Origin of the sequence: Limosilactobacillus oris, assembly GCF_025311495.1 — a bacterium.
Taxonomy (GTDB): Bacteria; Bacillota; Bacilli; order Lactobacillales; family Lactobacillaceae; genus Limosilactobacillus; species Limosilactobacillus oris_A.
Window position 1 is genome coordinate 1,319,544 of record NZ_CP104398.1, and the last position, 230,686, is coordinate 1,550,229.

197 protein-coding genes, 3 tRNA genes, 3 rRNA genes, 6 pseudogenes and 1 other annotated feature (1 of these 210 running past the window's edge) are annotated in these 230,686 nt (G+C 49.9%); of the genes and pseudogenes, 154 read left to right on the forward strand and 55 right to left on the reverse strand.

Going from position 1 to position 230,686, the window contains the following annotated elements; all coding sequences use genetic code 11:
- Nucleotides 1–215, reverse strand: partial view of a type 1 glutamine amidotransferase gene (locus N4599_RS06690; RefSeq protein WP_260898603.1) — the 5' portion only. Its footprint begins 454 nt before the window's first position; only the first 215 of its 669 coding nucleotides appear in the window; its start codon is at nucleotides 213–215; the stop codon falls past the left edge of the window.
- Between the two features lie 144 nt (nucleotides 216–359).
- Between N4599_RS06690 and N4599_RS06695 the strand changes: the two genes are divergently transcribed.
- From N4599_RS06695 to asnS, 3 genes are all read left to right on the forward strand, one after another.
- The gene (locus N4599_RS06695; protein ID WP_260898604.1) at nucleotides 360–749 is read left to right on the forward strand and encodes a GNAT family N-acetyltransferase; all 390 of its coding nucleotides are present in this window, start codon (nucleotides 360–362) and stop codon (nucleotides 747–749) included.
- 381 nt (nucleotides 750–1,130) lie between these two features.
- Nucleotides 1,131–2,141 carry an aspartate--ammonia ligase gene (gene asnA / locus N4599_RS06700; RefSeq protein ID WP_260898606.1) on the forward strand — a complete coding sequence of 337 codons (1,011 nt, stop codon included), beginning with the start codon at nucleotides 1,131–1,133 and terminating at the stop codon, nucleotides 2,139–2,141.
- Nucleotides 2,142–2,166: 25 nt separating this feature from the next.
- Nucleotides 2,167–3,465 carry an asparagine--tRNA ligase gene (gene asnS, locus N4599_RS06705; protein ID WP_062813149.1) on the forward strand — a complete coding sequence of 433 codons (1,299 nt, stop codon included), beginning with the start codon at nucleotides 2,167–2,169 and terminating at the stop codon, nucleotides 3,463–3,465.
- A gap of 61 nt (nucleotides 3,466–3,526) precedes the next feature.
- Here the strand turns inward: asnS and N4599_RS06710 are convergent, their stop codons facing one another.
- The gene (locus tag N4599_RS06710) at nucleotides 3,527–3,886 is read right to left on the reverse strand and encodes a hypothetical protein (RefSeq protein ID WP_260898608.1); all 360 of its coding nucleotides are present in this window, start codon (nucleotides 3,884–3,886) and stop codon (nucleotides 3,527–3,529) included.
- Nucleotides 3,887–4,104: 218 nt separating this feature from the next.
- On the opposite strand from N4599_RS06710, the gene N4599_RS06715 reads away from it, so the two are divergent.
- Nucleotides 4,105–5,028, forward strand: a complete 924-nt coding sequence (locus tag N4599_RS06715) for an IS30 family transposase (RefSeq protein ID WP_260898610.1) — start codon at nucleotides 4,105–4,107, stop codon at nucleotides 5,026–5,028.
- A gap of 407 nt (nucleotides 5,029–5,435) precedes the next feature.
- Nucleotides 5,436–6,422, forward strand: a complete 987-nt coding sequence (locus N4599_RS06720; protein WP_260898612.1) for an asparaginase — start codon at nucleotides 5,436–5,438, stop codon at nucleotides 6,420–6,422.
- Between the two features lie 58 nt (nucleotides 6,423–6,480).
- Here the strand turns inward: N4599_RS06720 and N4599_RS06725 are convergent, their stop codons facing one another.
- The 8 genes from N4599_RS06725 to jag all read right to left on the reverse strand — a co-directional run bounded on the left by N4599_RS06725 (nucleotide 6,481) and on the right by jag (nucleotide 17,076).
- Complete coding sequence (locus tag N4599_RS06725) at nucleotides 6,481–7,719, reverse strand: LPXTG cell wall anchor domain-containing protein (RefSeq protein ID WP_260898613.1); 1,239 nt, start codon at nucleotides 7,717–7,719, stop codon at nucleotides 6,481–6,483.
- Nucleotides 7,720–7,752: 33 nt separating this feature from the next.
- On the reverse strand, nucleotides 7,753–8,112 hold the full coding sequence (locus tag N4599_RS06730; protein WP_224757993.1) for a YSIRK-type signal peptide-containing protein: 360 nt from the start codon (nucleotides 8,110–8,112) through the stop codon (nucleotides 7,753–7,755).
- Nucleotides 8,113–8,366: 254 nt separating this feature from the next.
- Nucleotides 8,367–8,972, reverse strand: coding sequence for a signal peptidase I (lepB, locus tag N4599_RS06735; RefSeq protein WP_062813146.1), 606 nt, complete (start codon nucleotides 8,970–8,972; stop codon nucleotides 8,367–8,369).
- A 13-nt stretch (nucleotides 8,973–8,985) separates the two neighbouring features.
- Nucleotides 8,986–10,536, reverse strand: coding sequence for a UDP-N-acetylmuramoyl-L-alanyl-D-glutamate--2,6-diaminopimelate ligase (locus N4599_RS06740; protein WP_062813145.1), 1,551 nt, complete (start codon nucleotides 10,534–10,536; stop codon nucleotides 8,986–8,988).
- 128 nt (nucleotides 10,537–10,664) lie between these two features.
- Nucleotides 10,665–12,584, reverse strand: coding sequence for an asparagine synthase (glutamine-hydrolyzing) (gene asnB, locus N4599_RS06745; protein WP_062813144.1), 1,920 nt, complete (start codon nucleotides 12,582–12,584; stop codon nucleotides 10,665–10,667).
- Nucleotides 12,585–12,783: 199 nt separating this feature from the next.
- Nucleotides 12,784–14,727 (reverse strand): tRNA uridine-5-carboxymethylaminomethyl(34) synthesis enzyme MnmG, encoded by a 1,944-nt coding sequence (mnmG, locus tag N4599_RS06750; protein ID WP_062813143.1) that lies wholly within the window; start codon nucleotides 14,725–14,727, stop codon nucleotides 12,784–12,786.
- A gap of 8 nt (nucleotides 14,728–14,735) precedes the next feature.
- Complete coding sequence (gene mnmE / locus N4599_RS06755) at nucleotides 14,736–16,127, reverse strand: tRNA uridine-5-carboxymethylaminomethyl(34) synthesis GTPase MnmE (protein WP_260898620.1); 1,392 nt, start codon at nucleotides 16,125–16,127, stop codon at nucleotides 14,736–14,738.
- Nucleotides 16,128–16,272: 145 nt separating this feature from the next.
- Nucleotides 16,273–17,076: an RNA-binding cell elongation regulator Jag/EloR gene (gene jag, locus N4599_RS06760; RefSeq protein ID WP_062813141.1), complete on the reverse strand. Its 804-nt coding sequence runs from the start codon at nucleotides 17,074–17,076 to the stop codon at nucleotides 16,273–16,275.
- Between the two features lie 155 nt (nucleotides 17,077–17,231).
- Here jag and N4599_RS06765 point away from each other — a divergent pair, with 155 nt between their 5' ends.
- Complete coding sequence (locus N4599_RS06765; protein WP_260898622.1) at nucleotides 17,232–17,957, forward strand: gamma-glutamyl-gamma-aminobutyrate hydrolase family protein; 726 nt, start codon at nucleotides 17,232–17,234, stop codon at nucleotides 17,955–17,957.
- 105 nt (nucleotides 17,958–18,062) lie between these two features.
- Here the strand turns inward: N4599_RS06765 and N4599_RS06770 are convergent.
- The 4 genes and pseudogenes from N4599_RS06770 to rpmH form a co-directional block, all read right to left on the reverse strand.
- Nucleotides 18,063–19,337: pseudogene (locus N4599_RS06770) on the reverse strand (glutamate--cysteine ligase).
- Nucleotides 19,338–19,579: 242 nt separating this feature from the next.
- Nucleotides 19,580–20,461 carry a YidC/Oxa1 family membrane protein insertase gene (locus tag N4599_RS06775; protein WP_419719942.1) on the reverse strand — a complete coding sequence of 294 codons (882 nt, stop codon included), beginning with the start codon at nucleotides 20,459–20,461 and terminating at the stop codon, nucleotides 19,580–19,582.
- Entirely contained in the window at nucleotides 20,412–20,768 is a 357-nt protein-coding gene (gene rnpA / locus N4599_RS06780; protein WP_003712059.1) for a ribonuclease P protein component, read from the reverse strand. The genes N4599_RS06775 and rnpA overlap by 50 nt, the downstream gene beginning before the upstream one ends.
- A 133-nt stretch (nucleotides 20,769–20,901) precedes the next feature.
- Complete coding sequence (rpmH, locus tag N4599_RS06785) at nucleotides 20,902–21,036, reverse strand: 50S ribosomal protein L34 (RefSeq protein ID WP_003665227.1); 135 nt, start codon at nucleotides 21,034–21,036, stop codon at nucleotides 20,902–20,904.
- Between the two features lie 478 nt (nucleotides 21,037–21,514).
- Between rpmH and dnaA the strand changes: the two genes are divergently transcribed.
- From dnaA to aldA, 17 genes are all read left to right on the forward strand, one after another.
- Nucleotides 21,515–22,822, forward strand: coding sequence for a chromosomal replication initiator protein DnaA (gene dnaA, locus N4599_RS06790; protein ID WP_003715681.1), 1,308 nt, complete (start codon nucleotides 21,515–21,517; stop codon nucleotides 22,820–22,822).
- A 178-nt stretch (nucleotides 22,823–23,000) separates the two neighbouring features.
- Nucleotides 23,001–24,143, forward strand: coding sequence for a DNA polymerase III subunit beta (gene dnaN, locus N4599_RS06795; protein ID WP_062813139.1), 1,143 nt, complete (start codon nucleotides 23,001–23,003; stop codon nucleotides 24,141–24,143).
- 224 nt (nucleotides 24,144–24,367) lie between these two features.
- On the forward strand, nucleotides 24,368–24,583 hold the full coding sequence (yaaA, locus tag N4599_RS06800) for a S4 domain-containing protein YaaA (protein WP_062814113.1): 216 nt from the start codon (nucleotides 24,368–24,370) through the stop codon (nucleotides 24,581–24,583).
- 9 nt (nucleotides 24,584–24,592) lie between these two features.
- Nucleotides 24,593–25,714, forward strand: a complete 1,122-nt coding sequence (gene recF / locus N4599_RS06805) for a DNA replication/repair protein RecF (RefSeq protein WP_191363745.1) — start codon at nucleotides 24,593–24,595, stop codon at nucleotides 25,712–25,714.
- Nucleotides 25,714–27,660, forward strand: coding sequence for a DNA topoisomerase (ATP-hydrolyzing) subunit B (gyrB, locus tag N4599_RS06810; protein ID WP_062813137.1), 1,947 nt, complete (start codon nucleotides 25,714–25,716; stop codon nucleotides 27,658–27,660). Before recF ends, gyrB begins: the two co-directional genes overlap by 1 nt.
- Nucleotides 27,661–27,691: 31 nt before the next feature.
- Entirely contained in the window at nucleotides 27,692–30,226 is a 2,535-nt protein-coding gene (gene gyrA, locus N4599_RS06815; protein WP_062813136.1) for a DNA gyrase subunit A, read from the forward strand.
- 193 nt (nucleotides 30,227–30,419) lie between these two features.
- Complete coding sequence (gene rpsF, locus N4599_RS06820) at nucleotides 30,420–30,716, forward strand: 30S ribosomal protein S6 (RefSeq protein WP_003712079.1); 297 nt, start codon at nucleotides 30,420–30,422, stop codon at nucleotides 30,714–30,716.
- Nucleotides 30,717–30,751: 35 nt separating this feature from the next.
- Nucleotides 30,752–31,327 carry a single-stranded DNA-binding protein gene (gene ssb / locus N4599_RS06825; protein WP_003715685.1) on the forward strand — a complete coding sequence of 192 codons (576 nt, stop codon included), beginning with the start codon at nucleotides 30,752–30,754 and terminating at the stop codon, nucleotides 31,325–31,327.
- 32 nt (nucleotides 31,328–31,359) lie between these two features.
- Nucleotides 31,360–31,596: a 30S ribosomal protein S18 gene (gene rpsR, locus N4599_RS06830; protein WP_003665240.1), complete on the forward strand. Its 237-nt coding sequence runs from the start codon at nucleotides 31,360–31,362 to the stop codon at nucleotides 31,594–31,596.
- Nucleotides 31,597–31,669: 73 nt separating this feature from the next.
- A complete protein-coding gene (locus N4599_RS06835; protein ID WP_062813135.1) occupies nucleotides 31,670–31,852 on the forward strand; it encodes a hypothetical protein in 183 nt (60 codons plus the stop codon).
- Nucleotides 31,853–31,976: 124 nt separating this feature from the next.
- Nucleotides 31,977–33,998: a DHH family phosphoesterase gene (locus tag N4599_RS06840; RefSeq protein WP_003712021.1), complete on the forward strand. Its 2,022-nt coding sequence runs from the start codon at nucleotides 31,977–31,979 to the stop codon at nucleotides 33,996–33,998.
- Nucleotides 33,999–34,003: 5 nt separating this feature from the next.
- On the forward strand, nucleotides 34,004–34,456 hold the full coding sequence (gene rplI / locus N4599_RS06845) for a 50S ribosomal protein L9 (protein ID WP_003712030.1): 453 nt from the start codon (nucleotides 34,004–34,006) through the stop codon (nucleotides 34,454–34,456).
- Nucleotides 34,457–34,488: 32 nt separating this feature from the next.
- The gene (gene dnaB, locus N4599_RS06850) at nucleotides 34,489–35,904 is read left to right on the forward strand and encodes a replicative DNA helicase (RefSeq protein ID WP_003712124.1); all 1,416 of its coding nucleotides are present in this window, start codon (nucleotides 34,489–34,491) and stop codon (nucleotides 35,902–35,904) included.
- A gap of 160 nt (nucleotides 35,905–36,064) precedes the next feature.
- Nucleotides 36,065–37,264, forward strand: coding sequence for an MDR family MFS transporter (locus tag N4599_RS06855; protein WP_260898659.1), 1,200 nt, complete (start codon nucleotides 36,065–36,067; stop codon nucleotides 37,262–37,264).
- Nucleotides 37,265–37,276: 12 nt separating this feature from the next.
- The gene (locus N4599_RS06860; protein ID WP_003712129.1) at nucleotides 37,277–37,585 is read left to right on the forward strand and encodes a hypothetical protein; all 309 of its coding nucleotides are present in this window, start codon (nucleotides 37,277–37,279) and stop codon (nucleotides 37,583–37,585) included.
- Between the two features lie 260 nt (nucleotides 37,586–37,845).
- The gene (locus N4599_RS06865) at nucleotides 37,846–38,967 is read left to right on the forward strand and encodes an NAD(P)-dependent alcohol dehydrogenase (protein ID WP_062813133.1); all 1,122 of its coding nucleotides are present in this window, start codon (nucleotides 37,846–37,848) and stop codon (nucleotides 38,965–38,967) included.
- 58 nt (nucleotides 38,968–39,025) lie between these two features.
- A complete protein-coding gene (gene aldA / locus N4599_RS06870) occupies nucleotides 39,026–40,477 on the forward strand; it encodes an aldehyde dehydrogenase (RefSeq protein WP_191363748.1) in 1,452 nt (483 codons plus the stop codon).
- 182 nt (nucleotides 40,478–40,659) lie between these two features.
- Here aldA and N4599_RS06875 read toward each other — a convergent pair whose 3' ends face one another.
- Nucleotides 40,660–42,045, reverse strand: a complete 1,386-nt coding sequence (locus N4599_RS06875) for an L-cystine transporter (protein WP_062813131.1) — start codon at nucleotides 42,043–42,045, stop codon at nucleotides 40,660–40,662.
- Between the two features lie 372 nt (nucleotides 42,046–42,417).
- On the opposite strand from N4599_RS06875, the gene N4599_RS06880 reads away from it, so the two are divergent.
- The gene (locus tag N4599_RS06880) at nucleotides 42,418–43,293 is read left to right on the forward strand and encodes a PPK2 family polyphosphate kinase (RefSeq protein WP_062813130.1); all 876 of its coding nucleotides are present in this window, start codon (nucleotides 42,418–42,420) and stop codon (nucleotides 43,291–43,293) included.
- A 719-nt stretch (nucleotides 43,294–44,012) separates the two neighbouring features.
- Nucleotides 44,013–45,392 (forward strand): group II intron reverse transcriptase/maturase, encoded by a 1,380-nt coding sequence (ltrA, locus tag N4599_RS06885; protein ID WP_260898663.1) that lies wholly within the window; start codon nucleotides 44,013–44,015, stop codon nucleotides 45,390–45,392.
- 267 nt (nucleotides 45,393–45,659) lie between these two features.
- Here ltrA and N4599_RS06890 read toward each other — a convergent pair.
- The 5 genes from N4599_RS06890 to N4599_RS06910 form a co-directional block, all read right to left on the reverse strand.
- Nucleotides 45,660–45,732 (reverse strand) — tRNA-Lys (locus N4599_RS06890).
- A gap of 154 nt (nucleotides 45,733–45,886) precedes the next feature.
- Nucleotides 45,887–46,879: an aldo/keto reductase gene (locus tag N4599_RS06895; RefSeq protein ID WP_062813128.1), complete on the reverse strand. Its 993-nt coding sequence runs from the start codon at nucleotides 46,877–46,879 to the stop codon at nucleotides 45,887–45,889.
- A gap of 12 nt (nucleotides 46,880–46,891) precedes the next feature.
- Nucleotides 46,892–47,845 carry an aldo/keto reductase gene (locus N4599_RS06900; RefSeq protein ID WP_062813127.1) on the reverse strand — a complete coding sequence of 318 codons (954 nt, stop codon included), beginning with the start codon at nucleotides 47,843–47,845 and terminating at the stop codon, nucleotides 46,892–46,894.
- Nucleotides 47,846–47,942: 97 nt separating this feature from the next.
- Entirely contained in the window at nucleotides 47,943–48,389 is a 447-nt protein-coding gene (locus N4599_RS06905; RefSeq protein WP_062813126.1) for a winged helix-turn-helix transcriptional regulator, read from the reverse strand.
- A gap of 67 nt (nucleotides 48,390–48,456) precedes the next feature.
- Nucleotides 48,457–48,529, reverse strand: a tRNA-Lys gene (locus N4599_RS06910).
- A 203-nt stretch (nucleotides 48,530–48,732) separates the two neighbouring features.
- On the opposite strand from N4599_RS06910, the gene yycF reads away from it, so the two are divergent.
- The 13 genes from yycF (at nucleotide 48,733) to N4599_RS06970 (ending at nucleotide 59,885) form a co-directional block, all read left to right on the forward strand.
- On the forward strand, nucleotides 48,733–49,440 hold the full coding sequence (gene yycF / locus N4599_RS06915) for a response regulator YycF (protein ID WP_003711451.1): 708 nt from the start codon (nucleotides 48,733–48,735) through the stop codon (nucleotides 49,438–49,440).
- A 13-nt stretch (nucleotides 49,441–49,453) separates the two neighbouring features.
- Entirely contained in the window at nucleotides 49,454–51,307 is a 1,854-nt protein-coding gene (gene walK, locus N4599_RS06920; RefSeq protein ID WP_062813125.1) for a cell wall metabolism sensor histidine kinase WalK, read from the forward strand.
- Nucleotides 51,300–52,589 (forward strand): YycH family regulatory protein, encoded by a 1,290-nt coding sequence (locus N4599_RS06925; protein WP_062813124.1) that lies wholly within the window; start codon nucleotides 51,300–51,302, stop codon nucleotides 52,587–52,589. Before walK ends, N4599_RS06925 begins: the two co-directional genes overlap by 8 nt.
- A gap of 13 nt (nucleotides 52,590–52,602) precedes the next feature.
- On the forward strand, nucleotides 52,603–53,442 hold the full coding sequence (locus N4599_RS06930) for a two-component system regulatory protein YycI (RefSeq protein WP_062813123.1): 840 nt from the start codon (nucleotides 52,603–52,605) through the stop codon (nucleotides 53,440–53,442).
- Nucleotides 53,443–53,458: 16 nt separating this feature from the next.
- Entirely contained in the window at nucleotides 53,459–54,265 is an 807-nt protein-coding gene (locus N4599_RS06935) for an MBL fold metallo-hydrolase (RefSeq protein WP_062813122.1), read from the forward strand.
- 71 nt (nucleotides 54,266–54,336) lie between these two features.
- Nucleotides 54,337–55,611 (forward strand): S1C family serine protease, encoded by a 1,275-nt coding sequence (locus N4599_RS06940; protein WP_062813121.1) that lies wholly within the window; start codon nucleotides 54,337–54,339, stop codon nucleotides 55,609–55,611.
- A 111-nt stretch (nucleotides 55,612–55,722) separates the two neighbouring features.
- Nucleotides 55,723–56,220 (forward strand): phosphatidylglycerophosphatase A family protein, encoded by a 498-nt coding sequence (locus N4599_RS06945; RefSeq protein WP_003715620.1) that lies wholly within the window; start codon nucleotides 55,723–55,725, stop codon nucleotides 56,218–56,220.
- 620 nt (nucleotides 56,221–56,840) lie between these two features.
- Entirely contained in the window at nucleotides 56,841–57,320 is a 480-nt protein-coding gene (rlmH, locus tag N4599_RS06950) for a 23S rRNA (pseudouridine(1915)-N(3))-methyltransferase RlmH (RefSeq protein ID WP_039929792.1), read from the forward strand.
- A gap of 294 nt (nucleotides 57,321–57,614) precedes the next feature.
- Nucleotides 57,615–57,959, forward strand: coding sequence for a YSIRK-type signal peptide-containing protein (locus N4599_RS06955; RefSeq protein WP_062813120.1), 345 nt, complete (start codon nucleotides 57,615–57,617; stop codon nucleotides 57,957–57,959).
- Between the two features lie 159 nt (nucleotides 57,960–58,118).
- The gene (locus N4599_RS06960) at nucleotides 58,119–58,742 is read left to right on the forward strand and encodes a mucin-binding protein (RefSeq protein ID WP_062813119.1); all 624 of its coding nucleotides are present in this window, start codon (nucleotides 58,119–58,121) and stop codon (nucleotides 58,740–58,742) included.
- Nucleotides 58,743–58,759: 17 nt separating this feature from the next.
- On the forward strand, nucleotides 58,760–58,966 hold the full coding sequence (locus N4599_RS09965; RefSeq protein WP_419719955.1) for a hypothetical protein: 207 nt from the start codon (nucleotides 58,760–58,762) through the stop codon (nucleotides 58,964–58,966).
- Nucleotides 58,967–59,039: 73 nt separating this feature from the next.
- The gene (locus tag N4599_RS06965; RefSeq protein WP_062813118.1) at nucleotides 59,040–59,258 is read left to right on the forward strand and encodes a hypothetical protein; all 219 of its coding nucleotides are present in this window, start codon (nucleotides 59,040–59,042) and stop codon (nucleotides 59,256–59,258) included.
- Between the two features lie 90 nt (nucleotides 59,259–59,348).
- The gene (locus tag N4599_RS06970) at nucleotides 59,349–59,885 is read left to right on the forward strand and encodes an NADPH-dependent FMN reductase (RefSeq protein WP_062813117.1); all 537 of its coding nucleotides are present in this window, start codon (nucleotides 59,349–59,351) and stop codon (nucleotides 59,883–59,885) included.
- Nucleotides 59,886–59,944: 59 nt separating this feature from the next.
- Here N4599_RS06970 and N4599_RS06975 read toward each other — a convergent pair whose 3' ends face one another.
- The 6 genes from N4599_RS06975 to N4599_RS07000 are packed head-to-tail and all read right to left on the reverse strand — an operon-like array spanning nucleotide 59,945 to nucleotide 64,846.
- Nucleotides 59,945–60,784 (reverse strand): transporter substrate-binding domain-containing protein, encoded by an 840-nt coding sequence (locus N4599_RS06975; RefSeq protein ID WP_062813116.1) that lies wholly within the window; start codon nucleotides 60,782–60,784, stop codon nucleotides 59,945–59,947.
- 14 nt (nucleotides 60,785–60,798) lie between these two features.
- Nucleotides 60,799–61,662, reverse strand: a complete 864-nt coding sequence (locus tag N4599_RS06980; RefSeq protein ID WP_260898667.1) for a transporter substrate-binding domain-containing protein — start codon at nucleotides 61,660–61,662, stop codon at nucleotides 60,799–60,801.
- A 17-nt stretch (nucleotides 61,663–61,679) separates the two neighbouring features.
- The gene (locus N4599_RS06985) at nucleotides 61,680–62,378 is read right to left on the reverse strand and encodes an amino acid ABC transporter permease (protein WP_062813114.1); all 699 of its coding nucleotides are present in this window, start codon (nucleotides 62,376–62,378) and stop codon (nucleotides 61,680–61,682) included.
- 18 nt (nucleotides 62,379–62,396) lie between these two features.
- Nucleotides 62,397–63,068, reverse strand: coding sequence for an amino acid ABC transporter permease (locus N4599_RS06990; protein WP_062813113.1), 672 nt, complete (start codon nucleotides 63,066–63,068; stop codon nucleotides 62,397–62,399).
- A 10-nt stretch (nucleotides 63,069–63,078) separates the two neighbouring features.
- On the reverse strand, nucleotides 63,079–63,822 hold the full coding sequence (locus tag N4599_RS06995; RefSeq protein WP_191363558.1) for an amino acid ABC transporter ATP-binding protein: 744 nt from the start codon (nucleotides 63,820–63,822) through the stop codon (nucleotides 63,079–63,081).
- 13 nt (nucleotides 63,823–63,835) lie between these two features.
- On the reverse strand, nucleotides 63,836–64,846 hold the full coding sequence (locus N4599_RS07000; protein ID WP_062813111.1) for a uroporphyrinogen decarboxylase family protein: 1,011 nt from the start codon (nucleotides 64,844–64,846) through the stop codon (nucleotides 63,836–63,838).
- Nucleotides 64,847–65,324: 478 nt separating this feature from the next.
- Here N4599_RS07000 and N4599_RS07005 point away from each other — a divergent pair, with 478 nt between their 5' ends.
- The 4 genes from N4599_RS07005 to N4599_RS07020 all read left to right on the forward strand — a co-directional run bounded on the left by N4599_RS07005 (nucleotide 65,325) and on the right by N4599_RS07020 (nucleotide 70,160).
- Complete coding sequence (locus N4599_RS07005; protein WP_003711482.1) at nucleotides 65,325–66,497, forward strand: iron-containing alcohol dehydrogenase; 1,173 nt, start codon at nucleotides 65,325–65,327, stop codon at nucleotides 66,495–66,497.
- Nucleotides 66,498–66,712: 215 nt separating this feature from the next.
- On the forward strand, nucleotides 66,713–68,050 hold the full coding sequence (locus tag N4599_RS07010; protein ID WP_260898670.1) for a hypothetical protein: 1,338 nt from the start codon (nucleotides 66,713–66,715) through the stop codon (nucleotides 68,048–68,050).
- Nucleotides 68,051–68,144: 94 nt separating this feature from the next.
- Nucleotides 68,145–69,053 carry an L-lactate dehydrogenase gene (locus N4599_RS07015; protein ID WP_260898671.1) on the forward strand — a complete coding sequence of 303 codons (909 nt, stop codon included), beginning with the start codon at nucleotides 68,145–68,147 and terminating at the stop codon, nucleotides 69,051–69,053.
- A gap of 141 nt (nucleotides 69,054–69,194) precedes the next feature.
- On the forward strand, nucleotides 69,195–70,160 hold the full coding sequence (locus N4599_RS07020) for a DNA-methyltransferase (RefSeq protein WP_260898673.1): 966 nt from the start codon (nucleotides 69,195–69,197) through the stop codon (nucleotides 70,158–70,160).
- Nucleotides 70,161–70,252: 92 nt separating this feature from the next.
- On the opposite strand, the gene N4599_RS09970 is transcribed toward N4599_RS07020, so the two are convergent.
- From N4599_RS09970 to N4599_RS07030, 3 genes are read right to left on the reverse strand one after another with little or no spacing between them, the layout of a single operon-like run.
- On the reverse strand, nucleotides 70,253–70,381 hold the full coding sequence (locus tag N4599_RS09970; RefSeq protein WP_419719943.1) for a hypothetical protein: 129 nt from the start codon (nucleotides 70,379–70,381) through the stop codon (nucleotides 70,253–70,255).
- Nucleotides 70,362–70,583 (reverse strand): SDR family NAD(P)-dependent oxidoreductase, encoded by a 222-nt coding sequence (locus N4599_RS07025; protein ID WP_419719944.1) that lies wholly within the window; start codon nucleotides 70,581–70,583, stop codon nucleotides 70,362–70,364. Before N4599_RS07025 ends, N4599_RS09970 begins: the two co-directional genes overlap by 20 nt.
- 34 nt (nucleotides 70,584–70,617) lie before the next feature.
- Nucleotides 70,618–71,040 carry an OsmC family protein gene (locus tag N4599_RS07030; protein WP_260898675.1) on the reverse strand — a complete coding sequence of 141 codons (423 nt, stop codon included), beginning with the start codon at nucleotides 71,038–71,040 and terminating at the stop codon, nucleotides 70,618–70,620.
- Nucleotides 71,041–71,185: 145 nt separating this feature from the next.
- Here N4599_RS07030 and N4599_RS07035 point away from each other — a divergent pair, with 145 nt between their 5' ends.
- Nucleotides 71,186–71,620 (forward strand): Rrf2 family transcriptional regulator, encoded by a 435-nt coding sequence (locus N4599_RS07035; protein ID WP_260898677.1) that lies wholly within the window; start codon nucleotides 71,186–71,188, stop codon nucleotides 71,618–71,620.
- Nucleotides 71,621–71,675: 55 nt separating this feature from the next.
- On the opposite strand, the gene N4599_RS07040 is transcribed toward N4599_RS07035, so the two are convergent.
- From N4599_RS07040 to N4599_RS07050, 3 genes are read right to left on the reverse strand one after another with little or no spacing between them, the layout of a single operon-like run.
- Nucleotides 71,676–72,113: a GNAT family N-acetyltransferase gene (locus N4599_RS07040; protein ID WP_260898678.1), complete on the reverse strand. Its 438-nt coding sequence runs from the start codon at nucleotides 72,111–72,113 to the stop codon at nucleotides 71,676–71,678.
- A gap of 15 nt (nucleotides 72,114–72,128) precedes the next feature.
- Nucleotides 72,129–73,118, reverse strand: coding sequence for a D-2-hydroxyacid dehydrogenase (locus N4599_RS07045; protein WP_260898680.1), 990 nt, complete (start codon nucleotides 73,116–73,118; stop codon nucleotides 72,129–72,131).
- A 2-nt stretch (nucleotides 73,119–73,120) separates the two neighbouring features.
- A complete protein-coding gene (locus N4599_RS07050) occupies nucleotides 73,121–74,305 on the reverse strand; it encodes an aminotransferase class I/II-fold pyridoxal phosphate-dependent enzyme (RefSeq protein ID WP_260898682.1) in 1,185 nt (394 codons plus the stop codon).
- A gap of 452 nt (nucleotides 74,306–74,757) precedes the next feature.
- Between N4599_RS07050 and N4599_RS07055 the strand changes: the two genes are divergently transcribed.
- Nucleotides 74,758–75,000, forward strand: a complete 243-nt coding sequence (locus N4599_RS07055; protein ID WP_062813073.1) for a hypothetical protein — start codon at nucleotides 74,758–74,760, stop codon at nucleotides 74,998–75,000.
- Nucleotides 75,001–75,089: 89 nt separating this feature from the next.
- Nucleotides 75,090–77,288, forward strand: coding sequence for an ATP-dependent Clp protease ATP-binding subunit (locus N4599_RS07060; protein ID WP_260898686.1), 2,199 nt, complete (start codon nucleotides 75,090–75,092; stop codon nucleotides 77,286–77,288).
- Nucleotides 77,289–77,367: 79 nt separating this feature from the next.
- Here the strand turns inward: N4599_RS07060 and N4599_RS07065 are convergent, their stop codons facing one another.
- Nucleotides 77,368–78,153, reverse strand: a complete 786-nt coding sequence (locus N4599_RS07065; protein ID WP_260898687.1) for a hypothetical protein — start codon at nucleotides 78,151–78,153, stop codon at nucleotides 77,368–77,370.
- A 188-nt stretch (nucleotides 78,154–78,341) separates the two neighbouring features.
- Between N4599_RS07065 and N4599_RS07070 the strand changes: the two genes are divergently transcribed.
- Nucleotides 78,342–81,815: a peptidase M23 gene (locus tag N4599_RS07070; protein WP_260898689.1), complete on the forward strand. Its 3,474-nt coding sequence runs from the start codon at nucleotides 78,342–78,344 to the stop codon at nucleotides 81,813–81,815.
- 141 nt (nucleotides 81,816–81,956) lie between these two features.
- Nucleotides 81,957–82,958, forward strand: coding sequence for a D-2-hydroxyacid dehydrogenase (locus N4599_RS07075; protein WP_260898691.1), 1,002 nt, complete (start codon nucleotides 81,957–81,959; stop codon nucleotides 82,956–82,958).
- 127 nt (nucleotides 82,959–83,085) lie between these two features.
- Here N4599_RS07075 and N4599_RS07080 read toward each other — a convergent pair whose 3' ends face one another.
- Nucleotides 83,086–83,676, reverse strand: a complete 591-nt coding sequence (locus tag N4599_RS07080) for a GNAT family N-acetyltransferase (RefSeq protein ID WP_260898693.1) — start codon at nucleotides 83,674–83,676, stop codon at nucleotides 83,086–83,088.
- 134 nt (nucleotides 83,677–83,810) lie between these two features.
- Between N4599_RS07080 and cls the strand changes: the two genes are divergently transcribed.
- The 17 genes from cls to N4599_RS07165 all read left to right on the forward strand — a co-directional run bounded on the left by cls (nucleotide 83,811) and on the right by N4599_RS07165 (nucleotide 109,452).
- Nucleotides 83,811–85,277 (forward strand): cardiolipin synthase, encoded by a 1,467-nt coding sequence (gene cls / locus N4599_RS07085; RefSeq protein ID WP_260898695.1) that lies wholly within the window; start codon nucleotides 83,811–83,813, stop codon nucleotides 85,275–85,277.
- 125 nt (nucleotides 85,278–85,402) lie between these two features.
- Nucleotides 85,403–89,155 (forward strand): PD-(D/E)XK nuclease family protein, encoded by a 3,753-nt coding sequence (locus N4599_RS07090; RefSeq protein ID WP_260898697.1) that lies wholly within the window; start codon nucleotides 85,403–85,405, stop codon nucleotides 89,153–89,155.
- Complete coding sequence (gene addA, locus N4599_RS07095; RefSeq protein WP_260898700.1) at nucleotides 89,155–93,315, forward strand: helicase-exonuclease AddAB subunit AddA; 4,161 nt, start codon at nucleotides 89,155–89,157, stop codon at nucleotides 93,313–93,315. The genes N4599_RS07090 and addA overlap by 1 nt, the downstream gene beginning before the upstream one ends.
- A 24-nt stretch (nucleotides 93,316–93,339) precedes the next feature.
- Nucleotides 93,340–94,278: a LacI family DNA-binding transcriptional regulator gene (locus tag N4599_RS07100; RefSeq protein ID WP_260898703.1), complete on the forward strand. Its 939-nt coding sequence runs from the start codon at nucleotides 93,340–93,342 to the stop codon at nucleotides 94,276–94,278.
- Nucleotides 94,279–94,585: 307 nt separating this feature from the next.
- On the forward strand, nucleotides 94,586–95,986 hold the full coding sequence (locus tag N4599_RS07105) for an MFS transporter (RefSeq protein ID WP_260898705.1): 1,401 nt from the start codon (nucleotides 94,586–94,588) through the stop codon (nucleotides 95,984–95,986).
- Nucleotides 95,987–96,088: 102 nt separating this feature from the next.
- On the forward strand, nucleotides 96,089–97,264 hold the full coding sequence (locus N4599_RS07110) for a thiolase family protein (RefSeq protein ID WP_194175965.1): 1,176 nt from the start codon (nucleotides 96,089–96,091) through the stop codon (nucleotides 97,262–97,264).
- Between the two features lie 187 nt (nucleotides 97,265–97,451).
- A complete protein-coding gene (locus tag N4599_RS07115; RefSeq protein ID WP_260898709.1) occupies nucleotides 97,452–98,795 on the forward strand; it encodes an SLC45 family MFS transporter in 1,344 nt (447 codons plus the stop codon).
- A gap of 143 nt (nucleotides 98,796–98,938) precedes the next feature.
- Entirely contained in the window at nucleotides 98,939–101,191 is a 2,253-nt protein-coding gene (locus N4599_RS07120) for a glycoside hydrolase family 65 protein (RefSeq protein ID WP_260898711.1), read from the forward strand.
- A 19-nt stretch (nucleotides 101,192–101,210) separates the two neighbouring features.
- Nucleotides 101,211–101,873, forward strand: coding sequence for a beta-phosphoglucomutase (pgmB, locus tag N4599_RS07125; protein ID WP_003713225.1), 663 nt, complete (start codon nucleotides 101,211–101,213; stop codon nucleotides 101,871–101,873).
- Nucleotides 101,874–101,968: 95 nt separating this feature from the next.
- Nucleotides 101,969–102,403: an Lreu_0056 family protein gene (locus N4599_RS07130; RefSeq protein ID WP_260898715.1), complete on the forward strand. Its 435-nt coding sequence runs from the start codon at nucleotides 101,969–101,971 to the stop codon at nucleotides 102,401–102,403.
- A gap of 124 nt (nucleotides 102,404–102,527) precedes the next feature.
- Nucleotides 102,528–103,394, forward strand: a complete 867-nt coding sequence (locus N4599_RS07135; protein ID WP_260898718.1) for an aldo/keto reductase — start codon at nucleotides 102,528–102,530, stop codon at nucleotides 103,392–103,394.
- 18 nt (nucleotides 103,395–103,412) lie between these two features.
- Entirely contained in the window at nucleotides 103,413–103,712 is a 300-nt protein-coding gene (locus tag N4599_RS07140) for a cupin domain-containing protein (RefSeq protein ID WP_260898721.1), read from the forward strand.
- 122 nt (nucleotides 103,713–103,834) lie between these two features.
- Complete coding sequence (locus N4599_RS07145; protein ID WP_260898723.1) at nucleotides 103,835–105,034, forward strand: MFS transporter; 1,200 nt, start codon at nucleotides 103,835–103,837, stop codon at nucleotides 105,032–105,034.
- A gap of 13 nt (nucleotides 105,035–105,047) precedes the next feature.
- The gene (locus N4599_RS07150) at nucleotides 105,048–106,835 is read left to right on the forward strand and encodes a glycerophosphodiester phosphodiesterase (RefSeq protein WP_260898726.1); all 1,788 of its coding nucleotides are present in this window, start codon (nucleotides 105,048–105,050) and stop codon (nucleotides 106,833–106,835) included.
- 80 nt (nucleotides 106,836–106,915) lie between these two features.
- Complete coding sequence (locus tag N4599_RS07155; protein ID WP_260898728.1) at nucleotides 106,916–107,536, forward strand: GTP pyrophosphokinase; 621 nt, start codon at nucleotides 106,916–106,918, stop codon at nucleotides 107,534–107,536.
- Complete coding sequence (locus N4599_RS07160; RefSeq protein WP_191364220.1) at nucleotides 107,533–108,198, forward strand: response regulator transcription factor; 666 nt, start codon at nucleotides 107,533–107,535, stop codon at nucleotides 108,196–108,198. The genes N4599_RS07155 and N4599_RS07160 overlap by 4 nt, the downstream gene beginning before the upstream one ends.
- 6 nt (nucleotides 108,199–108,204) lie before the next feature.
- Nucleotides 108,205–109,452 carry a sensor histidine kinase gene (locus N4599_RS07165; protein ID WP_260898730.1) on the forward strand — a complete coding sequence of 416 codons (1,248 nt, stop codon included), beginning with the start codon at nucleotides 108,205–108,207 and terminating at the stop codon, nucleotides 109,450–109,452.
- A 41-nt stretch (nucleotides 109,453–109,493) separates the two neighbouring features.
- On the opposite strand, the gene N4599_RS07170 is transcribed toward N4599_RS07165, so the two are convergent.
- Entirely contained in the window at nucleotides 109,494–110,468 is a 975-nt protein-coding gene (locus N4599_RS07170) for a GMP reductase (protein WP_062813192.1), read from the reverse strand.
- Nucleotides 110,469–110,665: 197 nt separating this feature from the next.
- Here N4599_RS07170 and N4599_RS07175 point away from each other — a divergent pair, with 197 nt between their 5' ends.
- From N4599_RS07175 to pyrR, 3 genes are all read left to right on the forward strand, one after another.
- Nucleotides 110,666–111,961 (forward strand): adenylosuccinate synthase, encoded by a 1,296-nt coding sequence (locus N4599_RS07175; protein ID WP_056984344.1) that lies wholly within the window; start codon nucleotides 110,666–110,668, stop codon nucleotides 111,959–111,961.
- Nucleotides 111,962–112,062: 101 nt separating this feature from the next.
- Nucleotides 112,063–112,860 (forward strand): hypothetical protein, encoded by a 798-nt coding sequence (locus N4599_RS07180; protein ID WP_191364222.1) that lies wholly within the window; start codon nucleotides 112,063–112,065, stop codon nucleotides 112,858–112,860.
- 169 nt (nucleotides 112,861–113,029) lie between these two features.
- Nucleotides 113,030–113,566, forward strand: coding sequence for a bifunctional pyr operon transcriptional regulator/uracil phosphoribosyltransferase PyrR (gene pyrR / locus N4599_RS07185; protein WP_194175976.1), 537 nt, complete (start codon nucleotides 113,030–113,032; stop codon nucleotides 113,564–113,566).
- Between the two features lie 66 nt (nucleotides 113,567–113,632).
- Here pyrR and N4599_RS07190 read toward each other — a convergent pair whose 3' ends face one another.
- Together N4599_RS07190 and rlmD are read right to left on the reverse strand one after the other, a co-directional pair.
- Nucleotides 113,633–114,037, reverse strand: a complete 405-nt coding sequence (locus tag N4599_RS07190; protein ID WP_194175977.1) for a hypothetical protein — start codon at nucleotides 114,035–114,037, stop codon at nucleotides 113,633–113,635.
- A gap of 63 nt (nucleotides 114,038–114,100) precedes the next feature.
- Entirely contained in the window at nucleotides 114,101–115,492 is a 1,392-nt protein-coding gene (gene rlmD, locus N4599_RS07195; protein ID WP_228063139.1) for a 23S rRNA (uracil(1939)-C(5))-methyltransferase RlmD, read from the reverse strand.
- Nucleotides 115,493–115,708: 216 nt separating this feature from the next.
- On the opposite strand from rlmD, the gene N4599_RS07200 reads away from it, so the two are divergent.
- The 35 genes and pseudogenes from N4599_RS07200 (at nucleotide 115,709) to N4599_RS07365 (ending at nucleotide 151,735) form a co-directional block, all read left to right on the forward strand.
- Nucleotides 115,709–116,284 (forward strand): NADPH-dependent FMN reductase, encoded by a 576-nt coding sequence (locus tag N4599_RS07200; RefSeq protein WP_191364225.1) that lies wholly within the window; start codon nucleotides 115,709–115,711, stop codon nucleotides 116,282–116,284.
- A complete protein-coding gene (locus N4599_RS07205) occupies nucleotides 116,284–117,531 on the forward strand; it encodes an NAD(P)H-dependent oxidoreductase (RefSeq protein ID WP_191364226.1) in 1,248 nt (415 codons plus the stop codon). The genes N4599_RS07200 and N4599_RS07205 overlap by 1 nt, the downstream gene beginning before the upstream one ends.
- A 2-nt stretch (nucleotides 117,532–117,533) precedes the next feature.
- Complete coding sequence (locus N4599_RS07210; protein ID WP_260898741.1) at nucleotides 117,534–118,457, forward strand: FAD:protein FMN transferase; 924 nt, start codon at nucleotides 117,534–117,536, stop codon at nucleotides 118,455–118,457.
- A 350-nt stretch (nucleotides 118,458–118,807) separates the two neighbouring features.
- Complete coding sequence (serS, locus tag N4599_RS07215; protein ID WP_191364227.1) at nucleotides 118,808–120,109, forward strand: serine--tRNA ligase; 1,302 nt, start codon at nucleotides 118,808–118,810, stop codon at nucleotides 120,107–120,109.
- Between the two features lie 237 nt (nucleotides 120,110–120,346).
- Nucleotides 120,347–120,832, forward strand: a pseudogene (locus N4599_RS09975) (mucin-binding protein); the annotation flags it as partial.
- 502 nt (nucleotides 120,833–121,334) lie between these two features.
- The gene (locus tag N4599_RS09980) at nucleotides 121,335–121,478 is read left to right on the forward strand and encodes an LPXTG cell wall anchor domain-containing protein (RefSeq protein WP_409359985.1); all 144 of its coding nucleotides are present in this window, start codon (nucleotides 121,335–121,337) and stop codon (nucleotides 121,476–121,478) included.
- 334 nt (nucleotides 121,479–121,812) lie between these two features.
- Entirely contained in the window at nucleotides 121,813–123,276 is a 1,464-nt protein-coding gene (locus N4599_RS07225; protein ID WP_404802656.1) for an ABC transporter substrate-binding protein/permease, read from the forward strand.
- 1 nt (nucleotide 123,277) lies between these two features.
- Nucleotides 123,278–124,021 (forward strand): amino acid ABC transporter ATP-binding protein, encoded by a 744-nt coding sequence (locus N4599_RS07230; protein ID WP_003711668.1) that lies wholly within the window; start codon nucleotides 123,278–123,280, stop codon nucleotides 124,019–124,021.
- Between the two features lie 100 nt (nucleotides 124,022–124,121).
- Complete coding sequence (locus N4599_RS07235; RefSeq protein ID WP_260898743.1) at nucleotides 124,122–125,480, forward strand: amino acid permease; 1,359 nt, start codon at nucleotides 124,122–124,124, stop codon at nucleotides 125,478–125,480.
- A 323-nt stretch (nucleotides 125,481–125,803) separates the two neighbouring features.
- Nucleotides 125,804–127,159, forward strand: a complete 1,356-nt coding sequence (locus tag N4599_RS07240) for an amino acid permease (protein ID WP_062813188.1) — start codon at nucleotides 125,804–125,806, stop codon at nucleotides 127,157–127,159.
- A gap of 831 nt (nucleotides 127,160–127,990) precedes the next feature.
- Nucleotides 127,991–129,196, forward strand: a complete 1,206-nt coding sequence (locus N4599_RS07245) for a NupC/NupG family nucleoside CNT transporter (protein WP_191363879.1) — start codon at nucleotides 127,991–127,993, stop codon at nucleotides 129,194–129,196.
- Nucleotides 129,197–129,278: 82 nt separating this feature from the next.
- Nucleotides 129,279–130,187 carry a ribonucleoside hydrolase RihC gene (rihC, locus tag N4599_RS07250; RefSeq protein WP_191363880.1) on the forward strand — a complete coding sequence of 303 codons (909 nt, stop codon included), beginning with the start codon at nucleotides 129,279–129,281 and terminating at the stop codon, nucleotides 130,185–130,187.
- Nucleotides 130,188–130,439: 252 nt separating this feature from the next.
- Entirely contained in the window at nucleotides 130,440–131,162 is a 723-nt protein-coding gene (gene rsmG, locus N4599_RS07255; protein WP_191363881.1) for a 16S rRNA (guanine(527)-N(7))-methyltransferase RsmG, read from the forward strand.
- Nucleotides 131,163–131,180: 18 nt separating this feature from the next.
- Nucleotides 131,181–132,155 carry a nucleoid occlusion protein gene (locus tag N4599_RS07260; RefSeq protein WP_260898750.1) on the forward strand — a complete coding sequence of 325 codons (975 nt, stop codon included), beginning with the start codon at nucleotides 131,181–131,183 and terminating at the stop codon, nucleotides 132,153–132,155.
- An 11-nt stretch (nucleotides 132,156–132,166) separates the two neighbouring features.
- The gene (locus N4599_RS07265; protein ID WP_260898752.1) at nucleotides 132,167–132,937 is read left to right on the forward strand and encodes a ParA family protein; all 771 of its coding nucleotides are present in this window, start codon (nucleotides 132,167–132,169) and stop codon (nucleotides 132,935–132,937) included.
- Nucleotides 132,924–133,811 carry a ParB/RepB/Spo0J family partition protein gene (locus tag N4599_RS07270; protein ID WP_003711667.1) on the forward strand — a complete coding sequence of 296 codons (888 nt, stop codon included), beginning with the start codon at nucleotides 132,924–132,926 and terminating at the stop codon, nucleotides 133,809–133,811. The genes N4599_RS07265 and N4599_RS07270 overlap by 14 nt, the downstream gene beginning before the upstream one ends.
- Nucleotides 133,812–133,824: 13 nt before the next feature.
- A complete protein-coding gene (locus N4599_RS07275; protein WP_260898754.1) occupies nucleotides 133,825–134,025 on the forward strand; it encodes a DUF951 domain-containing protein in 201 nt (66 codons plus the stop codon).
- A gap of 50 nt (nucleotides 134,026–134,075) precedes the next feature.
- Nucleotides 134,076–135,173, forward strand: a complete 1,098-nt coding sequence (gene ychF, locus N4599_RS07280; protein WP_260898756.1) for a redox-regulated ATPase YchF — start codon at nucleotides 134,076–134,078, stop codon at nucleotides 135,171–135,173.
- A 45-nt stretch (nucleotides 135,174–135,218) separates the two neighbouring features.
- The gene (locus tag N4599_RS07285) at nucleotides 135,219–135,980 is read left to right on the forward strand and encodes a DUF1129 domain-containing protein (protein ID WP_260898758.1); all 762 of its coding nucleotides are present in this window, start codon (nucleotides 135,219–135,221) and stop codon (nucleotides 135,978–135,980) included.
- A 196-nt stretch (nucleotides 135,981–136,176) separates the two neighbouring features.
- Nucleotides 136,177–136,949: pseudogene (gene glsA / locus N4599_RS07290) on the forward strand (glutaminase A); the annotation flags it as partial.
- 268 nt (nucleotides 136,950–137,217) lie between these two features.
- Nucleotides 137,218–137,895 carry a deoxyribose-phosphate aldolase gene (gene deoC, locus N4599_RS07295; protein WP_191363885.1) on the forward strand — a complete coding sequence of 226 codons (678 nt, stop codon included), beginning with the start codon at nucleotides 137,218–137,220 and terminating at the stop codon, nucleotides 137,893–137,895.
- A gap of 46 nt (nucleotides 137,896–137,941) precedes the next feature.
- Complete coding sequence (locus tag N4599_RS07300; protein WP_260898762.1) at nucleotides 137,942–139,135, forward strand: phosphopentomutase; 1,194 nt, start codon at nucleotides 137,942–137,944, stop codon at nucleotides 139,133–139,135.
- Between the two features lie 22 nt (nucleotides 139,136–139,157).
- Nucleotides 139,158–140,456 carry a pyrimidine-nucleoside phosphorylase gene (locus N4599_RS07305; protein WP_003711646.1) on the forward strand — a complete coding sequence of 433 codons (1,299 nt, stop codon included), beginning with the start codon at nucleotides 139,158–139,160 and terminating at the stop codon, nucleotides 140,454–140,456.
- Between the two features lie 17 nt (nucleotides 140,457–140,473).
- Nucleotides 140,474–141,184 (forward strand): purine-nucleoside phosphorylase, encoded by a 711-nt coding sequence (gene deoD / locus N4599_RS07310; protein ID WP_194175987.1) that lies wholly within the window; start codon nucleotides 140,474–140,476, stop codon nucleotides 141,182–141,184.
- 106 nt (nucleotides 141,185–141,290) lie between these two features.
- Nucleotides 141,291–142,241 (forward strand): sugar-binding transcriptional regulator, encoded by a 951-nt coding sequence (locus tag N4599_RS07315; protein WP_419719956.1) that lies wholly within the window; start codon nucleotides 141,291–141,293, stop codon nucleotides 142,239–142,241.
- Nucleotides 142,242–142,311: 70 nt separating this feature from the next.
- A complete protein-coding gene (guaB, locus tag N4599_RS07320; RefSeq protein ID WP_191363889.1) occupies nucleotides 142,312–143,454 on the forward strand; it encodes an IMP dehydrogenase in 1,143 nt (380 codons plus the stop codon).
- A gap of 114 nt (nucleotides 143,455–143,568) precedes the next feature.
- A complete protein-coding gene (locus N4599_RS07325; protein WP_260898770.1) occupies nucleotides 143,569–144,576 on the forward strand; it encodes an LCP family glycopolymer transferase in 1,008 nt (335 codons plus the stop codon).
- Nucleotides 144,577–144,686: 110 nt separating this feature from the next.
- The gene (gene croR, locus N4599_RS07330; protein WP_003711679.1) at nucleotides 144,687–145,376 is read left to right on the forward strand and encodes a response regulator transcription factor CroR; all 690 of its coding nucleotides are present in this window, start codon (nucleotides 144,687–144,689) and stop codon (nucleotides 145,374–145,376) included.
- A 23-nt stretch (nucleotides 145,377–145,399) separates the two neighbouring features.
- Nucleotides 145,400–146,530, forward strand: a complete 1,131-nt coding sequence (locus tag N4599_RS07335) for a sensor histidine kinase (protein WP_260898772.1) — start codon at nucleotides 145,400–145,402, stop codon at nucleotides 146,528–146,530.
- Between the two features lie 129 nt (nucleotides 146,531–146,659).
- Entirely contained in the window at nucleotides 146,660–147,511 is an 852-nt protein-coding gene (locus tag N4599_RS07340) for an AzlC family ABC transporter permease (protein ID WP_003715033.1), read from the forward strand.
- Between the two features lie 12 nt (nucleotides 147,512–147,523).
- Nucleotides 147,524–147,904: an AzlD domain-containing protein gene (locus N4599_RS07345; protein ID WP_003715014.1), complete on the forward strand. Its 381-nt coding sequence runs from the start codon at nucleotides 147,524–147,526 to the stop codon at nucleotides 147,902–147,904.
- Nucleotides 147,905–148,292: 388 nt separating this feature from the next.
- A complete protein-coding gene (locus N4599_RS07350; protein WP_191363892.1) occupies nucleotides 148,293–149,219 on the forward strand; it encodes a dihydroorotate dehydrogenase in 927 nt (308 codons plus the stop codon).
- Entirely contained in the window at nucleotides 149,216–149,941 is a 726-nt protein-coding gene (gene pyrF, locus N4599_RS07355) for an orotidine-5'-phosphate decarboxylase (protein WP_260898777.1), read from the forward strand. Before N4599_RS07350 ends, pyrF begins: the two co-directional genes overlap by 4 nt.
- Before the next feature lie 2 nt (nucleotides 149,942–149,943).
- Complete coding sequence (pyrE, locus tag N4599_RS07360; protein WP_260898779.1) at nucleotides 149,944–150,585, forward strand: orotate phosphoribosyltransferase; 642 nt, start codon at nucleotides 149,944–149,946, stop codon at nucleotides 150,583–150,585.
- A gap of 205 nt (nucleotides 150,586–150,790) precedes the next feature.
- A complete protein-coding gene (locus tag N4599_RS07365; protein ID WP_260898781.1) occupies nucleotides 150,791–151,735 on the forward strand; it encodes an L-lactate dehydrogenase in 945 nt (314 codons plus the stop codon).
- A gap of 81 nt (nucleotides 151,736–151,816) precedes the next feature.
- On the opposite strand, the gene N4599_RS07370 is transcribed toward N4599_RS07365, so the two are convergent.
- A complete protein-coding gene (locus N4599_RS07370; protein ID WP_260898782.1) occupies nucleotides 151,817–152,995 on the reverse strand; it encodes an SAM-dependent methyltransferase in 1,179 nt (392 codons plus the stop codon).
- Nucleotides 152,996–153,141: 146 nt separating this feature from the next.
- Between N4599_RS07370 and N4599_RS07375 the strand changes: the two genes are divergently transcribed.
- The 3 genes from N4599_RS07375 (at nucleotide 153,142) to budA (ending at nucleotide 156,767) form a co-directional block, all read left to right on the forward strand.
- Entirely contained in the window at nucleotides 153,142–154,185 is a 1,044-nt protein-coding gene (locus tag N4599_RS07375) for an AI-2E family transporter (protein WP_260898784.1), read from the forward strand.
- Nucleotides 154,186–154,353: 168 nt separating this feature from the next.
- The gene (alsS, locus tag N4599_RS07380) at nucleotides 154,354–156,033 is read left to right on the forward strand and encodes an acetolactate synthase AlsS (protein WP_260898785.1); all 1,680 of its coding nucleotides are present in this window, start codon (nucleotides 154,354–154,356) and stop codon (nucleotides 156,031–156,033) included.
- Nucleotides 156,033–156,767, forward strand: a complete 735-nt coding sequence (gene budA / locus N4599_RS07385) for an acetolactate decarboxylase (RefSeq protein WP_260898787.1) — start codon at nucleotides 156,033–156,035, stop codon at nucleotides 156,765–156,767. Before alsS ends, budA begins: the two co-directional genes overlap by 1 nt.
- 814 nt (nucleotides 156,768–157,581) lie before the next feature.
- Here budA and N4599_RS07390 read toward each other — a convergent pair.
- The 3 genes from N4599_RS07390 to N4599_RS07400 are packed head-to-tail and all read right to left on the reverse strand — an operon-like array spanning nucleotide 157,582 to nucleotide 158,705.
- Nucleotides 157,582–157,968 carry a hypothetical protein gene (locus N4599_RS07390; protein ID WP_191363900.1) on the reverse strand — a complete coding sequence of 129 codons (387 nt, stop codon included), beginning with the start codon at nucleotides 157,966–157,968 and terminating at the stop codon, nucleotides 157,582–157,584.
- Nucleotides 157,958–158,176 (reverse strand): helix-turn-helix domain-containing protein, encoded by a 219-nt coding sequence (locus N4599_RS07395; protein WP_260898791.1) that lies wholly within the window; start codon nucleotides 158,174–158,176, stop codon nucleotides 157,958–157,960. Before N4599_RS07395 ends, N4599_RS07390 begins: the two co-directional genes overlap by 11 nt.
- A gap of 19 nt (nucleotides 158,177–158,195) precedes the next feature.
- Complete coding sequence (locus N4599_RS07400) at nucleotides 158,196–158,705, reverse strand: hypothetical protein (RefSeq protein ID WP_191363901.1); 510 nt, start codon at nucleotides 158,703–158,705, stop codon at nucleotides 158,196–158,198.
- A gap of 245 nt (nucleotides 158,706–158,950) precedes the next feature.
- Here N4599_RS07400 and N4599_RS07405 point away from each other — a divergent pair, with 245 nt between their 5' ends.
- The 6 genes from N4599_RS07405 (at nucleotide 158,951) to N4599_RS07430 (ending at nucleotide 166,074) form a co-directional block, all read left to right on the forward strand.
- Nucleotides 158,951–160,612, forward strand: coding sequence for a formate--tetrahydrofolate ligase (locus N4599_RS07405; protein WP_191363902.1), 1,662 nt, complete (start codon nucleotides 158,951–158,953; stop codon nucleotides 160,610–160,612).
- A 211-nt stretch (nucleotides 160,613–160,823) separates the two neighbouring features.
- Entirely contained in the window at nucleotides 160,824–162,677 is a 1,854-nt protein-coding gene (locus N4599_RS07410) for a glycoside hydrolase family 127 protein (protein WP_224758005.1), read from the forward strand.
- A gap of 162 nt (nucleotides 162,678–162,839) precedes the next feature.
- Nucleotides 162,840–163,325 (forward strand): 5-(carboxyamino)imidazole ribonucleotide mutase, encoded by a 486-nt coding sequence (gene purE / locus N4599_RS07415; protein WP_062812668.1) that lies wholly within the window; start codon nucleotides 162,840–162,842, stop codon nucleotides 163,323–163,325.
- On the forward strand, nucleotides 163,318–164,442 hold the full coding sequence (gene purK, locus N4599_RS07420) for a 5-(carboxyamino)imidazole ribonucleotide synthase (RefSeq protein ID WP_062812669.1): 1,125 nt from the start codon (nucleotides 163,318–163,320) through the stop codon (nucleotides 164,440–164,442). Before purE ends, purK begins: the two co-directional genes overlap by 8 nt.
- 72 nt (nucleotides 164,443–164,514) lie before the next feature.
- Entirely contained in the window at nucleotides 164,515–165,810 is a 1,296-nt protein-coding gene (purB, locus tag N4599_RS07425; protein ID WP_062812670.1) for an adenylosuccinate lyase, read from the forward strand.
- A gap of 84 nt (nucleotides 165,811–165,894) precedes the next feature.
- Nucleotides 165,895–166,074 carry a hypothetical protein gene (locus N4599_RS07430; protein ID WP_003712905.1) on the forward strand — a complete coding sequence of 60 codons (180 nt, stop codon included), beginning with the start codon at nucleotides 165,895–165,897 and terminating at the stop codon, nucleotides 166,072–166,074.
- On the opposite strand, the gene N4599_RS07435 is transcribed toward N4599_RS07430, so the two are convergent.
- A complete protein-coding gene (locus N4599_RS07435; RefSeq protein WP_191363903.1) occupies nucleotides 166,058–166,576 on the reverse strand; it encodes a GNAT family N-acetyltransferase in 519 nt (172 codons plus the stop codon). The two genes, N4599_RS07430 and N4599_RS07435, sit on opposite strands and share 17 nt — an antisense overlap.
- A gap of 269 nt (nucleotides 166,577–166,845) precedes the next feature.
- On the opposite strand from N4599_RS07435, the gene purC reads away from it, so the two are divergent.
- From purC to N4599_RS07520, 17 genes and pseudogenes are all read left to right on the forward strand, one after another.
- Nucleotides 166,846–167,565, forward strand: a complete 720-nt coding sequence (gene purC / locus N4599_RS07440; RefSeq protein WP_062812671.1) for a phosphoribosylaminoimidazolesuccinocarboxamide synthase — start codon at nucleotides 166,846–166,848, stop codon at nucleotides 167,563–167,565.
- Complete coding sequence (gene purS, locus N4599_RS07445) at nucleotides 167,565–167,816, forward strand: phosphoribosylformylglycinamidine synthase subunit PurS (RefSeq protein WP_003712904.1); 252 nt, start codon at nucleotides 167,565–167,567, stop codon at nucleotides 167,814–167,816. Before purC ends, purS begins: the two co-directional genes overlap by 1 nt.
- Entirely contained in the window at nucleotides 167,813–168,493 is a 681-nt protein-coding gene (purQ, locus tag N4599_RS07450; RefSeq protein WP_003712907.1) for a phosphoribosylformylglycinamidine synthase subunit PurQ, read from the forward strand. Before purS ends, purQ begins: the two co-directional genes overlap by 4 nt.
- Before the next feature lie 3 nt (nucleotides 168,494–168,496).
- A complete protein-coding gene (gene purL, locus N4599_RS07455; protein WP_191363904.1) occupies nucleotides 168,497–170,725 on the forward strand; it encodes a phosphoribosylformylglycinamidine synthase subunit PurL in 2,229 nt (742 codons plus the stop codon).
- On the forward strand, nucleotides 170,701–172,167 hold the full coding sequence (purF, locus tag N4599_RS07460) for an amidophosphoribosyltransferase (RefSeq protein WP_191363905.1): 1,467 nt from the start codon (nucleotides 170,701–170,703) through the stop codon (nucleotides 172,165–172,167). The genes purL and purF overlap by 25 nt, the downstream gene beginning before the upstream one ends.
- Entirely contained in the window at nucleotides 172,164–173,201 is a 1,038-nt protein-coding gene (gene purM, locus N4599_RS07465) for a phosphoribosylformylglycinamidine cyclo-ligase (RefSeq protein WP_062812674.1), read from the forward strand. The genes purF and purM overlap by 4 nt, the downstream gene beginning before the upstream one ends.
- Nucleotides 173,202–173,211: 10 nt before the next feature.
- Nucleotides 173,212–173,793, forward strand: coding sequence for a phosphoribosylglycinamide formyltransferase (gene purN / locus N4599_RS07470; protein WP_004564536.1), 582 nt, complete (start codon nucleotides 173,212–173,214; stop codon nucleotides 173,791–173,793).
- Between the two features lie 2 nt (nucleotides 173,794–173,795).
- A complete protein-coding gene (gene purH / locus N4599_RS07475; RefSeq protein ID WP_194176011.1) occupies nucleotides 173,796–175,334 on the forward strand; it encodes a bifunctional phosphoribosylaminoimidazolecarboxamide formyltransferase/IMP cyclohydrolase in 1,539 nt (512 codons plus the stop codon).
- 21 nt (nucleotides 175,335–175,355) lie between these two features.
- A complete protein-coding gene (purD, locus tag N4599_RS07480) occupies nucleotides 175,356–176,612 on the forward strand; it encodes a phosphoribosylamine--glycine ligase (RefSeq protein WP_062812676.1) in 1,257 nt (418 codons plus the stop codon).
- Nucleotides 176,613–177,450: 838 nt separating this feature from the next.
- Nucleotides 177,451–178,137 (forward strand): 2,3-diphosphoglycerate-dependent phosphoglycerate mutase, encoded by a 687-nt coding sequence (locus N4599_RS07485; protein ID WP_003712894.1) that lies wholly within the window; start codon nucleotides 177,451–177,453, stop codon nucleotides 178,135–178,137.
- Nucleotides 178,138–178,385: 248 nt separating this feature from the next.
- Nucleotides 178,386–179,420 carry a hypothetical protein gene (locus tag N4599_RS07490; protein ID WP_191363909.1) on the forward strand — a complete coding sequence of 345 codons (1,035 nt, stop codon included), beginning with the start codon at nucleotides 178,386–178,388 and terminating at the stop codon, nucleotides 179,418–179,420.
- Between the two features lie 181 nt (nucleotides 179,421–179,601).
- Nucleotides 179,602–180,570: pseudogene (locus N4599_RS07495) on the forward strand (IS30 family transposase).
- Between the two features lie 383 nt (nucleotides 180,571–180,953).
- Nucleotides 180,954–182,204: a tyrosine--tRNA ligase gene (tyrS, locus tag N4599_RS07500; protein WP_260898795.1), complete on the forward strand. Its 1,251-nt coding sequence runs from the start codon at nucleotides 180,954–180,956 to the stop codon at nucleotides 182,202–182,204.
- 511 nt (nucleotides 182,205–182,715) lie between these two features.
- Nucleotides 182,716–184,290 (forward strand): 16S ribosomal RNA (locus tag N4599_RS07505).
- 205 nt (nucleotides 184,291–184,495) lie between these two features.
- Nucleotides 184,496–187,419 (forward strand): 23S ribosomal RNA (locus N4599_RS07510).
- An 82-nt stretch (nucleotides 187,420–187,501) separates the two neighbouring features.
- Nucleotides 187,502–187,618, forward strand: a 5S ribosomal RNA gene (gene rrf / locus N4599_RS07515).
- Together the 16S, 23S and 5S rRNA genes with 1 tRNA gene alongside form the textbook arrangement of a ribosomal RNA operon.
- Before the next feature lie 5 nt (nucleotides 187,619–187,623).
- A tRNA-Thr gene (locus N4599_RS07520) sits at nucleotides 187,624–187,696 on the forward strand.
- Between the two features lie 297 nt (nucleotides 187,697–187,993).
- Here N4599_RS07520 and N4599_RS07525 read toward each other — a convergent pair.
- Nucleotides 187,994–188,866 (reverse strand): Lreu_0056 family protein, encoded by an 873-nt coding sequence (locus tag N4599_RS07525; protein ID WP_098047204.1) that lies wholly within the window; start codon nucleotides 188,864–188,866, stop codon nucleotides 187,994–187,996.
- A 390-nt stretch (nucleotides 188,867–189,256) separates the two neighbouring features.
- Here N4599_RS07525 and N4599_RS07530 point away from each other — a divergent pair.
- The 7 genes and pseudogenes from N4599_RS07530 to N4599_RS07560 form a co-directional block, all read left to right on the forward strand.
- Nucleotides 189,257–189,850 (forward strand): annotated as a pseudogene (locus N4599_RS07530) (hydantoinase/carbamoylase family amidase); the annotation flags it as partial.
- Nucleotides 189,851–190,508: 658 nt separating this feature from the next.
- On the forward strand, nucleotides 190,509–192,428 hold the full coding sequence (tet(W), locus tag N4599_RS07535) for a tetracycline resistance ribosomal protection protein Tet(W) (RefSeq protein WP_056994958.1): 1,920 nt from the start codon (nucleotides 190,509–190,511) through the stop codon (nucleotides 192,426–192,428).
- Nucleotides 192,429–192,509: 81 nt separating this feature from the next.
- Complete coding sequence (locus N4599_RS07540; RefSeq protein WP_473828397.1) at nucleotides 192,510–192,698, forward strand: helix-turn-helix domain-containing protein; 189 nt, start codon at nucleotides 192,510–192,512, stop codon at nucleotides 192,696–192,698.
- Nucleotides 192,699–192,803: 105 nt separating this feature from the next.
- Nucleotides 192,804–193,042: a binding site (T-box leader), on the forward strand.
- Between the two features lie 67 nt (nucleotides 193,043–193,109).
- Nucleotides 193,110–194,057 carry a ketopantoate reductase family protein gene (locus N4599_RS07545; protein ID WP_003671227.1) on the forward strand — a complete coding sequence of 316 codons (948 nt, stop codon included), beginning with the start codon at nucleotides 193,110–193,112 and terminating at the stop codon, nucleotides 194,055–194,057.
- Between the two features lie 182 nt (nucleotides 194,058–194,239).
- Nucleotides 194,240–194,839 carry a helix-turn-helix domain-containing protein gene (locus N4599_RS07550; protein WP_003672076.1) on the forward strand — a complete coding sequence of 200 codons (600 nt, stop codon included), beginning with the start codon at nucleotides 194,240–194,242 and terminating at the stop codon, nucleotides 194,837–194,839.
- Nucleotides 194,836–195,681, forward strand: a pseudogene (locus N4599_RS07555) (IS3 family transposase). The gene N4599_RS07550 and the pseudogene N4599_RS07555 overlap by 4 nt, the downstream one beginning before the upstream one ends.
- Nucleotides 195,682–195,704: 23 nt before the next feature.
- A complete protein-coding gene (locus N4599_RS07560; protein ID WP_223686877.1) occupies nucleotides 195,705–196,073 on the forward strand; it encodes an LPXTG cell wall anchor domain-containing protein in 369 nt (122 codons plus the stop codon).
- Nucleotides 196,074–196,214: 141 nt separating this feature from the next.
- Here N4599_RS07560 and N4599_RS07565 read toward each other — a convergent pair whose 3' ends face one another.
- The 5 genes from N4599_RS07565 to N4599_RS07585 all read right to left on the reverse strand — a co-directional run bounded on the left by N4599_RS07565 (nucleotide 196,215) and on the right by N4599_RS07585 (nucleotide 199,226).
- Nucleotides 196,215–196,451 (reverse strand): hypothetical protein, encoded by a 237-nt coding sequence (locus N4599_RS07565; RefSeq protein ID WP_013923927.1) that lies wholly within the window; start codon nucleotides 196,449–196,451, stop codon nucleotides 196,215–196,217.
- A 5-nt stretch (nucleotides 196,452–196,456) separates the two neighbouring features.
- Nucleotides 196,457–196,681, reverse strand: coding sequence for a DUF5388 domain-containing protein (locus N4599_RS07570; protein WP_223657145.1), 225 nt, complete (start codon nucleotides 196,679–196,681; stop codon nucleotides 196,457–196,459).
- A gap of 183 nt (nucleotides 196,682–196,864) precedes the next feature.
- Complete coding sequence (locus tag N4599_RS07575) at nucleotides 196,865–197,365, reverse strand: hypothetical protein (RefSeq protein ID WP_003671418.1); 501 nt, start codon at nucleotides 197,363–197,365, stop codon at nucleotides 196,865–196,867.
- Nucleotides 197,362–198,003 (reverse strand): recombinase family protein, encoded by a 642-nt coding sequence (locus N4599_RS07580; RefSeq protein ID WP_260898816.1) that lies wholly within the window; start codon nucleotides 198,001–198,003, stop codon nucleotides 197,362–197,364. The genes N4599_RS07575 and N4599_RS07580 overlap by 4 nt, the downstream gene beginning before the upstream one ends.
- A 647-nt stretch (nucleotides 198,004–198,650) precedes the next feature.
- The gene (locus tag N4599_RS07585) at nucleotides 198,651–199,226 is read right to left on the reverse strand and encodes a recombinase family protein (protein ID WP_034983513.1); all 576 of its coding nucleotides are present in this window, start codon (nucleotides 199,224–199,226) and stop codon (nucleotides 198,651–198,653) included.
- A 157-nt stretch (nucleotides 199,227–199,383) separates the two neighbouring features.
- Here N4599_RS07585 and N4599_RS07590 point away from each other — a divergent pair, with 157 nt between their 5' ends.
- Nucleotides 199,384–200,871 (forward strand): FRG domain-containing protein, encoded by a 1,488-nt coding sequence (locus tag N4599_RS07590; RefSeq protein ID WP_229289216.1) that lies wholly within the window; start codon nucleotides 199,384–199,386, stop codon nucleotides 200,869–200,871.
- A 256-nt stretch (nucleotides 200,872–201,127) separates the two neighbouring features.
- Here N4599_RS07590 and N4599_RS07595 read toward each other — a convergent pair whose 3' ends face one another.
- Nucleotides 201,128–201,946, reverse strand: a complete 819-nt coding sequence (locus N4599_RS07595; RefSeq protein WP_098035001.1) for a hypothetical protein — start codon at nucleotides 201,944–201,946, stop codon at nucleotides 201,128–201,130.
- 402 nt (nucleotides 201,947–202,348) lie between these two features.
- Between N4599_RS07595 and N4599_RS07600 the strand changes: the two genes are divergently transcribed.
- From N4599_RS07600 to N4599_RS07640, 9 genes are all read left to right on the forward strand, one after another.
- Nucleotides 202,349–205,300, forward strand: a complete 2,952-nt coding sequence (locus N4599_RS07600) for a hypothetical protein (protein ID WP_260898825.1) — start codon at nucleotides 202,349–202,351, stop codon at nucleotides 205,298–205,300.
- Nucleotides 205,301–205,470: 170 nt separating this feature from the next.
- On the forward strand, nucleotides 205,471–205,710 hold the full coding sequence (locus N4599_RS07605; protein WP_191338745.1) for a hypothetical protein: 240 nt from the start codon (nucleotides 205,471–205,473) through the stop codon (nucleotides 205,708–205,710).
- Between the two features lie 5 nt (nucleotides 205,711–205,715).
- Nucleotides 205,716–206,282 carry a hypothetical protein gene (locus N4599_RS07610; RefSeq protein ID WP_260898827.1) on the forward strand — a complete coding sequence of 189 codons (567 nt, stop codon included), beginning with the start codon at nucleotides 205,716–205,718 and terminating at the stop codon, nucleotides 206,280–206,282.
- A 60-nt stretch (nucleotides 206,283–206,342) separates the two neighbouring features.
- Nucleotides 206,343–206,543: a helix-turn-helix transcriptional regulator gene (locus tag N4599_RS07615; protein WP_204774887.1), complete on the forward strand. Its 201-nt coding sequence runs from the start codon at nucleotides 206,343–206,345 to the stop codon at nucleotides 206,541–206,543.
- 60 nt (nucleotides 206,544–206,603) lie between these two features.
- Nucleotides 206,604–207,806 carry a tyrosine-type recombinase/integrase gene (locus tag N4599_RS07620; RefSeq protein ID WP_260898833.1) on the forward strand — a complete coding sequence of 401 codons (1,203 nt, stop codon included), beginning with the start codon at nucleotides 206,604–206,606 and terminating at the stop codon, nucleotides 207,804–207,806.
- Nucleotides 207,807–207,924: 118 nt separating this feature from the next.
- A complete protein-coding gene (locus N4599_RS07625; RefSeq protein WP_260898835.1) occupies nucleotides 207,925–208,608 on the forward strand; it encodes a DUF5986 family protein in 684 nt (227 codons plus the stop codon).
- A 6-nt stretch (nucleotides 208,609–208,614) separates the two neighbouring features.
- Nucleotides 208,615–209,745, forward strand: coding sequence for an XRE family transcriptional regulator (locus N4599_RS07630; protein ID WP_260898837.1), 1,131 nt, complete (start codon nucleotides 208,615–208,617; stop codon nucleotides 209,743–209,745).
- A 32-nt stretch (nucleotides 209,746–209,777) separates the two neighbouring features.
- Entirely contained in the window at nucleotides 209,778–211,286 is a 1,509-nt protein-coding gene (locus tag N4599_RS07635; protein ID WP_260898839.1) for an Eco57I restriction-modification methylase domain-containing protein, read from the forward strand.
- A gap of 22 nt (nucleotides 211,287–211,308) precedes the next feature.
- The gene (locus N4599_RS07640; RefSeq protein ID WP_260898841.1) at nucleotides 211,309–212,241 is read left to right on the forward strand and encodes a BsuBI/PstI family type II restriction endonuclease; all 933 of its coding nucleotides are present in this window, start codon (nucleotides 211,309–211,311) and stop codon (nucleotides 212,239–212,241) included.
- A 305-nt stretch (nucleotides 212,242–212,546) separates the two neighbouring features.
- Here the strand turns inward: N4599_RS07640 and tnpC are convergent, their stop codons facing one another.
- The 3 genes from tnpC to N4599_RS07655 form a co-directional block, all read right to left on the reverse strand.
- Nucleotides 212,547–214,088 carry an IS66 family transposase gene (tnpC, locus tag N4599_RS07645; protein ID WP_260898843.1) on the reverse strand — a complete coding sequence of 514 codons (1,542 nt, stop codon included), beginning with the start codon at nucleotides 214,086–214,088 and terminating at the stop codon, nucleotides 212,547–212,549.
- A 66-nt stretch (nucleotides 214,089–214,154) separates the two neighbouring features.
- Entirely contained in the window at nucleotides 214,155–214,511 is a 357-nt protein-coding gene (gene tnpB / locus N4599_RS07650) for an IS66 family insertion sequence element accessory protein TnpB (RefSeq protein ID WP_260898845.1), read from the reverse strand.
- On the reverse strand, nucleotides 214,501–214,689 hold the full coding sequence (locus tag N4599_RS07655) for a hypothetical protein (protein ID WP_260898847.1): 189 nt from the start codon (nucleotides 214,687–214,689) through the stop codon (nucleotides 214,501–214,503). The genes tnpB and N4599_RS07655 overlap by 11 nt, the downstream gene beginning before the upstream one ends.
- 826 nt (nucleotides 214,690–215,515) lie before the next feature.
- On the opposite strand from N4599_RS07655, the gene N4599_RS07660 reads away from it, so the two are divergent.
- From N4599_RS07660 to N4599_RS07695, 8 genes are all read left to right on the forward strand, one after another.
- On the forward strand, nucleotides 215,516–215,767 hold the full coding sequence (locus N4599_RS07660; RefSeq protein ID WP_260898849.1) for an AbrB/MazE/SpoVT family DNA-binding domain-containing protein: 252 nt from the start codon (nucleotides 215,516–215,518) through the stop codon (nucleotides 215,765–215,767).
- Between the two features lie 776 nt (nucleotides 215,768–216,543).
- Nucleotides 216,544–217,122, forward strand: a complete 579-nt coding sequence (locus N4599_RS07665; RefSeq protein WP_260898851.1) for a plasmid mobilization relaxosome protein MobC — start codon at nucleotides 216,544–216,546, stop codon at nucleotides 217,120–217,122.
- Nucleotides 217,079–217,975, forward strand: coding sequence for a relaxase/mobilization nuclease domain-containing protein (locus N4599_RS07670; RefSeq protein ID WP_260898853.1), 897 nt, complete (start codon nucleotides 217,079–217,081; stop codon nucleotides 217,973–217,975). Before N4599_RS07665 ends, N4599_RS07670 begins: the two co-directional genes overlap by 44 nt.
- Nucleotides 217,976–218,007: 32 nt before the next feature.
- Nucleotides 218,008–218,940: an AAA family ATPase gene (locus N4599_RS07675; protein ID WP_260898855.1), complete on the forward strand. Its 933-nt coding sequence runs from the start codon at nucleotides 218,008–218,010 to the stop codon at nucleotides 218,938–218,940.
- Nucleotides 218,927–219,193 (forward strand): histidine kinase, encoded by a 267-nt coding sequence (locus N4599_RS07680; protein ID WP_260898857.1) that lies wholly within the window; start codon nucleotides 218,927–218,929, stop codon nucleotides 219,191–219,193. Before N4599_RS07675 ends, N4599_RS07680 begins: the two co-directional genes overlap by 14 nt.
- 242 nt (nucleotides 219,194–219,435) lie before the next feature.
- Nucleotides 219,436–219,777 (forward strand): IS66 family transposase, encoded by a 342-nt coding sequence (locus N4599_RS07685; protein ID WP_003672423.1) that lies wholly within the window; start codon nucleotides 219,436–219,438, stop codon nucleotides 219,775–219,777.
- Nucleotides 219,659–220,156: an IS66 family transposase gene (locus N4599_RS07690; protein ID WP_260902517.1), complete on the forward strand. Its 498-nt coding sequence runs from the start codon at nucleotides 219,659–219,661 to the stop codon at nucleotides 220,154–220,156. Before N4599_RS07685 ends, N4599_RS07690 begins: the two co-directional genes overlap by 119 nt.
- Before the next feature lie 185 nt (nucleotides 220,157–220,341).
- Nucleotides 220,342–226,320: a Rib/alpha-like domain-containing protein gene (locus tag N4599_RS07695; RefSeq protein ID WP_260898858.1), complete on the forward strand. Its 5,979-nt coding sequence runs from the start codon at nucleotides 220,342–220,344 to the stop codon at nucleotides 226,318–226,320.
- Between the two features lie 106 nt (nucleotides 226,321–226,426).
- On the opposite strand, the gene N4599_RS07700 is transcribed toward N4599_RS07695, so the two are convergent.
- On the reverse strand, nucleotides 226,427–226,711 hold the full coding sequence (locus tag N4599_RS07700) for a hypothetical protein (RefSeq protein ID WP_260898861.1): 285 nt from the start codon (nucleotides 226,709–226,711) through the stop codon (nucleotides 226,427–226,429).
- Nucleotides 226,712–227,017: 306 nt separating this feature from the next.
- Nucleotides 227,018–227,941 carry an IS30 family transposase gene (locus N4599_RS07705; RefSeq protein WP_260898864.1) on the reverse strand — a complete coding sequence of 308 codons (924 nt, stop codon included), beginning with the start codon at nucleotides 227,939–227,941 and terminating at the stop codon, nucleotides 227,018–227,020.
- Nucleotides 227,942–228,146: 205 nt separating this feature from the next.
- Here N4599_RS07705 and N4599_RS07710 point away from each other — a divergent pair, with 205 nt between their 5' ends.
- Nucleotides 228,147–229,010 carry a TrmH family RNA methyltransferase gene (locus tag N4599_RS07710; protein ID WP_260898866.1) on the forward strand — a complete coding sequence of 288 codons (864 nt, stop codon included), beginning with the start codon at nucleotides 228,147–228,149 and terminating at the stop codon, nucleotides 229,008–229,010.
- A gap of 136 nt (nucleotides 229,011–229,146) precedes the next feature.
- Here the strand turns inward: N4599_RS07710 and N4599_RS07715 are convergent, their stop codons facing one another.
- Nucleotides 229,147–230,178 (reverse strand): PTS sugar transporter subunit IIC, encoded by a 1,032-nt coding sequence (locus N4599_RS07715; protein WP_260898868.1) that lies wholly within the window; start codon nucleotides 230,176–230,178, stop codon nucleotides 229,147–229,149.
- Between the last annotated feature and the right edge of the window lie 508 nt (nucleotides 230,179–230,686).

The window sequence follows — 230,686 nt, forward strand, 5'->3', positions numbered from 1 at the left end:
TTGATTAGCACCCGCTCCTGCTTAATCCAGGGCAGGTCGTCATTAGGGCTCATTGGGCCGCCGAGGACAACCAGCAAGTCCGTCTTCTCAGCAGTCGGCAGGCTGCCGAACTGGTAGGGATGGTAGACATAGAACTCGTGTTCCCGCTCGTCTGCCCAGGCTTGAATTGCTCCCGGTCCCTCGTTAGGGGTGTGTTGAAGAACATTAATCCGCATAATTAATCCTTTCCATCGGCGGCAATGTTGGTCTAGGTATCGCCTGCAAGTACCCAAAGTTGTCGTTATTCTAACACGTTCCCGTTATGATGAAAATAGTCCGCTTTGCGTTCCAGTATCTGGTAGCGAAGGGAGTGTTCGGAAATGATTAGGAAAATGAAACCAGCTGACCTCAACGCCATCATGGAAATCTGGCTGAGCAGCAACCTCGATGCCCACTCTTTTGTTGGCAGGCAATATTGGCAAGAGCAACTGCCAGCGGTGCGGGCCGCGATTCAAGACGCCGAGGTTTACTGCTACATTGCCACCAACGACACCATTGCTGGCTTTATCGGCCTGTTCGTGGCGAGCAAGTATCGCCAGCAAGGCATCGGCAGCAAGCTATTAGCCTTCGTCCAAGGTTATTACCAGCAGCTAACCCTGGACGCCTATCCCCAAAACCAGCGAGCAGTTGCTTTTTACCACCGGCACGGCTTTGTCACCAGTCAGCAGGACGCGACGAATGTCCACATGACCTGGACCGCCCCAGAATAATTTGCAAAAAGTTCTTGCAATTTCTAAAAAACAGGTTAGAATATCATTAAAGATTTCAAAAGCGATGAGAAAGACGAGTAAGACGCCGCATTCGTTAAGTGAGCTGGTGATAGTGCGAGACTGGCCGACCCTGGACGTGCGAAAAACACTTTCTCGCAGTGCCGCTGACCCAAATAGTCGCCAGACTAAAGTAGACTCAGCCGTCCCCGGTACGTTACCACACCGGTAGAACGTGATTGCGTTCGAAAAAGCGGTCTAGGAATCCCGTATTCCTAGGCAACTTGGGTGGCACCGCGGAATAAAGCCTTTCGTCCCTTCGATTTTACTAAGGGGACGAAGGGCTTTTTATTTATCCCCGGACTTATTAAAGGAGTGTTGATTATGACGTTAATTATTCCTAAAGACTACGACCCACGACTTTCGATCCGGGATACCGAAGCAGCAATCCGCTACATTCGGGAAACCTTCCAAGATGAATTTGGTGACCAGATGAACCTGCAACGGATGTCCGCCCCAATGTTTGTCGAACAGAGCACCGGGCTCAACGACAACTTGAACGGGGTAGAAAAGCCGGTTTCCTTTACCATGAAGGGCCTGCCGGGCGAAACGATCGAAGTTGTCCACTCGCTAGCAAAGTGGAAACGGATGGCACTCAAGAAGTACGGTTTCGGGATGCACGAAGGCCTCTACACCAACATGAACGCCATTCGGAAGGACGAAGATCTTGACAACTTCCACTCCATCTACGTCGATCAGTGGGACTGGGAAAAGGTCATTGCCAAGGACGAACGAACCGAGGAAACACTAAAGGACACCGTGCGGACCATCTTCAAGGTCATCAAACACATGGAACACGAAGTTTGGTACAAGTTCCCGCAAGCCGTCTACCACCTGCCGGACGAAATCCACTTCGTCACTACCCAGGAACTGGAAGACCGCTGGCCAGACTTGACCCCGATGGAGCGGGAAGATAAAATTGCTAAGGAACTTGGTGCCGTCTTCGTAATGAAGATTGGTGATAAGCTCAAGCGGAGCGGCAAGCCGCACGATGGCCGGGCCCCCGACTACGACGACTGGCAACTCAACGGCGACATCATTTTCTGGTACGAGCCGCTGCAATGCAAGCTCGAAATCTCCAGCATGGGGATCCGGGTCAGCGAAGAGTCGATGCGGGAACAGCTTAAGAAGGCTGGCGAAGAAGACCGGGCAAAACTGCCATTCCACCAGATGCTATTGAACGGCGAATTACCGTACTCCATCGGTGGGGGGATCGGTCAATCCCGGTTATGTATGCTTTTGCTGGGCAAGGCGCATATCGGCGAAGTGCAAGCCAGCGTTTGGCCCCAAGAGATGCTCGACAAGTGCGCTCAGGCACATATTCAGATTCTGTAGTTAAGTTTTGAGGAGTGAGTTTTTGATGGAAACAATTACGATCAGTCAATCCCCACAGCACGTGGGTGAAACGGTTCGCATTGGCGTTTGGTTAACTGATAAGCGGTCCAGCGGAAAGATTGCCTTCCTGCAACTACGGGACGGCACCGGCTTCTTCCAGGGGATTATCCGGAAGAACGACGTGGACGAAGAAACATTTGAACTGGCAAAGCACGACCTGCACCAGGAAACCAGTTTCTATGTTACCGGGGAAATCGCTGAAGACAAGCGATCCAAGTTTGGTTACGAAATCCATATCACGGATATCGATGTTGTGGGCACCAGCGATGAATACCCAATCGGTAACAAGGAACACGGGATTGACTTCCTGCTCGATCACCGCCACCTGTGGCTGCGCTCTCGCAAGCCATGGGCTCTGATGCGGATCCGGAGTCGGGTTAAGCTAGCGACGATGGAATTCTTCAACAAGCACGGTTTCACCCAGTTTGACGCCCCAATTCTGACCGGGAGTGCGCCAGAAGGGACAACCGAACTGTTCGAAACCGACTACTTTGACCGCAGCGCCTACCTGTCACAATCAGGTCAGCTCTATGGGGAAGCCGGTGCGATGGCCTTGGGTCGAATTTATACGATGGGCCCAACTTTCCGAGCTGAAAAGTCCAAGACCCGGCGGCACCTGATGGAATTCTGGATGATCGAACCAGAAATGGCTTGGTGCCACGAAGAAGAAAGTGAAGAAATCCAAGAGCAATACGTGGCCTACCTGATCCAGGACCTGATTGACAATTGTCCGCTTGAATTGGAAATGGTTGGCCGGAGCGTGGAAAGTCTGAAGCCGTTCACCGAACTGCCATACCCACGGATTACCTACAAGGAAGCCATCGAGATGCTGCAAAAGGGTGGTCTGGACGTCAAGTACGGCGACGACTTTGGTTCACCAGAAGAAACCTACCTGGCCGACCAATTCCAAAAGCCAGTCTTCATCAAGAACTACCCAAAGGAAATCAAGGCCTTCTACATGCCAACTGACCCTGAGGACGACCGGCAAGTCATCTGTGCCGACCTGTTGGCTCCCGAAGGCTACGGTGAAATTATCGGGGGTTCTGAACGGTCCTACGACTACGACTACATCACCAGCAAGTTGGAAGAAAACGGCCTGTCCAAGGAAAACTACGGCTGGTACGATGACCTCCGCAAGTACGGTTCCGTCCCGCACTCTGGTTTCGGGATGGGTCTCGAACGGTTCCTGTCATGGGTAACCCTGCAAGACCACATTCGGGAAAACATTCCATTCCCACGGATGCTGAACCGGCTGAACCCATAATTTAAAGTAAACAAACTCCGCCAGGCGCAATTTTAGCGCTGGGCGGAGTTTTTGTTTGGGCTTACTTAAACAGTTCCTGCATCTGGGCATCGGTTAGGTCAAACTGGGTCTGAATTTGCGGCTTTAGTTTTTCCTCAGCAATGCCATTATTGCGCATCAAGGCAATCATGCCCCGAATAGCTTCCATTTTACCAGCAGCGATTCCCTCTTCACGAACGTCCTCGTCGTGGAACATCATATGAGTCTGGTTGTCCAAGTATTCGTTCCTCCATTCCGTGTTCTTGCTTAGATTGTGGATGTAATCCTTCAACTCATCAACATACTCATCGTTCTCTACATCCCTATTATCCACATAATCGAGGAAGTTGCGCAAGTCTTTCGAGAGTGGGGCAGAACTAGCTTGGCTAGTTCGTAGCCCCACCTCCGCAAGGATAGCTATGCCGCGCAGCAAGCCTATTTGGGGTTGGTCAAATACTGATTTATCAGCGTTTGACCTGCCAGCTATCTACTGCGCTGGCGCATTTTCACCTTTAAATATGGCAGATTGTAAAATATAAGTTGAACATTTAAGTGGACAAGAAAACCCATAAAGGTCTTTAATGGTGTTACCACAACATTCCATTAGAAAGAAGGACCTTTATGGGCACCACTATTTTATCATTTGCTGACCGCATTGTCATTGAAACTTTACTTTATGAGCATCGTTCTCTTCGCTATATTGCAGATTATCTGGGCTTCAGTAAAACGACGATTTTCAATGAATTACATCGTCTCCCTTTACCTTATAATGCTAAGCGATCTCAACAGGATCATGAGACAAAGCTTAAGTTACGTGGACGTAAATATGTGCTGACTGCTAATCTAAAACGCTTGATCGAAGACAAAATTAAAATTCAGAAGTGGTCACCTGAACAGGTTGCTCACATGGTTGGCATTGCCTATAAGACCATTTATAACTGGATTGACCAGGACTTACTTGACATTCAATTATCTGATCTTCCTGACAGCGGTATTCGTCGTCATCGGGCGAAAGAAACTCGGGGAACATTTAGTCATGGCCGTTCAATTGAAGAACGTCCACAGGAAGTTAAGACTCGTAAAACGTTTGGTCACTTTGAAGCTGACACTGTTCTATCTGGTAAACGAAGAGGACAAGCGGTGGCCACTTTTGTCGAACGGCAAAGTAGATTAACGATTGTTAAACGTCTTGAAAGTCGTAGTAGTCAAGCAATGACGTTAGCCATACTGGAACTAGCTAAACAATTGGGACCAAAGCTTAAGACCATCACGGTTGACCATAGTAAAGAATTCGCCAACTATCGTGAAGTTGAAGAACAGACCGGTATTAATCTTTACTTTGCCCATGCTTATTCGCCACATGAACGTGGTAGTAATGAGAACCGTAATCGAGTTCTGCGTCGCTTTATTCCTAAAGGCAAGCCAATCGAAGAGATTAGTGATCAGGAACTAATTCAAATTAACTGGGACTTAAACTCACGGCCACTTAAATGTCTCAACTGGCGATCACCCATTGAAGTCTTTATGCGAAAAATGTTTCGATGAAGTGTTCAATTTATTTATTGCAATCTGCCATATAGTAAAGAGACCGAGTTAATCCCTCAGCCCCTTGGTATTAAGGAAAATCGCCGTCCGCCCGTCTCCCATCTCAAGAGACTTGCCCCTTTTCAAAAATTCTTGAAATCATACCGGTGCCAACCTAAATTGAACGGGTCAAATAAACCTCCTCGCCGGCAACCACGCTCATCTGTGCGGTTGCCGGCGTTTTTCTATTCCAAATTCAGATCATCCTGACCACTCAGCAGGTGGTAGTATTCTTGACCAAAGTGGTGTTGTAGGTAACGGCTTCTCCCTCTGCACCTTGGTCAATCAGACAATGCTTTCATCCACCATCTTGTTTTTACTATCAATGCTTACTAAAATAAAAGCAGAATTGAAAGCTGGTGACATTGATGATAAAGAAATTACTGCTGCTAACCACTGGAGGGACCATCGCCTCCGTCGCTTCGGATGATGGCCTGCGACCGGGCGAGTCGGGTGCCGAGCTGCTAAAGACCCTTGGCACCCTCCCCTTCGACGTAACGGTCAAGGACATTTTAGAGATGGATTCCTCGAACATTCAGCCGGAGGAGTGGACCCTGATTGCCCAGGAAATTTACCATGCCCGCAATGATTACGACGGGATTGTTGTTTCACATGGAACAGATACGATGGCCTATACGGCCTCCATGCTGACTTTTATGCTGGAAAACATTAACCTTCCGGTCGTCCTGACTGGGAGTCAGGTGCCGATGAATATTCCACTCAGTGACGCCCCTGATAACCTCAACCTCGCCTTTACCGCCGCGCTGGACTGTGCGCCGGGTATCTACCTGGCCTTCAATCGAAAGGTAATGCGCGGTTGCCGGAGCGTCAAGGTGCGGACTACTTCCTTTGACGCCTTCGAGAGCGTTAACTTCCCGCTGATTGCCCAAGTCACTTCCGATGGTTTCCAAATCCTCCAGTCCCAGCCGGTCAGTCACGGTGAGTGCCGTTTAAACACCACCATTGACACCAACGTTTCACTGGTCAAGCTCTTCCCAGGATTCGACCCGACCCTGCTGCACGCAATGGCCGATAATGGTTGTCATGGTATCGTGATTGAAGCATACGGTCTCGGCGGGATGACCTTTATCCGCCGCAACCTGGTGGCCGCGGTCGGCAAACTGATTCGAAAGGGTATCCCGGTCATTGCGGCCAGTCAGTGCCTGTACGAGCGGAGCGACCTGACGAAGTACGAAGTTGGCCAACAGGCGCTGCTGGAAGGGGCAATTTCCGCCCATGATATGACTTCAGAATGTGCAATTACTAAGCTGATGTGGGGCCTCGGCCAGGGGATGGACATCGCTGCCATCAGTAAGTTCTTTAACACCGATGTGGCCGGTGAGGTAACGCTATAAACAACAAAGCGACTCTGACAAATTGCCGTCAGGGCCGCTTTTATGCTTTAACTTTTAATTAATCAACTTTGCGCTTCTTTAGTCCAAACATTCCTAAGAGCGATACCAAGCCCAGGCCAGCTAAGGTACCGGCAGCATGATCGTTCCCAGTTTGCGGCAACTGTTGAGCAGGAGCTGCCTGCTGGTGTGACACTTGAACACTCTGGTTAGCAAGCTGCGGCTGCCCTTGTGGTTGACTTACTGACCGTCCTGCCACCGGTTGCTGGTCAGGTTGTCCCGGTTGTGCGGGCACTTCTGGCTGACTAGGTTGCGTCGGCGTGGTTGGATCAGTCGGCTGTACAGGATCTGGTTGCGGTGCTGGTTTAGCAAGTACATGCACCAGTACCGGGAACCACTGCGACCCGTTAAAGTTCAACCAAGCGTAGCTATATCCCGGCCAGGTCACGTTTGGTTTTATCGTCCAGGCAAAGGTTTCTGGCGTGTCAGGATCATCCGAGGTGTATTTAACAACCGTGCTTTGGGCATCCGGCGTTTCACCCACGTAAGTCGTCAAACTGCTCTTAAAAATTGGCGAATTATCATCCACGGAGGCAATCGGGCAGACTTCTCTCAATTCTTGATTTTTCAAAATAACCGGTGCCTTGCCAGGAATGTCGACCTCAATTGCAATATCGTCCTTGTTGGTTGGGTACGGATTTTCGTACATTCCCCGGTCATCCTTCGTCAAGTCCCACTGTGGCGCCACTAGCCACTTAACGGTGGTTCCTTCCGGCAAGGTGCCGATATTGCCGATGAAAATTGCCGGATCCAGGTTACCATTCTCAATATCATAACGTAGATATTGATTGTCATTTGGATCAGTGATGTACGGCTTCTGTGTGTCCTGACTAGGCTTAATTAGCACCGTCACTACATTGTTGGACGTGTAATCAAGACTGTTTAGGCCCCCACTATCTACCATCTCGTAACCTAAGCGTCCGGTGAGCCCAGGTTCTGCATAGCGCGCGTAGTTTTCTTCTAAATATTGAATAGTATCGGATGTTGCAATCTGCTGGTCATCATCGCCACGCTTCATGTAGATAATATCAGTTTCGACAACCTTGCCCGTGGTGAGGTCGTAAAAGCGGATCACCGTTTGAACCCGGTCACTGGCCGGAATCGAAGCTGGATCACCATAAATTGTGGCGTAGTCGCTTTCCTTCGCGAACACGTTGACTGGAACTGTAAAGTCCTTATTAATAGCCTGACCCTCAAAGTCAGTATATTGAACGTTAACAATTCCCGTCGTGGTCCCCACTTTAGAAACGTCTGGCGCCTACTTCCAACTCGCTTAATAATCGTTTTCCCTTTGCATTTCACTCATTGGCGTGATTGCCGAGTCTGCTGCCGGCTCCTGACCAACGACGGTCGAGATTGGAACAATTGCTGGGTCAAGGTTTTCTTCAGGAACGCTTGGTTCGCCAGTGTGATCACTATCATCATCCGACTGGGATGCCGGTAAATTAACCGCCGTCCCCTGGTTGGCATCACCATTCGTAACGATGGCTGAGTTATCGCTCGACCCTTGATTTGGATTTGCATCATCAGCGTGGGCAATCGTACTATTAGCCAAAATAAAAGTGGTCCCTAAAGCAACTGAGGCCACGCCCAACGTTAATTTTTTAACATCGATTGGCTTATGGATTGACAAATTTGATGATACTCCCCCATGATTGTGACCTACCGTTATTATTCTCCCCTTATATTTAGAATGTATTTTTCATACTCCTACCCTTAAATAATACCTCACTTTGTATCAAAATAATCATTTAAAATCACTTGATAGCTAACTTTTTTGTAAAGAGTTATTTCGCTATCAGTTGCTTCATCAAAATAAGCGCTCTTTTAAAACTAAGCGCCGGCAGGTAAATCATTCTCTGGTTCACCTACCGGCTGTTAATTTACTCAGTTTGCGTAAAAGTGCTGCCACTCTTTGTTGACGTTCTGCCGGGTTGTCTTGGTTCCGGACCATGATGGCACCTTCACGACCCCATCGATCTTGCTCTTCGGCACAAAGCCCCAGTAGCGGCCGTCATTGGAAACGCTCCGGTGGTCTCCCAGAACGAAGTATTCGCCCTTTGGGACCGTGGTGGTTCCGTTATGCTTGAGCCAGCTATTTTGCACAGAAATACTTTTGAGTGTCCAGTCACCAGTCCCGGCTTTCCGCTGGTCCATGCTGATGTAGTTCTGGTTAATCTTCTTGCCATTGACGTAGATGTTCCCGTTCTTGGACTGCACCTTATCACCCGGCATTCCGATCACCCGCTTGACGTAATCCGTCTTCTGGGCAACCTGCGGGTCCACCCCGTTGGCGTCAAATACCACGACGCTGCCGTGGTGAATTTTTGCCGTCTTTAGGCAAAAGACCCGTTCGTTATTCACCAGGTTTGGTTCCATGGATGGCCCATCGACCCGGACGATTTGAAAGACAAACTGCTTGATCAGCAGTGCAATCAATAGCCCAATGGCAATTGGGACAATCCAACTCATTGTTTCCCGAAATGCTTTCATACTTCCGCCTCACTTAATCTTCAATTTCGTGGATATAGTCTGCGGCAATCTTGCTGTCAGTTGCGTACGGCGTGTCGACACCGTTGATCTTCTGGTAAGGATCCTCGCCCTTCCCAGCTAACACCACAATATCACCATTACTGCTACTGTCAATTGCCGCCTTGATTGCCGTTGGCCGGTCCATAATGTACTGGATTTCCCCAACTTGGTCATGGTCAATATGCGAATTTATTTCCTGGGCAATTTTCATTGGGTCCTCAAATCCGGGATCGTCTGTCGTAAGGATAATCTGGTCCGGATGTTCCTCCGACAATGCTTTCCCGAAGCCCTGCCGACGGGAAATTCCCTTGTCACCGGTTGCCCCCAGCACGACGGTCACCTTACCAGCCGCCGTCTGCCGCTTCAAGAAGGCCAGGAGCCGTTTCAAGCTGGCATAGTTATGGGCATAGTCAATGTAAATCGTCCCGTGCTGGCGGGTTTTTTGCATCTCCATCCGGCCCTTGATATGAACATGGTCCAGCGTTGCAGCGGCATCTTCCGCGGTTGCCCCCGCTAGGGCCGTTGAAATAATCGCCGCGACGGCATTCCCCTCGTTATAGTCACCAGGGACACTGGTCTTATAACGCCGCTGGAGGCCCAACCGTTCGGCCTTGGAGGTGCAGGCAGCAAGTTCAAACTCGCTTTCGTGCAGGTCTTCCAAGTCATTCCGGTATTCGAAGTCGATTGCAGCCCCTTCCGGCAGTTGGACCTGCGCCCCGTGCCGGGCAAATAAGTAGATATCCTCTGGCTGCGTCGTTGCCTTGGCCGTGTAATATACATCCGCCAGGTCGGCCGTTTCGGCATTGATTAGACAAACCCTGGAGTTGACCAGCAGCTGCTCCTTACAGTGGAGGTAGTCCGCAAAGGTCGGGTGTTCGTTGCGGCCAATATGGTCAGGACTAATGTTTAAGAAAATACCGATATCGAAGTGCAGACCATAGGTCCGGTACTTCTTGTATGCCTGTGAGGAAACCTCCATCACCAGGTGGGTCATCCCGTTATCGACCGCTGCCCGCATATCATGAAAGAGATCAAGCGACTCTGGCGTGGTCAAGTCAGACTTAAAGTGGTCGTCCGGGCCGTTCCCCAGCACCCGGTCGAGGGTCGAAAAGAGGGCCACGTGATGGTCAGTTGCCCGCCCCAAAATGTGATCAGCCATATAAGCGGTAGTGGTCTTTCCCTTCGTTCCGGTGATGGCAATAATCGTCAGCTCATCTTGGGGGAAACCGTAAAAAGCCGCCCCGAGCAGCGCCATCGCTTTTTGCTCATCTTTGACGATAATCGCCGGCAGGTCCCCGCCTTCCGAGTATTCCTGCTCCGCCACGTAGGCCACGGCACCCTGTTCCTTTGCCATCGTTAGGTATTTCGGCAAAAAGTTGCCCTTGCAAAAGAACAAAGTCCCCGCAGTGACCTTTCGCGAATCATAAGCAACACTCGTCGCGGTAAAGTCAGTTAAATTTTTGGTATGATCCAATAAATGGTGCTCGCGCAATAACGTTAGTGCAGGCGTGACATGCAATTCCATGTGTTATTGACCCCTCTTATTTTTCTCTCTTAAAACTCTATTATTTCATTTTTTATGGTAAAAGTGAATTCTTGAAGCAAATAAAATAAAAAGAGGAAGATGACCGCTCGCCACCTCCCTCTTGTCTATTACGCCTCGGCACTTACCTTGGCCTTATCGATGTTGCTTTCATCCAGCTTGAAGTTATCGATGAAGTAGAGCTTGTACCAAACCAGGAAAGTATAGACCGTCCAGATCTTCCGCCGGCCATCGACCTTGCCAGCAAAGTTGTCATCAGCCAATTGCAGGAGCTTGTCCTGGTCGAAAAACTCCTTCACGAAGTCTTGTGCAAACAAGTTCCGTACTTCCTTGTAGTACTTCTCTTCCCGAAGCCATTCTCGAACAGGGGTCGGGAAGCCCAGTTTTGGCCGGGTTGCCCATTCTTCTGGCAGGTGCCGGTTGGCCGCCATCCGGAAGGCCCACTTAGTCCCCTTATCGTTGAAGAGGTACTTCGTCGGCGTGGTTTCAGCCACCTTCATAACTTCCTTATCCAGGAGCGGAACCCGAATTTCCACGGAGTTTGCCATACTCATCTTATCCGCCTTTAAGCAAATATCCCCTGGCATGAAACGGTGCAAGTCAACGTACTGCTTCTTGGCAACCTCGTTCATTTCCGGCTTCTTCTCGTCACACTTGTCGTAGAGCGGCTTCAGCAGGTCAGTGATGGACGGGCCATCCTGGTATTCTGGCTTCAAGTATTCATTGGCCTCTGCCGGACTAAAGATGTAGGCCTGGCCGATAAAGGTATCCCGGGCCGGGGCCAGGTTGCGGTAGAGGTGCTCAGAACCGTGGAAGTGCTTGCCTTCCAGCCACTTTCCCAACTTATAGCGCTGGTCCTTCGGTAGCTTCTTGAGTTGTTCAGTCACCCAGCGGATAAACTTGACCTTGGTGTTAAAGCCATAGGCCGTGTAGCCCGCAAACAGTTCGTCCGCCCCTTCACCGGAAAGCAGGGCCTTGTAGCCGTTATCCTTCGCCAGCTTATTCAGGAAGTAAAGCGGCACCACAGACGGGTTGGAGTCCGGTTCGTCCAGGTAGTACTGGATTAACGGGAAGGTCTTGAACGCTTCTTCATCGGTCAGCAGCTTATCGGTGTTCTTTAAGTCCAACTTAGCCGCCAATTCACGGGCCTGCTTGGTCTCGTCGTAGCCGCTGTCAAAACCAATGGAGAAGGTGTTATTTGGCCGCATCAAAGCAGTTACCAGACTGGAGTCAACCCCGGCCGACAGGAAAGAGCCGACCTTGATGCCCTTATCCGCGAAGGTGTGGGCCTTGACAGAATTTTTAACCACGTTGTCGATGTTATCAACGGCCTGGTCGAAGCTCTCATCCGTTGGGTCAAAGTCTTCGTCCCAGTACTGCTCCATCGTAAACTTGCCGTCCTTGTAGGTAAAGTAGTGGGCTTCCGGCAAGCGGTAAACTCCCTTGAAGAAGGTTTCCTGGGTCACGTTATACTGGAAAGTCATGTAGGACTTCAGGGCCCGCTTATTCAGCTCCATCTCGAAGTTCGGGTGATCCAGAAAGGCCTTGATTTCAGAACCAACAAAGAAGGTCCCATTCATCTGGGCATAGTAGAGAGGCTTGATTCCGAAATGGTCCCGGGCGCCAAACATTTCCTTGGTCTTGGTATCCCAAATGATGAAGGCAAACATTCCCCGCAGCTTCTGCAGGACGTCCTTGCCCCACTCTTCATAACCGTGCAGGATAACTTCCGTATCGGCGTGGGTAGTAAAGGTATGCCCCTTTTCAATCAGCTCGCCGCGGAGTTCTTCAAAGTTATAGATTTCCCCGTTAAACTCAATAAGCTTGGACTGATCTTCATTAAAGATGGGCTGATTCCCAGACTTAACATCCACAAAACTCAGCCGGCGGAACCCCAGGGCCACGTTATCATCCACGTACTGGCCCTCGTCGTCCGGGCCCCGGTGGATGATCCGGTCCTTCATCTTCTTGATTAAGGTGTCCTTTAATTGTGGTTTCTCGTTATCAACAAACGCAACAATTCCACACATTGCAATGTTCCTCTTCTTTCATTCAGAATTTGCTATTTTCTTCAGATCAAAACTTGAACCTAAATTATATCATACTCGGGCGCTTAATAATTGGATATTGCCTAAGTTTAAGCAATCCTTTTATTTTCCCCGGATTGAAAAAGGGGCGACCGGAAATAATTTCTTTTCCCGTCGCCGCTGCTTAATATTTCCCGGGAAATCATTGTCGGTCAGCCTTGGAAAATTTCCCTTGTCGAATATAAACACTCAGAATTGCCAGGTCGGCCGGGTTAACCCCGGAAATCCGGGAAGCCTGGGCTAGGGTCGCCGGACGGATTTTCTCCAGCTTTTGCCGCCCCTCGGTTGCCAGGCCGTCAATGTCGTTGTAGTCAATGCTGTCCGGAATCCGCTTGGCTTCCATCCGCTTCATCCGGTCAACCTTCTGCTCTTCTTTTTTGATGTAGCCAGCGTACTTGAGCTGGATTTCCACCTGTTCAATCACGTGGCGGTCCAATTCTTCGGCCGGGGCTGGGATAAACCGGGTCAATGTTTGGTAGTCCACGTACGGCCGCTTGATCAGGTCCGCCGCGGAAATAGCATCCTTGAGACGGTTATCACCGTGCTCTTCGATAAAGTCGTTGACCGCTTCGTCACTTGGCTTGAACTTGATGGTTTCCAGGCGCTTGATTTCCGCAGCCACGGCGGCCTTCTTAGCTTCCATCTTAGCCAGGCGCTCGTCGGAAACTAAGCCCACCGCGTGGCCCTTCTCCATCAAGCGGAAGTCGGCATTATCATGACGCAGAATCAGCCGGTATTCGGCCCGGCTAGTCAACAGCCGGTAAGGTTCCTTAGTTCCCTTAGTCACCAGGTCATCAATCATGACCCCAATGTAGGCATCAGACCGGCCAAGGACAAAAGGCCCTTTATCCTGAGCACGGAGGCCGGCGTTGATGCCGGCGATCAAGCCCTGGCCGGCCGCCTCTTCATACCCGGACGTCCCGTTTGTCTGACCGGCCGTGTAGAGGTTCTGAACTAGCTTGGTTTCCAACGTTGGCCGCAACTGGTACGGCGCCACGACGTCGTATTCAATCGCGTAGCCCGGCCGCATTAGTTCAGCCTTTTCCAGCCCCTTAATGGAATGGACAATCTTTTGCTGGACTTCTTCCGGCATCGAGGTGGAAATCCCGTCGAGGTAGTACTCGTCCGTATCCCGGCCCTCGGGTTCCAGGAAGACCTGGTGGCGGGACTTATCGGCAAAGCGGACGATCTTGTCCTCGATTGACGGGCAGTAACGGGGACCGACCCCCTTGATGACCCCGGAGAACATTGGCGCCCGGTCCAAATTGGCCCGGATAATTCCGTGGGTCCCCTCGTTGGTGTAGGTCAGCCAGCAGGCCAGCTGATCGGTGACGGCAATGTAGCTACTATCCGGAGTATCAAAACTAAAGTGGTGCGGGGCAGCATCTCCCGGCTGCTCCTCGGTTTCGTCAAATTGAATGCTCTTCCCGTTGACCCGCGGTGGCGTCCCGGTCTTGAACCGTTCCAGGTCAAAGCCCAGTTCCTCCAGGTTCTCGGAGAGCTTAACCGCCGACTTAGAATTGTTCGGGCCGGACTGGTATTGCAATTCACCAATGATAATCTTGCCCCGGGCCGCGGTCCCGACAGTCAGGACCACCGCCTTAGCGTGGTAGCGTGCCCCGGTGTTGGTAACAACCCCCTTGCAGACGCCATCTTCGACAATCAACTGGTCGACGGTTCCCTGGCGGAGGGTCAGGTTGGGCTCATTTTCAATGGTCAGCTTCATTTGACGGTGGTAGGCGTGCTTATCGGCCTGAGCCCGCAATGCGCGGACTGCCGGACCCTTCCCGGTATTCAGCATTCGCATCTGAACATAGGTCTTATCAATGTTATGGCCCATCTCACCACCCAGGGCATCAATTTCCCGGACCACAATTCCCTTGGCGGGGCCACCGACGGATGGGTTACATGGCATAAAGGCTACCATGTCCAGATTGATGGTGACCAGCAGGGTCTTATTCCCCATCCGGGCAGCGGCCAGGGCGGCCTCACTCCCGGCATGTCCGGCACCAACAACAATTACGTCATAGTCGCCACCCTCGTACTGAACGGCGGTGCTAGTCTTCAATGATTCACTTGACTTCACGATTTTCCCTACTTTCCTAGACAGAATTGGCTAAACAACTGATCAAGCAGCTCGTCCTGGTACGAATCCCCGGTAATTTCACCCAGGAGGTCCCAGCACCGGGTCATGTCAATTTGCACCAGGTCCACCGGCATCCCGGCATTGATTCCCTTCAAAACATCGCTCAGCGCAGCATTCGCCTGGTGGAGCAGGCCAATGTGGCGGGCATTGGTAACCATCACGTTGTTTTGACTGCTTTCGATCCCTTCGTTAAAGAACATCTTGCTGATTTGCTGACCAAGCTGGTCCATCCCCTCGTGCTTAACAATCGAGGTTTCAATCAGGGCATCCCCATCCGTCAACTTTTTCAGCTCATCAAGGTCTACCCGGCGCGGCAGGTCGGTCTTGTTTAAGATAACGATCCGCTGCTTGCCTTGGGTCGCCGTCAGCAGTTCACAGTCCTCAGCCGTCAACGGCGCGGAGCTATCAATCAGCAGAAGAATCAAGTCGGCAGCATCGAGGGCCCTCTTGCTCCGTTCGACCCCGATTTTTTCGACCGTGTCGTCGGTGTCGCGGATTCCGGCAGTATCAATCAATTTCAACGGCACCCCATCGACGTTGACGTACTCCTCAATCACGTCCCGGGTGGTTCCCGCCACGTCGGTCACAATGGCCTTATCCTCATGCAGCAGGGTGTTTAGCAGGCTGGACTTGCCGACATTGGGCCGGCCGATAATCGCCGTCGCCAATCCTTCCCGGAGGACCTTCCCCTGCTTGGCAGTCTTTAACAGGGCCTGGATCCGCTGCTGAATATCAAGCGCCTTCTCCTTTAACATCTTGGTGGTCATCTCTTCGACCGCATCGTATTCTGGATAGTCGATATTGACCTCGACCTGGGCCAGGACATCCAAAATATCTTGCCGCAGGTGACGGATCAGCCGCGAGAGGTCCCCATCCAGCTGGTTCAGGGCTACCTTCATCGACTTGTCGGTCTTAGCCCGAATCAGGTCCATTACCGCTTCAGACTGTGACAGGTCAATCCGGCCATTCAGGAAAGCCCGCTTGGTAAATTCACCCGGTTCCGCCATCCGGGCACCGTAGCTCAGAACTAACTGCAAGATCCGGTTGGTCGCCAGCAATCCCCCGTGGCAGTTAATTTCAACCACGTCTTCACAAGTATAAGTGTGCGGCGCCCGCATTACGGAAACCATCACCTCATCCACTTCGGCGCCCGTGTCCGGGTCGACAATGTGCCCATAGTTAATGGTATGGCTGGCAACCTGGGCCAGGTCCTTGCTGCCGTGGTATAGCCGCTTCGCAACCGCCACCGCGTCCTCGCCGCTAATCCGAATAATCGAAATGCCCCCCTCGCCAACTGGGGTCGAGATCGCCGCAATGGTGTCATTTTCACTATTCGCCACTATTTTCTACTCCTTTCAATAAAAAAAGTGCTAGTCCACGCCGCGCATTCCGCTAACATGGTCAAAGCACTTTCACTACTTTAACAACTCAATTTTTATAATCGCCCATATTCTAAGGGCTTCACCAGTAAATGTCAATCAATAACTAATTTTTCGGGGCAATAACCACGCTCCGGTAAGGTTCCCGCCCGTGCGAATAGGTCCGCACGTGGTCATCATTTTCTAGTTCGTGGTGCAGCTGCTTACGCTCCCGTGCTGGCATCGGATCTAGAAAAACAGCCTTGCCACTCGCAACTACTTCGGTCGCCGCCCGCTCCGCAATTTGATGGAGGGCTTCCCGGCGCCGCTGCCGGTAGTTTGACGTGTCCAAGACTACACTCGTCTTTGGGGCACCATGATAGTTCATAAAGGCCGCGCTGACCTGTTCCAGCGCGTTGATCCGGGAACCGTGCCGCCCAATTACCCGTCCCGAACTGGCCGTTTTAATATTGACCATGACCGAATGGGCGCCAACTTTGCTAAGCTGGGGGTCAGTTTCAATTCCCAGATCCGCAAATACTTTTTTCAGGTAAGCCATTAACTGCTGACCAGCGTTCCGGGTGTGGCGAATGTTAGCTTCGTGCCGGGCTTTAACCACTGCCGGATCTTGGTCATCCCCCTCCTCAAGCGGACGGTTAGGATGAACGACCGTGGCAGACACTGGCCGGCCCTGATCAGCAACTGGCTTAACCGGAGCGGCAGTTGGCGCAGGAGTTACTGGTTGCGGCGCCGGCGTCGCTTTTGGCGGCTTAATCGTCGCCTCAATTTTGGCCGGCCGGCGACCAATCCCCAAGAAGCCGCGGCGGGGCTGCTCAAGCACTTCAACCTTGAGCGCCGCTTCTGGCTGATGCAGTAACCGGCTCGCCTGTTGAATTGCTTCCTTCACTGTTTTACCCGTATAAACTACCATTGATAGTTCCTCCCGAATTTGACGTTATTATATTAAGAATACCACCCTTTTCTCCGCCATGACCAGTCAGGAGGCCGGCAACATTTTTCTTTGCACGCACGGGATTTTAATTTATAATATTGATTAAATTTTAATTAGAAACAAGGAGGATTCATATGCAACCCCGAATCGCAATTCCCGCCGACACCCTCACCGAGGCAACGAATATTATTAACGAACGTAACTCGGCCTTTGCGCCCCGGCCGTTAATCGAAGCAGTGCTCAAATCCGGCGGCGTTCCGGTTATCTTTCCCAGCGTCGCGCCCGAACTAGCGGCCAGCTACCTGGACCTCTTTGACGGAATCATCTTTGCCGGCGGTGCGGACGTCGACCCAACCTTCTTTAATGAAGAACCGCACCTCAAGCTGGGGCCCACCTACCTAAAGCGGGACCAGTTCGAAGTCGCCCTGCTTAAAGAGGCCGTGGCCGCAGACAAGGCAATCATGGGAATTTGTCGGGGAATGCAGCTTATCAATATTGCCCTTGGTGGTTCGGTCTACCAGGACCTGTCTGAAGACCCGCGGCAAACCCTTAAACACTCCCAAGATGCCCCGGGCAACCTTCCTTCCCACCACATCAACGTAGCCCCGGAAAGCCGCCTGTTCAAGCTCACTGGTCGCCGCGCCTACGTTAACTCGCGCCACCACCAGGCGCTTCACCAAATCGCTCCCGGCCTGCACGTTACGGCCAGTGCCGACGACCAGGTGCCAGAAGCCGTGGAATCCGTCAGCTCGGACCAGATTCTTGCCGTCCAATGGCATCCCGAGAACATGTTCAAACATGATCCATCATCACAAAACCTGTTTGCCGACCTGCTCCAGCGAGCCGCGGCCCGGCGTTAAAAACAAAACAAGTTATAAAGAGCGTAAAAGCCTTCACCGTCCGGAAAACCAGACGGTGAAGGCTTTTCTGTATCGTACTAACCACTTTGCCGGTTAGGAACTTGCTTACCAGGCCAGGGCCGCGCGCAGTTCATCCGCCGTGTAAACCCGCCCCTCCTCAAAGCCCCGGAACGGGTGCAGCATTCCTAAAGCAGCTTGCTGATAGCGGCGTGCCCGGCGGAGGGCATATTCTTCGAGTGAACCATCTTTGACATACGCTAATAGGCGCGCGCTCGGCGTATTCGCCGGGTTAACGATTCGTTCCTCAAGGTCATCCAGGACCTCCAGATACTCAGGCCCCAGCTGAATCTGGCTAGCATAGTGTTCAAGGTGCCGAATCATGGCCAGAGCGGTGCTTTGATACTGGCTGGGCGCCGTTGGCGATTCCTCGGCAATTGCCATGTTCATAGCGTCGGCCCGGGCCAACAGCGATTCGACCTCCCCCTCCCGCATTGCCGGGTGCATAATAAAGTAACTCGCTAATAACCTGACAAAGCGAAGGGTGCCCGTCCTAATTCCGACCGCACTGCTGGGATCGAGGTCCAGCATTCGCAGCTCTTAGTATTCAACCCCGCTGTTAGCCAGCTTCTTTAAGTCGGGGTGCCCCTTAAAACGTACGGGGCCATGAAACTCATAGTCAGACGTTAAGATGCCCTGTTTTACGCCCTCTTCGATTCGGTCAACATAGGCAGCCAAGCTGCGGTAGTCACTGGTAAACTTGGTTCCAAAGCCGTAGCGGCTCTGCCGAATGCTCCGTACCGGCCGCGCTAACTCCGCCCCCTTTTCAAAATACCCCTTTTCTGCTACCGGACTAGCGCCAAAAAGGTAGGTCAGTAGCCACCGATAGCGCACGAAGCCTTGGGCAACGACCGTATACAAGTAGTTGCGGACGGTCCGTTCATCCGCAAACTGGCTGCTGAATTTCTCCAGGACAAGTTCGATCACGTGCTGGTCGATTCCTAAGCTAATGTGCGCTCCACAGGGTGTCCCCTGCGAGTAGCCGTGCCGTTTCGCCCATTCCTGCAGGTAGGCCTCCTTCTTAGGGCCCATCTTTGCCAAGACGAGTGTCCGCTTATCCTTGGGAAGGCGGGGCGGCATTGACAGGGGCCACAGCATCTCCCCCGGCGCCAGCGCTGAGCGGAGGCAGTTATTCAGCCGGTACAAGTAGTGGATGGCGTCCAAGGAATGCTTGGCCGACGGGGTCACGGTTTCCGACATGGTTTCCAAAAAATCGTTCGTGATCCACGGGTTAGTCTGTTCATCGCCAATTCCAGCCGGATAGGGTTCCTGACTTAACTGTCCGCTTCCGTCAATCCGCTGCATTTCAATTTCTAAGCCCACCGTAAAATCTGATGTTTTCGCGACAGCTTCATTTTCATAAATGGTCTGACCAATTCAGCTGAACATACTCTCCGCCTCCCTTTAATATTAAAAAAATATAATTTTATTTTAATACAATAGCGTGTTTGCTTTCATTTAACAAGGGGTAGGTCGGGTTCATTGATAAAAAGACTGCCACCCGGTTCAATAACCAAGGTGGCAGTTTTGATACTTGTTCAAATTAAGTTGATCGAACCAGCCGACTATTTCCGGCGACTTTGGTAAGCGCGGCGCTTTGCCTTTTCGATCTTCCGCTTCCGGGCCTTTTCAACCCGTTGCTTCTCTTCCCGCTCACGGCGAATCTTGAATGGATTCTGCAACAGCAGGGTTTGAACAACTTGGAAGGCGTTGGAAACTACCCAGTACAGCGTGATTGCTGAGGAGAAGCCCAGGGCCATGAAGAAGATCATGATCGGCATGAACCAGGTCATCATGGTCGTCATGCTATTCTTTTCTGGCATCGAGGCCATTGATAGCCAAGAACTAACGAAGGTGAAGACCGCCGCCAAAACTGGCAAGACATAGTAAGGGTCGGTGTGCCCCAGCTGCAGCCAGAGGAAAGTCCCGTGCCGCAGTTCCGGTGTCCGCCAAATTGCTTGGTACAGGGCCCACATGATTGGCAGCTGAACAATCATTGGCAGCATTGAGGCCATCGGATGGACGCCCGCTTCCTTGTAGAGCTTTTGGGTCTCTTCCTGCATCTTCATCATCGAATCACGGTCGCGTGATGAATACTTCTTTTGGACTGCCTTTAGCTGCGGCGTGATTTCCTGCATCCGGACCATCGACTTGGTCTGGTAAAAGGCTAGTGGCAAGAGCAGCACCCGGATGATGATCGTGAAGATGATGATCCCCATCCCGTAGCCTCCAGTGTGGTTGGAGAGCCAGATAATAAACTGCGAGAAGTTGTAAACGATGTAGTGATCCCAGAAACCGGTACTATGACTCGTTACGGGCTGGTTGGAACAAGCAGCCAGCAGCATTGTCATACTGGCAATCGCTGCTAGGCTCAAGGCTTTTTTCTTTTTTTTCACGCTATTCTTCCTCACTTTTTTCCTTAAATAAGTTGGCCCGCTTGAGTGCATGGACCAGGTTCTTCTTTGTTTCTGCCATCTCAAGGCCATCTGCTGCCGGACGGGCAATCACTAAAAAGTCAACATCCGACCGCAACTGCGGCTTGACTTCTAGCAGGCTTTGCCGAATCCGACGCTTTACCCAGTTCCGGTGAACCGCGTTCCCAATCTTTTTACCGACCGAGATTCCAACCCGGAAATGCTTCTGACCCGGTTTTGCCATCTGATAAATTATGAATTTATGGTTGGCAACAGAATTATGGGTTTCAAAAACCCGCTGAAATTCACTTTCCTTTTTTACTCGGTATGACTTTCTCATGATGTCTAATCTCCAGCCTTACTACGTTAGATATGAAAAAGGGCTAGGCAAACAACAACGCCAACGATCGTTGTTCGCTGAATTGCTTGCCCGCCCTCTACAATAAAAAAAGCCACTATAAAAGTGGCCGTGGTTATGCAGATAATACTTTTCTGCCCTTTTGACGCCGACGTGCTAATACCTTACGGCCATTGCTGGTGCTCATGCGCTTACGGAAGCCATGGACACGTGCACGGTGACGCTTCTTTGGTTGAAACGTGCGCTTCATGCGTTTGCACCTCCTATTTGATAAATCGGTTTGTTTCTATTCTTTCTTCAAACATACTTTGGAAGTATAACATACTTTGACTGATTATTAAACGGCAAAAAAATATTTAAATTTTTTAGTTATCCACAGAATGTGCAAAATAATCCACAACGTTGTGTAAACACCCCGGGTTGCCCCAGCTTATTCACAGGCTTTTTCCCTCCTCATCCCCAAATTCACACCCTGTTATTAAAGTTATCCACAACCCCGCATTTTCCTGTGCAAAAGTCCGCGAATCCTTATATTAATAGGCTTAGGTTTTCCACAGATTCCTGTTAATAGCCCGATCGATTAGCACGTTTTACCCGAAATCCACACCGGCAATCCTAAATTACACACAGAGTTGTGTAATTTTTTTTAGCTTGTCCACTCCCCTGTGGAAAACTAATATCGAGAATGATAGAATATCGGTTGGAATTAAATATTAGGAGGAATTATTTTGACTGAGCTCGATTCTCTGTGGGAAGCGATCCAAAATTCTTTTCGTCAATACACCGGCCAGGTGACCTTTGACAATTTTATTGCTCCGGCAAAACCGATTTCTCTCTCGCAAACACGTCTGGAAATTGAATTACCGACGCCCATGCATCGTGATTTCTGGAATAAAAATCTGACGGAAAAGCTCAAGGAGTACGTCCAACGTGAACTAGGACGTGCGGTTGAGCCAATTTACGTTTTAACGGGAGAACAAAAATCACCTAAACCGCAGCCGACTGCTGTCCCCACTTCCAACATCCCTTTAAATCCCTACTATAATTTCGAAACTTTTGTCGTGGGGGACGGCAATAAGATTGCCCATGCCGCGGCCCTCAACGCTGCCGAGCGTCCGGGATACATGAACCCCCTCTTCATTTACGGCGGCGTAGGTTTAGGTAAGACCCACTTAATGGAAGCCATCGGGAATTACATGTTAAAGATCAACAAGAACGCCCGGGTCAAGTACGTCACCAGTGAAGAATTTACCAATGACTTCATCAACTCAATCCAAAAGCGGACCACCGAGCAATTCCGGGAAGAATACCGGAACCTCGACCTGCTGTTAATTGATGATATTCAGTTTCTAGCGGACAAAGAGGGGACCCAGATTGAATTTTTCAATACCTTTAATACCCTCTACGACCAGCAAAAACAAATTGTCCTGACCAGCGACCGGATGCCCAGGGAAATCCCCGAACTGCAAGACCGGCTAGTCTCCCGCTTCATGTGGGGAATGCCCGTCGAGATTACCCCACCGGACCTCGAAACTCGGATTGCGATCCTCCGCAGCAAGGTGGAAGAGGACCACATCGATATCGGTAATGACACCCTGAACTACATTGCCGGACAAATCGATACCAACGTGCGGGAACTTGAAGGTGCCCTGACCAAGGTCCAAGTTTACGCAGACCTGAGCAACGAAATCATCACGCCCCACCTAGCATCACGGGCTCTAAAAGATTTCCGCCACTCCGCCAAACGTCAAATCACCGTTGAGGATATTCAAAAACAGGTGGCGTCGTTCTATAACATCACCCAGGCCGACATCATCGGTAAAAAACGGGTCAAACAAATCGTTATGCCCCGCCAAATCGCGATGTACCTCACCCGTGAACTGACCGACTTTTCCCTGCCTAAGATTGGCAAAGAATTTGGTGGCAAAGACCATACTACGGTCTTACACGCAATCGATAAAATTGAAGCCTCCATTAAGGATGACTCCCAATTGCAGCAGGACATTCACAAACTCAAAGACCAGCTCAACGCCTAGCTGTGGAAAAGTTCCATGCTTGTCCCCAGAATCATCAACAAGTTATCCACAAGTAAACGGGTGTGATATGATTGGATTCAAGGACTTATCCACAGTTTTAACAGGCCCTATTACTACTACTACTATTTTTAAACTATAAAATATATTTATATAAAATCAGCAAAGGAGTAACCAGCCAATGAATTTCACAATCAATCGGACTGCGTTCATCAACCAATTAAACAACGTTCTTCGTGCCATTTCATCTAAAACCACCATTCCAATCTTAACTGGATTAAAGATGGTTGTTGACACTGACCGCATTGTCCTCACCGGGAGTAATTCCGACATTACGATTGAAAGTGTCATCGATGCAAGCGATGAAGACTACGGATTAACCGTCAAAGAAGCAGGGGCCATTGTGTTACCCGCCCGTTTCTTCAGCGAAATCGTTAAGAAGCTGCCAGACAAGCAAGTAACAATTGAAGTTACTAGTGTTTTCCAAACCGACATTACTTCCGGAACCGCGAAGTTCCAAATTAATGGCCAGGATGCCAGCAACTTCCCCCACCTGCCAGAAATTGAATCTGATAACACGATTACCCTACCGACGGACGTCCTCAAAGAAGTCATCCGGCAAACAGTTATCGCAGTATCTAAGCAGGAAAGCCGGCCGATCCTTGCCGGGGTTCACTTTACGTTAAAGGACGGCCTGCTGACGGCAGTCGCAACCGATAGTCACCGCTTGGCGCAACGGAAAGTGGCCTTGGAAAATGTCGACAGCAGCATCAATTTTGACATCATTATTCCAGGAAAGAGTCTGGATGAGCTCTCGGGAATGATGGGCGATGGGATCGAAGATGTTAAGGTTCAGGTCAGCGAAAACCAAGTGCTGTTCATCTTTGGCAACACGCACTTCTATTCCCGGCTGCTGGAGGGGAATTACCCAGAAACCAGCCAGTTGATTCCAACAACGTCCGATACCACGGTGGAAGTGGAAGCGGGCACCTTCCTCTCCTCAATCGACCGGGCTTCCCTGCTGTCTCACGAAAGCCGTAACGACGTGGTTAAGTTGACGATCCAGCCAGCTAACCAGCGGGTCAAGATCAGCAGTGATTCTCCTGACATCGGGACCGTGGAAGAAGAGGTCGCAACGACTGCGCTTGAGGGCCAGGACCTGGAGATCTCCTTCAACCCGAACTACATGAAGGATGCTCTGCGTTCGTTTGGCCAGAGTACGATTCGCATCTCCTTTACCTCTGCTCTGCGGCCGTTTACCCTGGTGCCAACTGAAGACACCGAAAACTTTGTTCACCTGATTACCCCAGTGCGGACATTCTAGTTCGTGAAAGTTTGTTAACGGCCTTAGCCACTAAATGTGGTTAGGGCCGTTTTTTACTTGTTTAACCCTAGTGAAATTAATTTATTGGCAAATTGAGCCGTTTTAGGCCGTTTTTGATAAAAATGGTTCCAAAAGAAGAAAACGGCTGAGATGGGCTAATAAGGGAAAATAGCTTGTGATTGTGATATAATAGATGGAGTAAAGTAGGTGAAATAGCAGTGGAAATGAAAAAAATTATGATTGACCGGCCATTCATTACCCTCGGTCAATTACTAAAAGAAGAGGCCATTATTCCGACCGGCGGGGCAGCTAAGTGGTACCTCAAGGAAAATACCGTTTTGGTCAACGCTGAAGCAGACAACCGGCGCGGACGGAAACTATACCCAGGGGACACCGTTACACTACCGGATCATCGTCAATTAACCATTGAAAGCAAGTAGTGATCATTAATGATTCTGTCGGAGCTACATTTACATCACTTTCGTAACTATGAAGACCAAACCGTTCACTTTGCTCCCGGAGTGAACGTTTTAATTGGTCATAATGCGCAGGGCAAGACCAACATGCTGGAAGCAATCTACGCCCTTTCATTGACCCGGAGTCACCGGACCAATAACGACCGGGAGCTGATTAATTGGCGGGAGAAGTCCGCCTCCATTAGTGGGGTTGTCCAGAAAGCCAGCGGAAGAGTACCGCTGGAGCTGCAATTTACCAAGGAGGGCAAGCGGGCGAAAGTCAACCACTTAGAGCAGGCCCGACTGGCCCAGTATATTGGTCAACTGAACGCGATTTTATTTGCGCCGGAGGACTTGTCCCTGGTTAAGGGGGCACCAGCAGTCCGGCGCCGTTTTATGGACATGGAATTTAGTCAGATGAGCAGCAAGTACCTGTACAACGCCAGCCAGTACCGTTCCCTGCTCCGGCAACGGAATAAGTATTTGAAGCAGCTCAAATATCGGCAGCAGCACGACCGGGTCTTGCTCGACGTGCTATCGGACCAGCTGGCGGCTTACGGGGCCGAATTGGTGGTGGCGCGGTTCCACTTCCTCCAGCAGCTGGAAAAGTGGGCAGCAGACCTGCACTACCAGATTTCTTTGAATGCGGAAAAGCTGCGCTTGGTGTATGCCACCCAGCTGAAGGTCACGTCGGAAACAACGGTGGACGATGCCTACCAGCAGCTGCTGACGATTTTTAAGGAGAATAAGGCCCGGGAAATCGACCAGGGGAGTACGATGTTTGGCCCCCAGCGAGACGATATCCGCTTCCTGGTTAACGGCAAGAACGTTCAATCGTTCGGCTCCCAAGGGCAGCAACGGACAACGGCCCTGGCGGTAAAATTGGCGGAGATTGACTTGATGAAGGAGCAGACTGGTGAGTACCCGCTGCTGCTCCTTGATGATGTCCTCTCAGAACTGGATACGGTCCGTCAGACGCACTTGTTAACGGCAATCCAGGATAAGGTTCAGACCTTTTTGACGACGACCAGTCTGAGTGACGTTGCCCGGCAGCTGATTAACGAACCCACGATTTTTAACATTAAGAATGGCACTTTGATTAAGGAGGAAGAATAGTGAGCGACGAACAAAAGGAAACCAAGGCGCAACTTGCTAGTGAATACGATGCTAGTCAAATTCAGGTTTTAAAGGGATTAGACGCTGTTCGTAAGCGGCCCGGAATGTACATCGGTTCTACTTCAGCCCAGGGGCTGCACCACCTGGTTTGGGAAATCGTCGACAACGGGATCGACGAAGCCCTGGCCGGTTTTTGTACTGAAATCAACGTCGAAGTCAACCCGGATAACAGTATTACCGTTCGCGACAACGGACGGGGGATTCCGGTCGACATCCAAGGCCAGACTGGTAAGCCCGCTCTGGAAACGGTCTTCACGGTCCTCCACGCTGGGGGAAAGTTTGGCGGTGGCGGCTACAAAGTCTCCGGTGGTTTGCACGGGGTCGGGGCCTCGGTAGTTAACGCCCTGTCCACTGAACTAGACGTGAAGGTTGCTCGGCAGGGGAAGGAATACTACATGGACTTCGACCACGGGCATGTTAAGACTTCCATGAAGGTCATTAACGACCACCTGGCAGAAGACATCCACGGGACGACCGTTCACTTCAAGCCGGATCCGGCAATTTTCCGCGAAACCACGGTTTACAACATCAAGACCCTGATGAACCGCCTGCGTGAACTGGCCTTCCTGAACAAGGGCCTTAAGATTACCATTGAGGATAAGCGCGATGACGAGCCAGAACGGCAGGACTTCCACTATGAGGGTGGGATCCGCCACTACGTCGACTACTTGAACGAGGATAAGACGACCCTGTTTGAGCCGCCGATTTACGTGGAGGGCAAGGAAAACGGTATTACCGTAGAAGTATCGCTCCAGTACACCGACTCCTACCGCAGTGAGCTGTTGACCTTTACCAACAACATCCACACTTACGAAGGGGGAACCCACGAGACCGGCTTCAAGATGGCCCTGACCCGGGTAATTAACGATTACGGGCACAAGGCGAACATCTTGAAGAGCAACGAAACTCTGTCCGGGGATGACGTTCGTGAAGGGATGACGGCGGTTGTTTCCATCAAGCACCCCGATCCGCAGTTTGAGGGTCAGACCAAGACCAAGCTGGGGAACTCCGATGCCCGGACGGCCACGGACCACGTCTTCGCGGCGACCTTCAACCGCTTCTTAATGGAACACCCGGATGAAGCCCGGCAGATTATCGAAAAGGGGCAGCTGGCTTCCAAGGCCCGGGTGGCAGCCAAGCGGGCCCGGGAAGTAACCCGGAAGAAGAGCGGGTTGGAAATCTCCAACCTGCCCGGCAAGCTGGCTGATAACACCAGTAAGGACCCGAATATCTCAGAATTATTCATCGTCGAGGGGGACTCCGCCGGTGGTTCTGCTAAGCAGGGGCGGTCGCGGCTGACCCAGGCCATCCTGCCAATTCGGGGGAAGATTTTGAACGTCGAAAAGGCAACCCTGGACCGGGTACTGGCCAACGAAGAAATCCGCTCCCTCTTTACGGCCCTGGGTACCGGCTTTGGCGAGGATTTCGATATTGACAAGGCCAACTACCACAAGCTGATTATCATGACCGATGCCGATGTCGATGGGGCCCACATTCGGACCCTGCTGCTAACCCTGATTTACCGCTTCATGCGGCCGATGATTACCCATGGCTACGTCTACATTGCCCAGCCACCGCTGTACCAAGTGCGGCAAGGTAAGTTTGTCCGCTACATCGAATCCGACGAGGAGCTGGAACAGGTAGTTAATTCCCTGCAACCGAGCCCGAAGCCGGTTATCCAGCGGTACAAGGGGCTTGGTGAAATGGATGCCGAACAGCTGTGGGAGACCACAATGGATCCAGAAAACCGGCACTTGCTCCGGGTTCAGTTAGACGACGCCGAACAGGCCAACGAAATTTTCCCAATGCTGATGGGAACCAAGGTTGGCCCGCGGCGGGACTTTATCGAGCAAAACGCCAAGTTTGTTGAAAACCTTGACTTGTAGTCGGGGCTGAGCGGAAAAAGGAGGAACGACATTGGCAGAAGATATGTCAAATCGGATTACGGACGTCAAACTGACGAGCCAGATGAAAAACTCATTCCTGGACTACGCCATGAGTGTCATTGTTTCCCGGGCGCTGCCGGACGTTCGTGATGGGTTGAAGCCCGTCCAGCGGCGGATCCTGTACGGGATGAATGAGTTGGGAGTTACCCCCGACAAGCCCTACAAGAAGTCGGCTCGGATCGTCGGGGACGTCATGGGGAAGTTTCACCCCCACGGTGACTCCTCGATTTACGAAGGGTTAGTCCGGATGGCCCAGGACTTCAGTTACCGCTACATGCTGGTTGACGGGCACGGTAACTTTGGGTCCGTGGACGGCGATAGCGCCGCGGCGATGCGGTACACGGAAGCCCGGATGAGCAAGATCGCCTTGGAAATGCTACGGGACATCAACAAGGACACCGTTGACTTCACCCCAAACTACGATGGAACGGAAAAGGAACCGGCCGTGTTGCCGGCCCGCTTCCCGAACTTACTAGTCAACGGGGCGTCGGGAATCGCCGTCGGGATGGCAACCAACATCCCGACCCATAACCTGGGAGAGGTCATCAGCGCCATTCACATGCTGATGAACAACCCGGACGTGACGATTCCTGAATTGATGAAGGCCTTACCGGGCCCCGACTTCCCGACTGGTGGGGTCGTAATGGGCAAGGCGGGAATCCGCAAGGCCTACGAGACCGGCCGGGGGAGCATTATCGTCCGCGCCAAGGTCGATATCGAAGAGCAAAAGAACGGCAAGCAACGGATTATCGTTCATGAAATCCCGTACATGGTCAACAAGGCCAACCTGATTAGCCGGATTGCCGACCTGGCCCGGAATAAGGAAATTGACGGGATCACCGACGTTAACGATGAAACCGACCGGGATGGGATGCGGATTGTAATTGACGTGCGGCGGGACGCCAGCGCCGAGGTAATCCTAAATAACCTGTACAAGATGACCCTGATGCAGACGACCTTCAACTTCAACATGCTGGCGATTGTCAACGGGGCACCGAAGATTTTGAGCCTTAAGCAGATTCTGCAGTACTACCTAGAACACCAGGAAGACGTTGTCCGGCGCCGGACTGAATTTGACCTGAAGAAGGCCCAGAGCCGCCTGCACATCGTTGAGGGACTACGGATCGCCCTTGACCATATTGATGAAATCATCAATATCATCCGCCAATCCCAGACGAGCGAAGTTGCCAAGGGTGAACTGATGGGCAACTATGGGCTCTCTGACCGGCAGGCCCAGGCCATCCTGGATATGCGGCTGGTCCGGCTGACCGGTTTGGAACGGGAAAAGATCGAGGCCGAGTACAAGAAGCTGACCGAAGCCATTGCCGACTACAAGGATATCCTGGCCCACCGGGAACGGATCAACCAGATCATTTACGATGAGCTGATGGAAATCCAGAAGAAGTTCGGCGACAAGCGGCGGACGGAACTGCAGGTCGGTGACATCACTAACATCGAAGACGAGGACCTGATTGAAGAGCAGGACATCATCGTTACGCTGACCCATAACGGCTACATCAAGCGGCTGCCGGTTGACGAGTTTAAGTCCCAGCACCGGGGCGGTCGCGGCGTCAAGGGGATGGGCGTCCACAACGATGACTTCATCGAACAGCTGATTTCCAGCTCGACCCACGACCTGTTGCTCTTCTTCACCAATTCCGGGAAGGTCTACTCGATGAAGGGCTACGAGGTGCCAGAATACGGCCGGGCTGCCCAGGGGATTCCGATTATCAACCTCCTGAACATCGACAGTAAGGAAAAGATCAGTGCGGTCATCAACGTTTCTCACGAGACCAACGATGACGATAAGTTCCTCTTCTTTACCACCAAAGACGGAACGGTTAAGCGGACACCAGTACCGGAGTTTAAGAACATCCGGAGCAACGGACTCAAGGCCATCAACCTCCACGACGATGACGAACTGATTGACGTTGATGTTATCGAAGACCAGCAGACGATGATCATCGGGACGCGTAATGGGTATGCCCTGAGCTTTAATTCCGCGGTTGTCCGGTCAATGGGCCGGGGAGCTGCTGGTGTCCGGGGAATTCGCCTGCGGGATAACGATTCCGTCATCGGCGCGGCCCCGCTGCACCAGGATGATAATGTTCTGGTAATCAGTGAGAATGGTTTTGGTAAGCAAACACCGGCCAAGGACTACCCAATCAAGGGTCGTGGTGGTCTCGGTGTCAAGACAGTCAACGTGACGAAGAAGAACGGCCCACTGGTCGGTATGACGACCGTTGCTGGCGATGAAGACATCATGCTGGTAACTGACCAGGGGGTTATCATCCGCTTTGGGATCGAAAGTGTTTCGCAGACCGGTCGTTCGGCTGTTGGTGTCCACCTGATCAAGATGGATGACGGTGCCAAGGTCGCAACAATGGCGAAGGTCGAAAAGGAAGACGACAGTGACGATGACGCACAGGGGACTGAAGATGGCAGTGCTACTGTCGAAGTCACCGACGCCGCTAACCCCGACGAAAATCCAGAAAATCTAGAATAATTAAGTGCAAAATCCTGAGGAGCGCGTATATATTAAGTAGCCGCAAACCTCAGGATTTCTCGTTATCTGTGCCTTGTTTTAAAGCGTGCTTTATGCTATATTTTATATCTGTGAGTATACGTACAGACGTCTACTCTCCTTGTTCTTCTTCACTGGTAAGAAGAACCAGAGTCCATAAGGAGGTGTAACATTCATGGAAACACGTAAATATGAAATTACTTACATCATTCGTCCTGACATCGAAGAATCAGCAAAGAGCGAACTGGTAGACCGGTTCGACAAGGTTTTAACGGACAATGGTGCAGACATCGCTGAATCAAAGGACTGGTCAACTCGTCGTTTTGCTTACCCAATCGACAAGTACACTGAAGGTACTTACCACGTAGTTACTTTAACTACTGATACTGACGAAGCATTAAACGAATTCGACCGTCTTTCAAAGTTCAGTGACGATATCCTACGTCACATGATCGTTAAGCTTGATGCTTAATTAGATTGTCAATTTAATAGAGAGGAGAACGATCAATGATTAATCGTGCAGTCTTAACTGGGCGTTTAACGAGAGATCCTGAGTTGCGGTACACGACGAGCGGGACAGCGGTAGTATCATTTACCCTGGCTGTTGACCGGCAATTCCGGAACCAGAACGGGGACCGGGACGCCGACTTTGTCAACTGCGTTATCTGGCGTAAGTCCGCGGAAAACTTCAGTAACTTCACGCATAAGGGTTCCCTAGTGGGGGTCGAAGGCCGGATTCAAACCCGGAACTACGAAAACCAGCAGGGTAACCGGGTATACGTTACCGAAGTCGTCGTTGATAACTTCGCATTGCTTGAACCCCGGCAAAATGGCGGGATGAACCAGGGCGGTCAGCAACAACCATTTAACAATGGCAGCAATCAACCGTTTGCCGGTCAGCCCCAGCAGCAATTCGGTGGTAATCAGCCACAGACTAATAATGCTCCTCAAGGGAATCCATCATCAAATAACGGCTTCGGTGGGAACGCCCCAGCCAATAACGATGCGCCTTTCTCTGCCGGCAATACGAATAATGACGGCGAACAAAAGATTGACGTGTCAGATGATGAATTACCATTCTAAATAAATTTTTACCAAGATAGGAGGGTAATTTCATGGCACAACAACGTCGGGGCGGTCGTCGTCGTCGCAAGGTCGACTTCATCGCCGCTAACCACATCGAATACATCGATTACAAAGATACTGACTTATTACGGCGGTTTATTTCCGAACGGGGTAAGATTTTACCACGCCGGGTCACTGGTACCAGTGCTAAGAACCAACGTAAGTTAACCATCGCTATTAAGCGTGCCCGGATTATGGGTCTTCTGCCATTCGTTGCTGAAGATTAATCTGGTAATCAAAACGGAAGCGACCGCTAGAGTTATAGTGGGTGCTTCCGTTTTCTTTTAGGAGGAAGTTATAATGCAGGTACTTTACATCAGTGCAAGCATCCTGGCATTTATTGGGGTAATTATGCTCTGGCTGGGGTTTGCCCAGCGCTACCATGAGCTAACCGGTCTGCAAAAGGCCGCGTTGCTAGTGACGACTGTGGGCGTTTTAATTCCGCTGTTAGCAGGGTTTATTACGGGCTGGCTCGGTCATTAGAGCTGGCGCTGCGGCAATTTTCTGTACTCCTGATTCGTTCGATCGGGTTTGTTGCCGTCGGATGTGATATGATAGATTTATCCAAGAAAATGGGAAGAACGGTTCCTTTTTTGGGAGGATTATTATGCACAAATTTTTCAGTCGTGAAAACTGGCTGTTTTATTTTAAACACCCAGCAGTCCGCTGGAATGTCTGCTATTTGCTATTATTGACTATTCTCAGCCTCTGCTTTGCTTTTACCCTCAACTGGGTCGTAGGCATAATTGTCTTTGTCATCGCCCTGGTTGGTGGTGTCACCAGTGTTAAGCAGCTGCGGCGGTTGGTAATTGACGCAAATGAATACCTCAACCACCTGGTGTATCAAATCAAGCAGGGTCAGCAAGAGGCCCTCTTGGAAATGCCGGTGGGCTTGATTATGCTCAACCAGCGTCAAGAAGTGGAGTGGATCAACCCCTACATGGCCCGGTACTTTCCTTTGAAACGGGTCGTGGGCAAGTCTTTAGCAGAAGTCGATGAAGAATTAGCCCAGCTAGTTCAGCAACACGCGGACGATACGAAGCCCCAAGTAGTGACGTGGCGGGACCGGCAGTTTGACTTCCTGGTCCAAAAGCAGCACCGGGTAATCTACCTGATGGACGTCACGAAGTATGAACAGATTAGCAAACGCTTCAAACAGGAACAGATTTTCCTCGGCAACATCTACCTGGATAACTACGATGAATTGATCCAGGGAATGAATGATTCGAACGTGTCGAACCTCCACAACTACGTCACGTCGGAAATCAGCAAGTGGGCCCAGGAAAACCAGCTGTTGATGAAAGTCATCGATGACGATAACTATTTGATTATCGGTCATCGGAGCGCGCTCCAGGAGCTGGAACGAAAGAAGTTCAAGATCCTGGATATTATTCGGGAAAATACGTCTCAGCAGAATTCGCCGGTTACCCTCAGTGTCGGGATTTCCTACGGGGAAAACAACCTGATTAAACTGGCGGATACTGCCCAGGAAAACCTTGACCTGGCGCTAGGCCGGGGTGGTGACCAGGTCGTTGTCCGGGCCCAGGACCAACCGGCCCGCTTCTACGGTGGGAAGACCAACCCGATGGAGAAGCGGACCCGGGTTCGGGCGCGGATGATCAGCCAGGCCTTGAAAGAACTGATTGATCAGGCTGACCAGCTCTTCGTCATGGGCCACAAAAAGCCCGATATGGACTCACTAGGGGCCTGCCTCGGAATTCGCCGGATCGCGGAGATGAACGGGAAGGAGTGCTGGATTGTCGTTGATGATGAGCAGCAGCACTCTGATATTCAGCGCCTAATGCGGGAAGTTGATAACTACCAGAACATTAAGGACCACATTATTTCGCCAAGCGAGGCGCTGGAAAAGGCGACCGCTAACAGCCTCCTGGTCATGGTTGACCATGCCAAGGAAAGTATTACCATTTCGCCGGCCCTGTACGATCAGTTGCAAAACCGGCTGGTCATTATTGACCACCACCGGCGGGGCGAGGAGTTCCCTGAAAATCCCCTGCTGGTCTACATCGAGCCCTACGCTTCGTCGACCTGTGAACTGATTACGGAAATGTTTGAGTACCAGCCGCGCGAGGGGAAGGGACTGAATAAGCTGGAAGCTACAACCATGCTGACGGGGATTCAGATCGATACCAAGTCCTTTACCAAGAGTGCTGGGACACGGACCTTTGATGCGGCTAGCTACCTGCGGTCAGCCGGGGCTGATGGGATGATGATTCAGTCCTTTATGAAGGAAGATTCGCAGAGCTTTATGCAGCGCAACCACCTGCTGGCGCGAGCAGAGATCAATGATCAAATTGCCATCTGTGCCGGTGAAGAGGACCGCTATTACGACTCGGTCACGGCGGCCCAGGCGGCAGATATGCTCTTGCAGATTTCGAACGTCGACGCGTCGTTTGTGATTACCAAGCGGTCGGACGGCGGGGTCGGAGTTTCTGCCCGGTCGATGGGGGACTTTAACGTTCAAGTAGTGATGGAAAAAATGGGTGGTGGCGGTCACCTAGCCAACGCTGCAACCCAGATTAGCGGCAAAACCGTTGCGGAGGTCAAGCAGGAATTGCTGAACCTGCTCCACCAGCGGGTCGCTAAGGATGATGAAAAAACAGAGGAGTGACAAGGATGAAAGTTATTTTTACTCAGGATGTTCGTGGACGCGGTAAGCGGGGCCAGGTTAAGGATGTTCCCGATGGTTACGCCCAAAACTACCTCATCAAGCGCGGCCTCGCTAAGCAGGCTACTAAGGCAGCAATGAGCCAGCTGGCCGGTCAGAAGCGGGCTGAGGAAAAGCACGCCGAAGAAGAACTGGCGGAGGCTAAGCAGGTCAAGAAGGTCTTGGAGAGTGACAAGACCGTAGTAGAGCTGAGCGGAAAGGCGGGGACTGATGGCCGGATGTTTGGTTCTATTTCCACCAAGCAAATCGCTACGGCCCTGGAAAAGCAGTACAAGCTGAAGATTGACAAGCGCAAGATCGAATTAGCAGCGCCAATCAAGGCTTTAGGTTACGTAAACGTGCCAATCAAGCTGCACCCTGAAGTCACGGCTGAAATCCGGGTGCACATTGCGGAAAAGTAGTTTGCGGTTAAAGGCAAAGGAGCAGAATCGCCATGGATAATGCACCCATGCAAGAAGAGCCCCGCGATTTAGAAGCTGAAAAAGCAGTTCTGGGAGCTGCTTTTTTAAGTAAAAACGCGCTGGCCGATGCAATGGAATATTTGGAGGCGCCCGATTTCTACCGGCGGGCCCACCAGATTATTTTTGAAAAGATGGTCGACCTGTATGAGGACGACCAGCCAATTGATCCCATCACGATGAATAGCGCTCTGATGAAGGACAACCAGACGGAAAACGTCGGTGGACCTGCCTACATCGCGGAGCTGGCCTCGTCAGTGCCATCCGCCCGCGACGTCAGTTACTACGCGAAAATCGTTCATGATAAGGCGACCCGCCGCCGGCTGATTGAAGTGGCAACGAAGATTATCAACGATAGCTACGCCGATAACCAGCAGCTTGGCGACTTGCTCGACACGGCAGAGCGGGACGTGATGCAGGTATCTGAGGGGAGCAGTCAGACCTCCTTTAAGAAAATTAGCACGGTCCTGGATGAATCCCTGAGCCACATTGATGAGCTGTCCCAGCAGCAGAGTGATGTCACCGGCTTGAAAACCGGCTACCAGCAGCTGGATGAGATGACGACTGGATTGCACAAGGATGAGCTGGTCATCATCGCTGCGCGGCCGGCCGTGGGGAAGACCGCCTTCGCACTGAACATTGCCCAGAATGTCGCCACCCGGACTGAGGACGGCAAACGAACGACGGTGGCAATCTTCAGCCTGGAAATGGGCGCGGAATCACTGGTTAACCGGATGCTATGTGCTGAGGGAAACATTAACGCTAACCACCTGCGGACGGGGCAACTGACCCCCGAAGAGTGGGAGAGTATGTACATGGCGATGGGAACCCTGTCGAATGCCCAGATTTATATTGACGATACGCCCGGGGTGAAGGTCGCTGAAATTCGGGCCCGGTGCCGGCGGCTAGCCAAGGAAAAGGGTAACCTGGGCTTGATCGTGATCGACTACCTCCAGCTGATTGAAGGGAGCAACCCCGACAACCGGCAGCAGGAAGTTTCCGAAATTTCCCGGCAGCTCAAGAAGCTGGCAAAGGAGCTGGAAGTACCAGTAATTGCCCTCTCCCAGCTTTCCCGGGGAGTCGAACAGCGCCAGGACAAACGGCCGGTGCTGTCTGATATTCGTGAATCAGGGTCAATTGAACAGGATGCCGATATTGTCAGTTTCCTCTACCGTGACGACTATTATGAACACGAGGGGGAAGATGACGATGACCAGCAGGGTGGCAGTCCGGCCCAACAGGAGGATGATGCCGACGCGGCCAACGTCAGTGAAGTCGAAGTCATTATTGAAAAGAACCGTAGTGGTCCGCGGGGAACGGTCAAGCTCTTGTTTGCCAAGTCGTATAACAAGTTTGCTTCCGTTGCTTACGTACCAGAGGACCACCAGTAAACGGGACGGCGCTCGTTTAACCGGCTTGCTGTCCCGCAGTCACCGCCGGGGATGCCTGCCGGAGCCGCCGGCGGTACCGCTGTGACTTTAATATCGAGAGAATAGTAAAAAGGGGCTGAGTTATTTTCCAGCCTCTTTGATTTAATAGGAGGTGGCGAAGATGCAAACGAAGAGCGCGGTAAAGTTGAAATGGTTATTGATCAGTATGTTTATCAGCAGCCTCGGCAACAGTTTTGTCTGGCCACTGACCACCATTTATATGCATGAACAGCTCCACGAAACGTTGACGATGTCCGGGATTGTCCTGCTCTTCTACTCCGGCGCCAACGTGGTCGGCAGCTACCTGAGTGGTAACCTCTTTGACCGCCATAACCCCCACTGGCTCCTGTTCGGCGGGACCGTCGTGGCAACCATCATCATTGCCCTGCTGATCTTTTTCAACGGCTGGCCAATTTACGCCGTTTTGCTGACGATGATTGGCTTTTTTAATGGTTGGATCATTACAATGATTAATTCCTATGCAACGAAGGTGGGCCGTGATGGCCGCTACGTCTTCAACATGTTATACTTTGCCAGCAACCTGGGGATGGTGATCGGGACGACGATCGTGGGCCCGCTCTACCAGTACGCCCACGGGAGTGTATCGCCACTGTTTGCCTTTACGACAGTCTTTTACACGCTCTTGGCGGTAATTACTCTGACCTGCTTTGGCAACGGCGAACCGGCGCCGGTCAGTGCCAGCGCTGCTTCAGATAAGGCGGCAGCGAAGAGGGTTAGTGTTCCCCGGGCGAACCTCTGGATTTGCTGGACCTTCTTTATCAGTCTCTGCGTAATCTGGACGATGTATGAACAGTGGTCCAGCAACCTGTCCGTCTTTATGACCGAACAGGGAATCTCGATGACCAAGTATAGTCTGCTGTGGACGATTAACGGGATTTTGATTGTGGTGGCGCAGCTGGTGTTATCCTGGCTGGACCGCTGGCACATCAACCCCTACCTGCTGGTTTACATCGGGACGCTGACGATTGCCCTGTCCTTTGTCCTCTTGCTGGTGGCAAAGTCATACGCCTGGTACATTCTCGCGATGGTGGTCCTGACAATTGGCGAAGCGACGGTGATTCCAACGATGCCGGCAATTGTCAATAGCCTCTCGCCGGTGGCCGTCAAGGGGAAGTACCAGGGAATCCTGAACGCTTATTCTTCCCTTGGGAAGGCCTTTGGACCACTGTTTGGTGGGGTCATTATCGGCCTGAGCTCGTACCACGTACTGTTTATTATTTGCGCACTGGCTATCTTTGCCCTCGAACTGGTGATTTTCTTGGTCGTCCGGAGCAAGCGGCCAGCTACCAAGGAGTATTAGGAAGTAAGAACAATGTTTTACAACAACTTTGATAATGTTTACGGTGAGGATCGCTACGGGATGGTCGGCAAAACCGGGGATGGCTTCCGTGAAGACCGGCTGCTGGAAATTCCGTGCTACCGGTGTCACCAGGCACCACTGGTGATTGCGGAACGCAACTGGGTGGACACCAACAATGATGACTCCCAGCGTTACCAAATCGTAGTCAGCTGCACCCACTGCGGGGCGGTTGACCAGTTCATCGTCAATGACGGCCGGGAGAAGCAAATTGGGCGTTTGCAGCACGCCCATGTCCGGCCTAGTGAACATAACTTAGCTTAACTGAATTGCGATAGTCGTCATAGTGACCACTACCGCTTTTTTTGTTCGGTAAATTACCACTGTTAGACGTAGATATGAATAAACTGTCAGATGACAAATAAAAAGTTTCACAAATATTAAGCTGGAATCCCGTATACTCTAAGTAGGTGTGTAACAAATTCCAATTGTAACACCAATCTGAAATTTCCTAACCATTCGCTAACTTTGTGATACTGTAAACATTGTAAAGCGATTGGATATTTCTAAGGAGATGTTTTGTTATGAAAATCAAAGCTGCTGTTGTAGACAAGAAAGGCGCTAAGTTTGATATTCGTGACGACGTTGAATTGGCAGAGATGCAACCAGATGACCTCCAGGTTCACATGGTAGCCACCGGGATCTGCCACTCCGATGAGGCCCTGCGGAAGGGTGATGCCGAAATCGGCTACCCAATTATCTTGGGTCACGAAGGTTCCGGGATCGTTGAAAAAGTCGGCTCCGAAGTTAAGGACTTCAAGCCGGGCGACCACGTTATCCTGTCCTTCTACGGCTGTGGTAACTGTATCAACTGTTTGAAGGGGAAGCCAACCAAGTGTTTGAACTACGCTGCTAACAACCTCTCCGGGGTTCGTCCTGACGGCAGTGCCCACTTCACCGAGGATGGTCACCAGGTCGACGATATGTTTGACCAATCATCATTCACCACGACGACCGTGGTTCGGGAACGGAACGCCGTTAAGGTTCCAAAAGACCTTGACCTGCGGAAACTTGGACCTCTAGGCTGTGGGTACGTCACTGGCTCCGGGACCGTCTTTAACACCTTAAAGCCTGAACCAGGTTCGACCATCGCGGTTACTGGGACTGGTGCCGTTGGCCTGGCTGCCATGATGGCTGGTAAGATTTCCGGCTGCACGAAGGTTATCGCTATTGACCGGGTACCAGAACGGCTGGAACTGGCAAAGGAGCTGGGTGCGACCGACGCCATCAACACCAATGACCAGGACATGGTCAAGGCTATCCAGGACTTGACTGACAGCAAGGGAGTTGACTACATCGTTGATACCACCGGTGTTACCAAGGTCATGGAAGATGCTATCCAAGCGCTGGCGCAAGGTGGGGTTCTGGCAGCGATTGCCGTTACTGCCCAACACATTGACGTCAACACCTGGAACGACCTTTGCCCAGCGGACCGGACCATCGTCGGTGTCAACATGGGTGACTCAATCCCGCAAGTTGATATTCCACGTCTGATTGAATTCTATAAGCTCGGGATGTTCGACTTTGACAAGACCGAAAAGTTCTACGACTTTGACCAGATTAACGAAGCCAACGCCGACTCAGTATCCGGCAAGACCATCAAGCCAGTGCTGATTATCGACAAGGACTACCAGCCGGGTGACTAGGCAGCCGCGATGAAACATTGAGTTTGGTTAAGTAGATGCTTGAAAGGAAGCAATAAAATTGGCTACACCACACTACAAGATGTACATTAATGGCAAATTTGTTGATACGGACTCCGGTGAAAAGATCACGGTCATCAGCCCAAACGATGAGTCTGTGCTTGGGACGGTTCCAAGCGCCACGGTTGAAGAGACCAGGGCCGCAATTGATGCCGCTACCGAAGCGGAAAAGTCCTGGCACCGGGTTCCCGCACCGACCCGGGGGATGTACCTCCACAAGCTGGCTGAGGAAATCCGCAAGGACCCAGAACCGTGGATCAAGAACCTGCAAGTTGAACAGGGGAAGATTCGTTCGCTAGCTGAAACGGAAGTCAACTTTACGGCTGACTACTTTGACTACATGGCCGCTGCTGGCCGGACCTACAAGGGCGAGGTTATCCAATCCGATAACAAGGACGAGACAATTTTGCTCAAGCGGATGCCAATTGGGGTCATTGCTGGCATCCTGCCATGGAACTTCCCATTCTTCCTGATTGCGCGGAAGATGGCGCCAGCTTTGGTCACCGGGAACACCATCGTTTTGAAGCCGAGTTCCGACACGCCAATTGGTGCCCTAGAATTCGCCAAGCTCTGTGACAAGGTTGGCATTCCAGCCGGGGTTGTCAACTTTGTCACCGGGCCAGGTTCCGTGGTTGGCAACGAGCTGTCTAAGAACCCAAAGATCGGCATGGCGAGCCTGACTGGTTCCGTCAGCGCCGGGAAGCGGATCATGTCCGCCGCTGCAGAACACGTTGGTGAGGTTTCCCTCGAACTAGGTGGAAACGCACCAGCAATCGTCTGTGATGACGCCGACATTGATGAAGCCGTTAAGGACATCATTGGTTCGCGGTTCGACAACAACGGTGAACTGTGCAATAACGTTCAGCGGGTTTACGTCCAGGAAGGCGTGGCCGATGAGTTCATGGAGAAGCTGGTCGCTGGTGTTAAGGCCATTACCACTGGTGACACCGTTAAGAACCCTGACATTGGCATGGGCCCGCTGATTAACAAGGCGGCCCTCGACAAGGTCGACAGCCAGGTTAAGCAGGCCGTTAAGGAAGGGGCCAAGGTCGTTGTTGGCGGTAAGCCAATGGAAGGCAAGGGCTTCTTCTACGAACCAACCATTTTGACCAACGTTACCCAGGAAGGTTCCGCTATTCAGGACGAAATCTTCGGCCCCGTTCTGCCAGTCATGACCTTCAAGAACTTAAAGGATGCCGTTGAAATGTGCAACGACAGCACGATGGGGCTGACCTCCGGGATCTTCACCAAGAGCCTCGACCGGGCAGCCTACGCGATCAACGAAATCCAAGCCGGTGAAACCTACGTTAACCGGAACTACTTCGAAGCTATGCAAGGCTACCACGCTGGGGTTAAAGAATCTGGTATCGGTGGTTCTGATGGGATGCACGGTATTCTGGAGTGCACTGACACGAAGGTTTGCTACATCCAACGCCATCCCGAAGACATTTAATAACAAAACGCTAAGAATCTCCGCAAAGTCACCCTAGGACTGCAAAGCTAGGCTCTAAGTCCCAGTGGTGGGTCACGGGAGACCTTTGAAATATTTACCAGGATAAATCGAAAACGCCAGTCCGCAAGCTTTGCACTTGCGGACTGGCGTTTGGTGTACTGAATGAATGTTGGTGGTCTAAATTAAAGTTCATTGGCAACGATGTTCTTGCGGTTGCCCAGCTTATCGTAATCGAGCTCATCCATGTTCTTGGCGGTGACTACCCCCGCAAGGATGGAATCGTTAACGTTGAGGGCGGTCCGGGCCATATCGATGATCGGGTCAATGGCAATCAGGACCCCCATGATTGCAACGGGCAGGTTTAAGGTTCCCAGCACCATCAGGGTGGTGAAGGTGGCCCCACCACCGACGCCGGCAACCCCGAATGAGGCGATAACGTCAATTGCCATCAGGGTCAGGATAAACTGCCAGGAAAGAACGTTAATCCCCGCGGTTGGAGCGATAATCGCCGCGACCATTGAAGGGTAGATACCGGCACAGCCGTTTTGACCAATTGTCAGACCAAAGCTGGCGGCAAAGTTAGCAACCGGGCTGCTAACGCCGAGGGAATCACGTTGGATTTTGACATTCAGTGGCAGGGTTCCGGCACTGGTCCGGGAGGTGAAGGCAAAGACCAGTGCGGGCCAGGCCTTCTTGTAATAGGTAACCGGGTTAATCCGGTTCGCCATCAGGATCAGGGTATGAACGAGGAACATTGCGATGATGGCAACGTAGGCGGCGACGATGAAGGTCCCCAGCTTAGCGATGGAGGCAAAACTGCTCGTAGCGGTGGCCTTGACCATCAGGGCAAAGATACCGTAAGGGGTGAGTTCCAGGACCATTTTGACCAGGCGGCTGACGATTCCTTGCAGAGCGGCAATGCCCTTGGCAAAGACGTGGGCTTCCTCAGCCTGGTTGTCACGCAACCAGAGGTAGGCAATCCCGACCATCAAGGAGAAGATTACCACGGCGATGGTGCTGGATGACCGGGTCCCGGCAAAGTCGGCGAAGATGTTAGTTGGTAGCAGGTTCGTGATTTGCTGCGGCAGGGTCAGCCCCTTGAGTGTTTCCTGGTGGGTCTTAATCGCTTCGACGGCGGTGGAGTTGGCTGCCATCCCCTTGATAAAACCGGCGCCCTGGAGGTTAAAGATGATCACGCTCATGATTCCCAGCAAAGAAGCGATTGCCGTGGTCGACAGGAGGATTCCCAAAACGTTAGCGGTCATCTTCTTCAAGTTGGTCTTGGCTTTGAGCCGAGTAAAGGCGCTGACCAGGGAGACGAATACCAGCGGGATGACCAGCATCTGCAGCAGGGCGATGTAGCCGTTCCCGACGATGTTGATCCAATCAATCGCGTTCGTGACCGTCTTGCTATTCGGCCCGTAAATCAGTTGGATGGCACTACCACCGATGATTCCCAACGCGAGGGCGAGGAAAACCAGTTTATTAAAGCCCCAGTGGCGGCGGTGCAAGTAAACCATGCCGGCCATAATGATGGCGGCGATGATGACAATGATGAATGTTTGCATTGTAATGCTCTCTTTCTTTTTCTTTAGGTGGAATAATAGCAAGTTTAGCAACAAAAAAGAGTTCCCAGTGCGCGCACTCTGAGAACTCTTGGGTAATATATTTAAACCTGGCAAAGCTGCTTGTTAACTTTGCTGGTCCCGTGATGAGTAATCATAAGGCAACACAAATAGCATGTTGGCGTTCGCACAACATGCACAACAAGCTGCTGATTTGGTGAAAATGGCGTTTGTCATAATGATTACTCCTTTCGTTTCTAAGCTTGGCATAAATATACCGGTATTCTTACTTTTTGTCAACCCAAGAATTTAAATTAACCATTCCGCGCACTTTGGTATAGGATTGAGGTAAGACCAAAAAGGAGGACTTCAGCAATGGACACAAAACAGTACCGGTATCGGGGAAACGATTTTCAAATTAAGCAGGCACCGACCTTTGTTCAGGATTCGACTGCCGAGTTGAAGAAGATTAAAAAACAGATTAAGAAGAACCTCAAGCATATTCGGGAAGCACAAAAGAAGATGTACGCCCGTCGTCACTATGGCATCCTGGTCGTCTTTCAGGCGATGGACGCCGCGGGCAAGGATAGCATGATCGCTCATATCTTTTCCGGGGTCAACCCGGTCGGCTTCAAGGTCGCCAACTTTAAACAGCCAACTGCCCAAGAGCTGCGGCACGATTACCTCTGGCGGATCAACAGGGAACTACCGCTACGGGGGGATATTGGGGTCTTCAACCGCTCCTACTACGAGGATGTCCTGGTTTCCCGGGTCCATCCCGAAATCATCCTCAACAGTAACTTGCCGGAAATCCACTCGTTGGCGGATGTCAATGACCACTTCTTTGAGAAGCGTTACCAGGATATTCGGGAATACGAAAAGTACCTGACCCGGAATGGCTACGTAGTGCTGAAGTTCTTCCTCCACGTCTCCAAGGAGGAGCAAAAACGCCGCTTCCTCGCCCGGATCGATACTCCGGAAAAGAACTGGAAGTTTTCCGCTGCTGATATTCGGGAGCGGCAGTACTGGGATCAGTACCAGGCGGCTTATGAAAAGGCCATTAATGCCACCGCCACGAAGGATAACCCCTGGTACGTTATTCCCGCCGATGATAAGTGGTACTCCCGCTTGATTGTTTCCGATATTTTGACCAAGCGGATTGAAAAATTACCACTCGCCTACCCAACGTTAAGCCCGGCAGAACAGGCAAAACTGGGGGCCGCCCGCCAAGAATTGCTAAACGAAAAATAAGTAAATTAGCAATTTTTTGTTGATAAACCGAAACAATCCGCTTACTATTAGTCACAACTTGTAATTGTTCAACGAAAGGAAGTGCTGTGACCATGTTACGTTTTGGAAAAACTATTTGTTGTTGTACTCAAAAGACGAACCGAACTGACATGGGAGCAGTTGGGGCATTTTGAGTACCCGTTTTTCTTGAAAGATTTAAGGAGCGGCACTTAAAATTAGCGCCGCCGGTAGCAGAAGAGGCTATCAACCATGTCATGTGGTTGGTAGCCTTTTTTGGGGTGCGCCCGGCATGGGTATTAGCTAGGCGGTGAAAGTCCGCTATGGGCCGTAGTAGTCGGAACTATGAGCCGAGGACAAGGGTGTCCACTGTGAGGTGGAATCTGAAGGAAGTCTAAAGCAAAGTACTGCACCGATGAACAAGAAGTAGCTACAAGGCTGAGAGTAACGGATAAGACTGCTCAACAAGTTGAAATCCAATACTACTCGAAGTTACTCTCAGTAAAGCTAACGGTGATATGGTACGAAAGTTAATATTCTTACCCGGGGAGGTCTGGCCTACACGTTTCCGACAAGAGGAATGAGTGAAATTCCACAGAAACAAGCGGTGCAGTGATGTAGCGTTGAGTAGGTCAGAAGTCAGCCGAGGTCATAGTAGTCTGGCTATCTGGACGAAGGACCGAACGACAATAACTTGTAACTTATATCGGAGGTGTAATCAGGTGCGACAATCGCAGAAAACAGAACCACAAGCTGACCGCTTGTCGAGGATAGGTTTGGAAAACCGAAAGTACACAAGGGTGCGTAGTACCGATTATGGTGAAGGTAAAGGTATGAGTGTCACTATCCAAGACTTAGTCTTAACCCGCAATAACCTTAATCAGGCTTATTTGCGGGTTAAGAGAAATAAAGGAGTAGCGGGCATTGATGGCATGACTGTCTTTGACCTTCTGCAGTACCTTAGAGAAAACAAGGTGGAATTAATCACTAGTCTGCGTGATGGTAGTTATAAACCGTCACCAGTCAAACGAGTGGAGATTCCGAAACCCAATGGTGGGGTAAGAAAGCTGGGAATACCTACAGTGGTGGACCGCATGGTCCAGCAAGCAGTGGCCCAGGTGCTTACGCCCATCTTTGAGCAGATTTTCTCGGATAATAGTTTTGGCTTACGCCCTCATCGTGGGGCTCAAGACGCAATCGCAAGGGTAGTTGATTTATATAATCAGGGATACCGACGAGTAGTCGATTTAGACCTAAAAGCCTATTTTGATAACGTCAACCATGATTTGATGATTAAATACCTCCAACAATATATTGATGATTCATGGACACTAAAACTTATCCGTAAGTTTTTAACTAGCGGAGTTTTAGACCATGGGATCTTCGCTAAGAGTGATAAAGGAACTCCGCAAGGAGGGCCGTTGTCACCATTACTGGCGAATATTTACCTAAATGAGTTGGACAAGGAGTTGACCAGACGTGGTCACCACTTTGTGCGCTATGCGGACGACTGTAACATCTATGTTAAAAGTCAACGGGCCGGAGAACGAGTAATGCGCAGTATTACTAAGTTTCTTGAAAAGCGATTGAAGGTAAAAGTAAACCCAGATAAGACTAAAGTTGGTAGCCCGTTACGATTAAAGTTTCTTGGCTTCTCGTTAGGTGTAGACCGAAATGGTGCCTATGCCCGACCAGCCAAACAATCGCAACAACGAGTAAAGAAAACGTTGAAGTTATTGACTAAGCGTAATCGCGGGGTATCTCTGACAAGAATGTTTGAGGAAATCCAGCAAAAAATGCGTGGGTGGCTTCAATATTACTTAATTGGTAAACTGACTGGCTTTACTCAACGACTTGACCAGTGGTTAAGAGCGCGAATAAGGCAATATATCTGGAAGCAATGGAAGAAGTTGAAAACTAAGGTTACTAACTTACAAAGGCTTGGATTGTCTTATCGTGATGCGTATGTCTTCGCTAGTACCCGCAAGGGCTACTGGCGAACTGCGCACAGTAAGACTTTGAGCTATTCTCTAACTAATAGAAAACTGGAGCACCTTGGACTAATAAATCTGTCCAAGACGCTCCGGTCAATTCAAAAGTGATTAAGTTGTCGAACCGCCGTATACGGAACCGTACGTACGGTGGTGTGAGAGGTCGATAATTGGATTAATCAATTATCTCCTACTCGATTTCTTATGCTACTTGCCGAGGGCCGACACCAACAAGATGATGCTTACTACTAGACCGAGAATAAGGTAGCGCAACCCTCAAAGCTGATTGGTGATAAAACTAAAATAGCTGTCAGGGCAACCACCCACTAATAAAGAAAAAAGGTGATGAAGAAGATTCTTCAGCACCTTTTTTTGAAATGGGCAGTCAGGGGATCGAACCCTGGACCCACGGATTAAGAGTCCGTTGCTCTGCCAGCTGAGCTAACTGCCCATGTCATTGACAACACAAATAATAATATCAATTTTCGGCGCTGTTGGCAAGGACTTTTTTGTTAAGTTCGGCTGATAGGGGGGACGTAACGTTACCGTCAAGGCTTTTAAAGCAAAAATCCCAGCACCACTTTAATGGCCTGGAATTTTTGGTATCACTTTTCTGCTAAGACCCGGTCAATTGCGGCTAATTCGGCGGGAGTAAATGACAGCTTATTGAGGGTCTTAACGTCATCGACGAGCTGGCTGGGTCGACTGGCACCGACGAGGACGCAGGCGATTTCCGGTTCCCGCAGGTTCCAGGCAACCGCCATCTCGGCGAGAGTCTGGTGGCGGCTGGCGGCAATTTCATTGAGCTGCTTAACCTTGCCGATAGTTTGTTCTACCTGGTCCTCATGGAGGAATGGGCTAGTAGACTTGGCCGCCCGCGAGTCGGCCGGAATGCCGTTGAGATAACGGTCAGTGAGCAGGCCCTGGGCGAGCGGGCTAAAGCAAACCGCAGCCTTACCTTCCTGCTTCAACACCGGCAACAAGTCGTCCTCGATATGGCGGTCGAACATGTTGTAACGGGGCTGGTGGATGATAAATGGGGTGTGGAGGTCCTTGAAAATCTTGGTGATGGCGGCCGTTTGCGCGCCATTGTAGTTGGAAATGCCAACGTAAAGCGTCTTCCCCTCCCGAACCAGCTGGTCGAGGGCTTCAGCGGTTTCTTCAATTGGTGTTTCCGGATCCGGCCGGTGGGAATAGAAGATATCCACGTAGTCGAGCTGGAGCCGCTGCAAGCTCTGGTTGGCACTGGCGATGATGCTCTTACGGGAACCCCAATTACCGTAAGGACCGTCCCACATTTCATAGCCGGCCTTGCTGGTAATAATCATTTCGTCCCGGTAGGGCTTCATGTCGGTTGCCATGATGCGGCCAAAGTTTTCTTCGGCACTCCCCGGAACCGGGCCGTAATTATTAGCCAGGTCGTAGTAGGTAATTCCCAGGTCAAAGGCTTGGTGGACGATCACCTTTTGGTTTTCATAGGGATCGACGCTGCCAAAATTGTGCCAGAAGCCGAGGCCAATGGCGGAGAGCTTTAAGCCGCTCTTGCCGACCCGCTTGTAAATCATCTTTTGGTAACGGTTTGGATTTGCTTGATACATCTGGTTAACCTCCTATGGTAGTTTGTGGCCAGCTGCCAGGTAGAGGTCGTACCATTCCTGGTTGGTCAAATCAACGTCGGCGCCCGCTGCACTATCGGCAATGTGATCAGGGTTCATAGTCCCCATGATTAGCTGAATCTGGGCCGGGTGCTTGAGGACCCAGGCGGCAGCAATCGCGTTCTTGCCGACATGGTACTTCGCCGCCAACTTTGCCAGCTGGTCATTTAGTTCGGGATAGTCCGGGTTGTCGATAAAGGTCCCCTCGAAGTTCCCGTATTGGAATGGCGACCAAGCCTGGATAGTGACGTGCTGGCGCCGGCAGAAGTCGAGCAGGCCGCCGTCATGATCGGTCCCGTTGGCATTACTGATGTTGGTGTTGATACCAAAGTCAACCATCCCAGTGTGCATCAGGCCAAACTGGAGCTGGTTGAACATCAGTCGTTGGGTGACGCTGTCCTGAACCATCATAAACTGCTGGGGGTTGAAGTTAGATACCCCGAAGAAGCGAACCTTACCGCTGGCCTGGAGAATATCAAAGGCTTCCTTGATTCCAGCGAGGTCCATCAGCGGGTCGGGCCGGTGGAGGAGGACTGCATCGAGGTAGTCGGTCCCCATTCGCTCTAAGACGCCGTCGACCGCTTCCAGGATATGTTGCTTGGTAAATTCGTAGCGGCTGCCAAAAACAAAGCTGCCGTGACTGCGGGCGGGGTCAACGATAATCCCGACTTTTGATTGGATGAAGAGGTCTTCCCGGCTTACCGCTGCCTTTTGCAGGGCCTGGCCAAACACTTCTTCCGACTTGCCCTGACCGTAAATGTCAGCCGAGTCGATAAAGTTGATTCCGTGATCATAGGCGGTGTCAATCGCCGCAGCTGCCTGTTCCGAACTCTTGGCCTCCATCCGCATGATGCCGAGGCCCATGGCAGAAATCTTGAGGCTAGTGGCGCCGAGGTTGATTTGTTTCATAATAAAAAGCCGTCCTTTCGTTTATCCTAACTCACTACATTCTTAATGGTAGGTGGTTAGAGGGTAAACGACAAGATGGCACATTTTATTGCCTAGGTTACTTTTGGGTTCCCAGCTGCTTTTCGCGTTCCCGGTCGCTGGTAAATTGTTCATAAAGTTTATGCAAGCGTTCCTGCTTAATTGCCCGCGTTTGCTCACTGTAGACGCAGGTCGGGTGCTTAATTTGGTAGTCGGCCGCGTTGATGTAGCCCCAGGCACACATCACTTCGAGGATTGGGAAGAGGGACTTGCCGTGGTCCGTCACGCTGTATTCGACCTGGACGGGGACGGTTGGAATAACGGTCCGCTTAATAATATTCTCGTCTTCCAGCTCCCGCAACTGGGCGGTTAGGGTCTTCTTGGGCGCGGTTTCTAGGTAGCGAAGGATTTCACTATACCGCTTGGTCCCTTCATTTTGCAGGTAATGAAGAATCAATGGCTTCCACTTACCGCCAATTGTGTTGAGCGTAATTTGAATTTCGGTCAATGCTTCCTTCTTCGCCATGGTCATTCTCCTTTGAAAAACAAAAAAAGAGGTTGAGAATCAAATCTCAATCTCTGTAAACCTCTGATGGGCAGTCAGGGGATCGAACCCTGGACCCACGGATTAAGAGTCCGTTGCTCTGCCAGCTGAGCTAACTGCCCATAACGTTGTTAATCAACGTTAATAATAATAGCAAAGTCTCAGTCGTTTGGCAAGGGCAAATTAGAAAATAATTTAGAAGGGGGGCGGCTGGTTTGAATAGACACTTGGCTAGGAAGTCACCGTCCCTGTGCTATAATAGGAATAACAAATTATAAGGATTGAAATGAAATCGTCAATTATACCCATTGGAGGGACTATTGAGATGGCAAAGAAGATTTTAGTTGTCGATGATGAAAAACCAATTTCAGACATCATTAAATTTAACCTGGAAAAGGAAGGCTACGAGGTCGTCGTCGCCTTTGACGGTGAGGAAGCCCTCGAAAAGGTCGAGGCAGAGGATCCGGATTTGATCATCCTGGATCTGATGTTGCCGAAGGTTGACGGTTTGGAGGTTGCCAAGCGGGTACGGGCTAAGCACACGACCCCAATCATCATGGTCACCGCTAAGGATTCCGAACTCGACAAGGTCCTGGGGCTAGAACTCGGCGCCGACGACTACGTTACCAAGCCATTCTCCAACCGTGAACTGGTTGCCCGGGTTAAGGCTAACCTCCGGCGGGAAGCTACTGCGCAGGCCCCGGCGGAAGAAGATAAGAACACGGATATCAAGGTGGGCGACATCACCATTCACCCGGAGGCCTACACCGTTACCAAACGGGGTGAGAACATCAACCTGACCCACCGGGAATTTGAGCTGCTCCACTACCTAGCCCAGCACATCGGACAGGTTATCAACCGGGAACACCTCCTGCAAACCGTGTGGGGCTATGACTACTTTGGCGACGTGCGAACGGTTGACGTGACGGTGCGGCGGCTCCGGGAAAAAATCGAAGACAACCCAAGCCAGCCGCAATGGCTAATCACGCGCCGGGGAGTCGGCTATTACCTGGCAAATCCTGATCAGAATTAGAGGCTGAGCAGTTGTGAATAGCAAGTTAAAATTTTATCAATCAATTCGGGTAAAAATCGCCCTCGTGTTTGCGTTAATGTTAATGTTAACGCTCGAATGCGTGGGGGCGGTTTTTGTGCGTCAATTGGAGCACCAAAACCTGAATACTTTTAAGCAGACGATTGAACTACCGTCTTATGTCGATAATTCGTTAAGCGAGCAGTTACCGCGGCCCGATACCAAGAAGGCTAACCAGCAGATCCGACAAATCCTGTCGGAGGTCAACAATAACAACATTTCTGAAATCCGGGTTGTTGACAGTAAGGGGGTTATCCGCGGGACTAGTACGGCTGATAACCGGAACATGGTTGGACAGAAGACGACCGATGCGATGGTCAAGGCGACTTTGCTGAATAACCGCTCCCACTCAGAAAACGTATACGATGGTGCCAATCACAACCGCTACTATGTGAACGTCATTCCCTTAAACGATAGCAACAATAACGTTGTTGGGGCCGTCCTCCTCCGGGCGAGCCTGGAAGGGGTCTATTCCAACATTAATAACATTACGCTGATCTACCTCTCCGCGGCCCTGATCACCATTATCCTGTCCCTTTTCCTCGCGGTACTTATTTCCCAGGAAATAACCCGACCGATCGAAGAAATGCGGAAACAAACGTTGCGGATCGCCCGGGGGGACTTCTCTGGCCAGGTCCGGGTAATGGGCAACGACGAATTGGGCCAGCTTGCCGGGGCGGTCAACAACCTTTCCGTCCGGGTGGAAGAAGCTCAGGAATCCTCTGATTCTGAACGCCGACGGCTGGACAGCGTCCTCTCGCACATGTCTGACGGGGTCCTCGCCACGGACCGCCGGGGCAACATCACGATTGTTAACAACATGGCCCTGCAGCTGCTGGGAGTTGACCATGAGGATGATTTGATCGGCAAGTCAATTATTGACGCGCTGGACATCCGCCACGACTACACTGTTCGGGAGCTGATCAACAGCAACCAGAAGGAAATGATTATTGACATGTCGGCCGGGGGCAATAACCTGATCCTGAATGCCTACTTCTCACCGATCCAGCGCGAATCCGGCTTTATCAGCGGGCTTGTGTGTGTCCTGCATGACGTTACCAGCCAGCAGAAGGAAGAGCGGGAGCGGAAGCAGTTTGTTTCCAACGTTTCCCACGAATTGCGGACCCCGCTGACCAGTGTCCACAGCTACGTGGAAGCACTGAGTGACGGGGCTTGGAAGGATAAGGACATCGCACCCCAGTTTTTGACGGTGATTCAAAACGAAACCAACCGGATGATCCGCATGATCAACGACCTGTTGAGCCTGTCGCGGATGGACTCGGGGACGACCAAGCTCAACCTAGAATACGTCAACATCAAGGAGCTGTTCAACTACATCCTGAACCGGTTTGATATGATCATCAAAAAGGATGAGAACGACCAAAACAGCAAGAAGTACACAATCGAGCGCTACTTCACCGATAAAGACCTCTGGGTAGAAATTGATACCGATAAGTTTACCCAGGTCATCGACAACATCATGAATAACGCGATTAAGTACTCACCAGATGGCGGGGTCATTACCACCCGCCTCTTAGAGACTCATAACCACGTTATTTTAAGTATTTCCGACCAGGGCCTGGGGATTCCCCGCAAGGACCTGGGGAGGATCTTTGACCGTTTCTTCCGGGTTGACAAGGCCCGGAGCCGGAAGCAGGGCGGAACTGGCCTTGGATTAGCAATTTCTAAGGAAGTAATCAACCTGCTTGGTGGCCAGATCTGGGTCGATAGTATTGAGGGTCAGGGTTCGACCTTCTATATTTCACTGCCGTATGTTCCGTATGAAGAGGAGGATGATTGGGATGATTAACAAGCTGAAAGCCAACTGGCTCTCAATCGCGTTGACAATTGTCGTAATCATTAGCCTGTTCTTGTCTGGCTTAATCTGGACGAACCCCTACCAGTACGAAGGGACACGCCGGGAAAACGTGATGAAGAGCAGCCAGCAGTATACTGCCCAGTCGATGGGGGACGTCTACCTGCCGACCACGGTGGTTCGTACTAACGGTCGCGGGAACCAGGTCTTCTTATATAGCACCCCAGCCAGCTTGACGCGGGAAATGAAAAACATTATCCGGGGCTGGCAGTTTGGCCGGGTCACGACCGTAAAGAGCAATAATAGCGACGTCTACCTGAGCTATCTCCGGCGGCACAACGCCATTACGCTCAGTTACCCCAAGGCTATTCCAACCCTTGTCTTTAACGAAACCTTTTCCCAGACGGTCAATAGCGACCAGGTGAGCCAAATCAACCACATCGTGATCCCGTTAAAAGGGCCCCGCGAAGTGTACCTGCTGAGTGACCATCGCTATGGGATTTACCGTTTGCAGGTGAAGAAGGGGAACTTCAAGCAGATTACGAAGCTCACGAAGGGCGCCCGGGGCATTGCTGTTGACCATAAAATCGTTAACGGGACAACGATGCTGACCTACCCGAAGAGCTTTACCCTGCCGGTCTTCGCCTTCCAGGTTGCAAACCAGAATATCGATACCCTGAGCTCTAATTTGCTGAGCAGCAACCAACGCAGCAACATCACTTCCAGTGAAAACGGCGACGAGGTCGTGTACAGCAGCGGCAATAACCAGCGGCTGGTTTACCACCGGACTAACGGGACCGTGGACTATGAGTCGTTTACTAACAGCGATGACCACCGGTCGACGGACCAGCTCTACTCCTACTTTTACAACCGGCTGGTTAAGACTGGGGTGCAACTGAGCAACGTCCGCTTCGACGGGACAAGCAACCACCAGCGGCGGTTTACCTACCGAACGTTTGTCGACGGGTTCCCGATCTTTAATGAGGATGGTTACGGCAGTATCCAGCTAATGGCTGGCAGCGGGACGGAACGGTGTCAGATGAGCCGGTATTCGCTCCAAGTTCCGTTACCCATCAACCAGCAGGAAGTCAAACTGCCGGCTACCCCGGAAGTCCTCAATGACCTGCATGCCAGTCCGCACTTTCGGGACATCAAGGGTATCCGGGTCGGCTACCTCTGGCGGTCTGACGATAGTAATAAGGTGGTCAAGCTGACCCCGACCTACTTTGTGTGGTATCACGGTAACTGGGTTGATTACGAGCAATTGCTAAAGTAAGGAGGCGTGCAAGGTGAACTTTAAACGAATTCAGTGGATTTTTCTGGTTGCCTTCATCCTCTTTGACATTATCGTCGGTTGCCAGCTACTCTTTCAAAACCGCTTTACCATCACCAATAATACGCAAAGCCGGCAGTCAACGGTGCTGAAGGAAATGCGGGCAGACTCGATTAGCTACCAGGGCCTGTCTAAGCACCAGCCGAACGCCTTTTACATTTCCGGCAGCCGGTCAGGGGATGGCGGGACGCTGGAGCAGGAGATGGCAAAGCTGCATAACCAGACGTCCCGCTTCGCTGATAGTCAGCTGGTCAGTGAATTTGATTCGCCAATCAAGGTTAACGCTGAGCGGCCGCAATTACGGCTCGACCAGGTCGTCCGCCGGTCCCGGAACGTTCCGCTGGGTGACCATTACCAGTACAATGCCCAGCTGTCGAGCCGGCGGGAAGCAGTGTATACCCAGATGGTAAAGAACCAGCCCGTCCTCTCCAGTGATGGCCAGCTGCGGTTCCGCATCAACCGGAACGCCCAGGTAACGGGGTATACCCAGACCTACTTGGAGAACCCGACGACCCTCCAGCAGCGGACGGCGACCATCAGCCAACGGCAAGCGGTAGTCTGGCTTTACCGGCACAACCAGATTCCCAATAACTCACAGATTCGGTGGGCAATTCTGGGCTATACCAAGCTGTTAACTACGAATAACCATAACCAGGCTGTTTATGTCCCGACCTGGGCGGTGGAAATTAAGACTAAGACGGCGGATACGGTCCAGCGGCTGAACGTCAACGCTTTTAACAGCACCATCATGAAGTCGTCGCCGGACACCGTCAACATGGACAGTATTAATAAGTGAAAAAGGAGCACTTGGAGTGGCAGATAAGAATCCATTACGTTACAGCATTCTCGCCAGCGGAAGCACTGGCAACGTTACTTACTTAGAAACTGACCAGCACCGGATTTTAATTGACGCCGGTTTGAGCGGGAAAAAGATTGAGGGCCTGATGGCTAAAATCGACCGGTCCTTAGATGACGTTGAAGCCATCTTCGTTACCCACGAACACAGCGACCACTGTCACGGGGTTGGGGTCCTGGCACGGCGCTACGGGATGGCGGTTTACGCTAACCGTGGCACTTGGCAGGCGATGGCTAACAAGGTCGGGACGATTCCGGAAGACCAGCAGTTTATTTTTAACCCCAATAGCGTCCAGACCCTCGGCGACCTTGATATTGAGAGCTTTGCCGTCTCGCATGATGCGGCCGAACCGCAATTTTATCAGGTGCACCATGACAACAAGACCTTTTGCATCCTGACTGATACTGGCTATGTGTCCGACCGGGTCGCGGGAATAATCCGGGACGCGGACGCCTACCTAATGGAGTGTAACCACGATACTGAAATGCTCCGGATGGGACCGTATTCCTGGCCGTTGAAGCAGCGCATCCTCGGTGATGAGGGGCACCTCTCAAACGAGGAGGGAGCCGACGCGCTGATGAACGTTATCGGTCGGCGGACCAAGGAAATTTTCCTGGGGCACCGTAGTCAGCACAATAATATGCGTTCCTTGGCCCACCTGACCGTGGCAAGCCTGATGAAGCAGCATGACTTTGGTGTTGACCAGGATTTCCAGCTGGCGGATGCGGAGCCGGAGCAACCTAGTAAGTTAATGGTGATATAACAGGAATTTCAATCTTTTTTCACAACTATACGTTATGGTTATTAGTGATAACTGATTTGGAGGAATGAAAAATGAGCGATCAAAAACCTCTTAGCAACCGGTTTTGGGCGAAGGTTGCGGGGATTGGCCTCGTAGCCGGTCTGATTGGGGGCGGCGTTGCCTTGGGGATTAACGGTGTCATTCAGCACCACGAGGCAGTCGTCAGTACCAAGGTGCCAAGCGGTTCGAACCAGGCCGGCGGCACGAAGGTCAACGGTAATAAGGCGGAATTGAACACGGCCTCGACCAAGGCTTATAACTCGGTCCAGGGAGCAGTCGTCAGCGTTATTAACAAGCAGAAGGTGCAGCAGAGCAGCGGAATGCTGGGCGTCTTTGGCATTGGCGGCCAGGGTGATAGCAGCCAGAACAGCAACAGCGGCAAACTTCAAACGGCCAGTGAGGGGTCGGGAGTAATTTATAAGAAGTCCGGCAACGCGGCCTACGTGGTTACTAATAACCACGTTGTCGCAGGTTCCAGCGCGCTCCAGGTGATCATGAGCAATGGTAAGAAGGTGGACGCGGACCTTGTCGGGAGCGACGCGGCAACCGATTTAGCGGTCCTGAAGATCAATTCTGCCAACGTTAAGACGGTGGCGTCATTCGGTAATTCCAACTCAATCACCGCTGGTCAGGATGTTTTGGCAATCGGTTCGCCAATGGGGAGTGAGTACGCCAATACCGTCACCAAGGGGATTGTTTCCGCCAAAAACCGGACACTGAAAGCCGGGACTGACGGGACCTTGACCTCGGTTATCCAAACCGACGCGGCAATCAACTCTGGTAACTCCGGTGGTCCCCTGATTAACATGGCGGGGCAGGTCATCGGGATTAACTCGATGAAGCTGGCTTCCAACAACGATGGCTCCTCGGTCGAAGGGATGGGCTTTGCCATTCCAAGCAACGAAGTGGTCAGCATCATCAACCAGCTGGTAAAGAACGGGAAGATTTCCCGGCCAGCGTTGGGTGTCGGGATGATTGACCTGAGCAATGTCACGACCGACCAGCAGAAGTCCGTCCTGAAGCTGCCAAGCAACATCACCAAGGGGGTTGTAATCGCCCAGGTGGAGGACGGCTCCGTAGCGGATAACGCCGGCTTAAAGAAGTACGATGTCATCACTAAGCTGGGTGACAAGACCATTAACAACACGAGCGAGCTGCGGGCGGCCCTGTATAAGTACAAGGTGGGCGATAGCGTTAAGATTACCTTCTATCGTGACGGCCAGCAGCAGACGGTGACGGTCCACCTGACCAAGGCGGCCAGCGCGACCGATAGCAGTCAGCAGCAACAAACAGAAGCTGGCGAATAAGCTAGTTAATTCAAATCTGGTGGTTCTCAGTGCCAATCGCGTGCAGGGGAACCGCCATTTTTTGAAAAGGTGGTAAAATGCTATTAAAAGTTTCGGAACGGAGGATGAGAGATGAATAACCGGAAATTTAAATATCCTGACACCAAGGCCTACGAATTTGTGGTCAGCCGGCTTGAGGAACGGGGCGTTGACCTGGCCGACCTGGCTGCCATTATCTACAATTCGCAAATCGAATTTGAACCGACGCTGACGATGGCCCGGGTAAACGAGTACCTCCAGGACGCCCTGCATAAGCGGGAGCTGCTGAACAACGCCATGGTCATGCTGGAATTGGACCGGCTGACGGAGGCCGGGGAGGTCGCGGAGCCGTTGTCGAGTATTATCAAGAATGATGCCGGCGTCTTTGGGGTCGACGAAACCCTGGCCCTCCAAATTGCCAACATCTACGGGACGATTGGGACCACTAATTTTGGCTACTTCGACCGGGTCAAGAAGGGAATTATTGCCAAGTACGATAGCGATAAGGGGCACGTCAATACCTTTATCGATGACCTGCTGGCTGCGATTGTGGCCGCCGTTTCCGGCAAGATTGCCCACCAGTACGCCTAGGTCACAGCTGAATGTTAGATTAAACAAGGCACTTCCAGAGTCCGTTCGGGACAAGTTTTGGAAGTGCCTTTTAAAATGACCTGTGTAAAAGTAGCTAGCTTGGTGGGGTGTTTTTGGACAAATCGAACCGCCCCGGGACGGATTTTAACGGAATTTAAACTTTCAAAAACGAATAATTCATACTTTTTATCGAATAAAATTCATTTTGCCACGGGGTGTTGCACAGATACCACGCGACGTGTTATTTTAGGGAAGATTTATGAAAGAATAGCTGGTGGAATTAGCTGTGGAAAACTAGGTGGATAAGTCGGCGCAAGAAATTTCTAAATTAGTAAAAGCCGGTATTAGGGCGTTTGGCTAAGGTTCAAAGTTATCCACAGGCAGCCGGATGACCGGTGGATAAGTGGATAACAATTTGACTCAATCCCTAATAAAGGCTGATTTGACAGCGATTGATGCCTGTGGGAGGGAACGGTTGTTTTTGTGGATAACTGTGGATAAGTTCCCTCTCAGAAAACGCTTTTAGGAGAATTGGATAAGCGAACATTCGGAGATCATCCCCATGGTTGGAATTGCTTGTGGATAACTTTGTGGAAAACATGTGGAAAGCGGTGGATAATTTGAATATCAAAGTAATTGGCGTGGGAAAGTTAAAGGAAAAGTATTTTAAGGCCGGAATTGCTGAATACGCAAAGCGGCTGGGGCGGTTTTGCAAGTTTGAGATTGTGGAAGTTCCGGATGAAAAGGCCCCTGAGTCGTTGAGCCAGGCGGAGATGGACGAGGTAATGGCAAAGGAAGGAGAACGAATCCTGAGTAAGATCAAGGACCGGGAGTACGTCTTCGCACTTGCTATCAAGGGCAAGGAACGGACTTCGGAAGAATTTGCCAAGGAGATCAACCAACTGACCACGTACGGGCACAGTGATATTACCTTTGTGATCGGTGGTTCCCTGGGGCTGAGTCCGGCCGTGCTCAAGCGGGCGGATACCCAGATTTCGTTCGGCCGCTTTACCCTGCCGCACCAGTTGATGCGGTTGGTACTGACCGAGCAGATTTACCGGGCGTTTACCATTATTAATGGATTGCCTTACCATAAATAAATCGGCAGCTGATTGGCGGCTAGTTAAGTTCCTGGAAGGGGGCTTGCTGGCCGCCTGTTATTTTTTAAAGGCGGGAGTGGTGGGGATGAAAGGGATTTCTAAATTATTTCTCAAGAAGGTTAAGAAAGTATATGTAATTTTGCATTATATTGTCTGTTATATGCTCATAATGTATATTTAAATCAGCGAAAAATCTGGAAAGCAAATAAGGAAATGGGTTTAACTCCCGCTAACTTGTGCTGGATGGAAAAGCTGCAGATCCAACTTTTTTATGAACACAGGAGGAAGCTAAATATGTTTTCAAAAAATAATCGTTTCGCGATGGAACGCAAGATGAGCGCCAGCAAGCAACGCTTCGGCCTTAGAAAAATAATGGGCGGGGTAGCGTCGGTCCTCTTAGGGCTGACCTTCCTGTACGGCACCCGGGCCTCGGCCGATGAGGTTCAACCAACGGAGACGGTGACCACCATCCAGCTGGCAACGGCACCGACCCATAGCGAGTTAACGGTCCCGGCAACTGCTAACCCGGCTTTGTCGACTGCAACGCCGACTACGGGTGAGGAAGTTGCGCCGGTGGTAGCGACGGATACCAACAGTGAAGTAACAACACCAGTAACACCGGTGGCGACACCTCAGTAGCCGGTCGATTCTGCGACTACCGAAACGGCGAACACCCAGCAGCCGGCCACTGCGCCGGCGCCTACGGTCTCTGCACCGGCTGAGGAACAGCAGAAAGAGCAGCAGGTCCAAATCAACTTCGTCACGGACTGGTATGGGAGCACTCAGCCGGTCCTGACGGTGACCGTTAATGTCCGACCCGGGACTGACCTTGACCTCAGTCAGTTTGCCAGCCAACTGCCAACGGGGCTCAAGCTGAACCACCAATGGCTGCGGATTAATCACAGCGACGTGGTTTACCAGGTTAAACTTGATCACGAACTAACGGAAAACTACGCTGAAAACAAGGATTTCGTGCAGAATATTTACGGGGTAGTCAACGGTCAGCAGGTCTTGCTGGGCACGCAAACGATCACGTTAACGCGCTATGGCGTTTATGACCACTACACGAACGAGTTTCGCCCGACAACGGGCTGGCAGCTCAACGGCCAAGAGATTAGCCAGGCCCAGTTCGCCGACTTTACGGTTAAGCTCACTGGTGACTTAGCGGGCTACTCAGCGGAAAAAACTGTCGTGACGGGAGCTGTCATTGACCCCAATGGCGACCAAACCGTCTTCAACCAGTACGTTAATTTGGCTGAAAACATCGTCAAAACTGAGAACAGGACTATTAAGCGGCTGGTGACGGTCTACTATCCAGACGGGAGCCATCGGGTGATTACCCAGCTGGTGACCTTTACCAGAACGACCACGTACAATCCCTTTAACCAGGATCAAATTGCGGACACCGGCCGGTCTACCTGAATCTCCAGACCAACCTGCTGGAGTATGGTGACTGGGAGGGATCAGCGGCATTCGACGACTACCTGGTACCTGAGCTGGCGGGTCATACGACGAGCGTTGATAAGATTGCCGGGGCCGAAGTAAAACCAGGCCATCTCGACGCCGACCACGTCCACCACGTTTACTACACGTTACTCGCCAATCCTGACGATCAACCAGGGAACTCGGATTCGGATACTGACTAGCCAACCGGGAGCCGGTACGACTGCCGGAAACACTGGCAGCCCGGCTGATGGTCAGCAGAGTCAACCAGCGCCCGTGCTGACCGCGGTAACGTCAACTGGCGGTGAACAGTCAGCCCAACCGGCGGCAGTTGCTTCTGCTACCAGAGGCGCTAACCAGGAGCAGCAAGCAACCCTGCCAGCCACTGGGACTGCTGACAACCAGGCCGCTACGGTTACTGGCGCGGTCATCCTGGGGTTAATGGCTCAACTATTAACGTTTGGCCTCCTGCGGCGCAAGAAAGTAAACAAGTAACTGTTTAGGAACTGGCGAGCGAATCGTTGCCGGTTCCTTTTGATTTGGGCTATACTAACCAGTAGCAAGACAAGATTTGGAGGGATTCTGATGAAAAAAGTAGCAATCATTGTCGGCAGTGTCCGGCCGAACCGGCGGAGTAAGCAGGTGGCCAACTGGCTGCGTACCCAGCTGCTGGCAAGCGACCAGGTTCATTTTGACGTGGTCGACCTTGCCAAGGTGAACCTGCCGATGCTGGACGAGCCGCAGATACCCTTCACGGGACTGTACGCGCACGCCAAAACCCGGGAGTGGAGCCAGCTGGTTGCGTCCTACGACGGCTTTGTCTTCGTCTTTCCGCAATATAACTGGGGCTACCCGGCAGTCTTGAAAAACGCCATTGATTACCTGGCGAAGGAATGGCAGGGCAAGCCGGTTAGCCTGGTGACTTTTGGCGGCCACGGCGGCAGTCAGGCCCAAGTGGCAATGCGCCTGGTCGTCACCGGCCTGAAAATGCGCCAGATGGCAGTCAACCCGCAGATCAGCCTGTCACCGAGCGATTCACTCGCCACGGCGGACTACCGGCTGCATACGCACGACAGCGAGGCGGCCCTGCTGCGTACCGAGTTTGAAAACATCCTTAAATAAGAAAAAACGACACCGGATTTTTCCAGTGTCGTTTTTGACTAGTGCCCGTATTAGTTTCTTTAGTTATGAGCGTTAAATGCTTTTTGGGCGCCCGGCAGCTTAAAGGTGTTTTCGTAGAGGTACTTCTTGGTCAGCTTTTCCATGTAGCCATTATCGTGCAGCTTTTGGAGCTCCTTGTTCATGGCCTTAGTTAATTTCTTATTGGATGCGCTCTTGTGAAGGAGGAAGTAGGAACTTTGCAGACCAATCGACTTGGAAGCTGTTAGGTTCTTCCCCGCCGCAGTGGTTTGGACTGACTTGTAGGCAGCGTAGGGGTAAACCGCGACATCATATTTACCAGACGCGACCTGCTTTAGTGCGTCGCCAGTGGTCTGGTCGCCGATTCCTTTGAGGTTGATCTTGTTGTTGGGGTGTTGCTGGTTGTAGTTTGCAAGCAGGCTGTAACGGGCGTCGCTGGTGGAGACGGGAACGACGGTAAGCTTCTTTTTGGCTACTTCGGCCAGGGAGTTGGCTTTCTTACCGTTCTTGCGTTCGACCAGCCGGAGGTCATCGAGGCCGTTTGCACGAGTGTGGTAGTAGTTGTTAAACCGTTCCTTGTTGTACCAGAAGTTCGACATGGCGACGTCGTACTTGCCAGACTGGAGCCCGGCAAACACTGCATTTTGCGAGGTGAAGGTGGTCTTGAACTTATATTGCGGCAAGTCTTGGTCAATCTTCTTCAGCAGCTCGCCGTAATACCCACCGGCACCGTGGTCAGTGTTGATAATATAAGGCGAGTTGCCATTCGGCGCCGCGACCCTAACCGTGGTGGCCGCGGATGCTGGACCAGCGATGGTTGAGAGGCCGAGGATTGTTAGGCCGGTCAAGGCCACGCGGTTAATTAAGCGAGATAATTTCATGATGATGTTCTCCTTTATTTATTGAATTCAGCGTTGTAGGCTTTGTCAGCACCAGGGAAGGCAAAGGTGTTTTCGTGGATGTACTTCTTAGTCAGCTGCTCGAGGTAGCCATCCTTGTACAAGTGGTCAATCTCCTTGTTTAGGTCCTTAGTTAACTGCTTGTTTTGCTGATTCTTGTGGACGAGGAGGTAGGCACTCTTAAGGTAGATGGACTTAGAAACGGCGAGCTTTTTGCCGTCCTTAGTATTTTGAACCTCGCGGAAGGCGGCGTATGGATACATCGTGACGTCGTACTTCCCCGAAGCCACCTGGCCGAGGGCGTCTGCCGTGGACTGGTCACCGAACGGCTTTAAGTCGACCTTAGGATTGTGGGTATCGTTGTAGGTCTTAACAACGGAGTAGAGCGCGTCGTCGGTGGCTAGTGGCACCATTGACAACTTGTGCTTGGCGATGGGGGCGAGGGAAGTGGCATTCTTGAGGTACTTAGCCTGGGGACTGTTCTTGCGGTAAATAATGCGGACATCATCCAGGCTGGTCGAACGGGTATGGTAGTAATTCTTGAACCGCGACTCGTTGTACCATGAATTGTTCAAGGCGACGTCATACTTACCGGATTGAAGGCCGGAAAAAACGGCATTTTGGGAAGCGAAGGTCGTCTTGAAGCGGTATTGCGGCAGGTCTTTATCGATCCGCTTAATCAGGTCACCATAATAGCCGGCCGGACCATGATCGGTGTTGACCACGAATTCGGGGTTGCCGTTCGGGGCGGCGACCTTGACGGTAGTTACCTTATTCGCATGGGCGGTGAGCGGCGTGAACAAGGTGGTGGCGGTGAGGACGAAAACGGACGCGGTTGTTAGTAGTTTGGTGAATTTCATGGGTGATTCCTCTTCTCTTAGTTAAAGGCGTAGCGACGACGAAGACGGGTTTCAATCAACTGGAAGACTTTCGCGAAAATCCAGCAGATAATAATGTAAATAATCAGGGCATCAGTATAGGTTTCAAGGTACTTAAACCCTAGGGACGAAACAATGTTAGCCTGACCCATAATTTCTACCAAACCGATATTGTAAATCAAGGCGGTATCCTTGATCAGGTCGAGGAAAATATTGGTGAAGTTAGGAATCAAGTTGGTGATTAGCTGGGGGACCACAATTTGGGTCATGGTGCGCAGGGGGGTCATCCCCACCGCCAGGCCAGCCTCGTACTGGCGGTAATCAACGGCGTGGTAGGCGGAGCGAATACTCTCCGACAGGTTGGCCATGGCGTTGAGCCCGTAAGCGGAAAAAGCAATGATGATGGCCGGTAAGCCATCGGGGTTGGTGTTCCACCCCCAGTTACGCATTAGGACCAGCAGTTGGGGGAGGCCATAGTAAACTACGTAGAGTTGGACTAGAATTGGTGTTCCCCGAATGAACGAGACGACCACAGCTAGGAGCGGCGATAAGAGCGGGATTTTACGTTCACGGGCGATTGCTACTAAAATGGCCAGAATCAGTCCGGCCAAAGTCGCCACGACTGCGACCAGGATAGTCAAAGGAGCGGCGGCCAGGATTTGGCCAAATGACTCGCGAGCAAAATTTAAGTCGAACAAGCTGCTTTCCTCCTTTCACTAAATCCGAATGGCGACGAAGCGCTGCTTAACCAACCGGAACAGCCCCTCAATGATGAGGACGATTACCCAGTAGGTCAGCGCCAGCAGGACGAAAATTTGCAGCTGGTGAACGCCGGCCGTCTGGTTAGACAGGTTTGAAGCCTCGTTGTAAAGGTCGTAGAGGCCCAGAACATAGACTAGCGACGTTGCCTTCACCAGGCCGATGACCAGGTTTTCAATATTGGGAAGGGCAATCATGGTAGTCTGGGGAACCAGGATTTGCCAAAAGGTAGTGCGGTCTGGCAGGCCGATTGAACGGGCGGCTTCTAACTGCCCGGAATCAACTGACAAGTAAGCACTCCGGAAAGCTTCGGAGAGGTAGGCACTCCAGCCCAACGATAATCCAAGAACACCAAAGGTCAGCTTAGTCCAGCCGTCAATGTTAATGCCGATGCCCTTTAAGAGGACCGGTAAGCCGTAATAGGCCAACAGCAGCATCAGCAAGGGCGGGGTACCACGGATTAGGCCGAGGTAGAGGTTAGCGACGCCCTTAGCCACCCGACTTTTCCGCAGGTCCAGCCAAGCTAAGAAAATGCCCAGGATGGTCGCGAAGACAAAGGAGAGGACTAGCAGGTAGAGGGTATTGGGAAGCCCGCGCAGGATAACTTCCAGGATTTTAGTATTGCTCATCGTTTGCCCCCTAACTAGCATCATTGAGTGCGGACAGGAATTGTGCGGTCCGCTTGTTTTGGGGATGATCAAATAGTTCTTCTGGAGCGCCGGTTTCAACGATCTTTCCCTCATCGAAGAAGACGATGCGGTCCGCGACTTGACGGGCAAAGCCAAGCTGGTGGGTCACGATAATCATCGTTTGCCCGCTTTCGGCCAGGCGGCGCATATCACCGAGGACGGAGCCCACCAGTTCAGGGTCGAGGGCGCTCGTCGGTTCATCAAAAAGGATAATTTCTGGATTGAGGACGGTTGCCCGGGCAATCCCGATTCGCTGTTGCTGTCCCCCAGAGAGTTGGGCCGGATAGAGTTGCGCCTGTTTGCTGAGCCCGAGGTTATCCAGGGCCTGGTTGGCAATTTCGTTGGCCTGACCTTTAGCCATTCCCTGGGCGTAGATTAACCCCTCGGCGATGTTTTGCAGGGCCGTCTTATTTTTGAAAAGGTTATAGTTTTGAAAGACCATTGCGGAATGGCGGCGTACCCACTGGACGTCCTTTTTATCGGGCTTGGCCAGGTCAATGTGGTGGTCAGCGAAGTCCATGCTGCCCTGGTCAGCGTGTTCAAGGAAGTTAAGGTTGCGTAAGAAGGTGGTCTTTCCAGAGCCAGACGGTCCAATCATGACAACAATTTCACCTTTTTGAATCTCAAAATCGATACCCTTGAGAATTTCCCGACCATTGAATGATTTGTGTAAGTCTTTAACGGTTAGTAACAAGGTGAATCCCCCTTTAGTTGTGTGCGGCTTCGATCGCCCAGCGAAGGTGATCGTAATCAATGTCACGCGGCACTGTGCAATCGGCACCGAGCAGGACGCCCTGCTTGCCCACCTCGCTAATGAGTTCGTGCACTTTATCCTGAATTTGCTGCTTACTGCCGGTGTAAAGAATCCCCTTGGTGCTGTTGTCAAAGCCGCCTAAAACGGGACGGTCATTGAAGAGCTTCTTCCCTTCAGCCAAGGAGTAGCCATCGGTTTCAGTAGCCCAGTTGATTACCTGCAAAGGATAATCGGTAAACCAGTCGAGGTGGTTGTCGGCCCCATCAAAGCCACAGATATGGAGGATGTTAAGGAGCGAGACAGCGTTAATGGCATTTTGCACATCGATGTCAATCGGTTCCATGACCTCTTCGAAGAACTGGTGCGTTTGGGTCCGCTGATCTTGGATCTCCTGGGTGCTGTAGTAGATTCCGTCGATCTGGGTATTGGTCATCAGGGCCCGGGCAACTTTTTTCTGGTCGTCGCTAATGACCTTTAAGACGTGCAGGACCAGCTGGGGATCTTCCGTATACATATCGGCAAAGCGCTGATCTGCTAGGAGTAGTGGCTCCTGGTAGTGTTCAATTAAAGCCCACTTGAGGAGGAAGAGCGGGGAGAACATGGTGACGAAGGTTGGGCGGTCGCCGGTAACCTGTTTTTGCTTCTCGGCCAGTTCGACCTGTCCCGTTAGCCAAGGATCGTTGTCCTCAATGGGCCGCAGGTTGTGCAGGTCAGCGAGTTGCCGGGGGTTGTTGACCCCATGGAAGGGGTAGGGGAAGTAACCGTCGAGCATGGTTTTGGCAAAATCAACGTCAACGGCTTGGTAGTAATTGCGGTGCCCCGTTAGGTTGGTGGTCAAAACCTCGGGGCTTTCAGCGGCGTCGGTAAATTCGTTATCGGTGAAGTGGCGCCAAAATGACGTGGGTACTTGGTTGACCTCTTCGTTATGTAAAGCCTTTAGGACAGTTTCGCGGTTTAAGCTCATCAATAATCACTCTTTCTTTTGAAAATACAAAAACGCCACCGACCATGTGACATGATCGGTGGCGTCTACCTACCTAAAATGAGTTTTCAATGTGGGAGAATAAAAAAGTCAACCTCAAAGAAAACGGCCAGCTGAACTCATGTCAGTTTGTCCGAATGTAGTTGATGGTTGACAACACATGGCGAATTTAACTGTGGTAAACATAAGCTCAGCTCCTTTCAAAATTTGTTGCCTGTATTCTAAGATAGGTGGCTGGGGTTTGTCAATATATATTAACTAATTTTTTATCAGTGAATTTTGTAAACCGCTGTCACGGGATTTGTGATTAAAAGCGACAAGTTAATATAAATCAATTAAATTTCCGTTACAAAATGCGACATATCAGCCAAAATAGCTCGTGAAGAAAGTTGCAATCTCGGCGATTTTGTGCAATTATAATAGCCGTTATGAGTAATAGATAGAAAGAGGTTGTTAAAGAATGGAACGTCAATTTGATTTTCTGATGCCAAGCGTAAACTTCTTCGGCCCTGGGGTGATTGCTAAGATCGGTGACCGGGCTAAGATGCTGAACATGAACAAGGTGCTGGTCGTTACTGGGAGCCACATTCGCAAGATTAAGAATGGCCCAGTTGATCAGACCCTGGCTTCATTGGAAAAGGCCGGCGTAGAATACGTGGTCTTTGACGGTGCCGAAGAAAATCCAAAGATTCGTGATATCAAGAAGGGGAAGCAAATCTACCTGGATAACAACTGTGACAGTATCATCACGGTCGGTGGTGGCTCTGCCCATGACTGTGGTAAGGGAATCGGGATTATCCTGACTAACGGTGACGACATTACCAAGCTGGCTGGGATCGAAACCCTGGACAAGCCGCTGCCACCACTGATGGCGGTTAACACCACTGCCGGAACCGGTTCAGAACTGACCCGCCACGCCGTAATCACGAACGAAGAAACGCACCTGAAGTTTGTTGTCGTTTCCTGGCGGAACATTCCGCTGGTTTCCTTCAATGACCCAATGCTGATGCTGGGAATCCCGAAGGCAACAACTGCGGCTACTGGTCTGGATGCCTACGTCCAAGCCGTTGAACCATACGTTTCCGTTGACCACAACGACATTACCGACAGTCAGTGTGAAAAGGCCATCAAGCTGATTCAACAATATCTGCCGGAAGCAGTGGCAAATGGCAACAACGTTGAAGCCCGGACGAAGATGGTTGAAGGGGAAATGCTTGCCGGCATGGCCTTCAACAACGCCAACCTCGGTTACGTCCACGCCATGGCGCACCAACTGGGTGGTCAATACGACGCTCCTCACGGTGTCTGCTGTGCATTGATGTTGCCAGTCGTTGAAGAATGGAACATTATCGCCTGCCCAGACCGTTTCGCTGAATTAGCTAAGATCATGGGCTACGACATCAGCGGCCTGACGACGATGGAAGCCGCCCACAAGGCAATCGACGGGATGCGGGAATTGGCTAAGGCCATTGGTATTCCGGACTCCATCAAGGCCATCGGTGCTAAGCCAGAAGACTTTGAATTGATGGCGGAAAATGCCCTCAAGGACGGGAACGCCTTCTCTAACCCTCGCAAGGGGACCAAGGAAGACCTGGTCAAGCTCTTCCAAAAGGCTTACGACGGAATTTACTAAAAAAGGTGAGTGCGAAGTGGCACGGAGCACGTTATTGCTATGCGGCATTAATAGCCCTGTGCTAGCGAGTACGTTATAAATATGTGACGGATTAAAAAGTGACCTCCTCAATTGTTAAATTTGGGAGGTCATTTTGCGTTCAACGAAATTGACGTTCGGCCAAATAGCCAGGAAGGCTGCCTTGGCGGCGTGACAACAGAGAGGGGATAGAGAGATTGACCGTCATTAGAGAAGTTGTGTCCAAAGAGCTCCTGAAGCTGGCGGGTGTTTTCAGCTTACTGCTAAATTTAATGCCCTTTTTAATTTATGTTGCCTTGATTCAGGGCCACCATGAATTGCTAACGGCGGCACTGCCCTTTGCAATCTACTATGGTTTCCGGCGGGCTGGTTTATTGCTTTTTCGCGATTTTGAATATGACTACCAGCGACTGGCGTGGATTGGCATTGGCAGCGGGATTTGCGGTTATGCCTTGGGAATGCTGGGCATCATTAATCCGGTATTTTTTGACTTGTCAGGAGTGGGCGCCGGGCTGGCTTCGGCCCTCTTTCCGGTAGCGGTCAGTCAACGGAACCGCCTCGTTAAGAATGGGCTGCTGACCAAGCGCCCGCAGTGCCAGCCGTTAGTTCAATTCGGCATTGTGCTGGCTTTCCTAGGGTGCTTGCTATTGGTAAAGAATCCGGTCATCCACTTCGGACTGATGCTCCTTATCTCTCTTGGAGCGGCCGGCGCATACTGGAAGCTGCCGCACTCCATCCATCCCTTTCCCGTTCGCTTGCACTGGTATAACTACTTCTTAGCACTCATCTTGCTGGCCGCAATGCTATTGCTGCGCCTCGGCCGGAGTATGGGGAGCGGTCAGCCAGCGCAGTGGGGACTCGGACTACTGCTTACTTTTATTATCGTCATTGCCCTAGGCTTGCTGTTCAACCACCAGCACCTGCTCTCCTATCCTCATAACCTGCGCGCGTGGATCTTGCTCTACGGCGTTTGCGGGCAGTACTGGACGCTGTATAGCACGATTTTTATTGGGGTTATCTACGGGGTCCAATTGTACTACTGGACAATCGTTGCCTACCTGCTGGCCTTTATTTTTGGGGCAAGGCTGGTGAACGAGGTAACCCGGATTTCCAGTGCCGCTCCCGAGCGCACGGCGCTGGTGACGTTAACGCTCGGCATCATCCTTACCTTCTGGCTCCCCACCTACTTTATTGGGATTTTTATCATCAGGAGCTTTGCGGGGGAAATTCGTAAGCAAACAATCGGCGCGTACGAGCAGGCAACGCGTAATTACACGATCTCGTCCATTGTCAACAATTACTATTCCATGATTTCCGGTGTATTTTCGCAACTGGTCATGTGGGGCAGTTTGTTTTTGAGCGTGGGTTTAAAAGGGATGAACCACATTCTCGGCGCCTTTTCATTGCACCAGCCGGATATGCAAAACGGTAGCGCCATTACCTTGACCCACCTAGTTTTAGCAGTGTACATGATTCTCTATCTCATGTGGCTACTACTCAGGACGCGGAAGCAGAGCAGCATTTTTAAAAGTTAAGTGAACCGGGCGTTGGCTGTCGGGGGTTTTTCCGTGACCGATTTATAGTATAATGAAATGGTAAGAAACCGTTTACAGATGGAGGAATGTGACTATGCATAAGATTGGAATTATTGGCTTGGGACACGTGGGAACGACGGTGGCCCATATTTTACTGCTCAAGGGATTGGCTGATGAACTGGTGATGATTGACCAAAACGCAAAGAAGGTTGAGGCGGAATATTACGACTTTGCAGACTCCTTTGCCCGGACGGAACACTCCGCGGTCCTGAAGTGCAACGATTACGGTGAACTAGCGGACGCTGACATTGTCATCACCAGCTTCGGTGATATTGAAGCGACGGCGAAGACGGGTGACCGGTTCGCGGAACTGCCGATTAACAAGAAGAGTGCCGTGGAAGTCGGCCGGAAGATTAAAGAGAGCGGCTTTAATGGCATCTTGCTCAACATCAGTAACCCCTGCGACGCGATCGTGAATGAGCTGCAGAAGGCGACGGGGATGCCGCACAACCGGATCTTTGGGACGGGAACCTTCCTTGACACGGCGCGCCTGCAACGGGCGGTTGGCGCCCACTTTGGCGAAGCGCCGCAAAACGTCAGTGGTTTTGTCCTCGGTGAGCACGGCAATTCCCAGTTCTCTGCCTGGTCGACGGTTCGCCTGGACGGCCAGCCAATCAGCCAGTTTGCTGATGCGGGTAAAGTTGACTTGGAGAAACTGGACGAAGAAATTCGTCAGAGCGCCTTTACGGTTGTTGCCGGCAAGGGCTACACTTCTACTGCGATTGCGACCTGTGCGGTCCGGATTGTCGAAGCAATCTTCAATGACAAGCACGAGTTCATGCCAGCTTCGGTATACCTGGAGCAATTCGGCACCTACATCGGCTACCCGGCCGTGATTGGCAAGAACGGGGTCGAGAAGATCGTGCCGGTTAAGCTGCCAGCCGACGAAGCGGAAAAGCTGGCTGCTTCCGCGAAGACGATTAAGGAAAAGGAAGACGCCTAGACACTAGCTATTGGTTGTAAATTAAGTCCTGCTGGGAATACTCGGAAAAGCCGAGCCTTCCAGCGGGGCTTTTTATGCTTTTTTCCACCGCCTTTTTTGCGCTATACTATTAGCTAAGATATAGAAGTGGATGGTGAAATAATGACTAAATCGGCCCGCAACAAGACAATTGACTTTGACCTCGACCATGCTCCAGCGGGGGTCTTAGAGCAGATTGTCACGCTTCAACCGGGGCCAGTTTCGCTCACGGCAATTCGCGACCGGAGCATTAACGGGGATTCCTTTCAGCTGGTGCAGCAGTTTCCCGACCAGTTTGCTGATTTAGCCCTGGTTGACCCGCCCTATAACCTGGATAAACACTACGACGGGCTGAATTTTAAGCATCAGTCTACCGACGAATACCAGGAGTACACCCAACGTTGGATTGACCTGGTTAAACCGAAGCTGAAGCCCCACGCCAGTCTCTACGTTTTTGCCGATTGGCAGACCAGTATTGCACTGGCGCCGGTCCTCACGGCTAACTTCACGGTCAAGAACCGGATTACCTGGCAACGAGAAAAGGGCCGCGGCGCCAAAGGCAATTGGAAAAACGGCATGGAGGACATCTGGTTTTTGACCATGGACGACAAAAAGTACACCTTTAATGTCGACCAGGTCAAACAACGCCGGCAAGTAATCGCCCCCTATCGTGAAAACGGCCAGGCCAAGGACTGGCATGAATCGGCGGCTGGCCGCTTCCGGGACACGATGCCGTCAAACTTTTGGGATGACATCTCGATTCCCTACTGGTCGATGGCTGAAAACACCGGCCACCCGACGCAAAAGCCGGAGAAGCTGCTTGCCAAGCTGATCCTGGCGAGCTCCAACCCGGGTGACACGATTCTCGACCCCTTTGCCGGCGCCGGTTCGAGTCTGGTGACCGCCAAAAAGCTGGGGCGGCACTTTGTCGGGGTTGAGCAAAGCCGCCTGTACACGGCTTGGGGCGTTTACCGTCTCCAGGCTGCCGACCGCGATCAGAGCATTCAGGGGTATACCGACGGGGTGTTCTGGGAACGCAATACGGGTGCCTTACAACGAAGGCTGAAGAAAGATGGGAGTCGCTCGTAGTTTATGTTTTGCAGCACATAGCCAATAAAAAGGAGCCAGGTAGAAATTGTCATTTTCTACCTGGCTCCTTTGTTCAAATTCAGATTAGACCGTTAATATAAGGTTGGCACGAGGCCACCTTCCATCCGCAGTGCTTCACCGGAAAATCCGTTTGAGTATGGCGATGCAACGAAGGTAACGAAGCGGCCGATTTCTTCTGGGTCAATGAGACGCTGGATCATTGATAGTGGACGGTGCTCCTTGGGGGTTCGTGTTTGGATAATCAGCCTTGATTTCGGCTACGATGGCGTCAACGTCCGCCGCTTTACGCCCGTTAATAATCACATTGACCCCTTCGCCAGCCATGACCCTGGCGATTGCCTTTCCAATCCCCTTAGTGGAGCCGATAATGAGGGCACTTTTATTTTGTAATCCCATGTCCATGGTATCAATCTCCTTTTATTTAGCGCTGGTGTTGCTATTCCCGTACAAATCCGGTTGGCTTAAACGTGGTGCCGTGCATCAGGGTGTTTTCGACCGGGCACTTCTTGGCGACGTCGGCGAGAAACTGCTTGATATCCTCGTCGGACTCGTCACTGCGCACGTGGGCCTGGTAACGGATCTCAGTGAACTTTCGTAACGATTCACCGTCGATGTCTTCCCGGCCCAGGTCGCCTTCAACGTCCACCCAAAATGCCTGGAGGTCAAAGTGCCGCTTTCGGGCAAGCGCGGTGGCCGTGATTGACTGGCAGGCGCCGAAAGAGGCGAGGAGAATTTCGACCGGGTTCATCCCGGTATTCGTACTGCCGGGCTCGTCAAAGTTGATTTCAAAGCCCCGGGTACCAGCAGCGACCTGCATTCCGGTAGTAGTTTTAGTTGCTCTAACTTTGTAAGTGCTCATTGCTTTCGCCCTCCTGATTTCTTTTTCCTTAATTGTAATCGGTGACTAACTTGTCAGCAATGAAAATGCTCCTTTGACCCGGCCCACGGTTAGCGCCTATAATAGGGTATTATTAGTTTAGTGCCGTTAGAATGGGGAGATTGTAATGAAGTATTCGCACCGGTTAAGTGACGCCGTCCACATCTTAGTGTATTTGGAAATCTTAGGGAGCAATAGCAGCTCGGCCATCGCGGAGAACGTTAACTCCAACCCCAGCTTAATCCGGCGCCTGATTGCCCACATGGTCAAGGGCGGGATCCTCGAACGGAGCGGCCAGCACGGGGAAATCAGCATCAAGCTGACCCGGCCCGCGGCCCAGGTGAGCCTGCTGGATATTTACCAGGCGGTTGAAAGCCACCAGGAGTTCTTAGACGTGGATCAGGAGATTAACCACCTCCACCCCCTGAGCCGGTGCATGCCGGGCGTGCTCGGTGCCGCGTACCAGCGTGTCCAGACGGCGGCAGAACAAGAGATGGCTCAAATCAGCCTCCAGTCGGTTGTCGACCAGATGCGGGCGCGGATTAACGAAGAAAAGAAGTAACATAAAGGCCTCCGGGAAGCGGTGCAAAACCGCGGTCCTGGAGGCCTGCTTTATTTTATAGCCCGGGGTGGGTCATGGTGATGTGCTTGCGCTCGGCTTCGATGAAGGGGTCCCCAGTGGGGTGGAAACCGTACTGGGCGTAGTAGCCCCGGATGTAATACTGGGCGTGGATGACAATTTCACGGCCCGGGAAGTCACGCTGGATTCCACTGAGGAGCTGGTCCATCAAGGGCTTAGAGAGGCCGGTACCCCGGTAGTTTTTCCGGATCACGACCCGGCCAAAGGTGACCTGCTTACCAACTTCAAAGTAGCGGGCATAGGCCACGACTTGCGGGCCATCACAGCAGAAGAGGTGGTGCGCGACCAGGTCGTTTTCGTCCGGGTCAGGGTAGGAGCTCTCCTGCTCCCCGTTGAAGACGAGGGCCCGGAGCTGATAAATCTTAAACAGTTCTACACCGGTGAGCTCATCAAATGTCTTATTGAACCACTGCAAATTAACGCCTCCTCGTTAGACCTCGTGTGGGGAGTGCTTTCCCGCGAGGATGAGCAGGACGTCTTCGAGGGCGAAGTCGACCATGTTCTTGACGGCCAGGTTGGTGAAGAAGGCGATGTGAGGCGTCAGGATGACGTTGTCCATGGCGTGCAGCTCCTCCACGAGCGGAACGTCAGCGAGACCCTTCTCCCGACGGTCGGTCATCACTACCTCGTTTTCTCCCTCGAAGGTGTCGAGGGCCGCGGCGGCTAGCTGGTGGTCCTTCAAGGCCGCGACCAGGTCGGCAGTGACGACGACCGGTCCCCGGCTGGCGTTGACAAGACCCGCCGTTGGCTTCATCAGGGCCAGGTCCGGTGCGGCAATCAGACCGGTCGAAGTCGGGTTGAGGTCCACGTGGAGGGAAACCACGTCGCTTTGCCGGAGCAGGTCCTCTTTGGAAACGTACTCGACAATTCCCCGCATTTCTTCACGGGGCTTGACGTCAAAGCCCAGGACCCGGGCACCGAGGGCCTTGAGTAGCTTGGCCAGGGTACCGCCGATCCGGCCGACCCCGATGATCCCGATGGTGGCCGTGTGGATTTCTAAGGCCTGTTCGTCACTGAACCAGCGGAAGTCGTTTTGGGCGACCTGGGCGTCGAAGCGGTAGGACTTGCGGAGCAGGCGGAAAATCTGCATAAGGGCGTGCTCGGCAACCGACCGGGGCGAGTATGCCGGGACGTTGGTAACGGTCAGCCCGTTGGCGTGGGCGGCTTGCAGGTCGACCATGTCAAAGCCGGCGGTCCGGGTGGCAATCTGCTTGAGCCCGTGCGCTTTGAGCTGGGGGTAGACGGCTGGGTCGACGGGGCTGCGCTGCTGGATTACCAGCCCGTCAACGTCCTTTGTCAGGTCCACCGCGTCGTCAATCAGCTTTGGCGTGGTGACGATGTCGACGTTATGTTCACGGGCAAATTGGTCAATGGCGGCCTGTTCGTCGTCCCGGACACTGGTCATTAAAATCTTAGTCATAGTTAGTCCTCCTTGAGAAATGCGGCGATGCGGTCAACGGCGGTTTTGAGATTTTCCATGCTGGTGGCGTAGCTGAGCCGCAGGTAGCCCTGCCCGCCGGCGCCAAAGTAGGAGCCAGGGATCACGGCGACCCGGCCTTTTTTGGCCAATGCAGTGGCGAAGGCAACGTCATCATTGCCGGCACTAGCAGGAATCTTTGCGAAGAGGTAGAAGGCCCCGTTTGGCGTTGCGGTTTCAAAACCAAGCTTAGCGAGTGCGGCCACGAGGAAGTCCCGCCGTTCTTGGTAGGCGGCCTTCATTTGCTGGGTAGCTGCCTTCCCGGCTGCGGTACCGAAGGCCGCCGTGGCCGCTGCCATGGCCGAATCGGTCGCGGATGTAATCATCATTCCGCTGACGGCGCTGACCGGTCCCATCAATTCCCGGGGACCAGCGATAAAGCCAATCCGGTAGCCGGTCATGGCGTGGGACTTGGAGGCCCCGTTCAGGATGAGGGTCTGCTCGGGGATGAATTTGGCGATGGAGGTGTGCTGACCGTCGTAGACCAGCTCGGAGTAAATTTCATCCGCGATTACTACCAGGTCGGTGTTCTTAACCGTCATTGCCAGTTCCTCGACCTGCTGGGCGGAGTAGGTCACCCCAGTCGGGTTGGAGGGGTAGTTCAAAATCAAAGTCGTGGCACGGGGGTGGGCGGCAATGGTTTCTTTAAGCTGATCAGGAGTTAGGACAAAGTCGTGGTCGCTGGTGTCAATTTCAACCGGCTGGCCGCCTAGCATGGTAGTGACCGCCATGTACAACGGGAAGGTCGGGGTGGCGACTAGGATCTCGTCACCGGGATTGATTAGGGCAGAGAGGGCGGCGTAGATTCCCTCGGTTGCGCCGATCGTCACCGCAATTTCACCGTTGGGATCATAGTCTAGTTGGTAGCGGTCCTTGAGGAAGTCGGCGATGGCCGCTCGCAGCTTGGCGGTACCGACAGCCGGCGCGTAGTGGGAGTCGTTATCAGTGATACTGTCGATGGCGGCCTGCTTCATGGCGTCAGGTACGTTGAAGTCGGGTTCCCCCAAGGTTAACTTGACGATTCCAGGGACGGCGCTGGCCTGGGCATCGAATTCCCGGATGCCAACCGGTTTAAGGCGGGTGAAGTTACGGTTGAGCTGGTTCATAATACTGGCTTTAGTTGTGGGCATGATTAATTCCTCCTTAAAAATACGAAAAGACCCGGATGACGATTAAACGTATCCGGGTCTTTTCATCAGATTGGAATGAGTATGATGAAGGAGTATTCCGGATACTTGGCAATTATCCGGAAGTCCCAATGATAAAATCACTGCTGGCTAGCGGATTAAGCTGCTAAACCAGAAGTAGTATGCATGATTTACTTGTTGCATCGCTGATTTCATCATTACGGTCTCCTTGATTAACTGATTATTAGCTATTCTAATTAATTTCTAATGATTGTCAAGGAAAAATTGAGAAATCACCCCTTGGCAAGTGCCAACAAGCCGCTAGATAATGGCCTAAACTGCCTTTTTTATAATAAAAATTATTTAAGCTAAAATTAATTCACATTTTTCTACTATTACACTTGTGCTATATCACAGATGTGTTATAATAGATAACGTGAAGGAAGTGAATAGCGATGCAGATCGATATCAAGAGATACTTAGAAGTCCACAATTTAACGATTTACCAAGTATCTAAGCATTCTGGCTATGGCTACACGACTTTACATAAATCATTCAATAAACCACAATCGAGTTCTACGTCGCTAAATCTACGCGACCTTGATGCCTTGGCACGAGCTGAGCACAAGGCGATGTGGGAAGTCCTTCGTGATTTAGAGAGTCATTATCTGAAACATGATGATGACGAGTCGTTGTAGCCAGTCGGCCCGATTGGCTGTTTATATAGATTAATTCTGACTACAATTTAACACTTGAAATTAACAATTAATTGAGGAGGTACAGCGTAATGGCACAAAATCCAATGGATCCATTTAACAGCGATATGAATGACATCTTTAACCAACTGATGGGTGGAATGAATGGTTCTGCAAACCGTCGTTACATGATCAATGGTCAAGAAGTAACTCCAGAAGAATTCGCACAATACCGGCAAAGCGGTCAGTTGCCTGGTGGGGCAATGCCACAAAAGGGCGGTCAGCCAGGTCCACAGCCAAGCGAAGGCAAGGAAAGCATCCTGCACAAGCTGGGCCGGAACTTGACGGAAGAAGCCCGTCAAGGCGAACTGGACCCTGTAATTGGCCGGAACAAGGAAATCCAAGAAACCGCTGAAATTTTAAGTCGGCGGACAAAGAACAACCCGGTCCTGGTTGGGGATGCTGGTGTTGGTAAGACGGCGGTTGTTGAAGGCTTGGCCCAAGCAATCGTTGACGGCAACGTTCCTGCACCAATCAAGGACAAGGAAATCATCAGTATTGATATTTCTGGTCTGGAAGCTGGAACCCAATACCGGGGCAGCTTTGAAGAAAACATGCAAAAGCTGATTGATGAAGTCAAGAAGGCGGGAAACATCATCCTCTTCTTCGATGAAATCCACCAAATCATCGGTGCTGGTTCAACTGGTTCTGACAGCGGCTCCAAGGGAATGTCCGACATCATCAAGCCGGCATTGTCCCGGGGTAAAATCAGCGTCATCGGTGCAACTACTCAGGACGAATACCGGAACACCATTATGAAGGACGCTGCCTTAGCGCGGCGGTTTAACCCGGTAACGGTTAACGCCCCAAGCAAGGCCGACACGATTGCCATCCTGAAGGGTATTCGGGACCTGTACGAACGTCACCACAACGTTAAGTTGCCAGACGACGTTCTGCAGGCAGCGGTTGACTATTCCGTTCAATACATGCCACAACGGGCTTTGCCTGACAAGGCCATCGACCTGATTGATATGACGGCCGCTCACCTGGCAGCAAAGCACCCAGCACATGATGCTAAGCAGATTGAAAAGGAAATCGAAGTTCAAGAAAAGAAGCAGAAGGAAGCAGCGAAGAAGGAAGATTACAAGGCTGCCCAGGCTGCTAAGGACAAGATTGCTGACCTGAAGAAGCAATTGAGCCAGAACTCCGAAGACGAAAAGGTTACGGCAACTCCAGAAGACGTTGCTAACGCCGTTGAACAGATGACTGGTATTCCGGTTTCCAAGATCGGTGCTAGTGATGTTGAACGTCTGAAGGACATGGACAAGCGCCTAGAAGGCAAGGTTATCGGCCAAGACGAAGCCGTGGAAGCCGTTGCCCGCGCTATTCGGCGGAACCGGGCCGGCTTCGATGAAGGGGAATCACCAATTGGCAGCTTCCTCTTCGTCGGCCCAACTGGTGTTGGTAAGACTGAACTGGCTAAGCAATTGGCCCTCGACATGTTCGGCTCCAAGAATGACATCATCCGTTTGGATATGTCTGAATACTCAGACCGGACTGCCGTTTCCAAGCTGATTGGGACGACCGCTGGTTACGTTGGTTACGATGACAACTCCAACACCCTGACCGAAAAGGTTCGTCGGCACCCATACTCCATCATCTTGTTGGATGAAATTGAAAAGGCTAACCCACAAGTGATTACACTGCTTCTCCAAGTACTTGATGATGGTCGCCTGACTGATGGTCAAGGGAATACCATCGACTTCAAGAACACCGTGATCATTGCAACTTCTAACGCCGGCTACTCCAACGACGCACCGGTTAAGCTGGGCAATGACAACGATGAAGAAGACCTGATCAAGAAGTTGACCAACTACTTCCGTCCAGAATTCTTGAACCGGTTCAACGCCATCGTTAAATTCCACAGCCTGACGAAGGAAGACCTGCAAAAGATCGTTGACCTGATGCTGGCTGATGTTAACGCCACTCTGGCTAAGAAGGGCATGGACGTTAAGGTAACGCCTACTGCTAAGAAGTACCTGATTGACGAAGGGTACGATGAAGCCATGGGTGCACGTCCGCTGCGGCGGGTAATCGAACGGGAAATCCGTGACAAGGTCACTGACTACTACCTTGACCACCTGGATGCTAAGCACTTGGTTGCTGAAATGCAGGATGGCAAGCTGGTAATCGTTGACGCCAAGGACGCTGCCAAGGATGACAGCGACCAATACACTTCTCCGGAAGACAAAAAAGATGACGAAGCTAAGGACGACCAAGAAGACAAGTAGTCGTTAGCTGAATAGCTAAATTGATAAAACCGGCTGGTGAAAAAATTTCACCGGCCGGTTTTTTTGTATTTTAAAATATTTAGTTATCCTCTGCTTGGCCCTTTGGCGTTTCAGTACCATCAGGATTCATGAGTCCTTTCTGGACACTATCTTTGATTTGCAGATAAGTAACGTAAGCATTTGCATCACTGTAATAAGCGGGGTCAGATTTGTCAGTAATCCAGCGACCACCATTCTTAAATGCAGCGGCCCGTTCTTGGGCGTCTACATCATCACTAGCGGTTCCCGAGTTGCTAGTGGCATTAGTATTACTGCTGCTTGCACTGTCGCTGTTATTGTCAGGATCGGTATAACCATTTTTCTTAACTTTTTCTTGCTGTAATTCTTTGGCAGCGTTAAACATACTCATAAAATCGGCGGCAGTCATATCAGTCTTCTTATATGAATCCTTGCCCCACTCATAGGTAGCACCCTTAGCAGTACCAGAAGTGCTTAATTGGTTGCCACTTTTTTTCATGGTAAAAGTATAAGCATCCTTATCATAAATTGTCTTGATGCTGATTTTGAATTTGTTATTTCCCAGAGCTTTCCAGGTTCCCCGTTCTGCATCGCCGTAATTGCCGTTATTCTCTCCACCGGTTTCGGCTTGGGCGACCAATACGTCCCCATTCTTTTTGAAGTAAAAGTAATTAGGCTGAGCACGGCCTTCATCATCTTTTGGCGTGTCCTGGTCTGTTTCCTTATATACCCCGCTGAGGAACTCTTGATTACTTGTTGCGTGAGTAGGTGCCTTTTTACCGCAACCAACCAGAATCAATGCCAATAGTGCAGTTATAATAATTACTATCCTTGAATTATGCTTCATTTTACTTCCTCCCAAATAAGCAATGCGTCAATTGTAGCATATGCTGCGTAGAGCTTCCACTTTATCCATTGGCTGAAAAAACTACCACTTGGCGGACGGAAAATGGTAATTTGCTGATAAAGTTGTAAAATGAAGGGTGTTTTATCATTATTTTTATTGAAACATTGCAAGAATTAATGGGGGGAAATATGAAAATCAAGGTTAAGGGAATTCTAGCCGCCGCCACTGTCTGCGGGGCGGTTTTAATGGTCAATCAGCTGACCGCCAACGCCGCCGACCAGCAGGTGGCACCGGCAAATCTCACTGCCAGCGCGGCTTTTGCTAGTAGCCAAACTAGCAATCAATCGCTCCCGGCGGCTCCAGCCAGTCAGGTAGCGCCAAGCACGGTTAATGCTGTTAGCCAGCCGGCGGTAACACCCATCACTGCTAATAGCGATACTGGGAACTACGGCAACCTGGACGGGGCGGCCATTGTGGGGAACCAGGTTCAGTTACAAGGCTGGAACGCGAATGGGCAGGCCGGAAACCGTCCCTACCACACGATTATCGTGGTTGACCGAACCACTGGCCGGGAATTGCAGCGGCAGACAGTCCAACCGGTCAGCCGTCCAGACGTGCAAACTGCTTTTCGCAACGTCACCAACGCGGTTAATTCAGGTTGGCAGGTCAGTTTTGACCTCAGTGATGGTAATGCCGATGCCTGGTTAAGCCATTCGCTAGCCATTGTCAGCCGGTACAGCAATGACCCGACAGCTAACAATACGGATGCCGATTACTGGTATGCCCCGATCACGTTTGACCAGCAGGAGAATGGCTACCTAGACAGCTGGCGGTTTGCTTCCGGCCACCTCACCGCTAGCGGCTGGCACGCGACTTCTGCCAGCTACCGCCAGCCCTACCATTGGATCATTATCTATGACCAGACCCTGGGCCGGGAAATCAAGCGGGTTCGAGTCGGCGACGCGGCCCGGCCGGATATTGCCAAATATTGTGGTCGGACGTACGGCGCTGCCAAAGCTGGCTGGAACCTCGACTATGATTTTAGTACGGACAGCCGCTATCTCAACGACCAGCTCCAACTGATTTCACGGTATAGCGACGACCAGCAGGGTGGAGAAGGTCACCATACCGATTATTGGTACTCGCCGCTAAAGGCTGACCAAGCCAACCGGGCGAACCTTGATAATGTCACCATTGCTGGCGGCAAACTCAACCTGGCGGGCTGGCACGCGACAGATGGCAGCCTGGGAAGGGAGCACCACTTTATCATCCTGCTGGACGCCCAGGGGCACGAACTTGGCCGGTTACCGGTGAAGAACATTGCCCGGGCAGACGTTGGCCGCGCCTTCGCGGGAATTTATAATTCTGCTAATTCTGGCTGGCAAGTTCAGTTTGACCTGACTAGCGCGCTGGTGGGGAGCCCGCTCCGGATCGTGAGCCGGTATAGCAGTGATCCCGCTGGCAACCGTGACTACGTTGACTACTGGTTTAACCCGGTGAACTTTAACCACAACCAGTATGCCATCACCAGTGTGGCAAAGCAGGACGGGGCACTGGTGATCAAGGGCTACCACGCCGCGGATGCTGCCTATCAGCAACCAAACCATTACGTGATTATCTATGATCTAACAGCCCACCAGCAGGTTGGGTCGGTGAAAACGCCGCTGACGGTGACCGAGCCGGGAGTTCAGCTCAGTGCCTACAACGCGGCCGATGCCAGCTTTACGGCGGTTTTCCCGCAACTCAGCTTAAACAGCGGCCACCAGTACGCCCTGGTTCTACGTTATTCCGCGAACAGTCAGGGAAATGGTGACGAGGGTGATCGCCAAAATGACACCTGGCTAACCTTATCTAGTGCCAACCGGGGCTGGCTGGATAGCTTTCAGCTCAGCGATGGTCGGCTCAAAGTCAGCGGCTGGCACGCCAGCGACTTTGAGCTGGTTGCGCCCTACCACTTCCTGATCGTGTATGACAATACTGCTCACCAACAAGTGGCGGCCAAGCTGGTCACTGGCAATGCGGCGCGGCCGGATGTCCAGCGGAGCAATGCTGGAATCGCCACGGCTACCGCTTCCGGCTTCAACTGTGATTTTGGTCAGCTTGCCCTGCACGCCGGCCATTCCTATTCTATCGTCAGTCGGTATTCGACTATTAGTACCGGTAACGGTGATAACGGCAGTGCTAGTTACCAGGATTACTGGATGCCAGCGATGACGCTCGACCAGGCGCACGCATCCATTGACGGTTTGACCGCGGCCGCTGACGGCATCCGGGTAGCCGGGTGGCTTGCCACTGACCAGCTGCTTGATAAGCCGTTTGCGTATGTGATTGGCTTATATAACGGCAAGGAGTTTGGCCGCCAGAAAATTAGCTTTAGCGACCGCCCTGATGTTACACGAGCATACTCACAGACCTACCAAAGCGGGCACAGCGGCTTTGACCTGGTAGTGCCAACGAACAACACTGTGTTTAAGCAAGGCCAGCTCAGCTTTATCTTGCGGGTAACCGATGATCCAGCCGGTAACGGTCATGCTAGTGACCTGAACAGTCAGAGCTACGCTGTTAACGCTGGTGAAGTCACTGGTGTCTACAAGCCGACGACCAATGCGGTAGCGATTTCTGGCTGGCACGCGGCAATGGGGCAGAGCTCCCGGCCGTACCAGTACCTGATTGTGACCGACTTGAACGGGCACGAATTTTACCGGCGGCCGTTGAACCAAACGAATTCTAACTTGACGACCAGCGCCGGGGCTCGGCAGGCGGGTTGGATTGCTGGTGCTGGCAATTCTGCCTTTGCATTGACTCTGCCAGTAACAGAGCAGATGAACCACCGGGGAATTCGCGTAATTCACCGCTATACCGATGATGCAGCTGGTAACGGCGATTATATTGACTGGTGGTCGCCAGAGATTGATATTAATACTGGCTTCCAGTCATTAAATGGTGGGACGGTCTATTATGATCCCGCGACTGGTCAGCTGGCGACCGGCTGGCGGAACGTGGCTGGCAACAACTATTACTTTGCGGACGGTTATCAGATGAAGCCGGGTTCTGACGACTGGGTTTACAATGACCAGCTCCACGGGCAGATGTACACGGGTGTGCAGTGGGCCGATGGACACTGTTACGACTTTGGTCGGGACGGAGTTGCCCATACGCAGCCGTGGAACGATGGCTGGTCATGGCCGTTTCCTGCTAGTGGCGAGGGCTCCTTTGCCTTTGGGCAGGGTTTTGGCTATAACTGGGCTGGCCGGACAAACAGCTACCACGATGGCTTGGACTTTGGGGCCTACGATCATCCGGGTGCCGACGTTCACGCGGTCCACGGCGGCCGGGTCATTGATATTGCGACGGTGCGGGACCAGCAAGCACGGGACCTCTGGTGGTACGCCCTGATCTGGGATGGTCGAACCCTCTTCGTTTACCAGGAAGCCTTTTCTAACCGGAGCCGGATTATCGTCAACGTCGGCGACCTTGTCTACCCTGGACAGGTGATTGGCTACCGGGACCTGTCGCACCTACACTTGGGGATGAACACCAGCCCGAATTACCGGATGGACCTCGCCCACTCTTATCAGCCAAACTGGACGGATTCCTCTCAGGCTACTGGTTCAGGGAGCTGGATCGACCCTGAATGGGCGCTACGGGTACGCCCGTACTAGGCTTTTGTTTCATGTGAAACGGTGCGCTTGCCGCCTTTTTGCTCTTGCTTTAAAAGCTGCTATCGTTGATAATTGGTGTAAGGGTTTGCAACGTGCAAACTGTGGATGTGTGATTTGGATTTAATTGATGGAGGAATTAATATGAGCAAGATTTTTGCGTTCAGTATCCGGAAAGATGAAGAACCATACTTGAAAGAATGGGCCGCGGCGCATCCAGAAGTCGAGGTTGATTACACGGACAAACTGCTGACGCCAGACACGGCGGCATTAGCCAAGGGTGCCGACGGGGTGGTTGTCTACCAGCAATTGGATTACACTCCAGAGACTCTGCAGGCGCTGGCAGACTTGGGGATTACCAAGATGTCCCTGCGGAACGTCGGGGTTGATAACATCGACATGGATAAGGCGAAGAAATTAGACTTCGAAATTACTAACGTGCCGGTGTACTCACCAAACGCCATTGCTGAACACGCTGCAATCCAGGCAGCTCGTGTCTTACGGCAGGCAAAGCAGATGGATGAAAAGATGGCCCATGGTGACCTGCGGTGGGCGCCAACGATTGGTCGGGAAGTCCGTGACCAAACCGTTGGGGTAATTGGAACGGGTCATATCGGCCGGGTCTTCATGCAGATTATGGAGGGCTTTGGCGCAAAGGTAATTGCCTACGACGTCTTTAAGAACCCTGAATTGGAAGAGAAGGGTTACTACGTTGACTCCTTAGACGACTTATACAAGCAGTCAGACGTTGTTTCCCTCCATGTCCCAGCGATGAAGGACAACTACCACATGATTAACGAGGAAACGATTGCCAAAATGAAAGACGATGCCGTCCTGGTCAACGTTTCCCGGGGACCGCTGGTGGACACTGCCGCGGTTGCTAAGGCGTTGGATGATGGGAAGCTATTTGGCTTCGTGATGGACACCTACGAGGGTGAAGTTGGCGTCTTCAACGAGGACTGGACTGGCAAGGAATTCCCAGACCCACTGCTCAAGGACCTGATTGACCGGCCAAACGTTCTAGTAACGCCACATACGGCCTTCTACACTACCCATGCCGTTCGCAACATGGTGGTCAAGGCCTTTGATAACAACCTGGCAATGGTTGAAGGGCAAGAACCAGATACACCGGTGGAAGTTGGCTAAGGGATTAATTAAATAAAAGAGAGTATTATAGTATGCAAATAGCCTCCAAACTCGGAAAATCCGAACTTGGAGGCTGTTTTTATGCTCTAAAGATGGGCTTGATGGAGAGAAGACCACCTATGTCCATTTATTTACGGTTTATCATTGGCCGCATGAAGTCATTATTGACGTGGTACTCGACCGGCAGCTCATTAGTCGGCAGGTTGAGCTCGTAGGCCAGCCGTTCGGGATCAATCTGGTCCGCCACATTCACCGTTCCCCGGTACTGGAAACTGAACTTCTGGGCAATGGCCTGCATGGCCTTATTGAGGCGATGAGTATCGAGGCGGAAGTTGGTATAACCACGCTCCTGGCCGATGGTAAGCAGGTTGGAAAAGAGGAAGGTACTTAGGTGCTGCCCCCGCGCCTGGTTACCAATCGCCACTCGGTGAATGGTCAGGTAGGGGTTGTCATCGTCACTCCATGCCCCGCCCTGGAGCTGTTGGTAGCTTTTTTCAGGACCAGGCACCAAGGTTGCTACGCCGACAACTTGTTCGTCGACCACCAAGGCCCAAGAGAGGTGGTGGGTGATATCATTAATAATTGTGCGACGGTCGGGATGTCCGTCTTGCCATTGCGGACTGCCGGCAGTTTTCAATGCGTTTTTGGCGTCCTCAATAATGCGGTTAATTGCAGGCAAGTCGCGCATATAGGTCCGTCGTAAGTAAATCGTACTCAATTAATTCACCTTATTAGGTATTACTATTTTTATTATCGTTAAATTGGGGCGAAGAATCAAGGGTCAGTGTTGGTTCCTGAAATTGGTTTGCGGTAAAATAAAAGGCAGGATTGAGAAAGAGGGGGATGAGCGAGATGGATTTAACCTGGGAAATTATTCGCTGGGTGTTGCTGGCGGTGATTATCATTAACGAGCTAGCGGCCATCTTTACCGTCTTCCGTGAAAAACGCGATATTGCGGCCACCTGGGCCTGGTTGTTGGTGCTGACCCTGATTCCGGTAATTGGGTTTATTATTTACGCCTTTCTGGGCCGAAAACCAACCCATAAGCGCTTGAACCGGATTAAATCGCAGACCCGGCTGAAACTAAAGGAAGCAGTGGAACGGCAGAAAAAGCAGTTTCGCAACATGCCCAAACCGAAGTACTCGGTCACGCAAATTTACCGGCGGACGATTATGCTCTTCCAGAGTATCGATGAATCCTTCCTCAGCCGGCACAACCGGGTCGCGGTCTTTACCGACGGCCACCAGCTGTTCAAGCAGATGTTTGATGACATTGCTGCGGCAAAGGAAAGTATCCACATTGAGTTTTATACCATTTACAATGACCGCATCGGGAACCAGTTGCGGACCCTGCTCGAGCAGAAGGCAGCTGAGGGTGTTGAGGTGCGGGTCCTTTATGATTCCTGGGGTTCCATGGGGGTTAAGCCGAGCTTTTACGCGAACCTGCGTGATTTGGGCGGGTACGCGACGCCTTTCCTGATGACCCGGAGCAACTTCTTCGACTTTCGGATTAACTACCGGGACCACCGGAAAATCGTGGTGCTGGACGGTAAAATTGGCTACGTTGGCGGCTTCAACGTCGGTGACCAGTACCTGGGCCGGGCCGCAAAGTTTGGCCCGTGGCGCGACACCCACCTGCGGGTCGTCGGTGGGGCGGTTTTTGGAATGCAACGACAGTTTATTGGTGATTGGAACGCCTCGGTGAAGAGGGCTGAGTCACGGATTGAACACTACCACCCCTATTTTCCTGAAATTGATGTTAAGGACGGGACGACGGCGATGCAGACGGTGGCGAGCGGTCCCGAGGGGGAGCTGGAAAAAATCAAGATGGGCTACCTGCGGCTGATCAACGCGGCCCAGGACCACATTTGGATTCAGACGCCCTACCTCATCCCGGATGACAGTATCCTCGACGCGCTCCGGGTGGCGGCCCACTCAGGGATTGACGTGCGGATCATGATTCCCTGCAAGCCGGACCACCCCTTTGTCTACCGGGCGACCCAGTACTACGCCCAGTCGCTGGCGGCCCAGGGGGTCACGATATACACCTACCAGAAGGGCTTCCTGCATTCTAAGACGATTACGATTGATGGGCGGATGGCGTCAGTGGGGTCAGCGAACCTTGATTTCCGCAGCTTTAAGCTCAACTTCGAAATCAATGCCTTTATCTACGACTTCAAGCTGACGGACCAGCTCGAGCAGATCTTCGTCAATGACATCCGGAATTGCCGGGTGATGACTGCCGAGCGCTTTGCCCAGCAGTCTCGCTGGCTGAAATTCAAGCAGTATTTCTCTCGCCTGCTGTCACCGATTCTATAATAAGTTAATAAGCGTCTCGTTACGTCTGATTTGCGTACCGAGATATTTTTTATTTGTGGGCGAAAATATGTTCGGCTAGTATGATAAAATGTGGATAGGATTTTTACGCAAAGGGGCGGATTATTGTGGGTAAACTTGGTTTTGTGATTGGCACGGCGGCGAAGGACCACCAGGAGGTCTTGGTGGACCAGTTAGCTGACCAGCTAGAGACAGCACCAGCGGCGGATACCTTCTTTTACATCGTGCCGAACCATATCAAGTTTCAGACGGAAATTACGGTGCTCGACCAGCTGCGGGCCCGAGAAGGGAAGAGGGGCGCCGACCGGTTCGCGGCCTCCCGTGTCCAGGTCCTTTCACTGAGCCGGCTGGCCTGGTACCTCCTGCGTGATACTCCGGCCCTGCAACGACCACGCCTGTCAAAAATCGGTCTGACAATGCTGGTCGCCAAGGTGGTGCAGGACCATGCGGCGGACCTCCAGCTCTTTGCTAGCGAAGCCCAGCAGCCCGGCTTCATCCAAAAACTAACCGACCAGCTGACCGAACTAGCGAACGCCAACGTCAGCGCTGACGACTTGACGGCACTCCTCCGGCAGGCCCAGCATGATGACAATGCTAGTATCAACCAGGCTTGGCTGGCGAAAATGCACGACGTTGAGCTAATTTACCATGCTTACGAAGAACGGGTCCAGGGTAAATTCATGGGCAATACCGAGCTCTACCAGCAACTGGCCCAGTTCCTGCAATCCCAACCAGCAGCAAAGCGGATGCACTTTTTCATTGACCGCTTTGCCCAGTTTACCCCCGGCGAGCAGCAGGTCGTCGACGCGATGATCCTCAACGGGGCCTCGACGACAGTTTCCTTCGTCCTCGACCGGGGCTACCCTGACCAGACCCACCCCGACCAAAGTGAGTTGCCCGGGTCAACGGACCTCTTTTACCCTGCCGCAATGCAGTACCACCGCCTCTGGGACTTTGCCCACCAGCACCCACAGGAAGTTGACCTGGTGCCGAACGTCCTAGTTGCGACCAAGGATCGGGTCAGTCCAACCTTGACGGCAGTTGACCGCTTCTTCGCTGATTATATTAAAAAGCCGTTAGATTTAACGGCCGGAAATGAAGCAGTCGACCCCGCCGACCTGCAGTTCATCACGACAGTCAACCGGCGGACGGAGCTGGAACGGGTGGCAACGATGATTCACCAGCTGGTAGCGACCAAGGGTTACCGCTACCGGGACTTTTTGGTGTTGAGCCGGCACTTGGATAAGTACCAGACCCTGCTGGCGCCGACCTTCGCGGCCCACCAGATCCCTGTCTTTAATGACCACGAGCGGCGCATGGACAACCACCCCCTGGTGACCCTCCTGACGGCGCTGTTTAACCTGCCGCTCTACCACTACCGGACCGCCGACATCATGCAGCTGCTCAAAACCTGGCTGCTGGCGGAGTACCAGCCGGCAACCGGTGACTACCAGGCCCTTGACCAGGATGCCGTCTTCGCAACCGAAAACTGGTGCCTCAAGCGAGCCATTGAGGGACAACGGGTCTGGATGGATGCCGAATCGCCGCTCTGGCAGGTCGGCGACTCCACGGCTGCCCCAGTAAACCAGCTGCAGGAACAGTTGGGCCGTGTACGGGCATTCGTGGCAGACCGCATCATGTCCTTCTTTGCCGACCTTAAAACGGTGACTACGGGCCGTGAATTGGCGGCCAAGACCTACCAATTTTTGGTTGACAACGGGGTCGTCAAGCGGTTGACGGACTGGCAAAAGTACCAGAGTACCCGGGACTTAGACCTCGCTCGCCAGCCCCAGCAGGTATGGGGGACTTTCTGCCAAATTTTAGATGAATATGTCCAGCTGTTGGGCGACACGCCGGTTAATGCCGATAACTTCACCGCTACGTTGACCAATTTCAGCGAGCTGCTCCAGGCGGGCTTCGCGGCGGCCCAGTATTCGCAAATCCCAGCGACCCTCGACCAGGTAATGGTTTCCGAAACGGGTATCGTGCAAAACCAAGACCGCAAGATTGTCTTTATGATTGGCTCGACCGACGACGTCATGCCCGAGGTCCAGCAGCAGGAGAGCCTGCTGACCGACCAGGATAAAGAACTGTTAGCAAACTACCTCGACCCGGCGACCCAGTACCTTCCGGCAGGGCCACGGGACCAGTTGCGGACAGAACCCTTCCTCCACTACTCCGGAATGATGACCGGGACCGAGAAGCTGATTATGCTGGCGCCGACCGCCAGCGATGATGATCAGCCCCTAACTCTGTCAGCTTACCTGACCGACATGGCCCGTTACTTTGACCAGCCGGTGGCGGCCGTTCCCCTGGTAGCTAGTCCAGCGGGGCAGCAACGGGTGCCGGATTACGTCAGCACCCCCGCCGCGACCCTCAGCCAGCTGGTGCAGGTCGAACGCCAGGCCCGGAATGACCAGCCGAAGGGTCCCATCGTATTAGCACCCGGCTGGCAGGCCGTTCGTCAAGCCCTGGTGGATGAAATTGCCCACCTCCGTCACGCCCCGCGGGCCACGGCCCAGCGCGCCGGTCGAGAATTAGCCGCCCGGCTCAGCCTGATTACAGCGGGTTTTAACTACCGCAACCAGGTTGATGACCTTGGCGAGCAGCTGGCCGCCGCCCTCTACCTCCGCCATAATCATGACCAGCAAATCCTCTATTCGTCGATTTCCCAGTTGCAAGACTACTACGTCAACCCGTACGAGTACTTCTTGAAGTATGGGCTTGGTCTGAAAAAACGGGATCAGCTGACAATGTCGGTCGACCGGATTGGAACATTCTTCCACAAGGCGATGGAGTGGTTCGTCAGCGCGGTTAATGCCGCCCAGCAGTTGTCTTTTGCCGGTTTGGCTGAAAATCCCGCCCAACTTAACGACCTGATCAAGCGGGCGCTGGTGGTTGCCAAGGATGACCAACCCGACCTCGCTATCCTGACGGCCAATTCCAATCAGGCGGCCTTCCAGTATCAGCAGTTAACCAGGATTGTGAAGACGATGCTGACGATTCTCTGCTGGCAGGCGAAGTACACGGCCGCCCAGCCCCTGGACACGGAAATTCGCTTTGGCCGGCTGGGAGCCGCCAAGGAGGATGACCTACGGCCGCTGGAATACCCGCTGCGGCCAGCCAACACCCACGTTTACCTGCGGGGGCGGATTGACCGGATCGACCAGCTTAACCAGGACAACAAGGATTACCTGACGGTCGTCGACTACAAGTCCGGCAACCGGACCTTTGACCTGACGGCGGCCTATTACGGGCTATCGCTCCAGCTATTGGCCTACCTGAACGCCATCAGCAGCAACCGGCACCAGTTGCCGGCTCGGCTCAACCCAACGGCGGGCGACCTGCAGCTAGCAGGGGCCCTTTACCTGCATTTGAGCAACCCGGTAATCAATGCCGCTAAGCTCAAACCCGGCACGGACCTGGACACGGTACGGATGCAGCAGCACCAGTACAAGGGGCTGCTGCTCAATGATCCGGCGCTCTTGAAACAACTCGACAAGAACCTCGACCAGCAAAAGTCGCTTCTGTACCCGCTCCGGGAACGGGGGGACAAGATCCTTGGCAATAAGGATGCCCTCTTGGTCACTCCTGACCAGCTTGCCTGGCTGCAAGACCGTAACAAGCAGCTGATTATCGGTGCCGGCAACGACATCGTCGCGGGGAAGGTCGCCCTCAAGCCGTACCGCTTACTGACCGGCAGTAATTGGCAAACCGGTCTCGACTACACCGACTTCGGTGATATTTACCAGTTTGATAACATGCTCGACCAGCAGAATTACCGGCAGCTGGACCCCCGTTTGGCCCAGGACGAATTCGACCAGCTGGCCGCCGACGATGAAGAGAAAGGAGACAAGTAATGGCAGACTTTAAGCCCACCCCGGCCCAACAACAAGCAATCAGTGACCGGGACCAGAACATTATCGTGTCCGCGTCGGCCGGCTCGGGGAAAACCGCCGTGCTCGTCAACCGGGCCGTGGACATGATCAAGGAGGGCCGGGCGACAGTCGATCGGATGCTGTTGGTGACCTTTACCGACGCGGCCGCCAAGAATATGCGGGACAAGATCCGCCAGCGGATGCAGGAGGTTGCCCAGGCTGAACCCCGCTTGCGGGACCTGATGAATGAACAGGTCAACCGGCTAGCGGTGGCTGACATCAGCACCATTCACGCCTTCTGTTTGAAGCTGATCAAACGCTACTACTTCTTAATTGGCTTGGACCCGCAATTTCGCCTGCTGACCGATGATACCGAGCGTCTCCTGCTCCAGGAGGACGTCCTCCACCAGGTCAACGAACAATTTTACGCGTCGGCCGACGAGGAAAGTGACGATGCCGCCTCCTTTGGCCAGCTGGTGCTTAATTTTTCTAGTGACCGGGACGACCAGGGTTTAAACGACCTGGTCCTCAAACTGATGGAGATTGCCAACGCCCAGCCAGATCCCGAGCAGTGGCTGGCCCAGTTGCCAACCAGCTACCAACTCAATGGTCCGGTGCTCGACTCGGCCTTTTACCAACACCAGCTCCTGCCCCTGGTTCTGCAACGGCTTGACCAGCTCTGCCACGACTTTGCGGAGTTGACCCAGCGTGCTGACCAGGAGGGGCTGAGTAAGGCCCGGGAAGTCTTGGAAGATGACCAGGCGGTCCTGACCCAGCTCCAAGCGGCCCTCGACCCGGCCCACCTGACCAGCGACCAGCTCCAAGCCATCCTTGGCGGAGTGTCGTTTGGCAGCTTTAGCGGGCGGCCGAAAAAGGGGGCCGCTGGCTATGATGACTTTAAGGCCCTCAACCAGGAGCGCAACCAGCTGAAAAAGGAGTGGCCGACCGTAGCCGCCACGGTGGCGGATAAGGATGCCGCCCTTGCCCAGCTGGACCAATTTAGCGCCCGTTTCCAAGGGTTACGTGACCGGGCTGTAGCGGCCCAGCTTGATGACAAAACACTGATTTCCCTGGACAAGGACCTCCAGCAGTTTGCCCAGGCCCGGCAGCTGCTCGTGCCCAACTCCTGGAACGCGGTTCGGGCGATTATTCGCGGGGCCAAGTTTCGGACGATGGCGGGGAAACCCAAGGGGGACCCGGTAGCGGCCGACGTTTACGCTACCCTGACCGCTTCCCGCCAGGCCCTGAAAAAGCAGCTGACGGGCATTCAGGACAGTTTCTTTGCCTACGATGAGGACCAGTTTCAGGAAATTTCCCACCAATCTCAGCGCCTGCTGACCAAGCTCAGCCAGGTGACTGTGGCCTTTCGCCGGGCCTACCAGCAGGTTAAGCTGAGCCGGCACGTCTTAGAGTTCAGTGACCTTGAGCACTACGCCTACCAGATTTTGACCCCACCGGCGGACCAGCCCGACTGGCAGGAACTGGTAGCGAACTTACAACGGCACTACCAGGAGATCATGGTCGACGAATACCAGGACACCAACCGTCTGCAGGAAGCAATCCTGACCCGGTTGACCAACCCGGCCCAGCATAATATGTTCATGGTCGGCGACGTCAAGCAGTCCATTTACCGCTTCCGCCAGGCCGACCCGTCACTCTTCCTGCATAAGTACCAGCGTTATCGTCAGCCGGGAGCCGGGGACGAGGCAATTGTCCTCGGGGAAAACTTCCGCTCGATGAGCAACGTTACCGACTTTACCAACCTCCTCTTCGCCCAGTTGATGGGGGCGGACGTTGGTGAAATTGAATATGACCAGGCGGCCCACCTCAAATACGCGGCCACCTACTACGAAACAGCTGACAACCAGCCCCGGCCGACGGAGATCCTGCTCTACGACGCCAACGCGGACCAGGATGCCATTAAGGAATCCCCGGACCAGCATGAGGATGACAAGCTGGCGGGTGAACTGAAGATGGTCGGAATGCGGATTAAGCAGATGGTTGCTAACGAGGAACAGATTTTTGACCCCGCGACCCAGCAATTGCGGCCGGTTAACTATGGCGACATTGTCCTGCTGGAACGGACGAAGAGTATCAATAATACCCTAATGGAGGAATTCAGCAAGCTGGAAATTCCGCTGACCGTCCATGACGTTGAGAGCTACTTCCAGGCGACCGAGGTCCGGGTGATGATGGCCCTCCTCCGGCTGATTGATAACCCCCACCAGGATATCCCGCTGGTGGCCGTACTCCGGTCGCCACTGGTGGGCTTATCGACCAAGGAGCTGGCCTTTATTCGCCTGCAAAACCGGTCGGCAAACTACTACGGCGCCCTGCAAACCTTTAAGAGCAACTATGCCAATGCCGACCGGCACCTGATTAAGCCGGAGCTGTTAAACGCAGCGGCGACGGCTGACCAGCCCGACCCGGTGGCGGTCCTCTATGACAAGGTCAGCCACTTTTTGGACCAGCTGGCAACCTTCCGCCAAACGGCCCAGCAGCAGTCCTTGGTGGACCTGATTTGGCAAATTTATAACGAGACCGGCTACCTGGACTACGTGGGCGCAATGCCTGGCGGGGCGCAACGGCAGGCGAACCTGCACGCCTTTTACCAGCGGGCCCATGACTACGAACAGAGTAGTTTCAAGGGCCTCTACCAGTTCATCCGCTTCATTGAAAAAATGCAGGAACACGATAAGGACCTGGGAGTGGCACCGACCCAGCTGGTCAAGAACACCGTCAACGTGATGACAATCCACGGTAGCAAGGGGTTGCAATTCCCAATTGTCTTCCTGATTGACGCGACCCACGGCTTTAACCAGCAGGCGACCCGGGAGACAGCGGTGGTCGATGCCGTCAACAAGGTCGGGATTGAGTACACCGACCCGGAAGAGGTGCGCTACGATACGCCCCAGCGGCAGGCCATCATCAGTGCCGTCCAGCAGGGGGAACGGGCCGAAGACCTCCGGGTGCTGTACGTGGCTTTGACCCGGGCCGAGCAACGTCTGATTATTACCGGGTCATTTAATGAAGAAAATCGCCGGCAAAACCTTGCCAGCGCCTGGACCCGTTGGCAAAAGGCCTTCCAGTCACCAGCAACCCTGCTTGGCCCCCAGCTCCGGGTCAATGCCCGGTCCTTTATGGATTGGATTGGGTTGGCCCTGGCCCGGTCGACCGAATTTCGGGCAAAGCAGGTGGCACCAGCGGGGATGGAACTGGACGAAAGCGCTATGGCGGACTACCAGCACTACCAGCCGCTCTTTGCCGGCCAGCGTTTCACCGTAGGGTGCTATACCGCTGCGGACGTTACGGAAAAGTTAGCCAGCCTGCAAGAGCAACGTGAAGAAACTGTGCTGACGGACCAGACTGCAATCGACCAGGAGCAGTTGAAGCAAATCAAGCAGCTGCTTGAGGCGCGCTACCCGTACCAGGTAGCGACGAAGACCACGGCCTACCAGTCCGTGACCGATGTCAAGCGGCTCTTTGAATACCCTGATAACGCGGTGGAGGCCCAGTGGGACTACGAGCAGCAGCAACGGGAAAAACAGGCCCAGGGGATTTACTTTAACAACCACTTCGCAGAACCAGCCTTTATTAAACAAGCGGATGAGCAGCCGACAGCGACAACCATCGGGACGGCCACCCACTTAGTTTTCCAGAAGCTGCCCTTAACGGCGGGGGAGGTCAGTCCGACCCTGGTGGCAGATGAAGTCCAACGGCTCGTGGATCAGGGACTAATGACCCCGGCGGTGGCGGCCAAAATCAACGTCACCGGGGTCGCTCGCTTCTTCCAAACGGCCGTGGGTCAGCAGGTTCTGGCGGCTCCTGAGCACTACCACCGGGAAGAGCCTTTTGCAATGGTGATGAACGGCGCGGAACTCTTTAAGGAGATCAAGACCAGCGACCAGGAGCAGGTCCTCCTCCACGGGATCGTTGACGGCTACCTGGAGACGCCGACTGGCATTATTCTAGTGGACTACAAGACCGACCACCTGCGGCCCGGCTTTGGGGAAGCGGAGATTGTTGACCGCTACCGGGGGCAGTTAAATCTTTACAAGGAGGCCTTAGGGCTGATGAAACCACTTCCGGTTGTTCAAATGGGCTTATATCTGGTAGAATCAGAACAGTTCATAACAATTTGATTATTAGTGGTGGGGGTAGTTTACTTGTCAACAATTAAAGACATTGCGCAAGCCGCAGGGGTATCGGTTTCGACCGCTTCTCGGGCGTTGAATAACAACCCGCGAATCAGCCTCAAGACCCGGCAGAGGGTGAAAGAGATTGCTGATCAGCTGGGCTATCTGCCGAACTATAACGCGCAGAATTTGACCCGAGGCGAGTCGAACATGGTGGGGCTGGTTTTCCCAGTTACCAGCGATACGGCCCCTGCAAACCCCTTCCACATTGACCTGATGCGGGGAATCAGCGTGGCCTTAAAACCCCTCCACTACGAGATGGTGGTGGCAATTGCACCAACCGCTGACGAGTTGTTGGAGAGCGTCCAGTCGATGGTCAACCAGTCCAAGGTCCATAACTTCCTTGTCTTCTACACGGCGGAAAATGACCCGGTGACGAACTACCTGCGTGAGCACCAGCTAAACTTTGTGGTCATCGGTCACCCAACTGCTAACCACCCCGACCGGTACGTCGATAACGATAACGTCGCGGCGGGGGAGGAGGCAACGGCCCACCTGCTAGATAAGCACCCGGTCAACCACCCGGCCTTTTTACAGTCGGCTGACGACTGGATCTACGAACATTCCCGCCGGCTTGGCTATGAGGCCTGCCTGGAAGGACGGGGTCTAACCGCGTATACTTGGCGCTGCCAGGATGGTGGGGAGTTGGTGACCGACTTCTTGGCGGCCCACCCAGAGGTCGATTCGCTGGTCTGTGCCGATGACCTGCTGTTGGTGCGGATCAATGACCAGTTGCAGTCGACGGGCTTCCCGGTAGTTTGCTTTAATAATAGCCGGCTGGTGGGGATGCTCCTGCGTGACAACGAGCGGATTGATATGCAACCGCGGAAGTTAGGGCAGGAGGCGGTCAACCTCTTGTTTGACCCGGCTGCCCACCACCGCATTGTGGACTTTACCATTTACGACTAACTCGGTAAGTGATCGCGCATTGCCGCTAAGTATGCTAGAATACTGATGATAATTTGATAACGAATGACGTCCATTGCGGGCACCCTTCTGTAATAGCACGGGGAGAGAGTGGGACAGAACTAGCTTGTCTAGTTCATTGTCCCACCTCCGCAAGGATGGCTAGGTTGGTCAAGGGCTAGCTTGTCAGCCCTTGAACTGCCAGCCATCTACTGCGCTGTTGCAGTATTATCTATGAAGTAGCAAAGACTGGGATAATTCTCAGTCTTTTTTTCATGCAATTATCAAAACTAATCTTGGAGGAACCTTTATGAAACAGCAATCCACCACCATTGAAGCCTGGGTGATCGTGGCAGTCGTCGCGGCGGGGATCATGTCCTTTGCCGGGGTGGTTGTCGAGACCGCCGTCAACATTTCCTTTCCGACCCTGATGCGTGAATTTGGCGTGTCCACTAGTTTGGTCCAGTGGATGACGACAATTTGTCTGCTGACCATTTCACTGACGGTGCCGCTCTCGGCCTACCTCAAACGGCGCTTTAAGACAAAGCACCTCTTCGTCTTTGCTAACCTGACTTTTATCTGTGGCCTCTTGATTGATATTCTTGCTCCCAATTTCGGCCTGCTCCTGCTCGGTCGTTTGGTGCAGGGAATCGGCACCGGGGTTGCGTTGCCCCTAATGTTTAACATCATCCTTGACTGGGTTCCGCAAAACCGGGTCGGCATGATGATGGGCGTGGGGACGATGATTACGGGAATTGCCCCGGCAATTGGACCGACTTACGGGGGCCTCTTGGTCAATAGCCTCGGCTGGCGCTGGATTTTCATCTTCCTCCTTCCATTGTTAATCGTTTCTTTAGTGATGGGGCTGTTCACAATCCGCCAGCAGACTTCCTGTACCCGTCCCCGCTTTGACTGGTGGGGATTAGTCAGTCTCGTCTTGATGTTCGTTGGGCTCACGATGGGCTTTGCCAACATGGGTAGCCAGCCGTTCTGGTCACTGCTGGTGGCGAGCAGTTTTGTCCTTGGCCTCCTGGGGACCGGCGCCTTTGTCCATCGTTCCCTGGCAGTCAGCGCGCCCATCATCAACCTGCGGATTTTCCGGAACAGCAGTTTTGCACGCCTGGCGCTCGGATTCCTGCTCTTCCAGCTTGTTGCCCTGGGGCTCTCATTCCTGTTGCCTAATTACATCCAGCTCACCAACTACGCGACGGCCATGACGGCGGGCCTGGTTGTCCTTCCCGGCGCCGCCCTGGGTGCCATCACCGGGCCGTTTGGTGGCCGCCTGCTCGACCAATGGGGCGCCCGCCGCCCGGTCCTGGCTGGTTCGGGACTCAGCTGGTTGGCGGTAATCGGTCTGGCCTTTCTAGCGGGCGGGTTGCTCAGCAATGGCCTGATTGTTTTCCTTTATGCCTGCTTCATGCTGGGGATTGGCCTTTCTTTTGGCAATATCATGACCAGTGCCCTTGCCAGTCTGCCGGACGCGGAAAACGGGGACGGGAACGCCATCCTGAATACGCTCCAGCAGTTTTCCGGGGCGGTCGGGACGTCAGTCGTTTCTGCAATCGTGGCCGCGAGCCAGCGCAACCACCAGCTTTCCCTGGCCCAAACGACCGCAGCTGGGACCCAGCACGCCCTAGTGGTCCTCGTCGTAGTTCTGGCAGCCGAATTGGTAATTGTCGCGGTGACCTTGCCGCGGCACCGGCGGGTGTAATTATTAAGAAATTCTCCAGATAAGCCGTAGAATTTGCAGTTCTAGTGGTAAATCGGTAAACTTTCTTTGTATGAGACTACGTGAGCTTGGAGGAAGAAATTGATGGAAGAAGTATACATTGTGGCAGCGCAGCGGACACCGATCGGCAAGTTTGGCGGGGCCCTCGCACCACTAACGGCAGCTCAGCTCGGGGCGGCGGCAATCAAGGGTGCCCTGGCGGCCAGCGGGCTGGCAGCAGAGAAGGTCGACCAGGTCCTGATGGGGAACGTCATCCAGGCTGGCGGTGGTCAAAACCCGGCTCGCCAAGCAGCCATTGCGGCGGGACTCCCCCAATCAGTTCCGGCCATCACGATCAACGATGTGTGTGCTTCGGGGATGTCCAGTATCAACCTGGGCGCTAGTCTGATTCAATCCGGCCAGGCTCAAGTAATTGTCGCCGGGGGGATGGAAAGCATGTCCAATGCGCCCTACCTCCTGCAACGGGCACGGCAGGGTTACCGTTTCGGTGACGGCCAGCTGGTCGACGCCCTCCAGCGTGACGGCTTGAATGACGCTTGGGGCGGCTACCCAATGGGGATGACCGCTGAAAACGTCAATGACCGCTACCAGGTTAGCCGGGAAGAGCAGGACCAGTTTGCCCTGACCAGCCACCAGCGGGCGGTCGCGGCGCAACGCCAGCACGCCTTCGATGATGAGATTGTCCCGGTGATGGTGCAACGCCGCAAGCAAACCGTGGTAGTGGACCAAGACGAGTCCCCACGGCCTGACACTTCACTATCCGTGTTAAGCAAACTCAAGCCAGTCTTCAAGCCGAATGGGTCGGTGACGGCGGGGAACTCCTCCGGCTTAAATGACGGCGGGGCGGCCGTAATCCTGGCATCCCGGGAAGCGGTGGAAAAGTACCAGCTCCGGCCGCTAGCTCAATGGCGGGCGTCGTCCTTGGTCGGCTTAGACCCGCAGTTGATGGGGCTGGGACCTTACTATGCCGTCAGCAAACTCTTCCAGACAACCGAGCTGACGGAAAAAGACGTCGATATCTTTGAACTGAACGAGGCCTTTGCCAGCCAGACGCTTGTCAGCCAGCGCCTGCTTAAATTGCCGGCGGCCAAGGTCAACCCGTATGGCGGTGCGATTGCCCTGGGGCACCCCCTTGGTTGCTCCGGTGCCCGGATTATTGTCACCCTGGTTCACCAATTGTGGAGCCTTAACCAGCGGGTCGGGGTAGCCAGCCTCTGCGTCGGTGGCGGAATGGGCGCTGCCACTTTGATTACAAGATAAAAAGCCGTGTGCCAAATCAAGTGGTCACGGCTTTTTCTTCGCCTTCATAATGAAAACGGTTAATTATTTTTGCGCAAACGGTTGCACAATTCAAACTAATCTGTTATATTATTATTGCAATTTGATATGAAACGTTTTCAAAAACGCGTGATAGTTAGGAATTGTTGTATAAAGGAGTTGTTTAGTAATGAGTGAAAAGTCTACTGCGGCTGGCTTACCTGCGCTCTCTAAGTCAACCATCTGGATGATTAACTTCGGGTTCTTGGGTGTCCAGACCGCCTTCACTTTGCAAAGTTCGCAAATGAGTCGGATCTTCCAAACCATTGGTGCCGACCCGAACAACCTGGGCTGGTTCTTCATCCTGCCACCACTGATGGGGTTGGTTGTTCAACCAATCGTTGGTTACTACTCTGACCGGACCTGGGCACCAAAGCTCGGTGGACGGCGGCTGCCATACCTGCTCTTGGGGATGATTGTAGCCGTGATCGTGATGCTACTGTTGCCAAACTCTGGGAGCTTCGGCTTCGGTTACGGGTCACTAGCGGCCCTCTGGTTTGGTGCCATCACCGTGGCCTTCCTGGACCTGTCATCTAACGTGGCAATGCAGCCATTCAAGATGATGGTTGGGGACATGGTCAACGATGACCAGAAGAGTTACGCCTACGGGATCCAGAGTTTCTTGTCCAACACTGGTGCCGTTTTGGCCGCTATCTTCCCATTCCTGTTCACTTGGTTTGGTGTTAAGAACATCGCGCCAAAGGGTGTCGTTCCAGATTCAGTTAAGGTCGCCTTCTACGTTGGTGCCGCACTGCTGGTCATCACCAGTCTCTTTACCGTTTTCCGGGTTCACGAATACGACCCAGCTACTTACGCAAAGTACCACGGTATTTCCGAAGAGGATAACAAGGAGGGTGGTAACTGGTTCACCCTGCTGAAGCACGCGCCAAAGGCCTTCTGGACCGTTACCCTGGTTCAATTCTTCTGCTGGTTTGCCTTCCAATACCTCTGGACTTACTCCGCTGGGGCCATTGCCCAGAACGTTTGGAACACGCATGATGCTACTTCAGCTGGCTACCAGGCCGCTGGTAACTGGTACGGTGTTTTAGCCGCCGTCCAATCCATCGCTGCCGTTGTTTGGTCATATGTTTTGGCGAAGGTACCAAACAAATACCACAAGTACGGTTACGCCGGCAGTCTGCTGCTCGGGGCCCTCGGTTTCCTGTCAGTCTTCTTCATCCATGACCAATGGACGCTGATTGTTTCCTACATCCTGGTTGGGATTGCTTGGGCTGGTATGAACACTTACCCACTGACCATCGTTACGAACGCCCTGACTGGTAAGCACATGGGTACTTACCTCGGCCTCTTCAATGGTTCAATCTGCCTTCCACAAATCGTGGCTTCACTGCTTAGCTTTGCACTGTTCCCACTGCTGGGCTCTTCCCAAGTCAACATGTTCATCGCTGGTGCGGTTGTCATGGCCTTGGCTGCCCTCTCGGTTGGTACGATTAAGGAAACCTACGCCGAATAAATTAATCTCGCTGTAAAACGCTGTTATAATGAGGAATGAGGCGGGAGCCAGCGCTGCTTCCACCTTGTCCACTGTCGAATCAAAATATTTGAGAGGTTGAGCTAGTTCCCAGCCTCTTGTGATAGAGAAAGGACTTGAATTGAATGAAACGGACTTTTGACATTGCCCCATGGCACGTTGCTACCAAGAACTGGGATCCGCAAGACAAGCGTATCCAGGAATCAATGACCAGTTTGGCAAACGAAAACCTCGGGATGCGGGGCTTCTTTGAAGAAGGTTACTCCGGTGACTGCATGGAAGGGGTCTATCTCGGTGGTGTTTGGTTCCCTGACAAGACCCGTGTTGGTTGGTGGAAGAACGGTTATCCAAAGTACTTCGGTAAGATGATCAACGCGGTCAACTTCATGAAGCTGATCATCAAGGTTAACGGCGAACAGCTGGACCTGGCTAAGCAAACGCCAAAGGACTTCAAGCTGGACCTCGACATGAAGCGCGGCGTCCTCGAACGTGAATTCACCGTTGAAATCGGTGGTACCGAAATGTACTTCAACTTTGAACGGTTCGTTTCCGTTACCCAGAAGGAATTAGTGGGTCAACGGCTCCACATCAAGAACCGTGGTGACAGCGATGCAAAGGTTGAAATCACCAGCATGATTGACGCCGACGTTTACAACGAAGACGCTAACTACGACGAACAATTCTGGAACGTTTTGGGCAAGAGCGCCCAGGGCGAACACGCCGAACTGACTTCCATGACGAAGAAGAACGACTTCGGAACGCCACAATTTACTGTTGGCATGAAGACGACTTCCAAGACCAACCTGGACCACGTGGGTGACGGTACTGACGACAAGGATGCTTACAACACCTTTGCCGGCACTGTTGCTGCGGGCAAGGAAGTTAACTTTGAAAAGCGGACGGTCGTTGTTACTTCCCGGGACTTCGATGGTCAGGAAGCCATTGAAAAGCACCTGGACGAACTGAGTGCCCAACTCGACGCCCAGAGCTTCGACGACCTGCTCGACCCCCACGTTAAGGAATGGGCTGACCGCTGGACCAAGTCTGACGTTGAAATTGACGGTGACGAAGGGGCCCAACAAGGTATTCGCTTCAACCTCTTCCAACTCTTCTCCACTTACTACGGTCAAGATTACCGGCTGAACATCTCACCAAAGGGCTTCACTGGTGAAAAGTACGGTGGTGCTACTTACTGGGATACCGAAGCCTACTGTATTCCGGTTTACCTGGGGGTTGCCAACCCAGAAGTTGCTCGTAACCTGCTGATGTACCGTTACAAGCAACTGGATGGTGCTTACGTCAACGCCCAACAACAGGGCTTGAAGGGTGCACTGTTCCCAATGGTTACCTTCAACGGGATCGAATGTCACAACGAATGGGAAATTACCTTCGAAGAAATCCACCGGAACGGGGACATTGCCTACGCCATCTACCTGTACACTAAGTACACCGGCGACAAGTCATACGTCCTCCACGAAGGTGCCAAGGTTCTGACCGAAATTTCACGGTTCTGGGCTGACCGGGTTCACTACTCACAAAACAAGAACAAGTACATGCTCCACGCCGTTACTGGTCCGGACGAATACGACAACAACGTAAACAACGACTGGTACACCAACCTGCTTTGCCGGTGGACGCTCCAATACACGCTGGAAATCCTGGATCAGGTTGACCCAGAGGTTGCTAAGAAACTTGACGTTTCCGAAGACGAAAAGCGGCGTTGGAAGGGCATTGCCGACAACATGTACCTGCCATACGACAAGCAACGGGACATCTTCCCAGAAAACGACGGCTTCATGGACAAGGACCTGACGCCAGTTTCCGAAATTCCAAGTGACCAACTGCCACTGAACCAAAACTGGTCGTGGGACCGGATCTTACGTTCACCATACGTAAAGCAGGGTGACGTCATCCAGGGTCTCTGGGACTTCATCGACGACTTTACGAAGGAACAAAAGAAGCACAACTTTGACTTCTACGAACAATTCACCGTTCACGAATCAAGTCTGTCTGCTTCCGTATACTCCATCATTGCCGCTGACCTGGGTTACGAAGACAAGGCCGTTGAACTGTACGAACGGTCGGCTCGGCTTGACCTGGACAACTACAACAACGATACTTCCGACGGTCTGCACATCACTTCGATGACTGGTAGCTGGCTGGACATCGTTCAAGGGTTCGCTGGGATGCGGGTTCGTGGCAACGAACTGCACTACGCACCATTCCTGCCAAAGAAGTGGAACTCCTACCAATTCCGTCAGATGTTCCGTGGCCGGATCCTGAAGGTCAAGGTTGACAAGCACGGTACGAAGATCGACTTGGTATCCGGTGACCCAATCACGATTGATCTGGATGGCAAGAAGCTGGAATTAAAGTAATAGCGGAGGCATTTAGAGAATGAAGTTTGAAGACTTGAAGGGTTTTGCCTTTGACCTTGACGGGGTAATTGCTGACACTGCCCGGTTCCACGGTCAGGCTTGGCACCAACTCGCTGACAAGGTCGGCACCGAATGGACGCCTGAACTGGCGGACAGCCTTAAAGGGGTTAGCCGGATGGACTCCTTGGAACTGATCTTAAAGGCGGGCGGTCACGAAAATGACTACACCCAGGAAGAAAAAGAAGCCCTGGCAACCGAAAAGAACGACAACTACATCAAGTTAGTTGAAACCTTGACGCCAGCGGACATCCTTCCCGGGATGAAGAACCTGTTGGATGAATTAAAGGACAACGGCTACCACATTGTTTTGGCATCCGCATCCAAGAACGCACCAAAGGTTTTGAAGTACCTGCAGATTACCGATTACTTTGAGGGAATCGTGGATCCCGCTAAGCTGAGTCACGGTAAGCCGGACCCAGAAATTTATAGCGAGGCCGCGAAGCTGATGAACCTGCCTGCCAACCAGGTGGCCGGATTGGAAGACGCCCAAGCAGGGGTGGAATCCATCAACCGGGCAGGCGAGGTGTCAATTGGCTTTGGCGCGTCACTCAAGGACGCGGCGGTCAAGTTTGACGATACCAGTGAAGTTTCATTGGCTGCCATCAAGGAGCAAATGGCCTAACATCCTTTATACAACCTATCAATCACATTGCTATTTGCTTCTGAGCAACGGGTCGACCGGATTTCCGGCTGGCCCGTTTGTTGCTTGGAGGAATTATGCGAAAAATAAAATTAGCAATCCTAACTATCCTGCTGGTCCTTACTAGCAGTTCAACTGTTGGGGCGGCCCAGCGGCAGCTGACGGACCAGCAGCTCGGTATTCTAGTGAGCTTGGCAGTCGATTCTTGCTGGGTACGGCAGGAAGCCGCCAGCCAGTCCCTGGTCTACGGAGTCGTCCACCCTGCTGACCAGGTGCCGACTGGCGTTACTGACGATGATAGCTATATCGTGGCCCGCGATGGCCGCGCCCCGGCAGTCGTGTATTACCGGGTAGGTGCTAACCAGCATGTTCAGGTTACTTATCCGCCGGCTGGCAAGGGGCGGTTGCGAACGGCTGATTTCACCGTTAAGCAACTGCGACGTCGCTTTTTCCGGACGGCGGCCCAACGAAAGCGGGTCAACGCCTACGTCGGGAGTTTGCAAACAGAGTAGTCGGCGATTTCCATCGTTGCCGGGTAGCTCACCATGGCCATGCTAGTTAATCCCGTGGAGACCTGCCATGGTCCCGGGAAAAGTTATATAATTAAAAGTAAGCGAAATGGAAAGGATGGTTGTGATGGTCGAACTAAAAAATATTAATTCACTGTACCACTTAAATAATGGGGTTAAGATTCCCTGCGTTGGCTACGGAACTTTTCGGACGCCCGCTGATGTAGCTGAGCAGGCTGTGGCGGACGCTATTGACGTTGGCTACCGGTTGATCGATACGGCTGCCGTGTACGGCAACGAGGAAGCGGTCGGTCGCGGAATCAAGGACTCGGGGATTAATCGCCACCGGCTCTTTGTGACCAGCAAGCTCTGGAATGACCACCGGGGCTATGACAAGGCCAAGCAGGCCCTGGACGAAACGTTGGAACGTTTGCAGATGGACTACCTGGACCTCTACCTGATCCACTGGCCGGCGAACGAAAAGCAGTTCGGTGACCGGGCTGCGGAAATTAACGCCGAAACCTGGCGGGCAATGGAGGAGGCCTACCACGAAGGTAAAATTCGTGCCCTGGGGGTAAGCAACTTCATGCCCCACCACATTATTGAACTGATGAAGACTGCGGAGGTGGCTCCCGCCGTTGACCAAATTGAAGTTCACCCTGGCTGGCCCCATGTCGAGGAAGTTAAGTATCTGCAAGCCCACAATATCCTGGTAGAAGGGTGGGCACCGCTGGGTGGTCAGGGTGCCAAGGTAATGACCAACCCCACGATTTTGCAGCTGGCTGAAAAGTACGATAAGACGCCGGCCCAGCTGTGCTTGCGCTGTCTGATCCAGCGGGGTGTCCTGCCATTGCCAAAGTCAGTCCACAAGGAACGGATGGTCCAAAACACCCAGCTCTTTGACTTTGAAATCAGTGACGAGGATATGCAAAAGATTACCGCCTTGCCAAACCTGGGCGGCCAGTGCGCAGACCCGGACGCGGTTGACTTTTAGAAGGGATGGTTAAAGTCAGTGCAATTCATTAACACAACACCGGACGTTGACTTGGCGGAAAATATCGTCGAGACGTCCCACCAGACCGTTACCCATTTGGTGATCCCAGCGGGGAAAACTGTCCCCAAGCACCACGTTCCTGAAGACGTGGTAGTTGTGCCGATCAAGGGCCGGATCGTTTTTGAAGATGTCAGCAACGGGACTGCCCAGACCCTTGTCCCAGGCGACATTGTCAAGCTGGCGCCAAACGAGTGGCACGCCTTAGAGGCAGTTACGGATACGGAAGTAATGGTAATTAAATCCCAGCTCGCCGATTAGCGAGGAATAATTAACACCAGAAGAGCGGCTGGAAAGCCGGTTTTCTGGTGTTTTTGTTCACTCTCTGCCCCGGATTGTTTTATGATAGAGGTAGTGAATTTTTGATAAGGAAATGATAGAAAATGGCAGACGGGAAGAAAGAGACGATTTTTTCGAAGGACGTTGTGCTGGTAATGGCCGCGGCGTTCTTTTTCATGTTTAGCAATATGTACTGTAATCCGTTGATTAACGGCTATGCGAAAAGCCTTGGGGCCAGCAGTGCCTTCGCCGGGGTCATTGTCGGGATGATGAGCATTGTCGCGATGTTTTTGCGGCCAATCGCGGGTAACCTGACTGACCGCTTTTCCAAGTACCAGCTGTCCTTGATTGGGGGCCTGTTATCGTTTGCCGGCGTCATGGGCTATGTGTTGACCCCGAATAGCGGGATGCTGCTCCTCTTCCGGCTGATCAACGGCTTGGGTTATGTCCTCTGTACGGTCTGCATGACGACCTGGCTCTCCTACCTGGTACCCTTTTCCCACGTCGGTGAGGCGATGAGTTTTTACGGGCTGATGAACGCTCTGGCAATGTCGCTGGCGCCGGCAATCTCGATTGACCTCTACCGGGTGATTGGCTACCGGCTGGCGATTGTGATTTCGGCTATTTCTGCCCTGCTGGTCGTTGTCACAATCCAGTTTGTTAGCAACCGGGCCGTCCCGGATCTCGCTGCCGCGCCAGCACCAGGGCTTCGGCACCTCAAGATTATCCAGCGCGACTCTTTACCCGTGGCCGCCTTGATTGCCCTCTTTGCTATCCCCTATTTTGCGACCCAGGCAGACATTGTCAGCTACGTTGAACAGCGGCACCTGAATGTGGCAGTTGGCGCCTACTTCCTGATTTACGCGGTCGTATTGCTGGCAATCCGGCTGGTGCTGCGCAACCAGTTTGATACGGTGCGCTTCGGGGTCTGGCTTGTCGGCTGTACAATTGCCACCGCCTTTTATCTGGTGATGCTAGCGATCATGGAGAATAATTGGCAGATGGCCCTGGCCGCGGCGGGGATGGCCTTGGGCTACGGAATCATTTACTCTGTTTGCCAGTCGACTGCCATGATGCTCGCGCCAGGAAACGAACGTGGACTGGCGAGCGCCACTTTCTTCGTGGGAATGGACATTGGAATGTCGCTTGGTCCGATTGCCGGGGGAATTATCGACAGTTTGCTGCCGGTAGAGTACTTCTACCCGGTAATGCTGGTGGTTGTGCCGGTAATTTTGCTGATTTACCTGGTTAACCGGCGCAAACTAAACCAGGCGGTTATCCAGCACCAGCAAGACGTTAACTAGCGGGGGCTGAGTGATGAAAAATATTTTGACTGCAATCGGCCAGCAGACCCGCGCTTTTCAACGGCACTGGCTCAGCTATTTCAGCCTATTTGTAAGTGTCGACCTGGTGATCCAGCTAATTGTAATCCCGCTTTTCCGGCTAGCGACAACCGTGATTCTGCAGGCGGCGCAAATCCCGTTTATTTCCTACCAAAACGTGGTGATAATTGCTCGCCACCACCCGCTAGTCGTTGTGGCCCTGCTGGTGGAATTGATCTGCCTGTTGCTGGTAGTCGACCTGCAATTTGCCGCGGTCCTGCTCGGCATTCGTGATATTTCCCGGGAAATGTTTACCGTCCGTGGCCTAGTTAGGGAAATTTGGGAGACGTTGCGCCGCCTGCGCCCGAGTTCGCTCCTGGTCCTAATGGTTTATTTCATTTTAGTAATCCCCTTCGCGGACCTTGTCTACCGGACGCCCCTGCTAGCAAAAATTCAGGTACCCCAGTTTATTCTCGACTACTTGACCCGCAACGGCCTACTGCTGACGGCCACGGTAATGATTTACATTGTCCTGACCTTCCTCGGCCTGCGCCTGGTTTGGGCCCTCCCCTTAATGGTTTATCAACGACTACGTCCGCGGGCGGCCTTCCGCCAAAGTTGGCAGCGAACCCAGGGGAGGCGGTGGTTAGCAGTGGCCCTGCGCTTGCTAGCCATTGGTTTTCTCGCGGTGCTGGTTATGGCGGCCTTTTACGCACTGGTAATCGGAGCTCAATGGCTGCTGGACTTCCTGCCGCAGCCAGTGGCAGCCCTGTTTGCCAACATTAACCTGCTAATCATTCAGCTGGGCAGCGAGTTGGTCACCACCTGGACCGGGGTGGTCACGGTTAGCCTGCTGTTCTTGCCGTTAACTACGGCTGCGCCAGTGACGGCCTCGCCACGGCTGGCTGCGAAGAGCAAACGGGTCTTTGCTGGCCTGATCCTGGTCGTTTTGGTGGTCGTAGCGGCTGCCGGGAACGGCCTCTACCTCTCGACAAGCCAGCACCACCGGCCGGTGACGATTTCCCACCGGGGGGTGGCGGAAGAAAATGGGGTGCAAAACACTATCCCGGCGTTGAAACGGACCCACCGCCTGCACCCGGACTACGTGGAGTTAGATGTTCACGAGACTAAGGATCAGCAATTCGTGGTCCTGCATGATGAAAACCTCAAAGAGCTCGCGGGGGTTAACAAAAGGCCGCGCCAGCTGTCGCTCAAGCAGTTGACTCGGTTGACGGTTCACGAGAATGGCCACCAGGCCAAGCTGGCTAGTTTTACCACCTACCTGCGGACTGCTGACCGTCTCCACCAGAAGCTGCTGGTGGAGATTAAGCCCACCCCGGCGGATTCACCTGGGATGGTGAAGCGGTTTGTAGATCGTTATGGCACTGACCTGATCCAGCACCATGCCCTGGTCCACTCGTTGGACTACGGGGTCGTTGAACAGCTGAAGCGGCTGGAACCACGGCTGCCGGTAATGTATATCCAGCCCTATAATTTTACCTATCCGAATACCGCGGCTAACGGGTACTCGATGGAGTATTCGACCCTTACCTATGACTTCATTACGCTGGCCCATCTGCAGGGCAAACGGGTGTATGCTTGGACTGTCAATGAGCCGGCCATTATGATGCAAATGATGTATAAGAATGCCGATGGGATCATTACCGATAACCTGGCGGAATTGAACCGGCAAATCGCCGCTTACGAGGACCAGCGCAGCTATGCCCGGCAGCTCTTAAACTACATCCTAGTCGTGCCGACTAACACGGAGTTTGCGCCTTAACGGAATTTTAAGGACTTGCCCCTAATAAAGTCAAACAAACGTTGTTAAAATAGCAAAAAGCACAAGGAGTTGGGAAAGCAATGTCGATTTACGGGCCCTATGAAGAAACCCTTAATAATATCCTGGCAGACGTTGAACAGCGGCTGGCGGAGTGGAATAACTACCAGCTGGCGGCTAACCAGCCCAAGCTGTATGAGCACTTGATCGGCCGGGTAAAGACACCCGCTAGCATGGCAGAAAAGTGCCGGCGGAAAGGCTACCCGGAGACTACGACGGCAGCCCTGCGTCAGTGCCGGGACGCGGTCGGGGTCCGGCTGGTCTGCAACTTTATTAGCGACATTACCCGCTGCCTTTCCCTGATTGAGCAGGCGGACTGGTGTACGGTAGTTAAGAAAAAGGACTACATCACCAATGCCAAACCCAACGGCTACCGGAGCTATCATCTGATTTTAGACGCGGTGGAACCATACGAGGACGTCGACGGTCAGCAACCCGGCCACTTCTTCGTGGAAGTACAGCTGCGGACGATTGCCATGGACTCCTGGGCGAGCCTGGAGCATGAGATTAAATATAAGCACCACGTTGCCAACCCAGAGCGGTTCAGCAAGGAATTGAAGCGGTGCGCCGACCAGTTAGCGTCGTGTGACGTTCAGATGCAAACGATTCGGCAGCTGGTCCAGGAAGGAGAAGAGGATAAATGAAAATTCTGCTTGCGGAAGATGAGGCCCAGCTAGCCCGGGTGCTAAAGCTGGCGATGACCAGCAGCGGCTACCAGGTTGACGCGGTCGACAATGGACAGAAGGTTGTGGACCTAGCGGCGGCCAACGCCTACGATGTGATGATTTTAGATATCATGATGCCGGTCAAAAGCGGTCTGGACGCCCTTCGTGAATTACGGGCCCGTGGTGACCGCACCTACGTCATCATGCTGACGGCGATGGCGGAGGAAGACGACCGGGTGACTGGCCTGGACACGGGGGCGGATGATTACCTGACCAAGCCTTTTTCGCTCAAGGAACTGCTGGCCCGCTTGCGGTCATTAGAACGGCGGGTCAAAAGCTATGATGACCAGGACCTGACCTTTGCCGACCTCCACCTCAATAGTGATGAGCAGGTGCTGGAAAGTCATAATTCTATCAGCCTGTCCCGAGAGGAAACCAAGATGCTCCAGTATCTGATTCATAATGCTGGAAAGGAGTTGCCGGCGGCCGACATTTTGCAGCGGGTGTGGGACGGTGACCAAGGCGCGGATGAAGAAGATGTCTGGATTAACATCTCCTACCTCCGTCACAAGCTGCAATCGATCCAATCGACGGCCGCGATCGTTGGTAAAAAAGGTGGTCCATACCTACTAAAGGGGTGAGTTGTGATGATTCAGCATTTTCGCAAAAAATTTATCCTCATTTCAACCAGCGCGCTGCTAGTCGTAATTATCACGATTATCGGCAGCATTAGTGCTGTGACCTACTTTCAAGCGCAACAGGAGGTTAACTCTGTGTTGTCGATTCTGAGTGACAATCAGGGGCGGATGCCGGCCCGTCAGGTTCCCAGCCAGTCGAACTTCTTTCCCCAGCAGCGCTTTACACGGGAAAGCCTTTCCCAGTATCGCTACTTTAGTGCCACAATTCCGCACAACGGCGACCCGATTCAGGTCGATAACCAGCACATCCTATCGGTGTCGGCGGCTACGATTCGGCAACTGGCGCAGCGTGTAGAACGGCGGAATAATGACCATGGTCAGGTCCTGTATAACAGCAACATGTATGCTTACCAGGTTCGGCGGATGGGCAAGTGCACGCTGGTCGTCTTTTTGGATGAGAGTTTGATGATGTCCCGTGCCCGTGAAATTATCAATCTGGGAGTCTTGCTGGGTGTGGTTAGCTTGGTCCTTTATACGATTATCCTGGTCCTCTTTTCCCGGCGCGCAATTCGGCCCATCATCGAGGCAGAGCAGCGGCAAAAGGAATTTATCACCAATGCTGGCCACGAGTTGAAAACGCCGTTGACGGTGATTTCTGCCAACACCGAAATGCAGGAATTGACGAATGGGGAGACGGAACTAACGACCAGCACAAAGGAGCAGGTTAGCCGGATGACCAAGCTGATCAACTACCTGGTATCGCTCGCCCGCCTGCAGGAACAGCCGCGGATGAACATCGTCCCGGTCGACGCGAGCGCGGTGGTGGACAGGGCAGTGGCGGGCTTTAAGAACGTTGCGGCCAGTGCGGGCCACCGGTTTGAAGCGGCGGTCGCGCCCGCCATTACCGTGATGGCCGACGAAAACTACCTGTATGAGTTGGTCAGCATTCTGATTGATAACGCCAATAAGTACTGTGACCCCGATGGTACCGTTAGCGTTCAGCTCGCCACGGTCAAAAAGAACGCGGTCCTGACGGTTACCAACAGCTACGCGAAGGGCGCACAAGTAAATACGAAGCGTTTTTTTGAGCGCTTTTACCGGGAAAACAAGGCCCGGACCCTGTCGAAGAAAGCGGGGTATGGAATTGGCCTGTCAATGGCGCAGACGATCGTTCACAACTTCAATGGCCGGATCAGTGCGAAGTACGCCGCTGGTCGGATTTCCCTAGTGGTGAGCTTCCGGCGGGTAACAAAGTAATAAAAAACGCAAGCGATTCGTCGCTTGCGTTTTTTATAGTCTTAGTAATCACCGTTCAAAATGGAGTTCTTGACGATAACGTAGTCGACCTTGCGAATCGCTTCCAGGTCGCGGCCACCAGCATAGGAAATCGATGACTGGAGGTCTTCTTGCATCTCCTGGAGCGTATCCTTGATGGAGCCGCGGAATGGGACCAGCATTTGTTTGCCTTCGACGTTCCGGTAGGCACCCTTCTGGACTTCCGAAGCGGAGCCCCAGTATTGCTTATACTGTTTGCCATCAATTGTAATTACGTGACCGGGAGACTCGAGGTGACCGGCCAGCATGGAGCCAATCATGACCATTGAGGCCCCGAAGCGGACGGACTTGGCGATGTCCCCGTTGTGGCGGATTCCACCGTCCGCGATGATTGGCTTCCGGGCAGCCTTGGCGCAGAGCCGGATTGCAGCCAATTGCCAGCCCCCGGTTCCGAAGCCGGTCTTGAGCTTGGTAATGCAAGCTTTGCCGGGGCCGACCCCGACCTTGGTCGCATCCGCGCCAGCGTTTTCTAAGTCCCGCACGGCTTCTGGAGTCGCAACGTTACCGGCAGTCACGAAGCTGGTCGGCAATTGCTTTTTGATGTACTGGATCATTTTAATAACAAAATCCGAATGACCATGGGCAACGTCAATCGTAATGTATTCTGGAACCGATTGTTCGGCCTTTAGCTGATCGATGAAGTTGTATTCAGCATCCTTGATGCCGACAGAAATGGAGGCAAATAGCTGCCGGTCATGCATCCGCTGAACAAAGGCCAGCCGGTCCTCGGGCTGGAAACGGTGCATGACGTAGTAGTAGCCGTTTTGCGCTAGCCAGACTGCTAAATCTTCGTCAATGACGCTTTCCATATTTGCCGGGACGACCGGGATCTTAAAGGTCCGCGGGCCAAACTGAATGCTGGTATCAGCCTCTTTCCTACTCTTGATCACACACTTATTCGGAATCAGTTGAATATCATCATAGTCGAACGTTTCCACAATAACGGCTCCTTTTCGTTAAAAAATTCCGTTAGCTATTATGCACTAAACTTTGTCCCCCGTCAATGATAATTTCGTACAATTTTGTCGATAATTTTAAAAATAGTTCGATTCATTATTGACCTTTAGGGTGAACTTCGGTAGGATAGGGAAGTAAAAACGTCTTTTTACGAAAATAAACGATGAGGTGAAAATAAATGTCATCAGTTGTTATTGTTGGTAGTCAATGGGGAGACGAAGGAAAGGGTAAGATGACCGATTACCTGAGTCAGGACGCGGATGTTGTTGTTCGTTCCCAGGGTGGTAACAATGCCGGGCACACGATTGCCTTCGATGGTAAGAAGTTCGCGCTGCGGCTGGTACCGTCCGGCATTTTTGGAAAGGACAAGTTAGCGGTAATTGGTAACGGTGTTGTTATCAACCCACCAGCCTTGTTGAAGGAATTGCATTACCTCCAAGACAACGGGATCGACATCTCGGGCCTGCGGATTTCCAGCCGTTCTCACGTTACCTTCCCTTACCACATCCTCTTGGACAAGTGCCAGGAAGAGGCTAAGGGTGATCACAAGGTCGGCACGACTAAGAACGGGATTGGCCCAACCTACATGGACAAGGTTTCCCGGGTTGGTATCCGGATGTGCGACCTGCTTGAAAAGGACACCTTCGAGACTAAGCTGCGTCGGAATCTAGCGGAAAAGAACGAGCTGTTTACCAAGCTCTACCACGTCGACCCAATCAACTTCGATGATATTTTTGAAAGCTACTACGAGTACGGTCAAGAACTGAAGAAGTACGTTACCGACACTTCCCGGATTGTCAACGATGCTCTTGATAATGGTCAACGGGTTCTCTTTGAAGGAGCCCAGGGGGTAATGCTGGACGTCGACCAGGGGACCTACCCATACGTAACTGCTTCAAACCCGATTGCCGGGGGTGTCTGCACTGGGGTTGGGGTTGGTCCAAACAAAATCAATACCGTTGTCGGTATCTGCAAGGCCTACTCGACCCGGGTCGGTGCTGGTCCGTTCCCAACTGAGCTGACGGATGAAATTGGTGACCGGATTCGTGAGACTGGTCATGAATACGGGACCGTTACCGGACGGCCACGGCGGGTCGGCTGGTTCGACAGCGTAGCCATGCGGCATGCTCGGCGGGTTTCCGGGATTTCCTGCCTCAGTTTAAACCTGTTGGACGTCCTGACTGGCTTGAAGACCGTCAAGATTTGCAAGGCTTACAAGCTGGACGGCAAGGAAATCGACTACTACCCAGCCAGCCTCAAGGAATTGGACCGTTGCGAACCAGTTTACGAGGAACTGCCGGGCTGGGATGAAGACATTACCGGGGTCAAGAAGTTTGAGGACCTGCCGGTGAACGCCCAGAACTACCTCAAGCGGGTCAGCGAGTTATCCGAAGTACCATTGGCAACTGTGTCCGTTGGTGCCGACCGGATCCAAACGATTATCGTTAAGAATCCGTGGGAATTAGCTGAATAATTAAAAAATAAGTAAGGTTTTGGCCGTGGGGCTGAAACCTTTTCTTATTTCTGCCTAAAACGCGGTACAATATTACTAAATCAACAAAATGAGGGATGAAGATGGCAAACTTGACAATTACGGTGAGCCGGCACTACCTGGACTGGCCGCTCCACCAGACAATCAACCAGGCCGACCTGGTTCGGCAGCTTGGCGTGCACGTAACCGGCAGCAATGGAGAAGATTTGACGAACAAGCTCGTGATTAACTTGACCCAGGTCAACATTGACCAACAGGGTGAGTACCCGGTGATGCTGAGCGCGATGGATGCCACCGGGCAGACGGATCAGCAGAGCGTCACCCTGCACGTCCGTCCGGCGGAACAAGTTGGCAGTCGCCAGCAGGCCGCGGCTCCGGCACAACAGACAAAGGGCAAGAAACGGAACTGGTTGTTAGCAATTTTGGCAGTTATTATCCTCCTGCTGGTATGGTGGGGAGTGAGCGCTCATCACCGTGCCCAGCAGCAGGAACAGGCCGCTAATAATGCTCAGCAAAGCAGCCAGATTTCGGATAATTCCAGTAGCATCGCTAAGCTGAGTTCCGATAACCAAAAGTTAGCTAATCAGGTTGCCCAGCTGAAGGGCGCCGCCAAGCAATACCAAAAGGATCATGACCAGCAGGCCTTGAATGAGCGGTTGGATCAAATTCAGTCGCAAAACCAGGAACTGCTTAACCAAACTCAAAACTCAACCACTAAGGAACACCTGAATGAGGTTACTAATGTTGTTAACCAGGTGCGGCAAGATCCGGATAACGGTGTTAGCGTTGTGAATGACCTGAAGAACCAGCCGGGCTTTAATCAAATTTGGACTACCGTTTCCCAGCGCCTGTCGACTTGGCTGAGTCGCTTTAGTAATTAAACGATTGACAGTAGATTGGGAGCCAATTACAATAAAATAAATAGTTTCCTTTAAGTGGCCCAGTGAGACCGGCAAGGACCGATGGAATGTTGTTCTCCGTTAGTTGCTTGTGCTGCTAACGGAGCTTTTTAGTTGGAAGAGAGAGTGGAATTAAAAAGGAGTGGCAATTATGGCACATGAAATCGTTGATGGTTCAAGTATGCAGCGGGCATTGACCCGGATTACCTACGAGATTATCGAACAAAACAAGGGGGTCGAAAACCTGGTCTTTGTGGGGATCAAGACCCGGGGAATCTACCTAGCTGAGCGGCTCGCTAAACGGTTGAATCAGCTGGAAAAGGTCGACGTTCCGGTGGCGGCCCTCGACGTGTCGCTATACCGTGATGACCGTCATGTGCCAGACCACCATATCGAACCAACCGTCAACACAAAGCAGCTTGATGTTGATATTACTGACAAGCACGTGATCCTGGTCGATGATGTGCTCTTTACCGGTCGGACAGTGCGGGCGGCCTTGGATGCCTTAATGGACATGGGCCGGCCAAAGCGGATTTCGCTGGCTGTACTGGTCGACCGAGGTCACCGGGAGTTGCCAATCCGGCCGGACTTCGTGGGGAAGAACATCCCGACTTCCTCTGACGAAACGGTTCACGTGGCTGTGGAAGAATACGATGGTCATGAGGACATTACAATTGAACATAATTAAGTAAGCAAAAAGCGGTCTAGCAATAGCTCGACCGCTTTTACGTGTCGGGGAATATTTCCCGGGAAATTATTTTTCCTTCCAGTAACGGGCATTGGTGAGGATTTGCCGGGAGCGTTCGTCAGCTGGTCGGTAACCCTTATTGAAGAGGTGCCGGAAGTACATCATGTTGTAGAAGAAGGCAAAAATGACGGAGGGAATTGGGAATTCCAACAGCCAGTTAAGGCCAAAGAACAGGGCCACCAGGGCGTAGTCCAGGTCTAAGACGATGATTAACAAGAAGTTGTAATAGTCGCCCCGAAAGAGTGCCGGTAGTGGGCCAAACCAGAGGGTCGTCCATGAGATTCCCACCTTGGCGATCCGGATGTCACCCTGATTATTAACAATCTTAGCGTAATTTGGTGGGAGGGGGAGATTATTCAAGTTAAACGGGTTTTGGTCATTATTATTGTTGTTGCCAAATGGGTTTTGCATATCTCTTGTCCACTTCTTTCTGTTAAATAATAATGATAACACATTCGGGTGACTGACACTACTTTAGTGCCGGAGAGACAGCTTGACGACGGCTTCACAGCGGGCCGTCTGGGGCATCATGTCAATGGGCTGGATGTAGTCAACGTGGTAGACGCTGGTTAGCCGCCGAAGATTACGGGCTAAGGAGGCCATTCCACAGGAAACGTAGGCAAATTTGCGGGGCTTGACCCGTAGAATCTGTTTAATCAGCTCGTCATCTAAACCGGTCCGCGGTGGATCAACGACGAGGGCGTCAAATTGCAACCCTTCATCGAGCCAGCGCGGTATCAGCTCTTCCGCCTTGCCAACTTCGTACTGGGCGTTGGCAATCCCGTTCAGCTTGGCATTGGCATTGGCGTCCGCGACGGCCTCAGGGATGACTTCCATCCCCCGGACGGCCTTCACCCGGGAGGCCAGCGAAAGACCGATGGTACCAATCCCGGCATAGGCATCAATTAAGGTGTCTTCCGGGGCGAGTTCCAGAGCTTCAGCGGCCTGCTCGTAGAGGACCTCCGTTTGTTCCGGGTTCAGCTGGAGGAAGGACCGGGCGGAGAGTTCGAAGTCGAGCCCCATCAAACTTTCGGTGATGGTCTCCTTCCCTGCCAGGTGGATCATTTGCTCACCCCAGACAAGTGGCGTATCACCGGGATTGACATTTTGCATGACGGAAACGACCTCTGGCAGTTGCTGGGCAATCGCTTCCAGGAGGGGCCGCTTGTGAATCAGCTTGGGGGTATTGGTGATCAGGGTCAGTTGGAGTTCGCCGGTTGTCCAGGATTCACGGACGACGATGGTCTTGATAATGCCGCTGTTGTGGTCTTCGTCGTAAACGGGGATTTGCAAGTCCTCAATCAATTGGACGACCGTCCGGACAACCTTCATTGTCCGCGGCATTTGAACCGCACACTCCTGCATATCAACGAGGTCATGGCTGTTAGGCTTGTACAGACCCGCCGCCACGTGACCGTCCACCATCCGGACCTGGAACTGAGCTTTGTTGCGGTAATGATATTCTTCCGGCGCCGCAATCGTCCGGCGAACGTCATATTTGCGGTAGCCGTATGGTTGAAACTTGGCGAGACTATCAAGGACGACCTGCCGCTTAAAGGCTAGCTGCTGCGGGTAGGCGAGGTTTTCCAGCTCAAACCCGCCAGCAACATTGGTGTAGCTATCCCGCGGGGTGACCCGGTGACGGCTGCGCTTGCGGATACGGTGGATGGTTGCCTCTAAGAAGCGGGGATGAATACCGGTAACTTCGGCAACCACGACTTCGCCCGGGAGCGCGCCGGGAACAAAGCAAACCTTGTGCTTGTAGTAGCCAATTCCGTGCCCATTTACGCCCAAGCGGCGAATCGTCAGCGGGAAGCGCTCCCCAATGTTAACTTCAACGTCCGTTTTTACTTGCTCTTTTGCCATGTTTTTACTCCGTTCATTATAATATCCCTTCATTTTACCATCTTCAGCCGGGGAGTGGGGATATGATAAGACTAAGATTATAACCAAATCGTTGAAAAGTATCTATTAAGTGGAAAGAATGCTAATAATTAGCCTGCTTTGGTATCGCTGGTATTGAAATTATAGTAAAATGACAGTGTGAAATGTTACATAAATAATTATAAGGAAGTGACAAGTTTGAAGATTGCTGCGATTGCAGGATCCAATGCGAACCATTCTTATAATCGAATGCTGTTAGAGTACATCGCGAAGGACTTTCGCGACACTGACGATGTTGATGTGATTGACATTCGCAAGGTTCCACTGTTTAACGAAAACTACAAGGGCAAGACACCGGACGTGGTAGCTGATATTGACCGCCGGGTAGCTGCGGCCGATGCGGTGATTATTGCCAGTCCCGAATACAACCACTCAATTACCTCCGCGCTAAAGAGTATGGTAGAGTGGCTTTCTTATGAGCTGCACCCGTTGGAGAACAAGCCCGTTATGATTATCGGGGCTTCGACCCACGAGCAGGGTTCTTCCCGTTCACAGGTTCAACTGCGGGATATCTTGATTTCTCCTGGGGTCAACGCCCACGTCTTCCAGGGGGAAGAATTCTTTATGAGCAACGTTGCCAGCTTGATGGATAAGGATGGCAACATTACTGACCCAGGGACAATCAAATTCCTCGAAAAGTGCATGCGGGAATTTAAACCCTACGCGGCGGCGATTAACGGGATGGTTGCGAAAAAGGAGGAGGCAAATAACTAATGAAAATTTTAGCGCTTGTCGGAACGAACGCAAACTTCTCCTATAACCGGATTTTACTCCAGTTCATGAAGAAACACTTCCAGCAGATGGCCGACATTGAAATTTACGAAATTAGCAAGTTGCCCGCTTTCGGGGTCGACGTCCCGCTGAGTGAGCAGACAGAGGTATGGAAACTCAAGCAGAAAGTCAAGGCTGCGGATGGGGTGGTGTTCTCCACGCCAGAATACGACCACGGGATTCCAGCAGCCCTCAAGAGCGCGACGGAATGGTTATCCTACCACACCGAAGTTTTGAAGCATAAGCCGGTGATGGTTGTTGGGGTTTCTTACGGACGGCAAGCCTCTGCCCGTTCGCAGGTTCAAATGCGGCAGATTCTGATTTCGCCTGACTGTGATGCCAACCTCCTTCCCGGAAACGAAGTGCTGATCGGTGGTGCGAGCCGGGTCTTTTCTAAAGACGGCCGCTTGATCAACGCCGAGATGCGTGACAACCTGGAAAAATGCTTTACGCACTTTATCGAATACATTCAAGTGTTTAAGAATATTACTAAGGAGGAAGCTGAGATGCCTATTAAACGCCCAACCATCAGTGATGCTTACATTAACTTCCCGACTGGCCGCTTGACTCTGAAGGAAGTTCAACAGATTTTCAGTACGATTCCGTTTGAAATTGACCTAGTAGATAGCTCTGACCGCTTTGCTTGGTACTCAGATAAGCCAAATCGGGAACACGTCCGCAGCGTGGCTTCGCTGAACGAACCGGTTACGGAATGCCACCCGCCAAAGGCTGTTCCGATCGTTATGCAAATTATCAACAGCTTCCGTGATGGTAAGAAGGATGTTGTTACCCGGCCATTATGGATGAATGGCCACCGCTCTCTGATTCAATACTACGCCCTGCGCGATGTTGACGGCCACTACCTGGGGACGATCGAATTTACGGGGAGTGTTGAATACATCCTCAACCTGTTTGAAAATGGCGGCTGGGACCAGAATCCGGATGCGATGACTGGTGCTTCCAAGCACGATGATGCTCCAGCAGACGCGGCGGCACCCGTTGCTGATGCTTCAACTGGTGCTTCGGAATCCTCTGCTGACGATGACACTGCTAGCCCTGCGGAAGCCGCGGGAACGCCAGCTGCGGATAGCGAAGATGGCGACGACGCAACGACCGGCGCCTCCGAAAGTGGCAGTGTGGATGCTGACGAAGAAACTGCCGATGCTTCTACCGGTGCCTCTGAAAACTAGGGATGGCAAGTGAATTGATGGCCCAGCAGCACAGCATGGTTCACCGGGCCCTGGGGACCAAAATTGTGCTGACGGTCTACGGGGACGAGTATTTTCCCCTGCTGAGCCAAGCGATGAAGATGATTGATGGCTACGAGGACCGGCTGACGGTCAACCGGCCGGTCTCCGAAGTGATGGCGGTCAACCAGGCTGCCGGGCGGACCCCTAAATTAGTGTCGCCGACGACCTATGAACTGATCAAGCTGGCGGTTCATTATAGTCGGGGGAATTTTGGCTTCAATGCCCTGATCGGCCCGCTGGTAAAGCTGTGGAAAATCGGTTTTACTGGGGCGAATGTTCCCAGTGACCGGGCGATTAAGGACCGGCTCCGGCTCATTGATCCCTACCAGGTGCTGCTGGATGATGATAACCGGACTGTCTACCTCGAGCAGCCGGGGATGGAATTGGACCTGGGCGGGATCGCAAAGGGCTACATTGCCGACCGGGTCCGGGACTTTTGGCTGGCTCAGGGAGTTCCTGCTGGGATCATTAACCTGGGCGGCAACCTGGTTTTTGTCGGTCAATCACCCCGGCGAGCAGACGGACAATGGATTATTGGTGTCCAGGACCCGCAGCTCAAGCGGGGACATGACCTGGAAACGGTTCGCCAGCCGGCATGCTCGGCGGTGACCTCGGGGATTTACGAACGCTTCCTGGTGAAGGACGGGCGGCGTTATCACCACCTTTTGGATCCCCGGACTGGCTACCCGCTGGAGACCGACCTTAGCAGCGTAACGGTCTTTACTGACCAGTCGGTGCTGGGTGAAATCGAGGCCAAACGGCTCTTCTTTAACGGGGCGCCGTTAGCCGGCTGGGCGAGTCACCCGGGCAACCGGGGGGCGGTTTTTATTCACAATGACGAACGCGTCGAAAATATAAATATTTAAAATGGGGGACGGCCGCTGAGCACTAGCTGTATGCTTGGCGGCCGTCTTTTTTGGTGAGAAATAATTAAATTTCGATTGCTTAATTTGAATAAATGTAATATGATAATGGCAAAATCAAACACGGAAGCATTTCAAGTAGGTTATTCAGAGAGGCCGCGGCTGGTGTGAGCGGCTGACCGAAACTCCGGTGCTGTTAAATGTGGGCGGGTAATGCCGCACGGCGGATGGCCGTTATCCATCACGAGGGTGACAGTTTGACTGTCGAACTTGGGTGGTACCGCGGAACTAAGAGCCATTTCGTCCCAAAATTTTTGAGGATGGAATGGCTCTTTTCGTTAGGAGGAATTCAGATGCTAGATATTAAGAAGATTCGTCAAAACCCAGACTTTTACAAGCAAAAGCTCGCTACCCGGGGCATTCAGGCGGAAGAAATCGATGAAGTCCTGGCCCTTGACCAAAAGCGGCGGGACCTGCTTCAGAAGACGGAAACGATGAAGGCGCAACGGAACGCCGCATCAAAGAAAATTGGTGAAGCCAAGCGCAACGGTGAATCCGCGGATGAAGCCATCAAGGAAACCCGGGAACTCGGCGATCAGATCAAGCAGCTGGACGAACAGGTCGAAGCTAACGACGAAGAACTGCACGACAAAATGTCCCGCCTGCCTAACGTTCCGCACGATGGTGTCCCGGTCAGCCTGACCGAAGACGGGGCCGTTGAACTGCGGAAGGTCGGCAAGATCCGTAACTTTGACTTTGAACCCAAGCACCACTGGGACGTTGGTGAACAGCTTGGCATCCTTGACTTTGACCGGGCAGGGAAGGTTTCTGGCTCCCGGTTCGTCTACTACCTTGGCTTGGGGGCGCAGTTGGAACGGGCCGTTTACAACTTCATGCTCGATGAACACATGAAGGATGGTTATACCGAAGTGCTGCCGCCATACATCGTTAACGCTGACTCCATGTACGGGACGGGGCAGTTCCCGAAGTTCAAGGAAGGGGTCTACCAGGTCAATGGCGAAGACATGACCCTGATTCCGACGGCGGAAGTGCCGTTGACCAACTACTACCGTGGCGAGGTCATCCCAGAAGAAGAACTGCCGGTATACGTGACTGCCCTGACGCCGTGCTTCCGTTCTGAGGCGGGGGCTGCTGGCCGGGATACCCGGGGCTTGATCCGGATGCACCAGTTCAACAAGGTCGAAATGGTGAAGTACACGAAGCCAGAGAATTCATGGGATGAACTTGAAAAGATGACGGCCAATGCCGAAAATATCCTGAAGAAGCTGGACATTCCGTACCACGTTATCACTTTGACAACGAGTGATATGTCCTTCACCGCTTCTGAGACCCACGACCTGGAGCTGTGGATGCCTGCCCAGAAGAAGTACCGGGAAGTTTCCAGCTGTTCTAACTGCTTAGACTTCCAAGCACGGCGGATGCACACTCAGTACCGGGACGAAAACGGTAAGCTGCAATACGTTCACACCCTGAACGGTTCTGGACTGGCGGTTGGCCGGACCGTGGCTGCAATCTTGGAAAATTACCAAAACGCGGACGGCTCCGTGACGATTCCAGAGGTCTTAGTACCTTACATGCACGGGGTAACCAAGATTACTAAGGAAAATGCGGTACCATTCCGGAACAAGAAGTAACTAGCAATAACAAGAGAATGAGAGAACACCGAAAATCGGCTGGCAAGCTGGTTTTCGGTGTTTGTCTTTTGCTACGCGGCAACGCGGTTGGCCTGCCTGCTAGCTGACTGCGTCCCCCTCCGCGATTTCTGTTCATTTCCACCTATGCCCTATATATAATTAATGGGGAAATAACTTTGATTTTTACGGGGGGTTATTAGTGATGGTAAACAGAAACGTTATAAGCAGCGGTTCAGCTTGCGAAAGCTCAAGATTGGCACCGTATCAGTACTCTTGGGGGCCACTTTCTTCCTCCTTGGTGGCAATGGTTCGGTCAAGGCGGATACGGCTAACCCTGGTTCGGCCACCGTCCAAGTTTCGGCGAGTCACCAGGAGCAGGTAAACAACCAGCAGCAGACTCAGGATGCAATCAAACTGGTTCAACAGGACCTGGGCGATAATGGCGAAGTCCAGAGCGACCAGGCGGTAACGATTGATCGGACCATCCACTACCAAGAACAGGGAACTAATAAAACGCTGGCGGACGATGCTAACCAAAACATCAGTATTGTGCCCTACTACCAGCTCGGTCACGTCACGGTTAACTGCGTCGACCAAGACGAAGGTAATAAGGTTTTTGCTTCCGAACCGTTGAGTGGCCAGCGCGGGAGTGCGGTTAACTATAATCCGCAAAACACTATTCGTGATTATGAAGGTATGGGTTATGAATTAGTATCGAATGGTTATCCGCAGGACGCGACCTTTACTGGCACGCCGCAGGTCTTTACGATTGTGTTTAAGCACCGTACAACGCCGGTGGTGCCGGATAATCCAAATATTCCCCGGACATTTGCTCTTTACGCCGCGGCGAGCGCAGACCAGGACGAGGACGGTCTTTACTATGACCTTGTTCAGGGCAACAAGATTATCGCAAAGGGCTTGACGAAGGATCAGGCCTGGGCAAAACTGGCAGAAATCGTTTCGCCGGAGATTGCTGGTTACCACCTAGTAAACAATAAGCAAAAGGTGATCGACGACCTGATTGCTGACGCCCAGGCAAATAGGCACACCGTCTATACGGTCTACTACACCCGGGACCAGCAGCCAACCCCGACCCCAGCTCCAGGTGAGACACCAACGACGACCCCCTCGGAAACGCCAGTAACGCCGGAAACAACGGGCAACAAGACCGCTACTCCAGTAGGGGGACCATTAACCGTCCAGACTGGCCGGTCAGCCCTTGTTAGTGCCACTACCAAAACAGGCGGCTTCAGCAGCCCAATTGCCACAAACGGGGACGCAAGCAGGACGGGAGAGCATGCTGGGCTTAGGCGTAGCAATGCTCACCACGCTGCTTGGTCTCTTGGGAATTAAGAAACGTGAACATTAAAACGGAAACCGTTGGCGGCGATGATGGCACCGCTAGGAGTTTCTACTAAAAATAATCAGGACCCAGCTTTCGGCAGTGCCGGAGCTGGGCTTTTTTTAGGCCCGCAGCCCCGTTTTGGAAATTTACTGAGAAAGTTCTAACCAAACCAGGATTAGCCATCAAAACTGCTTAATAAAATTAAGTACTCACCTGGCCCTACATTAACTTTTCACTATTTAAGAGCGCTTTCACGTTGGATAAATACACGATTCTCGTATATCTATTCACTTCCGGCTTCACAGATGATAATGTATTATCAACGTTAAAATTTGATTAGAAAAGGAGTCGGTAGATGATGCGGAGAACGGTTTTAAGAAAGTGGCTAACCGCAGTTGTTGCAGTCGTTGGGATTGCAGTGGGGTGGTTATTAGTCGAACCACAGAGCGTGTCAGCTGCGGAACCGACTTATACTTTTGCTACTAACAACACCTTTGCCCCTTTTGAAATTCAGGATAGCAAGGGCGGCTACTCGGGGAAGAACCCCGGAATCGAAATTGAAATTCTAAAGAAAATTGCCAAGCACGAGCACTTTAAATACAAGCTCAAGCCAATGAGTTTCAATGGGGACCTGCAAGCCCTCGAAGGCGGCCAAGTGGATGCCGTGATTGCCGGAATGAGTGTGACGGACGAACGGAAAGCCAAGTTTGACTTTTCCAAAGCCTACTACACGGATGGGGTAGAAATGGCGGTTGCCAAGGACAGTAAGATTCACTCCCTCAAGCAGCTCAAGGGCAAGACTGTTTCCGCTAAGGCGGGGACCAGTGCCGCCCTTTTCTTGAAGAAGAACCAGAAGAAGTACGGCTACCAGATCAAGTACTTCGATTCCTCCAACACGATGTGGAACGACGTCAAGAACGGGAACACGGCCGCGACCTTTGATGATGGGCCGGTTCTGGAATACGGGATCAAGACTGGAGTTCCGCTGAAAATCGTGACGAAGAAGCCGATCGACGCCCAGCCGGTGGCCGTTGGTTTTCAAAAGGGCAAGAACCTCGCTCTGCAAAAGAAGATTAACAACGGGATTGACTGGCTGAACGAAACCGGTCAGATGAAACAAATCGTTGACAAGTACACCAAGAGCGACAAGACGGCGAAGTCTAGCACGGCCAGCCGGACCATCTGGGGCCTGCTGAAGGCCAACCGGGTCGCCCTCCTGAACGGGTTATGGATGACCATCCAATTGACGATCGTCGGGATTGCTTTGGCCCTGGTCTTCGGCCTGATTCTCGGGGTACTGGGAGTAATGCAGAGCAAGGTTGCCAACGCCATCTCCAGTACAATTATTTACATCTTCCGGGGGCTGCCAATGATCGTTTTGGCCTTCTTCATCTACATGGGGTTGCCAAACGTGATTGGTCATAAGGTACCGCTCTTCCTCGCTGGGGTTGTGACCCTGATGCTTGACGAAGGGGCCTACATTGGGGCCATCGTTAAGGGTGGTTTTGACGCCGTGGACCCTGGACAGTGGGAGGCAGCGCGGAGCCTTGGTTTGCCATACCGCAAGGCCCTAGTCAAGGTCGTTGCGCCGCAGGGGATTAAAATCATGGTACCGTCACTGGTCAACCAGTTCATCATTACCTTGAAAGATACGTCGATCCTGTCGGCCATCGGGGTGATGGAGCTGACCCAGACGGGGACCGTGATCATCTCGCAAAACATGGAAGGGTTCCGGATGTGGCTGATTATCGGGACAATCTACATTATCATCATTACCCTGTTAACTTGGTTGTCAAACTACATTCAAAAGAGGATGGCTTAATATGGATAAACAATATAAGGTACAAGTAAAAGACTTACACAAGAGCTACGGTAAAAACGAAGTCCTCCAGGGAATCAATTTGAACGTCTTACCGAGTGAAGTGGTCTGCATGATTGGCCCGTCTGGTTCCGGTAAGAGTACCTTCCTACGCTGCCTGAACCGGCTGGAAGTGCCGAACGGTGGTCACATTTACGTTGACGGCTATGATATTGCGGATCCGAAGATCAATATCAACAAGGTCCGGGAAAACATCGGGATGGTCTTCCAACACTTCAACCTCTTTCCGAATATGACGGTGCTGGAAAACGTGACCCTTGCGCCAATCCAGCTGAAAAAGGCCAATAAGGAACAAGCGGTCGAAGAAGCACTCCACTACCTGGAAATCGTTGGCTTAAAGGAAAAGGCAAACGTCAACCCAAAGACCCTCTCCGGGGGCCAAAAGCAGCGGGTGGCAATTGCCCGGGCCCTGGCGATGAAGCCTGACGTGATGCTCTTTGACGAACCGACTAGCGCCCTTGACCCTGAAATGGTGGGGGACGTCCTGGAAGTAATGAAGAACCTGGCAAATCAGGGGATGACAATGATTGTCGTCACCCACGAAATGGGCTTTGCCAAGCAAGTCGCCGACCGGGTCGTCTTCTTCCATGATGGCAATATCCGTGAGCAGGGGACGCCAGAACAGATTTTTGACCACCCGCAGCACGCCGATACGCAGAACTTCTTGGATAAGGTATTAAATGTTTAGTGCTTAATAAAAATAATAAATTAACGTGAACATACTTGCCTAGTGACGCCCTTGGTTTATAATACTAAGGACGTCTTAGCTGTCTTCAAGGAGGGATTCGATGGCTAATAAAAATGAACCAAAATTGGAACGATCGCTGAAAAGCCGCCATGTGATGATGATCGCGATTGGTGGTGCGATCGGGACCGGGCTGTTCTTAGGCTCTGGTGAAGCAATTAAGCAGGCCGGCCCGGCAATCATTCTTTCGTACTTAATCGTGGGAATTTTTGCCTTCTTTATGATGCGGGCCCTCGGTGAACTGATTTTAGCGGACCCGACCAAGCACTCCTTCATTGAACTGATCAAGGTGTACCTGGGCGACCGGGTCGAATTTATTGCCGGCTGGATGTACTGGGCCTGCTGGCTGACCCTGGCGATGGCCGACCTAACCGCCACCGGGATTTACCTGCGTTACTGGTTTCCCAGTCTGCCGCAGTGGGTGGGCCCGCTGGTAATCATCATTCTGCTGATGCTGGTCAACATGGTCAACGTCGGCCTCTTCGGGGAACTGGAGAGCTGGTTCTCGATGATCAAGGTAGTGGCAATTTTGCTGCTGATTGGGATCGGCGTGGTGTTGATTGTGATGCACGCCCGGGTCAACGGCCGCTTTGTTGAGCTGCAGAACCTAACCCGGTACGGGGGCTTCTTCCCGAACGGCCCGGTGAACTTCTTAATGTCTTTCCAGATGGTTGTCTTTGCCTTCGGGGGGATTGAGATGGTTGGCCTGACCGCAGGGGAAACTAAGGACCCGGAAAATGATATTCCCAAGGCGATTAACTCCCTACCAGTCCGGATTGGACTGTTCTACATCGGCTCGATGATTGCTCTGATGTCGATCTATCCGTGGTTCAAGATTGAAACAACTTCGAGCCCCTTCGTCCAAGTCTTTGCTGCCATCGGGATTCCGGCCGCGGCAGGAATCGTGAACTTCGTGGTACTGACTGCGGCGATGTCAGCAACCAACAGTGCCATTTTTAGTACCAGCCGGTCGCTCTATTCGCTTGCCCGGGGTGGCAACGCACCGCGGTCCTTCGGCAAGCTGAGCGCGAAGGTTGTGCCGAGCCGGGCCCTATGGTTTTCCTCGGCGATCCTCTTTATCATGGTGGTCCTGAACTATATCATGCCGGCGGGAATCTTTAATTTTATCGCCAGCGTCTGCACGATTACCTTTATCTACATCTGGCTAATCCTGCTCTTCGCCCACATCCGCTACCGGCAGCAGAATCCTGCTGGTGCCGCGGCCTTTAAGATGCCCGGTTACCCGGTCACCAGCTGGTTGACAATCGTATTCTTTGCGGCCGTACTGGTCGTGCTCCTTTTTAGTACGACCAGCCGGATCCCTGTTTTGGTATCCTTCGTCTTTCTCGCAATTCTCGCCGTGGTGTATGAAATAAAAAAACGACGGCAGACGCAAAAGTAGGCTATTCTCGGAATGGCAGCGATTGCAAGAGACGAATGATTAGATTAAATTGTTGAATTTCGTTTGACATTTATGATAGAATGCTTATAATTATTAGTAAATTCTAATCACTGGTTAACAGAGACCCTCACAAGTGATGAAAGTAGGGACCAGTTTAATGGCATGTTCGTAAAAGTGGGTGGTTCCCTTATCGACTGAGAGGTAGTTCACGAATAGTGGGCTATGAAGATGGGTGGAACCGCGTTAAAAACGTCCCTGGCTAAAGATAAAGCCAGGGGCGTTTTTTTACGTTCACGCTGAAAATGACTAAGGAGGTCAACAATATGGATGAACAGCAAAGCCAAAAACTGCAACGCTCGCTAAAGAGCCGTCACATTACGATGATTGCCATCGGTGGGGCCATTGGAACGGGGTTATTCCTGGGCTCCGGTTCTGCCATCCACGCTGCCGGTCCATCGATCATCCTTTCTTACTTGATTGTCGGGGTCTTCATCTTCTTCATGATGCGGGCCTTGGGCGAATTGCTGCTGGAGGATCCTTCCCGCCACTCCTTTATCGACGCCATCCAATACTACCTGGGTGACCGGATGGAATTCATCGCTGGCTGGATGTACTGGGCCTGCTGGCTGACCCTGGCGATGGCCGACCTGACTGCCACCGGGATCTACCTGCGCTACTGGTTTCCCAACCTTCCGCAATGGGTCGGACCACTGGTCATCGTGGTAGCGCTGATGCTAATCAACATGATTAACGTCGGCCTCTTCGGTGAGCTGGAGAGCTGGTTCTCGATGATCAAGGTCCTGGCAATCGTTGCTTTGATTATTACCGGATTAGTGCTGATCTTGCTGCACAGCCACGTTGATGGTCGGACGGTATCACTAAGCAACCTGGTCAACCAGGGAGGCTTTTTCCCAACCGGGCCGGCTGGGTTCCTTGTCTCGTTCCAGATGGTCGTCTTTGCCTTTGTCGGCATTGAGATGGTCGGCCTGACGGCGGGGGAAACCCGGAACCCGCAAAAGGATATCCCGAAGGCCATCAATACCCTGCCGGTCCGGATCGGTCTCTTCTACATCGGTTCGATGATTGCCCTGATGTCCATTTATCCCTGGTTCCATGTCAAGACGACTTCCAGTCCCTTCGTTCAGGTCTTCGCGGCCATCGGTATTCCCGGGGCGGCAGGGATTTTGAACTTTGTGGTGCTGACCGCGGCAATGTCGGCCACTAACAGCGCTATTTTCAGTACCAGCCGGTCGCTCTACGCCCTGGCCGAAAGCGGCAACGCGCCGCAGCGCTTCAAAGAGCTGAGTCCCCAGGCGGTTCCAACCCGGGCACTGACTTTCTCGACCATTATCTTATTTGTCACCGTCATTTTGAACTACGTTATGCCTGCAGGAATCTTCGACGTTATCGCCGGGGTCTCGACGATCACCTTTGTCTTTACCTGGCTGATCATCCTCTTTGCCCACATTAAGTTCCGGCAGGCGCACCCGGCGGGGATCACCAGCTTCAAGATGCCTGGTTATCCATTCACCAGCTGGCTGACGATTATCTTTTTCTTCGGCGTGCTGGTTATCCTCTTGTTCATTGATACCACGCGGATTCCGTTGATTATTTCCGCGGTGATCTTTGTCCTGCTGGCAATCGGGTTTAACTACACCCCAAAGGGAAAAAAGAAATAAAATTTTTTTCAAAATGAGATACTGACCAAACTGGGGTTAAACAGTTTAGAAGCAGCGAGCTATCCACTCAAAAATCGCCAACCGTCTAAGTTTGTTAATCGCTACCAACGCTGTCATGCCGCGGTTTGTTTGACCTCATAGTGGCGATGGATTATACTGAACATGTGAAAGGACGACGGCTAGTTTTGAACAAACATCTTCTCATAATAAACTACTTTAAAGCTGGTTAATTAATAATACGATAATTAACGATACCCCACTCCACATGAAACGCTTTAGTTTCCTTGAAAAGTATGTTAGCTAAAAATTAGTGGCCATATCTACAACCTTAAATGATTGAGCTTCAGTTCTTCATCCTTGGCGGAAGAACGCAAGATACGTTAACAAACCTTAATAGAGTTAACCGCGGCTGTTGTCTTTTCATTGGGAGCACGGAGACATCTACTTGTCTCCGCTTTTTTTGTTATAATGATGGTCCTTGGCAGGGGCGGTCCCGGGAACAAGCGGTGAGCTTGTAACTGGGACTTCTTTTTTGTTAGTGCCAGGGAAGCGCTTTCTATAAATTTTAGCGAGTTTGTGAACGCTTCCAGAGTCAGTAAAACGTTTCAATAACCGCGATAAGTAAACCGATTTATGGCCTATTAGCACAACTAAACCGTTCTCAGTTCACAAACTTGTTTATATTTAAGCCTTTACACAAGTTTGTTTTTAAGATATTCTTAAAGTTGTAAAGTTGTCTCGTCGAACAAAGCAATTATAATTTTTCGATTTTAGTAGTAGAGGCGACAGTGTTTATTACATGGATTTTTTTATTAAGGGGTGTATACAACCATGTATTATATTGCAATCAATGTTCTTGGGTTGATTGTTTTCCTGGCAATTGGTTGGCTGTTCTCAAAGGACCGTAAAGCCATCAACTGGAAGACGGTCGGCATTATGATTGTGCTGAACTTACTGTTGGCATGGTTCCTGACTGGTTCTGCTGCGGGCCGGGCCGGTGTTAAGGCCGCTGCCGATGGGTTCGTTTGGATCGTCGACGTTTCCGCAAAGGGGACTGTCTTTGCATTGGGTGATTGGTACAACGTTAAGAACTTGAACTTCATTTGTTCTGCGCTGATGCCAATCCTGATGATTGTTCCACTGTTCGATATCTTGACTTACATTGGCCTGTTGCCATGGATCATCAAGTGGATCGGACGGGGACTTTCCTACATCACTGGTCAACCAAAGTTCGAATCATTCTTTGCTGTTGAAATGATGTTCTTAGGGAACACTGAAGTGCTGGCCGTTTCCGGGATGCAAATCCGGAAGATGGGTAAGGAACGTAACTTGACGCTGGCCATGATGTCAATGTCTTGTGTTACCGCCTCTATCCTAGGTGCCTACATCGAAATGATGCCTGGTCAATACATTTTGACCGCTGTTCCGATTAACATCATTAACGCGCTGATTGCTACCAGTATGCTGAACCCAGTCAAGGTATCTCCAGAAGAAGATACAATTGAAAAGGTTGGTGCTACTGATAACGGTAAAAAGGAACCATTCTTCAGCTTCTTGGGTGACTCAATCCTCGGTGCTGGTAAGTTGATCTTAATCATCATTGCCAACGTTGTTGCCTTCGTTGCCTTGGCTGCTTTGATTGATAAGGTTTTGGCATTGTTCTGGAAACCATTATCATTGGAAAGCATTCTGGGTGTAATTATGTTCCCATTCTCTTGGCTATTGGGTCTGCCAGTTCACCAAGCATGGCAACTGGCCCAAGATATGGGGATGAAGTTAGTTACTAACGAATTCGTTGTTATGGGTAAGGTTACGGCTGATATTGCCCACTACCCAGAACACTTGAAGGCTGTCTTGACCGTCTTCGTTACCTCCTTTGCTAACTTTGGTACTTTAGGTATGATTATCGGTGCCTTCAAGGGCCTGGCTAACAAGGAAGATAACGACTACATCGCTTCTAACATTGGCTACCTGCTGTTGTCTGGTATCTTGGTATCACTCTTATCAGCTGCCTTTGTTGGCCTGTTCGTTTGGTAAGAAAATTAAAGCAGCTTGCGGGCTGCTTTTTTTAACCTAAAGGCTCGTAAACGCTTGCAATTTAAACAAGGAGGAATTTGCAATGACTACTAAGATTATTATGGATACTGATCCGGGGATTGATGACGCTGCTGCTTTGACCATGGCGATTAACGATCCGTCAATCGACCTGAAGCTGGTAACGGCCGTGGCTGGGAACGTCACTGTTGATAAGACGACCGCCAATGCCTTGAAAATTATCCACTTCTTTGGCAAGGACATCCCAGTAGCTGCCGGGGCAGAACAACCGCTGATCAAGCCGTTTGAAGATGCTGCCCGGATTCACGGTGAATCAGGAATGCCGGGTTACGACTTTGGCAACGACTACGGTCAGCCAATCAAGAAGACTGCGGTTGAAGCCCTCCACGACGCCATCATGGCCGAGGACGAAGTTACCCTGGTGCCAACTGGTTCCTACACCAACATCGCCCTGCTTTTCAGTGAATACCCAGAAGTGAAGAGCCACATCAAGCGAATCGTTGCCATGGGTGGTTCGATGTCCGGCGGTAACATGACCAGCGTGGCTGAATTCAACGTCTTTACTGACCCTGACGCAGCCCGGATCATGTACAACTCTGGTATTCCGATTGTCATGGTTGGTCTCGACGTTACTTTGAAGGCCCTCCTGACTAAGGACACCATTGAAAAGCTCGGTCAGATGAATAAGACTGGTGAAATGCTGCACGCCCTGATTACCCACTACAACGACGGTACGGACGAAGGGCGGCCGATGCACGACGTTAACACCATCTTCTACCTGCTCCACCCAGAAGCGTTTACCACTAAGAAGATGTGGGTCGATGTTCAGACAGAAGGTCCAGCAATTGGTGCCACGGTTGGCGACGTGCGGGCAGCTTACCACGACGGCAAGACGAACGCGGAAGTCTGCTTAGACATCGACGCGGACTACTTTAACAAGTGGTTCCTGAATGAAGTTAGCAAGATGAACTAAGCACCATTTGTTTGGGTGTGAAACGGGGCTGGGATATATCCCAGCCCCGTTTGTTGTTTTAAACTAAGGACGTGGGTGGGGCTGGGCTGATGGCAGCAAGCCAGGCTAGTTGTTTCGGTCCACCTGCCCTTCATTTCTCGGGAAATAATTGCCGATTATCTCAGGCCAAGCAGTTGAAAGAGCGGCCATTTTAGAGTACAGTATAAGGGTACGTGAAACATAAATGTTTCACGAAAAGGAGCGCTTACTTAAATGAACCCAGAACAATTTCAACAGGCACTTGCTGAGCGGGGGATTAACCTTACCGACCGGCAGATGCAACAATTTGCGGATTACTACCAATTGTTGGTGACGACCAACCGGCAGGTGAATTTGACCCGGATCACAGAAGAAAACGATGTGTACCTCAAACACTTTTACGACTCATTGACGGGAGCATTTGCCGAACCGCGGCTCCAGACCGAGCAGCTGACCCTTTGCGACATTGGTGCCGGCGCCGGCTTTCCATCGCTGCCGCTCAAAATTGCTTTTCCCCAGCTCCAGGTAACCATTGTTGATTCCCTGAATAAACGAATCAACTTCCTGCAGGAGCTAGTTGCCAAGTTAGGCCTGAGCGGGGTCACCCTGGTTCATGACCGGGCGGAGACCTTTTCAGCGAAAAAGGCAGCAAACCGGGAAAAGTATGACCTTGTCCTTGCCCGTGCGGTTGCCCGGCTCAGTGTTCTAGCTGAACTGTGCCTTCCCGCAGCGCGAGTCGGCGGTGAGCTGGTAGCGTATAAGGCGAGTGCGGCAGATGACGAACTGGCGGACGCGCAAGGGGCAATCAGTAAGCTGGGCGGCGAAGTGCAGAGGGAATTTGCAATGACCCTGCCAGGAACCGCTGACCAGCGCAAGATCATCATTATCGATAAGGTCACGGCAACGCCACCGAAGTATCCCCGTCGTCCAGGCCTGCCAAATAAGAAACCGTTATAGAAGTAAGGAGGATGAAAGATGGCTTTTTCATTATTTAACTTTGGGAAGAGTGACAGTAATGACAGCAAGCAGAAGGTCGTAGAGATCAAGCTCGACCAGATTGTTCCTAACCGTTATCAGCCCCGCCAGGTCTTTGATAAGGAAGGAATCCAGGAACTTGCCCAGACGATTGACGAACACGGCCTGCTCCAGCCGATTGTAATTCGGGAATACGAACCCGCTAAGTACGAAATCATTGCTGGGGAGCGGCGTTTTCGCGCGATGAAGCTGTTACAGTGGGAAACCGCGCCGGCAATTATCGAAAAAATGAGTGATCATGAGGCCGCCTCCCTTGCCTTAGTAGAAAACCTCCAACGCTCCCAGCTGAGTTCGGTCGAGGAGGCCCAGGCCTACCGTCGGCTGATGGATCTCAACCACTTGACCCAGGCGGCCTTAGCGAAGGGGATGGGCAAGAGCCAGTCCTTTGTGGCCAATAAGCTGCGCCTCCTCAAACTGATCAAACCGGTGCAAACGGCCATCCTTGACCACCGAATTTCTGAACGGCACGGACGGGCAATGTTGGACCTCAACGAGAAACAACAGCGTGAGATGCTGATGCGGATAGTCAATAGCCGGTTGACGGTTCGCCAAACCGAAGACGAAGTGGCCCGACTGCTAGGCCGGCCTCTGCCATCAGAAATCGCCAAACAAAAGGCCGCTGCTCGTCAGCGGGAACTATCCTCAATTGCCCCAGTCGCCGAACCGGGCCAGGAAGCGAGTCCCGCCCCGGCGCTGGCTAATGACGCAGCCCCAGCTAGCAAGCCGGCGAAGAAGGCTCTCCGCAAGAAGAATAAGACGAAGCCAGCCAAGCAGATCAATGATGCCCGGTTAGCGTTGAATACGATTAAGAAGTCAATTAAGCTGGCAACTGATAGTGGTTTTAAGGTCACGACCAAGGAATCGGACAACGACCAATCCTACCAACTGGTAATTGAGATTCCGAAGAAGCAGTAGGAGGAATATTAATGGGTTCAGTAATTGCATTAGCTAACCAAAAAGGCGGCGTGGGTAAGACCACCACGAGCGTTAACCTGGGTGCCTGCCTGGCAGACCAGGGCCAGCACGTTTTGTTAATTGACCTTGATCCTCAGGGGAACGCCACCAGTGGCTTAGGAATTGAAAAGCGCAATATTGAAAAGAGTGTCTACGACGTTTTAATCAATGATGAGCCGCTAGCCAACGTCATCCAGCATTCCAGCCACCCGGGCTTGGACATTGCACCGACCACCATTGAGCTATCCGGGGCGGAGGTTGAGCTGACGAACTTGATGGCCCGGGAGACCCGGCTCAAGGATGCCTTTGGTGATGTTAAGGGCGACTATAACTTTATCCTGATTGACTGCCCGCCGTCGTTGGGACTGTTGACCATCAACGCCTTTACCGCTTGTGACTCCATTTTGATCCCGGTTCAGAGTGAATACTATGCTTTGGAGGGGCTGAGCCAGCTGCTGAACACAATCAAGCTGGTTCAAAAGCACTTCAACCCGGCGCTCAAAATTGAGGGCGTTCTTCTGACAATGTATGACAAACGGACCAACCTCGGCCAGCAAGTTAACGCGGAAGTTAAGAAATTCTTTGGCAATCAGGTCTACCAGACCGTGATTCCACGCAATGTCCGTTTATCGGAAGCCCCGAGCCATGGCTTGGCAATTGTTGATTATGATAAACGGTCGACCGGTGCCGCGGTCTATCAAGCATTAGCAAAGGAAGTGTTGGCGAATAATGGCAAAGCGTAAAAAGGGCGGCCTTGGTCGCGGAATTGAAGCCCTATTTGAAGAAAATACCATTGAAGAGCCGGTAAATGGCGAGACAGTCCAGGATGTTAAATTGTCACTAATCCGCCCCAACCCCTACCAGCCGCGGCGGACATTTGATTCCGCGGCTTTGCAGGAGCTGGCCGATTCAATCAAGGAAACCGGTGTTTTTCAGCCGGTTATCCTGCGGCAGCCGGATGCGGCGGTCGAACGGTATGAGCTGATTGCCGGTGAACGGCGCTTTCGGGCGTCAAAAATGGCCCGGCAGGAAACGATTCCGGCGATTGTGCGGAACATGACCGATGAACAGATGATGGAGGTCGCGGTTCTCGAAAACTTGCAACGGGAAGACCTGACCCCCTTAGAAGAGGCCCAGGCCTACCAGACGCTGATGGACAAACTTTCCCTAACGCAGGCCCAGGTTGCTAACCGCTTGGGCAAGAGCCGGCCTTACATTGCCAACTACTTACGCTTACTCGGCCTGCCACCCCTGATTAAGGAAGCCTTGAACGAGGGGCGGCTCTCAATGGGGCAGGCCCGGACGATTCTGGGACTCAAGGATAAAAAGCAGCTGGTCGGTCTGGCGAAGCGGGCGATGGACAAAAACTTGACCGTCCGCCAACTGGAAGAAATCGTTGCCCAGATGAACGGGACCAGCAAGAAGAAGGCCCAGAAGAAGGGACAGCGGAAGCCCGTTTACCTGCGGGAGGCGGAAGCCCAGCTGCAAAGCAAGTTTGGTGCGAAGGTCGCTGTTTCCCAAAGTCGCAAGCGCGGCGCCGGCAAGATTGAAATCCCGTACACGTCCAATGATGACTTAACCCGGATTTTGGAAGTATTAAACATCTCTTTAGACTAGGAGGGACTTAACCATGGCAGCTTATGATAAGGGCGATGTTGTTTTGATGAAGAAAGCCCACCCCTGTGGCACCAACCGCTGGCTGATTACCCGGGTCGGCGCTGATATTAAAATCCAGTGTCAGGGCTGCGGCCACGTCGTCATGATGACCCGTCAGAAATTTGATAAGGGCTTTAAGAAAGTCCTTGAAAAAGTACCAGCAGACAATCAATAATTAGGTGTTCTTAGTTAAAAAATATAATTAAAAAGGAAAGTGAAGATTTCATGTCATTAACTGCAGGAATTGTCGGCTTGCCAAACGTCGGCAAGTCAACGTTGTTTAACGCAATCACGAAGGCGGGCGCCGAAATGGCTAACTACCCATTTGCCACAATTGACCCGAACGTGGGGATGGTGGAAGTGCCGGACAAGCGCTTGGACCGGATTCAAGAACTGATTCCGGCTAAGAAGATTGTCCCGACCACCTTTGAATTTACCGACATCGCCGGGATCGTCAAGGGGGCCAGCAAGGGTGAAGGACTGGGTAACAAGTTCCTGGAAAACATCCGGCAGACCGACGCCATCGTTCACGTGGTGCGGGCCTTTGACGACGATGACATCACCAGTGTTTCCGGGAAGGTCGACCCAATCGAAGACATCGACACCATCAACCTGGAACTGGTCATGGCGGACCTCGATGCCGTTAACAAGCGCTTAGCCAAGGTTCAGCGGGTAGCCAAGGGCCGTGATAAGGACGCCCTGGCTGAGCTGGCGGTGCTCAACAAGATTAAGCCGGCCCTGGAAGACGGGAAGAGCGTGCGGTCCCTCGACTTTAGCGACGATGAAAAGAAGATCGTCAAGGGTCTCTTCCTCCTGACCAGCAAGCCGGTGCTCTACGTTGCCAACATCGCGGAAGATGACATGGCGGATCCAGATGCCAACAAGTACATGGACCAGATTAAGGAACACGTGAAGGATGACGGTGAAGTCATCGGTGTGGCTGCCGCGGCCGAAGAACAGATTGCTGAAATGGACGATGCCGATAAGGCGGACTTTTTGGAGATGGAAGGGGTGACCGAACCAGGGTTGAACCGGTTGATCCGGGCAGCTTACAAGCTCCTGGGTCTGGAAACCTTCTTTACTGCCGGGGGTCCCGAAACCCGGGCTTGGACTTACCGGAAGGGCACGAAGGCCCCTCAAGCGGCTGGGATTATTCACTCTGACTTTGAACGGGGCTTTATCCGGGCCGAAGTAATGAGCTTTGAAGACCTGGACCAGTTAGGCTCAGAGGCGGCCGTTAAGGAAGCGGGTAAGCTGCGGCTGGAAGGAAAAGATTACGTCATGCAGGACGGTGACATCGTTGAATTCCGCTTCAACGTTTAAGCGCCGTTAAACTCAGAAAAGTAAAGTGATGAGAGGAGTTTCACATTGAGCGAGGAACAACCACGAAATGCGCAGGCCGGCCAACGGCAAAAACAGCGTGAGAAAGCCCAACGGCAAGAAAAGGGCAACGCTTTTGCTAACTTTGGCCTGACCCGGAAAAACGAAGAATTTATTTATCAGCTAAACAAACAGCTTGACCGGCTGGGTGTCGCTAAGGACAAGCGGGACACGATGATCAACGAGACGGTTGCCAAGCTGCAGGATGGTCAAAAGAAGGGGCAGACCGCGAAGACCCTTTTTGGCACGCCGACGGAATACGCCAAGGAATTAAAGAATCCGAAACCTAAGGATGAACCGGCGGATGGCAAGCAGTCGATGAAACTGTTGTCCATTGACAATACCCTGATTTTCTTTAGTATCTTTACCTTCATGTACGGAATTATGTTCCTGCTGTCGCCAGAAATCCTCAAGACGAAGCAGTATGGTAGCTCTGGAATTACCGCAATCGTCCTCGTGGCGGTCATCGGGGGTGTCCTCTTTAGCTACATTATGCTCCAGTTGCAACCGCGGGGTCGGACGAAGAAGCGGCCACTGGCGACCCGGATTTTAATCCTGGTCTGTGGACTGATCCTCTGGCTGGGAATCTACATGATGGCTAGTTGGCTGCCGAACGTGATTAACCCACGGCTGAATGCTTGGGTCTACATCATCTTGGGGATGGTGGCCTTCGGTGGGGATATGTACTTCCGGAACAAGTACCACGTTTCCGGGGGGTACCCAGTTGGCCGGCATTCGCAACGGCGGTAAATTGCAATAACTGGTATTATGAGGTTGGGCATTAAGCCCAGCCTTTTTATTTTAAAGTTAATAATGACCCATCCTGGCAACTGTTATCAAAAAAATAATTAAACAGTAGCCATGATTTCAGTGTTAATTGTGCTAAAATAAGATTATTTATAATTTATATTTTTAAAGATATGATAATGGCTAGGAGGTGGTCAAATTGAACCTGCAAGAGGTTATTGATAATAATTTGGCTAAAACTGCTAATGGAAAAGTAGCAGATTACATTCCCGCGCTTGGCCAAGTCGCGCCTAAGCAGCTTGGCGTTGCGCTTTATAATTTAGATCAAAATGAATTAGAACAGGCTGGTGACGCGAACGTTCGCTTTGCCATTGAAAGTATTTCGAAAGTAATTGTTTTTTTATACGCCGTAAAGCAGCTGGGGCTGGACGAGGTAACTAAACACGTGGGCGCCCGGCAGACCGGCTTCCCATTTAATTCCATTTTAAATCTAGAAATTGAACGGGCCCAGCACCCGCTGAACCCGTTCATTAACGCGGGCGCGATTGAGGTCACGTCGTTGATCAAGCCGCTTGCCGACCGGCAGCCGTTTGAACAGATTATCATGTTCGCCCGGGAAATCTGCCATGACCCGCAAATTACGCTCAATAATGAAATTTTGAATCCGAAGACCGGACCGGCGATACGGACCGTTCTTTGGCATACTACTTGAAAGCCAATGGGATAATGCAGGGCGACGTGACCTCGAGCCTGACGACCTACTTTAAGCAGTGCTCGATGATGGTTACTGCCGTGAGCCTGGCGAACCTTGGTGCGGTCCTGGCAAATAACGGGGTCAAGCCCTGGGACCAGGACCGGCTGATTTCCAGTCAGGCGGCGACCTACGCCAAGTCATTAATGATGACGACCGGCCTTTACAATGAGTCAGGGACTTATTCGTCCATTATCGGGGTACCGACAAAGAGCGGGCTTAGGCGCCTTAGGGGACCTGAGCACCGATTTGAAATTAGATATTTTCCGGTATTAAAATGCGTTCTCCCAAGCATTGTAGCAAACAGTTATATCAATATTAAGGGTCCTCGTGCGGTTCATCGCTACGGGGCCTTTTATAATTATTTCCTAAAAGTCTTTAGTTTTTGAAAAAATGTTCCCAGATTATGTGGACATTTTTTCATTTCATGTTAAACTATACACATAGCAAAAATGAAAGCGAATTCAAAGAAAAAGAGGAGATTCAATAATGAAGTTAACACAAGCACAATTAGCCAAGTACATGGACCACACGATGCTCAAGCCGGAAGCAACGGCGGAAATGATTGACAAGACGGTTGAGGAAGCTCGGAAGTACAATACCGCTTCTGTCTGCATCAACCCCTACTGGGTCAAGCGGGTTCACGAGGGCCTGGAAGGAACGGACGTTAACACTTGTACTGTGATTGGCTTCCCTCTCGGGGCAACGTCAACGGCCAGCAAGGTCTTCGAAACTAAGCAGGCGATTGCCGACGGGGCTGATGAAATTGACATGGTTATCAACATCGGCGAATTAAAGGGCGGCAACGACCAAGCGGTTGAAGACGACATCCGGGCCGTGGCCGAAGCAACTCACGCTGAAGGCAAATTGCTGAAGGTCATTATTGAAAACTGCCTGCTAACTGACGAAGAAAAGAAGCGGGCTTCTAAACTGACCGTCAAGGGTGGTGCGGACTTCGTTAAGACGTCCACCGGGTTCTCCACTTCGGGTGCCAAGGCCCAGGACGTTAAACTGATGCGGGAAGCAGTTGGTCCAGACTTCAAGATCAAGGCCGCCGGTGGCATCCACAGTTTAGCCGAAGCCTACGATATGATTGAAGCGGGCGCAAACCGGCTTGGGGTTTCCGCCTCCGTGAAGATTTTGGAAGAAGCCGCTAAGCAAGATTAACTTTCGGCCACGGTACGTTTTTAGTTAACAAATTGGAGGGGTCAAGATGTCATATAAACGTGTATTTGTGATTGTAATGGACTCAGTTGGTACTGGTGCCGCTCATGACGCCGACAAGTTCGATGATGTTGGTTCAGATACTTTGGGCCACGTTGGTGAATACTACAAGAGTAAGCTGGCTTTGCCAAACCTGGGCAAGCTGGGAATCAGCAACCTGCGGGACACGCCAATCGAAGGCGTCCCGGTCGCTGATCCGGCAATTGGTGACTACGGTAAGATGGAAGAAATCTCAGCTGGTAAGGATAGTATGGATGGCCACTGGGAAATGATGGGTCTGCCGGTTACCAAACCACTGTCAACCTTCCCGAACGGGTTCCCCCAAGAAATCGTCGACAAGTTGGAGAAGTTCTCCGGCCGGAAGGTCATCGTTAACAAGCCGTACTCCGGAACCGAAGTTATTCACGATTATGGTGAACGGCAGATGAAGACCGGCGAACTGATTCTTTACACTTCTGGGGACTCAGTAATGCAAATTGCCGCCCATGAAGATGTCATTCCAGTTGAAGAACTCTACAAGATCTGCGAATACGCCCGGACCCTGGTGAACGGCCCTGAATACACGGTAGGACGGATTATTGCCCGGCCATACGTGGGACCTGACAAGGACCACTTTACCCGGACCGCCAACCGCCACGACTTTAGCCTGAAGCCAATCGGTGAAACTGACATGGACCGTCTGCGGGCCGCTGGCTACGACGTTATTGGTGTGGGGAAGATCAACGATATCTTCTCCGGCCAAGGGATTGACAAGGGTTACCACAACGAAAGCAACATGGACGGGATGGACCATGTGGACGAAGTGATGAAGCAGGACTTCACCGGCTTCTGCTTCACCAACCTAGTGGACTTTGATGCCATGTACGGTCACCGGCGGAATCCAAAGGGCTTTGGTCAGGCACTGATGGACTTTGACAAGCGTCTGGGAACCGTCTTGAAGGAAATGAAACCGGATGACCTGCTGATGATTACAGCCGACCACGGGAACGACCCTGGCTTCCGGGGCACTGACCACACCCGTGAAAATGTTCCATTGCTGGTTTATTCCCCATCAATGAACAAGAGCAACCAGTCACTCGGCCTGCGGAAGACCTTCTCCGACCTCGGGGCCACGATTTTGGAAAACTTTAATGTGGAAGCAAAGCGGGGGACGAGCTTCTACAAGGAAATCAGCAACGACTAACTAAAAAAGGAGGACGCCAACAATGCGGATGGTGGACATAATTGACGCCAAACGAAACGGCCACGAGTTGACCGACGACCAGCTCCAGTTCTTCGTAGACGGGGTGGTTGACGGGTCAATCCCGGACTACCAGGTCAGTGCGCTGTTAATGGCAATTTACTTTCAGGGGATGACGAGTGAAGAACAGACTAGTCTGACCATGAAAATGATGCACTCGGGAACCCACTTGGATTTAAGTGCCATCCCGGGGACCAAAGTTGATAAGCACTCGACCGGCGGGGTCGGTGACAAGGTGAGTCTACCGCTCGCAGCGATGGTGGCGGCCACGGGGATCCCCGTACCGATGATTTCCGGGCGGGGACTCGGCCACACTGGTGGAACCCTGGATAAGCTGGAGGCGATTCCTGGATTCAAGGTCGAGATTAGCGAAGCCGATTTTATCCGGCAGGTGGCTGACGAGAAACTAGCCATCGTTGGTGCGACCGGGGAAGTGGCGCCGGCTGATAAGAAGATTTACGCTCTCCGTGACGTGACCGACACGGTGGACTCAATTCCGCTGATTGCCAGCTCAATCATGAGCAAGAAGATTGCTTCGGGTACCGACGCCCTGGTGATTGACGTCAAAACGGGGGCCGGGGCCTTCATGAAGACCCTCGACCAGTCACGGGCACTAGCACACGCCCTGGTTGGCATCGGCAAGCAGGCTGGTCTCCAGTGCATGGCGGTGATTTCAGACATGAACCAGCCCCTGGGCAACAAGGTCGGCAATTCCTTGGAAATCGAAGAGTCGCTTGACGTCTTAAAGGGCAAGGGCCCTGCTGACCTGACCGAGCTGGTACTGACCCTCGGTAGCTACATGGTGGTGATGGGTGGCAAGGCAGCTAACCCTGCGGAAGGCCGGCAGCTGCTGGAACAAACCATTGCCGACGGAACGGCTCTCGACCGTTTCCGGGCGATGGTGGTAGCCCAGGGCGGCGATCCCCGGGTGATTGATGACTATACGGTAATGCCGCAAGCCCAGTACAAGATTCCGTACCGGGCAAAGCGGGCCGGAGTCCTTAGTCGGCTGGCGGCGGATGAAGTCGGGATGGCAAGTATGCTCCTCGGTGGTGGCCGTCAGCAGGCCGATGATCAGCTGGATTACAGCGTCGGAATCGAGCTCCACCACAAACTCGGCGACCGGGTCGAAGCGGGCGAACCGCTCCTGACGATTTACAGCAACCAGGAGGAGGTGCCAGCCGTCGAAAAGCTCCTCGATGAGAGCATTGAAATCAGCGACCACTATGACCAGCCAGAATTGATTCACGAAATTATTGAATAATTAAGGAGGAACACGAAATGAGTACACATATTGGTGCCCAAATGGGTGATTACGCAGACACAGTTTTACTTCCGGGTGACCCTCTCCGGGCAAAGTACATTGCGGAAAACTTCCTGGACAACGTTAAGCAGGTTAACTCCGTCCGGAATGCCTTTGGTTATACTGGTGAATACAAGGGCCACCGGGTTTCCGTCCAGGGCTCTGGGATGGGGATTCCATCAATGTCTATCTACATCAATGAACTGGTGAAGTTCTTTGGTGTTAAGACGATTATCCGGGTCGGCTCCTGTGGGGGCATTGCACCGGACGTTCACCTGCGGGACGTCATCCTGGCCCAAGGTTCCTCAACGGACTCCGCGGTGACAATGAACACCTTCGGCCCCGGCTTCCACTACGCACCATTGGCTGATTTTAAGCTGCTGGATACTGCTTACCACACGGCTGAAAAGCTGGGGATTGACACCAAGGTGGGTGACATCTTCGCGGCAGACCGCTTCTACAATGATGAACTCGACATGCAGAAACTCCGTGACTATGGCATCCTGGGAACGGAAATGGAATCTGCTGGTCTGTATCTGCTTGCCGCTAAGCTGCACTTCCGAGCCCTGTCCGTACTGACCGTCAGTGACCTGATCTTTGGTGAAGAAAAGACGACCGCGGAAGAGCGGGAGAAGACATTCAACGATATGATTAACATTTCACTGGAAACTGCGATTGCTGGGAAGTAATGGTATAATAGGCCGTAAATTAATACCGGCCAGTCAGTGACGATAGTGGGGCCTGTTTCAGAAAAGTTCTGTAACGGCCCCCTTCTTTTGTTGAGGAGGAGCAATGATGGTTAACGATGATACAAAAAAGATAAGTCAGGCCCTCAAGGTGGCGACCCTGTACTACCGGGATGGCTACAACCAGCAGGATATTGCAACCGAACTGAATATTTCCCGGGCAACGGTTTCCCGCCTGCTGCAATTTGGTCGTGACCAGGGTCTAGTGACCGTCAAAATCAATAACCCCTTGGCCCCTCTCCAACAGTTGGAGTCCGAGTTGTTAGCGAAGTACCCGACCCTGAAAAAAATAATTATCGTTCCGGGGAAAAAGGACCCGCTGGAAGAGGTGGGGGTTGCCGGCGCCCACTACCTGGAAGAAATCGTCCAGGATAACGACATCATCGGCCTCGGCTGGGGACGGACGGTCTACCAGGTGGCTTTGCACATCGCACCGAAGGACGTTTCGGGAGTGAAGGTTGTTCAGATGAAGGGGAGCATGGCAAACACCGAAACCCGGAATTACGCCTTTGAAACGGTCAACACCTTTGCCAGTGCCTTCAGTACGCCGCCCCAGTATCTACCGGTTCCGGTCATCTTTGATCATGCCCAGACGAAGGAACTGGTCGCCAACGACACCCACATTAAATATATTCTCAAACTAGGGCGGGAGGCCGATATTGCCATGTTCACCGTCGGCACCGTTCGGGATTCGGCCCTGCTCTTTCGCCTGGGCTACTTCAAAGAGCATGAGCAGCAGGTCCTCCAAGAGGCGGCGGTCGGGGACGTCTTCTCCCGCTTCATCGACAGCCAGGGGCGGGTTGTTAACCAGGACATTAATCGCCGAACCATCGGCATCGACCTGCCGGAGCTAAAAAAGAAGAAGCATAGCATTTTGGTCGCCGCCAACGTTGCCAAAGTGCCGGCAATTAACGGGGTATTGACTGCCGGCTACGCCAACACCCTGGTGATTGACCAGGAAAGTGCGAACAATTTACTGACTTTTTCGCCGGAATCTTAACTTTTTCTTGATTTTGTTCCCAATTCCTAGTAGCATTGACCTAACCAAAATTAAGGAGTGTGTATGATCAATGTCAAATTGGGACACAAAGTTTGCCAAAAAGGGCTTAACTTTTGATGATGTTTTACTGATTCCAGCAGAAAGTCACGTTTTACCGAATGAGGTTAACCTGAGCACACAGCTGGCGAAGAATATTAAGTTAAATATTCCGCTGATTAGTGCTGGAATGGATACCGTTACGGAAGGGCCGATGGCAATTGCGATGGCTCTCCAGGGCGGTCTTGGCGTTGTTCATAAAAATATGTCGATCCAGGCCCAGGCAGGGGAAGTTGCTAACGTCAAGAGCGTGGTTGTTCCCGCTAACGCTACTAAGGCGGCTGTTGATGACCAAAACCGACTGCTCTGTGCCGCAGCGGTGGGGGTTACCAGTGACACCTTTGAACGGGCAACCGCCTTATTGAAGGCTGGTGCCGACGCGATTGTGATTGATACCGCCCACGGCCACTCTGCCGGGGTCTTGCGCAAGATCAAGGAAATCCGCGACCACTTCCCAGACGCAACCCTGATTGCCGGAAACGTGGCGACTGGTGAAGCTACCAAGGCGCTTTTTGATGCCGGGGTTGACGTGGTGAAGGTCGGGATTGGCCCTGGTTCAATTTGTACGACCCGGGTTGTCGCTGGGGTCGGTGTTCCCCAAATTACGGCCATTTACGATGCGGCTTCCGTTGCCCGTGAATACGGCAAGCCGATTATTGCCGATGGGGGAATCAAGTACTCTGGCGACGTGGTGAAGGCCCTGGCCGCCGGTGGAAACGCGGTAATGCTCGGAAGTATGCTTTCCGGGACGACTGAGGCGCCGGGTGAAGTCTTTGAAGAAAACGGCAAACGGTACAAGTCCTACCGGGGGATGGGATCAGTTGGCGCCATGGCTCAGGCCCACGGTTCCTCTGACCGGTACTTCCAAGGCGGGGTCAATGAAGCCAATAAGCTGGTCCCAGAAGGAATTGAAGCTCGGGTTGAGTACAAGGGCGACGTTTCCGACATCGTCTTCCAAATCGACGGTGGCCTGCGCTCCGGAATGGGCTACGTTGGGGCCCCTGATATTCCAACCTTGATTGACAAGGCCCAGTTTGTCCAGATTACTAATGCCGGCCTGCGGGAATCGCACCCGCATGATGTGCAGATTACCAAGGCGGCTCCTAACTACAAGTAGTCGCTAACCAAAGCGAGATTAAAAAGCTCCGAGAAATTTCGGGGCTTTTTTGTTTAGCGGGGAGAGAAACTGGTACAATCAGTAGTGAGATTGAATAATGGGGGGATTATAAGCATGAATAACCAAGATGAGGAGCAATTTGAAAAACGCAGCGACTACCGTCAACGGGAGGACCGGCCCCACCGCCACCGCGGCTGGAAAATCTTCGGCTGGCTAGTCCTGATTGTAGCGGTAATTGCCGGAATCTACGCCTTCTTGGCCTGGCACAACGTCAAGGTAACGACTAATCAAATGTTTAATTCGTCTGGCGCGACCCGTCAACGGGATGCCCAGAAAGTGCTTGACCAGCGGCGCCCAGTGTCAATCTTATTGCTGGGAACCGATACGGGGGCGCTTGGGCGTTCCTACAAGGGTAGGACCGATACGGTAATGGTCATGACGATCAACCCGCAGAAACAACAAACAACGATTGTCAGCATTCCCCGGGATATGAAGGTCAACCTACCGGGCTACCCGGAGGATTCACCCGCCAAAATTAACGCGGCCTACACTTTCGGTGGTGTTAAGGAAACCATCAACGTGGTCCAAAAGCACTTCAACATTCCGATTGACTACTACGTCCTCGTTAACATGGGTGGCCTCAAGCAGGCGATTAACCAGGTCGGTGGGGTCACCGTTACCTCGCCGCTGACCTTCGACTATGAGGGCAGCCACTTCGAAAAGGGTGAAACTTACCACCTGAACGGGGCCACGGCTTTGAAATTTAGCCGGATGCGCTACGACGATCCCCAGGGCGACTATGGCCGGCAGCAGCGTCAGAAGCTGATAATTGAGGCCCTCTTGAAGAAGTCTGTTTCGTACAAGACGGTCCTGAACCAGGCCTTCCTCAAGTCGATTTCGCATAACTCCAAGACTGACCTGACTTTTGATGATATGCTCCAACTGGCCCGTCACTACCGGAAGGCGACGAAGAACATCCGCCAGGACCACGCCCAGGGTGAGGGCGAGAACAGCGATGGTCAGGCCTTTGAAGTCGTTCCGCGGGACGAACAGCAGCGGATTTCCAACCTGCTGCGGAAGAGCCTTGGACTGGAAATGGCCAACCTCGATGCTGAAAACTAACCGGCCCGGCTTAAACTTTTCGTTAAGCTAGCGCGAATCCATCGTTATTAACCAAGGAGTTCGCTATAATAGATAATGAGATTAAGTGCGAAAATAAGGAGTGGCCATAAATGAAAATTCTAGTTGTTGATGATGATAAAGAAATTGTTCAACTGCTTGAGATTTATATCCGCAACGAGGGCTACGAGCCGCTATCCGCGTATGACGGCAAGGAAGCGTTGACTAAGCTCAACACGAACCCGGACATTAACCTGGTGATTTTGGATTTGATGATGCCGGAAATGGACGGAATGGAAGTCATTAAGCAGGTGCGGAAGGATTCAGACATTCCAATCTTAGTTTTATCAGCCAAGACGGCGGATATGGACAAAATCCAGGGGCTGATTTCCGGGGCGGACGACTACGTTACCAAGCCGTTCAACCCGCTAGAAGTGATGGCCCGGGTCAAGTCCCTGCTGCGGCGGACCCAGGGGGAAGTGACCAACGACCAGCCAGATGTCCTGAACGTCGGCCCGTTGATTATCAACAAGGACTCCCACGAGGTTAAGACGATCAAGGGGGATGTCATTCAGCTGACGGCCCTGGAATTCGGGATCCTGTACCTGCTGGCGAGCCACCCGAACCGGGTCTTTTCGGCCGATGATATTTTCGAACGGGTCTGGCAGCAGGAAAGTGTTGTTTCGGCCAAGACGGTCATGGTCCACGTCAGTCACCTGCGGGATAAGATTGAAGAAGCTACTAACGGTGAGAAGGTTATTCAAACCGTTTGGGGCGTTGGGTATAAGGTTGAAAGCCATTAATTGCGGTTGCCGGAGGAAAAAGAGTGAAGTTAACTGGACGTGAAAAAAGTTCGTTGATTTTGGAGGGGGTCGTTACCGTCGTCCTCCTGGTCTTGCTTAACATGGCAATCATCATGATTATCCAGGACGTAATTCAGGGCAACCCTGGCGTCACGAACGGGATTTTTATGATTAAGCAGTCGTTGCGGCTGGGCCCGTTTCAGACCCAAATCTGGAGTTACCAACGGATTATCATCGCCCTTTTTGTGGTGATTGATGCCTGGGTTGTCTGGTGGCGACTGCGCCGGCGTTACCACCTCTACCAGATGAACCATATCATTGGCGAACTGCACTACATTGCTCAGGGGCACCTCGACCACCGGATTCCGTTCCGGCTCAAGGGGAGCGAGCAGCACGTTATCAGTAGTGTTAATGCCCTGGTAGATAGTGCGGTCAAGTCAATGGATGATGAACGCAAGATCGAGAAGTCAAAGGATGAGCTGATTACCAACGTCAGTCACGACCTGCGAACCCCGCTGACCAGTATCATTGGCTACCTGGGGCTGATTGAGGACAAGCAGTACCAGAGTGAAGAGGATATCCTCAAGTACACTCACACGGCCTACGAGAAGGCCAAGCAGATGAAAAACCTCGTGGAGGACCTCTTTGAATACACCAAGGTCCAGCAGCACGGCGCCCCGGTCAATATCATGCAGATTGACCTTAACCAGCTGTTAGAGCAGCTAACCGCGAGCTTCGAACTGGAAGGCCAGCACCGGGGGATTGAAATCTCCTCCAAGGTGGTGCCGAACCCGTTGATGATTGAGGCGGACCCAGAAAAGCTCGGCCGGGTCTTCAACAACCTGGTTGCCAACGCCTTTAAGTACGGCAACGGTGCGAGCTATATCAGGGTGGATGCCCGCCAACGGGCTGATCAGGTGGAGGTAACGGTTGCCAACGACGGGACCCCCATTCCTGCCCAGTCCCTTGACCACCTTTTCGAACGCTTTTACCGGGCGGAAGCCTCCCGCTCTCGGGCAACCGGGGGGACGGGGCTAGGGTTGGCAATCGTCAAGAGTATCGTTGATCTTCACCACGGGACGGTGACGGTGACCTCGGATGAAAACGAAACGGCCTTCGTGGTCACCTTGCCGTTAAAACAGGCTAAAAAATAAGGAAGAGCAGAAAATTTCCCGGGAAATTTTCTGCTCTTTATATACTCAAGCAATTTATTGTATGTTAGACTAAAGAGGCATTGTGTCGTCTTAATTATTAATAAGTTGACAAACATTGGAGGAAATTCTGTGGCAAAAGCACAAATAAATCCAGGTAGAGCACGCTGGCTCGAAGTCCTCGGGGTTTCGATGCCGCTTTGCTTGAGCTATATTCCGATTGGGTTAGCTTGTGGGATTTTATTGCACGCGGCGGGCTTCAATTTCATTATGATCCTGATCGTGTCGATCGTTGTTTTTTCAGGCGGTGCCCAGTTTATTCTGGCGTCCCTGTTGACCATTAACGCGCCCCTATCTTCAATTTTCTTAACGCTCTTTTTCTTAGAGCTGCGGTATGCGTTACTGGGTTCGAGTCTATCCAAGTATATTAAAAGTGAGTCGCAGCACTTTATCTGGCTGTTCGCCGTTTCAATGAACGACGAAAACTACGCGATCAACTACTTGAAGTTTGCGACGGACAAAAAATGGACCCCGAAAGATGCCTTGATGGTCGAGCACTACTCACTGATTTCGTGGTCGGTTGCCAACATGGTCGGGGGACTGATTGGTAGCGCCATTTCAATCAACCTGGAAGTGGTTGACTTTGCGCTGACGGCCCTGTTCTTATACATGATCGTTATGCAGGTTCAAAGCCACCTGACCCTGCTGATCAGCATCCTGTCAGCGGTTTTGGCAGTCGTCTTTATGGTGCTGACCAAGAGTATCATTGGGGTCATTATTGCCACCCTGATTGCCTCCTTTGTCGGCTTCCTGATTGAAAATACTGTCCGGCGGCGCAGCAAGCACCCGGAAAGCAACTGGTTCTTGACGAAACTATTCCGGCCGAAGATTACCCGGACCACGGTGGAAGATCAGCAGGAACGCCGGCAGTTAGCCGAGGTTAAGAAGCAGCTTGAGGCTCAAGAGCAGTCACAGGATAAGTAGTGGGGACAGAGGATGGAACAGCTATTTAGTAATCTGCCGGCATTAATTGCACACGCCGGTCAAAACAAAATTTTATATCACCTGGTAGTCATCATTTTCGCTGCCTTTGCGGCCTTCATTCCCCGCTATTTCCCGGTACTCTTTTTCTCAACCCGGCATATCCCAGAGTGGTTCAACGAGTGGATGAAGTACGTGCCCGTCAGCCTGTTCACGGCCCTGGTCGTGAAGAATATCTTCATTACCACAGCGGGCTACCGTTTCGTGCCGTTTGGTCATGTTGAACAAATTTTGGCTGCGGTGATCGTAATGATTGTTGCCTACTTCACCCGGTCGATGTCGATGTCCGTCATTGCCGGCTTGGTCGGTGTCTGGCTGTTGAGCCTGGTGGTTTAGCCAGGATTGCGGGGAAAAGGGAGTTGACTTTTTCTCCCGGAGTGATTATTATCAATACTAACAAATTTACCTTTAAACTAGTCCTGTGAGGCTAAGAAGGATTTAATTGTGCGTTACCAAAAACGGCCTTCTTAGTCCACTGCTAAGATGGCCTTTATTTTTGCCAGAATTTCTCCAGCCATTTGCAGTGGATTGAGGTGCCGGGAGCGGAAACCATCAATGTGATCAAAGGTATTTTGTTGAATACGAAAACCATTTAATTGACTCCTGTGAGAGCAAAACGGTACGGTGTTTGGCATTAGAGAAAGACTAGGGCACAGCGATCGCTTAATCAGGATGATTAGGTGGCTCGCTGTTTTTTGTTGTCGAGCGAAAGGAGCACGTTTAGATGGAAACTGCACAACGGTTAGCGGTCGACCTTCCCGGGTTGGCGCTTAAAAACCCAATTATTCCCGCCAGCGGAACCTGCGGCTATGGGCAGCAGGTGGCGAAAAACTATGATCTCAACCTACTTGGTTCGTTGGTCCTAAAATCAACCACCCTTCATGCCCGGGCAGGGAATCCCCAGCCCCGGGTCTGTGAAACCAGTGCTGGCTGGCTCAATGCTAACGGCCTGCAAAACGTTGGCGTCGATGCGGTCGTGCGAGAAAAGCTCCCCTGGCTCCACCGCCACTATCCCGACCTACCGGTAATCGCGAGTGCGGCTGGCTTTTCCACGGCGGAGTACGAAACGGTCGTTGAACAACTGGCTGCGGCACCAACGGTCAGCGCCATCGAGCTGAACGTTTCTTGCCCGAATGTCAAACATGGCGGCCTGGCGATGGGGACCGATCCAGCGGTATTGGAGGACTTGACCCGGAAGGTAGTGCAACGGGCTAAGGGCAAGCCGATTTACGTTAAATTGACGCCCAACGTGACCGACATTGTTCCCCTGGCGCAGGCGGCCGAACGGGGCGGTGCTAACGGCCTGACGATGGTCAACACCTTAACTGGTTTGAGCATCAACCTGCGGACCCGGCGTCCAGTCCTAGCGAACGTCACGGGTGGGCTGTCCGGCCCGGCATTGAAACCCATGGCCCTGCGGATGATCCACCAGGTGCGGGCGGTTTCCAGCCTGCCAATTATTGGGGTCGGTGGGATTGAAAGCGCTGAGGACGTGCTGGAATTCATGATGGCCGGTGCGAACGCCGTTGAAGTCGGTGCTGCTAGCTTTCACGATCCCCTGGCCTGCCCACGAATTGCGGCGGATCTTCCCCTGGTGATGGACCGGTACGGAATTAATAAGCTGACTGATTTATGGGAGGTAAGATTTTGAAGCGTTATTCTCCAATGGTTGCTATTGACGTCGCAACGAAGGATGAGGCCATCAGCCTGTTTGACCAGTTGACGGTCGAACCCCGGCCGATTTTAAAGCTCGGGATGGAACTTTACTATCATTTTGGGCCAGAAATTGTCAGGGCGGCCCAGCAACGGGGCTTTAAAATTTTCCTCGACTTGAAGCTCCATGACATTCCCAACACTGTGAAGCGGGCAATGTTCGTGCTTGGTCAGCTGGGGGTCGACTTTACAACGATTCACGCGGCTGGGGGCAGCGAGATGGTGGCGGCTGGTGCGGCAGGGCTCCGAGCGGGTGCTGCGGCGGTAGGGCTGCCAGCGCCGCGGCTACTGGCGATTACCCAGTTGACCTCGATTGACGAAGCAGCCCTCCATAGTGAGCAGCACGTTGACCTTTCACTCGTTGAATCCGTGCAAAATTACGCCCGGCTGGCGGAGGCTGCTGGTGCGGACGGGGTAGTTTGCTCCGCCCAGGAAGTCCAGACTATCCGACAGGTGACGGGGCCGGACTTCCTCTGTGTCACTCCCGGTATTCGTCCGCAGAATGCGGCTAAGGCTGACCAGAAGCGGGTGGTTACCCCTCGCCAGGCCCGACAACTCGGCAGCAACGCAATTGTCGTTGGCCGGCCGATCATCCAAAGCAGGAATCCAGTCAAAGCCTACGAACAGATTGAACATGACTTTTTAGAAGCGGAGGACTAACCATGACCTATTCAGAAACAGTTGCTAAGGATCTGCTAGAAATTCATGCGGTGACGCTCAGTCCAGACCAGCCTTACACCTGGGCCAGCGGCTTGCATTCGCCGATTTATACCGATAACCGGCTGACCATCTCCTACCCCAAGGTCCGGCGAGCGATTTATCAAGGAATGACGACCTTGATCAAGGAACATTTTACGGACGTTGACGTCGTAGCAGGGACGGCAACAGCCGGGATTCCCCACGCTGCCTGGGTAGCGGAAGAACTGGGCAAGCCCTTGATTTATGTTCGTTCTAAGCCCAAGGACCATGGCCGGGGAAAGCAAATTGAGGGCGTGTTGACGGCTGGGCAACGGGTCGTTGTAATCGATGACTTGATTTCGACTGGTGGCAGTGTCCTCAACGCGGTCCGGGCAGTCCAGCAGGCCGGCGGTGAGGTCGTCGGTGTGATTGCCGTCTTTAGTTATCAATTACCGGCGGCAGATCAGAATTTCGCGACGGCGGGCCTGAATTACTATGCCGTTACTAATTACCCGACCTTGATTAACGTGGCTAAGGAAGACGGGTTAATCAGTGCCGCTCACCTGAGCTCACTGCAAGACTGGCGCCAAGACCCGGCAGCCTGGAGCGCCCAGCACGCCAATTAGAAGTAGCCCCCTAGGGAATAATGGCTGCATATCGAAAGACACCCCCGAAAATCAGCTTGCCAGCCGATTTTCGGGGGTTGTTCTTACCCTCCTATATCACACCCATAAAAAATCCTGGTTGACTTTTACCCCGCCAACGATTAAAGTATCATTAAAACAAAATTAGAAAATGACAAGGCGAATAGTGGAAAGGAAGGGACCATGGATGACACGTAAAGTTGGTGTGATTGGTCAGGGCCACGTTGGTGAGACCCTGGCGAATAATTTATTAGTAACGGGGACGGTGGATGAACTGGTCCTAGTCGATACCGACCAGAAAAAACTCAACGCCAACGCGACGGACTTCGAGGACGCGGCGGCGAACCTGCCGACCCATACCCGGATCAGAAAGAATGACTATGCCGCGTTGGCGGACGCCGATGTGGTGGTAATCGCCGTGGGAAATATCGGCATTCAAAATGACGATGCCAAACACGATCGCTTCATGGAACTGAAAGTGACGAGCCGGGCAGCCAAGGAGGTCGGGACGAAACTCAAAGAGGTGGGCTTTAAGGGAGTGTTAGTTTCGATTAGCAATCCCTGTGACGTGATCGCGGCGCTGTTTCAAAAGTATACCGGCTTGCCGAAAAAGCGGGTGATCGGGACAGGGACCCTGCTTGATACGGCCCGCTTGAAGAAGGTTGTGGGCGAGGCTCTGGATGTTGATCCGCGGTCCGTATCTGGCTACGCGCTAGGTGAACACGGTAATTCCCAGTTTGCGGCCTGGTCGCAGGTTCGGGTTCTGGGACAGCAGATCACGGACTTAGCTACGGTGAGTGACCAGCTGGACCTTGATGGTCTGGCGGAAGCAACGAAGGCGGGTGGCTATACGGTCTTCCATGGAAAGTACTACACGAACTTTGGGATTGCCGCGGCGGCACTCCGCCTTGTCATCGCCATCCTGAACGACGCTAATATTGAACTGCCAGTCTCAAATTTCCGTGAAGAATACGGAACGTACTGTGGTTATCCAGCGGTAATTGGCCAGCAGGGGGTGGTGAAGCCCTTGCAGCTAAACCTGACCGCCGAAGAAGAACGACAACTGGCGGCGTCGGCTAACTACATCAAGACCCGCTTTGATGAGGTCGCCCAGCAGCTGGAAGCAGAATAAACAGCTGCTTGGTAGTGAACCGGTAAGTAAAAGCCCTCGCAAACACGACAGAGCCGCTTGCGAGGGCTTTTTCAGTTGGCATTACTTTTCATACATGTATTCCCGGGTCATCGGCAGGTTCTTCCCTGACGCACCCTTGGTGATCAGGTACTGGATAACGTCGATGTTGCCGGACTCAAATGAGGCGGCGCAGGCCTGGAGGTAGAGGTCCCACATCCGGGTGAAGCGTTCGCCCATCATGTCCTGGATTTGGTTCCGGTTAGCGTTGAAGTTGGCGTCCCAGATTTCCAGCGTCCGTTGGTAGTGCCGCCGGAGCATTTCCATGTCGGCAATCTGCATGTGGTTTTCTTCGATGTGGCCGATTATTTCTTCCAAGCCAGGAACGTAGCCGCCAGGGAAGATGTACTTGTTGATCCAGCCGTTGTAGGCTCCACCTTGCTGGCGGGTGATCCCGTGGATCAATGCCACCCCGTTATTCTTCAGGTAGCGGTTAACGTCCTTGAAGTAGAGACCCAGGTTTTCCTTGCCGACGTGTTCAAACATCCCGACGGAGGTAATGTAATCCCAGGTTTGGTCACCGAGTTCCCGGTAGTCGATTAATTTGACTTCGGCAACGTCTTCCAGTCCTTCATCCTTGATCCGTTGCTGAACCAGGCGGTACTGTTCTTCACTCAGGGTCACCCCGGTAACTTTGAGCCCGTATTCCTTGGCCGCGGTCAGCATCAGGGTTCCCCAGCCACAGCCGATATCAAGGAGGGTCTTCCCTGGTTGGGGATCGAGTTTCTTGAGGATGTGGTGAACTTTATCTTCCTGGGCTTTGGTGAGGTCATCCCAATTGCCATCCGTGAAGTAGGCACAGGAGTAAGTCATGGTGTCATCCAGCCACAGCTTGTAAAAGTCGTTACCAACGTCGTAGTGACTCTGCACGTCGGACTCGCTTTCCTTCTCGGAGTGGCCCTGCTTCGGCAAGAACTTGCGGAACTTTGAACTCCGCATGAAGCTGTTGGCACTCTCGTAGGCGGAGGCAATCAGCTTTTGGATGCTGCCCTCAATTTCGATGTTCCCGTCCATGTAGGCTTCCCCCAGGGCGATTGAGGCGTTCTTGGTAACGTCGCGAATCGGAATCTTCTCCTTAAAGGTGATGGTTACTTCCGGCTCGCCGTTGCCATAAACAGCACTTTTACCATCCCAGTACACAACCTTAACGGGAAAGGTAAAGGAACGGCTAAGCAGTGACTTGTAGAACGTCTTTTCTAACATTGCAACGTTTCCTTCTTTCTTTTCTAACGTAATGTGCTTATTATAACACCCTATACATTATTTATCGGAAAAGAAGAACAAGTCTGGCAAAATAATGGGAATATTTTATACTATTATTAAATAGCAATTAAAAAAGGGATGATGATATGACGGATGCTTGGCATCGCTTTATAGAAAACGTTGAGGTGCGCCGCTTTGCTGTCCTGGCGGTAGTTGTTTTTGCCCTCTGGATGATGCGGTCGATGATGAACATGATCCTGTTCACCTTCATCTTGACCTACATCGTGGTCAACTGGGTCCACCTGGTCCGGCGCTGGCTGCCCAAACTATCGCCCGCAGTGGTGGTGATTATCACCTATACGCTGTTGGTTCTCCTGCTGTACTTTGGAATCACCCAGTACCTGCCCGTGCTGGTTCGGCAAATCATTAAGATGGTCAACTCGGTCCTGAAGTTCTACAGTACCAATGATGCGACGGTACTTTATCATTACGTTAATCAGTACGTTAGCACCGGGACGATTATGACCCAGCTCCGGCACGGTTTGACAATCGCGGTCAGCACCATCACCAGCGTGGGCGTGGTGGCCTTCACTTTCCTCCTCTCGCTGATTTTGAGCTTCTTCTACACCCTGGAACTGCCCCAAATGGAGAGCTTCTCCCGGCTCTTTCTCGACAGCAAGTTTGACTGGTTCTTCCAGGATATTGCCTACTTTGGCAAGAAGTTTACCAATACCTTTGGGGTTGTCTTGGAAGCCCAATTTTTCATTGCCATCTGCAACACGGTGATTACGACGATCTGCCTCTTCTTTATGAAGATGCCGCAGATTTTCGCCCTTGCCCTCGTGGTCTTCGTCTTTAGCCTAGTCCCGGTCGCCGGGGTGATTATCTCGACGATTCCGTTGAGCATCGTGGCTTACTCGGTCGGCGGGATCCGGGACGTGATTTACATCATCATTATGATTATTGTTATTCACGCCTTTGAAGCCTATGTCTTGAACCCGAAGTTTATGTCCAGCCAGACGGATTTGCCGATTTTTTACACCTTCATTGTCCTCTTGATTGGAGAACACTTCTGGGGAACCTGGGGGCTGATTGTCGGGGTGCCGATTTTCACCTTCCTCTTGGATATCCTTGGTGTCAAATCAATTCACAAGACGAAAAGAAAACGCTCCCAGACTAATGGGCAGTAATCATTACAACTTGTGCAAGTAATAGCATGGTCAAACTAGGAAAAACTTTTTTGCCGGTTTGACCATGTTTTTTGTATGTGAAGAAGCAACAATCTTGTGAAAATCATTGAAGGGGCCTAAACTTTTCTCAATGGATTTAATTTTAATTTAGGTACAGAGGTGGTTAAGATGGAAAAGAAACAGTATGGTGCGGACGTCATTATCGATAGCCTGCGGAAACACGGTGTCGACCTAGTCTTCGGGATTCCCGGCGCCAAAATTGATCGTCTGTTTGAAGGCTTAGATGGGCAGGACAGTGAGGACGCGCCCAAGTTAATCGTCACCCGGCACGAGCAAAACGCGGTATTCATGGCCCAAGCCTACGCCCGCTTAACCGGCAAAACCGGGGTGGCTATCAGCACGTCCGGCCCGGGGGTTGGTAATTTGACGACCGGGATTATGACGGCCAATGCGGAGGGGGACCCGATTTTAGCAATCGGTGGTCAGGTGCAGCGGAAGGACCTGCACCGGTTGACCCACCAGAGTACCCCGTCGGCTGAAATTATGGCGCCAATTACCCGGTACAGCGCTGAAATCCAGGATCCCAACAACATTTCGGAAATAATGGCCAACGCCTTTGAAGCCAGCCAGGGCGCCGAAAAGGGAGCGGCCTTTGTCAGCCTGCCGCAGGACGTGGACGACGCGGTGGTTGATGAACAGCCGTTGCCAATCTACGAGGCCCCAAAGATGGGACCAGCGGATCCCGGTGAGCTGGCTAAACTGGTCGACCTCATTAAGCACAGCAAACTGCCGGTCATCCTGGTCGGTCAGCGGGGCGGTAGTGCGGCCGTTGCCAACGCCCTCCACCAGCTATTGCGGCACTACGCCTTTCCGGTGGTTGAAACCTTCCAGGCGGCTGGGGTGGTGTCCCGGGACCTGGAAGACCAGTCTTACTTTGGCCGGGTCGGCCTCTTCCGCAACCAGGTGGGTGACCAGCTCCTCCAACAGAGCGACCTGGTAATCGCGGTCGGCTATGACGCAATTGAATACGAGCCGCGGAACTGGAACAAGGAAGACCAGCTGCGGATTGTCAACCTCGACACGAAACCGGCTCAGATTGACAACCACTACACGCCAGTAATGCAGCTGGTCGGTGACCTGACGAGCAGCTTGACCCAGCTCGACCAGCTTTTGACCGGCTTTAGCTACCCGGCAGCGGCGAAGAAGCAACTGGCAATGTACCGCCAGCAGCTCGACCGGGATAAGCAACTGCCGACACCGCCAGCTGGTCAGCAGAGCCACCCCTTAGCGGTCGTTCAAGCCATCCAGGAGAACGTCACCGATGATATGGTCGTTTCCCTGGATGTCGGTTCACACTACATCTGGATGGCCCGGCACTTCCGCTGTTACCAGCCACGCCATTTGCTGATCAGCAACGGAATGCAAACCCTGGGCGTTGGTCTGCCATGGGCGATGGTGGCCGCGATGCTCCACCCCGAGCAGAAGGCCGTTGCAGTCTGCGGGGACGGGGGCTTCCTCTTCTCCGGGGCCGAACTGTCGACTGCCGTCCAGCACCATCTCAACTTGGTAGTGGTCGTTTGGAATGACGGTGGACACTACGACATGGTCAAGTTTCAGGAAGAAATGAAGTACCCGCAAGCCGCCGGGGTTAAGTTTGGCGACTGCGACATCGTCAAGTATGCGGAGAGCTTCGGCGCGACCGGCCTGCGGGTTGACAAGCCAGCTGACCTGAACAAGGTTATGCACCAGGCCTTCAGCACTGACGGCCCAGTAGTCGTGGACGTTCCCGTTGATTACAGCAACAACAAGGACCTGGCCGCCCACTTGATTGATTCACAATTAGGATAATGAAAGGAAATGGTATTATCAGTACCTTATACGAACACGGCACGCTGGCCTCGTTAATGGCTGGCAATATGGCGGGGACGATTACCCTGGCGGACCTGTTGAAGCACGGCTCCACCGGGATTGGCACCTTTGACGGCCTGGACGGGGAGGTCATCATCCTCGACGGCGAGGTCTACCAGGCAGTTTCTGATGGAACGGTCAACCACGTTACCGACCGCCAGGCGAAGATGCCGTTTGCCTCAGTCCATACGCCAGCCGATCTGGAAACATTAAAGCTGACTGACGTTGACTTCAATGCGCTTAACGGGGAGTTCGTCCGGCAGCACGAACTCAAGAACGTCTTCGCGGCCCTGCACCTGACGGGGAAGTTCAGCCACGTCAAGGTGCGGATCGCGCCCAAGCAGAAAAAACCGTACCCGAGTCTGTTGGAAGTCGCCCAGGGCCAGCCGACCTTTGCCCGGGATGACGTTGACGGTACGATCATTGGTTACTACGCGCCGGAGATTTTTGGCAGCGTAACGGCGGCCGGCTGGCACCTCCACTTCATCAGTGATGACCGCCAATTTGCCGGGCACCTGCTGGAATTTACCGCGCCGGCACTGACCGGTGACTTGCAGATTTTCGACACGCTCGAACAGCACTTGCCAATCGCCGACCAGGCTTTCCGCCAGAGCGAGGTCGACATGGCAACCCTGCGGGACAGCATTGCCCAGTCCGAGGGAAATCAGGATTAGAAGTGCTAAGCCAGCTCCTCGCCAGGGCGAGCAGTAATAGTTGAACTAATAAAAAGTCGTTGAAATGAACCCCCATAGTTAGAATTCTTTATCCAACTATGGGGGTTCATTCAGTTCAATAGGTTAGCTTTTTTACTTCCAAAAAATCATCGTAAGCACAAACACTCCGAAACATAAGTAAAATATTCCTAGTCCCTTGTGATGCTTTTCTACAGAATCATTATTATCTCCAAATATATTCCCGGCGATTAAACGATAAAATTTTTTGTTTCCTCGATATATTTCCCAACCGAACCAGAAGAAAGATAATGCTATTGCACATATTAAAATAATTGGCGTCAACTAAAATCACCTTCCACACTATTAGGTATTGGCAAAGTTCTTCCTAGGTGAGCTTTAAGATACTCTTTCGTTTCCGCACACTGTTTTGCAATCTGTATGCTATGGATTGACTTCATTTTGAGGTTCAAGGCGCAGAATCAGTCACTAGTTTGAGCAATAGTGGAGATGGAGTCCTGTACTTACAGCAAATATTATCAATAAGCTGGCGCAAAACGTTTGTATTTTGTTGCCCTTCATAATTAATAATAAAATGACTATTATCTACAAGATATTATATTCCCACATTGTGAATATTTAAACAATGGAGGGTTATTTAAACTATTGCTTTATATGCTGCTTTGGCGTTTTTCGATAGATTATTTTAAATAAACCAAGTTCACTTGTAGCCTAAAACAAAATAAGTAATTGACAACAGTTCTAATATTGTAAAGTAACTTATGTAAAATAAAAAGGAGTCTGCACGACTCCTTTTTTAGTCATGACGTTGGATGAAAGAACCAACAGTAGCAATAACGCCGAGCACGAAGAAGGTGATGTTTTCCCACCGGTCGAGTCCTGTTCCAAACGGTAAATCAATCAGGATTATAAAAAGACCAGTGTAGAAGTTGCCCCGGCGGTAAAAGTGACGGTTGAATTCCAGCTGGCGGCCCCGTCCTGCGATAATCCAGTCCCCAGTATCACCGTCATCAAAGAAGAGGGTGAAGATGAGCATGATTAGTCCAAATAATGCAAAGAGCAGCTGGAAGAAGTTGACGAAGATATTACTAGGCTGCAAGATAACAATCGCCAGGGGCCAGCAGAGAAAGCAGAGGGCAAAGTAGAAACTGGCAGATTTATAGAATTGGTGATTAAAGTGCATTCGACTCATCCTCCCGGTATTCAAGAATGTCGCCTGGCTGGCAGTCCAGCTCGTGACAGATTTTAGATAGGGTTTCGAAACGGATCCTGCGGGCCTTTCCTGTCTTGAGAATTGAGAGGTTGGCCGGGGTAATGCCGATTCGTTGTGCTAGGGTTTTCGAAGTCATTTTACGTTCTGCTAATAAAACGTCCAAATTGACCGTAATCACGGTGGTCAGCACCTCCTTGCTAGATTATTTCATCCGCGTCCTTTTGCAGGGCGATTCCCCGTTTGAAGATCAGGTAGATTAAAAAGAAAATCACCAGTGAAAAAAGGTTGTTGCTGAAATCGCCCTCGCGAAAAGTCATTAGGCCCATTAAATCCTGAATATTCCAGAGACGAAAACAGATGGAAGCCAGAGATTGCAAGACGAAGACTACTAATGACGGCCATAAAATTTGCCGAACGGCCACCAGGTTTTGATTAACGAAGTAGAGGCCGCTATTGATATTGCGCAAAAGGCTATGGACGCCGACAAACATAATGATGGCGAGGAAGACCAATACGGACGTCGTGACTGCTTGGAGGACCAGACTCCACCAGCTGTGGTAGTCAAAAAGTTCATGGGCAAAGCCAGTGAATGGGGTACTTGCGACGAGAATGATTACAATGACTAGTGAAATACTGGCCGCGACAATACTAAAATCAACGGAAAGCTGGATGAGCGTCAAGATAAGGCTGATGAGTTTCTTTTTCATGGTCGGAAACCTCCTCCGGTAAATTCGTAATTATTGTAAAGCAATAATTGAACTTGAAATGAACTTTGACAGCTGCTCAGGAAAAAGTTAAGCTTAAAAAGGCAACTGATTTTAATTTAAAATCGCCAATTATTCGTGAAAAGAGGTTTACTTAACGCAGAAAATACAGTATTGTATGAATATAAACGGATGATAGTTTATATTATAAAAATAAAGTTCGTGAATAATGGAAGGGGACGATTGCGATGATGACTGATATCGAAATTGCTGACCAGGCGGAAATGAAGCCGATTAAGGAGATTGCTGCCCAGATTGGTTTGGGTGAAGACGACATTGAGCAGTACGGCAAGTACAAAGCTAAAATTAGTTTGCCTGTCAAAGCACACCCGGATAAGAAACACAAGCTGGTGTTGGTCACGTCGATTAACCCAACGCCGGCCGGTGAAGGTAAGTCGACGGTGCTGGTTGGCCTGGGGGATGCCCTCAACCAACTCGGGCACCAAACGATCATCGCAATGCGGGAACCATCCATGGGACCCGTCTTCGGGATCAAGGGGGGTGCCACTGGTGGTGGTTACAGCCAGGTAGTACCGATGGAAGACATCAACCTCCACTTTACTGGTGACCTTCACGCCCTGACCAGTGCCAATAATACCCTGGCGGCTTTAGTTGATAACTACATCATGCGGGGCAACGAGCTGGGCCTGGATCCACGGCGGATTATCTGGAAGCGGGTCGAGGACGTCAACGACCGGGCACTGCGGAACGTGGTCACGGGTCTTGGCGGCCTCATGCAGGGGGTTCCCCGTCAGACCGGCTTTGACATCACCGCGGCGTCCGAATTGATGGCAATCCTGTGCCTGTCCACTGACCTGATGGACCTCAAAAAGCGGGTCGGCCAAATTGTCGTGGGTTATAACTATGACAAGCAGCCGGTGACGGTCGGTGAATTAGGCTTTGCCGACGCCATCACCATCCTGCTGAAAGACGCCATTAAGCCTAACCTGGTTCAGACCCTGGACCACACCCCAACCATTATCCACGGGGGGCCGTTTGCCAACATCGCCCATGGATGCAACAGTGTGCTGGCGACCCAGACGGCCTTACAGCTCGCAGACTACACCGTCACTGAATCCGGCTTCGGTGCTGACTTGGGAGCGGAAAAGTTCATGGACATCAAGCGGCGGGTCCTCGGTAAGAACCCGGATGCCGTAGTAATTGTGGCAACGGTCCGTGCACTCGAATACAATGGTGGTGCGGCCCTGGCCGACCTCAAGGACGAAAACCTGCCAGAACTGAAGAAGGGGCTGGCAAACCTGAACCGCCACATCAAGAATATGCAGCGTTACGGTGTTCCATTGGTGGTTGCTATCAACCACTTTGCCACTGACACACCAGCCGAAATCAAGATGATTGAGGATAACTGCAAGGCCTTAGGGGTCAACGTGGTAACGGCAGACGCCTGGGCAAAGGGCGGTGCCGGCACGCAGGACCTAGCGCAGGAAGTTGTTCGCCTGGCTGACCAAGACAGCGACTTCCACGAGCTGTACAGCCTGGATGCGAGTCCGGCAGATAAGGTGCGGATCGTGGCTACTAAGATTTACGGCGCCAAGGACGTTGAATTTAGCCGCAAGGCCCAGCGCCAGTTAAAGCAGTTTGCCGAGTTAGGCTGGGACAAACTGCCCGTCTGCATTGCCAAAACCCAGTATTCCTTTACTGATGACCAGACTCAGCTGGGGGCACCGACCGACTTCACCTTCCACATTCGGGAATTCGTGCCGAAGCTCGGCGCCGGCTTCATCGTGGCCCTATCCGGCAACATGATGACCATGCCGGGGCTCTCGAAGGTTCCGGCCGCCGTTAACATGACGATTGACAAGGACGGCAAGATTACCGGTTTGTTCTAAATCAAACGCTAAATAAATGCAAAGAGGCTGGGAATTATCTCAACCTCTTTAATATTTTAAAGTTAGTAATGCCTCAGCGCAGTAGCTGGCTGGCAGTTCAAACGCTGATAAATCAGCATTTGACCAACCTAGCCATCCTTGCGGAGGTGGGACGACGAACTAGACAAGCTAGTTCTGTCCCACTCTCTTTTTATGTTTCCGTTGGAAAGTCATGAATGACGAGGCGGGAATCAACATTGCTGATGATCCCCAGAATAACGGGCAGGACCAAAACAGTCACGCCATCGCTAACTTAAGGATAGCGGCTGGCAAGATGAAGGGCCACCACTACGGTTTTCCCTTTCAAGATACGGACGTTTACAAGTGGCTGGAGGCGGCGGCTTATACACTAAAGTACCACCCGGACGATGACCTGCGAAAGATTACCGATCGCCTAGTTGACCTAATTGCGGCGGCCCAGGAAGATGATGGCTACCTCTCAACCTACTTTCAAATTGACGCCCCTGATCGCAAGTTTAAGCGTCTCCAGCAGTCCCACGAGCTGTATACGATGGGGCACTACATCGAAGCAGGGGTGGCCTACTATCAAGTTACTGGTAGTCAAAAGGCACTGGCGATTGCCGAGAAAATGGCTGACTGCATTGACCGCCACTTTGGTCGGGACGAGGGAAAAATTCGTGGAGTAGATGGTCACCCGGAGATTGAACTGGCGCTGGCACGGTTATACGAAGTTACGACAGATCACCGTTACCTGGAATTGGCACATTTCTTCTTGACTGAACGGGGACAGGATCCAGACTTCCTTGACCGGCAAGTCCAAGCGGACGGTCCTGACCGGGACATTATTCCCAATATGCAGGGATTACCCAAGGAATACTATCTGACTAATGCTCCGCTTAAAGACCAGCAAGCACCACATGGGCACGCGGTCAGGGTAGTGTACCTCTGCACAGGGATGGCTTACGTAGCCCGCTACACCCACGATAAAGAGCTGCTTGCCGCCTGTGACCGTTTCTGGAACGACATCGTTAAACGACAGATGTATATTACCGGCAACATTGGGCAGACGACAACTGGAGAGGCGTTTACTTACGACTATGACTTGCCAAACGATACTAACTATGGTGAAACGTGCGCCTCAGTCGGGCTGGCATTTTTTGCCAACCAAATGCTCAAACTACGGCCGCTTGGTGAATATGCTGACGTCTTAGAGAAGGAGCTGTTCAACGGGGCTCTAGCTGGGATGTCGTTAGACGGTAAGCATTTCTTTTACGTCAACCCCTTGGAAGCTGATCCGGCGGATAATAAATGGAATCCCGGAAAGGCTCATATCCTGACGCGCCGGGCAGAATGGTTTGGTTGTGCCTGCTGCCCATCGAATTTGGCGCGGCTGATTGCGTCTGTTGATCGTTATATCTATACGGTTAGCGACGAGACGGTGCTTTCTCACCAGTTCATTGCCAATGATACGCAGTTCAGCAATGGTGCTCGGATTCAGCAGGAGAACAACTATCCGTGGTCTGGCGACATTCACTACCGGGTTAGCCCCGGAAAAACGCCGTTCCGGTTAGGAATTCGGCTCCCACACTGGTCGGCAAAGACTGCTTTGACCGTTAACGGGCAGAAAAAAGAGCTGGCCGTTGATAATGGCTTTATCTACTTTGAGGTAGCGGATAAGGAATTAGCCATCGACTTGCAGCTGGATATGAGTGTGAAGTACATGGTTGCTAACAACCGTGTTAAGGCTGATATTGGCAAGGTCGCCATTCAACGGGGCCCGCTTGTTTATGCGGCAGAAGGAACTGATAACGACTTTCCTCTCTGGACCGCCCGGGTGCTGACAGAAGAAGAGCCAAGAGTTAGTTTTGAACCGCAGCTCCTAGGTGGAGTAGCGATGGTCCGGGTTCCCGTCGAAAGTGACCAGTTGGCAAGTGTGGATGCGCCACTCTACCAGGCACTGCCAGAGAAGGTGCACCGCCAACGGACAACGTTAAAACTGGTCCCTTATTATGCTTGGGCTAATCGACGGGATGGTGCCATGCAGGTTTGGCTTCATCGCCGGTGATGGGAGAACAATGTAGTAAAGTGATAAAAAGACTGAGCCAATGCCCAGTCTTTTTTAGTTTTAAACGAACTATATAATTTAAAATATCAATTTTGTTCGTAAAAATATTGAAGCCGGCGTCCTTATCTGTTATCCTTAAAGCAGTTTTAAGGAGGTAGGACAATGAGTGCAATTAGTGTTGTAATGGGTAGTAAGTCTGACTGGCCTACGGTTAAAGAGGCCTGCCGGATTCTGGATCAGTTTGGCGTTGATTATGACAAACAGGTAATTTCAGCTCACCGGATGCCACAGGAAATGTTCGCCTTTGCCCAGGGAGCCGTGGCGGCAGGGACCAAGGTCATTATTGCCTGCGCTGGTGGTGCCGCCCACCTGCCGGGGATGATTGCGGCCAATACACCACTGCCGGTGATTGGGATTCCGGGTCAGACCAAGGCCCTCGGCGGGATGGATTCACTCCTGTCTATCGTTCAGATGCCAGCTGGGATTCCCGTTGCTACCACTGCCATTGGGGTCGCCGGGGCCAAGAATGCCGCCCTGCTCGCTTTACAGATCCTGGGGATTAACGACCAGCAAATCCAACAGCAGATTGTTGACTACCGCCAGCAAATGCACGATCAGGCAGCAGAAAGCGGGGCGCACCTTGACTAAGCTGATTCAACAAGGACAAACCATCGGGATCATCGGCGGGGGCCAGCTCGGTCAGATGATGGCGTTAGACGCTAAGCAGACGGGGATGAAGGTCATCGTCCTGGACCCAACTCCGGCTTGCCCAGCCGGCCAGGTTGCCGATGACCAGATTGTGGCCGAATACGCGGACGTGTCCGCAATTGAAGAATTAGCCCGCCGGTCGGACGTCCTGACCTACGAATTTGAAAACGTTGACTTGAACGCCCTCAAAGACGTCGCTGACCAGGTTTACATTCCCCAGGGCACCCACCTGCTCTATACGACCAAGAACCGGATTCGGGAAAAGACCTTTCTCCGGGATGCGGGCCTCCAGACGGCACCGTTTTGGGCGGTCAAGGACGCGGCGGACTTGAAGCGCGCCGTGGCAGAACTCGGCTACCCCTGTGTCCTCAAGACTTGTGAGGGTGGCTATGACGGCCATGGTCAGGAAGTCCTCCATAGCGATGCCGACCTTGCCAAGTGTACCGGTATCCTGTCAACCCGGGACGCGATTTTGGAGGGCTGGGTGCCATTTGAACTTGAATGTTCGGTCATGGTGGGGCGGAACGAAAATGGTGAAGTCACCGTCTTCCCGGTTGCCGAAAACATTCACCACGACGAAATCCTCCACATCAGTATTATCCCGGCACGGATTTCGCCAGAATTGCAAGAGAAGGCCCAGCAGATGGCAGTTCAAATTGCCCACGCGATCGACCTGCGCGGGATCCTCGGCGTGGAAATGTTTATTGGCCGTGACGGCGAAATCTACATCAACGAGCTGGCACCGCGGCCGCACAATTCCGGTCACTACTCCATTGAAGCCTGCAACTTCTCCCAGTTTGCAATCCACAACCGGGCTGTTTGCAACTGGCCGCTGCCAAAGATTGAACTGCTCAAGCCGGCTGTGATGGTGAATGTCCTCGGCCAGCACGTTGCCGGTGTGCGGGAACAAATTAGCCAAAAACCGAACTGGCACTTCCATGATTATGGCAAAGCGGCGGTCCGCCATAACCGCAAGATGGGCCACGTAACGATTTTAACTGATGACGTTGAGCAAACACTAACAGAAATTGACAATACGGGTATCTGGTCTGAGTAAAGTTCGGCTTTACGGCATGGCAGTGCCTGTGCGATAATAACTGGAGAACAAAATAGAGAGGATTTTGAACTGATGATTGATCGCTATACAAGTCCGGAAATGGCAAAGATTTGGAGCCTGGAAACCCAGTACCAGTGCTGGCTGGAAGTCGAAATTGCTGCCGACGAAGCCTGGAGCAAGCTCGGCCACATTCCGGCAGAAGACGTGGAAAAGATTAAGAAGAATGCCAAGTTTACCGTTGACGGGATTGCGGAAATCGAAGCCGTCACCCACCACGACGTCATCGCCTTTACCCGGGACGTTTCCAAGTCCCTTGGCCCGGAAAAGAAGTGGGTGCACTATGGAATGACCAGTACTGACGTGGTGGACACCGCCCAGGGACTGCGGCTCAAGAAGGCCAACGATATTTTACGCCAGGACATCGACAACTTTATGGCGGTCCTGAAGGAAATGGCGGAGAAGTACAAGTACACCGTCTGCATGGGCCGGACCCACGGAATTCACGCCGAGCCAACCACTTTTGGCCTCAAGGCGGCCCGCTGGTATTCTGAAATGAAGCGGAACAAGGAACGCTTTGAACACGCGGCCCGGGGTGTTGAAGCTGGTAAGATTTCCGGGGCGGTCGGCACCTTCGCCGAAATCGACCCCTTCGTTGAAGAATACGTCTGCAAGCGGCTTGGCCTGCGTCCTCAGGAAGTGTCTACCCAGGTACTGCCGCGCGACCTGCACGCCGAATACATTGCGACGATTGCCCTGATTGGGACCAGCCTGGAAGAAATGGCGACGGAAATCCGCTCCCTCCAGCGGACGGAAATCCACGAGGTCGAAGAACACTTTGCCAAGGGACAAAAGGGTTCTTCGGCAATGCCGCACAAGCGGAATCCGATTGGCTCGGAGAACATCTGCGGATGTGCCCGGGTCCTGCGCGGCCACGTGGTCACGGCTTATGAAGACGTGGCCCTCTGGCATGAACGGGACATTTCCCATTCCAGTGCGGAACGGATGATCCTGCCGGACTCTACTTCGCTGCTGGACTACATGCTTCGGCGGTTCGGCCGTATTTTGAAGAACCTGGATGTGTTCCCAGAAACAATGAAGAAGAACATGGACAAGACCCTCGGCTTGATTTACTCCGGCCGGGTCCTGCTCAAACTGGTCAACAGTGGGATGAGCCGGGAGGCCGCCTACGACCTGATTCAGCCGTACACTGCGAAGTGCTGGGCCGAACAGATTGCCTTCCGTCCGTTGCTGGAAGCTGACCCGACTATCCAAAAGCAGCTGACCAAGGAAGACCTGGACGATGCCTTCGACTACCACTGGCACCTCCGCCACGTCGACGACATTTACAAGCGAATTGGCTTAGACTAATTAGTAAAAAGCGGCCCTGGACTTTTATCCGGGACCGCTTTTTGTTATGGTAAGGACAATTATGTTGTAGTGAGGAATACTCAGATGAAATTTAACCGTCAATTCTATAAGACAAGCAGCTTCTACTTCGGCTGGGCCCTGGTATTAGCGCCCCTCGTCAACCTAGCCGTTAGTCAGGACCCGGTGGGGAAGATTCTCAATTATGGGTGCCAGCTTTTTGGCCTGCTTTTCCTGATTGCGTCCCTTATTAAACGCGAACGCTAGGGTAGTTCTTGCCATAAATCTTGAGTTCCCGGTATTCGCCGGCAACTTTGGCGATGGCGGGGAGGTGGCCCCAGTATTCAAAGCCACTCTGCTTGAAGAGCCCCTGGCTCGCCTGGTTGCGTTCGTAAATGTAGGCAACGACCGTCTTAAAGTGGAGCTCTTCTTTGATTTGCTGGTCGGCAAATGCGAGGAGCCGGCGGCCGAGGCCCTGCCGGTGGGCGCCGTGGTGGATGTAAATCGCAATTTCTGCCGTGTCTGTGTAAGCGGGGTGGGTGGAAAAGTATTCCAGGGCGCACCAGCCGCTGACCTTGCCATCGCTGTCAACTACCCAGAGGGGGTGGCGGTCGTCAAACTGGGCGAACCACTCTTCGCGGTCCGCAACGGTAATCGGCCTGCTTTCGTCGGTGGCAATGCCGGCCGCAACGGCCTCATTAAAGATGTTGATGATGGTTTCCCAGTCGCTGGCCTCTGCCCGGCGAATCTTAATTGTTGCTTTTGTCATTGTAAGATCTCCTTTACGAATCATTGTAGACGCTCTTACGGGTGCTGACCAGTTATCTGGTCGGCACCGTTTTATTTACGGACAAAGTTAGGTGACTATCCCTTTCTATTAGCAATAATAGCGAACAATATCACGGAATGAATGGCTAAAGTTAACGAAAACCGTTGACAGACAGCACCGCCGATAGTATATTGTTAGTATAAAAGGGCGAATGAATTCCGCCTATTGCTTAACATAGTTCGTGATTTGGTAAAGGAGACGCGACTGAGATGGAAAAACTATTGTACACCGGTAAGGCAAAACAGATGTGGCAAACCGACGACCCCGAGGTTTTACGGGTCGTTTACATGGACCAGGCCACGGCACTGAACGGCAAGGAAAAGGACCATTTTGCTGGTAAGGGGAAGGCCGCCAACGCAATTTCCACCCTGGTTTTCCAATACTTAGTCCGTCATGGTATCCAGACCCACTTCATCAAGAAGCTGTCTGATAAGGAAGAGTTGGTTAAAAAGTGTCAGATGGTGCCGCTGGAATTTGTGACCCGGAATGTGATCGCGGGCCACTTTGCCAGCCGTTACGGCTTGCATGAAGGGGACTCTTTAACCGAACCAGTGGAAGAAACTTTCTACAAGAGCGACCAGCTTGACGACCCATTCATCAACGAGTCCGCGACGATTGCGCTCGGGATTGCGACCCACCAAGAACTCGAACAGATGTGGGGTGTCTGCCGGGAAGTCAACACCCTGCTGACCCACCTTTTTGCCCAGGCGGGAATGCGGTTGGTGGACTTCAAACTGGAATTTGGCCACCTCAGTGATGGCAAGATTATTCTGGCTGACGAGTTTTCGCCGGACAACTGCCGGCTTTGGGACCTCAAGACGAACGACCACCTGGACAAGGACGTTTACCGGCGGGGCCTCGCCGACTTGACGACCACCTACGATGAAGTGCTGGCCCGGTTACAACAAGCAATTGCGGAGGAAAACTAATGACTAAAGTTCGGATTTTCGTTACCTACAAGCCGTCCGTATTTGACCCCCAGGGGGACACGATCAAGAAGACCATTCACAACCTCGGACACGATGAAGTCCAGGATGTTCAAGTCGGCAAGTTCTTCGACGTCATGGTTGACGGGGGCAGCGACCAAGTTGCCGCTACCGTCAAGCAAATCGCCGATCAGCTCCTGGTCAACTTCAACATGGAAACCTACACCTACCAAGTAATGGAGGATCATCAATGAAAATTGCGGTAATCGTTTTTCCAGGTTCCAATTGTGATATTGATATTTACGAGGCCCTGCACACGGTCTGTGGCGCGGACGTCGACTACGTTTCCCACAAGCAGGAGAGCCTGGCAGGCTACGACGCGGTGATGCTTCCCGGGGGCTTTTCCTACGGCGACTACCTGCGGGCCGGAGCAATCGCCCGCTTTTCACCCGTGATGGGGGCCGTGGTTGAAATGGCCCGGGCTGGAAAACCAGTTTTTGGGACCTGCAATGGCTTTCAGATTTTAACTGAGGCGGGACTGTTGCCTGGCGGCTTGAAGCGCAATGATAGCCAACAGTTTGTCTGCAAGACGGTACCGCTGGAGGTGGTTTCCAACCGGACCCTCTTTACCAGCCAGTACCAAGAGCACGAACGGATTGCCCTACCAATTGCTCACGCAGACGGTAGCTACTATGCCGACCAGGAGACCCTTGACCAGCTCGAGGCGCACCACCAGGTCGTCTTCCGTTATGCCGAAGAAAACCCGAATGGCAGTCTGCGGAACATCGCTGGAATTTGCAACGAGCGGGGCAACGTGCTCGGCATGATGCCGCACCCGGAGCGGGCCGTTGAAGCGCTCCTCGGCAATACCGATGGGCTGCGGTTGTTCAAGTCCCTGTTAGCAAACGGCAGTGTGAAAGTGGAGGAATAGACGATGAAGCAAGCAATGTCACCGGAAGAAATCAAAGCCCAAAAGCCTTACCTGGACTGGAGCCTGAGCGAAGCGGAATACAACTACATCAGTGAACAGCTCCTGGGGCGGTTGCCAAACTACACGGAGACCGGCCTCTTCTCCGCAATGTGGAGTGAACACTGTTCTTACAAGAAGTCCAAGCCGGTCCTCCGGCTCTTCCCCAACAAAAACGCCCGGGTGCTCCAGGGACCAGGTGAAGGCGCCGGGGTCGTGGACATTGATGATGGTCAGGCGGTTGTCTTCAAGGCCGAAAGCCACAACCACCCGACGACCGTGGAACCTTACCAGGGGGCCGCAACCGGAATCGGCGGTATCCTGCGGGACATCTTTAGTATGGGTGCCCGCCCGGTAGCATCGCTTGACTCCCTTCACTTTGGCGAACTGACGGACGCGCAGACGAAGATGCGGGTTACCGGGACCGTCCGCGGCATCGGTGACTACGGCAACTGTATGGGGATTCCCACGGTCGCTGGGGAAACGACCTTTGATTCTTGCTACCAGGGCAACGTCCTCTGTAACGCCATGAGTGTCGGCCTGATGGACCAGAAAGACCTGCAAAAGGGGAAGGCGGCCGGAATCGGCAACGCGGTCATGTACGTCGGTGCTAAGACTGGCCGGGATGGAATCCATGGCGCGACCTTTGCCTCCGCGGACTTTAGCGACGAAAACGCGACCCAGCGTTCCGCTGTCCAGGTCGGGGACCCCTTCATGGAAAAACTCCTGTTGGAGGCCTGCCTAGAAGTAATCACGAAGCACCCCGACTGGCTGGTCGGCATTCAAGACATGGGGGCCGCTGGAATCGTTTCCTCCAGTGCCGAAATGGCTTCCGAGGGGAACAGTGGGATGGAACTAGACCTGGACCTGGTTCCCCAGCGTGAAAGCGGGATGTCGGCCTATGAAATCATGCTCAGCGAGTCCCAGGAACGGATGCTGCTCTGTGTTAACAAGGGCCACGAGGAAGACGTCAAGAAGGTCTTTGACTTTTACGACCTTGAGGCGGTCACCATTGGCCGGATCACGGCTGGTCACCAGTACGTCCTCCACCATGACGGCGAGGTAGTCTGTGACATTCCGGTCAGCAGCCTGACCGACGACGTGTTGGAAGAACACAGTGAGGAAAAGAAGCCCGCCCGGATCATTGCGGCTGAACAGGAACCAGCTTGGCAGCCCCAGATTACGGACGTGGAAGCAACCCTCCACTCCCTGCTCCAGCAAAGTACGGTTGCCGACAAGAGCAGCCTTTACCAGCAGTACGACTCCCAGGTGCGGACGAACACCGTTGTCGGTCCCGGCAGTGATGCTGGGGTAATCCGAGTGCGGGGGACGCATAAGGGCCTGGCAATGACCACCGACGGCAACGGCCGTTTCGTCTACCTGAGTCCGAAGGTTGGCGGGCAGATTGCCCTAGTTGAAGCGGTCTGCAATATCATCGCCAGCGGGGCCGAACCATTGGCGATTACTGACTGCCTTAACTACGGTGACCCGAACGACCCGGAAATCTTCTGGGAGCTGCACCAGTCCGTCCAGGGGATGGCAAATGCCTGCCGGGTCTTTGATACCCCGGTCATCTCCGGGAACGTTTCCTTGTACAACGAAAATAACGGTCAGGCTATCCACCCGACCCCGATGGTAGGGATGGTCGGCCTGGTCAAGAACCTCGACCACGTTATCCCGTCCTTTGCCCAGCATCCTGGGGACCGTGTTTACCTGGTGGGGCAGACCGGCGACGACTACGCGGGCTCCGAACTGCAAAAAATGCTCCAGGGGGATATCAGCGGGACGTTAGCTGATTTCGACCTGGAAACCGTCCGTGACTACCTGCACCGCCTGCTCAAGCTAATGCAGGCTGGTAAGGTTGCCAGCGCCCATGACCTCAGCGAGGGCGGCCTCGGGGTGGCCCTGAGCGAAACCCTCTTTAAGACGGACCTGGGGATGGACCTCGACCTGCGTCATCTGACCGCGGACCAGTTCTTTAGCGAAACTCCGGGCCGGCTAATTGTGACTGTACCAGCGGAAGCCGCCGCGGACTTTGAAAGTGCTATGGGCGGGGATGCCGCAATGGTGGGGACCGTTACTAATAGCCACTGGCTGCAAGCCCGGCTAGCAGACGCGGAGGTCAACCAGAGCGTGGCTGAACTGCAAAAACTATGGGAGGAGGCACTGCCTTGCCAGCTGAAATCAAAGGATTAAATGAAGAGTGTGGCGTCTTCGGCGTCTTCGGGGCGCCCGACGCTAGCCAACTGACCTATTACGGCCTCCATACCCTGCAACACCGGGGACAGGAGGGGGCCGGAATTGTTTCTAGCGATGGCAAGCAGCTGTACCAGCACCGTGACCGGGGCCTGCTGGCGAAGGTCTTCGCGGATCCAGCCGAGTTGAAACGCCTGGTGGGCGACGCCGCAATCGGCCACGTTCGCTACGGGACCAGCGGTCATAACTCGATTGCCAACGTCCAGCCTTTCCTCTTTCGTTTCCATGATGGTGACGTCGCCCTGGCCCACAACGGCAACTTGACCAACGCGGTCACCCTGCGGCGCCAATTGGAAGATGAGGGGGCGGTCTTTCAGTCCGACTCCGATACGGAAATCTTGATCCATCTGATTCGCCAACACATCAAGGAGGGCTTTATCCCGGCCTTAAAGAAGAGCCTCAACCAGGTCCACGGCGGCTTTGCCTACTTGCTCTTGCAGCGGGATCGCCTGATTGCGGCCCTCGACCCGAACGGTATTCGGCCTCTCTGCATTGGTCAACTGGCTAACGGTGCCTACGTGGTGGCCAGTGAGACCTGCGCCCTGGACATTATCAACGCCAAATTCGTCCGCGACGTCCAGCCGGGTGAGCTGATTATCATTGATCGCGACGGCCTCCACATCGACCACTACACGACGGATACCAAGCTGGCAATCTGCTCGATGGAGTACATCTACTTTGCCCGGCCGGATTCCATCATCCACGGGGTGACGGTTCACAACGCCCGCAAGGAGATGGGACGGCGTTTGGCCCAAGAGCACCCGGTCGACGCGGACATCGTCATTGGGGTACCGAATTCCTCCCTTTCGGCGGCCTCAGGTTATGCCGAAGCCAGCGGTCTTCCCTATGAGATGGGTCTGATCAAGAGCCAGTACGTTGCCCGGACCTTTATCCAGCCGACCCAGGCGTTACGAGAACGGGGCGTTCACCTGAAACTGTCTGCCGTTCGCGGGGTGGTCAACGGCAAGCGGGTCATCGTGGTCGACGACTCGATTGTCCGGGGGACGACCTCCAAGCAGATTATCAAAATGTTACGGGACGCCGGGGCGAAGGAAGTACATATGCTGATTGCGTCACCGCCGTTCAAATTTCCCTGCTTCTACGGGATTGATATTTCCACCCGGTCAGAATTGTTTGCGGCCCACTACTCAGTCGAAGAGATGCGGCGGCAGATGGGGGCGGATTCGCTCAGCTTCTTGAGCGTTGAGAGCTTAATCAAGGCTATCAACGTTCCTGACGCCGGGGATGCACCGTATGGCGGCCTGACGGTGGCCTACTTTAATGGCGACTACCCAACGCCGCTGTATGATTACGAGGCGGGTTACCTTAAATCGCTGAATGCACAGGAGCAGCGTGGACGAAAGGAGCGTGCGCGGCAATGAACCGTTATCAAGAAGCTGGCGTCGACGTCAATGCCGGTTACGAATTAGTAGACCGGATCAAGAATGCCGTGAAGTCTACGAACCGACCCGGTGTCGTTGGTGGCATCGGCAGCTTTGGCGGCTTGTTCGACCTGGGCGAGTTACACGTGAAACACCCAATCCTAGTTTCGGGAACGGATGGTGTTGGTACTAAATTAATGATTGCCCAACGCCTTAACAAGCACGACACGATTGGCATCGACGTGGTTGCCATGTGCGTCAATGACGTGCTGGCTCAGGGCGCCGAACCGCTCTACTTTCTTGACTACATTGCCACTGGCCACAACGACCCGGCCAAGATGGCGGCAATTGTCACTGGGGTTGCCCAGGGTTGTCGGGACGCCGGCGCTGCTTTGATTGGTGGCGAAACGGCGGAAATGCCGGATATGTATGCCCGGGATGAATATGACCTGGCGGGAACCGTGACGGGTGTGGCCGAAAAAGGTGAAATGCTGACGGCAGACCGCCCGGCAGCCGGGGATATCCTGCTTGGTCTTCCGTCCAGCGGTCTCCACTCCAACGGCTTTTCCCTTGTCCGGCAAATTCTCTTCAAGGACCACCAGCTGGCCTTGGACGCGCGCCCGGCTGAATTAGCGGGGCAGACAATCGGTGAAGCCCTCCTGACGCCGACGAAAATCTATGTTCGGCCGGTCCTGCCGCTGGTCCGCCAGGGGCTGGTTGACGGGATCGCCCACATCACCGGCGGGGGCCTCATTGAGAACCTGCCGCGGATGTTCGGCGACCACTTGCAGGCCGTTGTTAACGCGGGCAGCTGGCCGGTGCCACCGATTTTCACCTACCTGCAAAAACTCGGGGGTCTCCCGCTAGTGGATTGCTGGCAGACCTTTAACATGGGGCTTGGCCTGGTCCTAGCTGTCCAGCCGGAAAAGCTGGCGGTGGTGCAGGCGGCCCTGACCGATGCGGGACAGGAAAGCTACCAGGTTGGCCGCCTGCAAGAGCGGCCGGCTGGGGTAGCAAAGATTGAAATTAAGTGAGGCGTGCAGCATGAGAGTAGCGATTTTTGCTTCCGGCAACGGAACGAATTTTGAAGAACTAGCCCAGCACTTTCAGGCCGGGAGCCTGCCGGGGAAACTAGCCCTGCTGTTTTGCAACCACCCGGACGCCCCGGTGATGGGACGGGCAGCGCGGCTCGGTGTCCCCGCCGAGAGCTTTACGGTCAAGGAAAGCGGCGGCAAGCTGGCCTATGAGCAGCGGGTGCTGGCCGTTCTGAAGCAGTACCGGATCGACTTCATCGTCCTGGCCGGCTACCTGCGGGTGGTTGGCCCGACGATCCTCGATGAATATGACCACCGGATTGTCAACCTGCACCCGGCCTGGCTGCCGGAATATCCGGGTCTCCATTCCATCGAACGGGCCTTTAACGATGGCCGAACCCAGACCGGGGTAACGGTCCACTACATCGACGCTGACCTGGACGCCGGCCCGGTGATTGCCCAGTGCCACGTGCCGATTTTGCCAGACGACACGGTGGCGAGCTTGGAAGAACGGGTTCACGCGACAGAACACCAGTTATACCCATTAGCACTACGAGAAGCACTGTTGGCAGCAGGAGAAAAGGAGTATTAAGAATGAAACGAGCATTGGTAAGCGTATCTGATAAGACAAACCTGGTTCCCTTTGTTCAAGGGCTGGTCGACAACGGCTACGAAATTGTTTCTACCGGGGGTACCAAGCGGGTCTTGGACGAAGCGGGTATTTCGACCATTAGTATCGAGGACGTTACCCACTTCCCTGAAATCCTGGATGGGCGGGTCAAGACCCTCAATCCCTATGTTCACGGTGGCCTGTTAGCCCGGCGGGAACTGCCAGAACACATGGCAACCTTGGAAAAGCTCAATATCACGCCAATCGACCTGGTTTGTGTCAACCTGTACCCATTTAAGGAAACGATTGAACAGCCGGATGTCAAACTCGCCGACGCAATTGAAAACATCGACATTGGCGGCCCAAGCATGGTTCGGTCCGCGGCGAAAAACTACCGGGACGTGACTATCGTGGTTGACCGGGCCGACTACGACCAGGTACTGGCGGAAATCAAGGCGGACGGTGATACCAGCCTCGCTACTCGAACGAAACTCGCCGCCAAAGCCTTCCGCCACACCGCCGCTTATGATGCCCTGATTTCTCAATACCTGACCAAGCAGGACGGGTTGGAAGACCCAGAGAAGCTGACGTTGACCTGGAACCTCAAGGAAACGATGCGCTACGGGGAAAACAGCCACCAGAAAGCCTGGCTCTACGAGGACGCCCTGCCAAAGAGCTTCTCAGTTCTTTCGGCTAACCAGCTCCACGGGAAGAAGCTGTCCTACAACAACATTAAGGACGCTGACGAGGCCCTGCGGTGTATCCGCGAATTTGCCGAACCAACCGTCGTAGCGATGAAGCACATGAACCCGTGTGGGATTGGTCGGGGTGAAACCCTGGAACAGGCTTGGGACCGGGCCTATGAAGCGGACCCGGTATCAATCTTCGGTGGGGTAATTGCCCTGAACCGTCAAGTGGACCTGGCCACGGCCGAGAAGATGCACAAACTCTTCCTGGAAATTATCATTGCGCCGGGCTTTGACGACGATGCTTATGCCGTGCTGGCAAAGAAAAAGAACCTGCGCCTGCTGACCGTCGACTTTAGCAAGAAGGACGAGGACATCCGCCACGAAGTTGTTTCCGTCATGGGCGGGATGCTGATGCAGGAACAGGACGTCCTAGACGAAGACTACCACGACTGGAAGTGCGTCACGGAGGCCCAACCGACGGAGGCCCAGCTCCGGTCACTGGCCTTTGCCTGGAAGGCCGTTAAGCACGCCAAGTCGAACGCCATCGTGGTAGCGAATGATGAACGGACGCTGGGTGTTGGCGAAGGTCAGCCTAACCGGATTGACTCACTCAAGATTGCCGTTCAACACGCCAGTGACGCGATTGACGACCGGGCAGTGATGGCGAGTGACGCCTTCTTCCCGTTTGGCGACTGTGTTGAGTACGCCGGCCAGCACGGAATCAAGGCCGTAGTTCAACCGGGCGGCTCGATTCGCGACCAGGAGTCGATTGAGATGGCAAACAAGTACGGGATTGCAATGGTCACGACGGGGGTTCGCCACTTCCGCCACTAAAAAGATTGTGAGGAGAAGCAGATGGCAGGACAAGTAAACGTGTTAGTAGTTGGCGAAGGTGGTCGGGAGTTTGCGATTGCTAAGAAGCTCCAGGAGAGTCCCCATGTCAAGCAGGTGTACTGCGCGCCCGGCAACGTGGGGATGCCGACCGTCGGCGTCCAACCGGTGGCGATTGCAGAAACCGACTTTGCGGGGCTAATCAAGTTTGCCAAAGAGCACGCGGTGGCCTGGACCTTCGTTGGCCCTGAAGACTGCCTGGTCGACGGGATCGTGGATGACTTCGCGGCGGCCGGCTTAAAGGCATTTGGCCCCAACGCCCGGGCCGCCCAGCTCGAGGGCTCCAAGGATTACGCCCTCAACTTCATGAACAACTACGGGGTACCGACTGCCCGCCATGCCTCCTACCGGGACCAGACCGCGGCCCTCGCGGAAATCGACCAGTTTGGCTTTCCACTGGTAATCAAGGAAAACGGTCTAGCGGGTGGCAAAGGGGTTGTGATCGCCCAGGACCACGCCACGGCTGTTCAGACGGTCAAGGAGATGTTTGCCAGCGGCCAAGCCCGGCTGGTGCTGGAAGAATGCCTGGTTGGTCCGGAATACTCGATGTTTGTCCTGCTGAGCAATGGTCACTACCGGATCCTGCCGATGGCCCAGGACCACAAGCGGGCCTATGATGGTGATAAGGGACCGAATACCGGCGGCATGGGCGCGTACAGTCCGCTGCCCCAGCTGAGTGCTGCGGACCGCCAGGCGATGGTTGACCAGGTAGTCGTGCCCACGGTTAATGGTCTGGTGGCTGGTGGCTACCACTACCACGGCATTCTCTACATCGGCCTGATTATGACGGCTACCGGTCCGAAGGTGATCGAATATAACGTCCGCCTGGGCGATCCCGAGACCCAGGTGATCCTGCCCCGGCTGCAGACCGACCTCTTTGAGCTGGTTGACCGGGCGTTAAACGATCAACCATTGCCAGAAGTGGTCGAGGACCCGCGGGCCAGCTTCGGGGTGGTTCTGGCGTCGCAGGGCTACCCGCAAAAGCCGGTCCACGGCCAAGCCCTTGGCAAGTTCCCGACCGCGGCTGGGGTTGAGATCGACTATGCCAACGTGGCGGGCAGCCTTGCCGATTTGCGGGGAGCTGGTGGCCGCCTGCTGATGGTGCTGGCCCAAGCTGATTCCCTCGCGGTTGCCCATGACCGCGTCTACGACTACCTAGCGGCACTGGATGAGCCGGAGTGCTTCTACCGGACCGACATTGGTGCGAAGGCGGGATTATAGCTGATAACTTGCAAAAGCGTCCGAACGCTGCATGAGAGCAGCGGTTGGCCGCTTTTTGAGTTCCATAAATAAAAAAACTCCAGAGTTTGGTTAAGGCCAGCCTCTGGAGGCTTGTTTGTATGAACAGCGGGATGATGACAGTAAACACCTCATCCCTAACTTAAACTTTTGCAACTATTGAGAAATCGCTGTTGAAGAAACCATTGGACGCACTAGTCAGGCCAGTGGGCAAACTATGCGGTAAGGTGAGAAGTTAACTCCAGAATAAGAAAATCCCTTACCGCGTTAGCTAGCTGGGGAATGTGAACCCGAAAATTAGGGCGGGCTCGTTCAACTAGCTATGTGAAATGATAGATGTGTGTTGTGACAGTATGCATCTTAAATAAGGCTCGCAAATTTAGAAGTACTTTTAGCTGTTAGAGAGCCTTACTAGTTTTCCAATGGGCAACTAGACAACGGCTAATATTTAGCCCATCCGGTCTCAGCATTAAAACTCAAATCGGATTAATTACGGTGAAGCTGGTAAGCGTATGTCAGTCTTACCACAACTATTAAGCGTTACCTGCCATGAATAGCTAAACCGCACCTGCTTATTCCTGCTAGCAAGCTGATTTAGCTGCTCATAACCAAGGAGACTAGATTCGCCTGTAACCATCAGGCGGCGATGCTTTTCTCATGCTCCTGCTATGAGGTCATTTTAGGCAATCGGACAGGAGCACGAGGGTGACCAGCTGGGCTAATTTAGGGGTTCGCTATTGGATTTTATTGGCGAATGGATTAAAATAATATAGTAATGCTAACCATAGCGACTATTTAAGAAGAAAGAGGTCAATTGAACATGGCTAAATTAGTACTTATCCGTCACGGTCAAAGTGAATGGAACCTGTCAAACCAATTCACTGGTTGGGTTGATGTGGACCTGAGCGAAAAGGGTGTTGAACAAGCAAAGAACGCTGGTAAGGCCCTGAAGGAACACGGCATTGAATTTGACTACGCCTACACTTCTGTTTTGAAGCGGGCCATCAAGACTTTGCATTATGCTCTGGAAGAATGTGATCAACTCTGGATTCCTGAAACCAAGACTTGGCGTTTGAACGAACGTCACTACGGTGCTTTGCAGGGCCACAACAAGAAGAAGGCTGCTGAAAAGTACGGTGACGAACAAGTTCATATTTGGCGTCGTTCATACGATGTTTTGCCACCACTGCTGAGTGCTGATGACGAAGGTTCTGCTGCTAACGACCGTCGTTACGCTAACCTGGACCCACGGACGATTCCTGGCGGTGAAAACTTAAAGGTGACCCTGGAACGGGTTATCCCATTGTGGCAAGACGAAATTGCTCCAAAGCTGCTTGACAACAAGAACGTTATCATCGCAGCCCACGGTAACTCCCTCCGTGCTTTGAGCAAGTACATCGAACAGATTTCTGACGAAGACATCATGAACCTGGAAATGGCTACTGGTCAGCCAGTCGTTTACGACTTCGATGACAAGCTCAACGTCTTGAGCAAGGAAAAGTATTAATAACTGATTAACTGGTCGGCGGGTACAGCGCCGGCTAGTCTGGAAGAGGTCGGGAAGCAACTCGGCCTCTTGCTGTTTTAAAGGACGGGCTGCCACTGCCAAGCATGGCGAACGGGAGCTGGCGCTCTGAGCGAGGATTGCGCCTGCTTTTTTGAAAAAAGTGCGAAGATTAGCGGAATGAATTGAGCTCAAACGTCGATGTGTTATGATTAAATGTAAATTAATTGATAAAGGTGGACGGTTTTTCAATGAAAAAACAACAAGGATTGTCGCTGAGCAGCTTTATTCAGGCGCTCAAGGCATTAGTAAAGCCACATTACTTTTCAGCAATGTGGTCAATCGGTGGGATTACGATTATCTACTTTGCATTACTGTGTGTCGCTTCGTTACTGATGACTAACGTTGCGCAGTCAATGATGATGAGTGTAATGATGATCATGTACGGAATGGCCTCACCAATGGCTCTGTTACTGGGGTTGCTGGAAATTTTAGCCGGCCTGGTAATTATGGCCGCGTTAACCTTTTTCTACGGCTTCTTCACCGTGGCGGTCCAGTATACCTACCAGGATCACCTGCTGAATCCTGACCAACCGGTAAGCGCCGGTTCCATTTGGCTGCACTTTAAGCACCTGCGGAAGAACCAGCTGTGGCGGATTGCTCTCTACACTGGGCTGTTCATCTTCCTCTGGAGCCTGCCGCTGGACATCGTAGCCCGGATTGTCGGTGGGATGACGCACAACGCAATTTGGTTCTACGGAATCCGGATTGTGAACGAAATTATTGTCATCTGGAAGGGGATCGAGTATGCTCAGGCGTACTTCCTGTACCGGGACAAGCAGCCGCAGTTCCTTGGTCAGTCAATGCGGCACGCCCTGACGGCGAGCCGGCGTTTTATGGGTGGCCGCAAGTGGAACTACCTGTTGATTTGCCTGTTTGTGGAAGTCTTGCCAATGGTTGTTTGGACGGTCATCTTTGGTGGCCTGGCCTACTATGGTAACTACACGGCAACCTATGTGCTGTTCTACATTGGCCTGCTGATTACCATCCTGGGCTTGATTTGCTACTTGCCAGTGGTCTTTGCTACGGGCTCCCTTTTCTACGTTCGGAGCAAGGAGACAGCGGATATCGATGCCGACTTCCGGGATACTTTTAAGCCGGTTGCCGTACTGACGGGGGAAGCCTTTGTTCACGAGGTTTATGTACCAAAGAAGGAGCAGGAGCAACCATCGCCAACTGTTAAGCCGGAAGAAAAGAAGAAAGCAGAAGCAAAGAAGGAAGATTAATTCTTTGCGTGCGTGAGAGAGTGGGGCAACAAACTAGCTTGGCTAGTTCGTTGCCCCACCTCCGTCGACGCGTAGCTGCATTTTTATCTTTCGCCGTTTGTAAAATTAAGTTAGAAAAATAAAAAAGCCATTTGTGATAGACTTTTGAATAACCACAAACAAAAGTAAAGGAACATCACAAATGACTTATAAACATCTTACCACACGTGAACTAACCCTCATAGCTAATTTTTGGCACCAAGGTACGAAGGCTTATCAAGCTGCTAAACTGCTTAAACGAAGCCAAGAAACTATTTACCGAGTCTATCGATTTCTTGATAGCGGTAAGACCATTGCACAGTATCTTAAGGCTTACCAGCGGAATAAGCAGCGTTGTGGTCGTAAGCAGGCTTAGCTAGCCAAGGATGAGATCAGCTACATCAATGAGCAGGTTAAAGCGGGCTGGACACCTGATACGATCATTGGTCGAGCAGAACGGACAATTAGCTGTAGTATGCGGACACTTTATCGGATGTTTGCTCGTGGACAGTACAATTTTGCCGTCCAGCAATTACCGATGAAAGGCAAGCGACACCCCAATGGCTATGTCGAACGACGTGGTAAGGCGGGGCATCTCGGTCGGAGTATTTACCAGCGATACCATGATTTTCCTCACTACCAACACGAGTTTGGTCACTTTGAAGCTGATACTGTTCAAGGAAAAGCTCATCGTGGTGCGGTCATGACCTTGGTGGAACGTCAATCTAAGGTGATGATTGTGCTTAACGTTCATCGTAAAACTGATGAAGCAGTTAACTATCACTTGGATAAATGGCTTTCTAAAATGCCTCGTCATTTCGTTAAGTCGATTACCTTTGATAATGGTAAGGAATTCGCGGGCTGGCGTGAGATTGCCAATAAACATGACCTTCATACTTATTTTGCGGAGGTTGGAGCGCCCAATCAACGCGGCCTGAATGAAAACAATAATGGTATCTTACGTCGTGACGGTCTCAGTAAACGATTAGACTTCCGTAATTTACCAGATGAACTAATCACCCAGCTGATGCACAAACGAAATACTATTCCACGGAAGTCACTTCACTACCGCACACCACTTGAAGTATTCCTAAGTCACGTCACAGATGAACAGCTTTCAACATTTTTCTAATTTAAATTGACATTTCGGGTTTAAAATAGCAAAGGAGGCTGAGTTAATTCCCGGCCTCCTTTTTTTAGTGAATGCTTGACAGGGACCCGCGTGAACCGGTACAATAACGGCAACAAAAGGGCAGTGAAGCGGACAGCAGTAGTTGTCAGCTGGACATTCAGAGAGCCGGCGGTAGTTGTGAGCCTGGCCAAGGACTGATGATGAATTACATCCGCGGAGCCCGTCTAAATGAACGGATCGTCCCGTTACCGACGAAGAGCGGTGGGTTACTAGCCTGGTAGCCCGCAATTCAAGGTGGTAACGCGGTGAAATCGTCCCTGACTTCAGTTTTTTGAAGCCGGGGATTTTTTAGTATCCGGGGATTTAATTTAGGAGGGATATCCATGAACATTATTGATGACCTGCAATGGCGGGGTGCGATTAACCAGACGACGGATTTGGACGCGTTAAAGGAACTGACCGAAAACGATAAGATTGCTTTATACTGTGGAACTGACCCCACGGGGGATAGTTTACACATCGGTCACTTGATTCCATTTATGATTTTGAAACGGTTCCAGCTGGCGGGCCACCACCCGGTAATCATTATCGGTGGGGGGACCGGTGCAATCGGGGACCCGTCCGGACGGAAGAGTGAGCGGACTCTGCAAACAATGGACCAGGTCCACCACAATGAAGAGGCCCTGACGGCACAGATGAAGAAGCTCTTTGGGACGGAAAACTTCACGATTGTCAATAACTACGACTGGCTGTCCCAGATTAGCCTGCTGGACTTCCTGCGGGACTACGGGAAGCTCTTTAACATTAACACGATGCTGAATAAGGAGGTCGTTGCCAGCCGGTTGGACGCGGGAATTTCGTTTACCGAATTTACCTACCAGATTTTACAGTCGGTCGATTTCCTTCATTTATACCGGCACAATGACGTGCAACTGCAAATCGGTGGTTCTGACCAGTGGGGCAACATTACGGCTGGGATTGACCTGATTCACAAGGTAGAAGGCCCGGATGCGAAGGTTTACGGGTTGACGATTCCGCTGATGCTCAAGGCAGATGGAACCAAGTTTGGAAAAACTGCTGGCGGTGCAATCTGGCTGGACCCGGAGAAGACGTCGCCGTACGAATTCTACCAATTCTGGATTAACCAGGATGACCGGGATGTAATCAAATACTTGAAGTACTTTACCTTCTTATCTAAAGAGGAAATCGACGACCTGGCCGAAAAAGTCGAAAAGGAACCGTGGAAGCGGGAAGCACAGCGGCGGCTGGCCGAAGAAGTGACTAAGTTCGTTCACGGCGAAAAAGCGGTTGAGGAAGCGCAGCGGATCAGTAAGGCGCTCTTCTCCGGGGATGTCGCCGATCTGTCCGTTGCAGAAATTGAACAGGGCTTTAAGAATATGCCATCGGTTGATGTTGATGATAAGAAGGAAAACATCGTCGTTTGGCTGACGGATAATGGGATGGAACCGTCCCGGCGGCAGGCCCGGCAAGATGTTTCTAACGGTGCTATCCGGATTAACGGGGAAAAGGTTACTGACGTGGAGGCAGAAGTAGACCCGAGCACTCACTTTGATGGCAAGTTTGTCATTGTTCGGCGGGGGAAGAAACACTACTTCTTAGCACGGGTAAAATAATTTTGTCTTATAATAGTTAAGAAAAGGCGGACCAGGGGAGCTCACTGGCCCGCCTTTTTGGGTATAAAGTGGCAGAATCAGGAACAATATCATTCAAAGGTTGACTGGAAATTCAGTTTTGCTCATGCGGAGGATAGCGGGTAGTGAAATGGTGCTTGACGGGGTGGGAGATTCCATGTATCATATTTAACGTTGTCAAAGCGATTAATGATTTGCAAAAGAAAATTGTGAATTATTGTTGACATCGTTTTGGCAGCATGATATATTATTTAAGCTGCTTGTTTGAAAGCTAACAAATAATTACTTGAAATTAGTTGTTGACTTGATAATGGTAGCTGTGATAAAATATAAAAGCTGTCTGATGACAGTTTGGTAGACCTTTGAAAACTGAACAAAGTTTCGACGAATCAAATGTGTAGGGTCTTCGGTCACTTCGGTGATTGAAGCAAAAACATTTGCGAAGTCAATTCGCTTAATTAATTTGAAATAGAGCTATTCAAGTTCTTATATTTTATATGAGAGTTTGATCCTGGCTCAGGATGAACGCCGGCGGTGTGCCTAATACATGCAAGTCGAGCGCACTGGCCCAACAGAAATGACGTGCTTGCACTGATTTGACGTTGGATTCCCAGTGAGCGGCGGACGGGTGAGTAACACGTGGGCAACCTGCCCCAAAGCGGGGGATAACATTTGGAAACAGGTGCTAATACCGCATAACTTGGAAAACCACATGGTTTTCCAATAAAAGATGGTTTCGGCTATCACTTTGGGATGGGCCCGCGGTGCATTAGCTAGTTGGTAAGGTAACGGCTTACCAAGGCGATGATGCATAGCCGAGTTGAGAGACTGATCGGCCACAATGGAACTGAGACACGGTCCATACTCCTACGGGAGGCAGCAGTAGGGAATCTTCCACAATGGGCGCAAGCCTGATGGAGCAACACCGCGTGAGTGAAGAAGGGTTTCGGCTCGTAAAACTCTGTTGTTGGAGAAGAACGTGCGTAAGAGTAACTGTTTACGCAGTGACGGTATCCAACCAGAAAGTCACGGCTAACTACGTGCCAGCAGCCGCGGTAATACGTAGGTGGCAAGCGTTATCCGGATTTATTGGGCGTAAAGCGAGCGCAGGCGGTTGTTTAGGTCTGATGTGAAAGCCTTCGGCTTAACCGAAGAAGTGCATCGGAAACCGGGCGACTTGAGTGCAGAAGAGGACAGTGGAACTCCATGTGTAGCGGTGGAATGCGTAGATATATGGAAGAACACCAGTGGCGAAGGCGGCTGTCTGGTCTGCAACTGACGCTGAGGCTCGAAAGCATGGGTAGCGAACAGGATTAGATACCCTGGTAGTCCATGCCGTAAACGATGAGTGCTAGGTGTTGGAGGGTTTCCGCCCTTCAGTGCCGAAGCTAACGCATTAAGCACTCCGCCTGGGGAGTACGACCGCAAGGTTGAAACTCAAAGGAATTGACGGGGGCCCGCACAAGCGGTGGAGCATGTGGTTTAATTCGAAGCTACGCGAAGAACCTTACCAGGTCTTGACATCTTGCGCCAACCTCAGAGATGAGGCGTTCCCTTCGGGGACGCAAAGACAGGTGGTGCATGGTCGTCGTCAGCTCGTGTCGTGAGATGTTGGGTTAAGTCCCGCAACGAGCGCAACCCTTGTTACTAGTTGCCAGCATTCAGTTGGGCACTCTAGTGAGACTGCCGGTGACAAACCGGAGGAAGGTGGGGACGACGTCAGATCATCATGCCCCTTATGACCTGGGCTACACACGTGCTACAATGGCCGGTACAACGAGCAGCTAACCCGCGAGGGTGTGCAAATCTCTTAAAGCCGGTCTCAGTTCGGACTGCAGTCTGCAACTCGACTGCACGAAGTCGGAATCGCTAGTAATCGCGGATCAGCATGCCGCGGTGAATACGTTCCCGGGCCTTGTACACACCGCCCGTCACACCATGGAAGTTTGTAACGCCCAAAGTCGGTGGCCTAACCATTTGGAGGGAGCCGCCTAAGGCGGGACAGATGACTGGGGTGAAGTCGTAACAAGGTAGCCGTAGGAGAACCTGCGGCTGGATCACCTCCTTTCTAAGGAATAAAACGGAACCTGCACATAGTTGAAACTTTGTTTAGTTTTGAGGGGTTTACCCTCAGAGCTTGTACTTTGAAAACTAAATAATATCTAATTTCTTTTTATTGAAAACAATAAACCGAGAACACCGCGTTATTTGAGTTTAATTAACGAAATAATCGCTAACTCAATTAATCAGGGTGATCACGAAGTGATCATCAAGGTTAAGTTATGAAGGGCGCATGGTGAATGCCTTGGTACTAGGAGCCGATGAAGGACGGGACAAACACCGATATGCTTCGGGGAGTGGTAAGTACACTTTGATCCGGAGATTTCCGAATGGGGAAACCCAACCAGCTTAGTCGTTGGTTACCTGACTAGTGAATCTATAGCTAGCAGGGGGAAGACGCAGTGAACTGAAACATCTCAGTAGCTGCAGGAAGAGAAAGAAACATCGATTCCCTGAGTAGCGGCGAGCGAAAGGGGAAGAGCCCAAACCAGTGAGCTTGCTTGCTGGGGTTGTAGGACTGAACAATGGAGTTACCAAGATGCGACGTAGTCGCAACAGCTGGGAAGCTGTGCCAGAGAGGGTGATAGCCCCGTAGACGAAACGTCACATTCTCCGTTCAGGATCCTGAGTACGGCGGGACACGTGAAACCCCGTCGGAAGCAGCGAGGACCATCTCGCAAGGCTAAATACTACCTAGTGACCGATAGTGAACCAGTACCGTGAGGGAAAGGTGAAAAGCACCCCGGAAGGGGAGTGAAAAAGTTCCTGAAACCATGTGCCTACAAGCAGTCGGAGCCCGTTAAAGGGTGACGGCGTGCCTCTTGCAGAATGAACCGGCGAGTTATGATTGCATGCAAGGTTAAGACGGAAAAGTCGGAGCCGTAGCGAAAGCGAGTCTTAAATGGGCGAATGAAGTATGTAGTTATAGACCCGAAACCAGGTGACCTACCCATGTCCAGGTTGAAGGTGCGGTAAAGCGCACTGGAGGACCGAACCCGTGTCAGTTGAAAATGGCTGGGATGAGGTGTGGGTAGCGGTGAAATTCCAAACGAACTTGGAGATAGCTGGTTCTCTCCGAAATCTCTTTAGGGGGAGCCTTGAGGAAAAGAATCATGGAGGTAGAGCTACTGTTTGGACAAGGGGCCCGTCATGGGTTACCAACTTCAGATAAACTCCGAATGCCATCGATTTATACTCAGGAGTCAGACGATGAGTGATAAGATCCACCGTCGAAAGGGGAACAGCCCAGATCACCAGTTAAGGTCCCTAAATATATGCTAAGTGGAAAAGGATGTGGAGTTGCATAGACAACTAGGATGTTGGCTCAGAAGCAGCCACCATTTAAAGAGTGCGTAATAGCTCACTAGTCGAGTGATCCTGCGCCGAAAATGTACCGGGGCTAAGCATATTACCGAAACTGTGGATGTGCACTACGTGCACGTGATAGGAGAGCGTTCTAAGGGCGGCGAAGTCAGACCGTGAGGACTGGTGGAGCGCTTAGAAGTGAGAATGCCGGTATGAGTAGCGAAAGACAGGTGAGAATCCTGTCCACCGAATGACTAAGGTTTCCTGGGGAAGGCTCGTCCTCCCAGGGTAAGTCGGGACCTAAGCCGAGGCCGAAAGGCGTAAGCGATGGCTAACAGGTTGAGATTCCTGTACCAGTTGAATGCGTTTGAATGATGGAGGAACGCAGGAGGCTAAGCGAACCGCACGATTGGAAGAGTGCGGCCAAGCAGCAAGTCAGTAACTGAGTCAAATGCTTAGTTGCGAGTTGACAAGCTGTGATGGGGAGTGAAATTAAAGTAACGAAGTCGCCGATGTCACACTGCCGAGAAAAGCTTCTAGTGAGTATTCAACTGCCCGTACCGCAAACCGACACAGGTAGTCGAGGAGAGAATCCTAAGGTGAGCGAGAGAACTCTCGTTAAGGAACTCGGCAAAATGACCCCGTAACTTCGGAAGAAGGGGTGCTGGTCGCAAGGCCAGCCGCAGTGAAAAGGCCCAGGCGACTGTTTATCAAAAACACAGGTTTCTGCAAAATCGTAAGATGAAGTATAGGGGCTGACGCCTGCCCGGTGCTGGAAGGTTAAAAGGATGGGTTAGCTTCGGCGAAGCTCAGAATTGAAGCCCCAGTAAACGGCGGCCGTAACTATAACGGTCCTAAGGTAGCGAAATTCCTTGTCGGGTAAGTTCCGACCCGCACGAAAGGCGTAACGATCTGGGCACTGTCTCAACGAGAGACTCGGTGAAATTGAAATCCCTGTGAAGATGCAGGGTACCCGCGACAGGACGGAAAGACCCCATGGAGCTTTACTGTAGCTTGATATTGAGTGTTTGTACTGCTTGTACAGGATAGGTAGGAGCCGTAGAAAGCGGAACGCTAGTTTCGCTGGAGGCGCTGGTGGGATACTACCCTTGCATTATGACCACTCTAACCCGCAGCACTGAACGTGCTGGGAGACAGTGTCAGGTGGGCAGTTTGACTGGGGCGGTCGCCTCCCAAAAGGTAACGGAGGCGCCCAAAGGTTCGCTCAGAATGGTTGGAAATCATTCGGAGAGTGTAAAGGCACAAGCGAGCTTGACTGCGAGACAGACAGGTCGAGCAGGGACGAAAGTCGGGCTTAGTGATCCGGTGGTTCCGCATGGAAGGGCCATCGCTCAACGGATAAAAGCTACCCTGGGGATAACAGGCTTATCTCCCCCAAGAGTCCACATCGACGGGGAGGTTTGGCACCTCGATGTCGGCTCATCGCATCCTGGGGCTGTAGTCGGTCCCAAGGGTTGGGCTGTTCGCCCATTAAAGCGGTACGCGAGCTGGGTTCAGAACGTCGTGAGACAGTTCGGTCCCTATCCGTCGCGGGCGTAGGAAATTTGAGAGGACCTGTCCTTAGTACGAGAGGACCGGGATGGACATACCGCTGGTGTACCAGTTGTTCCGCCAGGAGCATCGCTGGGTAGCTATGTATGGACGAGATAAACGCTGAAAGCATCTAAGTGTGAAACTCGCCTCGAGATGAGATTTCCCATTCCCTTCGGGGAAGTAAGACCCCACAAAGATGATGTGGTAGATAGGATGGAAGTGGAAGTGCAGTGATGCATGGAGCGGACCATTACTAATCGGTCGAGGACTTAACCAAGGCAAAGCGGAAAGGTTTGTTGGAAAGGGATAGATATTGTTTAGTTTTGAGAGCGCAAGCTCTCATCTCGGAAGAGATGAAGTGTGGTGATGATGGCTTGAAGGATACACCTGTTCCCATGCCGAACACAGAAGTTAAGCTTCAACACGCCGAAAGTAGTTGGGGGATCGCTCCCTGCGAGGATAGGACGTTGCCACGCTTGATGCTGACTTAGCTCAGTTGGCAGAGCACGTCATTAGTAATGATGAGGTCGGAGGTTCGAATCCTCTAGTCAGCATAATTAAAACTTACAAGGTTTATTAGTTCTTGATATATCAACGTTTTACGGAGATGTATCAAGGACTATTTTTATTTATTTTAGAATATTATGCACACAGCTGTGCACACAAAAAAAGCGTGTGCATGTGAAAATTGAGTAACATCCTATAAACGTTGATTTAATAGAAATAATTAATTGAAAACTGTGTGCATTTCTTAAAATTGAGCAAGTATAGTTTTTATGGCTTATATGTGGTATAGAGTAAAATAGGTACTACATAAATTCAAAATATGTAGTACCTATTTTAATTCATGATTAATCTACGTCCATATTGTCAGTAATAATATCAACTGTTTGACGTTGATTACCAGCAGTATAGAATTCTTGTTTTAATTCTGAAAGAGTAGTTGTATGTTCAATCATTTTTTGCTTATATGCTGGTGTATCATTACTGTGATCCAATGTCCAATAGGTAACATTATTACCATTAATTTGATACTGAACATCACCATCAGAGCCATAACCAACAGTTTTTCTACCATTATCAGCAGTAGATAACTCCATATTAGCATCATTGTTGTCAGATACATCTAAAGTATCGAAGCCATTTGCTTTAGCGTAAATCAGAACTGCTTCAGTTTTTTCATCAAGGTCAGTTGGAGCTGGTTGTTGGCTACTGCTATTAGAATCTATATTTTTATTTAAATCATATTTAGTAACTATCTCATCAATCGTATCTTTTTGGTTGGCATATTTCTTCACTAATTCTTGCTTAGAATAGGTTTTACTACCATTCTTGTTACCCATGCCAGTGCCATCAGTATTTTCGTCATATTTAACTGTTACATTATCATTATTAACAATAATATCTGTTGAATGCCCCATTGGAAAGACTTCAAAGGTATAAGTATTCGCATTTTTAGAAATTTTCATACCATCAGAATCGCCAGTACTTTTTTCTGCATTTGCTAATTTTGAAGCATCCGTTTGACTAAGCATTAAATAGCCCATTACACCATACTCGTTATTATTGAACTTATCAGTTTGTGGCTTTGAACTACTTGCTGCTACTTTCTTAGCAGTTTTAACATTATCAGATGTATTCTTGGAACTTGATGATTGGTTGCTACATGCAGCTAAAGATATTGCAACTAAAGCTGTACTAGCAATAACGATACTCTTTTTCATGATAAACTCCTCCATTGTGTTTATGACACTGTAGTGATACTTAAATAATCATAATAGTTGTAGTTGAACATAACAAGAAGAAAATAAAAACAGGTACTACGTAATTGCGCAAAGTGTAGTACCTGCTATTTTTAGTTAGGAATTATTTCTTGTTTAGATTTATTAAAAACTAGATAGAATTTATTGGATAAATATGTCGAAGGTATAATAGCCATCGGCATTTTTTATTGTGATAGAAACTATCAGGACTGCACAAAATCATTAATTGATTTAGCATTAACGGCCAATGAACAACCCGTTGGAAGCGCATACAATTAAGACATACTAAAGCGATAACGCATATGCTTTTAAAGAAATCTTCTTTGAAGGCAAGGTTAGGAGGTTAGTATCGTGGAAGTTGAACAAACTGTAAAGGAACGACTGCAAAAGTTGTCTTCGATTGGGAGTGATCCTACTGGAGGTTTAACACGGTTACTTTATTCTGATAGTTGGTTATCGGCACAACATTATGTACAAGACCAGATGAAAAATATCGGAATGAAAGCAGCTTTTGATGAAGTTGGGAATCTTTTTGGCCGGATCGAAGGTAGCGAGTTACCGGAAGAAACAATTATGACGGGGTCTCACATTGACACTGTCGTAAACGGTGGTAAATTGGATGGCCAGTTTGGGGTAGTTGCTTCACTAACGGCGGTCCAAATGCTTCAAGAAAAGTACGGCCAACCAAAACGTTCCCTTGAGGTTATTTCAATGGCTGAGGAAGAAGGAAGTCGTTTCCCAACGGTATTTTGGGGAAGTAAGAACTTTGTAGGAATTGCTAATAACGACGAAGTAAAAGATATCGCTGATGCCAATGGAAAGAAGTTTGTGGATGAAATGCACCGACAGGGATTTGATTTTCAACCACAACAAAAGCGGCGAAATGATATTAAGGCCTTTGTTGAAGAACATATTGAACAAGGAAGTATTCTTGAAACGGAAAAAGAATGCTCATGTACGGTAAAGAAGCAAGCAACCGAAAACAATAGATAGACCGCCAGCACTACACTATTCCGAACCAAAGACCAAAAGATAAGCATTTTGAGAAAATCTAAACTTTTGGATTTTCCTACAATGCCGACTACGGCGGAATCCCTCCCACTCCTTATATATTTCTTTCTGTATACATTGAATTTGTATTTAGTAAAATGCAGACAACACCACGGATCGGCTTTTGGCTGGACAATTCCAACCAAACACCGCAGCAGACAGTAGAAACCATTCTGAACGTTAGGAAGCCGGTATGATTGTTACATATAAGGGGAAGAAAAATTTCTTTTAGATACTTGTTTTCCTAAAACTGATGTGATATAATTCAATTCCAGAAAAGGAGTAAAAAATATGCGGCAAGGTATTCTTAAATAAAACTATAATCAAATAGTGGGAACAAAGGATTATGATAGTCCCTTTTGTAGGGGCTTAGTTTTTTGTACCCAAAAGAATACTTTTGCCTTATCAATTTTGACATATCCCCAAAAACAGCACTCACAAACAGGTGTATGCTGTATATGTGTATGTCCGCAAATTATCATCCCCAGTGGTAAAAGTATTTTACTGCTGGGGATTTTTATGCCCTTCGGGGCAGTAAAGGGAGGACAATCACATGAAAATAATCAATATTGGAATTCTTGCCCATGTAGACGCTGGAAAGACGACCTTGACGGAGAGCCTGCTATATGCCAGCGGAGCCATTTCAGAACCGGGGAGCGTCAAAAAAGGGACAACGAGGACGGACACCATGTTTTTGGAGCGGCAGCGTGGGATTACCATTCAAGCGGCAGTCACTTCCTTCCAGTGGCACAGATGTAAAGTCAACATTGTGGATACGCCCGGCCACATGGATTTTTTGGCGGAGGTGTACCGCTCTTTGGCTGTTTTAGATGGGGCCATCTTGGTGATCTCCGCTAAAGATGGCGTGCAGGCCCAGACCCGTATTCTGTTCCATGCCCTGCGGAAAATGAACATTCCCACCGTTATCTTTATCAACAAGATCGACCAGGCTGGCGTTGATTTGCAGAGCGTGGTTCAGTCTGTTCGGGATAAGCTCTCCGCCGATATTATCATCAAGCAGACGGTGTCGCTGTCCCCGGAAATAGTCCTGGAGGAAAATACCGACATAGAAGCATGGGATGCGGTCATCGAAAATAACGATAAATTATTGGAAAAGTATATCGCAGGAGAACCAATCAGCCGGGAAAAACTTGTGCGGGAGGAACAGCGGCGGGTTCAAGACGCCTCCCTGTTCCCGGTCTATTATGGCAGCGCCAAAAAGGGCCTTGGCATTCAACCGTTGATGGATGCGGTGACAGGGCTGTTCCAACCGATTGGGGAACAGGGGAGCGCCGCCCTATGCGGCAGCGTTTTCAAGGTGGAGTATACAGATTGCGGCCAGCGGCGTGTCTATCTACGGCTATACAGCGGAACGCTGCGCCTGCGGGATACGGTGGCCCTGGCCGGGAGAGAAAAGCTGAAAATCACAGAGATGCGTATTCCATCCAAAGGGGAAATTGTTCGGACAGACACCGCTTATCCGGGTGAAATTGTTATCCTTCCCAGCGACAGCGTGAGGTTAAACGATGTATTAGGGGACCCAACCCGGCTCCCTCGTAAAAGGTGGCGTGAGGACCCCCTCCCCATGCTGCGGACGTCGATTGCGCCGAAAACGGCAGCGCAAAGAGAACGGCTGCTGGACGCTCTTACGCAACTTGCGGATACTGACCCGCTTTTGCGCTGCGAGGTGGATTCCATCACCCATGAGATCATTCTTTCTTTTTTGGGCCGGGTGCAGTTGGAGGTTGTTTCCGCTTTGCTGTCGGAAAAATACAAGCTTGAAACAGTGGTAAAGGAACCCACCGTCATTTATATGGAGCGGCCGCTCAAAGCAGCCAGCCACACCATCCATATCGAGGTGCCGCCCAACCCGTTTTGGGCATCCATCGGACTGTCTGTTACACCACTCCCGCTTGGCTCCGGTGTACAATACGAGAGCCGGGTTTCGCTGGGATACTTGAACCAGAGTTTTCAAAACGCTGTCAGGGATGGTATCCGTTACGGGCTGGAGCAGGGCTTGTTCGGCTGGAACGTAACGGACTGTAAGATTTGCTTTGAATACGGGCTTTATTACAGTCCGGTCAGCACGCCGGCGGACTTCCGCTCATTGGCCCCGATTGTATTGGAACAGGCATTGAAGGAATCAGGGACGCAACTGCTGGAACCTTATCTCTCCTTCACCCTCTATGCGCCCCGGGAATATCTTTCCAGGGCTTATCATGATGCACCGAAATACTGTGCCACCATCGAAACGGTCCAGGTAAAAAAGGATGAAGTTGTCTTTACTGGCGAGATTCCCGCCCGCTGTATACAGGCATACCGTACTGATCTGGCCTTTTACACCAACGGGCAGAGCGTATGCCTTACAGAACTGAAAGGGTATCAGGCCGCTGTCGGCAAGCCAGTCATCCAGCCCCGCCGTCCAAACAGCCGCCTGGACAAGGTGCGCTATATGTTTCAGAAGATAATGTAACGTCTTGCGCAATGCAAGCGTTCATTGCTGGCTATTGCGAAATATCATTGATAAAATCAGTATCAGAGAGGAGAAACTATTTTGAACCAGGAACAGACGAATATTACAACAGGAAAGCAAATACGTCATCTGCGAACACAATTGGGAATGACACAGGAAGAACTAGCCGGGGAATTGAATGTTACCCGGCAGGCACTATCGAATTGGGAGAGAGATGTTAATGAACCCGATTTAAATATATTTGAAAAGTTAAGCAAATCGATTCTGTAAAAGCAATGATAATGGACTTAAAATGCATTTTTGAAAGCTTTTAAAATAATTGTTGACAAATCCACTAGCTAGCGATAAATTAAAATACAATTAAATAATGATTATAAAAACACGTTGAAAAGAAGAGTAGCTATTAGCAGATGGCAAGAGAGTCCCCGTTTGGTGTGAGAGGATGATTTACTTATAGTGAAAATCACTTTGAGTGCCAGGATGAAAGATAGTAATTTCTGGTGGGAGTAGCCCATTATAGCTACCGTGTTTAATACAAAGAGTATTGAACATTTGAGGCTAGTAGTGTGAACTACTGGCGAATAAAGGTGGTAACACGCAGAAGCGTCCTTAGATTAAGCAATTAATCTGAGGGCGCTTTTTTATAATCATTAAATTTAGAAAACAAGGAGTTGCGTTATTATGAAATTTACAATCGTTGGTGCTGGAGCAATGGGACTCCGCTTTGGTGTATTATTACAAGAAGCTGGAAATGAAGTTGATTTTGTTGAAGGCTGGCAACCACATTACGATAAGATGAAAGAACAGGGTGGTGTTTACGTTACTCGGGAACACCAGAACAAACATTTAGTTCCTGTAAATGTATATACCCCCGAAGAATACACAGCGACAGACGCAGACTTTGTATTCTTTGAATTGAAACAAATGCAACTTGATGATATGTTGCAACGTTGTAAGCATTTCTTTAAGGATCAATATGTCTTAACAGCAATGAATGGGATGGGGCATGTTGAAAAGTTGTTGAAATACTTCCCTAAAGAAAAATTAGTTGCGGGGACCGCATTAGTTGCCACTATTTTAACTGGTCCTGGTGAAGTTGAATTCGTTGGTAAGCCAGGGATGGGAACTACCAACTGGGCTAACTATACTGAAAAGCCTGATGCAAAGACTGAAGAGCTGATGGCTGAATTGAAGAAAGCCAACTTCAATCCTTCATTAAAAGATAATTTCATGGGTACTTTGATGGCTAAAGTAGTCTTTAACTCAGTTGTTAATACCTTATGTACAATGTTTGAAATCACAATGGGTGAATATGCTAACTTTGATAAGGCAGATGAACTTTCTCGCCAATTAATTGATGAAGCATACGATGTCTGTGAACGGGCTGGTGTTCAATTGGTTAATACCCGAGCAGAAGAATTGGAAAGTGTTAACTACGTATCAAAAGTTGGCAACCCTCACCACTACCCATCAATGTACCAAGACATGAGTCATAATCGTCCTGTCGAAGTTGACTACATCAATGGTTACTTTGCTAAATTAGGTCGTAAATATAACTACGAAGCTAAAACACATGCTTTTGTTACTAACCTTGTTCACTTGGCTGAAGCAACAAGAGAAAAGAACTAAGACTAAACCTGTACAATACCCTTTAGAGTTGACACTTTAAATAATAAAAGTGCCAATTCTAGGGGGTGTTTTTCGTTTCTAGTTATTCCACAACAGAAAAATTAAGATTACTAAGTAATTATCAGGATTCAGATTGCTCATTAGGAGTATTCGCTGACTATCACGAAGTGAGAACAGCGAACATGACTAAATGGATTAAACAATTTTTATTAGCAGGACTGGCAGGATTAATTCGTCCTAAACATAACCAAAAATATTCACTTAAGACAAAGATTGCCGCGGTGAAAGATTATCAGCTTAACGGACTGGCTAGTCGTGAGGTTTTAATTAAGTACAAAATACGCCATATTTTTCAACTAAAACAATGGATTATCCAGTACAATAGTGACAAACTAACTGTTACTTACGCAACAAGAAAGCGAGTTAAGAAAATGGGCCGGAAAGTATCCTTTGATGAGAAAAAGCAGATTGTGCAGTGGACGATTAACCACCAGAACAACTATAAAGAAGCAGCTAGTAAGTATGATATTAGTTATCAGCGGGTTTATTCGTGGGTACGTAAATATTTGCACGATCATAATTGGGAAGTACTAAAAGATAATCGTGGCAGAAATAAAGAGAAAGAACCGACAAATGAGCTCGAACGGTTGAGAAAACGAGTACGTGAATTAGAAGCTGAGAAACGAGAAAGCGAGGTACAAATTGCGTTCGCAAAAAAATTAGTCGAAATACGCAATCGGGAGGTGCATCGACCGGACGATATCAAGCGATTCAAGAAATGATTAAAGACGGTTATACAGTATTAGAACTAGTTAAAGCGGCTAAAGTAAGCCGGCAAGCCTACTATAAGTGGCTAAAACGAGAATTAACTACTAAGGATATCCAGGATCAAGAGATCCTTAATTTGATTAAAGAAATTGAGAAAACTAATAAGCAAAGTATTGGATATGGGAAAATGACTCGTCTTATTAAGCGCGCAGGTCTTGGATATTTGGTCAACAAAAAACGAGTTATTAGAATTATGAAGGAACATGGGATTAAAGCTGACTATCGTCAAGCTAAAAGAAAACGCGACAAGGAACGTCAAACCTATCAAGCTGAAAATATACTTAATCGTCAATTTAAACAGGAAGCAGCTAATCAGGTTTGGGTAACTGATACAACAGAACTCGCCTACAATATTCATAATTATAAAGTTCGTTTACATGTGGTTCTTGATTTATATGGTCAATTTCCAATTAGCTGGCTAATTACCCCAACAGAAACTAGTGAGGGAGCAATTCAAGTATTCAAGAAAGCTCAGAAACAAGAAGGTGTATTAGCCCCACTTATTCATACTGATCGCAGAGCTGCTTATACTTCTAAGGCGTTCAATCAATATTTAACTAGCAATAATAGTCAACATAGCTATTCAGCTCCTGGCACACCAGCAGATAACGCAGTTATCGAGCACTGATGGGCCGACTTTAAAGCAATTTGGCTAGCGCATTCATCTAAGCCACAAACACTTGATGAACTTCAAACACTAGTGGCTGAAGGAATTGAATACTTTACAAATACATTTATTTCAGCTAAAAGAAATGACCTTACTGCAACGGAATTTCGTTACGGCAAAGCCAATTAATTTTTATTATTTAGTGTGTAAACTTGACAGGGTACAGTACCGTTAATAATGGTAGCCAAGCTACTGATAGCAATGCTGCTCACAAGCCAACCATTGTTTTACCAACAAATGGTAAGGAAAGTGGAGCAGCTACCCAAGGACAATACATCAACGTTGTTTCTAAGGATAGCGTTGCAGCACAAGCTGGTATTCAAGCACCTGCAGCTCCAGAAACTACCAGCGTAACGTTTGGTACTAAGGAAGGTACCATGATGACTCGTGAAGAATACAAGGCACAACAAGCTAACTTGCCACAAACTGGTAACGAAAACAGTAAAGCGGTTGTTGCTTTGGGCGTCTTGGCTGGTATGTTTGGATTAGGCTTAGCAAGTAAGGGTAAAAAAGAATTTTAATTAGTATATATTTGTTCTGACATAATATATCCGTTATTAAAGCAATGGGACTTCTGCTTGGTGTTCTTTCACAGGAATCCCATTGTTTTTTTATTTAGAAAAAGGATTACGTTTATGTTGCAACGTAATCCTTTTGAATTATTACTTATTCTTTTTCTTGTCCTTATTTTCCTTTTCTTGCTCTTCAATGCGTCGCAGGAAAGTGCGATAATCTTCATATTCGCCCGCACTAAGATGTTTCACTTGCTCGTCAATAAGGTCTCTCATATAACCACGGATAAACTTGTGCCCTGATACCATTACTAATGCCTTAATCTCGTTCTGAACGTCGATGTCGACGCCAATGTTACCGTGTTTTTTGGTTATTGTTTTATACATTGTTATTACCTCTCTTTTTTGTTTCTAAATTCGTCTTTAATTTCGATAGCTTTAAGAATATACGCATATATGCCTTTATCTTTAGAGTTTAATTGATCAATTTCTTTATCAATAAGCTTATTCAATAACTCTTTTTGAGTTATTTCTTCCATGTTTGCTAATGCAATCAGTTTGTTACGTGCAACGTTACTTAGGCTAACAGAAGTAGTATAGTTTTTGTGTTTAGCCATATTAATCATCTCCTTCTGTATAAGTTCTAATAAAAATTTTTCTTGAAATAATTTTTTTATTCCAAGAAAATTATTAATGAGAAGAGACTACTAGATATTATTGGAATATGCTTACAGGAATTTAGTCCTTAAAAAATAAGCAACGAACGTTATTAGGCATTCGTTGCTTATTTTTTGTGGGGGTTATTTATTTTCTTGGGCTTCTTTGTATCTTTCCATCTCATGCCAACAATAATTGATCGCTTTTGCGTAATCAACCCCTGTACGATTGTATATGTTATCTGATAATGGATATCCATAATAGGCACATAGATTATCTATAGTGTCGTTTGCATCCCCCAATACTCTAAAGGGATCTGCTAAATCCTCGACTGTAGTATTAGTTGGTATTGTTACGCCTTGTTTATCTAAAAAGAAAGTGAATGAATTAAAAGTAATCAGCCTGCTAGCTTTATTGAATATTGATTGGATTTCTTTCTTATAATTCTCAAATGGTTGCTGATTATAAGTTTCCTCAGGTCTAATACCATTCAGACCTGAATACCACCAATCTACAAGCTTGGTATTAAATGTATGATTGAATAATACATTATCGTTAGTGTCCATGATAGTAAGCCTGACTATTTCATCTAGAGCTGCAGGTCCAGTAAGATCTACCCAATATACTAGTTCTCTATTCTTCATTGCAAATCACCTCGACTGGCATCATAACTCTGTGGCGTATTAATAGGCTGCTTCTTATTGTTGATTTGCCGTTTAATACGATACAACGTGGACTTTGAAAGATGAAACTTCAATTGTGTTTCACTATATGTATGAGTTCTTAAGTATTCATATGCTTGCCTATAAATGGGTGTGATAACGCGTTTTTGACGCCCACCTTTATTTAAGGACAATTGATACTTGGACTTTTTAATTGCCTTAGAAGCACGCCTCTGGTGCAAATAATGGGCGTAATCAAGGTGAGCAAGCTGTGATGCAATGATCCAATCACTGCTATCGCTATCATTACTAAGATCAATGTCTTCTGACTGAATAGTAATACCTGTGTCCTCAACGATGTACATAAGACAACAAAGCTCTCTAACGTTGCTATATACACAGGTTAGGGTAGGGACGACTAAGACATCTCCTTCTTTAGCAATGGTATTAAGGAATTTACGGAGTTGATAACGATCTTTGTTTTTTCCTCTAAAGACGTCAGCAAAACAGTGATCGTATGGTATACCCATACTTAATAGGATTTTTGCTTGGTGTTCAAAACTATCTTGTTTGCTGACTTCATCTTTTAGACAGCCAGAAACATAACCATATTTTGTCATAGTAATGGTCACTCCTTATTCTTTAGTTAATTGAAGTTCTAACTAAAAAAACTTATCAATTAAAATAGGATTGAATAAGTATGGACGGAGTAGAGTAGGAAAATAATATACTAATTTAGGATTCTTATACATATTATTTTCTCAGCGCTGATACTATTACTGTAATTCAGCGTGTCAGTTTTTGTGTCAGGTTTCTAATTATAGCTGGTATATATGTTAGGTATTGAATTCCTGTTTTTTAGGTAAGATTCTTGGCTTATTCAAATGTGTCACTTTATTAGTGAAAATTGACATTTAGGCTAACACTTAGTTGAACCTTACTGAGAGTAAGGATAAGAGAAATTTTGACAAAAATTAAGGGAAAAGTGTGTCAACAATAATTATTGATTGAAATGCTGTTATATCAACATTTATTGAAGAAAGTGTCAGGTGTGTCAGATTTTTAGCCTAACTTTTTCAAATAAGTATTTTTTAAATAAAATAGTGTAAAAAATAGGTGAAATAATGGATAGGTAATAATATATATAGTTTCTCCAAAGAACTTGACACACCTGACACCATACTCACAATATCTTTTTTCACAATCATTCCCATAAAAAGGGAGTACTACACATACTTTGAAACATGTGTAGTACTCCCAATAATTATCAAGAAATATTTTTCTCAACCTGTTTTTTTATTCTTTGTAGCGTTGAAATAGATATATTAAATGCCTTAGAAGTGTCTTTATAAGTATGATCTAAAAGATAATTATAAGCAGCTTGATAGTGAGGAGTAATCATCCTTTTTGGACGTCCCTCATGATAATCCTTCTTATGTAGTCTTGCATATCTTTTACCCTCCTGTGTACGATCAACAATCATATCTCTTTCCATTTCAGCAACGGCTAATAATATTGTTTTAACTAATCGGCCAATGGTTGAATTTTCAAGCACACCAATGTTAAGTACATTGAACTTGACACCTTTAGACATTAACGGGTCTAAGATATTTAATGCCTCTCTTGTATTTCTGGCAAGACGATCTAATTTAGTGACAGTAATAACATCGCCATTGCTAACTTTACTTGTTAACTCTTCAAACTTGGGTCTATTAGTGGTTGTACCAGTAAATTTCTCAAAATAGATGTTACTACTACTTATACCTGCTTCTTTCAATTGGCTTATCTGATCATCAAGACTTTGCCCCTTAGTTGATACCCTAGCGTATCCATATTCAGTCATTTTATTCAATCCCTTTCTGAATAAACTTGTTGAACACAGAGTAACTCCGGTATCATTGGATTGGAAGTCTTATTCAGGTACTTTTAAGTTGATGAATAAAATTGAATTTAAGCTTTTGTCAACAGATTGATTTATAAAAGAATGTAGGTGGATTTTAGTGAAAGAAAACCAAGTGAATTCTGTTAAAGATTATTTGGATTACTTGAAACGGTATACTAAATATGGAGCGTCGGAAAATCTATACTTCCGAGGTCAGCTTTCCAAATTTATTGATATGAAACCATCAGTTGCACGTAAAAATGAATACTTGAAAAATGAAGCAAAACTTTATAAAGAAAATCGTAACGCTAATAAAAGTATTATTCAAAACCTAGCAAGAATGCAGCATGATGGAGTTCCTACGAGATTATTAGACTTTACTACCGATCCGCTTGTGGCTTTATTTTTTGCTACGCAAGAATCTCTTAGAGAAGACTCTAGCATTTATATATTTATTAGGCCAAATATTGATGCCAATTCCTTGGAAATTAAATTTTCTTCTTTTATTGCCACACAGCAAAATCGGAACCTTTCAACTATTGTCAATAAATTTAATGACGATTTTCACGAATCATTAAGTTTAACACGAGCAAAGGAAATTATATCTAAGGGATTATTTATTCAACCCAATACTGTGGTAGATGAAGAAAATAAACGGATGCTGAAACAAAAAGGAACCTTCGCAATTCCAGGCAATGAAATCAAAGATGATAAGATTGTGGAAATAATTCCATTTGAAAATGATGGTTCTTATGAAGAAGTAGTTATTCCTTTTGAATGTCATGAAGAAATTCGTAAAGAACTAGAAGATAGAGGTTACACTAGAGAAAATTTATTAGGAGAGAATAATGAAGAAATACAATATATAAATACTGATAAAAACGTCATTCAACTAATTAATCCTAGGGTAACTAAATTTCGTGGTTATCAAAAGAAATATTCAGTTACAGCGGTTACTAATATGCTATTGACGTATAGTGAAATGCAAAAAATAGGATATAAAATTGCATTAAAGAGCAAAGCTGACGTTGTATGGATTTGGTTTAAGAGAGATGGTGCCCCTAATGGTATTAATATAGTGACTCAGCAGTGGTTTAAGCGAGCCTTAAAGTCATTCTTTATTAATATAGATAGTGAAGATGATGAAATTGTGGACTATGGTGAACTAATCCTATCTGAAAATAGACAAGACGGTTATGTATGTAGTGCTTATTATTACAATCATCCTGATATGCCGGCTAAACATTTAGCTGTTTCAAAAAATGCTATAACTGTTAATCTGGATATTAAGAAGTCTTCTGAATTCTTGACGTTATGTACAAATTTATTAAAGGGTACGAAGCTGTTTATTACATACAAAATTAATGGTGGAGAAGAAAGAAGTACTAGTGTAACTGTCCAAGATGCAAAAACGATTATTATATTAGAAGGTTATCAACCAGGCGATCAAGTATCTGGTGATGTAACGTTAATAGTGTCTATATTACAGGATAAAAATATTATGGATGAGTATGGTATAGACTACGAAAACCTAACAGGAACTTTTATTTGTAGATCTGAAAAAGAGTCGATGGTATATGGTAGAAAACACTTTTTTATTAAGTAGTGGCTTTTTAAAATCAAAAAACCGACCAACTTAAAAAGCCAGATGGTCGTCAAGTTCGCTAAACCATACTATAATATAATCATAATAGAGAATATATTATATTCAATAATCATGCTGATAGCTTAACGGTAGCACTCTTGTTCTGGTGTGCGGCAATACACGACCAGCTAAGTGCTGCAGAGTACATCCTCAAGGGTATCAGCTCCTTAGACTAACTTGTGCATTGGCGGTAGCCAGTGCACTTTTTTATAGCAAACTATAATATAATTTTCTTTTCTTTATGTGTTGCCTTGTACTCACTTATTAGTCCTTTTCTGGTCAGTTGCAAAGCTAGGCGTAGTGATTTATCGTAATTTAATTCATCTTCTTTAGATAGATTGCAAAGAAAAGTTAATGAATTATTTTTATCGTTATCATCATTCCAATATAGGACGTCTTTTTTTAATTCCTTATTCTTGAATAATTCAGAATTACCATTTGATGTTTCTTCTAATACGACATAACGATAAAAACTGTTGTTTTCCTTTCCTTTGCTGTAACACTCTTTAGCATAAATACTATACCTTTTCTGAGAAAATGAAGTTTTATGGTTTGAATTTAGGTACTTTAAGTTAATAGAAATCGATGTTTTAAATTTAAAACCAGCATTATCTAAGTACTTTTCTACCTTATCTCGTTTTAAGTGATCAATATTAAGGAGAAAATCTTCAAGTGGTAGAAGCTGAGTTACGTAAGAGTTTTTAGTTCCAGAATTTCTTAGAATAAGTCCAGCATCTAGTAAAACATTATTCCAATTATTGATAGTTCTTTCACTAGTTTGTAACCTTTTTGATATGGTTGAAATACTATGCCATGAAAAACCTTCTAGGTTTCGGGCAACTTCTGTGTAATACAAATATAGGTTTATCGCAGCCGAATTCTTTAGCAATGGTAGATACTGTAGGATGTTATTAGCAAGAATAAAGTATCCGCCCTGTTCCTTTTTTATTTTCATCCATTCTCTGTATAGAAAACTATTTTCCCCTGCTGGATCATCGTTTTCGCTGGTTAAATGTAACTCTACGTCAAGTGTCATTTTATCCTCCTAAAATAATTTCTTCTGTGCAAAATTGTGTTGGGAATTTTACTCCCTATTTTACTATGGATTCGCTTTGAGTTTAGTAATAGTTAGGGAGGTTAGTTTTAGTATAAATTATTATTTAGTTACGTAGAAAAATCAAGCGCAATAGTGCGAACAATATTTCGCACTATTGCGCTTTTAGTTTCGAAAATTAAAGTATATACTTTGCACAATTGATACGAAATAAATTGCATAAACTTATTCACTAGTATCAATGAAGAAGATTCTCAAGCTCTTTATAGCAGAATAAACAGCTGTATGTACATGAAGTAATTAAGAAAATGATGTCAACATTAGGCTGGGAAACACGATCTTCTAACTATCATTTCATTTTAATGCTTACAGGAGGTAAATAATATGTACAAAGATCCGTCAGGATTATTAATTGGTCATTATACTCCAACTTCGGTAATTTTAGCTGAAGTAGCACACTTAAGTAGTTCATTCGACCATAAGTATAAGGACGATGCAAATGGCAAAGATTCGTCAATTAAATTAATGGCAAAACAGATTATTGATACTGTCACAGTGCAGAGCGCACTTGGGCATAGTCAAAAGGAAATTCTTAACTTTACCAATAATGGTATTTATGCAGCGAAAAAGGGTATCTATACAGATGTTGTTCAGATCGATACTCATTCACAATTACCAACATTTATGTATTATCTAGGACTGATGGATAAGAAGCATGAACAACTGTTTCTACGCAAGAAAGAAATCGAAAATATGCCAGATTATAAGTCAGACCCGAAGCTAATTGAAGAACGAGAAGCAATTAAACTGGAACTCAATATTTATTGCTCTACCAATGACACAGGCAAGGGTCGTTATGTTAATCGCCTTGCTGCAATGTATTCAGGTATGAATTTTATTTTCGATTCAATGCATTATTGGGGATTATCAAATGTTTTGAACTGCGTTAATGATGGCTACATTCTACAGATTAAGGACGATGGGGACTTTAATAAACAGTACCAAGATTTTAAACAGCAATGGCAGTCAGAATTTCCGCTGTTAACTTTTTCAAAGAAACATTGGAAATATGCCATCATTAATGGAACTCAGGACTATATCTTGATTAACAATTCTAACGACTACAAGTGTCGAAGTAGTCAATTAAGCACTAAAGCGTTCTATCATCAAGCGACTGGTAAGTCATTGGATAAACTAAAACAAAGTGAAATTGATAATGATGCATTTAAGTATGCACAAGAAAAAGAAAAGGTGGCAATGATGACTTTATATAATAATTTGTTTAACGATCAGGAGCCAAACTTATATGGTTCAAACGAGAAGTTGGAAGATTTAAATGAGGCTAAAGAAGTTCTGCACAAAGCCGGAGTGATTGATGCTAGTTTCGTATCAGAAAAACAACATTATTATTCTTTTATTCTCGATTTAGAGAACTCAGATCAAAATAATGATTATATTAATCAACTTACAAAACGAGTGTTAGATGGACAGCTCTTTATGTCTACGGAGTTATTACGAAATCGAATTAACTTGTTAGACCAATTAGTAAGAGTGAAGGAAGTTAATCCTGACGATTACGCTAATGCCAATCATGTGGTGATAGTTAATAATTTTATCCCGTCTATTATTGACGAAATCGAAAAGAACCAGTCAATTCAAAGCTGGGTGAAGAATGAGGCGGAGAAAATCGAAAAGAGTGATGAAGATAAGCTTTATCAGTACAATTTACTTGCATTGACTGCTCAAATCTATGCGAATGAAAATGAAGAGAATCCCAATTCAATCTTGAACCTTATTAATAAGCTACGAACGACTAACTACTTAAAAAAATTAGATATGGGTGAAATTATTGCGAATGATCCTAGAACATTGATCGTTGATGGTCAACTAATGGTTAAAGATGATAGGAACATTTATACTGCTAGGTCGTCAGTAGTAAATCATCTGCTCAAGGAACATTTTGATCAGCGACAAAAACAACATTTTACTTCGGAAAAGAATAATGTATTGGCCTTACTAGAGGATAAAAAATATCAAGATAGCCTAGAGCAAGGTTTCAAGTCAGATTATCAGTCTATTTTGCTGGATAAAAACGGCAATATTAAGATTGATTCTCCGTTCAAACATAAAATTTCTCATCATGTAAATGTGATCTATAATCCTTCAATTGTTAATGATCCTGCATATGAACAACTTAATAGCTTCTTAAGTCACTTAGCTCCAAATCAAACAAAGCAATTAAAGGCAATGCTAGGACTCATTCCTTTACAGGGTACTGATATTATGAAAGAAATTCGAACTTTCTTTATCCTAAAAGGTGTAAGTGGAGCTGGTAAGAGTACGTTAGCGCAATTACTCAAAGGGATTTTTGATGATGAAACTCAATCAGAATCTAATATTATTTCTAGCGCACAGAATGTTAATAAAGCGTTGCTTGATGAGCACTATGTAGATTTGAATGATACTAAAAAAGGAAAAATTATGTTGTGGTTTGATGACTTCCAGTCAAATAGTAAAACGAATATCATTACAGCTAATGCAGGGACCGTTATTAATGGAGCAATTACTGGCGTAACTCAAACTGGTGCTGCTAAATATGAAAAAGAACACGCTGTTAAGTTACCAAGTTTAATTGTGATCGCTACTAATTCTATGCCACAAATTACACAAGAAGGAACTGCTGCACGAATGTTTGTTATTGATAGCCCTAGCATTCTTAGGGACAGGAGTATTAAAGCAAAAGGAAAGACAATTAGTATTTCCGACTTTGTCAACAATTCTAAAGTTAAAGAAGCATTGTTTTATTTGATCATGCAGGAAGCATCAAAAATTTTGAAGATGAATGAAAAGCAGCGTGCCAATTTATTCGACCGTAATCACTCAGCGGCAACGAATTTATCACGATTGAGTGATTCGTTCCTCACGTTCCTTGAAAAAAATGAAATTACAGCACCTTATGATTTTATCGGAATGCAGACCATCAAATTGTTTGAAGTTTATAAACAACAAAGCAATTCGTATAATGTTTCGTATCGTTCATTCACAAATCAGCTTGAAATGCTTGGCCTTGTTCTTAAGCGTAAAAACTTTGGCGGGAAAACTTATCAAAAAGTAATCTGCGCTAACAGTACTCAATTAACTTCCGCCAAAATGAGGATTATGCGTGACAATTTTGATGTTTATCCAGACTGCGTAGAGAAGTGGGATGGATTCAAACGGATGACTATTGGTGAATTAAAAACATGGCACTATGGCTTTAATGACCTCAAAGAAAAATACGATAAAAATAAGGATACTATCATGTTTAAGCCATTTGACTTTAGTGAAAGGGGGTGAGGGTGATGGAAATCAAAGATAATAAAAAGGTTCTGCAGCCGACCAAAGCATTGCAGAACTAAAAATAATGCTAACAAATATTGTTATCCTACTTATTATCGCACGAATTGAATTGAAATTAAATTAAATGGTCTAAAACTATCTATGAAATACAAGAAAGGAACGATAGTATGTTTAGCAATCCTAACTTTGAGTGGGAACAGTCAATTAAAATGAAGAAAAATACTTTCTCAGCACATTTTGAGCAAGCAAATCAGTTAAGTGAAGCAATGGCGTTGCCTATTACAGTAATGCATTCTGATCATCAAGTTGGTGTCTTTTATTCTACTCAGGCGTATAACAAGTTATTAAAACAAATTAAGGAAATGAAACAAGAAATTTTGATTCTGAAGAAAATTAATAGGGGGTAAATATTATGGAAACAAAAGACTTAATCGGCAACACCTTTGTAAAAAAGGCCACAAATTCTAAAGGAACGACGTGGAAACCAGCATTACGACAACGATGGATTGGTAAATTTAAGGGCCTAAAAGAATATAATCGCTCGCACATGAAAGATAATTACCTGATCGTAGAGGTTGGTGGCTATTTTGATGGCCCTGTATTTAATCCTGACCCATTTATTGTAGTAGGTGGAAAACGAATTTATTTGAATTATGAGAACTCTATTCCAGGACTTTGCCGAATTGTGCTGGTAGATATTCAAGCCCTGGAACTATCGAAAAAGTATGCGTTTAATGCTAGGTATCAAGAATTTGACTCTGAACGTGATAAATATAATGTTGCTAAATTCGATTCCTTTGACGAAATGAAAAAGTTAGCTAAGAAACAATACTCAATGAATAACGAGTTGCCAACATATGATATTAAAATGACTTGGGAGCAGGATAAAACTAGTGAGACATATGGTACACGGCATTATTCCGTCACGACAAATGTAGGACTTTCTGAAGAACTAGATGAAGAACTTTTGAAAGCATGATATTTATTCAGAATTGCAATGTGCAGAGTTATAATCCAATCCATAAGGAGACCATTATTAATGTTTGGAAAAGAAATTTTAAATGGAAAGCAATTATGCGAAAAACTAGGCGTAAGTACCACAATCTTATATCGACTATTAGATAATGGACTACCATTTCATCAATTAACAACACCCAGTCGAAAATATTACATCTTAACTGAAGTTGAGGATTGGCTGGTAAATGCTGGATACCAGCAGAAAACTGTATGGACAAAGTAACTATAGATAATAATGATGGAGTCATGCTTTGTGCTGACTCCTTTTTTGAAGGTGATAAAAATGATTAAAAAAATAGCAACTGGTAAGCACAAAGGAGAGTACCAAGTGCGAATTCAACCAATTAATAAAATCACAGGTAAAAGGGAAAGCTGGCCAGTAGATTACGCTTCTAATCGCTCAACCGCTAAGGCTTTGGAAAGGCAAATGTGGGCTGATTATGAAGATGGAATGCAGTTATGTGACGGTAATGCTATCTTTGCGGATGAGTTTCAAAAGTACGTCAACCAGCGTAAAAATGCAATTTCGCCCGTTACTTACCGTGACTGGCAAAATTCAGCAACGGAATTTAAGAAGTATTTTAAGAATACTAAGATCAAGGATGTTACTGAACGATTAGTAGAACAGTTTGCTCATGACTTTGTGCGGAAACATAAGGCAACGGTTGGACGTGCTACCGTAATTGACCATCGCTTGACCCATATGCGAAGTTTCTTTAAGGAACTGGTAGGTAAGGTTGTTAAGGAAAATCCTGTGCCGGAACAGTATTTGGATAAGTTCTTTCGTAAGAGTGATTTCAGTGTTGGTAAACAGCAGTATTTATTTACTAATGATGAATTAGAAGCTATCAAGGAACAAATTCAGTTGGAACTAAACAACACTACTATTGCTAATTGGGGTACCCGATTAGCGCTGTGGATTGATCTTGAAACTGGAATGCGCCCTGGTGAGGTGCAGGCTTTAAAATTCAAGAACTTGGTAGTAGAAGATGATTATCCAACCTTTAAAATTAGTGATAGTTGGTCGGATTATGCTAAGAAGTTCAATGGGGCCCTTAAGGCACGGCCAAAAGGTTATGCGCGTTATTGCTTACCAATTTCGCAAGCGTTGGTAGATTTTGTGAATGTTTTTAAGGAAGAACAGGAGAATTTCTTGGAGCGCCATGATTTGACTAATCCTAAGGGTTTGATTTTTCTAAACCTACATGACTATAAGACTTGTGCTAATAATATCCCGATCACGCAGCGGAGCATGAATGAGATGTTAAAGAAGGTTTGTGAGAAATTAGGTATTAGTGGTAATGGTTCACAGTTATCAATGTATTCATTTCGGCATACTTTATGTACTAAGTTGGCTAATAAGCCAGGGATGTCTTATCCATGGGCGGCTGAACGAATGGGAAATAGTCTTTCAATTTTTATGCGAGTATACGTCAAGGCAGATCGTGATGTGAACCGCAAGATGATGGATAATTGGATGTCATAAATAAAATAAGAGGCTGTTTTTCAGTCTCTTATTTTTGTAATTTTTGTGCGAAAATTATAGAAAAAAGTCAACTATAAGAGTAAAATTAGCTTTAAATAATATAAAGGCGGTGCTCAGAATGGGAAATGAAGAAGTAATTGATTCGATTTTACAAGTAATGAAGGTTACGCGACGCGATGTTATTGACGATTTTAGGGAAGCAATTTCGGATGTAAATACTAACGGGTTGCCACAAGCAGTGTGGGCACGCAGGGCTAAAGTGTTAGTAAAAATTTTTAAGCACAATGATAGAATAAAAGTGTTACATATTAAGAGGGGCTTTTGGGAAATAAATCCAGTTTTTAATACTGAAACTGGAGAGCTATATTTATTATCATCCAAGGATAACTTTAAAAATATAAAAAATAAATATTTAAAAAACGGAACTTCAACTCACTACACTTATGATTTACTCATTTATAATTCTGGACTATTGCCTTTGACAAGTGAAGTAACCTTGTTCCAAAATAATGACGATGATGAAAAAAGAATTACAGAGAATCAAAAAATGTTGGGTGAATGGTATGAGAATGTAAAGAAAGTTTATATCGTAATCGTCGATTACGTAGTTGATGAAGCTATTGAGGCAAGCTGTTTATTGCTCAATGATCAATATGCTACGGTAGATGAGGTTAATTTGACTCCATTGCTTCATGAGAATGATAATGACAATAAGAATTTGAATGGTGCTATGGATAATACTGATAATAAGCAACATAAGCCTCTAGTAACCTTAAAAAAGAAGCAAAATAAGAAAGAGTGATGCACTATGTCTATGCCATTTAATGGTAAGAGACTAAAAGAAGCAAGAAGGTTTAGAAAACTATCTATAACTGATTTATCTAAAAATATTAAAGTCTCAAAGCAAATGATTTCAAGATATGAACATGGCGATTCTATACCAAGCGCTAGTAATTATCAAAAAATAGTGCTCAATTTAAAATTTCCATTAGCGTTTTTCCAACAAGAAGATAAGTATAGTCAAGAAGACTTGGGAACATTCTATAGAAGCCGGCTCACGTCTACACAAGTTGAGAAACAACCAAGTGAGTTAAAGAAAAAGTATTTAGCTATTTTAGCAAATTTATTTGAAGACTATGTTGATTTCCCACTGTTAGAAGATAATATTGACTTTTCTTCTAAACCTGCTGTGGCTGCTCAAGAGCTTAGAAACGCTTGGGAAATAAAAGGACCAGTTCCTGATATGACCGATTTACTTGAAAGACATGGATTCAAACTTGCTCTGATATCGTCCTATTCAGGTAAAGTTGATGCGTTTGGTAGTGAGATTGAAATTAATGGTAAAAATTATTATTGTATTTTAATAGATTCGGATAATAATTCTTATTTTAGGCAACAATTTAGCTTAGCTCACGAACTTGGACATTGGGTTTTGCATTCGGGAAAGTTACAACCTCAAGAATTAGATTCAGTTGAATATAGGACTATGGAAAATGAAGCCAATTCTTTTGCTGCTAACTTTCTATTACCGTCGTTGCAATTTAAAAAAGATATTTTACATAAAGAAACAAGCCTTAATAATTATATTATTTTAAAACGTAAATGGAAGGTTTCCATTTCTAGTATGATATATCGTGCTAATTCATTAGGGTTACTTACTCCTAATGAATTTCGTAATTTACAGAAGCGATTAAGTTATAATCATTGGCGTAAGGAAGAACCGTTTGATAAAGATTTTGTTATAAGAAAGCCAGTTTTAATGGAGCAAGCATTTAATTTAATAAATCAAATTGAGCTTTTTGATGGTAACGTAATCAATGGACTATTAGAAGAGAAATATGGTCTTGCACTTCCATTAAATGTAATTTCAGAGTTATTGGGAGTTCCTGATGAAAAATTGAGGAATAATGGTTCTAATATAGTTACATATAAGAGTTAGACCTAATTACTTCATGAAAGGAATGGCAGTAAATGGATGTGGCATTAGAAAATGTTCAGGTGAAAAACATGCTGAACAAGGCTGAGGAGAAATTTATAAGTACGCTTAGTCGTCAGGAACAAAAGCAAATTGGTCAATTTACTACACCGCAAAATATTGCAAATTATATGTCTGATAGACTATTGGAAAATAATTTTTGCCAAAAACATTCAACTTTTAAAATATTAGATCCAGGTGCTGGTACGGGTGTGTTAGGAATATCACTTGTGCAGAAAATATTTTCGATAAATAGTAATGCAATTGTCCAAATTGTTTCTTATGAAAATGATAACAATGCTTTAAAAGTTTTAAGGCATAACTATAAATTAATATTTAAATGGGCTAAAAATAATAATTTAAAATTCACATATACAATAAAACCACAAAATTATATTTTGGACGGATATAACTTATTTGATTATGGAATTAATAATCACGAAAATGAATATGATTTAATTATTTCAAACCCTCCATATAAAAAACTAAGAAAGGATAGTGAAGAAGCTACGGCAATGCCTTTTATTGTACATGGAGCTCCTAATCTGTATGGGTTGTTTTGGGCAAAATCAATAATTGAATTAAAGCCAAATTCAAATTCTATATTTATTATTCCCCGTTCATGGATGAGCGGTTCTTATTTTACTAAATTGCGTCAGTTTATTTTTTCTCAAGGAAATATAAGTGAAATACATTCTTTCGAGGCAAGAAAAAATAAATTCGGGAATGCAAAGGTTTTACAGGAATTGGTTATTGTTGTTTTTAAAAAAAGGTCAGCGATTAATCAGATTAGATACTTTACACATAATAGTGTTTCTTTGCTTGACAAGACAAACTATATAATGGCTGATAAAGCCAATGTAGTTGTTGGAAAAGAGCAAAGAATATACTTAGTTAATAGTAAAAAGGATATTGAAACTTTAAAATGGGCTAATAGATTTTCAAGTACGGTTGAAAAGTCTGGTTTAAAAATGAAGACTGGATTAACAGTATGTTTCCGTAATAAAAGTTTATTAGAGGATGAAGGTTCAAGTGAAAATGTACCTATTATTTTTAGTGATAATATCAGTAAGCATTCTGTTCATCTTAATAGAAAAAAAGACCAATTTTTAAAAAAGAAACGTAACGGATTACTCCAAAACAATCAAGATTATATCTTTGTAAAACGGTTCTCCTCAAAAGAAGAAAAGCGAAGAATTCAAACCGCATACTATAATTCTTCAAGATTTAGCAAATATGATCAAATCAGTACTGATAATAAATTAAATTTTGTTATTGCAGAAAATGATAACCTTTTAAAAGGAGCATACTTATTTCTATCATCAACTAAATTTGATGAATACTATCGTCTTTTAGGAAGCAATACTCAGGTAAATTCTACTGAGATAAATACGATGAAATGTCCAAGTAAACAACAGCTTATTGAACTAGGACAAGAGTACGATGCTCAACACCTAGAGAGTATGGAACAGAATATGATAGATAAATTAATTTCTAATATATAAGTTTAAAAGCGGAGGTTCTATGATGAGTAATAATAAACTAGACGATGTATGTGAAATATTAAAAGATGTTGAATTTAGTAATGACATAAACACTAACAATATGGCAGTGAGATTTATTGTTGCCGCAACTAGAATTACTAATGAAATGGAATGGGAAAATGCTACTAATGATGGAATAAGTATGCATGAGTCTCGTCTATTCTTAAATAGTAACTATGATACTAACTTAAAAGAGAATACACGAGAATCATTAAGAAAAAATGGAGCAAAGAAATTAGAAACGGTGGGCCTTGCTAGAAACAATGAGTCTGAGGGGATAGCAACTAATTCTAGTAAATTTAAATGGTATTTGAATGATGATTTTTTTGATCTTGTTAAAAGCTATGGTACAAGTAGCTATGAAAAGCTATTACAAAAATTTCTACCCAATAGGGAATCAAGAATCCAGCTATTAAGGTCAACAAGAGAAAAAACTATGATCCCTATTAAGTACCAAGGTCATAATTTTAAATTAACTCCGGGTGCTCATAATATTCTCCATAAAGAAGTTATTGAAAAGTTTGCACCTAAATTTGCGGGCGGTTCTGAATTGCTTTATGTGGGGGATACTGCAAATAAAAGCTTGATTTTTGAGAAAAGTAAATTGCGGCAATTGGGATTTCCAATTACAATGCATAAAATTATTCCAGATATTATTTTATATAATGAGAAGAAACGATGGTTGTTTTTGGTTGAAGCAGTATCAAGTACTGGACCAATGTCGATAGATCGTGTTACTCAGATAAAGAATAATTATAAAGGTAATGCAGGGTTAATCTTTGTTACGGCGTTCCAAAATTGGAGTGTCTACAAAAAGTTTGTTAGCAAGATTGCGTGGGAAACAGAAATATGGATAGCAGATTTTCCAGATCATATGATTCATATGAATGGTGATAGATTTATGGGGCCACGATAATTTATTACACATATTTAAATGGTGTGAAGAGAATGCACACAATATTGCACACGAACTGGTAAAAAAGCTAACTAGATAACTGATAAATAAGGGATGAACAAAGATAAACCTATAAGCTTCTAGTCAGCACTAGATAGAATTCAAAAGCCCACAGAAAAAGCTGCAAAAGCTTAATCTGTGGGCTTTTTTGTACACTTAAGAAGTAAAGTGAATGGTTCTGAAAGTAAGCAGTCGTTATTGATACGTATTGACAAAAAGGCGTCCAAGGCCGAATCTTTTTGATCTAGTCTTGGACGCCTTCTTGTTTATTCATGACAATTTCTTTGTACTTGTTTTGCCCATGGCAAATAAGCCTCGAGGCCTTCGTCCTCGCGGTTTGGTAGGTGATCAAATAAGTATTTAAAATACTTATAGATATTCAAATGATTTAATTTTGCAGTGGCAGTTAAGCTGTAGTAAACTGCACTGGCTTGTGCACCATCAATACTTTTAGCGAATAAACTATTTTTACGAATCAGAGTTGATGGTCTGATTGTTTGTTCCACCGGATTATTGGTCAATGGAATTTGTCCATTTTCAAAGATTCGATATACTCGCTTTTTAAGTTTCAAGGCATTATTAATGGCTGCTTTTAATTGACCCTGGGGAAAGTTAATTTCTTCCAGATAATCATACAGTTGGTCTACTAAAGGCTTAACCAACAACTTTCGTTGTTGAAGCTTTTCAATTTGATTATGATACTTTAACCGATTTTCGTAATAAAAAATCGGACGCATCAATTTTAGCACTTGATAAGCCTTGGAATGCTTCAACTGCTCCTTTTTCAGTAGCCGTGTTATTCGGTAAAACTCACGACGAATGTGAACCAGGCATGAACCAAACTTTGCCCTAGGATATAGTCGATTACTATAACCACCATAGCCGTCGCACATAATAACTCCATTGTAATTGTGCCCCATAAGCTTACCGATTATTTTACCCGAACGAGTATTAAAATAATGAAACAACGCAATTTGATGCTTACTAAACTCTTCGGTAGTTCTAGTTACCCAGAAGTAGCTGGTTTCATTACGCTCATCGATTACTTTAAACGGTGTTTCATCCATATGAATAACCGCCTCTTGCTTAGTTAGATTAAGTAGCCGTTGATATAGGGGCTCTAAATAAGTTTGACTTACTTTGATAATATTAGTTGCTAATTGGCGCCCTTTGACTGGCAAACCTAAGGCTTGCCAGAGCTTAATTTGGCGATGAAATGGTAACGCCAAGTTAAACTTATATTCCGCCACTTTCGCTAAAATTGAGCTGGAAAAATAACTATGCGGTAAGAGACTCTGTGGCATCTTACTACTAACAATTTTATCGCCACCACGACGGTGGCACGTTTTACAGCGATAACTTTCCTGATAGTAGTTTACACATAAAAGTTCTGCTGGCTTTAGTTTTGGTTCACGACTATACAGATGTTTTCCAATTAGTTTCATTTCTTGATGACAATCTGGACAAAGGTTACTTTCAAGGTGAATAACATGATTAATTTGAGGCAAATTATTCAAAAAAGTAGTCCGTTGACCACTTGCCTTGGGCTTGCGGTGACGCACTACTTTCCTTGGTATTTGTTCAATCACTTCAGTGATTGATACATCGCTGTCTTGTAGCTGATTTAAGATTTGGTCATTAAAAAGTGATTGTTGGCCCTCAGCTACTTTATCAATAACTTCAGTTTTTTTCCCAAACATTTGATTCTGTTGAAGCTTAATAATTGCCATTAATTGGGCAATTTTCTTATTTGCTTCTGCCAACTGTTCTTCTAACTGTTTAATTCTCTTCTCGGCTGAATCAGTCATCGTGCGTCACCTCCTTTGATGTCCTTGATATTATACCAAAGAACCATCATTTTAAAAAGGAGTGATCTAATAAAAACTACCGGGTTTGGCAGGCTTAATTTGCTTTACCGGAAGCGGATTAAGTCCTGCTAATAACCACTTAACTTGTCTGCTGGATAGTTGTTTTGCCTCCTGACTGTACCTGGGCCACTTAAGTCGGCCATTTTCAAAGCGTTTGTACAAAAGGATAAATCCTTCACCATCCCAAAATAATCCTTTGAACCGATCATTTCTACTTCCACAGAAAAGAAATAAAGAATTATTGTATAGCTCAAGTCCATAGTTCTCAGCGATAACCATTGCTAAACCATCAATGCCTTTTCTTAAATCCGTTTTACCGCATACCAGATAGACATAATCCGGGACCGTCCAATCAATGAGCATAACGAACAATCACCTTAGCTATTTCACTTACCAAATTAGGATTAGCTCCGCGGAAAGCAGTTAATCTTATATCATTAACTTCCATTTTTACTGCGGGCCGCGAGGCCATGCGTTTGCTTTTATTAAAGGTATCCTTACTTTTAAAAACTGGGGTAATAATTTCAGATTTTTCTTCCATCAAAAATGCCTCCTACACTGGGATAGTCTCAGTATAGAAGGCACATTGAATAATTCATAGACGTGTTGTTATTGACTGCTTACTTCTGAAATGTTCTGAATTACTGTTTCAAACACATAAATAAACACACAGAATTAAAAATTGTGTTCTGTGTGTTTGAGAGAAAATACAAGAGGTCATATAGGTTGATATATCAACGTTTTAACGTGATATTTTTGTGTGTTTGGGCAGTGAATTTAGACCAATTTGAGAAATAAACAGTCTATTACTAAAGAAAGGTATGACATGAATGAATTTAAGGTATTTTTGTACTGATAATTCAAAATAGGTGCAAAATAAAAAAACAGCGACGACCGAAGTCACCGCTGAAATAGTTATTGATTACCATAATTAATTGGATTGAATGTTACTTCAAGAGCCAATTAAGAAGGTAGTTAACAACCTTTTTGATTGCAAACTTAAATTCTTTTTTCAAAGAACAGAAAGCTTGCTTAACGAGCCTATTTGGCACGATCAGGACTATAATGCACCAATGCAATTGGGACACCTCCCTTTTGCACTAACTTGTGAATTGGTTAGATTCAACAGTGTGCTTAAATATTGTATCATAAAAGAAACATGTTATAATGTACGTATCAGGATTATGATGCCGGTGTGCAAAATGGTTTCAGTTGGTTACTTAAACCGTACCGGTAGTTGGGGTGCCTAATAAGCGCCCTTTTTATTTATGATATTGTTCTTAGATTGTTTATCCTATTCTAAATTATAGTAAGATATTTAGCTGTTAATAATAGTTGCTAAATTGGCACAATAAGGAGTCTTAATAATGGTTATTAAGTCACCAACTAAAATTTTTAAATCAGGTAATTCTGGTGCGGTACGAATTAGTAAGGATATTATGAATGCAGCAGGGCTAAAAGTGGATGACAAAATTAATGTGACTTTTGATTCCCATGATGGCAGTATTGTGATTAAGGCCGCTGATACCGATAATGAGGTTCATAATAATTTTTCTGAAATTTTAGATCGGAGTTTAAATGAAGATCAAGCAATATTAGACTTCCTCAAGAATAAGTGAACATGGAACGTTTAACTGAGGAAGTGTTAATTGAAATTAACCGATGAATCATTAGTCGTGCTGGTGAAAGGCAATCGGCGTATTGAATGTTATCAGTATAGATATTGAGAGAAAAATAGGAGAGGCTGAAAAAGCCTTTTCTATTTTTTTATAACTCTTTCCTACCAAAATAGTAGTCGAAAGGTATCTTATGGTTCTAATTAGGTACCAAACGCTATTTTATAGAGACTGTTTAGATATTTTGCTTACTTTTATTGAAAAGTAAGTGACTTGCTATCGTGGTCAATTCAAGATAGTGACTATTGTCCTACTTATCGTCATTTGATAAGTGGGGAATTTTTTGCTTCTGTTTGTTGCCACAAAAAGAAATGCTGAAATCCAAACGGAGCAGTCAGTTTGGTCACTGTTGTTACTTATAGTGAAGTTATAAGTAAATCGGCTGGGGAATCTCAAAAGGTGACCTTGAATGTTAATCTCAAGGTACTCACCGTTTTGAATGGAGCAGACGATACAACGACAGGGTGCAGGGAGAGCGTGCAGGCTCCCCGCCAAGCTATAAAATGTATGACAAACTTTTGTTATCATACGTTTTTAATTGCTTGCAAGTTAGGTACTGCTTAGTATATAATATAGTTGATAAATTGGTATAGACCAATTAATGCTAAGCAGGAACTAACCCGACGAATTTTGAAATTTAGTCAGCCGTTGTCGGTAGCAACCGAAGGCTGAAAATTTCTTTTGCCGGGACGGCAAACATGAGGAGGGGTCATTGCACTATGAAGCCGGTACGAGATAAATTAATTCAGAGCCGTTTAGATGAAGATGAACTGTCAGACTTTGATGAAGTGAAGAAGATGTTGGGTGAAGAAAACAATTCTAAAACAGTTCGCCGGATGATCAAGGATGAGATGATGCTAAAGAAAGCTAAGGAAGAATGGAAGAAAGGTAATACTGATATGGTGACAGAGCTGGTAACCAAACTATCTGATGAAGGTCGTTTACCGCTGGTTGAAGCACTAATGGGTATTACGGACACTAAAACATCATCTCAGTTGAGCATCTTACAAAGCCAGTTTAGTGATATTCAGTCGCAACTAGAAGCTATCATGATGTCGGTAACGCAAATGGGCAATAATCTTAACCAAATAGCTAAAGTAATGAATACAGCAGCTAAAGAAGACGAAGACCTAACAGACACAGATCTTTGGAAATGGATTTCATCACGACTATTTGAAGATTCACGATATTTGTCAGTTCTCAAAAAGAAAATTGCTGATTTTAAGGTTGAAGTTGGATTAGAAAAAAGGGACGATGAAACGCATGTCTATCCTGCAGACACACAGTTGCCATTCTAGTTACAATCGCCTGAAGTATGTATTTAATGAACCTGTCCATTCATATCAGAAAACTGATAAACGTGTTTTAGCTGCAACTGGCTTTAACATTAAAATGTTGCATGACAATGATGGTAGGATTTCGGTGACTCAAAATGGTGCCTACCTTGAACGACAATTTAGGACAGTATTAAAACGTGCCCATAATCCGAAGCGCCGCTATCAAGCTCAAACCATAATTATTTCTTTTGATCCATCGGAATTTGACACATCAGACTTAAAAACTCAATCACAACAAGCATTACAACTTGTACAGCATTATGTTCGTAAGCATTTTGCCGATTGCCAGTCCGCAATAGCTATTCAGTCCGACGGTGAAGGCGGTAAATTACATGCCCATGTCGTGATGAACACTATCAGGCCATCGGGTAAGACAGTAGCTACAAACAGGTTTAATATTCAAAAACTTCGTAAAGATTTTGATGAAGAAATGCAAACCAATTATCAGAAAGTTACCGGTCGTCAGTGGACCAACCCCATACATAACCAATCAAATCGCCAAGACATACATAATCTGACGACTAAATCTGAGTGGCAACAGCAACTAAAAGAGTTAATTAACCAAATTAAGGTAAAAGTTGATAACATTGCTGACTTTTTGAAGCAACTTGAACAACATGGTGTAACGGTCACAAAACGACAAAAAGGCAAAAGTTGGACATATCATCAAATAGTTGAAACTAAGACGGGTACTAGAGAATTGAAAGTGCGGGACTTTTACCAAAGGGTGAACAAACAAACTGGAGAAATCAAATCGACTAGAGGTCTGGGCCGATCATTCTCGAAAGTAGCAATTGAAGATTATTTTAAGTAGGAAGAAAGAAAATGAAAAGGAGCGTTATAGTAATGGACGAAGAGAAGACGACGGACTCGAAAAAGTCAAAACCATGGCGGCAGATGCTAAAGTCCGAATCCAGCGACAACGACGAATTAACCAAATTGCTCAACAGCGACTTGAAAAAGCCACGTATGACGAGAAGCGAAAAGCAGTTAAACAAAAAACTCGACTACTTAATCAAGAACAACGTGAAACCAGACGAACTGCAAAGTCTAACCAACCAGCTCCAAAAACTCAGCGACAAAGTGGACAAGAACAACGAAGAAGTTCAAAAGAAGCTGAGGGACCAGAACTCTGACGTACTCAAAGCAGTAAGTGATGCTCAAGCAATTGGGTATAGTGATGGATTAGTTGACCGAGTTGATAGCCTTGAACAGAAGGTTGATGGACTTGAGTCTGATATTAACCTAAGGGAGCAAAATCTTGATCAAAAAACTCAAGAGTGTATTGCTAAAGCAGCCGACTTGAATGAGGCTGGCAAGTACCTAGAGCATTACACTCAAACGGTAAACAATCGTTTAGTGCCGACTTTACGGAATCTTATTTTGTCTATACAAAATGGGATAACTCATCATACTAGTGAGGTTACTAATGATGTATATCAACATTTCCAAGATGATACTGGGAAAACAATTGATGAAGTGGTTAAATCAACCGTTAATCAGCAATTCAAACAAGATCGCGAGGATGCTCAGCAAGCTAGTTTAAGTGCGCGAATGAGTGCAAAGGTTAGTCAGCAAAACGTTGATAAAATGTCCATAGTTCTTGATACTTTTCTAAAATTTATTATGGTTGTTGGGGTTGAAATGGTTATTTTACTATTAAGCGTGTCTTTGACACCGAGATGGTGGAAACTACTCACGTTTGCTGTACTAATTGGTGTTAGTGGTATTTTTGATTATATTCTGTATAGGAAGAAGGTTGCTAATGATGGCATTTGATGTGATTATTGCAAGTGACCAACAAATTGATGCTATGCTTCACTCAATAAAACGGATTCCAACGTGGAAATTGGAAAATACGCAGTCTGAACGAGAGCATAAGCGAATTCATCAGCTTCAGCTCCACCAGCAACAACTAGAGCAGGATAAGGAAGCCGAAACTGAGCGGAAAAAGCAACGAAGAATTATTGCTGTACCTAAGGTGCAAACTAAAAAGCCGTTATCCCATCAAGGCAACGACTTAGAGTTATAATTTAAATTTAAGCATTATTTTTAGTATCATAATATACGAAAAGAGAGCAGTGAGCTCCTACTTCACTACCCTCAATCGTGAATTTGGATGATTTTTGGGTTTGAAAAGAGATTAGCCTTTGCGGTTAGTCTCTTTTACTATTTGGTAAGCTTTTGCGAACAGCAAGCTTGCACGGGCTAAAATCCAAACAGCCACAGCCAACTGGACCGTGCTTATTCCTCCAATCATTCCTAACTCTCGGCATGATTGCCCACTTCCATTATGCGGCTTCCCGTGGAGGCGAAGTAATCCCACAAATTATTGGCCCAGATTACCAAGGCTGTTTGATGTGTGATGGGCACAGTGCTTATCAACAAAGTAGATTGCCCAATGGATTCCTTGGGGCCTGCTTAATTCATGTCATGCGTAAATTCAAGGAACTCGTTAAAATTGGCAAAGGAGCAAAAGCCTTAGAGCACTCTAAAGCTGCAAAGGCAGTCGAAAAATTGGGGGAAAGTCTTTCACACCGAGGATGGTCTAAGCTATACAACAGCGGTCCAAAAAGCTCAGGAACGAAAGCGAAAAGTCAAACCGTTGTTAGATGAATTCTACGAATTCATCAGCAAGATAAAGAAACCAATTGGCAGATTAAAAACAGCGATTAACTACGCGTTAAGTCAGAAACAGCGAGTGTACCAAATTTTTGATCACGGAGAGATGCCATTGGATAATAATCACGATGAGCAGCAAATCCGGCCAACTACAATTGGGCGGAAGAACTATCTCTTCACAAAGAGTGAAGTGGGCGCCAAGGCTAACGCAATGTGGTATAGCATCATTCAAACCGCTAAATTAAATAAACTCAGGGTACGTGAGTACTTAGAATATCTGTTAGAAGCCTTTGCATGGACTGATCAGCCCGATTGGAAAGCCTATTTGCCATGGGCACCAGAAATTCAGGAAAGATTTTGCATCACCAATTGAAAAAAAGCTCGCCGAAATATCCTTTTTTAGGATATCTCAGTGAGCTTTTAATAAAGACGGTCTGTTATGCCGTGTTTACTTTTGAGCGAACTATTAAATATAACGAAACGGGTGTATAATGAACTAAGATTATTTGATGATAAGTCAATTTGGATAGCTTACTCAAAAGGAAGGGGATTAGATGAATGAATAAGGAATTCCAAACGTTACGCAAGAAGCAACGGTTTGGCTTAAGAAAGCTGAATATCGGGGTGGCTTCCGTTCTGTTAGGATTTACGATTTTTGGTTATAATCTGGCCAGTCAAGCGCCGGTTGCCCACGCGGCCACAAGCACAGTTGCGACTAGCGCTGGCTCGGGCTCGTCTGGTTCGTCAGCGACTGGGGTAGCAAATGGATCGCAGGCCAGCAACAGTCAGGCCACCAGTGCGACCAGCTCTGCTGCGACCGCCAGTCAAACGACCTCGGCGACCCAAGTAACGGCGCCTGCGGCCAGTCAGAGCTCAGCGCCGGCGAACTCGGACAATGCGTCCTCCTCAACGGCCAACCAAGCGGGGACGGTATCGGCTAACCAGACTTCAAACACCAGTACGGCTGGTGCACCGGCTTCAAGTGATCAAACCGTGACGGTGGATGAAACTACGCTTCCAGCGCCCCAAGCGGCAATGCTGTTGACTAATTTGGCTGTCGTAACGAATAGTGGGACTGACACGACGTTGCCAACAACGACGCAGACGTATGACAAAGTGGAACAACCGTTGCTATACGATTACCTGCTCCACACTGCGACGGGAACCAGGGATGGCAAGACATGGGTCGATAAGACGGTGGCCAAGGGGGTCTGGAATTATCCTCGTTATACGCTGGATACGATTTTTGGAACAACTTCAAAGCCGGGGATCATTACCAGCCATCCCGACAAGTATTTCTTTGCGGCGTACGTTGATTATAGTGAACAATATCACCGGGTAATCCTGTTAGCGCGGGGCCAAGATCCAAGTGATAAAAATCTGTACAGCTACACGATTCACACTTATTCGCAAAACAATTCCACGACGACGACTAAGCCCGGGGAAAGCATCAAAGAGCAATATACTGGGACCGGTGGCAGTACCCATGATTTAATTTTCCACAACTATGGTGACTCCTTCTCAGTTAAGTTAAGTGGCCGCCTTACAGACGGCTATGGGCTGTTACCGGTCTTTGATGAAGGCTTATTGGACCCTACGTACGGCTCTAATACTTTAGATCAAAATGATAAGGCGGCCCAAACGGAGTCAATCGCTTTCTGGGCAAGTGCGATCCCACAGAAAACTTCGACCAAGGTTAGATACGTGGACCAAGCAACTGGAAAAGACATTGTTCAACCAATGGAAATTAGTGGCTTTGGTTATCAAGGCTTCAAAGTTAAGGGTGATGCTCCAACGGTTACGGGGTATCATTTGGTATCCTCACCTGAGTTCCTGCCCTCAACTAATAAAGCCTCAGCTTATGAAGACGGTACGATTTCGCCATATAAAGTTGGGCAAACTTATGATTTAGCTTTGTCGGATAGTGTCGTAATTAAGCAAACGGTGATTGATACCAATGGGACCGTGCGGGCGACTGCGTACTATAATGGGAGTCGTCTACCATCGACGGATGCCAGCAAGGTCTTGGGGCGTGAGAGCTACAACGATAAGATGAGTTTTGGTGCCCCGGATGGTAAATTCTATACTTACACCAACCGAATTGGTCAGGTCGATGGCAGCTATATTTACTACTACGCCAAGGACAGCGATCCCGACGGCAGCGAAATGCGGCTGCACTTCATTGATGTGACGGGCGTTAACAACAGTTCCTACGCACCGTCCGATGGGCCAGAACTTGATGTTGATAAAGTTCAGACCATTCATGGCAACATTGGGAAAAATTACAACTTTACCTACACGGTGCCAAAAGGTTATGACCAAGTTGCTACCAGTGACGTCACGGGGACGTACTCAAAGACGCACCACGATGCTTATGTTTATGTAAAGGCAAACACGCCAAAGCCTGTTACGACCCCTGTCAAGACGAATGAAAACACGCCTTTGACGGATGGCCAAGCGAAGGACGCGATTGCCAACAACTCTGAGTTGCCAGATGGCACAACGTACACGTGGAGTAAGCAGCCAGACACAACGCAGCCCGGCGACAAAACTGGTGAAGTAACGGTTCATTACCCAGATGGTAGTTCTGAAACAGTTACGGTGCCGGTTTACGTCAACAGCGCAGCAGATAACAACACGCCAACGGCGGTTAAGGACCCGGTCAAGACGAATGAAAACACGCCTTTGACGGATGGCCAAGCGAAGGACGCGATTGCCAACAACTCTGAGTTGCCAGATGGCACAACGTACACGTGGAGTAAGCAGCCAGACACAACGCAGCCCGGCGACAAAACTGGTGAAGTAACGGTTCATTACCCAGATGGTAGTTCTGAAACAGTTACGGTGCCGGTTTACGTCAACAGCGCAGCAGATAACAACACGCCAACGGCGGTTAAGGACCCGGTCAAGACGAATGAAAACACGCCTTTGACGGATGGCCAAGCGAAGGACGCGATTGCCAACAACTCTGAGTTGCCAGATGGCACAACGTACACGTGGAGTAAGCAGCCAGACACAACGCAGCCCGGCGACAAAACTGGTGAAGTAACGGTTCATTACCCAGATGGTAGTTCTGAAACAGTTACGGTGCCGGTTTACGTCAACAGCGCAGCAGATAACAACACGCCAACGGCGGTTAAGGACCCGGTCAAGACGAATGAAAACACGCCTTTGACGGATGGCCAAGCGAAGGACGCGATTGCCAACAACTCTGAGTTGCCAGATGGCACAACGTACACGTGGAGTAAGCAGCCAGACACAACGCAGCCCGGCGACAAAACTGGTGAAGTAACGGTTCATTACCCAGATGGTAGTTCTGAAACAGTTACGGTGCCGGTTTACGTCAACAGCGCAGCAGATAACAACACGCCAACGGCGGTTAAGGACCCGGTCAAGACGAATGAAAACACGCCTTTGACGGATGGCCAAGCGAAGGACGCGATTGCCAACAACTCTGAGTTGCCAGATGGCACAACGTACACGTGGAGTAAGCAGCCAGACACAACGCAGCCCGGCGACAAAACTGGTGAAGTAACGGTTCATTACCCAGATGGTAGTTCTGAAACAGTTACGGTGCCGGTTTACGTCAACAGCGCAGCAGATAACAACACGCCAACGGCGGTTAAGGACCCGGTCAAGACGAATGAAAACACGCCTTTGACGGATGGCCAAGCGAAGGACGCGATTGCCAACAACTCTGAGTTGCCAGATGGCACAACGTACACGTGGAGTAAGCAGCCAGACACAACGCAGCCCGGCGACAAAACTGGTGAAGTAACGGTTCATTACCCAGATGGTAGTTCTGAAACAGTTACGGTGCCGGTTTACGTCAACAGCGCAGCAGATAACAACACGCCAACGGCGGTTAAGGACCCGGTCAAGACGAATGAAAACACGCCTTTGACGGATGGCCAAGCGAAGGACGCGATTGCCAACAACTCTGAGTTGCCAGATGGCACAACGTACACGTGGAGTAAGCAGCCAGACACAACGCAGCCCGGCGACAAAACTGGTGAAGTAACGGTTCATTACCCAGATGGTAGTTCTGAAACAGTTACGGTGCCGGTTTACGTCAACAGCGCAGCAGATAACAACACGCCAACGGCGGTTAAGGACCCGGTCAAGACGAATGAAAACACGCCTTTGACGGATGGCCAAGCGAAGGACGCGATTGCCAACAACTCTGAGTTGCCAGATGGCACAACGTACACGTGGAGTAAGCAGCCAGACACAACGCAGCCCGGCGACAAAACTGGTGAAGTAACGGTTCATTACCCAGATGGTAGTTCTGAAACAGTTACGGTGCCGGTTTACGTCAACAGCGCAGCAGATAACAACACGCCAACGGCGGTTAAGGACCCGGTCAAGACGAATGAAAACACGCCTTTGACGGATGGCCAAGCGAAGGACGCGATTGCCAACAACTCTGAGTTGCCAGATGGCACAACGTACACGTGGAGTAAGCAGCCAGACACAACGCAGCCCGGCGACAAAACTGGTGAAGTAACGGTTCATTACCCAGATGGTAGTTCTGAAACAGTTACGGTGCCGGTTTACGTCAACAGCGCAGCAGATAACAACACGCCAACGGCGGTTAAGGACCCGGTCAAGACGAATGAAAACACGCCTTTGACGGATGGCCAAGCGAAGGACGCGATTGCCAACAACTCTGAGTTGCCAGATGGCACAACGTACACGTGGAGTAAGCAGCCAGACACAACGCAGCCCGGCGACAAAACTGGTGAAGTAACGGTTCATTACCCAGATGGTAGTTCTGAAACAGTTACGGTGCCGGTTTACGTCAACAGCGCAGCAGATAACAACACGCCAACGGCGGTTAAGGACCCGGTCAAGACGAATGAAAACACGCCTTTGACGGATGGCCAAGCGAAGGACGCGATTGCCAACAACTCTGAGTTGCCAGATGGCACAACGTACACGTGGAGTAAGCAGCCAGACACAACGCAGCCCGGCGACAAAACTGGTGAAGTAACGGTTCATTACCCAGATGGTAGTTCTGAAACAGTTACGGTGCCGGTTTACGTCAACAGCGCAGCAGATAACAACACGCCAACGGCGGTTAAGGACCCGGTCAAGACGAATGAAAACACGCCTTTGACGGATGGCCAAGCGAAGGACGCGATTGCCAACAACTCTGAGTTGCCAGATGGCACAACGTACACGTGGAGTAAGCAGCCAGACACAACGCAGCCCGGCGACAAAACTGGTGAAGTAACGGTTCATTACCCAGATGGTAGTTCTGAAACAGTTACGGTGCCGGTTTACGTCAACAGCGCAGCAGATAACAACACGCCAACGGCGGTTAAGGACCCGGTCAAGACGAATGAAAACACGCCTTTGACGGATGGCCAAGCGAAGGACGCGATTGCCAACAACTCTGAGTTGCCAGATGGCACAACGTACACGTGGAGTAAGCAGCCAGACACAACGCAGCCCGGCGACAAAACTGGTGAAGTAACGGTTCATTACCCAGATGGTAGTTCTGAAACAGTTACGGTGCCGGTTTACGTCAACAGCGCAGCAGATAACAACACGCCAACGGCGGTTAAGGACCCGGTCAAGACGAATGAAAACACGCCTTTGACGGATGGCCAAGCGAAGGACGCGATTGCCAACAACTCTGAGTTGCCAGATGGCACAACGTACACGTGGAGTAAGCAGCCAGACACAACGCAGCCCGGCGACAAAACTGGTGAAGTAACGGTTCATTACCCAGATGGTAGTTCTGAAACAGTTACGGTGCCGGTTTACGTCAACAGCGCAGCAGATAACAACACGCCAACGGCGGTTAAGGACCCGGTCAAGACGAATGAAAACACGCCTTTGACGGATGGCCAAGCGAAGGACGCGATTGCCAACAACTCTGAGTTGCCAGATGGCACAACGTACACGTGGAGTAAGCAGCCAGACACAACGCAGCCCGGCGACAAAACTGGTGAAGTAACGGTTCATTACCCAGATGGTAGTTCTGAAACAGTTACGGTGCCGGTTTACGTCAACAGCGCAGCAGATAACAACACGCCAACGGCGGTTAAGGACCCGGTCAAGACGAATGAAAACACGCCTTTGACGGATGGCCAAGCGAAGGACGCGATTGCCAACAACTCTGAGTTGCCAGATGGCACAACGTACACGTGGAGTAAGCAGCCAGACACAACGCAGCCCGGCGACAAAACTGGTGAAGTAACGGTTCATTACCCAGATGGTAGTTCTGAAACAGTTACGGTGCCGGTTTACGTCAACAGCGCAGCAGATAACAACACGCCAACGGTTGATCAAAACGCGGAAGTTGATCCAAACAGCGTAGTCACCAACCAAGACACTTTGCCAAAGGGGACAAAGTATAGTTGGACGACGAAGCCTAACACTGATAAGGTTGGGCAACCAGCAAAGTCACAAGCCAAGACGCTGCCACAAACCGGGAATGAACAAGGTTCCCTGTTAGCCGCTAGTGGCTTGGGCATGTTGTTGCTCGGGCTTCTCGGGCTTGGCGGTAAGCGCAAGAAGGAAGATTAATTCAATAGTTAATCGCACTAAAGGCGGGTTCCTCAGGAAATGGGGGACCCGTCTTTTAGGGTGGTGAGTAAACACGGCATAACGTAAGCAGTCAATAACAACACGTCTAGGCGCGGTCGACCAATCCTCCTATACTGAAGGCATAAGATTCAGTACAGGAGGATTTCTTTATGGAAGAGAAGCATGATATTGTGGCACCCGTTTTCAAAGCCAAAGGTAAGCCAGTTAGTAAGGCCAAAATTTCATCGCGGCCAGTCGTTAAGATGGTTAAACGAATCCCTTTAAGCTCCACCTTCGCCGCAATATGCTTATATGGCGCATGGGTTGGTGACGACATCGAAGATGGCTTTAAAATAAAATTGGGTGCAATGATTTCATGTTTTTCTTCCATAAAAAGTCTCCTAACTGAATTTCTGGTAATCAGTATAGGAGACCTCAAATTGAAAATATAGACGTGTTGTTATTCGGTGCTTACCTGCTTACTTATCATGGAATAAAAAAGTCCGTCATTGCCGGATAAATGGGAGTTACTATTTTTCTGAAGCATTCATTAAACTGTTTATTCTGCTTAGGAAATCAATATTGTCGATATACTCAAAATGGTAATTATTGTTATAGAAAAGCTTTTCAGGAATTCCTAATTGTTGATGATTGTTTTTAATTAGATGGCAGATTGCAAGAAATAACTTGAACGAATTTAATGACGTAAATTAAGCAGGAAGATCTCGATTAGTGTGCGCCAGTTAAGACATTTAAGTGGCCGGGAATTCAGATACCAATTAATTTGAACCAGCTGGCGATTGCTCAGCTCTTCAATAGCTTGGCCTTTGGGAATAAAGCGCCGTAAAACTCGGTTACGGTTCTCATTACTACCGCGTTCATGTGGTGAATAAGCATGGGCAAAATAAACCGGAGTACCAGTTAGCTGCTCAATTGCCTGGTAGTTAGCGAACTCTTTACCATGATCTACGGTCAGCGTCTTGAGTTTGTCTTGAAGTTGACTAGCTAGTTCAAGCACGGCTTGAGTCATGGATTGACTATCGCGACCATGGAGCCGTTTAACAATTGTCAGGCGACTCTTACGCTCCACAAAAGTAGCCACAGCTTGACCTTTACGCTTGCCAGAAAGTACGGTATCAGCTTCAAAGTGGCCGAATTCCTGGCGAGTTTCGACTTTATGAGGACGCTCCTCAATTGAGCGGCCGTGACTGAACGTACCATGCTTTTCTTTAGCGCGATGGCGACGAATTCCATGATCAGGCAAATCAGATAACTGCACATCAAGCCATTTTTGATCAATCCAGTTATAAACCGTCTTGTAGGCAATCCCAACCACATGGGCAACTTGTTCAGGAGACCACTTCTGGACTTGAATCTTTTCCTCGACCAAGTGTTTAAGGTTTTTAGTGAGCGAAGACTTCCGCCCCCGTTGACTAACCTTTTGTTCAAAGTCAGTTTGCGCTAGCTCAGCCTGATACTCACCATTTAGTCGGTGAAGTTTATTAAAGATCGTGGTCTTACTAAAGCCTAAGTAGTTAGCGATATATCGCAAGGAACGTCCTTCATTATGAAGCGTTTCAATGACAACGCGGTGCTGGAATGATAAAATAGTGGTGCCCATCAAGTTCCTTCTTTGCTAATGGAATGTTGAGGTAACACCATTAAAGACCTTGATGGGTTTTTCTGACCACTTAAATGTTCAACTTAAATTTTACAATCTGCCCTTTTTAAAAGACAAGTAAGAGAATTTTAAATGTAGTCCATTTAATTTGAGGCATTCAAGAAATTAGGGATTCTCACATCCTGAGTAAAAAGGTAAATTCAGTATGCATAACTTGATTTTTCTGACAGATTTAGAAAGTGCTGACTTGGACCCGTATGTGCGGCTCACTGAGGCCCAGCTTTTTCATGCCCGGGGTCCGCAGCCGGGTTTATTTATTGCGGAAAGCCCAAAGGTGATCGAACGGGCCTTACGAGCGGGGTACCGCCCAGCGTCCCTGCTGGTAGAAGAGAAGTTCTTAAATCGTGACCTAGCGGACCTAGACCATGAAATGGCGACAAATCAGACGGAAGGGCTAGGCCAAACGCCAATCTACGTTGTCAACAACACCTTGCTTCGCCAACTATCTGGTTATAATCTTTTACGGGGTGCGCTGGCCGCAATGTACCGTGTGCACCGGTCCACCCTCAATGACTTTTTGGCTGCAATCCCACACGCACACCCACGGATTGCAATCCTTGAACGAATCGTTAACCCAGCCAACATCGGGGCAATCTTTCGCTCGGCGGCGGCCCTTGGCATCGATGGGATCATCGTCACCAGCGACTCCGCCGACCCCCTTTACCGGCGCTCTTCGCGGGTTGCAATGGGAACCGTTTTTCAAGTCCCCTGGACCTATATCGATGCCCAAACCTGGCAGACGGAAGGGATTAACCTGCTCCATCAGTTGGGATACCAAACGGCCGCCATGGCACTGCGCCACAACACCGTGCGGATTGACGCTCCGCAACTGGCGAAGGTCGACAAGCTGGCCATTATCCTGGGCTCGGAAGGTCCGGGGTTGAGAGAACAAACAATCGCTGAGAGTGATTTTACAATTAAGATTCCCATGACCACCGGGGTCGATTCCTTGAACGTTGCGGCGGCCTCGGCACTGGCGTTTTGGGAACTTGGGAACCGTCCGAGCTAATAATATAGCAAAACCGAACCATCAATTTTGGCACAATTGTGGTTCGGTTTTTGTTTTTAAATTATGCTATCCGCCGCGCCCAAAGCGCTAAAACGCCGTCTGGTTCAGTAAACGGGGATTTTTATCAAAGCAACCCTTACAGGCTGAGCTTGAGATCAGCGGGCTGGATGAAGGAAGAGTGTTTGACAAAAATCAGGTTCATCAGCCAGGCACTGACCACCGGAACAACGACGAAGGCGAGGGTAACGCGTAGTAAGAGGAGGTCGCCCGCCGAATGCTGGTAAGCCGTGAGCGGGCCGATTAATCCTGCAAAACCGAAGCCAGCGGAAAAGGGCGTCCCGGTCATTCGAAGGAGCGCCGCGGCTAAACCCGCGACACCGGAAGCGATGATGACCGGAACGAATAGTCGTGGCCGCTCCAATATATTAGCCATTTGAATTTTAGGCGAACCAAAAAAGTGGGCCAGGGTTCCGCCGAGCGGGTTAACGGTGGCCCCCATCCAAGCGAGCGTGAAGGAGCAGGCGACAATCCCGGCATTCGCGGCCCCGGAACCAATTCCCGAGAGCGAAATCGCCATGGCAATCGCAACGGAAGAAATCGGCGAGACAATTAGGACGCCAAAAATCATTCCAAGGACGACTCCTATAAGCAGTGGGGACATCGTCGTTGCCGCCTGAACAACCTGGCCGATGGCAGTTTGAATTGCGACCATCACCGGCTTGGTAAACAGGCTAAGGCCACCAGCGATTAAGAGGACCAGCAGTGATTCTAAGATAATCTTGAATTGACCGAGGAAACGGTCGAGGAGGATTACCAGGATTGAGGCGGTAAAGGTGGTAAGCATGATGTTAAGGATGATTCCCGAACCATTAAGCAGGAAGACGGCTTTTTGCGGGCTAGCATTCCCGGCAGCCACAAAAGTTGCCAGCGCCATTGAACCGACCTGCAAAGTTGAAAGCCGCAAGATCATGCCGACCGCGAAGGCTGCAATGAAGGGGAAGGCGGTTTGGGCAAGGGTAATCATATAGGAGATACTGGTCGTTACCGGGTTGATGGGGCAAAAGTGGAGCAGCTGGGACAGCAGAGCACTGGGGATTAACGCGATTACGATGGCACTGGCGTTACCGTTGAGCGTGGCCATCGCTAATTCTTTGAGTTTGACTTTCATGTTACGATCTTCTCCTTAGCTTTGTTAATGTTAGGGGAGCGAGGGACATTATTTCATCCAGGGTCGGGTCATGGTTCTGGCAATCCTCCTTTAAAAACAAAACCGGGTGTTGCAGCATTCTACAACACCCGGAAGTCCTGGTTTTCTTAATGGTTGGCTACCAAATCAAGCTGGACCAGCTTCCGGATGTCTTCCTCCTAGAAGCGGTCACAAAAAGCCCTGGCTCTAGGAATGGGAATTCCAGAACCAGAAAAAGACGTTGTTTGCTTTTACCGTTGCTAACGTTGTCATTTTACAAGCTCCATTCAATTTGATTATATGCATTATAATATAATCCTAATCAATGTCAATTAATATTTTAATGATGGAGGACGTGAAACGGACACTTCGGCTGATGAGTGTTGGCATTGGCTCGCCCGCCGGAGGGCACAATTGTTGATGATAAAATGATAAGAAAACGAGGGGCGGTGTCGTGCCAGTAGTTGCTGGGCTAATGTGGTGGTTCGTT

What these genes read in the sequence shown, in the direction of transcription:
- N4599_RS07565 (WP_013923927.1), bottom strand. Translation starts at nt 196,451, where the DNA reads ATGTATAAAACAATAACCAAAAAACACGGTAACATTGGCGTCGACATC.
- N4599_RS07580 (WP_260898816.1), bottom strand. Translation starts at nt 198,003, where the DNA reads ATGACAAAATATGGTTATGTTTCTGGCTGTCTAAAAGATGAAGTCAGC.
- N4599_RS07400 (WP_191363901.1), bottom strand. Translation starts at nt 158,705, where the DNA reads ATGAAAAAGAAACTCATCAGCCTTATCTTGACGCTCATCCAGCTTTCC.
- purL (WP_191363904.1), top strand. Translation starts at nt 168,497, where the DNA reads ATGAAGCAAGCAATGTCACCGGAAGAAATCAAAGCCCAAAAGCCTTAC.
- N4599_RS07430 (WP_003712905.1), top strand. Translation starts at nt 165,895, where the DNA reads ATGAAATTTAACCGTCAATTCTATAAGACAAGCAGCTTCTACTTCGGC.
- yaaA (WP_062814113.1), top strand. Translation starts at nt 24,368, where the DNA reads ATGAAAAAAATTATGATTGACCGGCCATTCATTACCCTCGGTCAATTA.
- N4599_RS07225 (WP_404802656.1), top strand. Translation starts at nt 121,813, where the DNA reads ATGCGGAGAACGGTTTTAAGAAAGTGGCTAACCGCAGTTGTTGCAGTC.
- N4599_RS07075 (WP_260898691.1), top strand. Translation starts at nt 81,957, where the DNA reads ATGAGCAAGATTTTTGCGTTCAGTATCCGGAAAGATGAAGAACCATAC.
- N4599_RS06875 (WP_062813131.1), bottom strand. Translation starts at nt 42,045, where the DNA reads ATGCAAACATTCATCATTGTCATCATCGCCGCCATCATTATGGCCGGC.
- N4599_RS06940 (WP_062813121.1), top strand. Translation starts at nt 54,337, where the DNA reads ATGAGCGATCAAAAACCTCTTAGCAACCGGTTTTGGGCGAAGGTTGCG.
- N4599_RS07635 (WP_260898839.1), top strand. Translation starts at nt 209,778, where the DNA reads ATGGATGTGGCATTAGAAAATGTTCAGGTGAAAAACATGCTGAACAAG.
- N4599_RS07700 (WP_260898861.1), bottom strand. Translation starts at nt 226,711, where the DNA reads ATGGAAGAAAAACATGAAATCATTGCACCCAATTTTATTTTAAAGCCA.
- N4599_RS07190 (WP_194175977.1), bottom strand. Translation starts at nt 114,037, where the DNA reads ATGCAAAACCCATTTGGCAACAACAATAATAATGACCAAAACCCGTTT.
- N4599_RS07655 (WP_260898847.1), bottom strand. Translation starts at nt 214,689, where the DNA reads ATGGAAGAAAAATCTGAAATTATTACCCCAGTTTTTAAAAGTAAGGAT.
- purE (WP_062812668.1), top strand. Translation starts at nt 162,840, where the DNA reads ATGAGTGCAATTAGTGTTGTAATGGGTAGTAAGTCTGACTGGCCTACG.
- N4599_RS07685 (WP_003672423.1), top strand. Translation starts at nt 219,436, where the DNA reads ATGATTGCCCACTTCCATTATGCGGCTTCCCGTGGAGGCGAAGTAATC.
- N4599_RS06925 (WP_062813124.1), top strand. Translation starts at nt 51,300, where the DNA reads ATGATTAACAAGCTGAAAGCCAACTGGCTCTCAATCGCGTTGACAATT.
- N4599_RS07570 (WP_223657145.1), bottom strand. Translation starts at nt 196,681, where the DNA reads ATGGCTAAACACAAAAACTATACTACTTCTGTTAGCCTAAGTAACGTT.
- N4599_RS07110 (WP_194175965.1), top strand. Translation starts at nt 96,089, where the DNA reads ATGGAAGAAGTATACATTGTGGCAGCGCAGCGGACACCGATCGGCAAG.
- asnB (WP_062813144.1), bottom strand. Translation starts at nt 12,584, where the DNA reads ATGTGTGGAATTGTTGCGTTTGTTGATAACGAGAAACCACAATTAAAG.
- tnpC (WP_260898843.1), bottom strand. Translation starts at nt 214,088, where the DNA reads ATGACTGATTCAGCCGAGAAGAGAATTAAACAGTTAGAAGAACAGTTG.
- yycF (WP_003711451.1), top strand. Translation starts at nt 48,733, where the DNA reads ATGGCAAAGAAGATTTTAGTTGTCGATGATGAAAAACCAATTTCAGAC.
- N4599_RS07705 (WP_260898864.1), bottom strand. Translation starts at nt 227,941, where the DNA reads ATGGGCACCACTATTTTATCATTCCAGCACCGCGTTGTCATTGAAACG.
- N4599_RS06955 (WP_062813120.1), top strand. Translation starts at nt 57,615, where the DNA reads ATGTTTTCAAAAAATAATCGTTTCGCGATGGAACGCAAGATGAGCGCC.
- N4599_RS07625 (WP_260898835.1), top strand. Translation starts at nt 207,925, where the DNA reads ATGGGAAATGAAGAAGTAATTGATTCGATTTTACAAGTAATGAAGGTT.
- croR (WP_003711679.1), top strand. Translation starts at nt 144,687, where the DNA reads ATGAAAATTCTAGTTGTTGATGATGATAAAGAAATTGTTCAACTGCTT.
- N4599_RS06835 (WP_062813135.1), top strand. Translation starts at nt 31,670, where the DNA reads ATGCAGGTACTTTACATCAGTGCAAGCATCCTGGCATTTATTGGGGTA.
- N4599_RS07000 (WP_062813111.1), bottom strand. Translation starts at nt 64,846, where the DNA reads ATGAGCTTAAACCGCGAAACTGTCCTAAAGGCTTTACATAACGAAGAG.
- N4599_RS07150 (WP_260898726.1), top strand. Translation starts at nt 105,048, where the DNA reads ATGAAAAATATTTTGACTGCAATCGGCCAGCAGACCCGCGCTTTTCAA.
- N4599_RS07180 (WP_191364222.1), top strand. Translation starts at nt 112,063, where the DNA reads ATGGCAAACTTGACAATTACGGTGAGCCGGCACTACCTGGACTGGCCG.
- N4599_RS06895 (WP_062813128.1), bottom strand. Translation starts at nt 46,879, where the DNA reads ATGTATCAAGCAAATCCAAACCGTTACCAAAAGATGATTTACAAGCGG.
- serS (WP_191364227.1), top strand. Translation starts at nt 118,808, where the DNA reads ATGCTAGATATTAAGAAGATTCGTCAAAACCCAGACTTTTACAAGCAA.
- budA (WP_260898787.1), top strand. Translation starts at nt 156,033, where the DNA reads ATGAAAGGAAATGGTATTATCAGTACCTTATACGAACACGGCACGCTG.
- N4599_RS07155 (WP_260898728.1), top strand. Translation starts at nt 106,916, where the DNA reads ATGTCGATTTACGGGCCCTATGAAGAAACCCTTAATAATATCCTGGCA.
- pgmB (WP_003713225.1), top strand. Translation starts at nt 101,211, where the DNA reads ATGAAGTTTGAAGACTTGAAGGGTTTTGCCTTTGACCTTGACGGGGTA.
- N4599_RS07325 (WP_260898770.1), top strand. Translation starts at nt 143,569, where the DNA reads ATGAATAACCAAGATGAGGAGCAATTTGAAAAACGCAGCGACTACCGT.
- N4599_RS07610 (WP_260898827.1), top strand. Translation starts at nt 205,716, where the DNA reads ATGGAAACAAAAGACTTAATCGGCAACACCTTTGTAAAAAAGGCCACA.
- pyrE (WP_260898779.1), top strand. Translation starts at nt 149,944, where the DNA reads ATGACCTATTCAGAAACAGTTGCTAAGGATCTGCTAGAAATTCATGCG.
- N4599_RS07275 (WP_260898754.1), top strand. Translation starts at nt 133,825, where the DNA reads ATGGCAGCTTATGATAAGGGCGATGTTGTTTTGATGAAGAAAGCCCAC.
- N4599_RS09970 (WP_419719943.1), bottom strand. Translation starts at nt 70,381, where the DNA reads ATGATCCAGCGTCTCATTGACCCAGAAGAAATCGGCCGCTTCGTTACC.
- N4599_RS07050 (WP_260898682.1), bottom strand. Translation starts at nt 74,305, where the DNA reads ATGCCCACAACTAAAGCCAGTATTATGAACCAGCTCAACCGTAACTTC.
- N4599_RS07240 (WP_062813188.1), top strand. Translation starts at nt 125,804, where the DNA reads ATGGATGAACAGCAAAGCCAAAAACTGCAACGCTCGCTAAAGAGCCGT.
- N4599_RS07660 (WP_260898849.1), top strand. Translation starts at nt 215,516, where the DNA reads ATGGTTATTAAGTCACCAACTAAAATTTTTAAATCAGGTAATTCTGGT.
- addA (WP_260898700.1), top strand. Translation starts at nt 89,155, where the DNA reads ATGGCAGACTTTAAGCCCACCCCGGCCCAACAACAAGCAATCAGTGAC.
- deoC (WP_191363885.1), top strand. Translation starts at nt 137,218, where the DNA reads ATGAAGTTAACACAAGCACAATTAGCCAAGTACATGGACCACACGATG.
- N4599_RS07665 (WP_260898851.1), top strand. Translation starts at nt 216,544, where the DNA reads ATGAAGCCGGTACGAGATAAATTAATTCAGAGCCGTTTAGATGAAGAT.
- N4599_RS07015 (WP_260898671.1), top strand. Translation starts at nt 68,145, where the DNA reads ATGCATAAGATTGGAATTATTGGCTTGGGACACGTGGGAACGACGGTG.
- N4599_RS07575 (WP_003671418.1), bottom strand. Translation starts at nt 197,365, where the DNA reads ATGAAGAATAGAGAACTAGTATATTGGGTAGATCTTACTGGACCTGCA.
- N4599_RS07045 (WP_260898680.1), bottom strand. Translation starts at nt 73,118, where the DNA reads ATGACTAAGATTTTAATGACCAGTGTCCGGGACGACGAACAGGCCGCC.
- ssb (WP_003715685.1), top strand. Translation starts at nt 30,752, where the DNA reads ATGATTAATCGTGCAGTCTTAACTGGGCGTTTAACGAGAGATCCTGAG.
- N4599_RS07405 (WP_191363902.1), top strand. Translation starts at nt 158,951, where the DNA reads ATGATGACTGATATCGAAATTGCTGACCAGGCGGAAATGAAGCCGATT.
- N4599_RS07230 (WP_003711668.1), top strand. Translation starts at nt 123,278, where the DNA reads ATGGATAAACAATATAAGGTACAAGTAAAAGACTTACACAAGAGCTAC.
- N4599_RS07680 (WP_260898857.1), top strand. Translation starts at nt 218,927, where the DNA reads ATGATGGCATTTGATGTGATTATTGCAAGTGACCAACAAATTGATGCT.
- N4599_RS06970 (WP_062813117.1), top strand. Translation starts at nt 59,349, where the DNA reads ATGAAAAAAGTAGCAATCATTGTCGGCAGTGTCCGGCCGAACCGGCGG.
- purN (WP_004564536.1), top strand. Translation starts at nt 173,212, where the DNA reads ATGAGAGTAGCGATTTTTGCTTCCGGCAACGGAACGAATTTTGAAGAA.
- N4599_RS07135 (WP_260898718.1), top strand. Translation starts at nt 102,528, where the DNA reads ATGGTCGAACTAAAAAATATTAATTCACTGTACCACTTAAATAATGGG.
- purS (WP_003712904.1), top strand. Translation starts at nt 167,565, where the DNA reads ATGACTAAAGTTCGGATTTTCGTTACCTACAAGCCGTCCGTATTTGAC.
- N4599_RS07165 (WP_260898730.1), top strand. Translation starts at nt 108,205, where the DNA reads ATGATTCAGCATTTTCGCAAAAAATTTATCCTCATTTCAACCAGCGCG.
- asnA (WP_260898606.1), top strand. Translation starts at nt 1,131, where the DNA reads ATGACGTTAATTATTCCTAAAGACTACGACCCACGACTTTCGATCCGG.
- N4599_RS06765 (WP_260898622.1), top strand. Translation starts at nt 17,232, where the DNA reads ATGCAACCCCGAATCGCAATTCCCGCCGACACCCTCACCGAGGCAACG.
- N4599_RS06945 (WP_003715620.1), top strand. Translation starts at nt 55,723, where the DNA reads ATGAATAACCGGAAATTTAAATATCCTGACACCAAGGCCTACGAATTT.
- N4599_RS06975 (WP_062813116.1), bottom strand. Translation starts at nt 60,784, where the DNA reads ATGAAATTATCTCGCTTAATTAACCGCGTGGCCTTGACCGGCCTAACA.
- N4599_RS07600 (WP_260898825.1), top strand. Translation starts at nt 202,349, where the DNA reads ATGTACAAAGATCCGTCAGGATTATTAATTGGTCATTATACTCCAACT.
- N4599_RS06695 (WP_260898604.1), top strand. Translation starts at nt 360, where the DNA reads ATGATTAGGAAAATGAAACCAGCTGACCTCAACGCCATCATGGAAATC.
- N4599_RS06720 (WP_260898612.1), top strand. Translation starts at nt 5,436, where the DNA reads ATGATAAAGAAATTACTGCTGCTAACCACTGGAGGGACCATCGCCTCC.
- asnS (WP_062813149.1), top strand. Translation starts at nt 2,167, where the DNA reads ATGGAAACAATTACGATCAGTCAATCCCCACAGCACGTGGGTGAAACG.
- N4599_RS06905 (WP_062813126.1), bottom strand. Translation starts at nt 48,389, where the DNA reads ATGGCGAAGAAGGAAGCATTGACCGAAATTCAAATTACGCTCAACACA.
- N4599_RS07235 (WP_260898743.1), top strand. Translation starts at nt 124,122, where the DNA reads ATGGCTAATAAAAATGAACCAAAATTGGAACGATCGCTGAAAAGCCGC.
- N4599_RS07640 (WP_260898841.1), top strand. Translation starts at nt 211,309, where the DNA reads ATGAGTAATAATAAACTAGACGATGTATGTGAAATATTAAAAGATGTT.
- N4599_RS07260 (WP_260898750.1), top strand. Translation starts at nt 131,181, where the DNA reads ATGGCTTTTTCATTATTTAACTTTGGGAAGAGTGACAGTAATGACAGC.
- N4599_RS07210 (WP_260898741.1), top strand. Translation starts at nt 117,534, where the DNA reads ATGGCAAGTGAATTGATGGCCCAGCAGCACAGCATGGTTCACCGGGCC.
- purQ (WP_003712907.1), top strand. Translation starts at nt 167,813, where the DNA reads ATGAAAATTGCGGTAATCGTTTTTCCAGGTTCCAATTGTGATATTGAT.
- N4599_RS07130 (WP_260898715.1), top strand. Translation starts at nt 101,969, where the DNA reads ATGCGAAAAATAAAATTAGCAATCCTAACTATCCTGCTGGTCCTTACT.
- tnpB (WP_260898845.1), bottom strand. Translation starts at nt 214,511, where the DNA reads ATGCTCATTGATTGGACGGTCCCGGATTATGTCTATCTGGTATGCGGT.
- purC (WP_062812671.1), top strand. Translation starts at nt 166,846, where the DNA reads ATGGAAAAACTATTGTACACCGGTAAGGCAAAACAGATGTGGCAAACC.
- rpsF (WP_003712079.1), top strand. Translation starts at nt 30,420, where the DNA reads ATGGAAACACGTAAATATGAAATTACTTACATCATTCGTCCTGACATC.
- N4599_RS07270 (WP_003711667.1), top strand. Translation starts at nt 132,924, where the DNA reads ATGGCAAAGCGTAAAAAGGGCGGCCTTGGTCGCGGAATTGAAGCCCTA.
- rpmH (WP_003665227.1), bottom strand. Translation starts at nt 21,036, where the DNA reads ATGAAGCGCACGTTTCAACCAAAGAAGCGTCACCGTGCACGTGTCCAT.
- N4599_RS06860 (WP_003712129.1), top strand. Translation starts at nt 37,277, where the DNA reads ATGTTTTACAACAACTTTGATAATGTTTACGGTGAGGATCGCTACGGG.
- N4599_RS06740 (WP_062813145.1), bottom strand. Translation starts at nt 10,536, where the DNA reads ATGGAATTGCATGTCACGCCTGCACTAACGTTATTGCGCGAGCACCAT.
- N4599_RS07060 (WP_260898686.1), top strand. Translation starts at nt 75,090, where the DNA reads ATGGCACAAAATCCAATGGATCCATTTAACAGCGATATGAATGACATC.
- tyrS (WP_260898795.1), top strand. Translation starts at nt 180,954, where the DNA reads ATGAACATTATTGATGACCTGCAATGGCGGGGTGCGATTAACCAGACG.
- recF (WP_191363745.1), top strand. Translation starts at nt 24,593, where the DNA reads ATGATTCTGTCGGAGCTACATTTACATCACTTTCGTAACTATGAAGAC.
- N4599_RS07035 (WP_260898677.1), top strand. Translation starts at nt 71,186, where the DNA reads ATGAAGTATTCGCACCGGTTAAGTGACGCCGTCCACATCTTAGTGTAT.
- N4599_RS06865 (WP_062813133.1), top strand. Translation starts at nt 37,846, where the DNA reads ATGAAAATCAAAGCTGCTGTTGTAGACAAGAAAGGCGCTAAGTTTGAT.
- N4599_RS07370 (WP_260898782.1), bottom strand. Translation starts at nt 152,995, where the DNA reads ATGTTAGAAAAGACGTTCTACAAGTCACTGCTTAGCCGTTCCTTTACC.
- N4599_RS06855 (WP_260898659.1), top strand. Translation starts at nt 36,065, where the DNA reads ATGCAAACGAAGAGCGCGGTAAAGTTGAAATGGTTATTGATCAGTATG.
- N4599_RS07305 (WP_003711646.1), top strand. Translation starts at nt 139,158, where the DNA reads ATGCGGATGGTGGACATAATTGACGCCAAACGAAACGGCCACGAGTTG.
- purB (WP_062812670.1), top strand. Translation starts at nt 164,515, where the DNA reads ATGATTGATCGCTATACAAGTCCGGAAATGGCAAAGATTTGGAGCCTG.
- N4599_RS07025 (WP_419719944.1), bottom strand. Translation starts at nt 70,583, where the DNA reads ATGGACATGGGATTACAAAATAAAAGTGCCCTCATTATCGGCTCCACT.
- jag (WP_062813141.1), bottom strand. Translation starts at nt 17,076, where the DNA reads ATGGTAGTTTATACGGGTAAAACAGTGAAGGAAGCAATTCAACAGGCG.
- N4599_RS07490 (WP_191363909.1), top strand. Translation starts at nt 178,386, where the DNA reads ATGAAAAAACAACAAGGATTGTCGCTGAGCAGCTTTATTCAGGCGCTC.
- N4599_RS06990 (WP_062813113.1), bottom strand. Translation starts at nt 63,068, where the DNA reads ATGAGCAATACTAAAATCCTGGAAGTTATCCTGCGCGGGCTTCCCAAT.
- N4599_RS07005 (WP_003711482.1), top strand. Translation starts at nt 65,325, where the DNA reads ATGGAACGTCAATTTGATTTTCTGATGCCAAGCGTAAACTTCTTCGGC.
- N4599_RS07485 (WP_003712894.1), top strand. Translation starts at nt 177,451, where the DNA reads ATGGCTAAATTAGTACTTATCCGTCACGGTCAAAGTGAATGGAACCTG.
- N4599_RS07115 (WP_260898709.1), top strand. Translation starts at nt 97,452, where the DNA reads ATGAGTGAAAAGTCTACTGCGGCTGGCTTACCTGCGCTCTCTAAGTCA.
- N4599_RS07545 (WP_003671227.1), top strand. Translation starts at nt 193,110, where the DNA reads ATGAAATTTACAATCGTTGGTGCTGGAGCAATGGGACTCCGCTTTGGT.
- purD (WP_062812676.1), top strand. Translation starts at nt 175,356, where the DNA reads ATGGCAGGACAAGTAAACGTGTTAGTAGTTGGCGAAGGTGGTCGGGAG.
- N4599_RS07550 (WP_003672076.1), top strand. Translation starts at nt 194,240, where the DNA reads ATGACTAAATGGATTAAACAATTTTTATTAGCAGGACTGGCAGGATTA.
- guaB (WP_191363889.1), top strand. Translation starts at nt 142,312, where the DNA reads ATGTCAAATTGGGACACAAAGTTTGCCAAAAAGGGCTTAACTTTTGAT.
- N4599_RS06840 (WP_003712021.1), top strand. Translation starts at nt 31,977, where the DNA reads ATGCACAAATTTTTCAGTCGTGAAAACTGGCTGTTTTATTTTAAACAC.
- N4599_RS07205 (WP_191364226.1), top strand. Translation starts at nt 116,284, where the DNA reads ATGAAAATTTTAGCGCTTGTCGGAACGAACGCAAACTTCTCCTATAAC.
- cls (WP_260898695.1), top strand. Translation starts at nt 83,811, where the DNA reads ATGGATTTAACCTGGGAAATTATTCGCTGGGTGTTGCTGGCGGTGATT.
- N4599_RS07410 (WP_224758005.1), top strand. Translation starts at nt 160,824, where the DNA reads ATGAATGACGAGGCGGGAATCAACATTGCTGATGATCCCCAGAATAAC.
- N4599_RS07670 (WP_260898853.1), top strand. Translation starts at nt 217,079, where the DNA reads ATGAAACGCATGTCTATCCTGCAGACACACAGTTGCCATTCTAGTTAC.
- alsS (WP_260898785.1), top strand. Translation starts at nt 154,354, where the DNA reads ATGGAAAAGAAACAGTATGGTGCGGACGTCATTATCGATAGCCTGCGG.
- ychF (WP_260898756.1), top strand. Translation starts at nt 134,076, where the DNA reads ATGTCATTAACTGCAGGAATTGTCGGCTTGCCAAACGTCGGCAAGTCA.
- rpsR (WP_003665240.1), top strand. Translation starts at nt 31,360, where the DNA reads ATGGCACAACAACGTCGGGGCGGTCGTCGTCGTCGCAAGGTCGACTTC.
- N4599_RS07065 (WP_260898687.1), bottom strand. Translation starts at nt 78,153, where the DNA reads ATGAAGCATAATTCAAGGATAGTAATTATTATAACTGCACTATTGGCA.
- N4599_RS07055 (WP_062813073.1), top strand. Translation starts at nt 74,758, where the DNA reads ATGCAGATCGATATCAAGAGATACTTAGAAGTCCACAATTTAACGATT.
- dnaN (WP_062813139.1), top strand. Translation starts at nt 23,001, where the DNA reads ATGAATTTCACAATCAATCGGACTGCGTTCATCAACCAATTAAACAAC.
- N4599_RS07525 (WP_098047204.1), bottom strand. Translation starts at nt 188,866, where the DNA reads ATGAAAAAGAGTATCGTTATTGCTAGTACAGCTTTAGTTGCAATATCT.
- N4599_RS07710 (WP_260898866.1), top strand. Translation starts at nt 228,147, where the DNA reads ATGCATAACTTGATTTTTCTGACAGATTTAGAAAGTGCTGACTTGGAC.
- N4599_RS07105 (WP_260898705.1), top strand. Translation starts at nt 94,586, where the DNA reads ATGAAACAGCAATCCACCACCATTGAAGCCTGGGTGATCGTGGCAGTC.
- N4599_RS07365 (WP_260898781.1), top strand. Translation starts at nt 150,791, where the DNA reads ATGACACGTAAAGTTGGTGTGATTGGTCAGGGCCACGTTGGTGAGACC.
- N4599_RS07620 (WP_260898833.1), top strand. Translation starts at nt 206,604, where the DNA reads ATGATTAAAAAAATAGCAACTGGTAAGCACAAAGGAGAGTACCAAGTG.
- N4599_RS07350 (WP_191363892.1), top strand. Translation starts at nt 148,293, where the DNA reads ATGGAAACTGCACAACGGTTAGCGGTCGACCTTCCCGGGTTGGCGCTT.
- rnpA (WP_003712059.1), bottom strand. Translation starts at nt 20,768, where the DNA reads ATGAGAAAGTCATACCGAGTAAAAAAGGAAAGTGAATTTCAGCGGGTT.
- N4599_RS06775 (WP_419719942.1), bottom strand. Translation starts at nt 20,461, where the DNA reads ATGCACTCAAGCGGGCCAACTTATTTAAGGAAAAAAGTGAGGAAGAAT.
- N4599_RS07070 (WP_260898689.1), top strand. Translation starts at nt 78,342, where the DNA reads ATGAAAATCAAGGTTAAGGGAATTCTAGCCGCCGCCACTGTCTGCGGG.
- N4599_RS06900 (WP_062813127.1), bottom strand. Translation starts at nt 47,845, where the DNA reads ATGAAACAAATCAACCTCGGCGCCACTAGCCTCAAGATTTCTGCCATG.
- N4599_RS06980 (WP_260898667.1), bottom strand. Translation starts at nt 61,662, where the DNA reads ATGAAATTCACCAAACTACTAACAACCGCGTCCGTTTTCGTCCTCACC.
- N4599_RS07630 (WP_260898837.1), top strand. Translation starts at nt 208,615, where the DNA reads ATGTCTATGCCATTTAATGGTAAGAGACTAAAAGAAGCAAGAAGGTTT.
- N4599_RS06880 (WP_062813130.1), top strand. Translation starts at nt 42,418, where the DNA reads ATGGACACAAAACAGTACCGGTATCGGGGAAACGATTTTCAAATTAAG.
- N4599_RS07390 (WP_191363900.1), bottom strand. Translation starts at nt 157,968, where the DNA reads ATGCACTTTAATCACCAATTCTATAAATCTGCCAGTTTCTACTTTGCC.
- N4599_RS07715 (WP_260898868.1), bottom strand. Translation starts at nt 230,178, where the DNA reads ATGAAAGTCAAACTCAAAGAATTAGCGATGGCCACGCTCAACGGTAAC.
- pyrR (WP_194175976.1), top strand. Translation starts at nt 113,030, where the DNA reads ATGGCACATGAAATCGTTGATGGTTCAAGTATGCAGCGGGCATTGACC.
- N4599_RS07615 (WP_204774887.1), top strand. Translation starts at nt 206,343, where the DNA reads ATGTTTGGAAAAGAAATTTTAAATGGAAAGCAATTATGCGAAAAACTA.
- dnaB (WP_003712124.1), top strand. Translation starts at nt 34,489, where the DNA reads ATGGATAATGCACCCATGCAAGAAGAGCCCCGCGATTTAGAAGCTGAA.
- deoD (WP_194175987.1), top strand. Translation starts at nt 140,474, where the DNA reads ATGAGTACACATATTGGTGCCCAAATGGGTGATTACGCAGACACAGTT.
- N4599_RS06715 (WP_260898610.1), top strand. Translation starts at nt 4,105, where the DNA reads ATGGGCACCACTATTTTATCATTTGCTGACCGCATTGTCATTGAAACT.
- N4599_RS07435 (WP_191363903.1), bottom strand. Translation starts at nt 166,576, where the DNA reads ATGACAAAAGCAACAATTAAGATTCGCCGGGCAGAGGCCAGCGACTGG.
- N4599_RS07315 (WP_419719956.1), top strand. Translation starts at nt 141,291, where the DNA reads ATGGTTAACGATGATACAAAAAAGATAAGTCAGGCCCTCAAGGTGGCG.
- N4599_RS07120 (WP_260898711.1), top strand. Translation starts at nt 98,939, where the DNA reads ATGAAACGGACTTTTGACATTGCCCCATGGCACGTTGCTACCAAGAAC.
- purM (WP_062812674.1), top strand. Translation starts at nt 172,164, where the DNA reads ATGAACCGTTATCAAGAAGCTGGCGTCGACGTCAATGCCGGTTACGAA.
- N4599_RS07595 (WP_098035001.1), bottom strand. Translation starts at nt 201,946, where the DNA reads ATGACACTTGACGTAGAGTTACATTTAACCAGCGAAAACGATGATCCA.
- N4599_RS07160 (WP_191364220.1), top strand. Translation starts at nt 107,533, where the DNA reads ATGAAAATTCTGCTTGCGGAAGATGAGGCCCAGCTAGCCCGGGTGCTA.
- N4599_RS07145 (WP_260898723.1), top strand. Translation starts at nt 103,835, where the DNA reads ATGGCAGACGGGAAGAAAGAGACGATTTTTTCGAAGGACGTTGTGCTG.
- N4599_RS07300 (WP_260898762.1), top strand. Translation starts at nt 137,942, where the DNA reads ATGTCATATAAACGTGTATTTGTGATTGTAATGGACTCAGTTGGTACT.
- N4599_RS07030 (WP_260898675.1), bottom strand. Translation starts at nt 71,040, where the DNA reads ATGAGCACTTACAAAGTTAGAGCAACTAAAACTACTACCGGAATGCAG.
- purH (WP_194176011.1), top strand. Translation starts at nt 173,796, where the DNA reads ATGAAACGAGCATTGGTAAGCGTATCTGATAAGACAAACCTGGTTCCC.
- N4599_RS07585 (WP_034983513.1), bottom strand. Translation starts at nt 199,226, where the DNA reads ATGACTGAATATGGATACGCTAGGGTATCAACTAAGGGGCAAAGTCTT.
- rlmD (WP_228063139.1), bottom strand. Translation starts at nt 115,492, where the DNA reads ATGGCAAAAGAGCAAGTAAAAACGGACGTTGAAGTTAACATTGGGGAG.
- N4599_RS07345 (WP_003715014.1), top strand. Translation starts at nt 147,524, where the DNA reads ATGGAACAGCTATTTAGTAATCTGCCGGCATTAATTGCACACGCCGGT.
- rihC (WP_191363880.1), top strand. Translation starts at nt 129,279, where the DNA reads ATGACTACTAAGATTATTATGGATACTGATCCGGGGATTGATGACGCT.
- N4599_RS07675 (WP_260898855.1), top strand. Translation starts at nt 218,008, where the DNA reads ATGGACGAAGAGAAGACGACGGACTCGAAAAAGTCAAAACCATGGCGG.
- N4599_RS07245 (WP_191363879.1), top strand. Translation starts at nt 127,991, where the DNA reads ATGTATTATATTGCAATCAATGTTCTTGGGTTGATTGTTTTCCTGGCA.
- lepB (WP_062813146.1), bottom strand. Translation starts at nt 8,972, where the DNA reads ATGAAAGCATTTCGGGAAACAATGAGTTGGATTGTCCCAATTGCCATT.
- N4599_RS07020 (WP_260898673.1), top strand. Translation starts at nt 69,195, where the DNA reads ATGACTAAATCGGCCCGCAACAAGACAATTGACTTTGACCTCGACCAT.
- N4599_RS07695 (WP_260898858.1), top strand. Translation starts at nt 220,342, where the DNA reads ATGAATAAGGAATTCCAAACGTTACGCAAGAAGCAACGGTTTGGCTTA.
- N4599_RS07265 (WP_260898752.1), top strand. Translation starts at nt 132,167, where the DNA reads ATGGGTTCAGTAATTGCATTAGCTAACCAAAAAGGCGGCGTGGGTAAG.
- N4599_RS07605 (WP_191338745.1), top strand. Translation starts at nt 205,471, where the DNA reads ATGTTTAGCAATCCTAACTTTGAGTGGGAACAGTCAATTAAAATGAAG.
- rsmG (WP_191363881.1), top strand. Translation starts at nt 130,440, where the DNA reads ATGAACCCAGAACAATTTCAACAGGCACTTGCTGAGCGGGGGATTAAC.
- N4599_RS07175 (WP_056984344.1), top strand. Translation starts at nt 110,666, where the DNA reads ATGTCATCAGTTGTTATTGTTGGTAGTCAATGGGGAGACGAAGGAAAG.
- rplI (WP_003712030.1), top strand. Translation starts at nt 34,004, where the DNA reads ATGAAAGTTATTTTTACTCAGGATGTTCGTGGACGCGGTAAGCGGGGC.
- N4599_RS07375 (WP_260898784.1), top strand. Translation starts at nt 153,142, where the DNA reads ATGACGGATGCTTGGCATCGCTTTATAGAAAACGTTGAGGTGCGCCGC.